156 protein-coding genes, 15 tRNA genes, 2 rRNA genes, 2 pseudogenes, 1 riboswitch and 5 other annotated features (1 of these 181 cut by a window edge) are annotated in these 188,067 nt (G+C 30.0%); of the genes and pseudogenes, 147 read left to right on the top strand and 28 right to left on the bottom strand.

The window, feature by feature from the left end:
• The 10 genes from DR024_RS15610 to DR024_RS15565 form a co-directional block, all read left to right on the top strand.
• A 23S ribosomal RNA gene (locus DR024_RS15610) occupies positions 1 to 262 on the top strand; the annotation flags it as partial.
• A 100-nt stretch (positions 263 to 362) separates the two neighbouring features.
• A 5S ribosomal RNA gene (rrf, locus tag DR024_RS15605) occupies positions 363 to 479 on the top strand.
• Between the two features lie 7 nt (positions 480 to 486).
• Positions 487 to 563, top strand: a tRNA-Ile gene (locus DR024_RS15600).
• Positions 564 to 567: 4 nt separating this feature from the next.
• Positions 568 to 643, top strand: a tRNA-Ala gene (locus tag DR024_RS15595).
• 220 nt (positions 644 to 863) lie between these two features.
• The gene (locus tag DR024_RS15590; protein ID WP_027098646.1) at positions 864 to 1,364 is read left to right on the top strand and encodes an HD domain-containing protein; all 501 of its coding nucleotides are present in this window, start codon (positions 864 to 866) and stop codon (positions 1,362 to 1,364) included.
• Between the two features lie 15 nt (positions 1,365 to 1,379).
• On the top strand, positions 1,380 to 1,892 hold the full coding sequence (locus tag DR024_RS15585; RefSeq protein WP_027098645.1) for a transcription repressor NadR: 513 nt from the start codon (positions 1,380 to 1,382) through the stop codon (positions 1,890 to 1,892).
• A 19-nt stretch (positions 1,893 to 1,911) separates the two neighbouring features.
• Positions 1,912 to 3,306 (top strand): NAD(P)/FAD-dependent oxidoreductase, encoded by a 1,395-nt coding sequence (locus DR024_RS15580; protein ID WP_065254620.1) that lies wholly within the window; start codon positions 1,912 to 1,914, stop codon positions 3,304 to 3,306.
• Between the two features lie 9 nt (positions 3,307 to 3,315).
• Positions 3,316 to 3,546 (top strand): DUF1667 domain-containing protein, encoded by a 231-nt coding sequence (locus tag DR024_RS15575; protein ID WP_027098643.1) that lies wholly within the window; start codon positions 3,316 to 3,318, stop codon positions 3,544 to 3,546.
• Positions 3,547 to 3,604: 58 nt separating this feature from the next.
• Positions 3,605 to 3,797: a binding site (T-box leader), on the top strand.
• A gap of 58 nt (positions 3,798 to 3,855) precedes the next feature.
• Positions 3,856 to 5,133, top strand: coding sequence for a serine--tRNA ligase (serS, locus tag DR024_RS15570; protein WP_027098642.1), 1,278 nt, complete (start codon positions 3,856 to 3,858; stop codon positions 5,131 to 5,133).
• Positions 5,134 to 5,350: 217 nt separating this feature from the next.
• Positions 5,351 to 5,441: transfer RNA gene (locus DR024_RS15565), tRNA-Ser, on the top strand.
• Between the two features lie 37 nt (positions 5,442 to 5,478).
• Here the strand turns inward: DR024_RS15565 and DR024_RS15560 are convergent.
• Positions 5,479 to 6,288 (bottom strand): HAD-IIB family hydrolase, encoded by an 810-nt coding sequence (locus DR024_RS15560; RefSeq protein WP_111919128.1) that lies wholly within the window; start codon positions 6,286 to 6,288, stop codon positions 5,479 to 5,481.
• 139 nt (positions 6,289 to 6,427) lie between these two features.
• Between DR024_RS15560 and DR024_RS15555 the strand changes: the two genes are divergently transcribed.
• From DR024_RS15555 to addA, 5 genes are all read left to right on the top strand, one after another.
• Positions 6,428 to 6,518 (top strand) — tRNA-Ser (locus DR024_RS15555).
• Between the two features lie 25 nt (positions 6,519 to 6,543).
• Positions 6,544 to 6,634 (top strand) — tRNA-Ser (locus tag DR024_RS15550).
• A gap of 130 nt (positions 6,635 to 6,764) precedes the next feature.
• On the top strand, positions 6,765 to 7,751 hold the full coding sequence (locus DR024_RS15545) for a serine hydrolase (RefSeq protein ID WP_051195980.1): 987 nt from the start codon (positions 6,765 to 6,767) through the stop codon (positions 7,749 to 7,751).
• A gap of 105 nt (positions 7,752 to 7,856) precedes the next feature.
• Complete coding sequence (addB, locus tag DR024_RS15540; protein WP_111919126.1) at positions 7,857 to 11,291, top strand: helicase-exonuclease AddAB subunit AddB; 3,435 nt, start codon at positions 7,857 to 7,859, stop codon at positions 11,289 to 11,291.
• On the top strand, positions 11,278 to 14,979 hold the full coding sequence (addA, locus tag DR024_RS15535) for a helicase-exonuclease AddAB subunit AddA (protein WP_111919124.1): 3,702 nt from the start codon (positions 11,278 to 11,280) through the stop codon (positions 14,977 to 14,979). The genes addB and addA overlap by 14 nt, the downstream gene beginning before the upstream one ends.
• 209 nt (positions 14,980 to 15,188) lie before the next feature.
• On the opposite strand, the gene DR024_RS15530 is transcribed toward addA, so the two are convergent.
• A complete protein-coding gene (locus tag DR024_RS15530; RefSeq protein WP_111919122.1) occupies positions 15,189 to 16,391 on the bottom strand; it encodes a CCA tRNA nucleotidyltransferase in 1,203 nt (400 codons plus the stop codon).
• An 81-nt stretch (positions 16,392 to 16,472) separates the two neighbouring features.
• The gene (locus DR024_RS15525; protein WP_111919120.1) at positions 16,473 to 17,642 is read right to left on the bottom strand and encodes a L,D-transpeptidase; all 1,170 of its coding nucleotides are present in this window, start codon (positions 17,640 to 17,642) and stop codon (positions 16,473 to 16,475) included.
• A gap of 147 nt (positions 17,643 to 17,789) precedes the next feature.
• On the opposite strand from DR024_RS15525, the gene DR024_RS15520 reads away from it, so the two are divergent.
• The 6 genes from DR024_RS15520 (at position 17,790) to DR024_RS15495 (ending at position 25,438) form a co-directional block, all read left to right on the top strand.
• Positions 17,790 to 18,593 carry a DUF1189 family protein gene (locus tag DR024_RS15520; RefSeq protein WP_027098636.1) on the top strand — a complete coding sequence of 268 codons (804 nt, stop codon included), beginning with the start codon at positions 17,790 to 17,792 and terminating at the stop codon, positions 18,591 to 18,593.
• Positions 18,594 to 18,659: 66 nt separating this feature from the next.
• On the top strand, positions 18,660 to 19,865 hold the full coding sequence (locus DR024_RS15515; RefSeq protein WP_027098635.1) for an exonuclease SbcCD subunit D: 1,206 nt from the start codon (positions 18,660 to 18,662) through the stop codon (positions 19,863 to 19,865).
• A complete protein-coding gene (locus DR024_RS15510) occupies positions 19,866 to 22,988 on the top strand; it encodes an AAA family ATPase (RefSeq protein WP_027098634.1) in 3,123 nt (1,040 codons plus the stop codon).
• 159 nt (positions 22,989 to 23,147) lie between these two features.
• Positions 23,148 to 23,987 (top strand): sensor histidine kinase, encoded by an 840-nt coding sequence (locus DR024_RS15505; RefSeq protein ID WP_242829721.1) that lies wholly within the window; start codon positions 23,148 to 23,150, stop codon positions 23,985 to 23,987.
• Between the two features lie 71 nt (positions 23,988 to 24,058).
• A tRNA-Arg gene (locus DR024_RS15500) sits at positions 24,059 to 24,133 on the top strand.
• Positions 24,134 to 24,295: 162 nt separating this feature from the next.
• The gene (locus DR024_RS15495) at positions 24,296 to 25,438 is read left to right on the top strand and encodes a Card1-like endonuclease domain-containing protein (protein WP_027098632.1); all 1,143 of its coding nucleotides are present in this window, start codon (positions 24,296 to 24,298) and stop codon (positions 25,436 to 25,438) included.
• On the opposite strand, the gene DR024_RS15490 is transcribed toward DR024_RS15495, so the two are convergent.
• Positions 25,435 to 26,331 (bottom strand): phosphatidylserine decarboxylase, encoded by an 897-nt coding sequence (locus DR024_RS15490; RefSeq protein WP_027098631.1) that lies wholly within the window; start codon positions 26,329 to 26,331, stop codon positions 25,435 to 25,437. The two genes, DR024_RS15495 and DR024_RS15490, sit on opposite strands and share 4 nt — an antisense overlap.
• A gap of 331 nt (positions 26,332 to 26,662) precedes the next feature.
• Between DR024_RS15490 and DR024_RS15485 the strand changes: the two genes are divergently transcribed.
• Together DR024_RS15485 and DR024_RS15480 are read left to right on the top strand one after the other, a co-directional pair.
• Positions 26,663 to 28,411 (top strand): ferredoxin hydrogenase, encoded by a 1,749-nt coding sequence (locus DR024_RS15485; protein ID WP_027098630.1) that lies wholly within the window; start codon positions 26,663 to 26,665, stop codon positions 28,409 to 28,411.
• A 59-nt stretch (positions 28,412 to 28,470) separates the two neighbouring features.
• The gene (locus tag DR024_RS15480) at positions 28,471 to 28,674 is read left to right on the top strand and encodes a heavy-metal-associated domain-containing protein (protein ID WP_027098629.1); all 204 of its coding nucleotides are present in this window, start codon (positions 28,471 to 28,473) and stop codon (positions 28,672 to 28,674) included.
• Between the two features lie 186 nt (positions 28,675 to 28,860).
• Here DR024_RS15480 and DR024_RS15475 read toward each other — a convergent pair whose 3' ends face one another.
• Positions 28,861 to 30,456: an ABC-F family ATP-binding cassette domain-containing protein gene (locus DR024_RS15475; RefSeq protein WP_027098628.1), complete on the bottom strand. Its 1,596-nt coding sequence runs from the start codon at positions 30,454 to 30,456 to the stop codon at positions 28,861 to 28,863.
• Positions 30,457 to 30,648: 192 nt separating this feature from the next.
• Here DR024_RS15475 and ybaK point away from each other — a divergent pair, with 192 nt between their 5' ends.
• Positions 30,649 to 31,119, top strand: a complete 471-nt coding sequence (ybaK, locus tag DR024_RS15470) for a Cys-tRNA(Pro) deacylase (protein ID WP_027098627.1) — start codon at positions 30,649 to 30,651, stop codon at positions 31,117 to 31,119.
• Positions 31,120 to 31,215: 96 nt separating this feature from the next.
• On the opposite strand, the gene trhA is transcribed toward ybaK, so the two are convergent.
• Positions 31,216 to 31,863 carry a PAQR family membrane homeostasis protein TrhA gene (trhA, locus tag DR024_RS15465; RefSeq protein WP_027098626.1) on the bottom strand — a complete coding sequence of 216 codons (648 nt, stop codon included), beginning with the start codon at positions 31,861 to 31,863 and terminating at the stop codon, positions 31,216 to 31,218.
• A 214-nt stretch (positions 31,864 to 32,077) separates the two neighbouring features.
• On the opposite strand from trhA, the gene DR024_RS15460 reads away from it, so the two are divergent.
• The 3 genes from DR024_RS15460 to DR024_RS15450 are packed head-to-tail and all read left to right on the top strand — an operon-like array spanning position 32,078 to position 34,867.
• Positions 32,078 to 32,662, top strand: a complete 585-nt coding sequence (locus tag DR024_RS15460) for a DUF1836 domain-containing protein (RefSeq protein ID WP_027098625.1) — start codon at positions 32,078 to 32,080, stop codon at positions 32,660 to 32,662.
• A complete protein-coding gene (locus DR024_RS15455) occupies positions 32,663 to 34,363 on the top strand; it encodes an ABC-ATPase domain-containing protein (protein WP_027098624.1) in 1,701 nt (566 codons plus the stop codon).
• A gap of 18 nt (positions 34,364 to 34,381) precedes the next feature.
• Positions 34,382 to 34,867 carry an LURP-one-related/scramblase family protein gene (locus DR024_RS15450; protein WP_027098623.1) on the top strand — a complete coding sequence of 162 codons (486 nt, stop codon included), beginning with the start codon at positions 34,382 to 34,384 and terminating at the stop codon, positions 34,865 to 34,867.
• 32 nt (positions 34,868 to 34,899) lie between these two features.
• Here DR024_RS15450 and DR024_RS15445 read toward each other — a convergent pair whose 3' ends face one another.
• Complete coding sequence (locus DR024_RS15445) at positions 34,900 to 36,243, bottom strand: YjiH family protein (RefSeq protein WP_034866476.1); 1,344 nt, start codon at positions 36,241 to 36,243, stop codon at positions 34,900 to 34,902.
• A gap of 222 nt (positions 36,244 to 36,465) precedes the next feature.
• Here DR024_RS15445 and DR024_RS15440 point away from each other — a divergent pair, with 222 nt between their 5' ends.
• From DR024_RS15440 to DR024_RS15430, 3 genes are all read left to right on the top strand, one after another.
• Positions 36,466 to 37,326: a Cof-type HAD-IIB family hydrolase gene (locus DR024_RS15440; RefSeq protein ID WP_027098621.1), complete on the top strand. Its 861-nt coding sequence runs from the start codon at positions 36,466 to 36,468 to the stop codon at positions 37,324 to 37,326.
• Between the two features lie 109 nt (positions 37,327 to 37,435).
• On the top strand, positions 37,436 to 38,278 hold the full coding sequence (locus DR024_RS15435; protein ID WP_027098620.1) for a YitT family protein: 843 nt from the start codon (positions 37,436 to 37,438) through the stop codon (positions 38,276 to 38,278).
• A gap of 136 nt (positions 38,279 to 38,414) precedes the next feature.
• Complete coding sequence (locus DR024_RS15430; RefSeq protein ID WP_027098619.1) at positions 38,415 to 39,827, top strand: glycoside hydrolase family 1 protein; 1,413 nt, start codon at positions 38,415 to 38,417, stop codon at positions 39,825 to 39,827.
• A gap of 244 nt (positions 39,828 to 40,071) precedes the next feature.
• Here the strand turns inward: DR024_RS15430 and DR024_RS15425 are convergent.
• Positions 40,072 to 40,478, bottom strand: a pseudogene (locus tag DR024_RS15425) (secondary thiamine-phosphate synthase enzyme YjbQ).
• Positions 40,479 to 40,548: 70 nt separating this feature from the next.
• On the opposite strand from DR024_RS15425, the gene DR024_RS15420 reads away from it, so the two are divergent.
• The 13 genes from DR024_RS15420 (at position 40,549) to DR024_RS15360 (ending at position 53,475) form a co-directional block, all read left to right on the top strand.
• On the top strand, positions 40,549 to 41,625 hold the full coding sequence (locus tag DR024_RS15420; RefSeq protein ID WP_055254766.1) for an AI-2E family transporter: 1,077 nt from the start codon (positions 40,549 to 40,551) through the stop codon (positions 41,623 to 41,625).
• Between the two features lie 41 nt (positions 41,626 to 41,666).
• The gene (gene proB, locus DR024_RS15415; RefSeq protein ID WP_027098617.1) at positions 41,667 to 42,476 is read left to right on the top strand and encodes a glutamate 5-kinase; all 810 of its coding nucleotides are present in this window, start codon (positions 41,667 to 41,669) and stop codon (positions 42,474 to 42,476) included.
• A gap of 16 nt (positions 42,477 to 42,492) precedes the next feature.
• A complete protein-coding gene (locus DR024_RS15410) occupies positions 42,493 to 43,737 on the top strand; it encodes a glutamate-5-semialdehyde dehydrogenase (RefSeq protein ID WP_027098616.1) in 1,245 nt (414 codons plus the stop codon).
• Positions 43,738 to 43,823: 86 nt separating this feature from the next.
• Entirely contained in the window at positions 43,824 to 44,267 is a 444-nt protein-coding gene (locus DR024_RS15405; RefSeq protein ID WP_111919118.1) for a GNAT family N-acetyltransferase, read from the top strand.
• A gap of 106 nt (positions 44,268 to 44,373) precedes the next feature.
• Positions 44,374 to 45,207, top strand: coding sequence for a helix-turn-helix domain-containing protein (locus DR024_RS15400; RefSeq protein ID WP_027098614.1), 834 nt, complete (start codon positions 44,374 to 44,376; stop codon positions 45,205 to 45,207).
• Positions 45,208 to 45,365: 158 nt separating this feature from the next.
• Positions 45,366 to 46,025: an MtnX-like HAD-IB family phosphatase gene (locus DR024_RS15395; RefSeq protein ID WP_242983112.1), complete on the top strand. Its 660-nt coding sequence runs from the start codon at positions 45,366 to 45,368 to the stop codon at positions 46,023 to 46,025.
• The gene (locus tag DR024_RS15390) at positions 46,025 to 47,086 is read left to right on the top strand and encodes an iron-containing alcohol dehydrogenase family protein (protein ID WP_034866472.1); all 1,062 of its coding nucleotides are present in this window, start codon (positions 46,025 to 46,027) and stop codon (positions 47,084 to 47,086) included. The genes DR024_RS15395 and DR024_RS15390 overlap by 1 nt, the downstream gene beginning before the upstream one ends.
• 167 nt (positions 47,087 to 47,253) lie before the next feature.
• On the top strand, positions 47,254 to 47,481 hold the full coding sequence (locus tag DR024_RS15385; protein WP_027098611.1) for a FeoA family protein: 228 nt from the start codon (positions 47,254 to 47,256) through the stop codon (positions 47,479 to 47,481).
• An 8-nt stretch (positions 47,482 to 47,489) separates the two neighbouring features.
• Positions 47,490 to 49,613: a ferrous iron transport protein B gene (gene feoB, locus DR024_RS15380; protein ID WP_055254764.1), complete on the top strand. Its 2,124-nt coding sequence runs from the start codon at positions 47,490 to 47,492 to the stop codon at positions 49,611 to 49,613.
• Between the two features lie 166 nt (positions 49,614 to 49,779).
• Positions 49,780 to 50,556 (top strand): SDR family NAD(P)-dependent oxidoreductase, encoded by a 777-nt coding sequence (locus DR024_RS15375; RefSeq protein WP_027098604.1) that lies wholly within the window; start codon positions 49,780 to 49,782, stop codon positions 50,554 to 50,556.
• Positions 50,557 to 50,569: 13 nt separating this feature from the next.
• Positions 50,570 to 51,376: a Cof-type HAD-IIB family hydrolase gene (locus tag DR024_RS15370; RefSeq protein ID WP_027098603.1), complete on the top strand. Its 807-nt coding sequence runs from the start codon at positions 50,570 to 50,572 to the stop codon at positions 51,374 to 51,376.
• A 57-nt stretch (positions 51,377 to 51,433) separates the two neighbouring features.
• A complete protein-coding gene (locus DR024_RS15365; RefSeq protein WP_034866468.1) occupies positions 51,434 to 51,955 on the top strand; it encodes a putative ABC transporter permease in 522 nt (173 codons plus the stop codon).
• Positions 51,956 to 52,020: 65 nt separating this feature from the next.
• On the top strand, positions 52,021 to 53,475 hold the full coding sequence (locus tag DR024_RS15360; RefSeq protein WP_027098601.1) for a methyl-accepting chemotaxis protein: 1,455 nt from the start codon (positions 52,021 to 52,023) through the stop codon (positions 53,473 to 53,475).
• Positions 53,476 to 53,528: 53 nt separating this feature from the next.
• Here the strand turns inward: DR024_RS15360 and DR024_RS15355 are convergent, their stop codons facing one another.
• The gene (locus tag DR024_RS15355) at positions 53,529 to 54,257 is read right to left on the bottom strand and encodes a phosphatase (protein WP_027098600.1); all 729 of its coding nucleotides are present in this window, start codon (positions 54,255 to 54,257) and stop codon (positions 53,529 to 53,531) included.
• A gap of 395 nt (positions 54,258 to 54,652) precedes the next feature.
• Between DR024_RS15355 and DR024_RS15350 the strand changes: the two genes are divergently transcribed.
• The 3 genes from DR024_RS15350 to DR024_RS15340 all read left to right on the top strand — a co-directional run bounded on the left by DR024_RS15350 (position 54,653) and on the right by DR024_RS15340 (position 59,322).
• Positions 54,653 to 55,702 carry a carbamoyl phosphate synthase small subunit gene (locus tag DR024_RS15350; protein WP_027098599.1) on the top strand — a complete coding sequence of 350 codons (1,050 nt, stop codon included), beginning with the start codon at positions 54,653 to 54,655 and terminating at the stop codon, positions 55,700 to 55,702.
• A 12-nt stretch (positions 55,703 to 55,714) separates the two neighbouring features.
• Positions 55,715 to 58,918, top strand: coding sequence for a carbamoyl-phosphate synthase large subunit (gene carB / locus DR024_RS15345; RefSeq protein ID WP_027098598.1), 3,204 nt, complete (start codon positions 55,715 to 55,717; stop codon positions 58,916 to 58,918).
• A gap of 137 nt (positions 58,919 to 59,055) precedes the next feature.
• Positions 59,056 to 59,322, top strand: coding sequence for a hypothetical protein (locus DR024_RS15340; protein WP_034866464.1), 267 nt, complete (start codon positions 59,056 to 59,058; stop codon positions 59,320 to 59,322).
• A gap of 51 nt (positions 59,323 to 59,373) precedes the next feature.
• Here DR024_RS15340 and DR024_RS15335 read toward each other — a convergent pair whose 3' ends face one another.
• Positions 59,374 to 60,483, bottom strand: a complete 1,110-nt coding sequence (locus tag DR024_RS15335; RefSeq protein WP_027098596.1) for an HD-GYP domain-containing protein — start codon at positions 60,481 to 60,483, stop codon at positions 59,374 to 59,376.
• Positions 60,484 to 60,602: 119 nt separating this feature from the next.
• Positions 60,603 to 62,504: a type I glutamate--ammonia ligase gene (locus tag DR024_RS15330; RefSeq protein WP_027098595.1), complete on the bottom strand. Its 1,902-nt coding sequence runs from the start codon at positions 62,502 to 62,504 to the stop codon at positions 60,603 to 60,605.
• A gap of 244 nt (positions 62,505 to 62,748) precedes the next feature.
• Between DR024_RS15330 and murI the strand changes: the two genes are divergently transcribed.
• The 6 genes from murI to DR024_RS15300 all read left to right on the top strand — a co-directional run bounded on the left by murI (position 62,749) and on the right by DR024_RS15300 (position 70,541).
• Positions 62,749 to 63,522 carry a glutamate racemase gene (gene murI, locus DR024_RS15325; RefSeq protein ID WP_027098594.1) on the top strand — a complete coding sequence of 258 codons (774 nt, stop codon included), beginning with the start codon at positions 62,749 to 62,751 and terminating at the stop codon, positions 63,520 to 63,522.
• Between the two features lie 166 nt (positions 63,523 to 63,688).
• Complete coding sequence (locus DR024_RS15320; RefSeq protein WP_027098593.1) at positions 63,689 to 63,961, top strand: STAS-like domain-containing protein; 273 nt, start codon at positions 63,689 to 63,691, stop codon at positions 63,959 to 63,961.
• 199 nt (positions 63,962 to 64,160) lie between these two features.
• Complete coding sequence (locus DR024_RS15315; RefSeq protein ID WP_027098592.1) at positions 64,161 to 64,682, top strand: peptidylprolyl isomerase; 522 nt, start codon at positions 64,161 to 64,163, stop codon at positions 64,680 to 64,682.
• A 21-nt stretch (positions 64,683 to 64,703) separates the two neighbouring features.
• Positions 64,704 to 65,393, top strand: a complete 690-nt coding sequence (locus DR024_RS15310; RefSeq protein ID WP_065254634.1) for a helix-turn-helix domain-containing protein — start codon at positions 64,704 to 64,706, stop codon at positions 65,391 to 65,393.
• A gap of 102 nt (positions 65,394 to 65,495) precedes the next feature.
• Positions 65,496 to 69,101 carry a S8 family peptidase gene (locus DR024_RS15305; protein WP_049178093.1) on the top strand — a complete coding sequence of 1,202 codons (3,606 nt, stop codon included), beginning with the start codon at positions 65,496 to 65,498 and terminating at the stop codon, positions 69,099 to 69,101.
• 63 nt (positions 69,102 to 69,164) lie between these two features.
• On the top strand, positions 69,165 to 70,541 hold the full coding sequence (locus DR024_RS15300) for a peptidoglycan-binding domain-containing protein (protein ID WP_027098589.1): 1,377 nt from the start codon (positions 69,165 to 69,167) through the stop codon (positions 70,539 to 70,541).
• 167 nt (positions 70,542 to 70,708) lie between these two features.
• On the opposite strand, the gene DR024_RS15295 is transcribed toward DR024_RS15300, so the two are convergent.
• Together DR024_RS15295 and DR024_RS15290 are read right to left on the bottom strand one after the other, a co-directional pair.
• On the bottom strand, positions 70,709 to 71,626 hold the full coding sequence (locus DR024_RS15295) for a radical SAM protein (protein WP_111919114.1): 918 nt from the start codon (positions 71,624 to 71,626) through the stop codon (positions 70,709 to 70,711).
• A gap of 64 nt (positions 71,627 to 71,690) precedes the next feature.
• Positions 71,691 to 72,752, bottom strand: a complete 1,062-nt coding sequence (locus DR024_RS15290; RefSeq protein ID WP_055184287.1) for a YkvI family membrane protein — start codon at positions 72,750 to 72,752, stop codon at positions 71,691 to 71,693.
• Positions 72,753 to 72,882: 130 nt separating this feature from the next.
• Between DR024_RS15290 and DR024_RS15285 the strand changes: the two genes are divergently transcribed.
• From DR024_RS15285 to DR024_RS15260, 6 genes are all read left to right on the top strand, one after another.
• Positions 72,883 to 73,956 (top strand): hypothetical protein, encoded by a 1,074-nt coding sequence (locus DR024_RS15285; protein ID WP_120362683.1) that lies wholly within the window; start codon positions 72,883 to 72,885, stop codon positions 73,954 to 73,956.
• 237 nt (positions 73,957 to 74,193) lie between these two features.
• Entirely contained in the window at positions 74,194 to 75,327 is a 1,134-nt protein-coding gene (locus tag DR024_RS15280; RefSeq protein ID WP_027098585.1) for an ABC transporter ATP-binding protein, read from the top strand.
• Complete coding sequence (locus DR024_RS15275; RefSeq protein ID WP_027098584.1) at positions 75,320 to 76,873, top strand: ABC transporter permease/substrate-binding protein; 1,554 nt, start codon at positions 75,320 to 75,322, stop codon at positions 76,871 to 76,873. Before DR024_RS15280 ends, DR024_RS15275 begins: the two co-directional genes overlap by 8 nt.
• Before the next feature lie 120 nt (positions 76,874 to 76,993).
• Complete coding sequence (gene mnmL / locus DR024_RS15270) at positions 76,994 to 77,920, top strand: tRNA modification radical SAM protein MnmL/YtqA (protein ID WP_027098583.1); 927 nt, start codon at positions 76,994 to 76,996, stop codon at positions 77,918 to 77,920.
• A gap of 21 nt (positions 77,921 to 77,941) precedes the next feature.
• The gene (locus tag DR024_RS15265; protein ID WP_027098582.1) at positions 77,942 to 78,652 is read left to right on the top strand and encodes a 2-phosphosulfolactate phosphatase family protein; all 711 of its coding nucleotides are present in this window, start codon (positions 77,942 to 77,944) and stop codon (positions 78,650 to 78,652) included.
• A 162-nt stretch (positions 78,653 to 78,814) separates the two neighbouring features.
• Positions 78,815 to 79,411 carry a DUF1643 domain-containing protein gene (locus DR024_RS15260; protein ID WP_027098581.1) on the top strand — a complete coding sequence of 199 codons (597 nt, stop codon included), beginning with the start codon at positions 78,815 to 78,817 and terminating at the stop codon, positions 79,409 to 79,411.
• Between the two features lie 32 nt (positions 79,412 to 79,443).
• Here DR024_RS15260 and DR024_RS15255 read toward each other — a convergent pair.
• Positions 79,444 to 80,619 (bottom strand): annotated as a pseudogene (locus tag DR024_RS15255) (class I SAM-dependent rRNA methyltransferase).
• A 178-nt stretch (positions 80,620 to 80,797) separates the two neighbouring features.
• Here DR024_RS15255 and DR024_RS15250 point away from each other — a divergent pair.
• Complete coding sequence (locus DR024_RS15250) at positions 80,798 to 82,108, top strand: aspartate kinase (protein ID WP_055254756.1); 1,311 nt, start codon at positions 80,798 to 80,800, stop codon at positions 82,106 to 82,108.
• A gap of 140 nt (positions 82,109 to 82,248) precedes the next feature.
• Here DR024_RS15250 and DR024_RS15245 read toward each other — a convergent pair whose 3' ends face one another.
• The gene (locus tag DR024_RS15245) at positions 82,249 to 82,467 is read right to left on the bottom strand and encodes a (2Fe-2S)-binding protein (RefSeq protein WP_099314241.1); all 219 of its coding nucleotides are present in this window, start codon (positions 82,465 to 82,467) and stop codon (positions 82,249 to 82,251) included.
• A 201-nt stretch (positions 82,468 to 82,668) separates the two neighbouring features.
• Positions 82,669 to 82,917 (top strand) — a binding site (T-box leader).
• A 99-nt stretch (positions 82,918 to 83,016) separates the two neighbouring features.
• Between DR024_RS15245 and ileS the strand changes: the two genes are divergently transcribed.
• From ileS to DR024_RS15225, 4 genes are all read left to right on the top strand, one after another.
• Entirely contained in the window at positions 83,017 to 86,130 is a 3,114-nt protein-coding gene (gene ileS / locus DR024_RS15240) for an isoleucine--tRNA ligase (RefSeq protein ID WP_055184276.1), read from the top strand.
• Between the two features lie 193 nt (positions 86,131 to 86,323).
• Positions 86,324 to 87,322 carry a LacI family DNA-binding transcriptional regulator gene (locus tag DR024_RS15235; protein WP_055184273.1) on the top strand — a complete coding sequence of 333 codons (999 nt, stop codon included), beginning with the start codon at positions 86,324 to 86,326 and terminating at the stop codon, positions 87,320 to 87,322.
• Positions 87,323 to 87,418: 96 nt separating this feature from the next.
• Entirely contained in the window at positions 87,419 to 87,877 is a 459-nt protein-coding gene (locus DR024_RS15230; RefSeq protein WP_242829719.1) for a MarR family winged helix-turn-helix transcriptional regulator, read from the top strand.
• Between the two features lie 2 nt (positions 87,878 to 87,879).
• On the top strand, positions 87,880 to 89,253 hold the full coding sequence (locus DR024_RS15225; protein ID WP_027098574.1) for an MATE family efflux transporter: 1,374 nt from the start codon (positions 87,880 to 87,882) through the stop codon (positions 89,251 to 89,253).
• A gap of 87 nt (positions 89,254 to 89,340) precedes the next feature.
• Here the strand turns inward: DR024_RS15225 and DR024_RS15220 are convergent, their stop codons facing one another.
• Complete coding sequence (locus DR024_RS15220; protein WP_027098573.1) at positions 89,341 to 89,526, bottom strand: hypothetical protein; 186 nt, start codon at positions 89,524 to 89,526, stop codon at positions 89,341 to 89,343.
• A gap of 111 nt (positions 89,527 to 89,637) precedes the next feature.
• Here DR024_RS15220 and DR024_RS15215 point away from each other — a divergent pair, with 111 nt between their 5' ends.
• From DR024_RS15215 to DR024_RS15180, 8 genes are all read left to right on the top strand, one after another.
• Positions 89,638 to 90,213: a nucleoside recognition domain-containing protein gene (locus DR024_RS15215; protein ID WP_055184271.1), complete on the top strand. Its 576-nt coding sequence runs from the start codon at positions 89,638 to 89,640 to the stop codon at positions 90,211 to 90,213.
• A gap of 12 nt (positions 90,214 to 90,225) precedes the next feature.
• The gene (locus DR024_RS15210) at positions 90,226 to 90,750 is read left to right on the top strand and encodes a spore maturation protein (RefSeq protein ID WP_027098571.1); all 525 of its coding nucleotides are present in this window, start codon (positions 90,226 to 90,228) and stop codon (positions 90,748 to 90,750) included.
• Between the two features lie 56 nt (positions 90,751 to 90,806).
• Positions 90,807 to 91,532 (top strand): ABC transporter ATP-binding protein, encoded by a 726-nt coding sequence (locus DR024_RS15205; protein WP_111919112.1) that lies wholly within the window; start codon positions 90,807 to 90,809, stop codon positions 91,530 to 91,532.
• On the top strand, positions 91,525 to 93,156 hold the full coding sequence (locus tag DR024_RS15200; protein ID WP_111919110.1) for a putative ABC transporter permease subunit: 1,632 nt from the start codon (positions 91,525 to 91,527) through the stop codon (positions 93,154 to 93,156). Before DR024_RS15205 ends, DR024_RS15200 begins: the two co-directional genes overlap by 8 nt.
• Before the next feature lie 87 nt (positions 93,157 to 93,243).
• The gene (locus tag DR024_RS15195; RefSeq protein WP_111919108.1) at positions 93,244 to 94,500 is read left to right on the top strand and encodes an aminopeptidase P family protein; all 1,257 of its coding nucleotides are present in this window, start codon (positions 93,244 to 93,246) and stop codon (positions 94,498 to 94,500) included.
• Positions 94,501 to 94,560: 60 nt separating this feature from the next.
• On the top strand, positions 94,561 to 94,887 hold the full coding sequence (locus DR024_RS15190) for a phasin family protein (protein WP_099314246.1): 327 nt from the start codon (positions 94,561 to 94,563) through the stop codon (positions 94,885 to 94,887).
• Positions 94,888 to 94,953: 66 nt separating this feature from the next.
• Complete coding sequence (locus DR024_RS15185; RefSeq protein ID WP_099314247.1) at positions 94,954 to 96,576, top strand: ABC1 kinase family protein; 1,623 nt, start codon at positions 94,954 to 94,956, stop codon at positions 96,574 to 96,576.
• Between the two features lie 83 nt (positions 96,577 to 96,659).
• Positions 96,660 to 96,834, top strand: a riboswitch (Lysine riboswitch).
• A gap of 100 nt (positions 96,835 to 96,934) precedes the next feature.
• Positions 96,935 to 98,656: a Na+/H+ antiporter NhaC family protein gene (locus DR024_RS15180; protein ID WP_099314248.1), complete on the top strand. Its 1,722-nt coding sequence runs from the start codon at positions 96,935 to 96,937 to the stop codon at positions 98,654 to 98,656.
• Positions 98,657 to 98,768: 112 nt separating this feature from the next.
• Here DR024_RS15180 and DR024_RS15175 read toward each other — a convergent pair whose 3' ends face one another.
• Complete coding sequence (locus DR024_RS15175; protein WP_027098564.1) at positions 98,769 to 99,224, bottom strand: DUF5680 domain-containing protein; 456 nt, start codon at positions 99,222 to 99,224, stop codon at positions 98,769 to 98,771.
• A 97-nt stretch (positions 99,225 to 99,321) separates the two neighbouring features.
• Positions 99,322 to 99,819 (bottom strand): FUSC family protein, encoded by a 498-nt coding sequence (locus tag DR024_RS15170; RefSeq protein WP_027098563.1) that lies wholly within the window; start codon positions 99,817 to 99,819, stop codon positions 99,322 to 99,324.
• Between the two features lie 141 nt (positions 99,820 to 99,960).
• Positions 99,961 to 100,208, top strand: a binding site (T-box leader).
• A 33-nt stretch (positions 100,209 to 100,241) separates the two neighbouring features.
• Here DR024_RS15170 and metG (DR024_RS15165) point away from each other — a divergent pair.
• The 13 genes from metG (DR024_RS15165) to DR024_RS15105 all read left to right on the top strand — a co-directional run bounded on the left by metG (DR024_RS15165) (position 100,242) and on the right by DR024_RS15105 (position 113,457).
• Complete coding sequence (gene metG, locus DR024_RS15165; RefSeq protein WP_278335687.1) at positions 100,242 to 102,203, top strand: methionine--tRNA ligase; 1,962 nt, start codon at positions 100,242 to 100,244, stop codon at positions 102,201 to 102,203.
• 152 nt (positions 102,204 to 102,355) lie between these two features.
• The gene (metG, locus tag DR024_RS15160) at positions 102,356 to 103,984 is read left to right on the top strand and encodes a methionine--tRNA ligase (RefSeq protein WP_065254637.1); all 1,629 of its coding nucleotides are present in this window, start codon (positions 102,356 to 102,358) and stop codon (positions 103,982 to 103,984) included.
• 486 nt (positions 103,985 to 104,470) lie between these two features.
• Positions 104,471 to 104,914, top strand: coding sequence for a DUF2383 domain-containing protein (locus DR024_RS15155; RefSeq protein WP_027098560.1), 444 nt, complete (start codon positions 104,471 to 104,473; stop codon positions 104,912 to 104,914).
• A 125-nt stretch (positions 104,915 to 105,039) separates the two neighbouring features.
• Positions 105,040 to 105,837: a TatD family hydrolase gene (locus tag DR024_RS15150; RefSeq protein WP_099328417.1), complete on the top strand. Its 798-nt coding sequence runs from the start codon at positions 105,040 to 105,042 to the stop codon at positions 105,835 to 105,837.
• A 243-nt stretch (positions 105,838 to 106,080) separates the two neighbouring features.
• Positions 106,081 to 107,127 carry a 3D domain-containing protein gene (locus DR024_RS15145; protein ID WP_027098558.1) on the top strand — a complete coding sequence of 349 codons (1,047 nt, stop codon included), beginning with the start codon at positions 106,081 to 106,083 and terminating at the stop codon, positions 107,125 to 107,127.
• Positions 107,128 to 107,235: 108 nt separating this feature from the next.
• On the top strand, positions 107,236 to 107,784 hold the full coding sequence (rnmV, locus tag DR024_RS15140) for a ribonuclease M5 (RefSeq protein WP_027098557.1): 549 nt from the start codon (positions 107,236 to 107,238) through the stop codon (positions 107,782 to 107,784).
• 3 nt (positions 107,785 to 107,787) lie between these two features.
• On the top strand, positions 107,788 to 108,636 hold the full coding sequence (rsmA, locus tag DR024_RS15135; RefSeq protein WP_027098556.1) for a 16S rRNA (adenine(1518)-N(6)/adenine(1519)-N(6))-dimethyltransferase RsmA: 849 nt from the start codon (positions 107,788 to 107,790) through the stop codon (positions 108,634 to 108,636).
• Positions 108,637 to 108,754: 118 nt separating this feature from the next.
• On the top strand, positions 108,755 to 110,062 hold the full coding sequence (locus tag DR024_RS15130) for a hypothetical protein (RefSeq protein WP_027098555.1): 1,308 nt from the start codon (positions 108,755 to 108,757) through the stop codon (positions 110,060 to 110,062).
• A 14-nt stretch (positions 110,063 to 110,076) separates the two neighbouring features.
• Positions 110,077 to 110,646 (top strand): hypothetical protein, encoded by a 570-nt coding sequence (locus tag DR024_RS15125; RefSeq protein ID WP_027098554.1) that lies wholly within the window; start codon positions 110,077 to 110,079, stop codon positions 110,644 to 110,646.
• A gap of 97 nt (positions 110,647 to 110,743) precedes the next feature.
• The gene (locus DR024_RS15120) at positions 110,744 to 111,514 is read left to right on the top strand and encodes a prolipoprotein diacylglyceryl transferase (protein WP_099328419.1); all 771 of its coding nucleotides are present in this window, start codon (positions 110,744 to 110,746) and stop codon (positions 111,512 to 111,514) included.
• Complete coding sequence (locus DR024_RS15115; RefSeq protein ID WP_027098552.1) at positions 111,501 to 112,334, top strand: YhfM domain-containing protein; 834 nt, start codon at positions 111,501 to 111,503, stop codon at positions 112,332 to 112,334. The genes DR024_RS15120 and DR024_RS15115 overlap by 14 nt, the downstream gene beginning before the upstream one ends.
• Before the next feature lie 25 nt (positions 112,335 to 112,359).
• Positions 112,360 to 113,196, top strand: a complete 837-nt coding sequence (locus DR024_RS15110) for an Mrp/NBP35 family ATP-binding protein (RefSeq protein WP_055184260.1) — start codon at positions 112,360 to 112,362, stop codon at positions 113,194 to 113,196.
• A gap of 69 nt (positions 113,197 to 113,265) precedes the next feature.
• Complete coding sequence (locus DR024_RS15105; protein WP_027098550.1) at positions 113,266 to 113,457, top strand: ferredoxin; 192 nt, start codon at positions 113,266 to 113,268, stop codon at positions 113,455 to 113,457.
• Positions 113,458 to 113,635: 178 nt separating this feature from the next.
• Here DR024_RS15105 and DR024_RS15100 read toward each other — a convergent pair whose 3' ends face one another.
• From DR024_RS15100 to DR024_RS15090, 3 genes are all read right to left on the bottom strand, one after another.
• Positions 113,636 to 113,833 carry a hypothetical protein gene (locus DR024_RS15100; RefSeq protein WP_027098549.1) on the bottom strand — a complete coding sequence of 66 codons (198 nt, stop codon included), beginning with the start codon at positions 113,831 to 113,833 and terminating at the stop codon, positions 113,636 to 113,638.
• Between the two features lie 63 nt (positions 113,834 to 113,896).
• A complete protein-coding gene (locus tag DR024_RS15095; protein ID WP_027098548.1) occupies positions 113,897 to 114,349 on the bottom strand; it encodes a PadR family transcriptional regulator in 453 nt (150 codons plus the stop codon).
• Positions 114,350 to 114,353: 4 nt separating this feature from the next.
• Positions 114,354 to 115,199: a DegV family protein gene (locus DR024_RS15090; protein ID WP_027098547.1), complete on the bottom strand. Its 846-nt coding sequence runs from the start codon at positions 115,197 to 115,199 to the stop codon at positions 114,354 to 114,356.
• A 185-nt stretch (positions 115,200 to 115,384) separates the two neighbouring features.
• Here DR024_RS15090 and DR024_RS15085 point away from each other — a divergent pair, with 185 nt between their 5' ends.
• Positions 115,385 to 116,425, top strand: a complete 1,041-nt coding sequence (locus DR024_RS15085) for a sensor domain-containing diguanylate cyclase (protein WP_027098546.1) — start codon at positions 115,385 to 115,387, stop codon at positions 116,423 to 116,425.
• Between the two features lie 32 nt (positions 116,426 to 116,457).
• Here the strand turns inward: DR024_RS15085 and DR024_RS15080 are convergent, their stop codons facing one another.
• Positions 116,458 to 117,444 (bottom strand): DUF3048 domain-containing protein, encoded by a 987-nt coding sequence (locus tag DR024_RS15080; RefSeq protein ID WP_027098545.1) that lies wholly within the window; start codon positions 117,442 to 117,444, stop codon positions 116,458 to 116,460.
• Positions 117,445 to 117,667: 223 nt separating this feature from the next.
• Between DR024_RS15080 and nrdD the strand changes: the two genes are divergently transcribed.
• The 14 genes from nrdD to DR024_RS15010 all read left to right on the top strand — a co-directional run bounded on the left by nrdD (position 117,668) and on the right by DR024_RS15010 (position 138,056).
• Complete coding sequence (gene nrdD / locus DR024_RS15075; protein WP_111919106.1) at positions 117,668 to 119,779, top strand: anaerobic ribonucleoside-triphosphate reductase; 2,112 nt, start codon at positions 117,668 to 117,670, stop codon at positions 119,777 to 119,779.
• 340 nt (positions 119,780 to 120,119) lie between these two features.
• Positions 120,120 to 121,283 carry a homocitrate synthase gene (gene nifV, locus DR024_RS15070; RefSeq protein ID WP_055184256.1) on the top strand — a complete coding sequence of 388 codons (1,164 nt, stop codon included), beginning with the start codon at positions 120,120 to 120,122 and terminating at the stop codon, positions 121,281 to 121,283.
• Between the two features lie 29 nt (positions 121,284 to 121,312).
• Positions 121,313 to 123,235 (top strand): aconitate hydratase, encoded by a 1,923-nt coding sequence (locus tag DR024_RS15065; protein ID WP_099328422.1) that lies wholly within the window; start codon positions 121,313 to 121,315, stop codon positions 123,233 to 123,235.
• Positions 123,236 to 123,625: 390 nt separating this feature from the next.
• On the top strand, positions 123,626 to 124,885 hold the full coding sequence (locus DR024_RS15060; protein ID WP_242829718.1) for an NAD(P)-dependent oxidoreductase: 1,260 nt from the start codon (positions 123,626 to 123,628) through the stop codon (positions 124,883 to 124,885).
• A 92-nt stretch (positions 124,886 to 124,977) separates the two neighbouring features.
• Entirely contained in the window at positions 124,978 to 126,279 is a 1,302-nt protein-coding gene (locus DR024_RS15055; RefSeq protein WP_034866450.1) for an ATP-binding protein, read from the top strand.
• Positions 126,280 to 126,344: 65 nt separating this feature from the next.
• The gene (nrdG, locus tag DR024_RS15050) at positions 126,345 to 126,851 is read left to right on the top strand and encodes an anaerobic ribonucleoside-triphosphate reductase activating protein (RefSeq protein WP_034866447.1); all 507 of its coding nucleotides are present in this window, start codon (positions 126,345 to 126,347) and stop codon (positions 126,849 to 126,851) included.
• Positions 126,852 to 126,885: 34 nt separating this feature from the next.
• Positions 126,886 to 127,419 (top strand): carbohydrate-binding protein, encoded by a 534-nt coding sequence (locus DR024_RS15045; RefSeq protein ID WP_055184250.1) that lies wholly within the window; start codon positions 126,886 to 126,888, stop codon positions 127,417 to 127,419.
• Between the two features lie 291 nt (positions 127,420 to 127,710).
• Positions 127,711 to 129,450 carry a potassium-transporting ATPase subunit KdpA gene (kdpA, locus tag DR024_RS15040; protein ID WP_027098538.1) on the top strand — a complete coding sequence of 580 codons (1,740 nt, stop codon included), beginning with the start codon at positions 127,711 to 127,713 and terminating at the stop codon, positions 129,448 to 129,450.
• A gap of 16 nt (positions 129,451 to 129,466) precedes the next feature.
• Entirely contained in the window at positions 129,467 to 131,530 is a 2,064-nt protein-coding gene (kdpB, locus tag DR024_RS15035; RefSeq protein WP_111919104.1) for a potassium-transporting ATPase subunit KdpB, read from the top strand.
• 12 nt (positions 131,531 to 131,542) lie between these two features.
• Positions 131,543 to 132,136, top strand: coding sequence for a potassium-transporting ATPase subunit KdpC (kdpC, locus tag DR024_RS15030; RefSeq protein ID WP_027098536.1), 594 nt, complete (start codon positions 131,543 to 131,545; stop codon positions 132,134 to 132,136).
• A gap of 15 nt (positions 132,137 to 132,151) precedes the next feature.
• Positions 132,152 to 134,869, top strand: a complete 2,718-nt coding sequence (locus DR024_RS15025) for a sensor histidine kinase (protein WP_055184248.1) — start codon at positions 132,152 to 132,154, stop codon at positions 134,867 to 134,869.
• Entirely contained in the window at positions 134,838 to 135,530 is a 693-nt protein-coding gene (locus DR024_RS15020) for a response regulator (protein ID WP_081663676.1), read from the top strand. Before DR024_RS15025 ends, DR024_RS15020 begins: the two co-directional genes overlap by 32 nt.
• A 20-nt stretch (positions 135,531 to 135,550) precedes the next feature.
• Positions 135,551 to 137,416, top strand: a complete 1,866-nt coding sequence (locus tag DR024_RS15015; protein WP_055254746.1) for a HAMP domain-containing sensor histidine kinase — start codon at positions 135,551 to 135,553, stop codon at positions 137,414 to 137,416.
• Complete coding sequence (locus DR024_RS15010) at positions 137,394 to 138,056, top strand: response regulator (protein ID WP_027098533.1); 663 nt, start codon at positions 137,394 to 137,396, stop codon at positions 138,054 to 138,056. Before DR024_RS15015 ends, DR024_RS15010 begins: the two co-directional genes overlap by 23 nt.
• 44 nt (positions 138,057 to 138,100) lie before the next feature.
• Here DR024_RS15010 and asnS read toward each other — a convergent pair whose 3' ends face one another.
• Positions 138,101 to 139,495 carry an asparagine--tRNA ligase gene (gene asnS / locus DR024_RS15005; RefSeq protein WP_027098532.1) on the bottom strand — a complete coding sequence of 465 codons (1,395 nt, stop codon included), beginning with the start codon at positions 139,493 to 139,495 and terminating at the stop codon, positions 138,101 to 138,103.
• A gap of 63 nt (positions 139,496 to 139,558) precedes the next feature.
• Positions 139,559 to 139,797, bottom strand: a binding site (T-box leader).
• Positions 139,798 to 139,885: 88 nt separating this feature from the next.
• Between asnS and DR024_RS15000 the strand changes: the two genes are divergently transcribed.
• The 5 genes from DR024_RS15000 to DR024_RS14980 all read left to right on the top strand — a co-directional run bounded on the left by DR024_RS15000 (position 139,886) and on the right by DR024_RS14980 (position 144,532).
• On the top strand, positions 139,886 to 140,308 hold the full coding sequence (locus DR024_RS15000; protein ID WP_051195977.1) for a cytochrome b5 domain-containing protein: 423 nt from the start codon (positions 139,886 to 139,888) through the stop codon (positions 140,306 to 140,308).
• 99 nt (positions 140,309 to 140,407) lie between these two features.
• Positions 140,408 to 141,400 (top strand): DUF4178 domain-containing protein, encoded by a 993-nt coding sequence (locus DR024_RS14995; protein WP_111919102.1) that lies wholly within the window; start codon positions 140,408 to 140,410, stop codon positions 141,398 to 141,400.
• A gap of 3 nt (positions 141,401 to 141,403) precedes the next feature.
• Positions 141,404 to 142,528, top strand: coding sequence for a DUF4178 domain-containing protein (locus DR024_RS14990; protein WP_034866442.1), 1,125 nt, complete (start codon positions 141,404 to 141,406; stop codon positions 142,526 to 142,528).
• Positions 142,529 to 142,543: 15 nt separating this feature from the next.
• Positions 142,544 to 142,966, top strand: a complete 423-nt coding sequence (locus tag DR024_RS14985; protein ID WP_027098529.1) for a DUF350 domain-containing protein — start codon at positions 142,544 to 142,546, stop codon at positions 142,964 to 142,966.
• A gap of 39 nt (positions 142,967 to 143,005) precedes the next feature.
• On the top strand, positions 143,006 to 144,532 hold the full coding sequence (locus tag DR024_RS14980; protein WP_111919100.1) for a polyamine aminopropyltransferase: 1,527 nt from the start codon (positions 143,006 to 143,008) through the stop codon (positions 144,530 to 144,532).
• 72 nt (positions 144,533 to 144,604) lie between these two features.
• Here DR024_RS14980 and DR024_RS14975 read toward each other — a convergent pair whose 3' ends face one another.
• The gene (locus tag DR024_RS14975) at positions 144,605 to 145,303 is read right to left on the bottom strand and encodes a metallophosphoesterase family protein (protein WP_027098527.1); all 699 of its coding nucleotides are present in this window, start codon (positions 145,301 to 145,303) and stop codon (positions 144,605 to 144,607) included.
• A gap of 115 nt (positions 145,304 to 145,418) precedes the next feature.
• On the opposite strand from DR024_RS14975, the gene DR024_RS14970 reads away from it, so the two are divergent.
• The 4 genes from DR024_RS14970 (at position 145,419) to DR024_RS14955 (ending at position 148,602) form a co-directional block, all read left to right on the top strand.
• On the top strand, positions 145,419 to 146,501 hold the full coding sequence (locus DR024_RS14970) for a M24 family metallopeptidase (RefSeq protein WP_099314258.1): 1,083 nt from the start codon (positions 145,419 to 145,421) through the stop codon (positions 146,499 to 146,501).
• A 123-nt stretch (positions 146,502 to 146,624) separates the two neighbouring features.
• Positions 146,625 to 146,993 (top strand): GntR family transcriptional regulator, encoded by a 369-nt coding sequence (locus DR024_RS14965; protein WP_027098525.1) that lies wholly within the window; start codon positions 146,625 to 146,627, stop codon positions 146,991 to 146,993.
• Complete coding sequence (locus DR024_RS14960; protein WP_027098524.1) at positions 146,986 to 147,858, top strand: ATP-binding cassette domain-containing protein; 873 nt, start codon at positions 146,986 to 146,988, stop codon at positions 147,856 to 147,858. The genes DR024_RS14965 and DR024_RS14960 overlap by 8 nt, the downstream gene beginning before the upstream one ends.
• Positions 147,859 to 148,602 carry a hypothetical protein gene (locus DR024_RS14955; protein WP_027098523.1) on the top strand — a complete coding sequence of 248 codons (744 nt, stop codon included), beginning with the start codon at positions 147,859 to 147,861 and terminating at the stop codon, positions 148,600 to 148,602.
• 153 nt (positions 148,603 to 148,755) lie between these two features.
• Here the strand turns inward: DR024_RS14955 and DR024_RS14950 are convergent, their stop codons facing one another.
• The 3 genes from DR024_RS14950 to murC form a co-directional block, all read right to left on the bottom strand.
• Positions 148,756 to 149,976: a NupC/NupG family nucleoside CNT transporter gene (locus DR024_RS14950; RefSeq protein WP_099314259.1), complete on the bottom strand. Its 1,221-nt coding sequence runs from the start codon at positions 149,974 to 149,976 to the stop codon at positions 148,756 to 148,758.
• A 49-nt stretch (positions 149,977 to 150,025) separates the two neighbouring features.
• On the bottom strand, positions 150,026 to 150,844 hold the full coding sequence (locus tag DR024_RS14945) for a purine-nucleoside phosphorylase (RefSeq protein ID WP_055254901.1): 819 nt from the start codon (positions 150,842 to 150,844) through the stop codon (positions 150,026 to 150,028).
• 206 nt (positions 150,845 to 151,050) lie between these two features.
• A complete protein-coding gene (murC, locus tag DR024_RS14940; RefSeq protein ID WP_027098520.1) occupies positions 151,051 to 152,427 on the bottom strand; it encodes a UDP-N-acetylmuramate--L-alanine ligase in 1,377 nt (458 codons plus the stop codon).
• A 204-nt stretch (positions 152,428 to 152,631) separates the two neighbouring features.
• Between murC and purR the strand changes: the two genes are divergently transcribed.
• The 37 genes from purR (at position 152,632) to DR024_RS14755 (ending at position 185,531) form a co-directional block, all read left to right on the top strand.
• Positions 152,632 to 153,447 (top strand): pur operon repressor, encoded by an 816-nt coding sequence (gene purR, locus DR024_RS14935; RefSeq protein WP_027098519.1) that lies wholly within the window; start codon positions 152,632 to 152,634, stop codon positions 153,445 to 153,447.
• Positions 153,448 to 153,573: 126 nt separating this feature from the next.
• Positions 153,574 to 153,861 carry a septation regulator SpoVG gene (spoVG, locus tag DR024_RS14930; RefSeq protein WP_027098518.1) on the top strand — a complete coding sequence of 96 codons (288 nt, stop codon included), beginning with the start codon at positions 153,574 to 153,576 and terminating at the stop codon, positions 153,859 to 153,861.
• Positions 153,862 to 154,231: 370 nt separating this feature from the next.
• Positions 154,232 to 155,599 (top strand): bifunctional UDP-N-acetylglucosamine diphosphorylase/glucosamine-1-phosphate N-acetyltransferase GlmU, encoded by a 1,368-nt coding sequence (glmU, locus tag DR024_RS14925; protein WP_099328428.1) that lies wholly within the window; start codon positions 154,232 to 154,234, stop codon positions 155,597 to 155,599.
• 54 nt (positions 155,600 to 155,653) lie between these two features.
• Positions 155,654 to 156,613, top strand: coding sequence for a ribose-phosphate diphosphokinase (locus DR024_RS14920; protein WP_027098516.1), 960 nt, complete (start codon positions 155,654 to 155,656; stop codon positions 156,611 to 156,613).
• A 190-nt stretch (positions 156,614 to 156,803) separates the two neighbouring features.
• Entirely contained in the window at positions 156,804 to 157,490 is a 687-nt protein-coding gene (locus DR024_RS14915; protein WP_027098515.1) for a response regulator transcription factor, read from the top strand.
• Complete coding sequence (locus tag DR024_RS14910; RefSeq protein ID WP_027098514.1) at positions 157,491 to 158,906, top strand: HAMP domain-containing sensor histidine kinase; 1,416 nt, start codon at positions 157,491 to 157,493, stop codon at positions 158,904 to 158,906.
• Between the two features lie 16 nt (positions 158,907 to 158,922).
• Positions 158,923 to 160,041 carry a S1C family serine protease gene (locus DR024_RS14905; protein WP_027098513.1) on the top strand — a complete coding sequence of 373 codons (1,119 nt, stop codon included), beginning with the start codon at positions 158,923 to 158,925 and terminating at the stop codon, positions 160,039 to 160,041.
• A 168-nt stretch (positions 160,042 to 160,209) separates the two neighbouring features.
• Positions 160,210 to 160,785 carry an aminoacyl-tRNA hydrolase gene (pth, locus tag DR024_RS14900; RefSeq protein WP_111919098.1) on the top strand — a complete coding sequence of 192 codons (576 nt, stop codon included), beginning with the start codon at positions 160,210 to 160,212 and terminating at the stop codon, positions 160,783 to 160,785.
• Positions 160,786 to 160,799: 14 nt separating this feature from the next.
• Positions 160,800 to 164,306 (top strand): transcription-repair coupling factor, encoded by a 3,507-nt coding sequence (gene mfd, locus DR024_RS14895; protein ID WP_055184217.1) that lies wholly within the window; start codon positions 160,800 to 160,802, stop codon positions 164,304 to 164,306.
• 95 nt (positions 164,307 to 164,401) lie between these two features.
• Entirely contained in the window at positions 164,402 to 165,415 is a 1,014-nt protein-coding gene (locus DR024_RS14890; protein WP_027098510.1) for a peptidylprolyl isomerase, read from the top strand.
• A gap of 139 nt (positions 165,416 to 165,554) precedes the next feature.
• The gene (gene spoVT, locus DR024_RS14885) at positions 165,555 to 166,112 is read left to right on the top strand and encodes a stage V sporulation protein T (protein WP_027098509.1); all 558 of its coding nucleotides are present in this window, start codon (positions 165,555 to 165,557) and stop codon (positions 166,110 to 166,112) included.
• Between the two features lie 101 nt (positions 166,113 to 166,213).
• The gene (locus tag DR024_RS14880) at positions 166,214 to 167,752 is read left to right on the top strand and encodes a putative polysaccharide biosynthesis protein (protein WP_027098508.1); all 1,539 of its coding nucleotides are present in this window, start codon (positions 166,214 to 166,216) and stop codon (positions 167,750 to 167,752) included.
• Between the two features lie 25 nt (positions 167,753 to 167,777).
• A complete protein-coding gene (gene yabN, locus DR024_RS14875) occupies positions 167,778 to 169,229 on the top strand; it encodes a bifunctional methyltransferase/pyrophosphohydrolase YabN (RefSeq protein ID WP_027098507.1) in 1,452 nt (483 codons plus the stop codon).
• 217 nt (positions 169,230 to 169,446) lie between these two features.
• Positions 169,447 to 169,722 (top strand): HU family DNA-binding protein, encoded by a 276-nt coding sequence (locus DR024_RS14870; RefSeq protein ID WP_027098506.1) that lies wholly within the window; start codon positions 169,447 to 169,449, stop codon positions 169,720 to 169,722.
• A gap of 56 nt (positions 169,723 to 169,778) precedes the next feature.
• Entirely contained in the window at positions 169,779 to 170,039 is a 261-nt protein-coding gene (locus DR024_RS14865) for an RNA-binding S4 domain-containing protein (protein WP_027098505.1), read from the top strand.
• Positions 170,040 to 170,103: 64 nt separating this feature from the next.
• Entirely contained in the window at positions 170,104 to 170,376 is a 273-nt protein-coding gene (yabP, locus tag DR024_RS14860; protein WP_027098504.1) for a sporulation protein YabP, read from the top strand.
• Positions 170,377 to 170,381: 5 nt separating this feature from the next.
• Entirely contained in the window at positions 170,382 to 170,774 is a 393-nt protein-coding gene (yabQ, locus tag DR024_RS14855) for a spore cortex biosynthesis protein YabQ (RefSeq protein ID WP_027098503.1), read from the top strand.
• A 75-nt stretch (positions 170,775 to 170,849) separates the two neighbouring features.
• The gene (locus tag DR024_RS14850; RefSeq protein WP_055184213.1) at positions 170,850 to 171,143 is read left to right on the top strand and encodes an FtsB family cell division protein; all 294 of its coding nucleotides are present in this window, start codon (positions 170,850 to 170,852) and stop codon (positions 171,141 to 171,143) included.
• A 64-nt stretch (positions 171,144 to 171,207) separates the two neighbouring features.
• Positions 171,208 to 171,615 carry a S1 domain-containing RNA-binding protein gene (locus DR024_RS14845; RefSeq protein ID WP_027098501.1) on the top strand — a complete coding sequence of 136 codons (408 nt, stop codon included), beginning with the start codon at positions 171,208 to 171,210 and terminating at the stop codon, positions 171,613 to 171,615.
• A 174-nt stretch (positions 171,616 to 171,789) separates the two neighbouring features.
• Positions 171,790 to 171,878 (top strand) — tRNA-Leu (locus tag DR024_RS14840).
• A 19-nt stretch (positions 171,879 to 171,897) separates the two neighbouring features.
• A tRNA-Met gene (locus tag DR024_RS14835) sits at positions 171,898 to 171,973 on the top strand.
• Between the two features lie 6 nt (positions 171,974 to 171,979).
• Positions 171,980 to 172,056: transfer RNA gene (locus DR024_RS14830), tRNA-Met, on the top strand.
• Positions 172,057 to 172,061: 5 nt separating this feature from the next.
• Positions 172,062 to 172,150: transfer RNA gene (locus DR024_RS14825), tRNA-Leu, on the top strand.
• A 19-nt stretch (positions 172,151 to 172,169) separates the two neighbouring features.
• A tRNA-Met gene (locus DR024_RS14820) sits at positions 172,170 to 172,245 on the top strand.
• Positions 172,246 to 172,251: 6 nt separating this feature from the next.
• Positions 172,252 to 172,328: transfer RNA gene (locus tag DR024_RS14815), tRNA-Met, on the top strand.
• 5 nt (positions 172,329 to 172,333) lie between these two features.
• Positions 172,334 to 172,422, top strand: a tRNA-Leu gene (locus DR024_RS14810).
• A 417-nt stretch (positions 172,423 to 172,839) separates the two neighbouring features.
• Positions 172,840 to 175,230, top strand: a complete 2,391-nt coding sequence (gene spoIIE / locus DR024_RS14805; RefSeq protein ID WP_027098500.1) for a stage II sporulation protein E — start codon at positions 172,840 to 172,842, stop codon at positions 175,228 to 175,230.
• Between the two features lie 104 nt (positions 175,231 to 175,334).
• Complete coding sequence (gene tilS / locus DR024_RS14800; protein ID WP_207734678.1) at positions 175,335 to 176,729, top strand: tRNA lysidine(34) synthetase TilS; 1,395 nt, start codon at positions 175,335 to 175,337, stop codon at positions 176,727 to 176,729.
• A gap of 4 nt (positions 176,730 to 176,733) precedes the next feature.
• Positions 176,734 to 177,273 carry a hypoxanthine phosphoribosyltransferase gene (hpt, locus tag DR024_RS14795; RefSeq protein ID WP_111919096.1) on the top strand — a complete coding sequence of 180 codons (540 nt, stop codon included), beginning with the start codon at positions 176,734 to 176,736 and terminating at the stop codon, positions 177,271 to 177,273.
• Between the two features lie 73 nt (positions 177,274 to 177,346).
• Positions 177,347 to 179,176, top strand: coding sequence for an ATP-dependent zinc metalloprotease FtsH (gene ftsH, locus DR024_RS14790; RefSeq protein WP_027098497.1), 1,830 nt, complete (start codon positions 177,347 to 177,349; stop codon positions 179,174 to 179,176).
• A gap of 197 nt (positions 179,177 to 179,373) precedes the next feature.
• A complete protein-coding gene (locus DR024_RS14785; protein WP_111919094.1) occupies positions 179,374 to 181,041 on the top strand; it encodes a formate--tetrahydrofolate ligase in 1,668 nt (555 codons plus the stop codon).
• A 142-nt stretch (positions 181,042 to 181,183) separates the two neighbouring features.
• Positions 181,184 to 181,963, top strand: a complete 780-nt coding sequence (locus DR024_RS14780) for a type III pantothenate kinase (protein WP_027098495.1) — start codon at positions 181,184 to 181,186, stop codon at positions 181,961 to 181,963.
• A 5-nt stretch (positions 181,964 to 181,968) separates the two neighbouring features.
• Positions 181,969 to 182,937 (top strand): tRNA dihydrouridine synthase DusB, encoded by a 969-nt coding sequence (gene dusB, locus DR024_RS14775; protein WP_027098494.1) that lies wholly within the window; start codon positions 181,969 to 181,971, stop codon positions 182,935 to 182,937.
• 262 nt (positions 182,938 to 183,199) lie between these two features.
• Complete coding sequence (gene greA, locus DR024_RS14770) at positions 183,200 to 183,682, top strand: transcription elongation factor GreA (RefSeq protein ID WP_027098493.1); 483 nt, start codon at positions 183,200 to 183,202, stop codon at positions 183,680 to 183,682.
• A gap of 13 nt (positions 183,683 to 183,695) precedes the next feature.
• A complete protein-coding gene (gene lysS, locus DR024_RS14765) occupies positions 183,696 to 185,207 on the top strand; it encodes a lysine--tRNA ligase (RefSeq protein ID WP_027098492.1) in 1,512 nt (503 codons plus the stop codon).
• A 150-nt stretch (positions 185,208 to 185,357) separates the two neighbouring features.
• A tRNA-Asn gene (locus DR024_RS14760) sits at positions 185,358 to 185,432 on the top strand.
• A gap of 24 nt (positions 185,433 to 185,456) precedes the next feature.
• A tRNA-Asn gene (locus tag DR024_RS14755) sits at positions 185,457 to 185,531 on the top strand.
• 30 nt (positions 185,532 to 185,561) lie between these two features.
• On the opposite strand, the gene DR024_RS14750 is transcribed toward DR024_RS14755, so the two are convergent.
• Entirely contained in the window at positions 185,562 to 186,065 is a 504-nt protein-coding gene (locus tag DR024_RS14750) for an LURP-one-related/scramblase family protein (protein ID WP_027098491.1), read from the bottom strand.
• 116 nt (positions 186,066 to 186,181) lie between these two features.
• Positions 186,182 to 186,350 (top strand) — a binding site (T-box leader).
• Positions 186,351 to 186,402: 52 nt separating this feature from the next.
• Here DR024_RS14750 and DR024_RS14740 point away from each other — a divergent pair.
• Both DR024_RS14740 and murD read left to right on the top strand, forming a co-directional pair.
• A complete protein-coding gene (locus tag DR024_RS14740) occupies positions 186,403 to 187,803 on the top strand; it encodes a glycine--tRNA ligase (RefSeq protein WP_027098489.1) in 1,401 nt (466 codons plus the stop codon).
• A gap of 200 nt (positions 187,804 to 188,003) precedes the next feature.
• Positions 188,004 to 188,067, top strand: partial view of a UDP-N-acetylmuramoyl-L-alanine--D-glutamate ligase gene (gene murD, locus DR024_RS14735; protein ID WP_027098488.1) — the beginning only. It continues 1,316 nt past the right edge of the window; only the first 64 of its 1,380 coding nucleotides appear in the window; the start codon lies at positions 188,004 to 188,006; its stop codon lies off the right edge, out of view.

Here is a 188,067-nt window from a genome sequence, read left to right as displayed (position 1 = left end):
GAGAGGAGCTGTCCTTAGTACGAGAGGACCGGGATGGACTGACCTCTGGTGCACCAGTTGTTCCGCCAGGAGCACAGCTGGGTAGCTAAGTCGGGAAGGGATAAACGCTGAAAGCATCTAAGCGTGAAGCCCACCTCAAGATGAGATTTCCCATAGCATAAGCTAGTAAGACCCCTTGAAGAACACGAGGTTGATAGGTCAGAGGTGTAAGTGCAGTAATGTATGTAGCTGATTGATACTAATAGGTCGAGGGCTTGACCAAATTAAAGATATTTCAATGATTATGTGCAATTTTCAGAGAACAACTCTGAAAATATGTTGACAAAATAAAATATAGTTTGTATAATTTATTTTGTAATGAATCTGGTGATGATGGCATAGAGGAAACACTCCTTCCCATACCGAACAGGAAAGTTAAGCTCTATAGCGCCGATGGTACTGCATGGGAGACTGTGTGGGAGAGTAGGACGTTGCCAGGTAACAACTGGATCTTTAGCTCAGTTGGTTAGAGCAACCGGCTCATAACCGGTAGGTCCGGGGTTCGAGTCCCTGAAGGTCCACCATTTTGGGGGTATAGCTCAGTTGGGAGAGCACCTGCCTTGCACGCAGGGGGTCAAGAGTTCGAATCTCTTTATCTCCACCATAAAAGGAATTACTAAAAGTAATTCCTTTTTTTTGTATAAAAAAGTATGATGAAAAAATCACTTCTGAACCTACAATTTTCATAAAAGAGCTATTATTTAAGTTTTAATTAAATAATAGTCTTTTTATTTATATATGAAATATTGTGAGAGAATTGATAGTAGATATTGATAGTGATAATATTAATACGTACACAAGTTTAAATGAGAGGTATAATTATTATGTTATATAGAGTAAAACAATTTATATGGGCTATTACGGCACCATTTATACCTATTAATGAAGAGATATTAAATAAATATTTAAATAAAGAAGAAAAAATTTTATTTGATAAGTTATGTACATCAGATAAACATCACTCTATAAGAGTTTGTAAAGATGCATTAAATATATATTCAAATAAAACTAATATAGATGAAAGGAAACTGGCTAAGATAGCTTTGCTACATGATATAGGAAAGAGTGAGCATAAATTGAATGTAATTGAAAAATCAGCTTTAGTTGTTTTAGATAGGTTTATGAATGGAAAGTTTATTAAATATAGTAATAATAAAAAGGTAGATTTATATTATAATCATCCTAAAAAGTCTATTAATATGTTAAAAAAATCAAATGGAGTATATGATAAAGAATTTTTGGAAGCTATAGAAAAACATCATTATAAAAATATAGGATCTAATATTTATTTAAAAATTATAAAAGAGTGCGATGATAATAATTAAGGTAGGGGGATTTAGATGAATTCTAATGAGAGACGAAAAGACATTATGAAAATGTTACTTAATTTAAGAGAACCAGTTAAAGGAAGTAATTTAGCAAAAAAATATAATGTAACAAGGCAAATAATTGTTAAGGATATAGCTTTATTAAGAGCAAGAGGAGAAAATATTATAGCAACCCCAGATGGATATATGGTAGGTGGAGATAAAGTTAATAAGATTACTGTCATAGTTGCTGTTAATCACAAAGAAGATGACTTAGAGCATGAATTGGGGGCTATAGTAAAGTATGGAGGGGTTGTGGAAGATGTTATTGTAGAACACCCTTTATATGGAGAAATAAAAGGAATGTTAATGATAAAAAATTTAAATGATTTAGAGAGTTTTATAAAAAAATATAATAATAGTAGTGCAAAGATGTTATCTATGTTGACAAATGGAATACATCTACATACTATATCTGCTGATACACAGGATAATATAAATTTAATATTAGATGAACTAAATAAAAGAGGTTTTTTAATTAAGTAGGGTGGAGGAATAATATTTAATGGATTATGATGTATTAATTTTAGGTGGTGGAATATTAGGATGTTCTGTTGCTTATGAAATGTCAAAGTACAATTTGAATATTGCATTAATAGAAAAAGATTATGATATAGTTGATGATATATCCTTTGTGAATACATCAGTAGTTTATGATGGTTCAGAGACATCAAATGAGTTAATGTCATCTCTTGAGAAAAATGGGAGTAAGTTAATCGAAGAGGCATGTTCTAAATTTAATGTTGCCTATAAGAAGGTAGGAGCTTTAAGGATAGTATCTGATGAAAAAGGTATAGATGATTTAATTAATATGTATGATAGGGCTAAAAAAAGAGGTATAGAAAACGTGCATTTAATCGAGAGTTCAGATGTATATGATATAGAACCTAATATAAAGTATGATGTAAAAAAATCATTATACTCAGAAAATGTAGCGATAATAGCCCCTTATGATTTAGCTATAGCATATGGAGAGGTAGCAGCAGATAATGGAGTAAACTTTAGGTTTGAGGAAGAGGTATTAGATATACAGAGCATATCAAAAGGATTTAAGGTAACTACAAATAAAAATAAATTTACATGTAAAGCTGTAATTAATACTATTCCAAATAAGAAATACATGATAGATGGTGAAGAAATTGATAGGCACGAAATAATGAATAACACAACTTATTTAGTAGTAGATGGTGATGATGGAAATTATCTAAATAAAGTCATTATTAATACAATAGATGAAGATAAATTTGTTTTAAATATACCTAATTTATCTAACGGATATATTATTGGAATTAAAAGTTCTCATCAATTAACTGTAGAAGAGGGAATAAAATATGCTAATAAGGTATTTCCAGAGGTTAAAAGAAATAATATAAGTAATATATTTAACGAAGAGTGCAATAAAAACTTAATGTATATTGATGATAGTAAAATTGATATGGGTTATATAAGTATAACAGGAACTCACTATGGGAAAACTACAATTGCACCTGCTATAGCTAAAACAATGAGCTATACTATAGCAAATAATATGAAAGCTACTTATAAAAAGAACTTTGTTGATAAGAGAAGAGAAGTATATAGATTTAGGGAAATGAATAAAAGTCAAAGGAATGAAATAATTTCATTAGATAAGAGATACGGAAATATAGTATGTATTTGTAATCAGGTATCTGAGGGAGAAATAGTTGATTGTATAAGAAGGCCATTGGGGGCAAGAACTATAGAAGGAATAAAGAGAAGAACTGGCGCAGGTCTTGGAAGTTGCTATGGTTCATATTGTGATAGAAAAATATTGAATATTTTAGCAAGGGAAATGAATAAAAGGCCTAGTGATATAGTAGAAGATTCAAAGAATTCTCAATTATGGCCTAGTAGAATTAAAGAATTTAAAGGTGTTTAGGGAGATAATATGAAAGAAACATTTACGAGTATAGTAAGGATAAAGGGCGACGAAAAAAATCGTGTTATATCTGTAAAAAGCAATAAAGAAGTTGATAGAAGTGATTTTGTTGAATTTTCTAAGGTACTAAGTAGAATATATGTTGGAAGTTCAACTAAAGCTGGTGATATTATATGCAAAAATATACTTAATACAGGTATAGATATAATTTGTACAAAGAATATAGATAATAATGTTTAGTAAAATATTGACAAGAAACAACGACTTATAATATAGTAATGATATATTATAATTTAATATTAAACCTGTGAAGAGGCTAGTAATAATAATTACAATTTTAGAGAGTCAGTGGATGGTGTAAACTGATATTTAGTTATTATGAATCCACCTTGGAGGGACTGTGATGAGCAGTACGGGAAACCGTTAAATTATTTAAGTGGATAGATTTTTCTATCAATTAGGGTGGCAACGCGGAGTCTTTCGTCCCTTTTCAAGGGATGAATAGACTCTTTTTTATATGTAAATTAATATGTAGGAGGAATTTGATAAATGTTAGAATTAAAATTTGTAAGAGAGAATCCTGAAGTTGTAAAAAAGAATATTCAAAATAAGTTTCAAGATAGTAAGCTTCCATTAGTAGATGAAGTTATAGCTTTAGATATCGAAAATAGAAAGACAAAAACAGAGGCTGATGAATTAAGAGCATCAAGAAATAAGATATCAAAGCAAATTGGTGCTTTAATGGGGCAAGGTAAGAAAGAAGAAGCTGAAGAAATAAAGAAGCAAGTTACAGCTCAATCTGAGCGTTTAGCACAATTAGAAGAAAAAGAATCAGAATTAGATAAGAAGATTACTGATATTATGATGGTTTTACCTAATATAATTGACCCAACTGTTCCAATAGGAAAAGATGATAGCGAAAATGTTGAGTTAGAGATTTTTGGAGATCCAGTTGTACCTGAATTTGAAATTCCATATCATACAGATATAATTGAAAAGTTAAATGGAATAGATTTAGATAGTGCAAGAAAGGTTGCTGGAAATGGATTCTACTACCTTATGGGAAATATAGCTAGACTTCATTCAGCTATTATTTCATATGCAAGAGACTTCATGATAGATAGAGGATTCACATACTGCATACCTCCATTCATGATAAGAAGTAATGTAGTTACTGGAGTAATGAGCTTTGCTGAAATGGATGCAATGATGTATAAAATTGAAGGTGAAGATTTATATTTAATAGGTACAAGTGAACATTCAATGATTGGTAAATACATAGATACAATATTACCAGAGGAATCATTACCTCAAACTTTAACTAGCTATTCACCTTGCTTTAGAAAAGAAAAGGGAGCTCATGGAATAGAAGAAAGAGGTATATATAGAATTCATCAGTTTGAAAAACAAGAAATGATAGTTGTATGTCATCCAGATGAAAGTAAGATGTGGTTTGATAAGTTATGGAAGAATACTGTTGATTTATTTAGAACTTTAGATATACCAGTAAGAACTTTAGAATGTTGTTCAGGAGATCTAGCAGACCTAAAAGTTAAATCTATAGATGTGGAGGCTTGGTCACCAAGACAAAAGAAGTACTTTGAAGTTGGAAGTTGTTCTAACTTAGGAGATGCACAAGCTCGTAGATTAAAGATACGTGTAAATGGTAAGGATGGTAAGTACTTCGCTCATACATTAAATAATACTGTAGTTGCACCACCTAGAATGTTAATAGCATTCTTAGAAAATAATTTAAATGAAGATGGATCAGTAAATATTCCAAAAGCATTACAGCCATATATGGGTGGGATGAGTGTTATAAAGTAATTATTTAGGCTAGTTATTAATTGATGACTAGCTTTCTTTTATTGAATAATAAAATAGGGTATTGATATAAATAATTGAAGTATATTGTGATATGAAAAACATGAAGAGACGTGAGAAATAGAAGAATTTAATCACATTATTTTATATTTTAAATAAAAAAAGTGAAATTTTTATTGACATACTATATAAAAACTTGGTATAATACAATTCGTGATATGGAGAGATGGTCGAGTTGGTTTAAGGCACCGGTCTTGAAAACCGGCGTACCTTCACGGGTACCCAGGGTTCGAATCCCTGTCTCTCCGCCACAAAAAAACTCAACAAATTGTTGAGTTTTTTTTATTTCTAAATACAGTTGTGAATAAACTTTGCAACAGAGTTATCTGTGTTTTTGCCAATTATTTTAGTTGAAATATCTTTTAGATCTTGTACAGCATTTCCAACAGCATAACATTCGTCAGATATATTAAACATAGGAATATCATTTAAATTATCACCAAAGGTTATTAAATTTTCAAAGTTATATCTATTTTTTATTATGCTAATAGCATTTGCTTTTGAAGACTTTATGTCATATATCTCTAGATTAATTATATCCTTATTATAGGTATCTCTATATTTAACAATATATAAGTCACTAAGTAATTTTAATTTTTCATATAGTGTGATAATTTTATCTTCATAGTCCATGATTGTAAAATATAAAACATCAAAGTTTGGATTTAATTCTCCCTGGATGAAGGTTTTATATTTAGTTGCTTTTCTTGAATTATAAAATTCTAACTGGTAAGGATGTACAAGTTTATCATAATATACGTAAAGGTGATTATTATTAATAGTATAAATAAAAGCATTAATATTAAAAGATTTTATTAGTCGATATACTTCTAATCCTTTTTCCTTTGGTAGAGAAGTGAAGTTTAAATATTTATTATTCTTTATATCATATATTGCTGCACCGTTCATAGTTATTATGGGAAGCTTTATATTAATGTCTTTTAGTATATTAACAATAGTGGCTGGAGTTCTTGCGGTTGCAATAGTAAAATTAATACCACTTTCTATTGATTTATTTAATAAAATAGCACTTTCTTTAGATACCTCAGCAGAATTATTCAATAAAGTACCATCTAAGTCTGAAACAAATAAAGTCATACTTTACCTCCTAATATAAGATACTTTATTATATAATATAAATTAATTATTTTAAAATAATCTATAAAAATATAATTTAATTTTAAATAATCTGTTGACAATATATTGTGTGGTTGATATAATAGCATCTGTAAGTTATGGAGAGATGGTCGAGTTGGTTTAAGGCACCGGTCTTGAAAACCGGCGTACCTTCACGGGTACCCAGGGTTCGAATCCCTGTCTCTCCGCCATTATATTTTTATATAGAAGGCACATGGAGAATTACTCAAGTGGCTGAAGAGGCGCCCCTGCTAAGGGCGTAGGCTGGGCAACTGGCGCCCGGGTTCAAATCCCGGATTCTCCGCCAAAAGGCATCTAATTTTTGTTAGATGCTTTTTTTATATTAAAAATATTACAAAAGGGTAACAAATTTTATTTGTCCGTAAAATTATATGTGTTACAATTTATAGTGTATTCATATACGGTGGGGGGATAAAGTGAAGAATAGTATGAGGAATAACGTTAAGAGAAAGCAAATGCTTATAGTGATTATAATAGTTATATTAATTTCTAGTGTTGGACTTATTGGGGTATCTAATGTGATTACAACAAAGGCAGATGATCGAGAAAAGTTAAAAGTTAAGAATGAAAGAATAATGAAGTTAAATGAACAAATTAAAGAAATATATGATAATGAAAATAAAGCTATAGATGAAGCAATAAATACTATGGTAAACGGATCAAATAATTACGGAGTTTATTATGAAGATTTAATAAGTGGACAAGTTATAGCTTACAATGAAAATAAATATTTTACTGCAGCAAGTACTATTAAAGTGGCACTTGTTATGAATGTTGCAGATACAATACAGCGAGGAGAATTAAAAGAGACTGATACAGTACTTTATACATCTGAAGAATATGAGGGAGGAACGGGGATACTTCAAGATTACGTAGTTGCTGGTAAAACAGAGGTAGAGGTTTCTAAGCTTATGGAACTAGCTATAACTTATTCTGATAATATAGCTACACAGATGTTAAAAAAGACCTGTGAGCCAATAAGCTCCTATGTATTAAGAATGACTGGTGAGTCTAGAAATGATGAAATAAATAATTTAACAGCAAAACAGCAAGGGATAATATTGAGGAGATTATATGATAACCCAGATAATAATCCACTTTATGATATTATAATAGAACACATGAAAAATACTATTTTTCATGATAGATTGGATAAATATCTACCTTATGAGATAGTAGCTCATAAAATAGGAAGTTATAACGAATATACACATGATACAGGAATAGTATATTCAGAAAGACCATATTCATTATCTGTTTATACGAAATCTATTAATCCTGAACCTATAGCCAAGCTTTCAAAGATAATATATGATTTAAAAATAAGTACTGATGAGAAAGTTAAATCATTAAAAGAATCGTATAAAAATGAGTATGGTATAGATTTAGAAGAAGTTAATTAGAGTATCTAACAAAGATACTCTTTTTTTATATTTATAATACTTATAAAATAGAAATATAGGGAAAGTATTAAAAGAAGAGATTAAATTCTTATAGGAGTAAAAAGTATGGGAATAAGATTTATTTATGGCAGGGCAGGAAGCGGAAAAAGTACATATTGTTTAAATTCAATAAAGAATAGGCTAAATGATAATAATGGTAATACATTAATTTACTTAGTACCTGAACAATATACATTTCAAAGAGAAACTATGTTATTAAAAGATGTAGGAGAAGAAGGCTTATTGAGAGCGCAAGTTTTAAGTTTTAAAACTATGGCTCAAAAGGTTTTCGATGAATGTGGTGGAAGAGTTCATGATAGAATGAGAGATGTTGGAAAGAGCATGCTTATTCATAAAATATTGCAAGAAAGTGAAGAAAATCTTCAATATTTTAATAGAATTTCAAAAGAACAGGGATTTACAGATATAATATCAGAAACTATAACTGAATTTAAGAAGTATAACGTTACTCCTAGTGTATTAAGAGAAGGATTAACTAAAATAGATGATGAGGAGTTAAAATCAAAGTTAACAGACTTAGCTAATATATTTGAGAAATTTGATATAAGTATTTCAGAAAACTTAGTTGATACTGATGATGAACTAACATACTTAGCAAATAAGTTAAATAATTGTAGTTTATATGATAATGCAGAGATATGGATAGATGAATTTACAACATTTACTCCTCAGCAGATGGAGGTAATAAAAGGATTAGCTAAGAAGTGTAAGGAAGTAAATATAGCTCTTTGTATGGATGAAGTTAGCAGTGGTGATGATAGTGAAGTAACTGATATATTTAATTCATTAAAAACAACAGAATTAAGAATACTTAACATGATGAGAGATGAGCATATAGGATATGAGAAACCAGTAAATTTAAATGATAATAAAAATAATAGATTTAAATATAACCATGAGTTAAAGCATCTAGAAAAGTATTTCTTTACATATCCATTTAAAAGTTATAAGCAAGATGTAAATACTATACGTTTGTATAAAGCTAATAATTCTTATGATGAAGTTGAGAATGTAGCAAAGGAAATATTAAGATTTGTAAGAGATAAAGGATATAGATTTAGAGATATTTCAGTTGTATGTAGAAATATAGATGATTATGAAAAAATAGCTACAGTTATATTTAATGAATATGATATACCATTTTTCTTAGATAAAAAGATTGATATATTAAGCAACCCATTAATCGTTCTTATATTATCATCAATAGAAGTTATGATTAGAAATTGGTCATATGAAAGTGTATTTAAATATCTGAAGAGCGGTTTAGTTAACATTGATAGTAATGAAATAGATATTTTAGAAAATTATGTGCTTGCTAATGGGATAAAAGGATTTAAGTGGACTAATGAATTAAGCCTATCAGAAGAAGATAATGATGAGATAGATCCTATAAAAGTTATGATTAAGGTTAGAGAACCATTAATTAAGTTACATTCTAGAATAAGAGGTAATAAGAGTGTAAAAGCAATATGTACTGCTATTTACGAGTTCTTAATTGAGCTAGACTGCTTTAATAGGATAGAAGAGTGGATAAGTGAATTTGATGAGTATGGTATGCAAAGTAAGGTTATGGAGTACCAACAAGTGTCAGAGATAGTGATAGATATATTAGATCAGGCAGTTGATGTTATAGGAGAAGATTTAATTACAATAAATGAATTCTATAAGATTTTAAATGCAGGATTTCAAAACAGGGAGATAGGTATAATACCAGTAGCATTAGATCAAGTAAACATAGGAGGTATAGGAAGAATAAAGGGGAGAAATGTAAAAGTACTATTTATAGTTGGAGTTAATGATGGGGTATTACCAGCGGCAAATAAGGATGAAGGTATTTTATCTGATAGGGATAGAGATTTGCTTAAAGAAAATGGGATAGAGTTATCATCAAGTACTAGGGCTAAGGTCTTTGAAGAACAGTATATGGTATACACTGCGTTAACATTAGCTAGTGATTACTTAATGATAAGTTATCCTATGGCTGACTTTGAAGGAAAGTCATTGAGGGCATCTATTGTAATACCAAGATTAAAGAGGATTTTTCCTAATCTAATAGAAGAAAGTGATTTATTTAATTTAAAGGAAAAATCAGATAAGTATAGCAAGGTTACTGCTCCAATACCAACTTTTAATGAATTAATATTAGCCTTAAGAAGAAACTACGAGAATGAAGATGTAGAGGATTATTGGAAGGATGTATATTGTTGGTATAAAGATAAGGAAGAGTTTTATAATAAGTCAGGAAATATACTTGAAGGGTTAAAATATTCTAATGATGGAGAAGTAGTAGCTAGAGAAAAACTTAAGAAGTTATATAGCATAAAAGATGGTAGATTACTATTTAGTGTTTCAAGATTAGAAAATTATGCAGAATGTCCATTTTCATATTTTATAAAATATGGCCTTAAAGCTAGGGATAGAAAAGTATATGAATTTTCAGCTCCAGATTTGGGTTCTTTTATGCATGAAATTTTAGATGAGTTCACTAATAAGGTTAAGAGAGAAAGAATATCTTGGTCAGAATTAAACTCTGAAAGATGTAGGAATATAGTATCTGATTTAATAGAAAAAAAGCTGATTGAAGATAGTAATTCTATACTTAATAGTAGTAAAAAATATAAGTATTTTACTAATAGATTTAAAAGAGTTATAGCAAAGTCTGTATCAGTTTTAGCTGAACAAATGAGAAAAGGACAATTTGAGATATTTAGTAATGAATTTCAATTTGGTAATTTAAGAGATGAAGCTCCAATTAAGCTAGAACTACCTTCGGGAGAAGAGGTATATCTTACTGGAAGAATAGATAGAATAGATAGTTTAGATCTTCATGGAAACACTTATATAAGAGTAATAGATTATAAATCAGGTTCTAAGAAGTTTGATTTAAATGAATTATATTATGGATTACAAATTCAGTTATTAGTTTATTTAGATGCGATTCTTAAGAATTCGGAATATATACTTCATACTCAAGCTATGCCAGGGGCAATATTATATTTTAAAATTGATGACCCTATTATAAAAAGTAAGTCAGAGCTTCAGGATGAGGAGATAAGAAAACAAGTATTAGATAAGCTAAAGATGAATGGATTGCTTTTAAAGGATGCTGAGTTAGTAAAAGCAATGGATAACGATATGGAGACATATTCATTAGTAATACCAGCAACATTTAAAAAGGATGGAGATTTTTCTTCAAATAGTTCAGTAATTACTGAAGAGCAATTTAACATATTAAGAGAATACGTTAATTTTAAGATGATTGAGTTATGTGAGGATATGTTAAGTGGAAAAATAAGAATAGAGCCATGTAAGAATCAAAGAACTTCTTATTGTGATTACTGCGATTATTCAGCTATATGTCAATTTGATACGAGTATAAAAGATAATAAATATAAACTTGTTTTAAAGAAGGATGATAAAGAAATATGGAATGATATGATAGAAAAGGTTAAAGGAGGTTCAGAGGATGGGGGAAACTAAGTGGACAGAAGAACAGCTTAAGGCGATAGAGACAAGAAGGTGTAACTTATTAATAGCAGCAGCAGCCGGTTCAGGAAAAACAGCTGTATTAGTTGAAAGAATAATAAGAATTATAACAAATGAAGAGAATCCAGTAGACATAGATAGATTATTAGTTGTTACGTTTACTAGTGCAGCTGCATCAGAGATGAGGGAAAGAATAGCATCAGCTATAACAAAAGCATTAGAGAAAAGTCCAAATTCAAAGAACCTTCAAAAGCAACTTACATTATTAAGTAGAGCTAATATAACTACAATGCATTCTTTTTGTTTAGACGTTATAAAAAATAACTTTCATATAATTGATTTAGACCCTGCCTTTAGAATATTAGATGAAACAGAAGGAATGTTATTAAGAAGTGAAGTATTAGAGGAATTATTTGAAGATAAATATGAAAATGATGATAAAGAGTTTTTAGATTTAGTAGAAGCGTATAGTGATTCAAAAAGTGATGATAAGTTAAAAGATATAGTATTAGATTTATATAAATTCTCAATGAGCGGCCCATGGCCTCAAAGATGGTTAAGAGATAAGAGTGAAGAATTTAATATAAATACTATTGAAGAATTAGATAAGAGTTCGTGGATGAAAGTATTTATAGAAAATTTAGTTATTGAGTTACAAGGGTTAATTAGTATGGAGGAAAAGGCATTAGAGTTATGTGAAGAAACTAGTGGTCTTGAACCTTACATAGATACCTTTAGAGATGATATAACAATGCTACGAATGATATATGAACATCTAGGTGCTGGAGTAGAGGAAATATATAATAGATTATCTTCAGCTAGTTTTTCAAAATTAAAAACTGTAAGGAAAGCCAATGTATCTGATGAGAATACTCAAAGTAGAGTAAAAGCTATAAGAGATGATGTTAAAAAGAAAATAAATAAGTTAAGAGATGAAATATTTTCTATGACACCAGATGAAATGTTACATTCAGTTAAAGCATCCTATACTTATATGAAGGCACTATCTAGTCTAGTGATAGAATTCCAAGACAGGTTCTCTAATGCTAAAAAGGAAAAGGGAGCTTTAGATTTTAATGATTTAGAACATTTATGTTTGAAGATATTAACTAGTGAGGACTCAGGGGTTGCTGATAATTTTAAGGAATATTTTGATGAAGTATTAGTAGATGAGTATCAGGATTCAAATGCGGTTCAGGAAGCAATTATAGATTTAGTATCTAGAAAATATAGTAATGATCCTAATGTATTTATGGTTGGAGATGTTAAACAAAGTATATATAGATTTAGACAGGCAAAGCCAGAATTATTCCTTGAAAAGTATAATACTTATTCAAAAAAACAAGGAAAAAATATAAAAATTCAACTTTATAAGAACTTTAGAAGTAGAGATGAAGTAATTAAAGGTGTAAATTATATATTTAAGGAGATAATGTCTAGAGTCGTTGGGGAGTTAGAATATACTGATGAAGAGGCTTTGAATTTAGGTGCTAGTTATAGTAAAACAGAAGATGATAACTATGTAGTTGGTGGAAAAATAGAATTAAATATATTAGATAAGTCAACAGAGGTTGAGGAAGAAGTATTAATTGAAGAAGAAGATTTAGGCACTATAAACCTAGAGGCTAGAATTGTTGCTAACAGAATAAAAGAGTTATTAAGTAATAAGGATGGGAAAGTATTTAAGGTATTAGATAAAGGAACAGGAGAATATAGACCTGTAACGTATAAAGATATAGTTATACTATTAAGAGCTACAAAAAATTGGTCAGAAGTATTTTTAGATGAACTTGGTGCTGAAGGAATACCAGTTTATGCTGATACTGGATCAGGATATTTTGAATCAATAGAGATAAGAACTATAATGTCTTTACTTAAAGTGATAGATAATCCTATGCAAGATATACCTTTAATAGCTCTATTAAGGTCACCTATAATGAGTTTTTCAGCTGAAGATCTTACCAATATTAGATTAGTAGATAAAGATAAATATTTTTATGAGAATATAATATCTATATCAAAGGAAGAATTTGATTGTGAGAAAGAGCTTATTGAAAAGTGTAATATTTTCTTAGAGAGATTAAGTGTATGGAGAAAGAAATCTATATACACACCAATAGATGAATTTATATGGTATCTATATACGGATACTGCTTATTATGGATATGTTGGAGCAATGCCAAATGGAGTGTTAAGACAGGCCAATTTAAGAATACTTTTTCAAAGAGCTAAGCAATATGAACAAACAAGTTTTAAAGGATTATTTAATTTTATTAACTTTATCAATAAGCTAAGAAAGTCTTCAGGGGATATGGGAAGTGCTAAAGTTTTAGGTGAGAATGAAGATGTTGTTAGAATAATGAGTATACACAAAAGTAAAGGTCTTGAGTTCCCAGTAGTATTTGTGTGCGGCTCAGGAAAGCAATTTAATTTAATGGATTTAAATAATAATATCTTATATCATGAAGAGCTAGGATTTGGTCCAGAACTTGTTGATTTAGATAAGAGAGTAAGTTATCCAACTTTACCTAAGGAAGCAATAAAGCAGAGAATAAGGCTTGAAACATTATCAGAAGAAGTAAGAATTCTTTATGTTGCATTTACTAGAGCTAAGGAAAAGTTAATAATAACCGGTGCCGTTAATGGATTGGAAAAGTGGATAACTAAGTGTTGTAATGCTGCAGCTTTAGACAAGGATATAATACTTCCATCAGAAGTATTAAAGGGTAAATCTTATTTAGATTGGATTGGGATGGCTATATGTAAACATAAAGATGGAGAAATTTTAAGAGAGTTAGTTGGATCAAATGATATAAGGATAAAAGATGATTTATCCACATGGAGTGTAAAAACATGGACTAAATCTGATTTAGTTGTGGATAAAAAAGATTCTGATGTGGATGAAATTAATGAAGATAATCTGTTAATAAATTCTGATTGTTCATCTGTGGATAAAGAAATAGAAAGAAGATTAGATTTTAGATATAAGTTTAGAGAATCTACATTAATAAAAAGTAACTTTTCAGTTTCTGAACTAAAAAAGAAGAATTTTGAACAGGTTCCTGTAATAGATACAGAAAATTTATTTAAAGAAGATATATGTAATATAAAGCCTAAATTCTTGCAAGAAGAAAGAGAACTTACAGCAGCTGAAAAAGGTACAGCGATACATTTTGTAATGCAGAAGATAGATTTAAGTAGAGTAAATACTATTGAAGAAATAAAAATACAATTAAAAGATTTTGTTGATATGGAACTACTTAGTAAAGAAGAATATAAAGTAATAAATCCATATAAGGTTAAGAAGTTTTTCATTAGTAAACTTGGGGAAAGAATGTTAAGTGCATATAATAGAGGAGATATAGTATATAGAGAGATACCATTCTATACAGAGATAGATGTTCATAGAATAAATCCTGATTTACCGAAAGAGGTTGAAGGGGATAAAGTTAGATTACAAGGAGTTATTGATAGTTTCTTTTATGAGGATAATGAAGTTATACTTTTAGATTATAAAACTGACTATGTTGAACAAAGTAACGAAGAAGAGTTAATAAATAAGTACAGAATACAAATTCAGTATTATAAAGAAGCTTTAGAAAAAATAACCAAGACGAAAATAAAGGAATGTTACTTATATTCATTTTATTTAGAGAAGGAAATATTAGTTGAGGTGAACTAGAAAATATCTAGTTCACCTCCTTTTTTATGTCTAGAAAAGTATAAAATTTCAATTAGCTATAAATCAAAGGTATTATTACATTTTCATATTAAAAAATATAAAATAAAGGATAGTAATTTTATAATTTCCTTACCTTTAGTACGTATGGAGTGGATATTTGTTTCAATGTGACTTGGAGTTTGCGACGGAACAAGCAAAATAAATATCAGCTACACCTTTTTTATATATTTCTTCGCTTCTTCAAGAAGAACCTCAGTATCATTACTTATGGTTTCATTAATAACAAGGTCTAATAAGTGATTTAAAGTTTCACCAATTATTTTTCCAGAGTTGAGTTGAAGTTTACTTTTTAGTATAGAGCCATCTATATTAAGTTCTTTTATATACAAAGTATCTTTATTAGAAATTATGTAATTAGAGTGTTTTTTGAAATTATCTAACTTTTTTTCTTCTAAAACTTCATACATACTAATTAAATTATTAATGTTATTTCGCCCAACATTAGCAATAATATTTTTAACTTCAATTTTAGATGTAGTACTACTTATATACTTATAGTTGCTGATAAATAAATATATTTTATTTATTTCATTATTGCTAAATCTAAGTTCCTTTAATAATAATTTTACTTTATCAGGATTAGTATTTCTAAACAATCCACTAATTCTTATACAAATATCTTTGGGTAAAAATGATAGATTTTTATTTAAGTGAATAAGTTCTCCTATACTTGAGAAAATAAGTGAAGAAATTTGAGTTTCATTTAAATAATTTAATCCTTTAATAGGATTAGAACATAGTAAAATTTTTTCGAGTTCATTCCTAATTCGTTCTTTACTAATATTATTTATAAGTTTATAGTTGTTCTTTATACTAGAATAAGTTTTTTTATCAATATTAAAGTCTAATTGAGCACTAAATCTTATAGCTCTAAGTATTCTTAAAGCATCTTCATTAAAGCGGGTATTTGGATCACCAACACATTTTATTAGTTTGCTATTTAAATCATTTAATCCATTAAAATAGTCCAATAGTCCAACATTATAGTTGTAAGCAAATGCATTTATAGTAAAGTCCCTTCTGGATAAATCATCTTTTATATTAGTAACAAAATTTACTTCATTAGGGTGTCTATTATCTACATACTTTCCTTCTGTTCTATATGTAGTAATTTCATATGGTATTTCATTAATAATTACTGTAATAGTTCCATGTTTAATTCCAGTAGGAATAGTTTTTAAAAATAATTTTTGTGTAATATCTGGTGGAGCAGAAGTAGCAATATCATAGTCTGTTGGAATCTTATTAAGAAGTAGATCCCTAATACATCCACCTACCATGAAAGCTTCATATCCATTTTTATAAAATGTATCTATAATTAATTGTACATTACTAGGAATATTAAAGTTCATATTATTCCTCCTAAAAAAAATTACCTCAATGAATATTATAAGGTATCCATTGAAGTAAGTTAAGTTTAAGATATTTTAAATTTATTTAATTATTACTTTGGTACCCTTTGGAATATTGTCATATATCCATTTAGAATCTTCATCTTTTAATCTAATGCATCCATGAGATGCAGGAGTGCCTAGTGTATAATCTACTATATTTGTTTTTTCTTTATTATAAGGAAGTGAGTGGAATAAGTAGTCTCCTAAAAACTGAACCCAGTACTTACCACCTTGATTATATTGCTCAGAGAAGAACCATTGTCCTTTTTCTTTGACAGTATAAATACCTTGAGGAGTTTCTTCTCCTTTTATACCTGTAGAGCAAGTAAAAGTCTTTTCTAAATTCCAATTTTTTAAATTTCCATTATAAATGTAAGTTTTTTGAGCATTTAAATCTACATGAATTAAATAAGGAGTCAAGCTTTCAATAACTAATTCGTTTATATTTGAAGTTGATATATTGTTAATAATAGATGCAGAGGCAGCTTGTTCAGCTTCATTTTGTTTTGCTAGATAATTAGATCTATTATTTTTTATTTCATTAGTTTTATCAAGTATTTCATTATCATTTCCTAGTATATAATTAACATCTTCAATTAAGCTCAATGCCTTTGTATAATAATGATTACTAGATAACTCATCAACTTGATTTAATAAGTTAGATTTTATGTTTGTTTTACATTTATCCATATAGGATAGAGCATTTTTATATTCAGAGTCACTAGAATTAATTTTATTAAATGAATCATATGCCTTGGCATATTCCTGTGAATTAAATAGAGATACGCCTTTATTAAAATCATTATTATCTGAACTAGTGAAAAGTGAAGTATTATCTGAAGAAGATAAGTTATATCTATATATTTCTTTAGTTATGTCGAGAGCATCATTTAAAGACATATCTTCATCAGAAATAGCTTCAGATAAATAATCTAATTTATCGTTAAAGTATTGAGAAAGGTCTTTTTCTAATAAGATAGCCTTAAATGGGTTAAAGTTTTCTGTAGTTAATACAATGTTATTTGCATTAGAAAACTTCTTTTCATCAAAATAATAGGTAAAGTTACGTACCAATAATTTATAACTAAAAAATTCATATATAATTACAGATACTATAATTAATACAAAAAGTAGAATAGATAAATATAATTTGAAATTTGATTTATTATGTTTATTATTAACAAATAAATGCGAGCTATTATTATACATAAAAGTCCTCCTTGATAATACAATATATAATAATCATTGACTAAAAACACTAATATTAATCATCTGATATATAGATACTAGTTGAATTAAGTGTTAATAAAGATGTAGAATGTATTTATACTTAATATTGAGATTATGGAGGATATAATGAAAAATAAAAGCTTTTTTGAGAAATTTAAAAATTCTATATATAACATAAGAGAGTTTCCCCAATATATAAGAGAAGGTGTTGGAAAAGCAATATTATATGCTTTAATATTGAGCATTATTGTCGGTGGAATAAAAGGTATAACTACAACATTTACTTTAAGTAATGATATAAATTTAGCTATACAAACTTTAGAAGATGATAAATATAAGTTTAAGATAGAAAATGGCACTTTAGACTTAGTTACTTCGCCACTAAAAATAGAAAATGGGAATACATTAATTTATTTAGATGATAACATGGATATTAGTCAATCTGAGGAATTAAAAAATATAACTGTTCATTTAGATTCGTACATACTTATATTAAAGGACGGTATTGTTACAAATTCAGAAGTAATGCTAGGATTTTCTCAAGCAAAATATGGTGACTTTTTAGGCGGTATGATTATTACTAATGATAATATTATAGAAACCCTAAGTTTAAGCAGTAAATTAATTTATGTAATTATACCTATAATTGCAATACTTGAAACATTTATGACATTAATTATGGATGCATTAATAATAGCTACAATGTTATTATTAACTAATTTTATATTTAAATTAGGGCTAAGATTTTCTCAATTATTTTCTTTAACTATATATGCAGCTACTTTGCCAGCAATATTGATACTTATTTTGAATATAATTGTTCCTAATGTATATTTGGATTCTGTAAGGGTACTTGGAACTTTCCTTTATTCTTTTATAGTATTAAGAAATATGAGAAGTGAAATTGATGAAAATATGAATATTCAATAAAGAGGTGGCTATGCCACCTTTTTATATTTTATAATAAAGTTAAGAATAAATTTTGGAGGAGTTAAAATGAAAATAATTCATACTGGTGATTGGCACATAGGAAAAATAGTAAATGAGTTTTCCATGATAGATGATCAAAGATATATTTTAAATGAACTTATTAAATTAATAAATTTTGAAAAACCAGATGTTCTTATTATTGCTGGTGATATCTATGATAGATCAATACCACCAGTAGAAGCAGTAGACTTATTAAATGAGGTTTTTAGTAAGATATTAATAGATAATAAGGTGAAGATTGTAGCTATATCTGGAAACCATGATAGTGGTGAGAGAGTTTCTTTTGTTAGCAAAATATTAGAAAAAGAAGGTCTATATATACAAGGAATAATTGAAGATGAAATAAAAAATATAACAATAAGTGATGATGAAGGTAATGTTAATTTTTATATGATTCCTTATGTTGACCCAGTAATATTAAGGAGAAAGTTTAATAATCCTGAAATAAGAGATCATAATGATGCAATGAAAGCAGTAATTAGTAGGATTAAGCCAAGCTTAAATGAAAGTGAAAGAAATATAGTAGTTACACATGGATATGTAACATATAAGAGAAATGATGTTATAGATAAAGATGGAGAGAACTTATATGAGTTAGCTGAGTTAGAAGTATCAGACTCTGAAAGACCTTTATCAATTGGAGGAACAGATTTAATTGATAGTGATAATTTTAATTGTTTTGATTATGTAGCTTTAGGTCATTTACATGGGAGGCAAAAGGTTGGAAGAGAAGAAATAAGATATTCAGGGTCCTTAATGAAATATTCCTTTTCAGAAATTAATCATAAAAAAGGTGTAATTATTATTGAGATTGATGGAAATAAGAAGATTAACATAAGGCAAGAAGAGTTAAGACCCAAAAGAAATATGAGAATTATAAAGGGGCCATTAGATGAATTAATAAAAGCAGGGTTAGAGGATTGTTCTAATAGAGAGGATTACATTCAAGCAATATTAACAGATGAAGGTGAAATAATAGATCCTATAGGAAAGTTAAGGAATGCGTATCCTAACATAATGATTCTTAAAAGAGAAGAAAATAAGAATATAGGAACAAGCCTTACAGCTGCATCAAAGGGATATAAAAGTAAAACTGAATTAGAATTATTTGAAGAATATTATGATAGATTAGGCTCTGGTGAATTTACAGAAGAGAAGAAAGAAGTAATAAGAAATGTAATAAATGAGGTTTTTAGGGAGGAGGGAAAGTAATTGAGACCGATAAAGTTAATAATGTCTGCATTTGGGCCTTATGCAAAGGAGGAAGTAATAGATTTTGAAATCTTGAACGGAAAGAATATATTTCTAATTACTGGTCCTACTGGGGCAGGAAAGACAACTATCTTTGATGCAATTAGTTATGCATTGTTTGGGGAAGCAAGTGGAAGTAGTAGAGAGAATGATTCTTTAAGAAGTGATTTTGCACAAAAAGATAAATTAACATATGTAGAGCTAGACTTTGAACTTAGAGGTGAAGTATATCATATAAGACGAGTTCCTCAACAGCTAAAGCCTAAAGTAAAGGGTAATGGATTTACTAATCATTCAGCAGAGGCTGAATTAGTATTACCTAATGGTAAAGTAAAGACTGGAGCAATGAATGTAACAAATGAAATAAATGCTTTAATGGGAATAAATAAGGAACAGTTCAAACAAATTGTTATGTTACCTCAAGGAGAGTTTAAAAGGTTGTTACTTGCAGACTCAAAAGAGCGTGAAGGCATATTTAGAAAAATCTTTAGCACATATACTTATGAAAAGATACAATTACTATTAAATGATAAGGCTATCACATTAAGAAAAGAGCTAGAAAAGTCACAAGATAGAGTTAGAACGAATGTTAAAAATATAAAAAGTAAAGAAGTTATAAATATTGATGATTTTATAGAGTTTGAGTCTTTAATAAATAAGATAGATTTAATAATACAACAAGATACTTTATCATATAAAGAGTTAGAAAAAGTATATAATGATATTTCCAAGGAAATATTAGTTTTACAGGAAAGAATGATAAAATCAAAAAATAATAATGATTTATTGAAAGAAAAAGAAAGTATATCTGAAAAACTTAATGATATGCTTCTGAGAAAGAACGAAGTAGATAAAAGAGAAGTTATTTTAAAAAGAGCTATTAATGCTAAGGAAATAATATATATACAAGATAATTTATCTTCTAGGGAAAGAAGCAAAAAGCAAAAAGAGGAAGAAGTAGAATATAGTAAAAGTATTTTGAATAGGGTAAAAGATGAATTAAGTAAGGCAGAGGAAAACTTAAAAGCTCAAGAGGAAAAAGAAGAAGAAAGGACTAAAATTAGAGAAGATATAAGTGTCCTTAAGGAAAAGGAAACAAAGGTTAAAAGTATTGAAAATAAAAAAAGTAAGATAAAGATACTTAATAGAAATATAGACTTAAATAAGTTGAAATCAGAAGAGGAAAATAAATTAATAAAAGATTTAAAAAAGGAAAAGGAAGAACTTACTGAGAGATTAAAAGTTATTAACGAGTTAGAAAAAGATAAGATTAAATTAGAGGGTATTGAGAAGGAAAAGAATGAGTTAATTATTAAGGTTAGAGAAGTTTATAAAAATATAGCTAGATTTTATGAAGAAAAAAAGAAACATAGAGAAATTGCAGTAACATTTGAGGGAATTGAAGTTTCCTATAAGAGCAAAAAAGAAGAGTATGAAAGAAAAGAAGAAATATATATGAAGGAGCAGGCAGGAATATTAGCTCTTAAATTAAAGAAAGATACTCCTTGTCCTGTATGCGGATCTTTAGAACATCCTAGTCCAGCAAAAAGGATGGATAATATACCTACTGAAGAGGAATTAAAGAGTATTAAAAGTATATATGAGAAAAAACAAGATGAATACAATAAGGTTCTAATGGAAATGGCCAAGGTGAAGCAATCAGTTGATGTAGTAATAAGTGATGCTATAACTCCTAGGTTAAAAGAATTATCTAGTGAAATTAATTGTAGTGAGATATTTAGTGAAAATTCATTTGAAGAAATAAAAATAAAAGGAATAGAGTTAAGTAATCAATTAAAGAAGGTAAAAATTAAAAGAGAAGAACTAGAAAAAGAAATAAGTAAAAGAGAAAAATTTGAATTAAGATTATCAGATATAGAAAAGTTACTTAATGATAAAGAAGAAACTCTAAATAAGCTAAGTAATGAATATACAAATTTATTTGGTGAATTAAGGGCTGAAGAAGAGATTTTAAGTAGTATAGAGAATGAAGTGCCAGAAGAACTAAGGGCGTTAAACTTATTAAATAAAAAAATAGTTAGTCTTGAAGCGTATTTAAATACATTAATAAAGAATTTAGATTATGCCAGGGAGTTAAAAAATAATCTTAATAATAAGCTAACTTCAGAGCAATCAAGAGTAAAAGAATTAGAGAAAGCAATAGATGAGTTAAACAATGATATAAAGGATATTAAAACTAGTATAAATATTAAGTTGAAAGAGTTAAACTTTACTGATTATGAGGAATATGAAGATTCTAAAAAGTATATTTCATTAATAGATTCTTATACTTTAGAGATTAATTCTTACAGGGAAGATATAAAATCCTTAAAGGATAGAGAAATAGATTTAATAAAAAAGACAGAGAACCTTAATTTTGTAAATTTAGAAGAGTTAGATTGTGAGATAAACAATAAGCAGATTAAATTGAAAGAGTTAGATCAAAATATAAAAGAGGTTTACTCGCTAATTAATAATAATTCAGCAATATTAAAAGAAATAAAGGATATAGAAAAATTAATTTCATATAAAGAAGAGGAATATAAAGTAATAGGTGAATTATCCAATCTAGCAAATGGTAAAAAGAGTCCATATATTACATTTGAAAGGTTTGTTTTAGCATCATACTTCCAGGAAATAATAGACTCAGCTAATATAAGATTATCAAAAATGACTAACGATAGATTTATATTAAAAAGAAAAGAAGATAAAGGAAAAGGAACATCACAGCAAGGGTTAGAACTAGAGGTATATGATAACTACACAGGCAAAAGTCGACATGTTAAAACTCTATCTGGAGGTGAAAGCTTTAAGGCTTCATTATCATTAGCACTAGGGTTATCTGATGTAGTTCAAGCTAATGCAGGGGGAATATCATTAGATACTATGTTTATAGATGAAGGTTTTGGGACATTAGATCCTGAATCATTAGAAAATGCAATAAATACATTATTAGAGCTACAAAGAAATGGAAGATTAGTTGGAATAATATCGCATGTACCAGAGTTAAAGGAAAGAATAGAAGCTCAATTACAAATAAGTGTATCTGCAGAAGGAAGTAGTACAAAATTCAATATAAATTAGTTCAGAGGGAGAAATCCCTCTATTTTTACAATATTCATTTCCTTTTTTTTACAAAAACAAATTGTCTTAATGATTTAAATGTGATAATATGTATATGTAATTTCAAATATATGGAAAAAATGCGAGATATAATTTAATTGTATAATGAAGGGGATTAATATGACAGAGAATATTTCTATAAATAATATGACTAAAGAAGAGTTGGTAGAAAAAATTAATGAGCTTAATGGGAAAATTAAATTACAAGAAGATTTTTTATTAAATATATCACATGATTTAAGAAGTCCTATAAATGTAATATTAAGTATACTTCAATGTTTTAAATACACTAAATCTGAAGATAAAAAAGAAGAATATAATGAAATAATAAAAAGAAATAGCTTAAAGATAATTAAATTAATTGATAACCTAATAGATACTACAAAATTAGAGAATCAATATTATGAATTAAATAAAAAAAATGTAGATATAGTATGTGTTGTGGAGAATATAGTTGATTCTATAGAGAAGTATTCACAATGTAAGAATATACAAATGGTATTTGATACTAATGTGGAAGAATGTATAGTAGCAGTAGATCCTAATGCAATTGATAGAATAGTTATGAATTTATTATCTAATGCTATAAAATTTGCTCCAAGTGATTCTGATATATTAGTTAATATTATAAAGAGTAATAATACAGTAAATATATCAGTAGAAGATCATGGACCAGGAATACCTAAAGTTGAACAAGAATTTATATTTAATAGATTTAAGCAATCTACATTAAATAAGGAAAATGAATATAAAGGAAGTGGAATTGGATTAGATTTGGTTCACTATCTAACTAAGCTGCATAATGGAGACATAAAGTTAGAAAGTATTGAAGGAAAGGGATCGAAATTTACTGTTTCTTTACCTATAACATTAGTAGATGGGAAAAAGACTTATAATGATTTATTTAAAAGAGATAAAGTAGAAATGTTAGAAGTAGAGTTTTCAGATATATACCTTTAAGTAATTACCATTAATTAGTCTTGATATATTTCAGCCTTTATGATAATATAATTCTGTTATTTATATTATATGGGGTGTTAGTTAAACGGATATAACATACCGCTACGGACGGTAGATTATGGGTTCGATTCCTGTACGCCCTGCCATTAAGAGAGTCTTTTTTAGGACTCTCTTTTTTGATTTTTAGAAATACTTTGTTGAATAATTTGTAGCTAACTTAAAGGTGGAATTAGAAGTATAGTATATGGATTAAAAAGTAGCTAATTGGTTAAATTAAAGTGGAGAATAATGAGAAGGAAGATAGTTTGATGAAATTTAATTTACTTATTAACCAATTAGATGAACATAATGAAGTTGGACTTTTATTAGCTCAAAAATATAAAGTAAAGTCTGTAGTAATGCTTTATAAAAATAAAGAAAAAAAGAAGTTAGATAAATTTAAAGAATTGTATATAGATTTTAATAATATAGAAGTAATTGATGAGTTAATAGATGAAGATAATTATGATAATCTTAAAAATATAATTTCAAAATACAAGGAAAAAGAGATAATAATTAATCTTACTGGTGGTAATAGAATAACATCTTTAATAATGTTAAAAATAGCAATAGAATTAAATATACAGTGTGTTTATGTAGATTTATTGAAAAAGAGAAGATATATTTTTGATAAGGAATATAGAATAATAGAGCAACCTTTAGAAGATATAAGTATATCTGACGTAATACATCTATCTGGATCTAATATAACATTAGATTCTACTAGTTTGGCAGAAAAAAGTGATATCCAAGAGTTTACGAAGGTAATATTAAGTAATTTGGATATTTGGCATAAGTATAAACAGAAGTTGTATGATAATAATATTTTTAAACATGATTACAAAGATACTTCAAGGATAAGCATAAATAAGTGTCTTGTAGAATCTGAAGAGTTAAAATTAATTTATAATATATTGAATTATTTGAGAGAAAAGAATGAGGTTGAGTTTATAGAAGATAAAGATAATATTGAGGTATTATTTAAGAATGATTATTTAAAAGGATTTATATTTAAGAGTGGTACTTGGTTAGAAGTATTAACTACACTAGTAGTTCAAAGTATTGAAGATATCGATGAGGTAAAAAGTGGCTTAACATTTTATTGGGGTGATGACTTAAAAAGAGTACGTAATGAATTAGATGTTGTAGCTATAAGAGATTCAGTTTTGATATGTATATCATGTAAAGATAGTGATAAATATGACGAGGATGCATTAAATGAATTACAGGTTTATAGTGAAAGGTTAGGGGGAAAAAATGCTATAAAAATATTGGTTGCTACAAAGCAACCTGTAAAAAAGACTGTATTAGATAGAGCAAAAGAAATGAATATTAACATAGTTACTTTAGATAAAAATATAGATATATTTAAGAAGGCATTAATAGATTTGATAAAAAAGAAGACAGTTTAACCTGTCTTCTTTTTATGCCCTATTTTTTCTCCTAATTGGACTTTACATTCAAAACCAAAGTCAGTTTGAGCAAGTATATCTTCATCAATCTCAATCATATCCTTTTTGAAGAATAATATTGTTGTTGAACCACCAAATTTAAAATATCCTTTTTCTTGACCTTTAAGGACCTTTTTACCAGGCTCATAAGTTTGAATTATTGTACCAACACAAGTAGCACCAACTTCTATATGAATAATATCACCAAAGTTTTCAGATTCAAAAATTGACCATTCCCTTTTATTTTGGCAATATAACTTTGGAATTCTCTCTAAAGCTGTAGGATTTACAGAATAGTATGAGCCATCAATAAAGTGACTTTCTTTAGGTATACCATTATCAATAAAATGAAATCTATGATAATCTGTAGGACAAAGTCTTAATACCAAGCAAGTACCACCTTCATATTGGTAGGCTATTTTAGTATCTCCTATTAATTCAGATAGACTATAAGTAATTCCTTTTACTTGTACAAGCTTATTCATAGAGATATTTTCATAAGCAAAGAGCCTTCCATCTCCTGGAGATACTAAAATATCTGAATTCATATCTATAGGTCTTGAATTACTATTAAGTTCTCTAATAAAGAAGTCATTGAATGATGAAAAATCATTGGTTTTTTTAATAGCCATATCGATATCTATATCAAAGTCTTTTATAAATTTAGGGATTTTCTTTTTACTAAGTTTTGTGTCACAATACTTTCCATATATTTTTGACACTAGTTTCTTTTTTATAATTAATTCTGTAAGGCTTTTACCAATAGGCGATTCATAACACCACTTTATATATTTTGATCCAGCTACTTTTTCTATCTCATAAGAATCTTTTTTTCTATCATAAATTTTTATCATATATTACCTCGCACAAATATTAAAATATTCTATTCTAAATTAAAGTTTACCACATAGTTTTATTGTAAACAAAATTTATAATCCTATTAAAGAAAGAAAAATGAAGTTATTTATAAAATTCAATTATATTATTATGAAAATTTTACTTAAACAACATTGGGTTTAATTCACATTGAACTAAATCTTTTTTAGCGTTAAAATAAAGGTGATAAGCAGTTTGATAAAAATTTAACGAATTATCTGAAAATTATAGGTTTTTCAAATTTATATGGTAAACTATAGGAAGAAAATAGAATTTTTATTTACAAGAAGAAATTTATGGAGGTACAGGATGAAGAATATCATAATTAATGATAAGGTGTGCAAAGCAGCGGAAGGTAAAACAGTGTTAGAAGTTGCCAGAGAAAATGGAATTGACATACCTACTTTATGCTACTTAAAGGAATGCGGTAATGTTGGTAAATGTGGTGTATGCGCAGTTGAAATAGAAGGGAAAAACAATTTAGCTTTGGCTTGTTTAACAAAAGTTGAAGATGGAATGGTTGTAAGAACTGATACAGAAAAAGTTCAAGAAAGAGTAAAATCAAGAGTTTCAACAATACTTAATAAGCATGAATTTAAGTGCGGTCCTTGCCCTAGAAGAGAAAATTGTGAATTGTTAAAGTTAGTTATAAAAACTAAAGCTAAAGCAACTACTCCTTTTGTTGTAGAAAATAAAGAAGAGTATGTTGATATTAGAAGTAAGTCTATAACAATAGATAGATCAAAATGTATTTTATGTGGAAGATGTGCAGCAGCATGTACTGAAAAAACAGGTACAAGTTCTATTAAATTAGTAAATGTTAATGGTAAAAGAATAGTTACTCCAGAAGAACAAAAATGTTTTGATGAAACAAATTGTTTATTATGTGGACAATGTGTAGCTGCTTGTCCAGTTGGTGCTTTATCAGAAAAAACTCATATTGATAGAGTAAAAGAAGCTTTAGAAGACCCAGAAAAGCATGTAATAGTAGCTATGGCTCCAGCTGTAAGAACAGCAATGGGAGAACTATTTAATATGGGTTATGGAGTAGATGTAACTGGTAAATTATATACTGCATTAAGAGAATTAGGATTTGATAGAATATTTGATATAAATTTTGGTGCCGATATGACTATTATGGAAGAAGCTACTGAACTTTTAGAAAGAATAGAGAAAAAAGGCCCATTCCCTATGTTTACATCATGTTGTCCAGGTTGGGTGAGACAAGTTGAAAATTATTATCCAGAGTTATTAGAAAATTTATCTTCTGCTAAGTCACCTCAACAAATTTTTGGTACAGCAAGTAAGACATACTATCCTCATATAGCTGGAATAGATCCAGAAAAGATATTTACAGTAACAATTATGCCATGTACAGCTAAGAAGTTTGAAGCAGATAGGGAAGACATGGAACTTGATGGATTAAGAAATATAGATGCAGTTTTAACTACAAGAGAGTTAGCTAAATTTATAAAGGAAAAGAAAATTGCTTTTGCTAAGCTAGAAGATAGCGAGGCTGATCCTGCAATGGGAGAATATACTGGGGCAGGAGTTATATTTGGAGCTACTGGTGGAGTAATGGAAGCAGCTATAAGAACTGCAAAAGAATTTGTTGAAAAGAAAGAACTAGAAAACTTAGATTATACAGAAGTAAGAGGGTTAAATGGAATTAAAGAAGCTTCTGTAAATATAGGTGGAGAAGACTATAATGTTGCAGTAATTAATGGATCTGCTAACTTATTTGAATTCATTGAAAGTGGAAGAATGAATAGTAAGGAATATCACTTTATCGAAGTTATGACATGTCCAGGTGGATGTGTAAATGGTGGTGGACAACCTCATGTTAATAATTTAGAAAGAGAAAAGATTGATATTAAATCAGTAAGGGCCTCTGTTCTTTATAATCAAGATAAGAGTGCTAAAAAGAGAAAGTCACATGAAAATGTTGCTTTAATGAAAATGTATGATGAATATATGGGACAACCAGGTCGTGGAAAAGCTCATGAACTATTACATTACAAATATAAGAAAAAAGAAACTTCAGAAGAAGTTATTTAATATAAAAATGTGAACTTGAACATACTATTAATGTTAATTTGTGAAAAGGAGAAATAGTTATGAATAGAGTTCATTATGAAGTAAATAATTTAGTTAATTCAACAAGTAAAACGCAGCTTAAGAATGCTCTAGATAAAGTAGAAGGGGTTCAAAACGTTTGTGTTGATATGGCAAGAGGCACTGTAGAAGTTGTTTATAGTGATGAAGCTAATGAATCAAAAATTAAAAATTGTATAGAAGACTCAGGATTCAATGTAGAATAATAATAATAAGAGCTGTACTAAACTTCGTACAGCTCTTATTATTTAAAACAGAATTTATAAATTAAAGATTAAAAATATATATTTATATATTTTTAAGAACTTAAGAACTTATAGGGAAAATGCGGTTTTGAAGTGGTAATAAGTAAATAAAAATAGGTTTCGTAAAAAATACGAAACCTATTTTAGTTAGTTTATTGCATTAGAAAATTCTAAGTATTCATCAAATGTCATAGTTCTATCAACTATAGAACCATCGTCCTTAATATCAATAATTCTATTTGCTATTGTTTGAACGAATTGGTGGTCGTGTGAAGCAAATAGTATATTACTGTTGAAGTCTTTAAGTCCATTATTCACAGCTGTAATTGATTCAAGGTCTAAGTGGTTTGTAGGCTGATCTAGCATTAATACATTTGCATTTGAAAGCATCATTCTAGATAGCATACATCTAACCTTTTCTCCCCCTGATAAAACAGAAGCTTCTTTTAATGCTTCTTCACCAGAGAATAACATTCTTCCTAAGAATCCTCTTATATAACTTTCTGCCTTTTCATCAGAGTATTGTCTTAACCAATCAACTAAAGATAGGTGGCAATCATTAAAGTATTCAGAATTATCTTTAGGGAAGTATGCGTTAGTTATAGTAATTCCCCATTTAAATTCTCCACTATCTGCTTCCATTTCTCCAGCTAATATTTTAAATAGTGTAGTAACAGCTATTTCATTACCTATTAAAGCAATTTTATCGCCTTTGTTAACCATAAAGTTTACGTTGTCTAAAACCTTAACTCCGTCAATAGTTTTTGATAGGTCTTTTACTGTTAATATATCATTACCAACTTCTCTTTCAGGTTTAAATCCAACGAATGGATATCTTCTGCTAGATGGTTGAATATCATCTAAAGTAATCTTATCTAATAACTTTTTACGAGATGTAGCTTGCTTTGACTTAGATGCATTAGCACTAAATCTTGCAATAAAGTCTTGAAGTTCCTTAATCTTTTCTTCTTTCTTCTTGTTTTGATCCTTAGCCATTTGTAAAGCTAATTGACTTGATTCATACCAGAAGTCGTAGTTACCAACGAATAACTTAATTTTACCAAAATCAACATCAGCCATATGTGTACAAACTGTGTTTAAGAAGTGTCTATCATGGGATACTACTATAACAGTACCCTCAAATTTTGATAAGAAATCTTCTAACCAATTTACAGCTTTAAGGTCTAAGTGGTTTGTAGGTTCGTCTAGAACTAGAACACCAGGGTTGCCAAATAAAGCTTGAGCTAAAAGCACCTTAACCTTTTCAGCACCTGTTAATTCTGAAACCATTTTGTAGTGAGATTCAGTTCCGATTCCTAAACCTTGAAGTAGGGATGAAGCTTCAGATTCTGCTTCCCATCCATTTAGGTCTGCAAATTCACCTTCTAATTCAGAAGCTCTTATACCATCTTCATCGCTGAAATCTGGCTTTGCATATAATTCATCTTTTTCTTCCATAATTTGGTAAAGTCTTTCATTACCCATAATTACAGTTTCTAAAACTTGATAATTATCATATAGGTTATGTTCTTGCTTTAATACAGACATTCTTGTATTTGGAGCCAAAATAACTTCTCCTGTATTTGGTTCAACGTCACCAGATAAAATCTTAAGGAATGTAGATTTACCTGCACCATTTGCACCTATAACACCATAGCAGTTACCTGGAGTAAATTTTAAGTTAACATCTTCAAATAATTTTCTACCGCCATATCTTAAGCTAACATTAGATACTGTTATCAATAATTTCTACCTCATTTCATTTATTATTTCATTCAGTTATTATAACATAGAATAACGCTTTAATCGACAAGCAGAGTTTTTAATATAAGTAAATTTTTACTATAAGATAGAAAAAGATAGAACTTAGAATATTTTAAATGAAAATTATTAGGAGTATAATAATAAACAAGAACAATTATGAGGAGTAGGGCTATGCAAAAAACAAACGCAATGAGAATTTTAGATAAAGCTAAAATAAAATATAATACATATGAATACGAAGCTGGAGATGGTCATATTGACGGTGTATCTGTTGCAAACAAACTTTCACAAGATGTAAGTATGGTATTTAAAACATTAGTTGTACAAGGAAACTCAAGAGAATTATACGTGTTTGTAATTCCTGTTAGTGAAGAATTAAATTTAAAAAAAGCTGCAAAGGTTGCAGGTGAAAAGAATGTTGAAATGATACACGTAAAAGATATAAACAAGTATACAGGATATATAAGAGGTGGATGTTCGCCGATAGGAATGAAAAAATTATATAAAACATTTATACATGAGTCTGCTAAAGGATTAGAAAAAATTATTTTTAGTGGTGGAAAGATAGGAATTCAAATTGAAGCAAATCCAGATGATATACTAAATTTAATTAATGGTAAGTATGAAGATTTAATAATGTAAAAAGAGAAAGCAAGTTGGCAATGGAGGTAGCCAAATGCTTTCTTTTATTAATTCATTAATTTAGAATTTATCCGAATTAATGAAGAGTAGGCTTTATTACAATATATATTTAAAGAAACATATGAAGTGACATAGGGAACCAAGCATTATGAAAATATGGAATATTTCATGTCCCCCAAAAGCGCCAATTCTTATTTTATCGGACTTAATAGCATAGATAACTCCACCTATAGTATATAGAACTCCACCTAAAATTAGTAAAAATATAGCTATAGGATTAAGGGCTTTCGATAAAGGATAAATTGCAAATATAGCAAACCAACCAATTGTTATATACATAACACTACTAATCCATTTAGGACAAGTGATCCAAATCATTTTAAAAATTATACCTAAGATACCTGTAGCAGCTACAATTCCAAAAAGAATATACCCAGTTTTATTGTGTAATGCTAGCAGACAAGGTGGTGCATATGAACCAGCTATAAGTATAAATATCATTGAGTGATCCAATCGTTTCAATGTTTTTATTACTTTGTCGCTAGATATAACAGAGTGATAAGTTGCGGAAGCAGAATATAGAAGGATCATACTTAATCCAAATATAATTGCAACAGCATATTCAAGTAATGTTCCATTATCTAATGATATTTTTATTATCATAAGTATTAGACCTATTAATGAAAGTATAGCTCCTATAAGATGAGTCAATCCGTTAATTGGTTCTCTAAGATATTTATCCATAAAATCCTCCAATCTAATACAAGTAGTTTTGATAACTACTTGAAATCATATTTAAATTATTATATATAGATATATTATAGTCAAATCTAATAAAAAAGTTTCATAGCTATTCTAAATAATAAAGCATACCATTTTCTTGAAATATCTCTTATTTACTATTAAAATTGAAATATAACAATAAGTAGTTTTTAAAACTAGTTTAAGGAGATTTACTATGAATGAAACAAGCATTGATGAAATAATAAAGAAGTTAGCTTTAACTGAAAGAGTAGAAGAGAAAGATATACCAGAAATAGATTTGTATATGGATCAGGTAATTCAAATATTTGAACAAAAGCTATCTAACTCGAAAAGAAAGGATAGCGATAAGGTATTAACTAAAACAATGATTAATAATTATGCTAAAGCAAAGTTATTAATGAGTATAAAAAATAAAAAGTATTCTAAAGAACACTTATTATTGATGAGTATGATATATGATTTAAAAGGGTCTCTATCAATAAGTGATATTAAAGACTTATTTGATAATATAGTAAAAAAGTATGATGAAGATAAAGAATATGATTTAAGAAGTCTGTATAAGTTATATTTAGATATAAATAACTCTAATTACGAAGAGTTTTTGGGAAATATATACAAACAGATAGATTGTGTAAAAGGAATTATAGATGATAGTGAAGAATTTAATGAGTATGAAGAAAAGTTCTTATTTATATGTTCTATGGTTTCAATGAGTAATATGTATAGAAGGGTAGCAGAAGCGATGATAGATGAATATTTTGCAGAAGGTGATAAATAAATGAAGAACTTAAATGAATTAAGAAAAATGCTTTATGATATAGATGGTAGAGGCTATAAGGCATATAAGTCGTTAGAAGGAATGTACGATTTCAATAATTATAAATTAGCTATAGATCATGTTCAAGGAGATCCATTTGCATCCCCATCTAGAGTTAGAGTAATAATGAGTCAAAAATATTCTCAAATACCTAATAACTTATTTGATAACTATAATAAAAGGGTTGCAGTTCAAGACTTTTTAGTTAGAGTTTTTTACAAAAATATAAATAAGTATAGTTCAAAGGTTTTTGGGTCAGGAAAAAGTGGATTAATTTCTATTAGTAAGTGTACTCAGGAAATATTAGATAGAACAGCTATATTGATAGATAATGATAAAATAGAAGTAAGAATAGAAGTTGGATTTCCTGCAAGGGGGAGAAGTGTATTAGCTAGAGAATTAGAAAAGATATTATATGATTATCTTCCGAAGATAATAGATGAGTCAATAACTTATAACAATCTTGATAAAGATGCTTTAAAGAAAAGAGTAGAATTAGTTGAAGATCAACAATATATAAGGCAAAGATTAGAAGGTCGTGAGTTGGTTGCTTTTATAGGAAATGGTTCAATATTACCAAGAGAAAGTGGAGTATCTTCAAAGCCCCTTAAGAATGGGATTAAGTTCATTTCGCCAAAGGAATTAGAGGTAAGTTTTAATACTCCTAATTCAGGGGAAATTAAGGGGATGGGAATACCTAAAGGAATAACGTTAATTGTTGGTGGAGGCTATCATGGTAAATCTACTTTATTAAAGGCATTAGAGTTGGGTGTATATAATCATATTGAAGATGATGGAAGAGAATTTGTAATAACTAATGATTCTGCAATGAAAGTAAGAGCAGAAGATGGAAGGGTTATTCATAAGGATGACATATCATTATTTATAAATAACTTACCTAATAAAAAGGATACAAAGAACTTTGTAAGTGATAATGCAAGTGGAAGTACATCACAAGCAGCCAATATTATTGAGAGTATAGAGTCTGGATCAAAGCTAATTTTAATTGATGAAGATACATCAGCAACTAATTTTATGATTAGAGATGATATAATGCAAAAATTAGTAGCAAAAGAAAGTGAACCAATAACTCCTTTTATTGAAGTAGCTAAAGCATTATATGAACAAATAGAGTTATCAACTATAATTGTAGTAGGTAGCTCTGGAGATTATTTTGATATAGCGGATAATGTTATACAAATGGAAGCTTATGAGCCTAAGGTTGTTACAAATGAAGCTAAGGAACTAAGTAGTGGTAAAATCCTAGAGAGAATAAAAAATAATAGCATTGAGATAAATATTGATTTTAATAGGGTGGTAAAAAAGGGGAGCATTGAAAGAGGAACTAAGGGAGTAAAAGTTAAAGGACTTGGAACTGATGGGCTAAGTATTAATAAGGAGAATATAGACCTTAAGTTGGTAGAACAATTAGTAGATAGTGAACAGGTATATGCAATAGGAGAGATACTTAAGTGGGCTGAAGATAATATTATAGATAATAAGCTAACACTTAGAGAAGTAGTAGATAATATTATGAATTATATAGATAAGAATGGACTAATAAAAGTAAATAAAATTGCTGGTGGAAACGGAAGATTATCAAAACCAAGACGTCAGGAGATTATGTGTGCATACAATAGATTCAGGTTATTAAAGTTATAAAGTGTGGAGAGAAAAGGTATGGGGTGTAATTATTATATTATGGATCCTACTTATAAAAATAAAAGTAGATATAATATAAAAGATGATAGTGGAAAGAGTTTATTTTATTACTGTGTTAGTGATGATGATAATAATAAATTTGAGTTATTCGATTTAGAAAATAATGAATTAATACTTACTACATGTTGTGTTAATGATTTTGAATCCCCTAAATATAGTGTATCTGATGATAAAGAAAGAAAAATTTTTAATATATTTAAAAGTTTTTACTTTACAAGTATGAATATAAGAGGGATATTTGGAGATTTTACAGTAAGTAAAACAGTAACAGATAAGAGAAGTTTTGAATTACTAAAGAATGGATTAGTCATAGCTAATATAGATGAAAAAAATAAGTTTACCGATAATCACCTTAGTATAAGAATTAATAAGGATGAATTTGCATTAGTAGCACTGGTAGTGTATTTACTTGTAGATATTAATGGATTATTTGATAAATATTAAAATAAGCCAAGTTTTACTTGGCTTATTTCTATTTAAAAGATTATGTTTGCTATTAATGTAATAATAGGTAGGGTAACTAAAGTTCTTTGAATAAAGATTATTATTAAGTCTTTTAAGTTAACAGGTATCTTGGAACCTAGTAATAAGCCTCCTACTTCTGACATGTATATCAGTTGAGTTACAGATGTTGCAGCTATTATAAATCTAGTCATTTCACTTTCTATTGAAGAAGCTAAAACTGATGGGATAAACATATCAGCAAATCCAACTACTAATGTTTGAGAAGCTTGTACGGCTTCAGGAATTCTTAGTAATTCTAAAAGAGGAATAAAAGGCATACCAAGAAGTTGGAAGAATGTTGTATACTCAGCAATCATAACTGCAATTCCACCCATAGCCATAACAACAGGTAAAACACCTATCCACATATCTAAAACATTTTTAAATCCATCTAATAAAATTTTAGTTATACTAGCATTTTCTTCAGCCTTGTTTAATGCACTATGTAATCCCCATGAGAATGTAGTGTATCCTTCTGGAATTAAATCGAAATCCTCTTTTTTTGCACTTCCATCAATGTATGTATCTGGTTTTCTTGAAAGAGGAGGTATTCTAGATATAATTATTGCCGCTATAATACCAGCTAAAGTAACTGTTATGTAAAAAGGAACAAACATGTGAGATAGCCCAACTTGAGATATAACCATTAAGCTAAAAGTTATAGATACTGCAGAAAAAGAAGTACCTATTATTGCTGCTTCCTTTTTAGTATAAAATCCTTCTTCATATTGCTTACTTGTTAAAAGAATTCCTATTGTTCCATCTCCTAACCATGAAGTAATACAGTCTATGGATGATCTTCCAGGTAATTTAAATATAGGCCTCATTATTTTTGTAAATAATGCACCAACAAATTCTAATAATCCATGATTAAGTAGAAGTGGAAGAAATAAACCTGCAAATAAGAATATTGATGTTAATACTGGTAGTAAATCAAATAAAATCATAGAACCAGTACTTTCAGACCATATAAATTCAGGTCCGATTTTAGAATAGGACATTATAGCAAGTATCATTCCAGTTATTCTAGCAAAAAGCCAGATTGGTGAAACAGAAAAAAGTTCATTTAAAACTTTATTTTTAGGTTTTATAAATTTTACTAAAATACTTCCTAAAGCTGAGATTGAAATAAGTAATACAGCAATTAAAGGAAGAATATCACCAATTAAATTAACTGTATAGTTAGAAAGAAATGCTACTGGTATAGTAACTTCACCGCCTATATTTATAGGGGTCATAAAAAGTAATATACCTATAATAGAAGGAATAAAAAATTTTAAAAAAGATGAAATTTTTATATTTGAATTTTTATTCATTTTTGTCTCCTTTAAGTTTATAATTATGCAATGATTATATTTTATTATACTTTTTATAAAAAAGATAGTATAAATAATCAAAAAAGTTTAATAATTATGTAGAAATATTAAAGAAATTAAGAATTAATTATCGAAAAGATGTAGTGAAAGTATTAAATAATAGTACTAGACAGCATCTGATATAATATTAAAGGAATGCTAATGAAAATGGAGGATATGAAGTTGATAAAGGTAATAGCGTCAGATATGGATGGAACATTATTAAATTCTCAGCACGATATAACAGAAGAAAATGTAAAGGCTATATTAAAATCTAAAGAATTAGGAATACACTTTATTATAGCAACAGGAAGAATGTATGATAGTGTAAAACCTTTCATGGATAAGTACGGAATAAAGTGTGAGTATATTCTTATGAATGGTGCAGAGTTTAGAGATGAAAATGGTGAAATTGTTGAAAGTATAAGTATGAATAAAGGAAAAATAAAAGATATACTAGATATTCTTCGCAAAGAAAATTTAATAGTTGAATTATATACTGGTGATGGTTCCTATACTATAAATACAAAAGAAGAAGCTTTAAAAGAAATGGTTTATAGAGTTCAGAATTTTGAAAAGGTTCAAGATTATGATAAGGCCTTAGAAATAGCAAAGAATCATGATCATTTTAAGAGCCTTAAATATATAGATGATATTGATAAATTTATAGAAAGTGATATAGAAGTAAGAAAAATAATAACCTTTAGTAATGATATAGAGATTATTAAAAGAACTAAGAGTGAATTAAGTGATATTGGAGGATTAGCCGTATTATCATCTTTTATAACGAACATTGAAATAACAGATGAAAGAGCTCAAAAAGGTTACATATTAAAAAAAGTTACCGAAAAGATGGGAGTAAAAAATGAAGAAGTTATAGCTTTTGGAGATAGTTTCAATGATTATTCATTGTTTACTGAGTTTAAGAAAGCATATGCTATGGAAAATGCTATTCCAGAGATAAAAGAGATTGCAAAAAATATAACAGATACTAATGATAATAGTGGAGTAGCAAAAGCCATATATAAAGAATTAGGAATTTAGAAATATTTAATTCTTATATTAAAAAATTAAATTGTTATATACTAATTTATAAGATGGAGACTATTGTGTTAATATATATTGTAGATAAATACATAATAGGGGGAACAAGATGAAGAAGGTAAAAGAGTACACAATTATAACATTTGGAGTATTATTAGTGGTAGCTTCATTTATATTTTTCTTTTTTCCTAATAATATAGCATGTGGTGGAGTATCAGGGTTAGCTTTAGTGTTACATGATATAACTGGAATAGAGTCAGGAATTATTATGTTTGTTGCAAATGTAATATTATTTGGTGTTGCATTTATATTTATTGGTGGAGAATTTGGTATAAAGAGTATTTATGCTGCCTTTGGTCTTTCAGCAATACTTTCAATAACTGAAAAATCAGGAATATCATTTGCATTAACAAATAACTTAGTGCTTGCAACTATTTTTGGTAGTGCATTATTAGCTATGGGAACAGCTATAATGTTTACTCAGGATGCATCCACAGGTGGAACTAGTATAATTGCTAAGTTACTAAGTAAGTATTTTCATATTGGATATGGTATGGGGCAGCTTATATCTGATTCCATAGTAATATTACTTGCTATGTATACATTTGGGATGGAGTTAGGGCTATTTGGGTTATTAAGTGTTTACCTAATTGGTACATTAATAGATAAATTTATAGATGGTTTTAATTCTTGTAAACAAGTACTTATTTTTACTCAAAAAGAACAAACAGTTGTAGAGTATATCAATAAAGATGTAGATAGAGGTTGTACTGTATTTAAAGGAAAGGGTGGATATACAGGAAGAGAAAATACTATTATATTGACCATTTTAAGTAGAAGACAATTTATACAATTAAAACAATTTATAAAGAAAGAAGATCCAGAAGCATTTATAACAGTTAATGCTACAACTGAAGTTTTAGGAAAGGGATTTATGAATTTAGTAGAATAAATAAAAGCTTGCTTTGTTAGCAAGCTTTTTTTTATAAAAAAACTGTTTGGGTACAGAGTTAGGAAATAGATATGTAAATCAGATTAAACATGAATTAGAATGAAAGCATAAAGGGAAAAACTAGGAGGTATAAAATATGTATCATAAAGTTGAGAATAAGTTTCCAAAGAATTTTTTATGGGGGGCATCTACATCAGCCTATCAAGTAGAAGGTGCTTATAATAAAGACGGAAAAGGAGCATCAGTGCAGGATACTAAGGTGTTACCAGAAGGAACAGCTGATTTTAAGGTATCAAGTGACCATTATCACCACTATAAAGAAGATATAGCACTATTTGCAGAAATGGGCTTTAAAACTTATAGATTTTCAATATCATGGACAAGAATTATTCCAAATGGAACCGGGGAAGTTAATGAAAAGGGTATAGAATTTTATAATAATTTAATTGATGAGCTTAAGAAGTATAATATAGAGCCATTAGTAACAATGTATCATTTTGATTTACCAGATGTACTGCAACAAAGAGGTGGATGGTCTAATAGAGAGACAGTAGATGCTTTTGTGGAATATGCAAGGGTAATATTTGAGAATTTTGGAGATAGGGTTAAGTATTGGCTAACAATAAATGAACAAAATATGATGATTTTACATGGAGCAGCAATAGGTACAGTAAATGAAGGGTGCGAAGATATACAAAAGGAATTATATCAACAAAATCATCATATGATGCTTGCGCAAGCTATGACTATGAAACTATGTCATAAAATGGTTGAAGATGGTAAGATAGGACCTGCACCAAATATAAGTGCTATATATCCGGCATCACCAAAACCAGAAGATGTACTAGCCGCTCAAAACTTTAATGCAATAAGAAACTGGCTATACTTAGATATGGCTGTATATGGAAGATACAATGCAATAGCATGGAGCTATATGAAGGAAAAGGGAATTGAACCTAAAATAGAAGATGGAGATATGGAAATATTGAAGGGGGGAGACCCTGACTTCATAGCATTTAATTACTATAGTACAGCTACAGTTAAAGAAAGCAAAATTGATGATTCAGAAGGTAAGTTTATCGGTGGAGATCAGCAAATTGCTACAGGAGATTTAGGGGTATTTAATGGAGCGCACAATGATTTCTTAGAGAAAACTGAATTTGGATGGGAGATAGATCCAGTAGGATTTAGAACAACATTAAGAGAGATATATGGAAGATACAACTTACCATTAATAGTAACTGAAAATGGTTTAGGAGCTTATGATAACTTAGAAGATGGTGATACTATAAACGATGATTATAGAATTGATTATTTAAGAAAGCATATAGAGCAAGCAAAACTTGCTATAACTGATGGTGTAGAGTTGTTAGGTTATTGTCCATGGTCTGCTATAGATTTAATTAGCACACACCAAGGCTTTAAAAAGAGATATGGTTTTATATATGTAAATAGAGATGAGTTTGATTTAAAGGATTTAAGAAGAATAAGGAAGAAAAGCTTTTTCTGGTATAAAAATGTAATTAAATCAAATGGAGAAGAAATATAGAACTGTATGGGTACAATGTTTAGATTTTGAGGTTTATATTGAAAAATATATATATTAAAATTTAAATAAAGATAGCTAAATTAAGCCATCAAGCTAAAGTTATTTAAAGAAAGAAACTTGCCGATATTAATTAACTTTTTATAACTTTAGACTCATGAAATAATACTATCCCCAGTATTATTCTGTATTAAAATTTCTATTAATATTAAGAGGAGTTTAGGTAATTATCTAAACTCCTTTTAGTTTAGTCTAAAATTATTTTCACATAAAGCTTACGCTTTCTTGAACCATCATATTCACAAAAGTAAACATCTTGACAAGATCCTAAGATTAATTCGCCATTACTTAAGATTAAATATTGAGAAGCACCAATAGCTAATAATTTTAAGTGGGTATGAGAATTTCCTTCAAAGTGTTTATAATTTTTATTAATAGTAGGATAAGCTTTTTCAAATCCATAAATTAAATCTCTAACTACATCAGAATCAGTATTTTCATTTATTGTTATCCCTGCCGTAGTATGAGGACAAAATACTATAACTATACCACGCTTATTTAACTTTCCTTAATATCTTTTCTTATTAACTTTATTATTTTAATCATATCTTGTCTATTAGAAATTGTAAGATCATGAACAAATAAGTTTTTCATATAAATACCTCATAAATAGAATTTTTAATTATTTTGTGGATAAACTAACCATAATAAAGGAGAGTTTATTATGGATAAAAAGAAAGTTATTAACAATTTAATTATAGCTAATTTAACAATATTTTTGTTATATATGTTGGGTAAATTTAGCATAATACATGAATTTTTAGAGGTTATATTATTGGTAATAGTAGCACCTATAATATTTGGGGTATTTCTTTTTTATATTCTAAAACCATTGAATGATATATTTGTAAAAAAGGGAATGAAAACTTCAAAGGCGGCCTTATTAACATTATCAATAACAGCATTTATATTAGCAGCTGTTATTAGATACTTTGGAGAATACCTTGTAGTTCAGTTAGTACAACTTAAATCATTAATACTAACCTATATAGATAGAAATCAAATAGCTGAATTTACTAATGAGGTTATAAATGATGATAGTATACAATCATCAATAAGTTCATTATGCACTGGAATAATAAATTATATTTCATTATTAGTTACAAATGCTAAAGATATATTTGATAAAGGAATGATGTTATTTTCTAATGTGTTATTAATTATATTAATTACATTCTTTTTATTAAGAGACGGTCATAATTTTAAAAATATTGTTTTAAAATATTGCCCAGAAAAATATAAAGATACTGTTGAAAAATTATTACCTAAATGTGATGATGTTCTATCTACATATATAATAGGTCAGGCTATAGTAGCATTATCTTTAGCCACTATGGTTTTCATTGGTTATGTAATAATAGGTATGCCTAGTGCATTATTATTAGCATTTACTACATTCATACTAGCTTTTATTCCATTTGTAGGATTTTTTATTTCTATGATAATCCCATATATAGTTGCAACAATAATAGGGTTTAACATGTTGATAAAATTAACATTGTTATTTATAATAGCTCAAACATTGAAGGGAAGAGTAGTTGTTCCATTTATAATGGGAAAAACAATGAATATACATCCAATTACTGATATATTTTTAGTAGTAGGAGGAGCAGCAATAGGAGGACCATTAGTTGCATTTTGTATAGTACCAATATATTCTTTATTAAAATTAATAATAAAGACTTTTATAGAAAGTAAGGATGTAAAGATCCCTTTTATTGATAAGATAAAAAAGGTATAGTAATATAAATATTATAAATAAGATATTAAGGGGATGTAGAAATGGGCTTTCGTAAACAATTAAAAGAAGTAAAAAGGGTAGTAGTTAAAGTAGGAACTTCAACGCTAACTTATGAAAATGGAAATATTAATCTGACAAGAATTGAAAAATTAACAAGAATACTATCTGATATGATAAATTCAGGTAATGAAGTTGTACTTGTTACATCTGGTGCAATTGGAGTTGGAGTAAGCAAATTAAAGTTAAAAGAAAAGCCCAAAACTATAAGAGAAAAACAAGCAGTAGCAGCTGTAGGACAATGTGAATTAATGCATATATATAGTAAGTTCTTTGGAGAATATAGCCATGTTGTAGGACAGGTTTTACTTACTAGAGATGTTGTTGAGGATGACCATATAAGAGAAAATGTATGCAACACATTTGAAACTTTGCTAGAAAATGGAATAATTCCGATAGTAAATGAAAATGATACTGTTTCTATAGATGAAATTGAAAATATAGTTAGATTTGGTGATAATGATAATTTATCTGCAATAGTTGCAAGTTTAGTAAAAGCAGATCTTTTAGTTATATTATCTGATATAGATGGATTTTATGATTCAGACCCAAGAAGCAATAAAGAGGCAAAAATGCTAGAAGTAGTAGAAGAAGTTACTCCTGAATTAGAAGAATGTGCTGGTGGGGCTGGGTCTAACTTAGGAACTGGAGGAATGATTACTAAGTTAATGGCAGCGAAAGTGTCTGCAGATGCTGGAGTTAATATGGTATTAGCGAATGGAAGTAATCCTAATATATTACTAGATATATTGGCAGGTAAAAATGTTGGTACTTTATTTTTAGGAAAAAAATAATATAAGGGGGCAAAGAATGGGTAAATTAATTTTAAAAGGACAAAGAGCAAAAGAAGCATCATATGAACTTATGAATGCAACTACAACACAAAAGAATGAAGCTTTACTTAAGATGGCTGAAAAGTTGCTAGAAAATAAGGATAATATCTTAAGAGAAAATAAGAAGGATTTAGAAAAAGCTATTGAAAAAGGTACTACTAAAGCTATGTTAGATAGACTAAAGCTAGATGAAAAAAGATTAGCTGATATGGCAGATGGATTAAGACAAGTAGTATCATTAGCAGATCCAGTTGGAGAAGTTACTTCAATGTGGAGGAGGCCAAATGGATTACAAATAGGTAAACAAAGAGTTCCTATGGGGGTAATAGGGATTATATATGAGGCTAGACCTAATGTTACTTGTGATGCAGCAGGTTTATGTTTAAAGACTGGTAATGCAGTTATATTAAGAGGTGGAAGTGAAGCTATAAATTCTAATATGGCAATAGTTAAAGCTTTAGTGGAAGGGATAAAGGAAGCTGGGCTTCCAGAGTATTCATTACAGTTAGTAGAAGATACAAGTAGAGAAGTTGCTACAGAAATGATGAGATTAAATGAATATATAGATGTGCTTATACCAAGAGGAGGTGCAGGTCTTATACAAGCTGTAGTAAAGAGTGCCACAGTACCAGTTATTGAAACTGGAACAGGAAACTGTCATGTTTATGTTGATTGTGATGCAGATTTAGAAATGGCTAAAAATATAGTTATAAATGCAAAGACTAGTAGACCTGCTGTTTGTAATGCAGAAGAAAAGCTTTTAGTAAGTGAAAAGGTTGCTGATAAATTTATACCTATGATTATTAATGTATTAAGAGAAAAGAACGTAAAAGTGATAGGTGATGAAAAGGTTAGAAATATAATAGAAGATGTTGAGGCAGCAACTGAAGAAGATTGGGGAAAAGAATATCTTGATTATATTATTGGAGTTAAGGTAGTTAAAGATGTGGATGAAGCTATTTCACACATAAATAAGTATGGTTCTGGACATTCAGAAGCAATAATTACTAAGAGCTATGATAATTCTCAAAGATTTTTACAAAGAGTAGACGCTGCTGCTGTATATGTTAATGCATCAACAAGATTTACTGATGGAAGTGAGTTTGGGTTTGGAGCTGAAATTGGAATAAGTACTCAAAAGCTACATGCTAGAGGGCCAATGGGATTAACTGAATTAACAACTACAAAGTATATTATTTATGGTAATGGACAAATAAGATAAATTTTAAGAAGCTACTAAGGTGGCTTCTTATATTTATATGTTTTTTTAAATATGAATATAAGGTAGATAGAGGAGAATATATAAGTATGAACTGGAAGATAAAAAGCTTTTATGATTTAACATTAGATGAATTATATGAAATTTGTAAAGTAAGGTATGAAGTGTTTGTGTGTGGACAGAAAATTTATCAAGAGAATGATTTTGATGATGTTGATAAAAAGGTATTTCATATATTTTTAGAAGATGAAGGGAAGATAGTTGCTTATGCTAGATTAATTCCTAGTGGAATAACATATGATACTGCAGCTATAGGAAGAGTTTTAGTATTAAATGAATATAGAAGAAAAGGCATTGCATCCGAATTAATGAAGAGAAGTATTGAATTTATACAGAAGGAATTAAAAGAGAATAAGATCATTTTATCTGCTCAGTTATACGCTAAAGAGCTTTATGAAAAAGTAGGTTTTAAAGTGATTTCTGATGTATATGAAGAAGTTGATATACCTCACGTAAAAATGATTTTAGAATAAATCTGTTGAAAATACACAGGTGCAACTGGTAGTTGACAAAAAGAAAATGCTAGTTGGTAGAGGTTTGTATGAAAAATTTTTATAATTTTTCATGGAGGTGAGGAAAATGCAAATAAGTGAAAAGTTGCAATTATTAAGAAGTAAAACCGGAATGTCTCAAGAAGAATTGGCAGAAAGATTAGGGATATCAAGACAATCAATTTCAAAGTGGGAGTCTGGACAATCAGTACCAGATTTAAAGAAATTAATAATATTATCAGAAATATATAATGTTACTATTGATAGTTTAGTTAAAGATGGTGATGAGTATGATATGTTACAAGAAACAGATGATAAGGATTCAAAGGTTAATATAATAGACAATGATACTAAATCAACTCAAGTTATTATAAATCTTCACGGAGGAAGATTAGAATATGAATATAAGAGTAAAAGGACATTACTTGGCTTACCGCTTATTCATATTAATATAGGCAAAGGATTTAAGAAAGCCAAAGGAATAGTTGCTATAGGAAATATATCATATGGAATTGTATCAGCAGGTATTATTTCTTTAGGAGTATTAAGCTTTGGTTGTATGTCTATAGGTATAATTAGTCTAGCAGCTATATCAATAGCATTACTTTTAGCTATTGGGGCTATATCTATAGGAGTTTTCTCTGTTGGAGCTATATCTATTGGAATATTTTCACTTGGTGCACTATCTATAGGGAAATACTCAATTGGGGCAGCAGCTATAGCAACAGATGTAGCTATAGGAGATTATGCAAAAGGAACCGTAGCTATAGGTAATACTACTGAAGGATTAACAAAAATTCCATTAGATACTTCTATAGAAGATATTAAGAAAGTAATAAAAGAGCAATATCCGAGCTTAAGTAATTGGATTATTAAATATATTGAGTTCTTTGTTAAATATACTAAATTTGGAGTTAAATAAATTACAGTTATAGGTTAGTTATTTTTTAAGTAGCTAACCTTTTTTATAATCTTCAAAACATCTTTTATTAGATATTTAAGTTATAATGAATATACAAACTAGTATAAAGAGAGATAACTAAGGAAAACTAAGATAAACAGCTTAGGAGGTCATAGATTATGGAGCATAAGAAGTTTGCTTTTATATCAGATTTTGATGGGACGTTAACTCATAAAGATTTTTATCAAATGATAATAGATGAATACTTAGGTGAAGAGGGAAAAGAGTTATACAAAGCATGGCGTAAGAGTAAATATAAAGATAAGGATTTTTTACATAAGATTTATAGTTCAATTAATAGAGATGAAGATGAAATATTAGAAGACATATTAAAAATTGAATGGGATAAAAATGCAGATAAAGTAATTCAAAAGATAAGAGAAGCTGGTGGAGATTTTATTATTTTAAGTGCAGGAACTAGTTATTATATATATAGATTACTTAAGAAAAAAGGGCTGTCAAATATTAAAGTTTATTCTAATCCAGGGGAATATAAGGATAGAGGTATTCATTTAAAGATAGATAAAAACAATCCATATTATTCTGAGGTGTATGGAATAGATAAAGGAAAAGTTGTTGCGGATTTAAAACATAAATATTCATATGTTTATTATGCTGGAGATAGTGCACCAGATATTCCACCATGTAAGTTAGCAGATATATGCTTTGCAAAGGGAAATCTTCAAGGAATGTTGCAAGAAGAATGTGTGAATTTCATACCTATGAGTGATTATAGTGATATAGAAAAAAGTTTGATTGAAAAGAGGGTAATAGAATAATGAAGGTAAAGTCACATAGTATTTCTATACCAGCTTTCTTAAAGGTTGGGAGAGGTACTTTAGGATATTTGGGTAAATTTTTAAGTGAAAATAATTTTAATAGAGTGTGTATATTTTTTGGTAATGGTCTTATTGAATTGTTTGGAAATATGGTATTTGAGTCATTAGAAAAAGAAGATATAGAGCTTTTGCATCATGAAGAACTAGATACTACCGATATTGAGGATATTACAAGACTAGCCTTTTCAATATCTAATAATACAGATGCAGTTATAGGTATTGGAGGAGGAAAGGTAATTGATGTGGCAAAGTATGTTGGTTTCCTAAGAAAAATACCATTTATAAGTGTACCAACATCATCATCTAGTGATGGTTTTTCAAGTTCTAGTGCATCATTACTTGTAGATGGTAAGAGGACCTCAGTGCCAGCAAGGTTAGCTTATGGAATAGTAGTTGATTTAGATGTAATAAAAAGTGCACCCGAAAAATTTATTTATTCAGGAATAGGTGATTTGATTTCTAAGATAACAGCTTTATATGATTGGATTTATGAAGCTGATAAAGGTGTAGGTGAATTAGATGATTTTGCATTAATGATAGCTAAAAAGGCAGTAAATAGTTTTATTAGAACTCCATTTGAATCTATAAAAGATGACTTGTTTTTAAAAGAGTTAGTAGATTCCCTTGCTATGAGTGGAATAGCCAATGAGATAGCTGGAAATAGTTCTCCAACTAGTGGTAGTGAGCATTTAATTTCTCATGCTTTAGATAAGATATTAGATGAGCCACAACTTCATGGAGTACAGGTTGGAATTGCTACATATATTATGAGTAAAGTTCAAGAACATAGATATAAAAGGGTTAATGAAGTATTAACTACTACAGGATTTTGGGATTATGTAAAAACATTGAAAATTAAAAGAGAAGATTTTGAAAATGCCATTGATATTGCACCAAGCATAAAACCCAATAGACATACATTTATTCATGAAGAAGAATATAGAAAAGAGGCAAAAGAACTATTATATAAAGATGAAATTTTAAATTCTATTTTTGAATAAGAAAGAGGTTGGTAAATTTAAGTACCAACCTCTTTCTTATAATTAATCGTAATATAAAAATTTATGATGATAAAAGACACAATATATATTAATCTGTCATAGTTTAAGAATAGGGATAAATATATAAATAAGTCTATATCTAAAATTAAACGAAGGGAGAAAATATTATGAATCTAGTAAATGCAGATTTAGCTTCAACTGTTAAGGTTGTAGGTATAGATGCGGAGGGAGAACTTAGGAGAAGATTTTTTGATTTGGGGATAATTGAGGGAACCGAAATAGATGTCATGTATAGAGGACCATTTGGTGACCCAACAGCTTATCTAATAAGAGGAACCTTAATAGCATTAAGGGGAGAAGATAGTGAAAAGATTCAGGTAGTAAGTTATAAGTAGGAGGAGACATGGGCTTAAGTAAAAATTCAACAGGTATTGGAGTTCTATCAGGAGAAAATAGAAAAGCTAGTGGTGATTATAAGTACAGAATAGGGCTGGCTGGTAATCCTAATGTAGGTAAAAGTACAGTTTTTAATGCATTAACAGGTTTAAATCAACACACAGGAAACTGGCCTGGGAAGACTGTAGAGAATGCTGAAGGTATATTCCAAGTTAATGGAGAAAAAATTAAGGTGGTAGATTTACCAGGAACTTATTCGTTGTTATCTAATTCTGAAGAAGAAGAGATTGCAAGGGATTATATATGTTTTGAAAATCCTGATTTAGTTGTAGTGGTAGCAGATGCTACATCTTTAGAAAGAAACTTAAATTTATTTTATCAGATATCTGAAATAACAGAAAAGGTTATACTTTGTGTTAATTTAATAGATGAGGCTAAAAAACAAGGCATATCAATTGATGAAAGAAAATTAGCTAAAGAGCTTAATACTTGTGTTGTCGTTACAGCAGCTAGGCAAAATGAAGGAATAGATGATCTAAAGAAGAAAGTACTAGATGAAATAAATAAGAAAAGAGATACTTATGCTCTTGTAAGATATAAAAAAACAATTGAAGAATCCATAAAAGACATACAAGCTGTTCTATCTAATAATGAGACATTATCTAATGACAAAAAAAAGTTAAGATGGGCATCTATTAGATTATTAGAAAATAATAATGGGATAGTAAGCTCATTAGTTAAAAAGTTTAATATTGATAATTATTCTATGGACAAAGTAAACAAAATAAGAGAAGAAGTAAGCGTTGAAAAATCAATAGAAGATGAGATAGTAGAAACATTAGTTAAGAATGCAGAAATGGTTGCAAAAGATGTAGTAAAAGAAAGAGATAGGTATAACGAATTCCATAAGAAGATAGATAAGTTACTTGTATCAAAGATTACTGGAATTCCTATAATGATAGTTTTACTATTAATAGTACTTTGGATTACAATAACTCTTGCAAACTATCCGTCAGAATTATTATCAAACATGTTTGGTAATATTGAGGTTTGGTTAAGAGGAATACTTGCAAATAGTTTTATACCTTCATGGATTAGTAGTGTTTTAATTGATGGTATATATGTTACTTTAGCTTGGGTAATATCTGTTATGTTGCCTCCAATGGCTATATTCTTCCCTATGTTTACCTTGCTTGAAGACTTAGGATATTTACCAAGAATAGCTTTTAACTTAGATAAGTGTTTTAAAAAGTGCTGTTCTTGTGGTAAGCAAGCCCTAACTATGTGTATGGGGTTAGGATGTAATGCAGCTGGTGTAATAGGATGTAGAATAATTAATTCCCCAAGAGAAAGATTAATAGCTATATTAACTAATGTTTTTATGCCTTGCAATGGAAGGTTTCCTACCTTAATAACAGTAGCATCTTTATTTATAGGGGGGGCTGTAGTTGGTGGATTTACTGGTAGTCTTGTATCTGCGCTAGCTGTTACAGCAGTTATAATAGTGGGGGTATTTATGACACTTATAACGTCTAAGATTTTATCAAAGACTGTTTTAAAAGGAGTACCATCAAACTTTATATTAGAGTTACCCCCATATAGAAAACCTCAAATAGGTAAAGTTCTTGTTAGATCATTATTAGATAGAACATTATATGTGCTTGGACGAGCTGTGGCAGTAGCAGCACCTGCTGGGATAGTTATATGGATTTTTGCTAACGTCCCTGTAGGAGAAGTAAGCTTATTAACTTATTGTGCAGATTTGCTACAACCATTTGCTAATGCAATAGGATTAGATGGTTATATTTTAATGGCATTTATATTAGGTTTACCTGCAAATGAAATAGTTATGCCTATAATTATAATGAGTTATATGAGAGCGACTACAATGTTAGAGTTTGATAGTATGATTGCATTAAAACAACTATTAGTTGCTAATGGATGGACACTACTAACGGCAATTAATATGATGATTATCTGTCTTATGCATTATCCCTGTGGTACAACGTTATGGACAATCAAGAAGGAAACAAAGAGTTGGAAATGGACTATACTATCCTTTTTAATTCCAACTATAGCGGGAATAGTAGTTTGTTTCATAACAACTCAACTTTGGAGATTAATAGTTTAGCAAAATAAAGCTGTTTCTTTATTTAAGAAGCAGCTTTATTTTTAACGGTACAAAGAATTTATATATTTATATAAATATATAAATAGGATTTCGAATATAAATTTTTTTATTAATGTAATTCTTCAATGATATAATTGGATTAACGTTTAAATATGAGGTGGTTGTGATGAAAAATAAATTCACACTAATAACTGGTGGAAGCGAAGGGATTGGTTTTGAGTTAGCAAAGTTATTTGCTAAGGATAATAATAATATTTTTTTAGTTGCTAGGAGCAATGATAAGCTAAATAAAGCAAAAGAATATTTAAAAAAGAATTATAATGTGGAGGTTATTACGATTAGTTTAGATTTATCAGTGGATAACTCGTGTGAAAAACTATTTAAATTTGTGGAAGAAAATAATTTAGTTGTGGATAACTTAATAAATAATGCTGGAATAGGTTCATTTGGTTTTTTTTATGAAGAAGATAATGGATTTGAAGAGAAGATTATAGATTTGAACATAACTTCCTTAACAAAGATAACAAAATATTTCTTAAGACAAATGATTAAAAGAAAAAGTGGTGGCATATTAAATGTAGCATCCACAGCAGCTTTTGTTGGAGGCCCTAAGATGGCTCTTTATTATGCAACAAAATCCTATGTATTAACTTTAACTGAAGCAATTCATGATGAAGTAAAAGAATATGGAATTAAAGTGAGCTGTTTATGTCCAGGTCCAGTTAAAACATCATTTCAAAATAAAGCTGGAATAAAGAAATCAGAAAGTGCCAAAAAGTATTTAATGACAGCAGAGGATGTTGCAAGGATTGGTTATGCTAATTATAAAAAAGGAAAAACAATAATTGTACCAGGGATTAACAATAAAGTTTTGGTTATAGTAAACAAACTTATTCCTAGAGCATTAAGTAGAAAAGTGGTCTTAAAAAGCAATAAGTATTAGGGGGAAGGAATTAGTGAGTAAAATTTTTGATGGATATGTATTAGTTTCAGATATGGATGGAACCTTAATTGGAAGTGATAAGATAATATCTAGTGATAATAGAGAAGCAATTGACTATTTTATTAATGAAGGTGGATTATTTACAATAGCCACAGGAAGAATGTTACCATCAGTATTAGAATATAGGGAAAGTTTAAATTTAAATTTACCAATTTTAATTCATAATGGTGGCAAGATATATGATGTTATAAAAGAAGAAATAATAAGTGAAGTATATATAGAGGAAAATAGAAAAGAAGCAATAAAAAGAGTTACTAATGACTATCCTAATTTAGGAATAGAAATATTTTCTGATGAAGTTGTATATGTATATCAAAGTTGTAGATTTACAGAAAGATATAATAGACACAATTATGAAATTGTTTATGATGTAGATGATAGTTTGTGGGAGAAAAATTGGATAAAGGTTCTGATAATAGGAGAAGAGAAAGAACTAAATATAATAGAAGAGATATACTGCAGTAAATATGATTCTGGATCAGCTTATAGAAGTGGGAAAAATTATTTTGATATAGTTGCAAATGGAGTATCTAAGGGACAAGCGTTAGAGTGTTTAATTGATAAATATAAGTTAGATAAAAATAAAGTTATTGCAGTTGGGGACAATATGAATGATTTAGAAATGCTTAAAGTAGCTAGATATGGATTTGTGGTAGAGAATGGAGAAGAAAGAGTAAAAGAAGAAGTTGATTTAATAGCAACTTCCTGTGATGATAATGCAATTAAGTTTGTAATAAATTATATAAAGAATAAAATATAAGTAATTTTTTAAGCCAATTCTGTTAATACTAATCAATAAAAGATGAGGAGTGTTATTATGAGTTGGCTTAGTTATATTTGTTTTATATTTGTTTTATATTCATTTTTAGGATGGGTATTAGAAGAGATATATTGTTTTATAGTTACAGGGCACTTTAAAGAGGATGGTTTCTTGAATGGGCCATTTAAACCAATGTATGGTTTTGCTATGGCAATAATAATATATATAAGTGAATTCACGATGCTTAGTAATACTTTGTTGTGGATTTTATTTTTTATAGTTCCTACAACAGTAGAGTATATTAGTGGATACCTGATGAAGAAAGTATTTAATAAGATGTATTGGGATTACAGTGATCACAAGTTTAATATAGATGGATTTGTATGTTTAAGATTTTCTTTGTATTGGATCTTTTTAACTGCTTTTGTAGTATATATATTACAGCCATTAGTTAGTATAATGTTTTATAATTACTTTGATTTAATATCAAATATAAGTCCTTTATTTATTGGATACATATTAATAGATTTTGTTATGACCACAAGTAGTCTAAATATTAATTATAAAGCTAAGGATTAGAGATTAAGAAATATTATTTCCACACGATAAGTAATGTAAAAGTTATTTGAGTTGAGGGGATAAATATGATAGTTAATAAAAATAAATTGGTTGAAGAGATTATAAACAATATATCTTTTTTAGAGGAGCCAAGAGAAGGTATAAAAATAAATAATGATAATTTAAAAAGAATAAAAAATATTTATTTAAGAATTAGTACTGGTAAAGAAGTATTTGAACAAATTGCAAAAATTGTTTTAGACTCTGTAATGCAAATGAGTAGCTTTGATTTATTACTTACTGATAAGGTAAATGAGATAGAAAATGTAAGCAACAGTATAGACGATTTAACAGGTAAGTTATCTGAGGCAAGTAGAGTTGTAATTGATTCATCAGAAGAAGTATCTGCATCACATGCATCTATGACAAATTCAATTAATAAAATGTCAGTTAATTCAGATAAGTTGCTAGAGGATATTAATAAAAGTGACAACGAATTATGCGAAATACAAGACTCATCAAAGAGAGCTATGGAAAGTTCAGTTAATATGAAGGAAGATATGAAAAAATTAATGGATGTATTATCAAACATAAAAAATGTAATAACATCTATTTATGATATATCTGAACAGACAAACTTATTAGCACTAAATGCATCAATAGAAGCTGCTAGAGCTGGTGAAGGTGGAAGAGGCTTCTCTGTAGTGGCAGAAGAAATAAGAAAGTTAGCAGATGAAACAAAACTATTAACATCTAATATGGGTGGGTTTGTTAAGGCTATTGGAGATGCGTCTACTAAGAGTGATAAAAGTATCGATAATACAGTGGAAGAACTTAAAAAGATAAATGATAGTATTGATAATATGGTTAATTCAGGAAAAAGGAATAGGAAAACTATACATAGTATGAGTGAAGAAATTAGTGTAATTGCAGCTAATAGCGAAGAAATTAGTTCTGCTTTTGAAGAAGTTAATGAAACAATAAGATTATGTGGAAATCACGTAGAGAAAATAAAAGGGAGTTCAGAAGTTTTAACTACTAGTAGAAGTGATTTAAGAAATATTATAAATCCACTTTCTAATATGGAGGAGAAGCTACATAATGCGGCAACCTTAATAGGAAAAGTTGTACAAGACCCTTATTATAGAGTAAATAATACATTATTTATAGAAACAGTTGAAAATGCTATTGTAGCTCATAAAAGTTGGTTACTTACTTTAAAAAGCATTATAGATAACAAGAAAGTAGTTCCATTACAAGTTAATGATCATAAGTGTGCATTTGGACACTTCTATTATTCTATATCTCCTATAAACAAAGAAGTATTAAATATTTGGGATGGCGTTGAGGATAAACATAAAAAGTTTCATAGTTGTGGTAAAAGTGTTATAAAAGCAATTAATGATGATGATTTTAAATTAGCGAATAGTATATATAGTGATGCACAGAAGTTGTCATTAGAATTAATAAAAGATTTTACTTTAATAATAGATAAAGTTAATAAGCTAGATAAAGAGAATATAAGTGTTTTTTCTAGTTAAATAAGAAAGAAGTAATATTTCACTCAGATTTGTGTGAAATATTACTTTTCTATTTATAAATCAGTTAATTTACCTTTATTTTTAAGATGAGCTATTAATTTGCTAGGATCATTCATTATTAATTCTTCTGGGAAGTTAATAGATTCTAACATTTCTATAGCTTTATCAAATTGACCAATACTAAATGAGATATGAGCATCAGATGTAACAATTATTTTTGCATTATGCTTTTTGCAAAGCTCAGCAATTTGTTTACAGTTTGATTCACTTCCTTTTCTTGAGTTTCCTAATAAAGATGAAGTGTTAATTTCTATCATTATATTTTTTTCTTTAACCTTTTTAACTATAGCTTCATAATCAAGCTTATATGCTGGATTGCCTAAGTGGCCTAAAATTTCTACCTTTTTATTATTAGCAATAGCATTAAATATAGCTTTTGTATTGTTTTCTAATGTATCAGGAGTAAATACAGGCTCATGAAAAGATGCAATCATATAGTCAAGGTATTGAGATTCACGTTCTGAAATATCTAAGTTACCTTCTATATCTAAGATATTAGCTTCACATCCTTTAAATAATATAACCCCATCAATTTCTCTAGGTACAACTCTAAGGTTTCCAAAATACCATTTATGAGGTGCACCAGGCATAGTTGGACCATGTTCAGAAGTACCTAATATTTTAATTCCGTTTTCAGAACAAAACTTTATGTTTTCCATTAAGGTTGTATAAGCATGGCCACTAACAATTGTATGAGTATGCAAATCCGATAGTAGTTTCATTAAAACTCCTCCTTTGTAATAAATAAAATATATAATTAGTATAGTTTAAATAGATTAATTAATCCAATCTATAATACCTAAATTTATTAAAAATGCTATTAAATAAACTTGACAGTAAATAGTGTATAAACTAGAATAATATAAAAGAACAAAAATGAATAAGAAAGATACACTTTAAATTGGTCCAGAGAGGCCAGAAAGGAGTCTGAAACTATGTTTAATGCTTTAGAAAATATTTGCATAGCTTTGTCTTTAAAGACATTTAAAAATTATAAATATAATAGGATAATGAGGAGACCAGAGTTTCTGTAAGTCTCTTTATTATCCTTTTCTTTTTATCTTAAATGTCGATAAAGTGTTATCTTAACTTCAACATAAAAAAGGGAGGGCTAAGCATGAAAGCAAAGCTTATTTTAGAAAATGGTATGGTATTTGAAGGTAAAGCCTTTGGTCACCTAAAAGATAGTGTTGGTGAAGTAGTATTTACAACTGGTATGACTGGATACCAAGAGGTTTTAACTGACCCTTCATATTATGGACAAATCGTAACAATGACATATCCTCTAATAGGAAACTATGGAATAAACCTTGAAGACATGGAATCTGATAGCCCAAAGGTTAGAGGGTTTATAGTAAGAGAAAAATGTAATTTACCAAATAACTTTAGATGTGAATTAGAACTAGAAGACTTTTTAAAACAAAATAAGATAGTTGGTCTTGAAGGGATAGATACAAGAGCTCTTACTAAGGTTCTAAGAAACAATGGTACAATGAGAGGAATAATTGCAATCGATGAATTAGATAAAAGCGATATAGATGAAAAAATTAAGTCTTTCTCAAATAAAGAAGCTGTAAAGACTGTAACAACAAAAAAGCCTTATACAGTTGAAGGTAAAGGAAAGCATGTAGCTGTAATTGATTTTGGTATAAAGCAAAATATATTAAGATGCTTTAAGAAGAGAGGATGCAAGTTGACAGTATTCCCAGCGGACACAAAGGCTGAAGATGTTTTAGCTATGAATCCAGATTTAGTATTCTTATCAAATGGTCCTGGAGATCCAGAAGATTTACCAGAAGTAATTGAGAATATAAAGAAGATAGTTGGAAAGAAGCCAATAGTAGGAATCTGCTTAGGTCATCAATTATTAGGTTTAACATTAGGTGGCCAAACAGCTAAGCTTAAGTTTGGTCATAGAGGATGTAATCACCCAGTTAAAGACTTAGAAACAAATAAGGTTACTATAACCTCGCAAAACCATGGATATGTGGTTAAAACTTTACCAGAAGATGTTGAAGCAACTCATATCAACATAAACGATGGAACTATAGAAGGAATGAAGCATAAGAAATTACCTATATTCTCAGTACAATTCCATCCAGAAGCTTCAGCAGGACCACAAGACAGTGAATATATATTTGATAAATTCATGGAATACGCACTATAGGAGGTTAGGAATATGCCGTTAAATAAAGATATTAAAAAAGTATTAGTTATAGGATCAGGGCCAATAGTTATAGGACAAGCAGCAGAGTTTGATTATTCAGGAACTCAAGCTTGCCAAGCTTTAAAAGAAGAAGGAATTGAGGTTGTATTAGTTAACTCTAATCCAGCTACAATTATGACAGATAGAGAAGTTGCAGATAAGGTTTATTTAGAACCATTAACTGTAGAATTTGTAGAAAAGGTTATTGCAAAGGAAAGACCAGATAGTTTACTTGCTGGTATGGGTGGTCAAACAGGACTTAACCTTGCAGTTGATTTACATGATGCAGGAATATTAGAAAAATATGATGTAAAAGTAATAGGTACTTCTATTGAATCTATCAAAGAAGGAGAAGATAGAGAGTTATTCAGAGATATGATGAATAGGATACAAGAGCCTGTTATTCAATCTGAAATAATTACTGAATTAGAAGCGGGAATTGAATATGCTGGTAAGATTGGATATCCAGTAATAGTTAGACCAGCTTATACACTAGGGGGAACTGGTGGGGGAATAGCTAATAATGAAGAAGAGTTAAGAGTTATTCTTGAATCAGGATTACAATTAAGTACAATAGGACAAGTTTTACTTGAAAAGTCAGTTAAGGGATGGAAAGAAGTAGAGTACGAAGTAATGAGGGACTCTTACGGAAACTGCATAACTGTATGTAACATGGAAAACATTGACCCAGTTGGTATCCATACAGGTGATAGTATAGTTGTAGCTCCTTCTCAAACATTATCAGATAAAGAGTATCAAATGTTAAGAACGGCATCTATAAACATTATAAATGCTGTAGGAATAGAAGGTGGATGTAACGTACAATTCGCTTTAAACCCTAACTCGTTTGAATATGCTGTAATAGAAATTAATCCTAGAGTTTCAAGATCTTCAGCTTTAGCATCAAAGGCTACTGGATATCCAATAGCAAAGCTTGCTGCTAAGATAGCTTTAGGATATGGATTAGATGAAATAAAGAATGCAGTTACTCAAAAAACTTATGCTTGCTTCGAACCAACATTAGACTATGTAGTATGTAAAATTCCAAAGTGGCCTTTTGATAAGTTCTACGGTGCAGATAGAGAACTTGGAACTAAGATGATGGCTACAGGTGAAGTAATGGCTATAGGTGCAAACTTAGAACAAGCATTACTTAAAGGAATAAGAAGCTTAGAAATAGGAAAATACTCATTAGATCACAAGAAGTTTAGAGAGTTCAGTATGCAAGAACTTAAGGAAAGAGTAATGTCTCCAGATGATGAAAGATTATTTGCATTAGCAGAAATGCTTAGAAGAGACTATAGAGTAGATAAAATCTGTAAAATTACAGGAATAGATAGATTCTTTGTAGAAAAGTTTAAGTGGATAGTTGAAGAAGAGCAAAGACTAAAGTTAAGTAAGATAGATGACTTAGACAAAGAATGGTTATTAAACTTAAAGAAAAAAGGATTCTCAGATAAGGCTATAGCAGATATGTTAAAGGTTTCTCCTGAAGATATTAATAGATTAAGAGATATATGGAATATAAAACCTGCATATAAGATGGTTGATACATGTGGTGGAGAATTTGAAGCATTATCACCTTATTACTACTCAACTTATGAACAGTATGATGAAGTAGAAGTATCGGATAAGAAAAAGGTAATGGTTATAGGCTCAGGTCCAATAAGAATAGGACAAGGCATTGAGTTTGACTATGCTTCAGTACACTGTGTATTGGCACTTAAGAAGCTAGGAATAGAGACAATAATAGTTAATAACAATCCAGAAACAGTAAGTACAGACTTCAATATTTCTGATAAGTTATACTTTGAACCATTAACAGAAGAAGATGTATTAAGCATAATAGAAAAAGAAAATCCAGATGGAGTTATACTTCAATTTGGTGGACAAACAGCTATTAAGCTTGCAAACTTCTTAAAGGAAAAGAATATACCAACATTAGGAACTACAGCAGATCAAATAGACATGGCTGAAGATAGAGAAAAGTTTGATGCTTTACTAGAAGATTTAGGAATTTCAAGACCAAAGGGTAAAGGAATCTGGTCAGTTGAAGAGGGGTTAAAAGAGGCTGAAAGATTAGGATTCCCTGTACTTGTTAGACCTTCATATGTAATTGGTGGTCAAGGTATGGAAATAACTCATGATGAAGAAGAATTAACATTCTACTTAATGCATGCTTTTGAAAAAGATTCAAAGAATCCAATACTAATAGATAAGTATCTAATGGGTAGAGAAATTGAAGTAGATGCGATTTCAGATGGAGAAGATGTTCTTATACCAGGTATAATGGAACACTTAGAAAGAGCTGGGGTTCATTCAGGGGATAGTGTAACTATGTATCCAACACAAAATGTTAGTGAAGATATTAAGGGTGCGATACTAGATTATACTAAGAAGTTGGCTTTAGCAATAGGAATAAAAGGCATGATAAACATTCAGTTTATCGAATTTGAAGGACAGTTATATGTAATAGAAGTTAATCCAAGAGCTTCAAGAACTGTACCTTACATAAGTAAGGTAAGTGGGGTTCCAATAGTAGATATAGCAACTAAGGTTATGCTAGGAAGTAAATTAAAGGACTTAGGGTATGGAGTAGATGTATATAAAGAACCAGAATTAATATCAGTTAAGGTTCCAGTATTCTCAACTCAAAAGCTACCAAATGTTGAAGTATCATTAGGACCTGAAATGAAATCTACAGGAGAGGTTTTAGGTGTAGGTAAAACAGTTAATGAAGCATTATATAAAGGATTTGTAGCAGCTGGAATGTTCCCTAAGAAGGGTGAAATATTAGCTACTATAAATAAGCATGATAAGGCTGAATTCTTACCAATGGCACTTAGATTATCTAAACTAGGCTATAAATTTATAGCTACAGAAGGAACTTGTAACTTACTTAAGGATGCAGGTATAGATGCTAAGAAAGTAAGAAGAATCTGCGAGGATTCACCTAATATACTAGATGTTATAAAGAATAAGGAAGTAGAATTAGTTGTAAATACTCCAACTAAGGTTAATGATTCAAAGAGAGATGGATTTGTAATGAGAAGAGCAGCTGTAGAGAGAAACATAGGGGTTATTACAGCCTTAGATACTCTAAGAGCTATAGTAGATGTTAAGGAAGAACATCTTGAAGATGATAAGGAATTAGAGGTTTACAACTTAGGAAGTTAATGTAATGAAAAAGAAGACTATATTACCATATGGTCTTCTTTTCTTATATTGGAATAAAAATATAAATACTTATTGACATACGAACAAAAGTTCTATAAAATTAAGTTAACAAACAAGTGTTCGTATGGAGGGTTATTATGAAGAATAATGATATATTTGTAAAACTAAATGTTAAAAGTATGGGAGAGGTTAGGAGTTTAATAATAGATAAAGATAATTTAAAAGAAAAGGACGGAAACAAATACATAATGTGTGCGGGTAAATATGATAGAAATGGATGGACAATCGTATTTAAGGCTAGAAATTATAAAGAAGCAGAATACATAATTGAGAATACACCTTTAAAGGCAAAGAAAGGTTGCAATGTTGAATTATTCGCAAAACCTCACCCAATATATTGTTAAATATAAACGCAATAAAAGCTATTTACATTAGACATGCTAAGGATAAATAGCTTAAATGTTATATTCTACATTATTAATTACTACTGATAATTCATTTATAAGATTAAGAAGCTTTCCTTCATTTTTTGAGTCTGAGCTTTTTACAATCTTAACAACAGGTCTTAGAGGATAGTTTAGTTGAGTTTCTTGCACAACAGCAATATCCCCAGTGCTTAACTTTACTATAGTTCCAAAAGGGAATGGAACTATTATTTTTGAAAATACCTGAACTATATTAAAATCAAATAACTTATTAACATTTGCCATTATATATTCTAAAGCATCACTTGCGCATAATGCACGTCTATAGCACCTATCAGAGGTAAGTGCATCATATACATCTGCAATTGATACAATTTTAGCTAATTTATTTATCGCATCACCTTTTAAAGCATTTGGATAACCTAATCCATCAATTCTTTCATGGTGTTGAAGAGCAATTACTTTAATACAAGATTTTATTGATGGACTTTTATTAATATAGTTATAACCTAATCTAGGATGCTCTTTAATTTTTAAAAACTCTTCATATGTTAATGGGCCTTCTTTAGTTATTAAATCTTTAGGAATAAACACTTTTCCTATATCATGTAACAATGCTCCTGTGCATAAATCTATAAGTTCAGACTTTGGTAGTTGTAAGCCAATTCCAAGAACTAAAGATATAACTGCAACGTTTACGCAATGTTGATATGTATACATATCCATACTTTTTATATCTACTAAGCTAACTAATAAGTTTTTATTATCCAATATATTGTTTAATAACTCTTCAGCAATATCATTAATAGAATTAAAATAGTCTTCTTGTTCCTTTATAATCTTATTTTTTTCTCTTGAATTAAGTGTTTTTAAATTAGATAGTTTTTCGATATTGTTAAAGGTATCTTTTATTATTGAAGTTGCTTTGTTTCTAAGTTCTGGCTTAATTATATCTTCAATTTCACTTTGACTATAGTTATCTTCTATATAAATTGAAAAGATATTTAGTTGTTTAATCTTTTTAATTAAACCTTCAGTGAGAAGTACTCCGCTTTTTAATAGAATTCTACCAGAGTTATCATATATAGTTTTACCTAAATAAGATCCTGTACGGACAGACTCTATTGGAACCAATCGCATGAAAACACCTCTCTTAACATATAAAATCAATAAAATTATATCATATTTTGTAGTAAAGTGCTATTAATTGGATAATTGAAAAATAAAAACTCAAGTTTTGTAACTTGAGTTTTTATAAACTATATATCTAATAAATTTTTCTTATATGAAGAATATAGGTTTCTAAGCTCTTCCATTTTGCTTTCTAGTTCTAGATAAAGTTTAGAGGCACTTGAGTAATCTTCATCAATAAATGCTGATTTTATTCTTGTAAATAAACTTTTACTTGTATAAGAATCTTTCATTATATAATGTCTTAATTCATTAATTTTCATCCAATTAGATACATCTAAATCCAAAGCTTTATCAAGAGAATGTAGTGGCTTGAAGTTTCTTATTTCATGAGTATATTTATTGATAATTCTATTGCCTATTTCAGTACACCATCTTTGAAGTGTAGCCATTTTAAAACTATTTATTAATTGGTCTGTAAGTACATCGTTTCTTTTTAAGACATTGATTTTTTCAGGATACTTATCTAATGCAGAAAGATTTTCATATATAGTAGCTGGTGCTGTTCCATACATTTTGTTTCTTTCTTCTTCGGTGAAGTCTTCAAATACATCATCCTCACTTCTATAAGATCTATTTTTTTCTAGGTAGTCTGAATCTTCACCATATTGTTTTGATAACTCTTTAAGAAGATCTTCCTCTGTTTTATTATTGTTCACAGCATACAGTATACCATCTAACATTGACATATATGAAACAGCCATTGCAATATATGCATTAGAATGAGGGTTTGGTGAACGCAATTCAAATCTAGTAGCAGCTGGATTGGATAAGTCCCTTATTAAACCTACAAGAACAGTTCTATTTCTTGATGGGTTAGTTGGATGTAATCCAAGGGAAGTTACTATACATATTGGAGCTTCAAATCCAGGCCTTAGTCTCTTTAAAGCGTTATTAGTTGATGATATAAATGGATTCATAACTTCATAGTTCTTTAATATACCCATTAATGCACCATATCCCATTACACTTAAAAAGTCTTCTTTAGTTGCATGGAATAAGTTGATTCTTTTTCCGTTCTTCAATTTTAAACTTACTCCTAGATGTATATGCATACCAGAACCTGCTACGCCATCAAGTGGCTTTGGCATAAATGTTACTTCAAGTCCATTTCTTCTAAATGTTTCTTGAGTTAATATTTTTACAAACAATTCATTGTCAGCAGCTTGAACTGCATCAGCGTATTTCCAGTCTACTTCAAGTTGCTCCATTATGTGATTGAATTGACCTGATGAATCAAGCTTAGCTCGTACTCCACCTACTTCCTTATGTCCCATTTCTGGCTCAAATCCATAAGCCTCCATAAGTAGTAAGGTTTCTTCTAAAGCTGTTCTTACAGAGCCTTTTGTTCTTGTCCAATAATGTTCATGTAATACTTCAGAAGTTGATAGTTCTTCTACTTCCGCATTATCATTAGGTGTTTTAACCCAGAATTCTAATTCTGTAGCAGATGTAATAACTACTTCATCTATATCTTCCTTAGTTATACCATAAGCTTTTATTATCTCGGGTTTTTTATTAAAGATATCAATAAGGTTTTCTTTAAATGTTTTTATAGCTGAACTAAGAATATGTCTTGAATCTACAGCTTTACCATCATGATATAAGAAACAAGGAATTCTTAAGGTACCTATTGGCTTATCAAGAGAAGTATCTATAAAGTCATAGTTATAGTCAACGAACCATTTACAATCTAAATCTGCAACCATATCTACTTTTGCATTATTAAGAGTAGCAATTCCAGGAAGAACAACAGAGGAACCATCAGTTTGCACTGCAACGCCATATAGAAATGAATCTAAGTCATCTAAGAATACTTTAACAGGTATTTTTTCATCAGTATCATTACCAGAAAGGTCAATACCTACAAATGAAACAAATTTTATTTCTGGGTGATTAATTAATATAGATTTTACATCTTCTTTGCTATGTTTATCCTTTGGGATGGTATAAATTAAGTTGTTAATCATAGTATAAATTCTGCCATAATAAATAAAAAATATGAAAATTAGGCGAGAACTTCTTCACATCCTTTCATATATAAGTCGAATAAAATTAATTATATAAATTATAACATTCGTATATGCTTACTTCAAGAAATTATTATGATATAAATAAATTATTCATATTAGTAAATAAATATAATGTATAGATTTATTCCATGTAAAGTAATAAAATAGTTATAGATAAATAAAGTAAATGGAGTGAGAAACTTTGGATAAGAAGAATATGCCTATTGGTTTTTTCGATTCAGGAGTAGGTGGATTAAGTGTCTTAAGAGAGGCTATAAAACTTATGCCAAATGAAGATTATATATATTTTGGAGATTCAAAAAATGCACCATATGGAGTAAGGACGACTGAAGAAGTGAAAGAACTTACATATAGAGCGGTAGATAAGTTATTTTCTAAGGGAGCTAAAGCTATAGTAATAGCATGTAACACAGCTACTAGTGCAGCTGTTGCAGCATTAAGGTTAGACTATCCTGATGTGCCTATAGTAGGTATAGAGCCAGCAGTAAAGCCGGCAGTAAAAATGAAAAGAAGTGGGCCTATAATTATAATGGCTACTCCTATGACTCTAAAAGAAAGAAAGTTTAATAATCTAATGAGTAAATATAAAAATGAAGCAGATATAATACCAATGCCTTGTGCAGGGCTTATGGAATTTATTGAAGCAGGTGATTTAGATAGTAATGAATTAAAGTTTTATCTAAAAGAGAAGTTTAATAAATATGAAAATAAAGATATTGCTGCTATAGTATTAGGGTGCACTCATTATCCATTTATAGCAGATAGAATACATGAAGTTATAGGGGGGGATGTTCCAGTAATTGATGGTGGATTAGGAACTTGTAAAGAATTGAGAAGAAGGTTAGAATTACATGATTTACTGACTGATTCAAGTAAGAAGGGGTCAGTGAGTATATATAATTCATTAGAAGGTAAAAAAATAATTCAATTAAGTAAAAATTTATTAGGAATATAAATCTAAAAGAAGCAGTTGTTAATAGTATTACAACTGTTTCTTTGCGTTATAAAATAAATATAGAAAAAAAGTTTGTTAAATAGTTGACAAATAAAATGGAAATTGCTATATTATATATAGAGAAGAAATTATCAGAAAATTAAAAAAATAAAGAGAGGTGCTATTTATGATAATTAATGTTAAAGAAGTATTAGGAGATAAAATAAATGTCGAAGATGCAATTGTTCTAAGGGATATAATAAAGAATAGTATAAATGAAGGAATTACTTTAGACTTTTCAGGAGTTGAAAATATACCATCAACATTTTTAACATGTTTGTTTGGCGATATAATTAATCAATCAGGAAGAGAGATGATTTTTAATAATATCAATGTTAAAAATTTATCAAATTATAATGATTACTCAAGAGTAGTATTGGGAACAGCTTTTATTAGCTAAAGCTTGAGTAGGAAGGAAAGATAATGAGTAGCTTAAATAAATTAAGGAATCACTATTTAGTATAGTATCTAAATAGTGATTTTTTCTGTTTTAATTTATTTATTATATTCAATGAATAAGATATAATTAAAACATGAATTATCAAGGAAAGGTATGATAATAATACTAAATATAATCAAAGAAAGGTAGGATAATTATTATGAAGAATCCAATTGTAACTATAACTATGGAAAATGGAGGAGTTATGAAGGCAGAACTTTATCCTGAAGTAGCTCCAAATACAGTAAAGAATTTTATAGATTTAATAAATAGAGGATTTTATGATGGCTTAATATTTCACAGAGTAATTCCAGGATTCATGATTCAAGGTGGATGCCCAGAAGGAAATGGTATGGGAGGACCTGGTTATGGAATAAAAGGAGAGTTTAACAGAAATGGATTTAAGAATGATTTAAAACATACTAAAGGTGTTTTATCAATGGCTAGAGCGATGCATCCAGATTCAGCAGGAAGCCAATTCTTTATAATGGTTGAAAATGCACCACACTTAGATGGACAATATGCTGCATTTGGTAAGGTTATAGAAGGTATAGAAGAAGCTGATAAAATTGTAATGACAAAGAGAGACTATAATGATAGACCTTATGAAGATCAAGTTATAAAAAGTATGACAGTTGATACATTTGGTGAAACTTATGGAGAACCTGAAATTATAGAATAAGCATTAGAAGGGAAGATAAAAGTGAGTAGAGTAGGGGAGAAGATCAAGGAAGCAAGAACAAAAGCTGGTCTTACTCAAAAGGCTTTAGGAAAAAAGTTAGGTGTATCTGATAAATTTATTAACGAAGTAGAAATGGGAAGAAGAGTTGCTCAAGAAGGATTCATAGAAAGAGCAGCAAAAATCCTTAATACAGATTTAAATGATATAAGTATGGTTGTAACAGATGAAGCATTAATGGAAGAAAGAAAGATAACAGAAGTTGCTAAAAAGGAGAAGAAGATTAATGCCAAAATACTTGGAGAAACTTCACCTGTGTGGACTGATGCTTTTTCATCTGTAATGAAAAAGGTAATAATATATGACTATAGCTTAAAAAAGGAGTTAGGAAGTAAAGAACTTCCTATATACTCAAATAAGGTAGAAGGATACCCTGCAGATAAAGTTTTATATATAAAAGTAGAAGATAATAGTATGTCTGGATTCAGAATGATGAAGGATGATATAGTATTTGGTCATTTAGTTAAAGAAGTGAGCAACAATGGAATGTTTCTTATAGAGTATGACAATAAAAGAGTTATAAGACAAATAAAGAGTTTAGGTGAGCAAAAGTTATTACTTATAGGTAATGATGGCTCAGCTAAGACAGAAACAATACAAGTGAAAGAAGCTAAAATTATAGCTAAGTTAGAAAGATTAGAAATACAACTTTAGCTTACTTAGATGATATATGTTGGTAACATATATCATCTTTTTTTATATATTGATAGTGGGATTTTATAAATAAAATTATCAGTAATTTTGTGGGGTTGATTTATTATAGAGAATATAAATAATGCAAGTAATTTACTTAAGAATGTGCCTTTAGAATTTTTAGCTAAATTAAATATAACACAAACATTAAATGAGAATCCTCAAGGAGAGGTTGAGGTGACCATTTTATACGGAGAACCATTTGAAGTGGTAAAAACAATAGTAGAGAATATAGGTGGTAGGATTGAAGATTTAGGATATGGGTATGCTATTGTAAATATACCAGCAACTAATGTTGTAAGTTTAGCACAAAATAATGCAATACAATATATAGAATTTCCTAAGAGTATGATTTTAACTGACCAGGGGAGTAATAGAGCAGCTTGCGTGGATAAGACTAGAAATACTTATTCCCTTAGTGGTGAAGGAATAATAATAGGTTTTATTGACTCCGGAATAGACTTTACTCATCCGGGATTTCTAAATGAAGACGGAACTACAAGAATAGAGTATATATATGATTTAACTCAAGACTCAAGTAAGGTTTATGATAAGGCAACTATAAATACTGCATTAAAGTCACAAGATCCATATTCAGTAGTACCTGTAGAAGATTTAACTGGTCACGGTACACATGTAGCTGGTATTGCCTGCGCTGGAGGAAAAATTGATAAAAGATATTATGGTGTTGCGCCCAAAAGTTCAATCATGATGGTGAAAACAGGTAGAGGGTATTTTTCTCTAAGTACAAGTATAATGAGAGGTTTGAAGTTTCTGACTGATAAAAGTAAAGAGTTGAATATGCCTTTGGTTGTTAATATGAGTTTAAGTACAAATGATGGAGCACATGATGGGAGTAGCTTATTAGAATTATATATAGCAACTATAGCTAACCATGAGAAAGTGACTATAATAGTTGCAGCAGGAAATGAAGGGGATGCAGCACATCATGTTGGTGGGATTCTAAAAAGAAGTAATGATATTAATTTTGAAGTTGATGCAGGTGAAATAGCAGTATTTTTAAATTTATATAAGTCTATATTACCAGCGGTGTCAATAGAGATTATAGCACCAACAGGAGTATCATCTGGAGAAATAGTAATAGAAGAAGGATATAAGGAAGGTGTAATTTCCGGAAATAGGTATAGGGTATTCACAACTGGACCTAAACCATTTGATATGACAGGAGAGATATCGGTTTCTTTATATACGGATGCTCAGTATATTATTGAAGGGGTATGGAAAATTGTTTTAAGAGTATTAAATGAATACAATGGAATATTTGATGTATGGCTACCTGTATCAGAGGGATTAAATATAAATACAAAGTTTCTACAACCTAGTATAGATAATACATTAGGTATACCCGCTACAGTAGATAGTGTAATTTCAGTAGGAAGTTATAATTATTTAACAAATAATATTTCTCCGTTTAGTGGCAGAGGAAGAGCTAACATGTATTTTGAAGCAAAACCAGAAATAGTTGCGCCAGGTGAAGGGATTACATCAACAATTCCTAATAGGTCATATGATACAAAGTCAGGAACTTCTATGGCAGCTCCCCACGTTTCAGGAATATGTGCATTAATAATGGAATGGGGAATTGTTAAAGGGAATGATCCTTATTTATTTGGGAACAGAGTAAAATACTTTTTGGTAACTGGAGCAAAGAGAGAAAGAAGAGATGTAGATTATCCAAATACAAGTTGGGGGTATGGGGAGGTTTGTGCATATAATAGTTTGCAACAGATATTGGATGTTTTAAATGTTATTAATGTAAGTAGTTTTAGGGAGAGTAAAATGAATAGGCAACAAGGAAGGTTTGATACTATAGAAGAATATTTGAATTCATATGCGAATTCAGATGAAATAGTTGGTACCTTGGTAGAGTTTGCAAATGAGGAACGTTTTAAAGAGCTTAATAATATGCCAAATACAGAAGTAACAACCATATCGGAAAGTTATGGAATAGTATATACCCCTACAAGTAACATTAAGAATATATATCCGTATATATTTGGAGTTGTAGATGATATAAATCCTCAAATTTTTACGTTAACTGATGAAACTCCAGCTGAGGCAAGTAATGCGTTAAATTATCATACTAATCCATACTTAAGTTTAAATGGAAAAGGCGTATTAATTGGAGTAATAGATACGGGAATAGATTATTTAAACACTGAATTTCAAAAAGAAGATGACACCACTAGAATAGTAAGGATATGGGATCAGACATTAGATAATATAGGGCAAGAGATAAATGGTTTAAAGATGGGTGTAGAGTATACAGAAGAACAAATAAATCAGGCTATAGCTCTTAAAAAGTCTGGAGGTGATCCATATAGTATAGTTGCTACTAAGGATACAAATGGTCATGGAACTATGGTAGCAGGACTTGCAGCAGCAAGAGGTAAAAATCCAGATTTAATAGGTATAGCTCCTAATTCGAGTATAGCAGTTGTTAAGTTAAAGGAAGCAGCTGATATAACACTTGTATCTGCTGGATTAACAACAGAAGGAAGTAATAGATATGGATATGTTAGTATATTGCTTGCATTAAGGTATCTAACTTCTATATCTAGTGAGTTAAATATGCCAACAGTTATGATAATTCCATTAGGAACAAATTATGGTGAACATAGTGGTAGAACTATAGTTAGTGGTGTTATTGATAGGATAGCTGGCACTTTGGGAAATGTCGTTGTTGTAGGAACTGGAAATGAAGGAGATACTGATACCCATACAGAAGGTAATATAAAAAGTTCTGGGAGTACAGAGGTAATTGAATTAAGGGTTGGAAAGAACCAAAATACATTGAATTTTGAAATATGGATAAGGCAACCTAATAGTGCATCAATATCCGTAACATCACCCTCAGGTGAAGTTATAGATAGAATATCTCCAAAGTCTGGAGGTAGAAGAAATATCAAGTTCTTATATGAAGGAACTATAATGTCTATAGATATAGATATGCCTAATGAGGCTACTGGTGATGAAAGAATAGTAATAAGGAGTATATATTTAAAAGAAGGCATATGGAAATTTACCTTATATGGAGAATATGTAGTTGATGGTATGTATTGGGCTTGGTTACCACAAAGAGTTTTATTAGATTCAGACACAAGATTTTTAAAGCCATCTCAGTATACTACTTTAATGTTACCTTCAACAGCTAATTCAGTAATATCTGTAGGTTATTATAACCAAAATAATAATGCTACAGTGGGAGCTTCAGGTAGAGGTTATACTACAGATGGAAGAATAAAGCCAGATGTTGTAGCAGGAGGAATTAATGCACCAATAGTAAGGCCAGGTGGAAGTGTAGGGGTAGCAAGTGGATCTTCAGTTGCTACAGCAATAGTTGGAGGAATATGTGCTTTAATATTGCAGTGGGCTGTAGTCGATAGAAATAAACCTGAAATATATGCTACACAGGTGAAGTCTTATATTATTAGGGGTACACGTATGAGAGGTGGAGATGTTTATCCAAATAGAGAATGGGGATATGGAATTATAGATATGACTGGAATATTGAATGCTATGAGAGGAAATTATGGCGAAAATGTTACTTCAAGGTCATATAGAGAAATATCTTATGGCAATGATATTGTTGATAATAGGTATGAAGAATTTAATATAGGAGGGCTATTTATAAGAAAACCATTATAGCTGTATCACAGATGATTAGTACTAAGCATAATATATGATGAAACAATTTTATAGGAGATATTAATGGCTGATATAGGTCAATTAAAAGTTCAATGCTTTAGAGGAGAAAGCGCAGTACCAATAGATAACTGTAGAGTAACTATAAATCCAACAACTAGTGACCAAGTCCAAAATATAAATGCTCTTGGTAACAAAACTACATCCCCTAACAATCCAAGTGCAAGTAATATCAATACAACATTACTTACAGATTCTTCAGGTTTAACTCAAGTAATAGATTTATCAGCACCACCACTAGATTATTCTCAAGAACCTACTAATAATGTACCTTATAGTCTTTATGATGTTTTGGTAGAAAGGGATGGGTTTAGTCCTGTATCAATAAGAGGGGTACAAGTGTTTCCGCAATCAACAGCCTTACAGAAAGTAAGTCTTCAAGAAAATGCAAATAGATCAAGTAGAGCAGAAATAATTATAATTCAACCCAATACATTAATTGGTAATTTCCCGGCAAAGATACCAGAATCTCCAGATAAACCTCTTCCACCACCTACAGGAGGAGTTGTATTACCAAAACCTGTAGTTCCAGAATTTATAACAGTTCATCAGGGAAGTCCTAATGATGCCTCTGCGCCTAATTATAGAGTTCCGTATAAAGATTATATAAAGAATGTAGCTTCATGTGAAATATACTCTACATGGCCAGAGAGTACAATAAGGGCAAATGTATTTTGTATTATATCATTTACATTAAATAGAATTTATACAGAATGGTATAGAGGAAAAGGGAAGAATTTTGATATAACAAGCTCTACAGCTTATGATCATGCATTTAATTATGGAAGAAATATTTATGATAGTATAAGTGCTATTGTTGATGAAATATTCTCCACTTATATTAGGAGATTTGGAAGAAAACAACCACTATTAACACAGTATTGTGATGGGAAGAATGTAACTTGTCCTCAATGGCTAAGTCAATGGGGTAGTAAGTATCTTGGGGATCAAGGTTATATACCTTATGATATATTAACTTATTATTATGGAAATGATATTGAACTAACAACAGCTGAACAGGTTAGTGGTAGTCCATCTTCATATCCAGGATTTGATTTAACAGTAGGTTCAAATGGGGAGTCTGTTAGACAGATACAAGAATTTTTAAATAGAATTGCACAAAATTATCCTTTAATTCCTAAGGTGGCAGTTGATGGTACTTATGGTGAAGCTACTGCAGAAGCAGTTAGAGTATTTCAAGGAATATTTAATTTACCTAAAACAGGAGTTGTGGATTATGCAACATGGTACAGGATATCTGACATTTATGTAGGCGTAACGAGAATAGCAGAATTAAGAAGTGAAAATATATTTTATCCACCTAACTCCAGAGAAATGATCAGGGGAGGTAATTCTGCACCTTTCTTTAATTATCCAAATTAATAGATATAAAAAAGAAACTCTTACTGTTATGTATGAGTTTCTTTTTCACTGTCTAGAAAATTATAAGATTTTAATTAGCTATAAATCAAGGGAATAGATATTTGTTTTTCTGTGACTTGGAGCTTGCGACGGAACAAGCAAAATAAATATCCATCCAACCTTTCTTATTATTTATCGGATAAGACCCCTTGAAAGTTAAAGTTAGGAACGTATTCAGTTGTATTTGAACCTTCATCTTGAATAAATCCATTAATTACTCCCAATTCACTAGCGTAATTAATTAGTGAATTGTAATGTTTTGGATTTAAAAATTTATTTATTTCTGGATATTTAGATGAGTTATGCATTGGTGTGTATTGATTCATTATGCTTATATAAACATCATCACCAAAAGTAGAATATATTTTATCTATAACTTTCTTAGAATCAAATAGTAAGCCAGGAAGCATTAAATGTCTTATAATAACTCCTTTAAGAATTCTACCTTTATCATCAAAGGATGGCTTACCAGTTTGCCTAACCATTTCTTTTAATATGGGAATTATTTTAGATGAATAATCTTTTGCCTTTGAATATTTTATAGAATATTTATCATCAAAATACTTAAAATCTGGAAGATAAACATCTATATATCCATCTAATAACTTGATAGTTTCTAATGTATCATAACCATTAGTATTATAAAGGATAGGTAGTTTTAATCCTTTATATTTAGCTATTTCTATGGCTTCTATTATTTGTGGTACATAGTGGGTAGGCGTAACAAGATTTATATTATTTGCGCCTTTATTTTGAAGTTCTAAGAAAATATCACTAAGTCTATTTATGGTTATTTCAGCACCCTTATATTCTTGACTTATTTCATGGTTCTGACAAAATACACATTTTAAATTACAATGTGAAAAAAATACTGTACCTGAACCATTTTCACAAGATATAGGTGGTTCTTCCCAAAGGTGTAATTCTGCTCTAGCTACAATTAGATTATCATTAGCAGTGCATATACCTAGTTCACCATTTAGTCTATTAACACCACAATGCCTTCGGCATAAATCACATTTTTTTAATAGGTAATCATACTTCATTTAATATCACCTCATAATTTATACTTATTAAATTATAAGACTGATATTAAATACTATCAACTATCTAGTTAGTCATTTCTTTTCTATGTTTAAAATAAAAAATAATACATTGTGTTATGAATATTAAGCTTAAGCATCCAAACATTGGATAAAGAGTAGATATTAAGGCTCCAAATCCAATTTGAGATATTGGTAATGCTATGGCTAAAACTATAACTATACCTAAGTTGAACTTAATTTTAAATGTTTGTTCTAATGTTTTTCCTATAGAGTATACGTCCGAAACTTCTGTTGAGAACATTTCTAATAAAATAATCATTGATAATATAGCTTGTACGATTGGACCAAAGCGTTGAGCTATGAATAATAGTGGTATTTCATACTCGTATATATATGGTTGATTTATTAAAAGCAATGAGTTTATTGCAAGGGATAAGAAAGTTAGTCCTAATGCACCTAATACTATACCTATAATCATAGTTTTTGACTTTTTCATTTTTGTACTAAGAGGAACAAGAACACCTGAACTACATAATATGTTATAGCCTGAATATAGTAATGTAGATATAAAAACACCACTTTTTTTTGCTGGAGCATGAATAATATTATCAATTGTCATTACATCATTACCAAATGCAATATACAAAGTAGTTATTAGGGAAATTGTTAGTATTAAGCCAGGAACTATAAAACTATTTACTTCAATTAATCCCTCAGTTCCTCTAAGTAAAAAGAATAAGGATATACAAAGCATGATTAAAGTTCCTATAATTTTTGGAATACCAAAAAATTGATGTATTAAGGCTCCGCTTCCAGCTAGTATAATTGATGCGCTTGAAATAAAGTATAGCGTAGTAATAATTCCAGTAAGCTTTCCAAAGATATTAGGGCTAATTACTTGCATTACTTCGCTATATGAATTTAATTTATATAAAAGGCTTATTTTTGATATTATAATTCCCATTACTATATACAAAGCTCCACATATAAAAATTCCAATAAAACTTTTGGGCCCAAAGGAAGTGAAAAAGTTAGAGATTTCCTTTCCAGAGGCAAGTCCAGCACCTACGATTGTTCCAATGAATACAACAGCTACTTGAAATATTTTAAGCAATTCTTTTTTCAATTAAAAACCTCCTTTCAAACTTGTTCCTATACTTAATATATAATGTGGAATATTCAAATATTCTTTAGTAAATGTATAAGGGAATTTTTCTTAGGAAAACTAAGAAGGTATAATGAAGGGAGTAATTATTATGAAAAGAATCGTTTCATGTTTTTTATCTAGTGTTTTAATGTTTTCTTTTATAGGATGCTTTGGGAAAAATTTTGATGTAAATTCAGATGTTTTCAATATTAAGAAGGCTGGGGAAATAGCAAGTAATTATATGGAGAATGTAACTAGGGGAAATTTTGATGAAAGCAATAAGATAAGTACAGAAGTAATAAAAGATAATGAAGAAATAAGAAAAATACAAAATGACAATATAAATGGATATAAATTAGATAAGCTTTCAGAAGGAGCAGATCATGCATACTTCACTTATATTGTGGTTAAAGAAGAAAAAGATGAAAGCAGAATTGATTTAGATACAGTTGTAATAAAGGTTGTAAAGAAAGATAAAGAATATTTAGTAGATGAAATTAAATCAACAAATGAAAAACAGGTATATAAAGTTGGAAGTACTTTAAGACTAAGGGATTATGAAATAGGAAAGAGCCAGTTGTTATTAAGAATGAAGGATTTACCAAGGGAGGTATATCCTAATAGAGATAATGTGGTAGTAGATAAAGAGAGTGTTCCAGAAGAATCATTTAATAAGATGGGAATAGGCTTTTTGGGAAATAAAGTTGCATTTACAACTACAAATGGCTTAAGAACATTTATAGGTCTAGCCATTGTTGAGGATACTAAGCCTACAGCTGGAAATAATCAAGGTGGAGGAGACGCACCATCCCCAAGTGGTGGAAATGTTGATGAAGCAATTCAAGATGCCTTAGAGATGCCAATATTAAATAAGCTAGTACCTTATGATGTAGTAGATGGATCTATAGTGGAAAAGTTACTTTTTTCAAATGATGATGGAGAACTAATAGTTCAAATTAAAGAAGAGGGTAAAGGAAGTGGAATTAGAGTATATAAAAATCCAACAGGAGAATTATTAAAATTGAACTTAAATGAATATTTTCCTGTAGAAAAGTATTCATCAGATGTAGTAAGAATTGATGATAATGGTGTTTTTATTACAGTAAAAGCTATAGGAGATGATAAAGAGAATGAGGGTACATATAAAATAGATGTGGAAGATTTAAAGGTATTTAAAGAATAGAAAATAGAAAGTTAATCAATATATTGGTTAACTTTCTTATTTTTTTAGCAAATAAGAGTTAATTAAAAGATTACTTAGGAATACATAGAAGTTTAAGCTCTAATTACAGCAGATCATGTTAAAGTTAATCAAAATGGAAGATTAATGGATATATAAAGGTTTATAAAAAATAGAAAGTATAATATAATTATACTAACAACTTATAATTAAAAATAAGTTGTTAGAAGGAGGGGGAATATGATAGAGTTTAAAGGTATAACTAAACAGATAGGTGATAAGGTTATATTAAATGATATAAATCTTCATATTAAAGATGGTGACTTAGTGGTGTTAATTGGACCAAGTGGCTGTGGTAAAACAACAACATTAAAGATGATTAATAAGTTAATAAAACCTACAGAAGGATCTATATTCATAAATGGAAATTTAATTGCAAGGGAAGATACTATTCAGTTAAGAAGGCAAATAGGATATGTAATTCAAAATGTAGGATTATTCCCACACATGACAATAAAAGAAAATATAGAATTAATACCTAAGTTAAAAAAGGAACCATTAGAAAAAATAAATAAGAAGACTATTGAATTATTAAATATGGTTGGACTTAATTCAGATGAGTATATGAATAAGTACCCTGCTGAACTGAGTGGTGGTCAGCAACAAAGAGTTGGTGTTGCAAGAGCATTTGCTACTGATGCTAACATAATATTAATGGACGAGCCTTTTAGTGCGTTAGATCCAATTACACGTAGTTCTTTGCAAGATGAACTACTTACTCTTCATCAAGAATTAAAGAAAACAATAATATTCGTAACTCATGATATGGATGAAGCTATAAAGATAGCAGATAAAATATGTATTATGAATGGAGGAAAAATACAACAATATGATACTCCTGAAAATATATTAAGAAGACCAGCAAATGAATTTATTAAAGAATTTATAGGAAGTAAGAAAATTTGGGATACACCTGAATTTATAAAGACAAAGGATATTATGATACAAGATCCTATTAAGGTAAAGCCTTTTAGAACTATAGTTCAATCTATTGAGATGATGAAATCAAATAAGGTTGATAGTTTACTTGTAGTAAATAAAGAAAATCAACTTATAGGTCTTGTTACATTAAAACAAGTAAGAAGAGATATACCATTAGATACAAAGGTTGAAGATGTAATGGAAAAAGAGTTGTTATATGTAAAAGATGATGACAACCTAGTAGATGTATTAACAGTAATGAATGAAAATGCTGTAGGGTATTTACCTGTAGTTAATAAGAATAAGATATTAGTTGGGTTGGTTACTAAAAGTAGTTTGATTTCTGTTTTAAGTCAGCAATACTTAGAAGAGGAGGTGGAAACTAATGAGTAACTTTTTTAGTTTCATTTTAGAAAGGAAAGAGCAAATATTATCACTATTAGTAGAGCATACGTTTTTAACTATGTTAGCAATTGCTTTAGCTATATTAATAGGAATTCCTTTAGGTATACTTATTACAAATATTAAGCCTCTAAGAAAACCTATATTAGGATTAATCAATACATTGCAAGCAGTGCCATCTATGGCTTTATTAGGATTACTTATTCCATTACTTGGAATAGGAACTGTTCCTGCTATAACTACTGTTGTTTTATACTCTCTTTTGCCAATAGTAAAGAATACTTTTACTGCACTGACTAATATAGATGAAAATATGTTAGAAGCAGCAAGAGGAATGGGATTAACAAAAAGACAAACATTAATTAAGATAAAGATACCAGTATCTTTGCCATTAATTATGTCTGGAGTAAGAATATCTGCGGTGACATCAGTGGGATTAATGACCTTAGCTGCTTTTATAGGGGCTGGAGGTCTAGGGTATCTGGTATTTACAGGTGTACAAACAGTAAATAACAATATGATTTTAGCAGGAGCTATACCAGCTTGTATTTTAGCCTTAATTATAGATTTTATATTTGGAAAGATTGAAGTTGCAGTAACTCCTGTTGGACTTTTATCTAATGGGAAGAAAAATAATAATAAGATCCTTAAGGTAATTGGAGTTATACTAGCTATTTTATTAGTGTTTACAGGTATATCTAATATATTTAAGGAAAAAAAAGGTGACACAATTGTAGTAGGATCAAAAAATTATTCAGAACAATTAATTTTAGCAAATATGGTGGCAGATTTAATAGAAGAAAAAACTGACCTTAATGTAGAAAGAAAATTAAATTTAGGAGGAAGCTCTGTTGTGTCATCAGCTATACAAAAAGGAGAGATTGATATGTATGTTGACTATACAGGGTCTTTACTACTAAATATATTAGGAGAACCATTAATAAGAGATAAAGATGAAATTTATAATAGAAGTAAAGAGTTAATGGAGGAGCGATATAGTTTAACATTATTAAATCCACTTGGTTTTAATAATACTTATACAATAGCAACAACTAAAGAAATTGCAGAGAAATATAATGTAAAAAAAGTATCTGATTTAGCTAAGTATAATGAGGAATTTGTAATCAGCCCTACAATGGAGTTTGTTAATAGAGATGATGGATTAAATGAATTAAGTAAATTATATGGATTGAAGTTTAAAAGTATAAAGGCTATGGATGGAAGTCTTAGATATTCAGCTTTAAAAAGTGGTGATTGTCAATTTATTGATGCATTCTCTACAGAGGGATTATTAAAGGCCTTTGATTTACAAGTTTTAGAGGATGATAAAGAATTCTTTCCTCCATATAATGCAGTTCCTGTTATTAGAATGGATACCTTAGAAAAATATCCTGAGCTAAAAGAAGTCTTAGCTGTATTAGATGGAAAAATAGATGAAGAAGCTATGATCGATTTAAATTATAAAGTTGATAAATTAAGCAAATCTCCTGAAGAGGTGGCTAGAGAATTTTTAGTATCAGAAGGTTTAATAGAATAATATATAAATAGCATCAAGTGTATTGATGCTATATTTTTTTGGAAACACTAGGATTTTAAATTTTAAAGTTAATTTGTTATTATAGTAGATGATATATTATCAAAAGAGGAGGAGATTTCCGTGGTGAAAGACTGGGGAGGAAAGAGATATAATAATTTAAATTATTTCCTAAGAAATAAATTTGGGGAGAAAGTATTCAAGATTTCACTTGATGGGGGATTTTCTTGTCCTAATAGAGATGGAACTATTAGCAAAGGTGGATGTTTATTCTGTAGTGAGAGGGGATCAGGAGACTTTGCAGGAGATAGAGATTTTTCTATTGAGAAGCAATTTATAGATATTAAGTACATGATGAATAAGAAGTGGAAGCAAGGAAAGTATATAGCGTATTTCCAAGCATATACTAATACCTATGCACCTGTAGATGTCCTAAAGAAAAAGTATGAAGAAGCTTTAAGCCAAGAAGGTGTAGTAGCTTTAGCTATAGCTACAAGACCTGATTGTTTAGGAGAAGATGTATTAGATCTTTTAGAAGAGATAAATAAAAAGTATTATGTTTGGGTAGAACTTGGTTTGCAGACATCTAATGATGACGCAGCTAGAAAGATAAATAGAGGATATAATCTAGATGTGTTTGAAGAGGCTATCACTAGATTAAAAAAGAGAAATATAGATTTTGTAGTTCATGCTATTTTTGGATTGCCAGGGGAAACAAAAGAAGATATGTTAAAGACAGTGGATTATATTGCTCACAGTGGTGCTCAGGGGGTTAAATTTCATTTATTGCATTTAATGAAAAATACACCTTTAGTTAAAGTTTATGAAGCTGGAGGTCTAGAATTCTTATCTCAGGAGGATTATATTGATTTATTATGTAAATCAGTTTGTATGTTACCACAGGATATGGTTATACATAGACTTACAGGTGATGCACCGAGAGATTTATTAATAGGTCCTATGTGGAGTTTAAAGAAATGGGAGATTTTAAATGCTATAGATAAAGCATTCATAGATAATGATATTTATCAAGGGAAGACATTTAAATAATTAATTTTTGGGGATGAGATTATGAAAATAGATATTATTATTTCAGCTGATTATATTAGAAAAGATATAATTGAAAATAAGGTGGTAGTAGTAATTGATATGCTTAGAGCTACTTCAGTAATTACTACTGCATTAATGAATGGGTGTAAGAAAGTGATTCCAACATTAACAATAGAAGAAGCCCTAAAGTTGAAAGCTTCTATTGGAGAGAAAGAATGTATATTAGGTGGAGAAAGGAAAGCATTAAAGATAGATGGTTTTGATTTATCTAATTCACCATTAGAATATACAAAAGAAGTGGTAGAAGGAAAAACTATAATAATTACAACTACTAATGGAACGAGAACACTAACTAGTTGTTTAGAGGCTAAGAGGATATTTGTTGCTTGTATGTTAAATGTATCAGCTATTGCTGAAAAGTTACTTTCATTAAATGAAGATGTTGTGATAGTTAATGCAGGAACTAATGGTCAGTTCTCAATGGATGATTTTATTTGTTCTGGCGCTATTATAAAAGCTCTTATAGAAAAATGTGATAAGTTAGAGCTAACAGATTTATCAAAGACAGCACTACTTTCTTTTGAAAGTAATCCTAATATTATTGATTTTATCAAAGAAGCAAGACACTATAATGTTATGATGAGTTTAGGATTAATAAATGATGTAGGTTACTGTATGAAAAAAGATATAACAACTATAGTTCCTGAATATAAGGGTGGAGAAATAATTTAACTTAAAAATATAAAAATATAAAAATATAAAAATATAAAAAGTTAAGAAGCTCTGGAGACAGGGCTTTTTATATTCACTGAATTCATAAAAAATCATATTATAGGAATAAGTTAAACATTTACAAAGTAATTATTAGTAATATACTATCAAAGGGGAGTAGTAATGTGTAGATGTAAATATCCTAAAATTATAAGTAAAAAAAATATTAATTTAGTTGAAGATGAATTGGGAGATAGATGTTATAAAACCTCATTTACACTTGGTAATAATGGGAAGAATGTTTTAATAATATCAAGAGCACCAAAAGGGATAGAGAGTAATAGTTGTAATAGCGAGTATAGAAGAATAATTAAATATTTAAACGATAAGAGCTTAGAACTTAAAGGCATTAAGAAAATAACAATAGTAAATTTGTTTGTATTGTATGAAGTTAATAAAGAAGATTTATTTAGAGAATATTTATTAGAAGGAAAAGAGTATGTAGAGGGAAATGATAATAAAGTTACTAATGATAGCATCATAAGAGAGGAAATAAAAGAGGCTGATTATATATTTTGTGCTTGGGGAGAGCCAGCAGAAGGAATGTATGATTTGTATTCAAATAGGGTAGAAACAATTTTGAAAATATTAAGGGAAGAAATAATGTCTAGTAAAGATAAAAAGTATGCATTAAGAGTAGGGGACGTTAGTAAGAAGGGATATCCTAAGCATTGCTTAGCGTGGTCCTATAAAGATGAAATAAATAATTTATTAGAGTGAGAGTTTTAAAAGTAAACTCTCACTCTAGTAAGTTATACAACTTGGAATATAAAGAATTTTAAGTAGTAACTTTCATCTGAATTCCAAAGTATTGGGTGGTCAGCCGATTGGGTTCTAAATTCCACTTGTCTTAATATTCTACGTGCATCATGAGCAGCTTCATTTATGGTAGACTTTAAAAGATCTTCACTCATGTAGTGAGAACATGAACAAGTAATGAAATATCCGCCTGGTTTAACCATTTTTAAGCCTCTAAGATTAATTTCTTTGTATCCTCTTTTTGCGCCATTAATTGTATTTCTTGATTTAGTGAATGCCGGAGGGTCTAGTATAACAACATCAAATTGTTTTCCTTCTTTTGACCAAGACGATAAGACGTCAAAGGCATTGTGACATTCAAATTTAACTATATTTTGTAAGTTATTAAGTTCAGAATTTCTAGTTGCACAATCAACAGCATGTTGAGATACATCAATACCTAAAACTGATTTAGCTCCAGCAATACCAGCATTAAGTGCAAATGAACCTGTATGAGTAAAGCAATCTAAAACATCTTTATCTTTACAAATTCTATGTATTGCAGCTCTATTTTCTTTTTGGTCTAAGAAGAAACCTGTTTTTTGTCCGTTTTCTAAGTCAACTATATATTTAACTCCATTTTCAATAATTTCAACATTAGTATCAAATGGTTCTGTTAAAAATCCTTTAGTTTGTTCTAATCCTTCTATTTCTCTTGTAGCCAAATCACTTCTTTCATAAACTCCTTTAGCTCCAAAGTTATTTACTAAGATATCAACAATTATATCTCTATATTTATCCATACCTAAAGTTGAGATTTGAATTACATAATAATCTTCGAATTTATCAACAGTAAGACCAGGTAATAAATCAGCCTCTCCAAAGATAAATCTACAAGAAGAGGTATCTATTACAGTTTTTCTGTATTCCCAGGCAGAATCAAATCTCTTTTTGAAGAATTCCTTATTTATTACTTCATCTTTATCTCTTGTCATTATTCTTATAGTTATCTTACTTCTGTCATTGATATAACCTTTGCCTATAAAATATCCTTTATGATTATAGACTTCAACGATATCACCATTCTCATAGTCACCATCATATTCGTTAATTTCATCTATATATATCCAAGGACGACCATTTTCAGCTTTTTAATTTTTTCCTTTATGTAAGTAGAATTTACTATTCATATAAAAAACTCCCTTCATTAAACTCTTTTCGATTATACCAGTAATATTACTATTTTTATAGGGAGTTAGAATAGAAAATAAAAATTTGTTTGCATTACTATTGAAAACTATGAAAAATTTGGTAGAATAGATTTAAAAATATTTTAAAGTATATTAATAAAAATTGGGGGCAATAAAAATGAATAAGGTGGTTACAAAGTTTGGTGGAAGTTCTTTAGCAGATGCTTCACAATTCAAGAAAGTAAAGGAAATTATCCTTGCAGATGATGCTAGAAGGTATGTAATACCATCAGCACCAGGAAAGAGACATGGGAAGGATACAAAGATAACAGATCTTCTTTATCTTTGTCACATGCATGTTGAGACAGGTATTTCTTTAGAGGATGTATTTAAGCATATAGAGGAGAGATATACTGGAATAGTTAATGATTTGGGGTTAGATTTAGATATAAGTACTTATCTAGATGTAGTAAAAAAGGATATTGAAAACGGTGCATCTAAGGATTATGCAGCTAGTAGAGGAGAATACTTAAATGGTATTATCTTAGCTAACTATTTAGGGTATGATTTTGTAGATGCAAAAGAAGTTATATTATTTAACGAGGATGGAACATTAAATAGTGAAGAAACTAATAAAAGGTTAAAGGATAAGTTATGCAAAATTGAAAGAGCTGTTATTCCAGGATTTTATGGAGCAGATGAACAAGGTGAAATAGTAACCTTTAGTAGAGGTGGGTCTGATGTAACAGGTTCTTTAGTTGCTGCAAGTATAAATGCGGATTTATATGAAAATTGGACTGATGTTTCTGGATTTTTAATGGCTGATCCAAGAATAGTTGAAAATCCTAAGACTATAGGTAAAATTACATACAAGGAATTAAGAGAATTATCATATATGGGGGCTTCAGTGCTTCATGAAGAAGCAATATTTCCTGTAAAGGAAGCTGGAATACCAATTAATATAAAAAATACTAATTTACCTGAAGATAAGGGTACTATAATAGTTCAAGACACTGAAAATGAAAAGTGTAAAACTATTACAGGTATTGCAGGTAAGAAAAACTTTACTGTTATATCAATAGAAAAAGCAATGATGAATAATGAATTAGGGTTTTGTAGAAAGGTGTTATCAATATTAGAAATGAATAATATATCTTTTGAAAATATGCCTGCAGGGATAGACACAGTGTGTTTAGTAATAGCAGATTCAGAGCTTAAGAAAAAGAAAGATATAGTTATTGAAGAGATAAGAAGAAGCTGCAATCCGGATTCTATAGTAGTACATCCTAATATGGCTATGATAGCCACAGTTGGTAAAGGTATGGCTAAAAACAAGGGGGTAGCAGCGAAGGTGTTTGGAGCATTAGCAAAAGCTAAGATAAATATTAGAATGATTGATCAAGGATCATCAGAGATGAATATATTAGTTGGAATTGAAAATGAAGACTTTGAAAGGGCTATAAAGTCTATATATAATGCATTTAATTAAATAGTAACATAAGAGACTTCTTAACAGTTGTTTAAGAAGTCTCTTTTTAGTTAAAAAATATATAAAAATAAGCCAATCTGTGGGGAACAGATTGGCTTGGGGAGATATAATCAGTCAACCAATAATATTTGGGGAAATACCTATTGATTGATTGAATGTGCTTCGATTAACTCTTGAATTTTAGGGATACATCTACATCCTTTGCAACCACCTTTTGTAGCACCAGTAGTTTTAGCTACATCATCTACAGTTTTTGCTCCAGATTCTATAGATTCTTTAATTTTGGATCTTGGTATCGCCTTGCAAACACATACTTTTGTGATTTTATCAAGGATTTTTTCATTTATATTATTTTCCATTTAGTTACCTCCTAAGTTGATGACTAAGGAAAATAAGGGGATTAGATAACTTTTTGTTATCTTGACTATATTAAAACATATTTTAAAGTAAAAGTCAATACTAATTAATAAAAATTATTAGATAGTAAGAATAAAAACGTATAGAAGTAAGTATATTGTAGTAATTGACATTTATTTTAGGAATGGTATATAATAAATAATATAAAAACTGTGATTAGGAAAAGTAATTAAGATTTCTACTTTAAGAGAGTAACTGGTTGGTGTGAAGTTATATAGTGTCTTAGTGAAAATCACCTAGGAGTTGGAAATTGAACAGCCTTGCTTAGTAGGTATTCCCGTTAGCCAGCGTTAATGGATAGAGCATGATTGTGCTTGAAATAAGTACCCTAAATTTATTATAAGGGTATACTTTGCCATAGGTGGTATAGCGAATTCAACTTCGTCCTTTTGGATGGAGTTTTTTTATTTATTAAAATTAGATATGACTAGATATCTAATAAAAGAGAATACTTAAAATATCTGATTATACATGAGAAAGGAGAAAATAAGATGTACAAAAAAGTTGAGCTTTCAAAAGGTTTTGTTGGTATGGAAGAAGAAGTAGCAAAGCTTTGGAAAGAAAATGATGTTATCAAAAAGAATTTTGATATGAATCAAGATGGTGAATACTTCACTTTCTATGATGGGCCTCCAACAGCTAATGGTAAGCCACACGTAGGTCACGTTTTAACAAGAGTTATGAAGGATATAATTCCAAGATATAAGGTGATGAAGGGGTATAAGGTAATTAGAAAAGCCGGTTGGGATACTCACGGGTTACCTGTAGAACTTGAAATAGAAAAGAAACTTGGAATATCAGGTAAGGAACAAATTGAAGAATACGGTGTTGAAAAATTCGTGACAGAATGTAAGGAGAGCGTATTCAAATATGTTTCTATGTGGGAAGAAATGACTAATAAGATTGGTTATTGGGTAGATATGGATGATCCATATGTAACATATCACAATCCATATATAGAATCAGTATGGTGGGCTTTAAAACAAATGTGGGATAAAGGTCTTTTATATGAAGGTCATAAGGTAATGCCTTATTGTCCAAGATGTGGTACTGCATTGTCTTCACACGAAGTTGCTCAAGGATACAAAGATGTTAAGGATTTAACTTGTATTGCTAAATTTAAGATTGAGGGAGAAGAAAACAAGTACATATTAGCTTGGACAACAACTCCTTGGACATTACCATCAAACTTAGCTCTATGTATAAATAAAGCTTATACTTATATAGAAGCAAAGGTTGGAGATGAAGTATATATCTTAGCTAAGGATCTTGCTAGTAAGGTTCTTGGAGAAGAAGTTGAAATAGTTAGAGAATTTAACGGATCAGAATTACTAGGAATTAAGTATGAACAATTAATGCCGTTTGGAAGAGTTGAAGGTAAAGCTTTTGAAGTTATCCATGGTGATTACGTAACATTAACAGATGGTACTGGTATAGTTCATATTGCTCCAGCTTATGGTGAAGATGATAATCTTGTTGCTAAGGCTAATGGAATCACTTTCATTAACTTAGTTGACAAAGAGGGTAAATTCGTAGAAGAAGTTACTCCATGGGCAGGTAAGTTTGTTAAGAAGTGTGATGAAAGCATTTGTAAGTGGCTTGAAGAAAATAATAAGCTATTTAAGGCAGAAAAGCACCTTCACTCATATCCACACTGCTGGAGATGTGACACTCCACTTCTTTACTATCCAAAAGAGAGCTGGTTTGTTGCAATGAGCACTCTAAGAGATAAGTTATTAGAAAACAATAATAAGATTAACTGGTATCCGGATAACATAAGAACAGGAAGATTCGGTAAATTCTTAGAAAATGTTATTGACTGGGGTATCTCAAGAGATAGATACTGGGGAACTCCACTTCCAATCTGGGAATGTGAATGTGGTCACAAAGAATGTATTGGAAGTATTGAAGAATTAAAGAAGAAGGGTGTAAATGTACCTGATGATATAGAATTACACAAACCATATATAGATAATGTTCATTTAAAATGTGAAAAGTGTGGTAAGGAAATGGAAAGAACTAAGGAAGTTATAGATTGTTGGTTCGATTCAGGATCAATGCCATTTGCTCAATTACACTATCCATTTGAAAACAAAGAGTTATTTGAGCAAAACTTCCCAGCTCAATTTATATCAGAAGCTGTTGACCAAACAAGAGGATGGTTCTATACATTATTAGCTATTTCAACTGCTATATTTGATAGAAATCCATTTGAAAATTGTATTGTTTTAGGTCACGTTCTTGATAAGAAGGGATTAAAGATGTCTAAGTCTAAGGGTAACGTTGTTGCTCCTATGGAGGTTTTAGAAAGTCAAGGTGCAGATGCTACAAGATGGCATTTCTACACTGCAAGTGCTCCATGGCTACCAACTAGATTCTCAACTGATGATGTTGGAGAGGCATCAAGAAAGTTCTTAAGTACATTATGGAATGTATATTCATTCTATGTTTTATATGCAGATATAGATGGATTCAATCCGTTAGAGTACAAAGATTTTGTTTCTGATAATGTTATGGATAAGTGGATAATGTCTAAGTTAAACACTTTAGTTAAGGATGTTGATGCTAAATTAAACTCTTATGACATTACAAATGCTGCTCTTCAAATTGAAGAGTTCACAGATAACTTATCTAACTGGTATGTAAGAAGAAACAGAGCAAGATATTGGTCAGAAGAATTAACTGATGATAAGATTGGTGCATATGTAACTCTATATAGAGTTTTAGTAACTTTATCACAAGTTGCAGCTCCATTTGTACCATTTATCACAGAAGAGATATATCAAAACTTAGTTGTTAATTTAGATTCTTCAGCTGAAGAAAGTATTCACTTATGTAAGTGGCCAACAGTTGATGAAGAAGCTATTAACAGTGAGTTGGAAAAGGAAATGGATTTAGCTTACACAATAGTTAAGTTAGGAAGAAGTGCAAGAAATGGTGCTAATATTAAGAATAGACAGCCACTTTCTCAAATGTTAGTTTCAGTAGCATCACTTCCAGAGTACTATGGAGATATTATTAAGGATGAATTAAATATAAAGTCAATTGAGTTTGGTGCGGATCTTTCTGAACATGTTAACTTTGAAATAAAGCCTAACTTACCTGTTTTAGGAAGAGCTTATGGAAAAATGATTCCTGCAATAAGAAAAGAAATAGCTTCTAGAAATCAAATGGAGTTAGCTCAAAAGATAAATAATGGTGGAGTAGAAGTTATAAATGTAGATGGAACAGAAATAGAGCTTAACAAAGAAAACCTACTTGTAACAATGCAAGGTCTTGATGGATATGCTTTTGCAGGTGAAGGTGAAATTGGTGTAGTTCTTGATACTCATATATCAGAAGAATTAAGAGAAGAGGGACACGTAAGAGAAATCATCTCTAAGATTCAAAATATGAGAAAAGAAAGTGGATTCGAAGTTGCTGATAAGATTACATTATATGTAGCTAATAATGATATGTTATTAGATGTTATTAAGAAGTTCAAAGATACAATTAAAAGAGAAACATTAACAGTAGAAGTTGTATGCAATGAACAAAACATTGAGTATACTGAATCTACTATTAATGGAGAAAAGCTTAATATGGCTGTTAAAGTAGTAAAATAGAGTAATAAATGTTGAAAAGGTTACTATAGAATTTATAGTAACCTTTTCATTTGTTCAAAATTTGTTCTTAAAAAGGGTATTTTAAAAGATTTTTAACAAAAACTATAAATAAAGCAGGGATTTGCTTGTTTTTGGGAGAATATATAGGTTATAATTAAATAATTAAAATATAAGAAATGGGAGTGATGAGTTAATGGCAACTTCTATTAAAGATGTAGCTAAGGAGGCTGGAGTTTCAATTGCAACAGTTTCAAGGGTGCTTAATGATATCGATGTCGTAAACGAAGACACTAAGAAAAAGGTTCTAGATGCCATTAAAAAGTTAGGTTATAGACCGAATATAGTAGCTAGAAGTTTAAAGACTCAAAGAACAAAGACTATAGGAATACTAGTACCAGATATATCAAGTCAGTTTTATCCTGAAATCGTAAGAGGAGCGGAAGACGTTGCTAATATTTATGATTACAATGTTATCTTATGTAATTCAGACTTTGATGTAGAAAAAGAAAAAGAGTATTTAAGAGTACTTAAGGAAAAGATGGTTGATGGAGTAATATATATGAGTAGTTCATTAAGTGAAGAAATGCTTGATTTAATTAATGAACTAGACTTAAAAACTATCTTAGTTGAAACGAAGGATAAAGATGGAGTTTTACCAAGTGTAACTATAGATAATATAAGTGCATCATATGAGGGTACAAAGTATCTATTAGATAAAGGATTATCTAAACCAGCATTTATAGGAGTAAAACAAGATACAATGAATGCTTGGGGAGATAGATTTGTAGGCTTTGAAAAAGCATTAGAAGAAGAAGGTATAAATATTGATGAGGAATTACTTTACTTTGATAACTTAAAGGTTAAAACTGGTTATGAAGCAGTTGAAAAGTTTATTGGAAGTAATAAGAAGTTTGATTCAATAGTATGCGCATCTGATGAGATAGCAATCGGAGCAATAAATAAGTTAAGAGAAAAAGGATATAATGTTCCAGAGGATATAAGTGTTATTGGATTTAATAATAACCATGTTTCCTCATATTTTTATCCAAGAATAACTACTATATCTCAACCTAGTTATGACATGGGATCAGTAGCTATGAGAATGTTAATAAAACTTCTAAATAAGAAGGAGCTAGAACAAGGTCATTATGTTTTAGACTATCAACTAATACAAAGAGAAAGTACTAAGTAGAAAAGGAAGTAGTGGAAAACACTACTTCTTTTATTTTGAAAAATTAGTTGCAAGTACAACTAATTAGTAGTAAAATAGTTGCTGTTGCAACTATTTATGATGAAGTTAGGTGATAATATGGGAAATAAGGAATACGACTCTATAGGGAAATTTGTTTCCCAAATATATAGAAGCGGAAATAGTTTTTTTTCAAAGGCATATGCAAAATATAATATTGGTGCGGGACAATATCAATTTTTAAGAGTTTTATATAAAAAAGAAAGATTAACTCAAGAAGATTTAAGCAATATTTTGAATATAGATAAAGCTACCACAGCTAGAGCTTTGAAGAAACTTGAAGAAGAAGGATACATATATAGAAATAAAAGTTCAGTTGATAAAAGAGCTAATATAATAGTACTTACTGAGAAAGCTTTAAGTATAAAAGAAGATTTTTTTGAAGTACATAGACAGTGGGAAGAAAAGATTACTTCAATTTTAACAGAGGATGAAAGAGAATTAACTCTTACATTACTAAAAAAAATAGCATCTAGTGAGACACTAAGGAGGAATTAAGCATGAGAGGACAAGCTAGACTTGGAGAAGAAAAAATATCAAAGTTACTTATGGAGTTTTCCATTCCAGCTATAATAGGTATGGTAGTAAATACCTTATATAATATTGTAGATAGAATGTATATAGGAAACATAAAAGATATTGGTGGATTAGCTTTAACTGGCGTTGGTATAACAATGCCAATAATGACTATAATAATGGCATTTGGGATGTTAATTGGAATAGGAACAAGTGCCAGAATATCTTTAAAACTTGGAGAACATAAAAGAGAAGAGGCTGAAAAGCACTTAGGAAATGCATTTACTTTAATTATTATAGCTAGTGTTTTAATAACTATAATAGGACTTGTATTTATGCATAAAATACTTGGATTGTTTGGAGCAAGTGCAGATACTGAAATTTATGCAAGAGAATATATGCAAATAATATTCTTTGGAACTATATTTAATATGCTAAGTTTTGGATTAAATCATTCAATTAGAAGTGATGGAAGTCCTAAGGTAGCTATGTTATCAATGTTAATAGGTGCAGGTACTAATATTATATTAGACCCTATATTTATATTTGTATTTGGAATGGGAGTTAGAGGAGCAGCTATTGCAACTGTAATATCTCAAATAGTTTCAACTATATGGATTTTATATTATTTTACAAAAGGTAAGAGTAATTTAAAAATTAAAAGAGAATATTTATCTTTAGATAAAGCTATAGTTTTGAGTATTTTTTCTATTGGAGTAAGTCCATTTAGTATGCAAATAGCTCAAAGTATAGTTCAAGTGTTGGCTAACAATGCATTAAAGACTTATGGTGGAGATTTAGCTATAGGTGCTATGACTATAATAAATAGTGTAGCTATGATATTTATGATGCCTATATTTGGCTTAAACCAAGGTTCACAACCTATAATAGGATATAATTATGGTGCAGAAAAATATAAGAGAGTTAAGCAGGCTGTAAAGTCCGCAACTATAGTTGCTACTATAATAGTTTCAATTGGATGGATAATTACTCAAGCTGCTCCACATTTATTAATATCAATATTTAATAGAGATGAGCAGTTAGTAGGCATAGCAAGCACAGGTATGAGAATATTCTTATTAATGCTACCTGTAGTAGGAGCGCAAGTAATAAGTTCTAATTACTTCCAATCTATAGGAAAAGCTAAGATATCTATGTTCTTAAGTTTATTAAGACAAGTAATATTATTAATACCTTGTTTAATAATACTACCAAAGATTTTTGGGTTAACAGGAGTGTGGCTTGCAGGAGCTGTTTCTGATGGATTATCATCACTAATCACTTTGATAATCTTCTTTATGTCAGTTAGAAAGCTTAAAGATAAAGAAGAAATAGTAGCCAAAGAAGCAATAATTTAGGTAAATAGAAATATAATAAAGGATGAAACTTTAGAGTTTCATCCTTTTACTTTACCATCATTGTTATCTCTATTAATTATTTTAACATTATATGATACCTTCACTCTTTAATATATCTTCTAACTTTTTAACTTTTTCGTTTAAAGATTCGAATTTTTCCTTAATTATATCTTTAGATGATCCATCTTCATTAATTACTTTTTCTATATCCTCAACAGTTTTTAAAGCATCTTCTATATCTTGTTGAGCTATCTTTAAGTTAGTTTCTTTCATAAATTAATCTCCTTTAAGTAAAAAAATAGATTGTATATATTAATCCTATCACTACTAAATATTAAGTGCAAGGCATATATTTAATAGAAAACTTAACGTTAGGAGGATAATATGATTAATTATATTTGGTTTATATTAATATTCTTAGGTATACTCGTAGCTATATTTACTGGTAATGGTGCAGAAATATCAACAACTATTGTTGGGTCTGCAGATAGCACGGTGAAATTTATCATTGGATTAGTTGGAATAATGTGTTTTTGGTGCGGAGTTATGAAAATAGCAGAAAAAAGTGGATTAACTCAGAAGCTAGCAAGATTAATGAAACCATTATTAAAGTTCCTATTTAAGGATGCAGGAAAGGATGAAAAAGCTCTTGGAGCAATAGTGATGAACTTAACAGCGAATATGATGGGATTGTCAAATGCTGCAACTCCGTTTGGAATAAAAGCTATGGAAGAGATGGATAGATTAAATCCTAATAAAGGTAGGGCTAGTAATGATATGGCTCTTTTTTTAGTTATGAATGCTGCATGTATTCAATTAGTACCCTCAACAATAATATCAATTAGGGCAGCTGCTGGATCTTCAAATCCTGGAGCAATTATTTTGCCTGCAATACTATCAACAGCATCAGCAGCTATTGTTGGAGTAATATGTTGTAAGATTTTGCAGAGATACTTTTAAGGAGGATTATAAATGGGCGATTATATAACAAAAAGTATAATAGGAATTATAGTTCTACTTATTATAGGTTATGGAATGATAAAGGGTGGCAAGGTATATGAATGGTTTGTAGAAGGTGCAAAAGAAGGACTTCAAGTATGTATGAGAATATTTCCGTACCTTTTGGCTATGATTGTAGCAGTAAATATATTTAAAGCTGCTAATCTATTAGATGTATTAAATAAAGTATTATCACCCTTAACTAATCTTATAGGATTACCTCAAGAAATAACGCCATTGATACTAATTAAACCATTATCAGGAAGTGGTGCACAGGGTATATTTGCAAATTTACTTCAGACATATGGACCAGATACGCAAATAGGATTAATAGCTTCTGTAATTATGGGAACTACAGAAACCATATTCTATACAGTTACAGTCTATTTTGGTGCAGTAAAGGTTAAAAAAGTAAGACATACTGTATGGGCAGCTGTTTTTGCAGATATGGTTGCTATAATTAGTGCTATATTTTTAGTAAATATATTTTTCTTTTAATATTATGGAAAAAATGTAATTGTATTGGTAAAATTATCTCTAAAGGGGGAGATAGAATGATAAATATCAGTCAGATTACTAAATCTTATAATGGAAAGTACAAAGCTGTAGATAATTTAAACTTAGAAATAAAAGATGGAGAAATCTACGGGCTGCTAGGTCCAAATGGAGCAGGAAAAACTACAACTATTAAGATGATAACAGGCATTATTTCTCCTACATCAGGAAATATAACCATAAATAATATTGATATTGTTGAAAATCCTGTTTTGGCAAAAGAGCAGTTTGGTTATGTACCAGATAGCCCAGATATGTTTTTAAGGTTAACTGGAATGGAATATTTGAATCTTATGGGAGACATATATGGTGTATCAAGTGAAGATAGAAAATTAAGAATAAAAGATATATCTGAAAGATTTGAAATGAATTCTGCATTAGGGGATAAGATTCAATCGTACTCACATGGTATGAGACAAAAGATAATAATAATGGGTGTATTACTTCATAGGCCAAAGGTGTGGATATTAGATGAACCCATGACAGGGTTAGACCCAAAGTCATCTTTTATATTAAAGGAAATGATGAGAGAGCATGCTAATGAAGGAAATACTGTTCTTTTCTCAACTCATGTATTAGAAGTTGCTGAAAAGATATGTGATAAGGTTGCAATAATTAATAAAGGGCAATTAATTTTTAATGGAACCTTAGAAGATATGAGAGAAGAGTTTAAGGCAAGTGAATCACTAGAAGAAATGTTCTTGGAGCTAACAAGCAATGACTAGACTTAAGGTACTTACAAAATATTTTGTGAGAGATGCCCTTCAAGATATGTTCAATGGCTCAAAAATGAAGTCTGGATTTATGGCCTTATTAATGATGTTGTTAATAGCTTTCATGTCATTACCACTGATAATTACTGTAGATGTATTATATGAGCCTTTTGCAATAATTGGACAAGAGGGAACGTTGTTATCACTAATATTGCTTATAGGAGCTGTTATAAATTTTTTTTTAGGAATATTTACTATAATGAATACATACTATTTTTCCAATGACATAGAGCACTTTTTACCTATGCCATTTAAGAGTAGTGAAATAGTGTTAAGCAAGTTTATAGCTGTATTAATAAATATGATTTTATATTCCACAATAATAGTAGTTCCTTTATTAGTTTTTGCTCAAAAGTCATCGGCAAGTCCAATATTTTTTGTTTATATAGCACTTGCAGTTATTATTTGTCCTACTTTACCAATGATAATTGCTGCTTTAGTATGTATGCTTTTAATGAGATTTACTAACTTATCTAAGCATAAAGATGCTTTTAGATCTATATCAGGTAGTCTATCTTTAGTTTTGGTAGTTTTAATAAATATTATTTCACAAAGAAGTTCTACTTTATTTGAAAGTTCCTCGTCACTTATTAATATCATTCAAGAAAAAAATAGTCTTATAGGTGCTTTATCTGGAATGTTTATAACAAATAAGTATGTTGCATACGGGTTGTTATATAATGGTGAGGCTAAGGGGATTTTTTATATGGGTATTTCCATAGCTATTTGTATATTACTATGTATAATATATTACGTAGTAGGAGGAAAACTATATTTAAAAGGTATAATAGGAATATCTGAAACTTATAGTAAGAGAGTAGATATATTAAAAGAAAAAAATATAGATAGTATAGTTTCAAATAAATCTCCTATAAAGTCTCTTGTAATTAGAGATATAAGAATAGTATTTAGAACACCGCAGTTTTTTATAAATTCAATTGTAATGATGTTATATATGCCTATTTTTCTAACTATAATTTATGTGGTTAATGGAAGCTTTACTGATGTTAAAGGTATTATATTGAGTGGTAAATATAATTCTGTCATAATTGCGGGGGCATTTTTATTAGCAGCTTTTTCAATTTGTTCAGCTGGTGGAGGTAGAAAGTGTTTGTCCAGAGAAGGAAGCGATTTTGTATTTTCAAAGATAATTCCTATATCTTATAAGGATCAGGCAAAATCTAAGATAATATCATCTCTGTGTATAAATTCTTTAGTTCCTATACTTATTTGTACACTTTTAGTGTCGTTAAGGGTAGCTTTACCAATAATTTTATTAGGGGTGCTATCATCAGTATTTGGAGTTACAGTAGTAACCTTAATACAGATATTATTTGATTTTATTAATCCTAAGTTGAAGTGGAATGATGAAAAAATTTTATATAAGGATGACGTTGTATCAGTAGTTATGGTATTTGTAATACTGATTTTAGGAATTGGATTAGTAGCAATGTCTATGAAGGTTGAAAGTTATATAGGGATGTTCTCAATGATTGTTATATTTTCATTAATATTAATTTGGGGACTTTATAAAAAAATAATTAATATGTCAGATGAAGTTTATGGAAAAAGTTGAATTTAGAGGCTTTCTTACGAAAGCTTCTTTTTTTGTATAATATTAGTATATACTATTAATAGATTAAAGGAAGGAATGGTGAACCGTATGATAAAAGAGGTATTCAAAAGAAATAGAGAAAGACTTATGGAAAAGGTAAATGATAATTCAATAGTAATTCTTTTTGCAGGTAATGCACCAAGAAAAAGTGCTGATGAACAATATCAATTTACTCCTAATAGAAACTTTTACTATTTTACAGGAATTGATGAAGAGGAGCATATTTTAGTTTTAACAAAAATAAATGGAGTAATAAGTGAAAGATTATTTATTAAAGATATAGATGAGGAAATGGAAAAGTGGGTTGGTAAAAGTATAAGGCCTGAAGAGGGAAAAGAAATATCGGGAGTTGAGGATGTAGCGTTTATAAGTACTTTTAAATTATTTTTAAATAAAACATTCAATAATTTAGTTGAAGTAAACTTATATTTAGATATAGATAGAGAAGAATTTAATAGCCTAAAAAATGTTGTCGGAGAATTTGCAAATGAAGTTAAAGGAAAGTATCCATTTGCAAATATAAGAAATTTAGCACCATTAATTGCACCCTTAAGGTTAATCAAGAGTGAAGAAGAGATTGAAGAGATAAAAAAGGCCATAAATATAACTATTGAAGGTGTAAACAGTTTAATGAAAAACTGTAAAGTGGGAATGAAGGAATATGAATTAGAGGCATATTTTGATTTTGTTTGTAAGAGCAATGGGGTAAAGGATTTTGCGTTTAAAACAATAGCTGCTGCAGGAAAAAATGCAACCATATTACATTATGTTGATAATAATTGCGATATAAAAGATGGAGATTTGATTCTATTTGATTTAGGAGCGCAATATAATTATTATAACGGTGATATTTCAAGGACATTCCCTGTAAATGGAAGGTTTAGTAACAGGCAAAAAGAAGTTTATAATGCAGTGTTAAGAGTTAACGAGAAAGTTATTAATGAAATAAGACCAGGGGTGAGGTTCCTTGATTTAAATAAAAAAGCAAAAGAATGGATTGCAGAAGAATGCATTAATTTGGGTTTAATAAAGGATAGAGAAGATGTTTCTAATTATTATTGGCATAGTATAGGCCATAGTCTAGGATTAGATACCCATGATATTGAAGGAAATAATAGAGATGTTATTTTACAAGAAGGAATGGTTTGGACTGTTGAACCTGGAATTTATATAGAAGAAGAAGGTATTGGAATAAGAATAGAAGATGATGTGGTGGTTACATCACAAGGTGTTGAAGTTTTAACAAAGGATATGATTAAGACTGTAGAAGAAATTGAGGAATTTATGAATAAATATAGTATATAATTTGGTACTTAAGGGTAAATATAATTTATGGTTAATTAAGAATAAGTTGGAGATGGTTTTATGGTAAGTGATGCAAAGAATATCTTTTTGGCTGGAGTTGGTGCTGCTGCATTAACATATGAAAAGGCAACAGAGGTAATTTCTCAGTTAGTTGAAAGAGGAAAATTAACTTTAGAGGAAGGAAGAGAATTGTCAGAAGAGTTAAAAAGAGATGTAAAAAATACAGCTAACGGTGCAAAGGAATCTATGTTAGAAAAGGTGAATAATATAAAGCCATTAACTAAAGAAGAGCTAAATGATATTTTAGAAGAAAAGAATTACGCTACAAAGGCTGATGTATTAGAATTAAAAAGAATTATAGAAAGATTAGAAGAAAAAATTAATTAGAAATTTTAAATCCCTTGCTTAAAGATGGTTAAGTAAGGGATTTTATCTAGGGAGTTGAGTTTTTATATGAAATCTAGAGACAGGTTTCAAGAGATTATAAGAGTTTTTATTTCATATGGTTTTGGGTATTTAATTGATAGTAAATTTAATAATAGCAAAAAGTCTCCTATCAATTTGAGAATGGCATTAGAAGAATTAGGACCTACATTTATAAAGATTGGTCAAATATTAAGTACACGTCCAGATTTATTACCAGAGGAATATATAAATGAATTAATAAAGTTACAAGACTCAGCACCAGAAGAAAGTTTTGAGAATATTAAAAGTGTATTTGAAGAATCTATTAATAAAAAAATATATGATTGTTTTTTATACTTTAGTAAGAAGCCAACTGCATCAGCTTCAATAGCTCAGGTTCACGAAGCTATATTAAATGATGGAAGAGCAGTTATTGTAAAAATTCAAAGACCGAATATATATAATACTATGAAAACTGATATAGATATAATTAAAAAAATAATAAAGTTATCTAAGGGAAGAATTGATATTGATATAGTTGATCCTCTTGCTGTTATAGAAGAATTAGAATCAACTACAGAAAAGGAATTAGACTTTATAGATGAAAGTAAGAGCATAGTTAAGTTTAGAGAAAACAATGAAAATATTTCACCTATATATGCGCCAGATGTTATATCTAGTTTATGTAGTGAAAAGGTATTAACTTTAGAATATATAAATGGATTTAAGATAAATGATATGAAAATGATAGAAAAAAAAGGATATAGCAATAAAGATATTGCAAAAAAGTTAGCATTATCATATTGTAAGCAGATATTTGATGATGGTTTTTTTCATGGAGATCCTCATCCTGGAAACTTATTGATATCAAATGGAAGGATATGTTTTATTGATTTTGGTATAACAGGAGAACTAGATGAGGGACTAAAAAACTGGTTAAACAAAGCCATGATAGCAGTAGCTACAGGAGATAAGAGTAAAATAGTAGATTTTATTTTAGCTATTGGAATAAAGAGAGGAAAAGTAAATAAAGGAAACTTATATGAAGACGTATCTTATTTATTTACAACATATTTAAATACATCTCTTAAAAATATAAAAATAGCTGTATTATTGGAAGAAATGTTTTCTATAGTTAAGAATAATAACATACAATTTCCTAAGGAGCTTGCAATACTTTTTAGAGGCTTAGTGATTTTAGAAGGGGTAATTGCAGAGGTTGATCCGCAATTAGATATAATATCAGTAATAACATCCTTTGTTAAAGGAAAAAATAAGATGCTTTTGATTAAAGATATAAATGAAGAAGAGTTAGTATTATCTGCATATTCTTTTTTTAGAGATGCTTCTAGAATTCCTAGCAAAGCTGTTGAGGCATTAAGCAGTATATCGGATGGTAGAGCTAAGATTAATTTTAATATTACAGATTTAGAAAATTCAGTAGATCATATAAGTAATATGGTGAACAGATTAGTTGGAGCATTACTTATTTCATCATTAATAATAGCATCATCATTGATAATAAGTAATAATGTAGGGCCCATATATAAAGGAATATCTTTAATGGGCATAGCTGGATACATTATATCCGCTATATTTGCTATATTTTTATTAATAGCAGTGGTTAGAGATGGAGGCTTTAGAAGTAAGAAAAAGAAACGGAAAAGTTAATAATTACTAAAGACTATTAAAAAAATCTTGCAAGTGGATAAGAAATTATGTATAATTAACCTAAATTATTACAAGTGAATAAGAGAAGAGGTAGAGGCGCGATACTTAATAGTACTGTTGTGGACGTAAGCAGGATGAAGCAATAGGAAAGGAATTATCGCCGAAGTATAGAATTAAAGCTTTAATATTCTAATGCTGGGCTTATGCAGAATATGTATAAGACTGTCACAAATGTTTTTGTGGTGAGCTATCATTCAGGATTTTTAATGTGTATATTTTAAGCCTTGAGTGTTATCTCAAGGCTTTTCCTATTTTTACCTCTAAATCTTTTCACAATTAAAATTTAGGGGGAATTATTATGAAAAACAGAACTAGAAGTTTAGTATTGTTCATATCTACATTTATGCTAATTTTATTATCATCAACTGTAGTATTTGCAGCAGAGGTTGAACCTGCTGTAGTAAATTCAGAAAGATTTGGAGTATTAACACTTATACCACCATTAGTAGCTATAATATTAGCGTTTATAACTAAAAATGTTGTAATATCATTGTTTATAGGAACACTTTCGGGATGTTTCATGGTGCAGCTTGCAGGATATAATTTATTTGGAGCCTTTGTACAAGCATTCCTAGATTTTGTACAAAGAGCATTAAATTCACTTGCAGATCCATGGAACGCAGGTATTGTATTACAAGTATTAGTTATTGGAGGAGTTATTAATTTAATTTCTAAAATGGGTGGAGCTAGAGCTGTAGCTGAAGCGCTTGCTAAAAGAGCAAAGACACCAAGAAGTACACAAATTGTTACTTGGTTATTAGGGTTATTTGTTTTCTTTGATGATTATGCAAATGCATTAATTGTTGGACCAATAATGAAGCCAGTAGCAGATAAGATGAAAGTATCAAGAGAAAAGTTATCTTTTATAATAGATGCAACAGCTGCACCTATTGCGGGTCTTGCAATAATATCAACATGGATAGGCCTTGAAGTTGGGCTAATAGGAGATGCATTTTCTGGAATAGGGCAAAATGTAGATTCATTTGGAGTATTCTTACAAACTATTCCATATAGGTTTTATAACATTTTAATACTTGCATTTGTAGTTTTCTCGGCTGTACTTTTAAGAGATTTTGGACCAATGAGAAAGGCTGAAATAAAAGCAAGAAGAGGAGAGCAAGAATTAAAGGATATTGCAATAGATGAAGATACTGCTGAAGAATTTGAGGCTAAGAGTGGAATTAAATTAAGCATATGGAATGCTATAATTCCAATAGGAACATTAATAGTAGCAGCTCTAGCAAGTTTCTATTATAGTGGGTATACTGCAATTATGGCAGGAGAAGATATAGCATTAAAGGCTGTATTAACAGAATCTCCATTTTCATTTACAGCAATACAACAAACCTTCAGTAATGCAGATGCTTCTATAGCATTATTCCAAGCAGCATTATTTGCAAGTATCGTAGCACTAATTTTAGGTGTTTGTAAGAAGATATTTACTATATCAGAAGGTATAGAAATCTGGATAGATGGAATGAAGGGATTAATTATAACTGGAGTTATATTAATACTTGCTTGGTCTTTAAGTTCAGTAATTAAAGAATTAGGTACAGCACAATATCTAGTAACATTATTATCAGATTCATTACCACAATTCTTGTTACCAAGTGTAATATTTATATTTGGAGCAGTAATTTCATTTGCAACAGGAACTGCTTATGGAACAATGGGAATATTAATGCCACTTGCTATTCCTCTAGCACATGCAATTTCACCAGATATGACTTATATTATCATGAGTACAAGTGCTGTATTAACAGGAGCAATATTTGGGGATCATTGCTCACCTATATCAGATACAACAATAATGTCATCTATGGGAGCAGGTTGCGATCATATTGCTCACGTTAAGACTCAAATGTGGTATGCACTATTTGTAGCAGTACTTACAATATTATTTGGTTATATTCCAGTTGGATTAGGGTTACCGATATATATTGTATTACCATTATCTATTATAGGGCTTGGTCTATTAGTGTATTTTATAGGAAAACCTATTGATGAGGTTGAAGCATAAGTAAAATATAAAAATAAATAAATATATAAACATAATAATAAATAAATATAACAATAAATAAAAGAGCGATATTAAGATAATGCTTACCTTAGTATCGCTCTAATTTTATTGACTATTTTATTGTTCCACCATGAAAATCTAATTTAAATATCGGAGAACCTTTATAAGATATAAATTCTTCGCCTTTAAAAGAATCAACTTCTCCCTTCCAAAGACATTGATATTCAAAGTCAGATTTTCTAAAACTCTTTGGTCCTCTATAAGGAGCATCTTCAGAAACTCTAGATAAAGCTTCTGATAAAAAGTCTGAAAAACCACTTGGAATATCATTAGTTAATAATTTTCCAGCATAATTCATTCCCCAATAAGACTTTTCATCTTTCCAAATAACTTCTTGACCAATAAACCTCTGTTTGCCTATGTGGCTATCTAGGTAGTAATAATCGTATTTTTTAAAAGTAAAATCATCTGAGTTTGGTTTAGAAGATTGAACCTTTTTATTTCGACCATTATAAGAATTTTTTTTTGCTTCTACCAAGAATGCTTTAAATAATGATAAATCACTCATCCCAATACCCCCTAAAAATAAATCCTCTTTTTTCGACTGTTATTTTTATTATATATAAGAAGATATTTACAATCAAGAATATTCTGAAAACTATTTGTTAATCTTTATTTTTCTCTACAGGAGGATTTATATATTTATTTATAAATATTGCTATTATTATTCCAATAGAAGTATCAATACTTCTACCTATGGCATAAGAATATGAGGCTGGTCCATCGTAATTAATCATAATTCCTATAAAAACAATACAGCAAATGGTAACAGCACCAGGCTTTTTTATTATATTACATACATAAATTGCTCCAATTACACCTACAGCAGTGACAAGAGAATTTATAGATTGTAGAAATAATATGTTATCTACTATAAATATAAAAAGTACTCCTATAAGACCTCCAAGAAGAGTACCTATAAGTCTATTTTTACCCATACTAAAAGTGCTTTCAACAGTATCTTTCATACATATAACTGCTGCGATACAAGCATAAAAAGGATTCTTATCTCCTGCTAGTTCAAATAAAACCATACATATAAATACTGCTAAAGCAGTTTTAAGGTTTCTATAGCCAACCTTAGGAAATTCAAATCTATTCAATTTATATCTCCCCTTTACTGTTTTAGAATATTATACCACAGTGTTAATTTATTTCTTTGATAATTTAGAAACGAATTTATTGATGTTGGTAACTTTAAAATATTTGACAGATATTTTTTTTTGATTTATCATAAAATATAAGTAAATACTATGAAGAGAAGAGTAGTAAAGTAGAAAGTCTAAAGAGAGTTAACGTATGGTGAAAGTTAATGTCAAAGAAGCTTTATGAAGATGGTCTTGGAGTAGAACCTTTGAGCTTAAATAAGTTAGATGGTTACGGTAGCAACCGTTATATTGCAGAGTGATGATAGTCACTTAGTGAGTTTTTTATCGTGAGATAAAAAAGAAATAGAGTGGTAACACGTAAATAAGTTTATTACGTCTCTATATAGGCAAAATACCTATATAGGGACTTTTTTATTATCAGAAAACAAAAGGAGGAATTTAAAAAAATGTGTAAAAAACCATATTATATAACTACACCAATTTATTATCCATCAACTAACTTGCATATAGGAAATACCTATACTACAGTTGCTGCAGATGCAATTGCTAGATTTAAAAGATTAACAGGTTATGATGTAATGTTCTTAACAGGAACTGATGAGCATGGTCAAAAAATTCAAAGAATAGCTGAAGAAAAAGGAATAACACCTATTGAACATGTTAATGAAATAGTTGCAGGTATTAAGGACCTTTGGAAAATGATGAATATTAGCTATGATAAGTTCATTAGAACAACTGATGATTATCACGTTAAGGCTGTCCAAGATATCTTTAAAAAGCTATATGACAAAGGTGATATTTATAAGAGTTCTTATGAAGGATTATATTGTACACCATGTGAATCTTTCTGGACTGAAACTCAATTAGTAAATGGAAATTGTCCTGATTGTGGAAGACCAGTAGAAAAGTCAAAAGAAGAGGCTTATTTCTTCCAAATGAGTAAGTATGCAGAAAGATTAATAAAGTATATAGAAGAACATCCAGATTTTATTCAACCAGAATCAAGAAAGAATGAAATGTTAAACAACTTCTTAAAGCCAGGATTACAAGATCTTTGTGTATCAAGAACAAGCTTTGACTGGGGGGTTCCAGTAACATTTGATGAAGATCACGTTGTTTATGTTTGGATAGATGCATTATCTAACTATATTACTGCATTAGGATATGGAAGTGATAACAATGAATTATATAAAAAGTATTGGCCTGCAGATGTACATTTAATAGGTAAGGATATATTAAGATTCCATACTATTTATTGGCCAATTATGTTAATGGCATTAGATTTACCATTACCAAAACAAGTATTTGGACACGGATGGTTACTTGTTGATGGAGGAAAGATGTCTAAGTCTAAAGGAAACGTTGTAGATCCAGTAGTTTTAGTTGAAAACTTTGGAGTGGATCCAGTAAGATACTACCTTTTAAGAGAAATTCCATTTGGATCAGATGGATTATTTAATAATGAAATATTCATAAAGAAGATAAATTCAGATTTATGTAATGATTTAGGAAATCTTTTATCTAGAACTGTTGCAATGGTAGAAAAGTACTTTGATGGCGTAATACCTGCTCCAACAGCTAAGGAAGATATTGATAATGAATTAATAAAGTTAGCCCTAGAGACTCCTAATTTAGTAGAAAAGGCTATTGATGAATTAAGAATTCCAGAAGCTTTAGAATCTATATTTAATTTAATAGGAAGAGCTAATAAATATATTGATGAAACAACTCCTTGGATATTAGCAAAGGATGAAGACAAGAAAGAAAGACTAGGAACTGTATTATACAATCTAGCTGAAAGTTTAAGATTCTCATCTGTATTATTATCAGCATTTTTACCTGATACAGCTAAGAAGATTAATGAACAATTAAATACTACAGTGGTTGAATGGTCAACACTATCAAGCTTTGATGGAACTGTTGCAGGAACTAAGGTTCATAAAGGTGAAAACTTATTCCCAAGAATAGACATAGATGCAAAACTTGCTGAATTAGAAGCTATTCAAGCAGCTCAAAAGAAAGAAGTTAAAAGAGAAATCCAACCTATTAAAGAAGAGATAACTATAGAGGATTTTGAAAAGTTAGATTTAAGAGTAGTAAAAGTTCTTGCTTGTGAACCAATTAAGGGGGCTAAGAAGTTACTTAAATTAAAGGTTGATTTAGGTGGAGAGGAAAGACAAGTGGTTTCTGGTATAGCAAAATACTATAAGCCAGAAGAATTAGTTGGAAAGTATGTAGTACTTGTAGCTAATTTAAAACCAGTTAAGTTAAGAGGAGAGCTATCACAAGGAATGATTCTTGCGGCATCTACTGATGATGATAGTTTATTAACACTTGTTAACCCAGGAGAATTACCAACAGGAAGTGTAGTTAGATAAGAGGGATAATAAAGTTAAAAAGATAATAGAGTCAAGTATAAAACCCAGCCTTTGCTGGGTTTTTAATTAAGGTAGCTCTCTTTAGGGAGTTTTAATATTAAGACTTCATTTTATTCATATCATCTTTATTATTCTAAGAAGGGGGGATATTATTGAATGTAATTATAGGAAATGCATGGCCATATGCTAATGGTCCATTGCACTTAGGAAGAATAGCAGTATTATTACCAGGGGATATTTTGGCGAGATATCATAGGTTAATGGGAGATGAAGTGGTATTTGTATCAGGATGTGACTCCCATGGAACTCCTGTAACAATGAAAGCAAAAGAGGAAGGAATAACACCATTAGAAGCCTCTAAAAAATATTATAATGAGTTTTTAAATTGTTTTAAAAAGTTAAATTTTTCTTTTGATTTATTCACTCAAACTCATACAGAATATCATAGTAATAGTGTTAAAAACTTCATATTAGAGCTATATAATAAAGGATATATATATGAAAAAGATATTGAACAGGTGTATTGCGAAGAGTGTGGTGAATTTTTATCTGATAGATATATAGAAGGAAAATGTCCAATTTGCGGAGGAGAGGCATTAGGTGATCAATGTCTAGAATGCTCTGAGATATTTGAAGCATCAGAAATTTTAAATAAAAGGTGTAAAATATGTGGTTCTGAACCAGTAATTAAAAATACAAGTCATTTATTTTTTGCTTTGTCTAAGTTTGAAAATGATGTAAGAAGATTATATATAAAGCAACAAGGTTGGAGAAAAAATGCTGAAGTAATTACTAAGAGGTATCTTGATGAAGGTCTAAGAGATAGAGCTGTAACAAGAGATTTTAACTGGGGAATAGATGTACCACTAAGTGGTTATGAAGATAAAAAAATATATGTTTGGATTGAAGCTGTAATGGGATATTTAACAGCAAGTATGCAAGTTCTTGAAGAACGTGGGGAAGATTATAAGGAATATTGGGATGGTGAAGATAGTAGGGTTTACTTTGTTCATGGTAAAGATAATATTCCATTCCATACAGTTATTTTTCCGGCAATACTATCAGGATTAGGAATAAAAAATCCATCAATTAGGGAAGTATCTGGAGAGTATTTAAAGCTTGAAGGAAAGAGGTTTTCAGCAGCAAAAAATTGGGCAATATGGGTAGACCACATAATTGATAGATATAATTCAGATGCAGTAAGGTATTATATAATATTAAATGGGCCAGAAAATAAAGATTCTGATTTTACATGGAGAGATTTTATAAATACTACTAATAATGACTTAGTTGGATTATATGGAAATCTTGTAAATAGAACTTTGACGTTTATTAAAAGGAATTTTGGAGGGGAAATTCCAAGTGGCGAAGTACCTAAATCATTGAAAAATGAAATTCTTCAGCTATATTTTAGTGTTGGAGATAAAATTGAAGATGGAGAATTTAAAGATGGTTTACAGCAAATAGTTAAAATGATAAGAAAAGCAAATAAAATGTTTGATGAATTTGAGCCATGGGTAAAAGTTAAAAAAGATAAGATAGAATGTGGTAAAGATTTATATGTATGCGTGCAGTTAATTGCCAATTTATCTAATTTATTAGAACCTTTTATGCCTGAGTCCTCTTTTAAAATAAGGAGTTTTATAGGTTTAAATGAAGCAACTTGGAGCTATGTAGAAATAAAGTCAGGTGAAATAGATGATATTAGTATACTATTTGAAAAAATAGATAAAAAGAATGCAATTGAAGAATTAAATTTGATGAAAGAAGAGAAAAATTAAACAAAAAAATAGGACATCCGCAATAGGGGTTTGGGATGTCCTACAAACCAATCTATTTAAGATGGTTATAAGGGGTAAATAATAATGCTTTAACTACTTTACAAGTTATATGTTACATTATAAATATGACAAAATAGTGTCAAAAAGAAATATGTTTTGGAAACAAGTTGTTAACAAATATTAACAACTAAAAAGACCTAGAGTATTTAAGTAAAAGGGGGATAAATACTCTAGGTCTTTTTCTTTACATTTAGTAGGAATGGGGGAGATATTTGTTATGTTATTACTTGGATCGTAGTGACGGAACAAGCAAAATAAATATCTCCTCTGCTTTTTTTATACATTTAAAAATAAGAGAATATAAACGTATATGTCTTAGCTACTATGTATTTAAATATAAACTTAGGATATGACAGTTGTGTGACATAAATAAAAAAATAGTATAAAAATTTATATTTATATGAAACTATATTTGAGGTGATATTTATGGATAGCAATAATACTGAAGTAATAAAAGAAATGAATAAGTTTTTGAAGGGAATCCACATGGGAGGGAGTACTTTTAAGGATTATATTGAAAGAGCAGAGTCTAAAGAGCTAAAAGATTCTTTAGTGGAAGTTACAGAAACATTTAAGAGACATGAAGAAGCAATAACACATAGAATTGAACAACTAGGTGGAGATGCTAATGATTCATTAGGAGTAATCGGTATGATGAGTGAGTTTTTTCAAAAAATCAAACTACTTTCTGCCAATAGTGATAAAGAAATATTAGATAATGCAATAGAAGCAATGAAAATGGGAATGAATAATGCTAATAAATTTATTGATGAGCACAGCAATCTAGAAAGTAGTTTGAAAAGTGATGTGGAAGGTGTAGTTAAAGATTATGATAATAGTTTAAGAAAGTTAGAGTCCATATCTCTTTAATAAGTTATAATAAAGGAGAATTGGTCTATACAGTAGAGATTCATGAAAGGGAGTCAGCTGTATAGGCTATTTTTTTCTCAATGGTGTATAATGTATAAATAAATTACTAGATAGGATGTGTTTATATGGAGAATATATATAGAATTTTTGATAGTCATGCTCATTATGATGATGATGCCTTTGATAATGATAGAGAAGAGGTATTTGCAGAGTTAGTAGAAAATGGGGTTATTGGAATACTAAATTGTTCCTCAACATATGATAGTGTTGGTAAAACTTGTAGGCTTATAAAAGAAAATAATTTTATTTATGGGGCTATAGGTATACATCCAGAGAATGCTAATGAGCTTACAGAAGATAGGTTAGAAGAATTTAGAAGAATTATTAATGAGAATGATAAAATAGTTGCAGTGGGCGAAATTGGATTAGATTACTATTGGGAAGAAAATCCACCAAGAGATGTTCAAAAAGATGCATTTAGGGCTCAAATGAAGTTAGCAGAAGATATGAATCTTCCTGTAGTAATACATGATAGGGATGCTCATGCAGATACATTAGAAATTATTAAAGAGTTTCCTAATGTGGTGGGGGTAGTACACTGTTTTTCAGGAAGTGTAGAATTTGCTAAGGAATGTATAAAAAGAGGATATTATATTGGAGTTACAGGGGTGATAACATTTAAGAATGCTAAAAAGTTGGTAGAGGTGGTTAAAGAAATACCATTAGATAGGTTATTTGTAGAGACAGATTGTCCTTACATGTCACCTGAGCCTAATAGAGGAAAAAGAAATAGATCAGATTATATAAAATATGTAATAGAGAAGATTGCATTAATAAAAGAAGTTGATCCTATTACAGTAAATAAGATTGTTAATGAAAACTTTTTTAATTTGATAAGGTTAAGTAATTATTGTAAAATGTAATTATGATTGAATAAAAACACAATATAGGGTAATAATTCAAAAAGAGTCTATGTATAATTTAGTAATATCATTTATTTTAAGGAGCCCAATAAGAACAAAAAAGCTATTATAATTATTTTATTATTCTTTTATGCACAGGGTGCATTTTATGTATGTTCATTAGTAGCAAGAGTATGAAATTTGACAATTAGTGCAGATTTGATATATAATTCAAAAGACGCTCTTGCCAAGGGAGGGAAATAAATGGTAGAAAAATTTAAAGAACACTTAAAGAGAAGTTTTTCTAACGGTCCGAAGGCAAAGATTTTGTTAGGATTAACTGCTTTAGCAGTAATTTTAACTATGACAGTTGTCAGCATGAGAAAGACAGTAAATATAAGTATAGACGGAAGTAATGAAACATTTGTCACATATAAAGGGACTGTTAAAGATGTGTTGGAAAATCAAGGCATCGAATTAGGTGCTAAGGATAAAGTACAACCATCCTTAGAATCCAAGGTATCAGAAAACCAAGAAATTACTATTAAGAAAGCTGTACCAGTAAAAGTTGTTATAGCTGGCCAAGAATTAGAGATAGAAACAGCTGAGGATACAATAGGAGAGATGCTAGTAGCAGAAACAGATATGCTTAAAGAAAAAGGCATAGAATATCAAGAAGGTGATGATATAGTAACACCTTCTGTAGATACTCCAATTAAATCCAACTTGGATGTACAAGTGGTACAGGTAACAGTAGAGGAAGTTGTTGAGACACAAGTAATTCCATATAGCACAAAGACTACAGTAGATTATACTAAAGACGTATCTGATAAGGTAGTTACTCGTAAGGGCGTTAATGGTGAAAAGGAAGTAACATATAAGATTGTAAAGCATGATGGTGAAGTTGTTTCTAAAGAAGCAGTTAGCCAAAAACCAATCAAGGCTGCCGAAGATCAATTAGTAGTTAAAGGTGGAGCGTACATTACAGCTAATAGAGGCGGTAATATAGTAGGAAAGAAAAGATTATTTATGGAATCAACAGCATACTCTGGACATGGAAAAACAGCTACAGGAAGAACACCAGTATATAATCCAGGAGGATTAAGTACAATTGCAGTAGACCCAAGAGTTATTCCACTTGGAAGTAAGGTTTGGGTAAAAGGTTATGGTTATGCTATAGCTGCAGATACTGGTGGTGCAATTAAAGGAAATATTATTGATGTTTACTTTAATTCTTCAAGTCAATGTAAAGCTTGGGGAAGAAAGTATAATGTTGAAGTATTAGTAATTGCTTATCCAGGTGAATGGTAATTAATTTTAAGAGATAACGGAAAGTTATCTCTTATTTTTTTAGAAATTTGACATAATACATATATATATGTAAATTAAATATAGGTTTAAGTGAAAGGAAGAAACAATTTGATTAAAGAAGTTATAGTTGTAGAAGGAAGAGACGATATAACAGCAGTGAAAAAAGCTGTAGATGCAGAAATTATTGCAACTAGTGGGTTTGGTATAAATGCAAAGATTATAGAAAGAATAAAAGAAGCTCAAAAGAGGAAGGGAGTAATAGTACTTACAGACCCTGACTTTGCTGGAGAAAAGATTAGAAGTATAATATCAAAAAGAGTAAAAGGGGTAAAGCATGCATATATTGCCCAAGAAGATGGACTTAAAGATGGAGATATTGGTGTGGAAAATGCTAGTCCAGAAACTATAATCAAAGCACTTGAAAATGCAAAAGTTACACTAGAGGAAAAAAGAGAATTTTTCGATATGAAAGATATGTTTAGATTTAAGTTAACAGGAGTTGGAGACTCTAAAAAGAGAAGAATAATACTTGGTAAAGAGTTGGGCATAGGATATGGAAATGCAAATCAAATGATTTCTAGATTAAATAATTATGGCATAACTCCAGAAGAATTTATGGACGCTATTAAAAAAATAGAAGAACAATTAGGAGAATAGTAAATGGATATAAAAGATTATAAAACACAAGACTTAGTAAAGAAATATAATTTTAAGTTCTCAAAAAGTCTAGGTCAAAACTTCTTAATAGATGATTCGGTATTAACTGATATAGTAGAGGGTGCAGAAGTAAATAAAGATGATTTAATAATAGAAATAGGTCCAGGGGTAGGTTCATTAACTGCACAGTTAATAGGTAGGGCAAAGAAGGTTGTGTCCATTGAGTTAGATAATGACTTAATCCCAATACTTAAAGAAGAACTTGGACAGTATGAAAACTTTACACTTATACATAAGGATGCATTAAAAGTTGATTTTAATGAGATTATTGGTCATGAGAATAGTGTTAAGCTAGTTGCAAACTTACCTTATTATGTTACTACTCCAATAATAGTTAAATTACTTAAGGATAATTATAATTTTAAGTCTTTAACTATAATGATTCAAAAGGAAGTGGCAGAAAGAATAAATGCAGAACCTAATTGTAAAGAATATGGTGCTCTATCATTACTTGTTCAATATTATTGTGATACTAAAATAGTAAGAAAGGTATCTCCAGGAAGTTTTATACCAAGACCAAAGGTAGATTCAATAGTAATAAGATTAGATAAATTATCTGAAAAGAGAGTAGAAGTTAAAGATGAAAAACTTATGTTTGAAATAATTAGAAATGCATTCAATATGAGAAGAAAGACTATGTGGAATGCAGTTAAGTTCTTAGGGATGAAAAAAGAAGAAATAGAGAAGGCTTTTGAATTATCGGAGATAGATCAAAAGAGAAGAGGGGAAACTTTATCACTACATGAATTTGCTTTGTTGTCTGATAATATAATTAATATAAGAAATAGTTAATGCTTTAAAGGTAGATAAATACATCTACCTTTATTTTTTTAGGAATACTTACAAAGGAATAATAAGAACCGCTAAGCATATAATGTATTGAAGTAATATATGTGGAGGGAATAGGCGTTTGGCACATAATAAATTGTATAGAAACTTTATAATTTTACAGGAGGATGAGAAAACTCATGCTGCTTCAGGTGAAAAAGCCTTGTCAGGTTATGCAAAAATAGAAGCTAAAGGGGATAAGTGCAAGATATCTTTCTATGCGCAAAACTTAAAGAAAGAAGAAAAGTATTCTATCTTACTTATATGTTATAAGAAAGATATGAAGCAAATAGTAGATTTAGGAGTATTGGAGATTAGTGATATAGGAAAAGGAGAAGCTTCTAAAGAGTATTATGTAAATAATATTGCAGGCTTAGATTTTTCTTATGATAAGGTTTCTGGTGCTGCAATATGTAAGTATGTAGGTGGAGAACTTACATATTTAATGTATGGATTTATGAATGGTGAGAATGTAGGGGATAGTTGGAAAAAATGCAAGGTGTTAAAGCATATTGACAAGAACAAAGAGGATATAGAAGTAAAAGAAGTTAAGGAAGTTAAAAAAGAGGTAAAAAAGGAAGTAAAAGAAGAAGTAAAAAAGGTTGAAGAAGTTAAGTGTGTAGAGCCTGAACATAAAGAGCATCATGAAGAAAAAGAACATAAAGACCATCATGAAGATAAGTCTAAGGACGAAATGAAGGATAAGTGCAAGGATGAAATGAAGGATAACGATAAAGACCATCATGAAGAAGTTAAAAAGAAAGAAAAACATGATGAATGCAAAGATGATCATCATAAAGAAGAAAAAGAAGATAAGTGTGAAAATATAAACTATTGTGATCAAAAGTATACAGAGAATATGGGCTGCATGGGAGTTTGTAAAAAGAGAGATCAAATAGAATCAGAAGAATATAGGTTTGATGAATATGAAGCACAAATAGTAGAAGAAAAGGAATTAGATCCATATGATTTTGAAATGAGAGGTTCACTAGGTGAATTCTTTGAGAATATTATTAAAGACTTTGAAGAGGTTAAAAATAAGTTTAAGGAAATTAAGTATTGTAAATGGTATAAAGTTAATATTAAGAGCCTAGATGATATGTGCAATATATCTAATTATAATAAGTATACAATAGCATATTATCCAATGTTAAACTACTATCCATATATCAAGAAGTATGGCTATTTCATGCTTGGCTATAAATGTGATGAAAAAGGAAACCTAAAGTATATAGTTTACGGGGTTCCTGGAAAGAAGGATAAAGATGAACAACCTTATGCTGGAAAGACAGGTTTTGTTACTTGGATGAGTGGTGACAAAGATAAAGAAGGTTGTTGGTTAATGTTCTACGATTATAAGAATTCAACAGTTGTAGTTCCAATGAAGTAGGATAACTTGATTAAATGAAAAAAAAGCAATTATTAATGACTGCTATATTAGTAATTCTAGTAATAATATTAATTTTTTCTCAAAGATTCTTCAATGATAATTTTAAACAGGTAGCTTTATTAGATAATGATATAAGCTCTTTAGAGGAATTTTCAATGAAGGATCAGGGATATTCATATTCTATACCAGAAACTTGGGTGGTCAAAGAAAAAGCGAATAACTCATATAAACTTTATCAAGCAGAGTTTAATAGCGAAGAAAAAAATATAATGGGATATGTAGAACTATTGAGTACTGAAGAAGATGTGAAGGTATTAGCACAAAAAGATATAGATAACCTTGCCCTTAAGCATAGTAATGAGAATATTGAAAATTATAGTTGTAATGGTTACAAGGGAATTAAATTAGAATATACAACTAAGGTAGAGAATGGGTATTCTTTTATAAATACAAATTATTACTTAAGGTTAGATGATACAAAGGTTGGTAAGTTTGCTTTCACAGCAAAAAAAGGATCATATAAAGATAATATGAATGCTATATATGATGTAATAGTATCAAGCATTAATGTACAAAAGAAATAAGAATTTGCCATTAATAACTTAAAGTATTATAATTTAAATATTAGGAGAAGCTATTAAGCTTCTCCTAATTTATTAGATTATAAAGTAAGGAGGAGTCATGAGGTTAGTTTTATTTGAAGTTTTTGGACATAATGTCTACAGTTATGGTCTTATGATTGCCATAGGTGTAATTATAGCTGGATATATGTTTACAAAGAGAGCCGAAAAGTTAGGGTATGATGAAGACAAGGTATTTAACCTAATTGTAATAGCGGTTATATGTGGTGTCCTAGGTGGTAAGTTGTTATTTATAATAACTGAATTTAAAAATATAATTAAAGATCCATCTATTTTATTAAATTTTGGTGAAGGCTTTGTTATATATGGAGCTATTATACTAGGGGCATTATCTATATACATTTATTGTAGAAAGAATAAGTGGAATACTGTGAAGATATTTGATTGTATTGTTCCAGGAGTAGCATTAGCACAAGGGTTCGGAAGAATAGGATGTTTTCTAGCAGGATGTTGTTATGGGGCTGAAAACACAGGCAAGTTTGGCGTAATATTCCCAGAAGGAGCTTTAGCGCCGGCAGGGGTATCCTTATATCCAACACAAGTATATTCTGCTATTTTTGATTTTGCCTTAGCAGCTTTTCTTATATGGTACTCGAAAAGGAATAGGGTAGACGGACATATTTTCTCCTTATATGTTATTATATATAGTGTAGGAAGATTCCTAATAGAATTTTTACGAAATGATCCAAGAGGAAATGTTGGAGTTTTATCCACATCACAATTTATAGCTATTTTTACATTCATATTTGGATTAGCTATATATTTTATTCAAAAACAAAAGGAGAGAAAAAAGGAAAGTGAAGAAGTATAGATTTGCCCTAGTGTCTGTATTTATAATTATATGTATCTCTTTAACGGGTTGTGGTCTAATAGATACTGCTTTAGTAAAGGTTGGATTAAAAAATACTGATTTTGATTATTTACTTCAAAATAAGGTAGATAAAATAATTATTCAAAGTTCAAGAGATGCTGGTTTTAGATTTATTGTAAATGATCAGAGCGCAATACAAAATATATATAAGATACTTTCAAAGGGAAATATTAAGGATGAAAAAACATCACTTGACCCAGACTATGTATTTGAAATATATATGGGAGATGAAGTTAAGTCCTACAACTATGTAGTTAGTGTAGATGAAAGAGGCGTAGGAAACTTTTATGATGAAAATAACTCTTATCTTGTTTCAAAAAGTCTAGACGATAGTATAACTCAAAATTTATCCTTTATAAGAAAACCAAGAGACTTTGAGGATATTTACTATAATTCTATATTGCAGGTATTAGAATTAAAAAAGAATGAATTATCAAAAGGTGATAATAAGGTAGGTATAGATATAACTGGAGACGTAGATTGTCTAAAATATATGTTTTCTGTTGATTTAAAAAAGTTTGAAAAAAACTTAGATAAAGTCGTTGCTGGTACAAAGCTGATTAATAATAATTCGGAAGAATTTGATACTGTAATAAGTGTAAAGAATAAGGGTTATAGTTCAAAGAAATTTAGAACTGTAATAACTGTAGATAATAAAAAGGATAAAGTTTATGAAACCTATTATGTAGTAGGAAACTATGAATATAAGAGCTGGGATATATACATAGGAAACCCAGGAGAAAAACCAGATGAATGGTAATTAATATACAATGGAGGAATAGGAAATGAGTAGTTGTGATAATTGTCCAAGTAAAGGAACATGTTCTTCACAAGGTACATCAACATGTTCAATTAAGGTTTTACCTAAGTATGGTAATGTAAAGAATGTTATAGGAGTAATTAGCGGAAAAGGTGGAGTTGGTAAATCTACTGTTACAGGAATAATGGCTTCAATGCTTAGAAAGAAAGGTTATTCTGTTGGTGTATTAGATGCAGATATAACAGGACCTTCTATGCCAAGATTTTTTGGAATAAACCAAAAGAGAGGTCAAATAATTCCTATTGATGAGAATACAGTTAAGTTTATACCTGTAGAAACTAATTCAGGTATTAAAGTTATGTCTATGAATTTAGTTACACAAGTTGAAGACCAACCTGTTATTTGGAGGGGGCCAGTAATAACTGGGGTTTTAAATCAAATGTATGTAGACACTGAGTGGGGTGATTTAGATTACCTATTAATAGATATGCCACCAGGAACAGGTGATATAGCCTTAACAGTAATGCAAGATTTCCCTATAAAAGAATTAGTAATTGTATCTACACCTCAAGATATGGTGTCAATGATAGTTAAAAAAGTTGTAATAATGGCTGAGAAGATAGGTATAAAAATAAAAGGTGTAGTTGAAAACATGTCTTATATCACATGTACAGGGTGTGATAAAAAAATAAGAGTGTTTAGTAAAAAGTCAGCAGAAGAGCATGCTGAATATCTAGGTTTACCATTATTAGGTGAATTGCCAATAGATTTAGAATTTACAGAAGCTTTAGAAGAAGGTAAAGCAGAAGAGTATGTAATAGATAGTTCTCTATATTCTTTAATTTTTGAAGGATTATATTAGATAAAGTAATAATTTTTTCTTCCTTGGGTAAGCTATGTATGTAAATTCCTATAGGAAGGAGAATTAATAATGAAAGCAGTAGTAGATCAAGATACTTGTATAGGATGTGGACTATGCCCATCTATTTGTGAAGAGGTGTTTGAATTACAAGATGATGGAAAGGCTCATGTAATTGTTGATGAGGTTCCTTCAAATTGTGAAGATGCAGCTGCAGATGCTCAAGCAAGTTGCCCTGTAAGTGCAATTACTTGTGGTGATTAATCAATAAAAAGATGCCAAGAGGCATCTTTTTTATGTTTAGGAAAATATAAGATTAAGGATAATAATTCTATATTTTCCTTACCGTTAGTATGGAAGGGATGGATATTTGTTTTGATATTACTTAGAGCATAGCCACAGAACAAACAAAATAAATATCCACTCCACCTTTTTATTTTAACTAAAAGAAATCTAGTAATTTTTCATTAGTTAGATTAGAGTTAGAATTATAATTTGTAGGAATTGATATATTAGATAATGTAATCATATCTCCTACATTAGAATCTGTAACTTCAGATGATGGAATGGAAATAGTTTCACCATCTTCAAGGCATACAAAAGCTTCTGAAAAGTTCTTATCAATTATTATTCCTCTCATTTTACTACCTCCTTATATTTAGGATGGCAGTAAAAAGAAAAGATATACTCATAAAAAGTATATCTAATAAATATCTCTATATATTATTTTAAATACTTTTAATGCTTCTTCAATTTTAGGCCTTAAAAGTTGTTTTTTATTTTCAAATTCTAACATTCCTGCTGGGGTTAAAGTATATATCTTTTGAAATTTCTTGTCTAGATCATCCCATTCTCCAATAATTAAATCCTGCTTCTCTAATTTTTTTAGAAGAGGGTAGATACCTCCTGTACTAGGAATCCATAAACCACCAGTTCTTTCACCTATTTTATGGGCTATATCATTTCCGTTTGAAGGGCCAAGACTTAAGATATAAAGAACATATATAGGGAGAAGTCCTTTTGTAAAGACCTGACCTACAGCTTCTTTTTCTTTTTGAACCTTCTTTAGTTGAGCAACCTTTTGTTTGTATTCTTCGTACAGTTGTTTTTCTGCAGCTTTTATCTCTTGAGGACTCATAGAGGATAAATCATTCATTGATTTATTCTACCTCTTGAACTATGAAACCTACTAGACCAGGACCTGTATGAACTCCAAGAGCAGGACCAATTGAACCAGTTTCTATGTTATTTATATTATCTAAATCCTTAAAGGAATTGTAAAGATCTTTGCAGTCTTCCTCGGAATGACCATGAAGAACCCAAACATTACATTTGCCTTTTTCTAAGTAACTATCTAATATTTTTCGTAGCTTTGTAAGAGATTGTTTTCTTCCTCTTACTTTTGCATAAGTATTGTAAACACCATCATCACCAACTTCTATAATTGGTTTAAGGCTTAAAATTTCTCCTATTGTTCCAGATACCTTACCAATTCTTCCGCCCTTTTTCAAGTATTCTAATGTATTAAGTGTAAAATAACATTGAACTTTAGGTCTTAGGGTTGGTAATATAGATACGATTTCTTCAAAGGTCTTTCCTTCTTCAACTAGTTTTGCAGCTTCAATAACTAAGCAACCTTCTGCCATTGTTAAAGTTTTTGTATCAAATACAAATGAAGTTAATTTAGGATGGTCTTCAAGCACTAACCTAATAGAATTACTAGTACCAGAAAGGGCACTAGAAATATTTATGGATATAACATGAGTGTATCCTTCCTTTTCAAATTCATCTAATATCTCATTTATTCTTTTTACATTTGGTAAAGAAGTTGTAGGAATCTCCTTGTGTAAGGAAGAGTATACTTCTTCAGGAGTTATATCAACTTTATCCTCATATTCTTTACCTGAATATATTATTCTAAAAGGTGCAACTTTTATATTATATTTTTCTATAATGTCATTTGTTATGTCTGAAGCACTATCTGTAATTATACCTATCTTTTGCATATAAAAAACCTCCTAATATTTATATAGATAATATATGTAATTTTCTTAAACCTTATCACTATTGATATAGTTAACTATATCAAAAGTGATAAGGTTATTCAATAATAAAATAAGAATTAAAAAACTGTACCAACATAATAAAAAGTAATATAATTTATATAATATGCTACATAAGTGGGGGAGTTATGAAAAGTAATTTTTTTGTTACTATCTATCTCATTACAGTATTTAGTATTCTAATAGTACAGGCATTAAAGATAAAAGAGTTAAGGAATAGAATAAGTGAATCAGATAGAATAAGAAAAGAAATATGTATATTAGGTGATAAGATTCAATTAATAAAGAGTAAGCAAGAGGTTTATGATTTAATCTTAACAACAGCACTCAATGTTATTCAAAAAGGGAATAAGGGTAGCATATTGATTCAGGAGGAAGATAGATTATTTCATTATAAGACCATAAGAGGATTTAATAGTGATATTAGTTTGAGTCCTTTACCTAAGGAAGAGTTAGCTTTATACAAATATAATGGTTGTAAAGATATTGCTATTTTGAAATCAAGTTTAGGGTATAAGAACGAATATATATTAGTTTCTCCAATAAGTTCTGATGGCAAGCTTATAGGAGTTATAAATATATATTCTGATGAGGGAAGCTATAAGTTTACAGATGAGGATATAAAATTATTAAGGTATATAAAGCATGAATTAGAAGTGGAAATTAAAAACTTTTTGACGCAAGACAAATTAAAGCATATAGCAACTCATGATGAACTAACAGGACTTTATAACAGGAGAAGCTTTAATCAAATATTTGAAGATGAATTAAATGAAGTTAAGAAGAATGGTATAGAAAGTGTTCTTGCAATTATTGACTTAGATGATTTTAAAGTTATAAATGATACATTTGGACACAGGGCTGGTGATGAAGCCTTAGTTAAAATGGCAGCTGCAATGAGAAAATGTCTTGAGAAAAATGATACTTATGCAAGAATGTCAGGAGATGAGTTTGTAATAATATTTAGGCAATCAACGGTTGAAGATGTAAAAGAAAAGCTATCTGGTATAAACGATATTCTAACCATGAGTTCAGAAAATATAAAAATAGGATTTACATATGGATTAGCAACAATAAGTATTGATTCAAATATAGAAAAGGATGAAATATTTTCTTGTGCAGATAGAATGCTATATATGGAGAAGAAAAAGAAAAAGGTAGGAAGATAATAAGAATCTCGCAAAAGCGAGATTCTTTTATTTTAATATTTTATGCTAGTTTTATTATCTACAATATGCCAAATAGTTTTGCCAGTGGCAAGAGGGAGTTCATTTCCGTTCATATCATATATTTTTGTTTCAGATAGTTCACTGTATTTCTTCCATTTGATATCTAAAATTTTTCCGTTACTTAATAGAAGACCATCTCCTTCACCAATCATGTTTATATCAAGATGCAATCCGTCTTCCCCCAATTTTATATCAGTCTTTTGTATTATTACATTGGAAAATTCAAGTGGAGATTCATATGCCATATCCCATGCCTTTTCACCATCCATGTATTTAGTATAAACATTATTATTATAAGTGTAGGAAGTATTATAATGGTTATTAATAGTTATTAAAATGTTATCACATGTTTTGTAATCATTGCTGTTATAATATTCGTTATCAAATGTAGAGAAGTTTTTTGATTTTACATCCCAATTAGTAGTAGATATAAAACTGCGTATCTTCTCAGATGATGTATATAGGTTGTGAGGAGCTTTTCGTGTAGAGTCTCTCCAAAAGTAATGTTCTTTAGATATCTCATTTATACTCATTATAGAATTATCTTGTTTGATTTCATTTAATGCATCCAAAGACCCACCGCAATGAGCAAAAGGCAGTGAATTTTCTCTAGAAAGTGTTATATAGTAAGGCCTAACGCTTCTAACTGGACCAATTATGGAAGGTGATTGGCTATGGAATAAAGCCATGAATCTTGGAATACCACCTTCGGCAGAGGTTTCATAAATAATATCTGCTTGTGACAGGCCGCTTTGTGGACGAGCAGATGGTGAGTTTTCTACCATAACCATAAAAGGAGTATTGTTTATAGAAGTTTGATCACATTCTTCTCCTGTATAAGGGAAAGAATATTTGCTTTCGATTACATTAGTAGAATTAACTGCTTCTTTTTTATTACAACCATAAAGGCAACTTCCTAGTAAAGTTGTTATTATTATTATTGCTAATCTTTTTTTCATCATTACCTCCTTAACAAAAATAAAAATAGGTATAGTACTAGTTTATTCATTTATTAGAAAAATAATACAAACAAATAAAAAGTGAAGATAAGTGGACAAATAGTATACTAAATGAAGGTATTTTGATGAAATTGAAAATTGTGGAATATTGAAGTGTAAGATTTAATAAAGTATAATTATAAAGGTGATAGGCACAATATATTGTATGAAAGGGGAATGAACAATGCTATATGTAGTTAAAAGGGATGGTAGAACAGTTGAGTTTAATATCGATAAGATATCCAATGCTATAAAGAAAGCAGCTACTGAAGAGGGAGTAAGCTTAAAGACTAATCAGGTGTTTGACTGTGTGCAAAAGGTTATAAATTACATAGAAATGACAGAGAAAAAAAGTATATCTGTAGAAGAAATTCAAAATTTAGTTGAAAAAGCATTAAGAGATAGTGGCCATGAAAATATCGCTATATCCTATTCAACTTATAGAAATGAGAGAACAAAGATTAGAGAAATTAAATCTGATTTAATGAAAGCAATTCAACAAATAGGAGTTGAAACAGATAGAGATAATGCAAATGTAGGAAATAATTTTAGTTCTAAGCTTTTAAGAATAGCATCTGAATCAAATAAATGGCATACATTAGCTAGTATGCCTAAGAAATTAGCAAAGGCTCATGAAACAGGAGATTTATATTATCATGATTTAGATAGTTATAATTTAACTACAAATTGTCTTCATATTCCTACTAGAGAAGTGTTAGAAAAAGGCTTCAATACAGGATATGGAACAATAAACTCACCTAAAAGAATAGAAACAGCAGCAGAATTATCATGCATACTTTTACAATCAACACAAAATGATATGTTTGGAGGTCAATCTCATCCAGATTTTGATAATGATTTAGGCATATTTGTTGAACCAACAAGAAAAGAGATAAAAAAGGAATTAGAAGAATTGGGAGTTCCAAGTGAAAGAATAGAAAGCATATTAGAGAAAAAAGTTAGAGAAAGAGTACATCAAGCAATGCAAGGGGTAGTGTTTAATTTGAATACTATGCACTCTAGAGCGGGCTCTCAAGTTCCATTTAGTTCTGTTAATATAGGTATTCCTAACAGTGATGATGCAGCTTTAGTGTGTGAAATATTTTTAGAGGAATATGAAAAAGGATTAGGAAAGGGTGAACAGCCCATATTCCCTAATATTATATTTAGAGTAAAAGATGGAGTTAATAGGGAAGAAGGAGATCCATATTACTATTTATATAAATTAGCTTGCAGAGTGGCAGCTAAAAGAATGAACCCTACTTTTATGAATATTGATGCGGATTTTAATAAGGAGTATTATAATCAGGGATATATGCCAGCTACTATGGGATGTAGAACATATCTAATGAAAAATGTTAATGGAGAACCAGGGTGCAAAGGTAGAGGAAATATAGCTCCAACAACAATAAACTTACCTAGAATAGGGATTCAAGCAAAAGGTAATATTGAAAAGTTCTTTGAATTATTTCAAGAGAGAATTGATTTGGCTGAGGAAGCATTAATGCATAGATATGGAGTATTAAAGAACCTAAGAGTTAAAGATCTACCTTTTGTTGCAGGACAGCATCTGATGAAAGGCGCAGAAGGGCTTAGTGGAGAAGATTCTATAGAGCCAATATTAAAACAAGGAACTTGGGGAATTGGTTTTATAGGTTTAGCAGAGACCTTAGTAGCTTTAACAGGAAAACATCATGGAGAAGACCCAGCTTCAAGGGAACTTGGTGAAAAAATAATTACATTTCTTAGAAGTAATATAGATAGATTAACTGAAAAAACTCGTCTTAACTGGAGCTGTTATGCTACACCAGCAGAAGGTCTTTCAGGAAAGTTTATAAAACAAGACCAAAAGATGTTTGGGCTTTTAAAGGGGATTACAGATAAAGAATATTATACAAATAGTTATCATATACCTGTTGGTTTCCCAATATCAATTAAAGATAAAATTGATATTGAAGCACCTTATCACAAGCTTTGTAATGGAGGGCATATCAGTTATATAGAGGTAGATGATAATCCTACAGGAGATACAATAAAAGATATAATTGATTATGCATATAAAAATACTAATATAAGTTATCTTGGTGTTAATTTTCATATAAGATATTGCAAAGATTGTGGAGAAACTTTGCATAATCATGAGTGTGCATGTCCTAAGTGTGGAAGTAATAACATACAAGGAATTTCAAGAGTAACAGGATATTTAAGCTTAGATGAAAGATTCGGGTCTGGAAAGTCACATGAAAGGGACGACAGAATAACACATACAGAATCACACGAGTCTACATATAAGTAGGAAAAGGATGCAATTAAGTTGCATCCTTTTTGTTTTGGTGTGACTTAGAGCGAAGCGACGGCACAAGCAAAATAAATATCCACCATACCTCTTGCAATGCAATTTTTATAATAAATCTTGCAATAATTAGTAGTGTTTTAGTGATAATTTAAAAATATATAGAAAATATTGAATTGAAACTATACAAAACTTGCAAAAGTCTTTATTTTTCTATTGTTAATAATAATTTAGTGTGATAGAATAAAATGGTAAAATAGTAAATTGCTATATCCACTAATTTTTGGGGCTTCATATAGATAATCGAAAGGATATAACAAAGAAATAAGAAAAGGGGGATATTATGCCAGTAAAAGATTTAAAAAATGGAAGACAAATTTATGTGGTAGATACAACTCTTAGAGATGGAGAGCAAACTGCCGGTGTTGTATTTGCTAATGAAGAAAAGTTAGCAATAGCAACAATGTTAAGTGACTTGGGAGTAGATCAATTAGAAGTAGGTATACCAACTATGGGTGGAGATGAAAAAAATGCAATTAAATCCATAGTAAAGAGAAATTTAAAAAGCAGTATAATGGCTTGGAATAGAGCTGTCATATCTGATATACAAGAGTCTATAGATTGTGGAGTAGATGCTGTAGCCATATCAATATCAGTTTCAGATATTCATATTAAGAATAAGTTAAAGACATCAAGAGAATGGGTACTAGAGAATATGGTTAAATCTGTAGAATATGCTAAGAAGAATGGTTTATATGTATCTGTTAATGGTGAAGATGCATCAAGAGCTGATAGAGAGTTTTTAATTAAGTTCATGAAGGCTGCAAAGGAAGTTGGTGCAGATAGATTTAGGTATTGTGATACAGTGGGCGTAATGGGACCATTCCAAATAGAAGAGGAGATTAAATGTCTACATGACAATGCAAAGCTAGATATTGAGATGCATACTCATAATGATTTTGGTATGGCAACTGCAAATGCCATAGCAGGATTAAGAGGGGGGGCTAATCATGTAGGGGTAACAGTTAATGGACTAGGAGAAAGAGCAGGAAATGCCGCTCTTGAAGAGGTAGTTATGGCCTTGAAGTTTGTCTATGGCTGCGATGTGAACATGGATACTACAATGTTTAGGGAAATTTCCGAATATGTTTCTAAGGCATCAGGTAGAGAGTTACCTATTTGGAAGGCCATAGTAGGTACAAATATGTTTGCTCATGAATCAGGTATTCATGCAGATGGAGCGATAAAGAATCCTAAAAATTATGAAGCTTTTGATCCAAGTGTAGTTGGTCTTGAAAGACAAATAGTAATAGGAAAGCATTCAGGTAAGGCAGCTATAGTAAATAAGTTTAAAGAATATAATATAGAACTTACTAATGAAGAAGCTTCAGTTATATTAGAAATGGTTAGATCAACTTCTGTTAGATTGAAGAGAAGTTTATTTGATAAAGAGATTGTTGGGCTATATAAGGAATATAAAAGACAATTAGCAGAAAAAGATAATTAAATCGCAATAAGTACTAAGGGGGAAAGAAGATGGGCGATAATTTAGTATATAAAATATTAAAAAGCCATATTGTTGAAGGTGAATTAAAGGCAGGGGAACCAATATCAATTAAAATAGATCAAACTTTAACTCAAGATTCAACAGGAACAATGGCATATTTACAACTAGAAGCAATGGGGATTGATAGGGTAAAAACTAAAAGGTCAGTAGCATTTGTAGATCACAATATGTTGCAACAAGGATTTGAAAATGCTGATGATCATAAGTTTATACAAACAGTAGCCTCAAAATATGGTGTGTATTTTTCTAAACCAGGTAATGGAATATGTCACCAAGTATTTTTAGAAAGATTTTCAACACCATCAGAGACCTTAATTGGATCTGATAGTCATACCCCAACAGCTGGTGGAGTTGGTATGCTAGCTATGGGTGCTGGTGGATTAGATGTTGCTTTAGCTATGGGGGGAGGAGCCTATAATATAAATACTCCTAAAGTAGTCAAGGTTAATTTAGAAGGTAAGTTAAATAAGATGGTAGCATCTAAGGATATAATATTAGAAGTATTAAGAAAGTTAACTGTAAAAGGTGGAGTTGGAAAAGTATTTGAATATGCTGGTGAAGGTGTTAAGTCACTATCAGTTCCACAAAGAGCTACTATAACAAATATGGGAGCTGAATTAGGAGCAACAACTTCTATTTTCCCAAGTGATGAAAGAACTTTAGAGTTTTTTAAGGCTCAAGGAAGAGAAGAAGATTGGATAGAGTTCAAACCTGATGCAGATGCATTATATGACGATGAAATAACTATAAACTTAGATGAATTAGTGCCACTAGCTGCAGGGCCTCATAGTCCGGATAATGTTAAGGAAGTAAAAGAGTTTGGAAAGATAAAAGTAGACCAAGTAGCAATTGGTAGTTGCACAAATTCCTCATATGAAGATTTAATGAAGGTTGCTAAAATACTGAAGGGAAGAAAGGTTAACCCTAATGTAAGTTTGGTAATAGCCCCTGGATCAAGACAAGTTATGGAGATGATAGCTAGAAATGGAGCATTAGCTGACATTATTAGTGCAGGTGCAAGAATACTAGAAAACTCTTGTGGCCCTTGCATAGGTATGGGACAAGCACCATCAACAGATGCAGTTTCTTTAAGAACTTTTAATAGAAATTTCTATGGTAGAAGTGGAACACTATCTGCTAAGGTATTTTTAGTAAGTCCTGAAACAGCAGCAGTATCAGCAATAACAGGAGTTTTAACAGATCCAACGGAATTAGATGTGGATTTAACAGTAGATATGCCTAAAAGATTTTTAATAGATGATTCAATGATATTAGCGCCTGCACCAACAAATGCAGAAGTTGATGTTGTAAGAGGACCAAATATAAAACCATTCCCAGTAAATAAACCTTTAGGGAACAGTGTTGAAGGTAAGGTATTAATAAAGGTTGAGGATAATATAACAACAGATCATATAATGCCTTCAAATGCAAAGCTTCTTCCATTTAGATCGAATATTCCATATCTTTCAGAATTCTGTTTTAATACAGTAGATGTAGAATTTCATAAGAGAGCTAAGGAATATAACGGTGGTTTCATAATTGCTGGTGATAATTATGGACAAGGTTCTTCTAGAGAACATGCTGCATTAGCTCCATTATACCTTGGAGTAAAAGCTGTAATTGCTAGATCGTTTGCTAGAATTCATAAAGCTAACTTAATTAATAATGGTATAATTCCTATGGAATTTAAAGAAGAAAGTGATTATAATAGCATAGATTTAGTTGATGAGTTAGTTATTGATAATGTAAAGCGCTCTTTAGAGACTGGAACTGTTAAGATTAAAAATGTTACTAAAGGAATAGAATTTGAGGTTACGGTTAATTTAACAGAAAAAGAAATTGATGTAATTAATTTAGGTGGAAGACTTAATTACGTAAAACATAGTAATTAGTACAATTTTTAATGACTATTGATATTAATACATCCTTTCTCAAATAGATAAGGGATGTATTATATATTCAATGGTCTTTTATTTTAATATAGTTGATAGAGGGAGTCTTTAATAAACAAGTTGGGATAAGGTTAAAATATTAAAATATATTTCCGTGAAGGTGGCATATAAGATAGTTATAAATGGAGCATATAATCATGATGTAGTTGTTGTATATGCTAATAGACCATATATAATATCTATTATGACCAAGGGGGAGTAATGAGTTCATTTCGCAATTATCTAAGAAAATCTATGGTCAGTTAATTAGATTATAAATATAGTGAAATTTTTACTCTTGTCTTTATTTGTAATATTATATATGATGAAATAACAAACTATTAGATAAGAATGAAGAGAGGTACAAGAGAAATGTTATATTTAGATGAGGCAAATAGATGCTTGTCATGCAAGAATCCAAGATGTAAGCAACATTGTCCTATAAGCACACCAATTCCAGAAGTAATAGCGCTTTATAAGGAAGGGAAGTTAAAGGAAGCAGGAGAAGTTCTATTTAAAAATAATCCATTATCTTTAGTATGTTCAATAGTATGTCCTCATGAAGATCAGTGTAGAGGATATTGTATAAAAGGTATTAAAGATGAACCGGTAAGATTTCACGATATAGAAACAGAGATTTCTACTAAATACTTAGAAGAAATGGAGATAGAAAATACTCCTAAGATAAAGGATAGAGTTGCTATAGTTGGTGGAGGTCCTGCGGGAATAACAATAGCATTTATACTTTCACAAAAAGGATATAAAGTAACTTTATTTGATGCTCATGAAAAGATTGGAGGAGTTTTAAGATATGGAATTCCTGAATATAGATTGCCAAATAAAATGATAGATAAAATTGAAGAGAGACTTTTAGATTCAGGTGTTGTAATAAGACCAAATACCTTAATTGGTCCTGTTATAACTATTGATAAACTATTTAGTGATGGATATAAAGCTATATTTATTGGAACAGGAGTATGGAACCCAAAAACTTTAAATATAAAAGGTGAAACATTAGGAAATGTTCATTATGCAATAGATTATTTAAAGTCTCCAAATGTATATAGATTAGGGAAAAGAGTAGCTGTAATAGGGGCAGGAAATGTAGCTATGGATGCTGCTAGAGTTGCCAAAAGAAATGGTGCTGATGAAGTATATATCCTTTATAGAAAAGGTGAAGAGGATATGCCAGCAACAGGTGATGAAATAAGAGAAGCTAAAGAAGATGATATTAAGTTTAAACATTTTGTAGCTCCTTTAGAAATAACTGAAGAAGGAGTTAAATTAGTTAGAACTGAAAATATTAAAGGTGAAGATGGAAGAGTACAAACTAAGATATTGGAAGATGAGGAGGAATTCTTTGAGTGCGACTCTACAATAATAGCTGTAAGTCAAGCGCCTAAGAATAATATAGTTTCTCATACAGAAAGCTTAGAAACAAATAAATGGGGACTATTAGTAACTGATGAACAAGGGCATACAACTAGAGATGGTGTATTTGGGTCAGGAGATGTAGTAACTGGAGCTAAAACCGTTGTTGAAGCTGTAGCAAATGCAAAAATCGTTGCTAATGCTATAGAAGAGTATTGCACAAAAAAACTAGTTTTATAAAAGATTAGAAGGAATTTTACATATGTAAGATTCCTTCTTTTTTGTTGTGATAAAATAGTAGTATATACAAAAAATAGAAAGTGGGGCTAAAAATGAATAAGGAAGAAATTATTAAATTAAATTTAAATTCTCTTTGTGTGTATAAGGGGATATTTGAAGAGAAAGTTGGGGATAAATTTAGAAAGCTTGTTGATAAGTTGTGTGATAACTCTAAGATTGAGGAGTGTGTAAAGGCATATAATGAATTTACATTTGAATTATTTAAGGTTAATAGAATATTATCATTTAAGGAAGTTATAATAGATGACATGCTATTAAGCTCAAATCCATTTAATCAATCTTTAAGTAATTTTGGAGAGGTACCTAGTTTTACTGAAGATGGCATATTTAATGAACTAAACTTGTTATGTGACATAGCAAATGTTACTAGCAATGATATTAAGAGTATCTTATTAAATAAATTTGATTCAGTAAGTACTATAGATTCGCTTATAGGATGGAATTTAAATGAAGATAAGTACATAGCAAAAACAGAAATGGATATAGAAAAACTAAAGCATATTCTGATGTGTGAAAATAATTGGGGTAATAAAATAGATAAGATAAAGAACTTTCATATAAAGAATGGAACAGGAAGAAGCACAGCTTATAAAGCCTTTGTTTGGGAAAGGTTTCATGATGATAATGAAGGTCACTTAAGAGAAATTTTAGAGCCTGACCCAATAAATATATCTGAATTAATAGGTTATGAAACTCAAAAGAAGGAAATAATCGATAATACAAAGAGTTTTTTAAAGGGTCTTCCTGCTAATAATTTATTGTTATATGGAGCTAGAGGAACAGGAAAGTCATCTACAGTAAAAGCTGTACTTAACGAATTTTATATGGATGGATTAAGGTTAATAGAAGTTGATAAAGATCAATTAAGAGATTTTACTAGAATTATTAGATTGTTAAAAGATAAGAAGCAAAAGTTTATTATTTTTGTTGATGATTTGGTTTTTGATGAAAATGAAGATAGCTACTCTGCTTTAAAGACAATATTAGAAGGAAGAGTAGAAAATAAACCTGATAATATAATAATTTATGCTACAACTAATAGGAGACATTTAATTGTTGAAAAGTTTGCTGATAGGGAAGAGATAAACTCAAAGGATACAATGGAAGAAAAGTTATCTCTATCAGATAGGTTTGGTATTACAATTAGTTTCTTTACTCCTGATCAAAAAGAGTTTTTAAAGATTATAGATGGTCTAGTAGATCTTAGGGGATTAGATATAGATAAGGAATATGTTCATAGAGAAGCCCTAAAGTGGGAAAAGTGGCATAATGGTAGGTCACCAAGATCTGCTACACAATTTATAGATTGGTTAGAAGGATATTTATCTAAATAGATATTGTGTGATTATAATTGGTGATATAATAAATGTAGAAATATCTATAGAGAGAAGGGGTTTTGGTGGGTAATACAATAAGATTAGCTGGGATAGCATACGAAAGTTTAGTAAATGGACCTGGGATGAGGAGAGTATTCTTTTCTCAAGGATGTAGGCATAATTGTAAGGGATGCTTTAATCCTGATACTCATAGCTTTGATGGCGGAGAAGAAAAAGACATGGATGAATTAATAAAGGATGTTTTAGGTAATCCAATGATAAAAGGTGTTACATTTAGTGGTGGCGATCCTTTTGAAAGGCCAGAAGAATTTGCATACATGGGGGAAGTTTTTAAGAAGCATGGTCTAAATATATGGAGCTATACAGGATATACTTATGAGTTCATAGTAAGTCATTTTAATGAAAAGCCAGAATGGAGAAGGTTAATTAATACTTTAGATGTACTAGTTGATGGTCAATTTGAAGAAGATAAGAAAGAGGAAGGTTTATTGTTTAGGGGATCTTCAAATCAAAGAATTATAGATGTTAAAGAGAGTTTAAAGAGAAATCAGGTAGTAATTTGGAAATGATAAAGGTATAGTACTAGAGAGGAGATAGTGGTCAATGAAAAAGAAAGTAATAAGTATGATATTAGTGGGATTATCATTAGCATTAGTAGGATGTGGGGATAAAAGTACACTTACAGAGGATAAGGTAAATATATCTGCGGATAAAGAAGTAAGTGAAGATGGGAATTATGTAGTTGTAGTAGAATTATGTGAGGGAGTAAAATCTGTAGACTATACACTAACAGAAAATGGTCAGTTGGTATCTTCTAAAGAGGATGTCGATGAAGGGTTAAAAGAAAATATAATGTCAAACAAGGTAAAGGGTGAATATGAATATGTGTTAACAGTTAAAGACGATGAAGGAAACACTGTTACAAAGGAGTTAGCTGTTAAGGTAGATGATAGTTTAGCTGCATCAGCTACTTTGTCAGATAGTAGTATAGCCGAATGGTCTGGAGATGGTATAGAATATGCTGTGGGTGATAAAGTAAACTATAGTGATAAAAAGTATAAATGTTTACAAGGACATACATCTCAAGATGATTGGAATCCAGTAAGTGCAGCTAGCCTTTGGAAGGAAATAAAATAATAAGTTACACATATTATGAGGATACTAAAAGTATCCTCTTTTTTGATTTAAATTTTAAATACTTAAACTTATACAAAGTAAGGAGAATAATAATTCTTCTTACTTTTTTATCTTTATACAATCTTAATACTAGTGCTAATAACTCTAACACTATCTTTATATCTTTTTATCTATAATTAACCTCGTAAGAGAGGAGGATGAATTCGTGGAAATTATTATCAAATTAATAGGTATAGTAGCCTTAGTGCTATTTATATATCTTTTTTACATTTTATTAAAGGGGGATAATGAATAATGAATGCAGTATTACAATATGGGTTATACTTAGTTATTCTAGTGGCATTAGCAATTCCACTTGGAAAATATATAAGCAAAGTTATGGATGGAGAAAAAGTATTTTTATCTAAAGTATTAGTACCTGTAGAAAATTTTATATATAAAATAATGAGAATAGATAAGAAAGAAGATATGACGTGGAAGAAGTATGCGGTATCAGTAGTTTCATTTAGTATATTTGGATTTATAATTTTATTCTTATTAAATGTTTTACAAGGAGTTTTGCCACTTAATCCAGAAGGCGTTGATGGCACAACAGCTCACTTGGCATTTAATACAACATCAAGCTTTGTAACTAACACAAACTGGCAAGCCTATTCAGGTGAAAGTGGGTTAAGTTATCTAACTCAAATGTTAGGTTTAACTGTTCAAAACTTTGTATCAGCAGCAACTGGTATTGCAGTACTTTTTGCTTTAATTAGAGGTTTTACAAGAGTTAAAGAAAAAGGAATCGGAAGTTTCTGGGTGGATCTAACTAGAAGTATACTGTATGTTTTAATACCGCTTTCTATAGTTGTTACCCTTGGATTAGCATCTCAAGGAGTTGTTCAAAATCTTAATTCTTATGAAGAAGTACAATTAGTACAACCAATAGAGTTAGAAGATGGAACTGTAATTACTAAGCAGGTAATACCACAAGGTCCTGCAGCTAGCCAAATAGCTATAAAACAATTGGGTACAAATGGAGGAGGATTCTTTGGAGTTAACTCAGCACATCCATTAGAAAATCCAACAATATTTTCTAATATGTTAGAGATGATTTCATTACTTTTAATACCAGCAGCTTTATGTTTTTCATTTGGTAGAAGTATAAAAGATAAAAAACAAGGAAGAGCAATATTCTTAGCAATGTTTATTATGTTGGTTGTAGCACTTTCTATTGTTGCGGTAAGTGAAGCCAACGCAACACCTCAGCTTGTTCAAGCGGGAATGGTTGATGTTTCACCAGTAGGACAAGCTGGTGGCAATATGGAAGGAAAAGAAAGTAGGTTTGGTATTGCGACTTCAAGTACTTGGGCTACATTTACTACAGCTGCTTCAAATGGATCGGTTAATTCAATGCATGATAGCTATACTCCATTAGGAGGTATGATAACAATGCTTCAAATGCAACTTGGAGAAGTTATATTTGGGGGAGTTGGATGTGGTTTATATGGCATGCTTGCATTTGCTATAGTAGCAGTATTTATTGCAGGTCTTATGGTAGGTAGGACGCCAGAGTACTTAGGAAAGAAGATAGATCCTTATGAAATGAAAATGGCAATGTTAGTTTGTCTTGCTACACCAATAGCAATACTTGTTAGTAGTGGAATAGCTTCATTAGTTCCTCAAGTAGTAGAAAGCTTAAATAATGAAGGAGCTCATGGATTTTCTGAAATGCTTTATGCTTATTCATCTGCAGGAGGCAATAATGGATCAGCCTTTGCTGGATTTGGAGCTAATACACCGTTTATAAATATAACAATAGGTATTGTAATGTTATTTGCTAGGTTTGTACCATTAATTGGTACACTTGCAATTGCAGGTTCTTTGGTTCAAAAGAAAAAAGTAGCAGTTAGTGTAGGAACATTATCAACTCATAATGCTTTGTTTATAGGATTATTAATATTTGTAGTTCTTTTAGTTGGAGCATTAAGTTTTTTCCCTGCACTTGCGTTAGGTCCAATAGCAGAGTTCTTTCAAATGATTGCGTAGAAGGAGGGAGTAAGAGATGAAGAAAGAAAAATTCCTAGTTAATAAAAGTATGATGAAAAGAGCTATTAAGGATTCATTTATTAAGTTAAATCCTAAAGTTCAAATTCAAAATCCAGTAATGTTTATAGTTTATATAGCTTCAATACTATCATCAATATTATATACTATATCTCTATTTGGAATAAAAGATAATTCGCCTAGTTTTATATTAGGAATTGCAATATTACTTTGGTTTACTGTTATCTTTGCTAACTTTGCAGAAGCTATTGCAGAAGGTAGGGGGAAAGCTCAAGCAGATTCCTTACGTGCTTCAAAAAAGGATGTTTTAGCTAGTAAGATAGATTCTGTTACTGATAAATCTAAAGTTACTAAAGTTAATTCATCAGAATTAAGAAAAGGTGATTTAATTATTGTTCATGCTGGAGAACAAATCCCAGCAGATGGTGATGTTATAGAAGGAGCAGCATCAGTAGATGAAAGTGCAATTACAGGTGAATCTGCACCAGTAATTCGTGAAAGTGGAGGGGATAGAAGTGCAGTAACTGGCGGTACAACTGTTACATCAGATTGGATTGTTATTAAGGTTAGTAATGATCCAGGTGAAGGTTTTATGGATAAAATGATAGCTATGGTAGAAGGCGCGGCTAGAAAGAAAACTCCTAATGAAATAGCTCTTCAAATATTACTTGTTGCATTAACAATTATATTTTTAACTGTAACTGTTTCGTTATATTCTTATTCAAAGTTCTCCTTTCTTCAAGCAGGTGTAGAAAATAATACTTCTGTAACAGTGTTACTAGCATTATTAGTATGTTTAGCGCCAACAACAATAGGGGCATTGCTATCAGCTATAGGTATTGCAGGAATGAGTAGACTAAATCAAGCGAATGTTTTAGCTATGAGTGGTAGAGCAATAGAGGCTGCTGGAGATGTTGATATTTTAATGTTAGATAAGACAGGAACTATTACATTAGGGAATAGGCAAGCTAGTGAGTTTGTACCGGTTGATGGTATTGATAAAAGAGAATTAGCTGATGCAGCTCAATTAGCATCATTAGCAGATGAAACACCAGAAGGAAGAAGTATAGTTATATTAGCCAAAGAAAAGTTTGGAATTAGAGAACGTAATATGACTGAATTAAAAGCTACATTCATACCATTTACAGCTAAAACAAGAATGAGTGGAGTAGATTTCTCTGGAAATGAAGTAAGAAAAGGTGCTGCAGATGCAATTAAGAGATATGTAGAAGAAAAAGGCGGCTCCTTCTCTAAGGAATGTGATGAAGAAGTAAGAAAAATAGCTAATGTTGGAGGTACTCCATTAGTTGTAGCTAAAAATGGTAGGGTATTAGGAATAGTACATTTAAAAGATATAGTTAAGAAGGGGGTTAAAGAAAAGTTTGCAGATTTAAGAAAAATGGGAATTAAAACAATAATGATTACAGGTGATAACCCTCTTACAGCGGCAGCAATAGCAGCTGAGGCAGGAGTTGATGATTTTTTAGCTGAAGCTACTCCAGAAGGAAAACTTAATATGATTAAAGATTTCCAAAAGCAAGGTCATTTAGTTGCCATGACTGGTGATGGAACAAATGATGCACCAGCATTAGCGCAAGCTGATGTGGCAGTTGCTATGAATACTGGTACTCAAGCTGCTAAAGAAGCAGGAAATATGGTGGATTTGGATTCATCTCCAACTAAGTTAATTGATATTGTTCGTATAGGTAAGCAGTTGCTTATGACTAGAGGTGCTCTTACTACTTTTAGTATTGCAAATGATATTGCTAAATACTTTGCAATAATACCACCATTATTTATTGGACTTTATCCTCAATTAGATAAATTAAACATAATGAGATTAGCAAGTCCAGAAAGTGCAATCTTCTCTGCTGTTATATATAATGCTTTAATTATAGTAGCCTTAATACCTCTTGCATTAAAGGGGGTTAAATATAGAGAAGTTCCAGCGAGTAAGCTTTTATCAAGAAATTTATTAGTTTATGGAATTGGAGGAATTATAGCTCCATTTATTGCAATTAAGATTATTGATGTAATTATTACAGCTCTTGGAATAGTATAGGAGGTAGTTATAATGAAGGTAGCAAAAAAGGCTTTTATTTGCATAATAGTTTTTACGGTACTTTGTGGGTTAGTATATCCTTTAGTAATGACAGGAATATCACAAGTATTATTTAAAGAGAAAGCAAATGGTAGTATTATAGAAATTGATGGCAAGAAGTATGGCAGTATTTTGTTAGCACAACAATTTACAGGTGATGAATATTTGTGGGGGCGTATAATGAATATTGATACAGAAACTTTTACTGATGATGAGGGAAACGCTTTAATGTATGCAACTCCATCAAATTTAAGTCCAGCAAGTGAAGAATATGAAGCGCTTGTAAAAGAAAGGGTTGAAAGGATTAGAAAGGCCAATCCAACTGTGAAAGAGGAGGCTATTCCTGTTGATTTAGTAACATGTTCAGGTAGTGGATTAGATCCTCATATATCAGTTGCTGCCGCTCAGTATCAAGTTGAGAGAATAGCTAAAGCACGTAACCTAGATACTCAAGAAGTAAAAAAAATAATTGATAAATATACTAAAGGAAGAATGTTTGGGATATTTGGTGAAGAGGTGGTTAATGTTTTAGAAGTTAATCTTGCTTTAGATGGAATATTAGAATAGAGAGGTATAGATTATATGGGAGAAGTTCGGCCAAATCCTGAAACCTTATTAAGGAAGGTTAATAACTCGGAGCGACAAGATAAAAGAGGAAAGTTAAAAATATTTTTTGGTTATGCAGCAGGTGTTGGAAAGACATATGCGATGCTAGATGCTGCTCATGCAGCTAAAAAATCAGGTATAGATGTAGTTGTTGGGTATGTTGAACCTCATACTAGACCTGAAACATTGGCTTTATTAGAAGGGTTGGAATTACTTCCAACCCTAAAAGTTGATTATAGAAATATAAAGTTGAATGAGTTTGATTTAGATGGAGCATTAAAAAGAAATCCTAAGCTTGTTATTGTTGATGAGTTAGCGCATACAAATGCAGAAGGATTAAGGCATAAAAAAAGATATAGTGATATTGAAGAATTATTGGATGCAGGAATTGATGTTTATACTACAGTTAATGTTCAACATATAGAAAGCCTAAATGATATAGTTGCATCAATTACTCATATAACAGTTAAAGAAAGAGTTCCAGATAGAATATTTAATGAGGCATTTCAGGTAGAACTTATAGATATAGAGCCTTCAGATTTAATAAATAGATTAAATGAAGGAAAAATATATAGTAATATGCAAGCAAAAAGAGCCTTAAATAACTTTTTTACTAGAGAGAATTTAGCTGCCCTTCGTGAGATAGCATTAAGGCAAACAGCAGATAGAGTTAATAAAGAAGTAAGTATAAATAAGGTTTGTGGAGAAAGTGTTTATCATACAAATGAACATATATTAGTATGTTTAAGCTCCTCTCCATCTAATGCAAAAGTTATTAGAACAGCTGCAAGAATGGCAGAAGCTTTTCATGGGAAATTTATAGCTTTGTTTGTAGAAACTACTTATTCAAAAGAGTTAGGTTCAAAGAATATAGAAAGACTTAGAAATAATTTGAAATTAGCAGAAGATTTAGGAGCAGTTATAGAAACTGTTTATGGAGATGATGTTCCTTATCAAGTTGCAGAATTTTCGAAAGTAAGTGGAGTATCAAAAATTATTATTGGGAGAAGTGAAAGAAGAAGAAATATATTTGCAAGTAAAATTGGAGTTGTAGATAGGCTTATAGAATTAGCTCCGGATATAGATATATACGTCATTCCAGATAAAGAATCACGTTTATATAATCCAAAAAGAAAATATATAAAGCAGATAGAATTATCAGCAATAGATACTTTAAAGACTGTAGTAGTATTAACGTTCTGTGCAATGTTAGGACAGTTGTTTTTTAAAGCAGGGTTTGGAGAAGCCAATATTATTACAATATTTATACTTGGTGTTCTTGTTATTTCTAATCAAACAAGAGGAAGATTTTATGGTGCTGTTTCATCATTTATAGGAGTAATGAGTTTTAACTTTTTATTTACAGAACCAAGATTTACCTTTAACGCCGATGATCCAGGTTATATAGTTACATTCTTTATAATGCTTATAGCAGCATTTGTTACGAGTACATTAACGAGCAAAGTAAAATCTCAAGCTAATTTATCTGCAATAATAGCATACAGGACTAATGTATTATTGGATTTAAGTAGAGATTTAGAAAGGTGTAATGATATAGATAGTATTATATTATGTGCTCAAGAGAAAATATATAAGTTACTTAAAGAACCAGTAGTTATTTATACAGTAGAGGATGAAAAGATAAGTAAAGTTTATAATTATAAAGATGAAGATGGAATAGAATTAGAAGAAAAGTTTATAGGGGTAGATGAACAAGCTGTTGTTAGTTGGGTAATAAAAAATAAGAGAAGAGCAGGAGCAAATACAGATACTCTTCCAGGAGCAAAGCTAATGTATACGCCCTTAGTTGGAGAGAAAAAAGTAATGGCAGTTGTAGGAATTGTTATTAATACAGAGGAGAGAATAGACAGTGGTGAAAAGTCATTGTTTGCTGCATTATTAAATCAGATATCATTTGCGATAGAAAAGTTTTTATTAAATGAATTACAAAAAAAAGCATTGATGCAAGCAGAAAATGAGAGATTTAGAGCAAATCTTTTAAGGGCGGTATCTCATGATTTGAGAACACCTCTTACAAGTATATCAGGAAGTGCAAATTCGATATTATCTAATAACTTTGATGAAGATACAAAGAGAAAATTAATTTTAGATATATATGATGACTCTTTATGGTTGATTAATTTAGTAGAAAATTTATTGTCAGTATCAAGAATAGATAATGGAAATGTTAATTTACGAACTGAACCTCAACTTGTGGAGGAAATAATAAATGAGGCATTACAACATGTTAATAGAAAGTCAGTTAAATATAAGATTAATGTAAATTTACAAAATGAACTATTAATGGTTAATGTAGATGTTAGATTAATAGTTCAAGTTGTAATAAATATAGTAGATAATGCTATAAAGTATACAGATGAAGGTTCAGAAATAACTATAAATTCATTTGTAAGAGGTAAAAAGGTAGTAATAGAGGTAGCTGATAATGGAAGTGGAATAAGTGAACAAGATAAGAAATGCATATTTGATATGTTCTTTACTGTGAATGGAAACAGAGGAGACAATAGAAGGGGCTTAGGTTTAGGGTTAGCACTGTGTAAATCTATAATAAATGCACATGGAGGAAAAATATATGTTAGAGATAATAAACCGAAAGGAACGATAATGGGGTTCACATTAGATTTAGTGGAGGTAAGGAATAATGAAGACATCAATTTTAGTAGTAGAGGATGATAAGGCAATAAGAAACTTTATTAGTGCTACACTAGAAGTACATTCTTATGATTGCTATACAGCAGAGAATGGAGAGCAAGCTATTTTATTAGCTACATCTAAAAGGCCAGATATAATAATTTTAGATTTAGGATTACCTGATATTGATGGAGGAGAGATTATAAAAAAAGTTAGAATGTGGTCAAACTGTCCAATAATTGTGGTAAGTGCTAGAAGCGAAGATAAAGATAAGATTGAAGCTTTAGACTCAGGTGCTGATGATTACCTAACTAAGCCTTTTAGTGTTGATGAACTTTTAGCAAGAATTAGAGTTGCTATAAGAAAAATGAATTATGATAATACAAAAAATAGCGAAAGTACAGAATTTATTAATGGAGGATTAAAAGTAGATTATGTATCAGGATGTGTTTTTGTAGATGGAGAAGAGACTCATCTAACGCCTATAGAATTTAAGCTTATTTGTTTATTGGCTAAAAATGTAGGGAAAGTTCTTACTCATAAATACATATTAAAAGAGATATGGCAAAGTTCATTAGATAGTGATATACCGTCATTAAGAGTTTTTATGGCTACATTAAGAAAGAAAATTGAGAAAGGCAAAAAAACAGGAAGCTATATTCAGACTCATATTGGAGTAGGTTACAGATTAGTAAGACTTTAGGATGAGGAATAAGTTAGATTATGAAAAGTATAAAATCAAAAATATATTTAATTTTAGTTGTGTTTATTTTTTTTACTGTTGGAAATAGCCTTGTATCTATAAATTATTTTAATAAGCTTCAAAAGTCGATAGAGTCAATAATGCTTTCTAATTATGACAGTGTTGTTGCTGCTCAGAGCATGAATGATGCTATAGAAAGGCAAGACAGTATTGAGCTGGCTTTTATCTTTGAAGAGAATTTAAGTCTTGGAAGTGAATATGAATCTAACCATATGAAATTTTTAGAATGGTTTTATAAAGCAAAGGATAATATTACGGAGGATGGAGAGGGGGAAATTATTTCTAATATAGAGAAGCATTATGTAGAATATACAAATAAGGTTAATAAACTAGAAAAGCTAAAAAGTAATGAAGGAAATAATATTACAAGTAGATATTATTATACCGATGTATTACCTTGCTTTGAAATATTGAAAAAAGAATGTAGTAATCTTTTAGAAATAAACCAAAATTCAATGTTAACTAAAAAGTTAGAGTCACAAAGGTTAGCTGATAAAGCTAGTTATTCAACATTGGGAATGTCAATGGTCGTATTACTATTAGGGATGTCTATCATGTGGTATCTGCTAAATAAACTTATTCATCCATTAGAGGATTTAGCAGTAGGAATAAATGAGGTATCAAGGGGGAAATATGAGTATTCTATACCACTTAATAGAGAAAAAGAGGTAAATTATATACTAAATGATTTTAATATAATGGTATCTAAATTAAGAGAGTATGAACAATTAAATATTAATGAGATATTAAGAGAGAAACAAAAAGGTGAAGCAATAATAGAAAGTATAGATTCCCCCCTTATTGTTACTGATGGTAGCAATAAGATTAATATGGTAAATAAATCAGCAGAAAGACTTCTTGACGTTAAAGAAAAAAATATATTTGGTAGACATTTCCTTGAGGGGATAAATAATAGAGATATTTTTAATATAATAAAAAAATCAAGGGAGTCTATTAAAGAATATAAGGGAGTTGAATATATAGAACTTGGGGAAGGGGATTTAAAAAAGTATTTTAAAGTTATATCAAATCCGATATGGTTTAGGAATGAAAAAAATATTGGTACTGTAACAATAATGCAAGATATAACTAAGTTTAAAGAGATAGATAACATGAAATCTGAATTCATATCCACCGTTTCTCACGAATTTAGAACCCCATTAACATCTATAATTATGGCTGTAGAGCTACTTAAAGAAGAAGCCTACGAAGGAGAAGAAGGAAAAAAAGAATTGCTAGATATTATAAGTAATGATAGCGATAGGCTTAATAATCTTGTGAATGATCTTTTGGATTTATCAAAAATGGAATCTGGGAAGATAGTAATGGATATAAAAGAATTTGATATATCAAAAACAATAATTGAAGTAAAGAAATCATTTAAGATGCAATTAGAAGAAAAAAAGGTAGGATTAAATATAGATATAAATGGAGTTAATAAGAATGTAAAAGCTGATGAAAGTAAAGTTTCTTTGGTTTTAGCTAATTTATTAGGTAATGCCTTAAGATACGTTGATAGTAACGGTGAAGGGTTAATAGAGATATCTGTTAAAGAAGTTAATAATACAATGCTTATCTCTGTTAAAGATAATGGAGAGGGTATTGAAGAATGTGATCAGAAAAAGATATTTGATAAGTTTGTGCAAATAAAAAGCAATAATAAAAATAATTCTGGAAGTTCAGGATTAGGTTTAGCTATTTGTAAGGAGATTATAAAGGCAAATAGTGGTGATATATGGGTAGATAGTATTATTGGTGTAGGAAGTACTTTTTATTTTACTCTTAAGCTTGGAGGGGTTATTTATGAAAAAGATATTAATAGTTGATGATGAAAGTAATATTAGATTAGGGCTTAATAAATGCCTTGCAAAGGAAGGGTACTATATAGAAGAAGCTAGTAACGGTGAAGAGGCATTGCAATTAATTTATAATAAAAAATATGATCTTATTTTAATGGATGTACAAATGCCAGAATTAAATGGATTTGATGTGTTAAAAAGAATAAGAAAGTTTGGAAATTCAACTAGAGTTATCATGATGACTGCATTTGGAACAGTTGAAATGGCAGTAGATTCTATGAAGATTGGAGCAGTAGATTTTTTGAGTAAGCCATTTACTATTTCTAAAGTTAGAGATGTTGTAAAAGAAGTATTAGATAAAGATATGAATATTTTAAGAGTAGATAAAGATATCTCAAGATATATAGAAGAAGCTAGAGATGCTATCTTTAACAAGGATTATGATAAAGCTAAATTCTGCTTAAAAGAGGCGTTAGTGAATGACAGTAGTAGTGCAGAAATACAAAATCTTCTTGGAGTTATTGAAGAAAAAACAGGAGATAGGCAATTAGCACAAAAATATTATAGAGCAGCGTTATCTCTAGATCCTACATATGAGCCAGCAGATAATAATTTAAAAAGGACAGCAATGTTTAATAGCTTTAGTTCGAAAGTTGATTTAGGATAATAAAGAAAAGCTAGTAAACAAGCTGTTTACTAGCTTTATTTATATTAGAAATCAGATTGTCCTGTAGTTCTTGGGAATGGTATAACGTCTCTTATATTGCTCATACCAGTGATGTACATGATTAGTCTTTCAAATCCAAGACCAAAACCAGCATGTTTAGTTTCTCCATACTTTCTAAGTTCTAAATACCACCAGTAATCTTCTTCCTTAAGACCTAATTCAGCCATTCTGCTCTTTAATACATCAAGTCTTTCTTCTCTTTGACTTCCTCCAATGATTTCACCTATTCCAGGAACTAAACAGTCAGTTGCTGCAACAGTTTTTCCATCATCATTTAATCTCATATAGAATGCTTTAATGTCTTTTGGATAATCAGTAACGAATACTGGCTTCTTAAAGTATTCTTCAGTTAAATATCTTTCATGTTCAGTTTGAAGGTCTATACCCCATTCTACGTCATATTCAAAAGCTTTACCGCAGCTTTTTAATATTTCAACAGCTTCTGTATAAGTAACTTTACCGAAGTCTGAAGAAACTACATGGTTAAGTCTTTCTAGTAATCCTTTATCAACAAATTGATTGAAGAATGCCATTTCTTCTGGACATTCATCCATAACATACTTGATTACATACTTTAACATATCTTCTGCAAGTTCCATATCATCTTGTAAATCTGCAAAAGCTATTTCAGGTTCTACCATCCAGAATTCAGCAGCATGTCTTGCTGTGTTTGAGTTTTCAGCTCTAAATGTAGGACCAAAAGTATAAACATTTCTAAATGCAAGTGCAAAAGTTTCAGCATTTAATTGTCCTGAAACTGTAAGGTTAGTCTCTTTACCAAAGAAATCTTCCTTAAAGTCTATAGCGCCTTCTTCAGTTTTTGGGATGTTGTGTAAGTCAAGAGTAGTTACTCTAAACATTTCACCTGCACCTTCACAGTCACTACCTGTTAATATTGGAGTGTTAGTGTAAACAAAGCCTTGTTCTTGGAAGAACTTATGAATAGCATAAGCTGCAACTGAACGAACTCTGAATACTGCTGAAAAAGCGTTACTTCTTGGTCTTAAGTGAGCTATTGTTCTTAAATACTCAAAAGTATGTCTTTTCTTTTGTAGTGGGTAATCAGAGTCTGATAAACCTTCAACAATAACTTCCTTTGCATGAATTTCAAATGGTTGCTTAGCTTCAGGAGTTTCAACTAGAGTACCTATAACTGTTATTGATGAACTAATAGGTAACTTAGAAACTTCTTTAAAGTTTTCTAGTTTGTTATCAAAAACTACTTGAATGTTTTTGAAGAATGATCCATCGTTAACTTCTATAAAACCAAAAGCATTTGAAGCTCTTAAAGTTCTAATCCATCCTGAAATTGTAATGTCTTTTGATAAATATTCACTTGTGTTTCTGTAAAGTGATTTTACTAATGTTGATTTGTTCATTTCATACCTCCTGTTAATATTAATAGTTATTTTATCCTAAAAATAAAAAAACTTTCATCCTATTATCAGGACGAAAGTAAAATTCGCGGTACCACCTAATTTGCTATAAATAGCCACCTTAATAGACACTATATAATGTCTTCCAACTGTAACGTGTTGGCTACGTCTAAGTCTACTTGTTATAAAACTTTCGGTTAGAAACTCGGAGATGTTCTTCATCATTAGGCTTCGTATAAGGCTTACACCATCCCTTATTCGCTAAGACTACTTCCTAAGATTACTCTTCTCGTCAAAGTTAATAAAATATAATAAGTAAATTTTACAATACTTTTCTAACAAATGCAACTTATCTATCATACATTATTATAGATTATGATTTTGGAGGAATATATGAACCAAGAAAAATTGTTATTAAAGAAGTTTAATAGACTAAATTACTTAAAGGGGGTATTAGTGTCCAGAAGTGAAGAAGACAGAGAAGCTATAATAGAAGAAATAAAAGATATTATAGATGATATTGAGTTAATTATTAATGATTCTAATGAATCTGAAAATAATGAAGAAGTAACTGGATATAGATCAGGTAAAGAATTTACCTTAGAAGAGCTAGAAGGGTTTGATGGAAAGAATGGTAATAGTGCATATGTAGCTGTGGATGGAACTATATATGATGTTACTGAAAGTTCTTTTTGGAGGAGTGGTAATCATTTTGGAGTGCAAGCGGGAAAGGATTTGACAGAGCAATTCTATTCATGTCATTCCAACAATTTAGAATCTATGAGAGGTATAAAGGTAGTTGGCATACTTAAGTAATAACTAGAGTATAAAAAGAGTAGTGAACAAAGATTAGATTCATTACTCTTTTTTGTATGCTTATTACTCTTTGTGGTAAAATATAGGAGGGTGAGTGAGGTGTTCTTTAGGACTAATTCTAAATTGAAAATTGATGATAATAATTATAGAGTTATTGGGGTAACAACATTTTCTAATATGAATACTAAAGAAAAGTGGGCAGAATATATATTGGAAGATTTAGATAGTAATAAAGTATGTTGGTTAGAAGTAAATGAAGCTTATAAAGAATACATATTATTTCAAAATAGAGAGTTTTTTAGGGGAATTGACTCTAATGAATTATTTAGTAATAATTTTATTTTATATAGTTCAGGAACTGCAGAAATAGTGGTTAATACCGGACTTTCCAATAGGAGTAATGGAGATGAAATAAAGTATAGAAGGTTTGAAAATGAATTTATAGGAAAGGTTATAGAATATAAAGGATGGAATGATGAAGAGGAATATTCAATAGGGGAATTTATAAATGAAAATAGAATAAGTGTACCAACTAGTAGTGTAAAAACAGATTTTGATGGGGTAAAAGATGAAGATGGAATGTATGATAATATATATGAATTAAATGTTGTAGAAAACTCTGATGAAGAAAGATTTAGAAAAACTTCATATTCTATCTTTACTATTTGTCTAGTACTTATTTTAATATTTTTAGGGATTAAGTTTATTGGAGTAATAAGGGGAGAAACCCTTGATAATGTAGTTAGGTTTGATGAAAGTTTTACTTACAAGGTATCCTTAAGTGATGGTGATAACTTAGCTAATGTATATATGTCATCACAAACACTAGAAAAAACAAAAAATAGCATATTAAACAAGGCCAGTGTAAATTACAAAAACAAAGACATAGAAACTGGCACTATAGTACTTATGAATGATAAAGAAATTTGTATTATTTATACTAGTTATTTAGGAGATATATTGATACAAGTAAGTAGTAGAAAATATGATGTTAATGCAGGAATATATGATGCTACTGAAGAGGTGAAAAACATATATATAAAAAGTTTTGATTTATATAATTCAAATAAATTGAGTTTTTTTGGGGGGTAAAAAATGAACTTTGATATTAATTCTAAGATAAAGATAGAGGGAATCTTATATTCAGTATTAGGGAAAATATCATTTATAAATTATGCTGATAATTATAAATGGACAGAGTATAAAGTAATGTGTGCTAATACAAAAGAAATAAAGTGGCTAAGTGTTGACGAAACTTATGATGAATATGCACTATATACTCAAAAAAATAGCTCTAGGGGATTTAGTGAGGATGAAATACTGAAAAAAGGATATAAAGAGGCCGACTATGGTACGGCTAAGGTAACTTATGTCGAAGGAGTAAGTGATACACAGGTTGGAGATAATGTAAGTTATAGGGAATTTGAAGATATAACAGAAGAGAAAGTTATTTCTATTGAAGATTGGGAGGGAGATAAGGAGTATTCAACAGGATATTATTTAGATAAAGGTGAGATTACTAGAGAATATACAACAACATATGAAGAAGATAGGTATGCTAATAGTGCAGATTCTTCACATAAATTAAGAAATAATACGTTGTCAATTTTTATAGGTGGAGTTGTAGTTTTATTGATACTTATGTCTTTAGTAGTTTTTTTTACATCAACCAGTGGAAGTGGTTCTAGAAAAATATCAGAATATTTAAAGACAAGTATTAACTATGAATATAGCACTTCTATAACATCAGAAGTTGAAAGTGATGAGAGGGCTGATGTTTATAAGACAAGCTTGACTGTAGACGGTTCATCAAAAGATATAATAGATGGAATAGATGGCGATGTGGAGGATGTTCAGGAGAATCCAGATGACGGTACTGTGGCAATACTAACTAAAGATGAATATTGCTTAGTATATTTTAGTGAATCTAATGAAACATTGGTTCAAGTAAGCTCAAGGTTATATTCTTATACAAGCAGTAATGCTCCATATAGAGCAAGACATAGTTCTGCGTCTTATTATAGAAGATATTATTATTCCAGAGGATACAATACAGATAGGACAAGATATAATAAAAAGACAACAAGTTATGAAAACTATGATGATGGAACAATTAATCCAAATACTAATGATAAATATAAAAATTATTCAGAGAGTGTAAGGCAAAGTAGTACAAGTTCTAGACCTACATCAGGTGGGGGAACAAGTTCAGGAAAGTAAAAAGGGGGATATATAATGCAAGATATTTTAATAACAATTTTTTATTCATGTATAGGTATAGTCTTAATGACATTAGGAACTTTCTTGGTAGATTTAGTAATACCATGTGATTTTCCTGTAGAGATAAAGAAAAGAAATTTAGCAGTAGGATATATTATGGCTGGATCATCTATTGCAGTTGGAATAATATTAAGGGCAGCGGTAATGTCTCCAAGTATATCTAATACGACACAAACATTACTAGAGGGGATAGGAAGTACAGTGTTATATTTCTTTATAGGAATGATATTTTGTATTATTGGGTATTTGTTTATGAAGGTATTCAATAAAAAGTATGATTTAAATAAGGAGATAGGTGAGGGTAATCCTGCTGCAGGAATAATGGTCATGGGAATGTTTATAGGATTAGCATTATTAATTAGTGGAGTAATATATTAAGTGTGATAAAATCACACTTAATATTTGTTGGTGATTTAAATGGAAGAAGATAAGAAATTTAATTATAAGATACTGATGATGACAACATTGATAATATCAGGTTGTTCTATAATATATGAAGTTTTAATTAGTTCAGTAAGTTCATATTTAGTTGGAGATAGCATTAAGCAATTTTCAATAACTATTGGATTATATATGTGTGCAATGGGAGTCGGCTCATATTTATCTAAGTTCATTAGAAAGCACTTGTTTGACTGGTTTGTACTTGTGGAGTTAGGCGTTGGGATATTTGGAGGAATAAGTTCATTGATACTATTTTTATCAAATGTATATATAGAATCTTATGAACTTGTTATGTATATACAAATTATATTAATAGGAACTCTTGTGGGCTTAGAAATACCTTTACTAACTAGAATAATTGAGGATAATGCAAAGAATTTAAGGGTAACATTATCAAGCATATTTAGTTTTGATTATATTGGAGGGTTAATAGGATCTATAGCTTTTCCATTAATTCTTTTACCTAAGTTTGGGTACTTTGCTACAGCATTTTTAACAGGAACATTAAATATAATAATTTCAATTATTATAATTCTTAAGTACAAAAATTATATAAAGAATATTAATTTATTCAAGATAAGTGCTGTATTAGCTTTATTATTAATGCTTTTAGGCACAATCTTTTCTGAGAATATAGCGAATAATATAGAAAGTAAGCTATACAGGGATAAAATAATAATAAAAGAACAAACACCATATCAAAATATAGTAGTTACTAAGCATAAGGACGACTTAAGATTATTTATTAATGGAAATATTCAATTTTCAAGTTCTGATGAATATAGGTATCATGAAAGTTTAGTTCATGTTCCTATGTCAGTGTCAAAAAGTAAGAGTAAAATATTGATTCTTGGCGGTGGGGATGGACTTGCTGCTAGAGAAGTACTTAAATATGAAGATGTTGAAAATATAACACTAGTTGATTTAGATGAAGATATGGTTGAATTATGTAGAAATAATAAGAACATAGTAGATATAAACAAGGGTGCATTAACTAGTAGTAAATTGAATGTTGTATATAATGATGCATTTAAATATCTTCAGGACAGTAATGATTTATTTGATGTAATATTAATAGATCTGCCAGACCCTAATGATGAAAATTTAAATAAGCTTTATACTAATGTTTTTTATAGACTTGTTGGAAGTCATCTAAATGAAGGTGGGATAATATCTGTACAGTCAACTAGTCCATATTATGCTAAAAAAGCTTTTTGGTGTATTAATAAAACATTAGAGGAAGAGGAGTTTTATGTTTTACCATATCATGTTCAAGTACCATCATTTGGTGAGTGGGGATTTCAGCTAGCATCAAGAAATCCTATAGATATAGAGAATATACATGTTGATGTAGAAACTAAATTTTTAAACAATGAAACCGTTGATAAACTTTTTTCTTTTAGTGAAGATGAGAAAGTTGATAAAGACAAACTGTTAAGCAATACACTTTCAAGACCTCAATTGATAGAGTATTACTTAGAAGCAGTTAATAATTGGAGGTAAAAAGTAAGCTATTGCAATTTTGCAATAGCTTACTTTTTAGTGATAGATAGTAAAAAATGTTTAATCCAATTTCTATTCAACGCCTTCTTCAAAACTTCTTACTAAAGCGGAAGGGAAGTTTAACATTTGCATATCTTTTACTATTCTTTTATATTCATAAGAAACGTGTCTTATTTTTCCTTTTATATTACCATCCTTATCGATGTCTAAAATACAATATGTTGAGTCAGGTGATCCTATTTTTGGCTTTCCTACACTACCATCATTAACAAATAATTTATTATTGTATTCTTTTATTGATGGGATATGTGTATGTGCACAAACTAAAACATCTTCTTCTAAAGAATTCATAATATTAATTGTGTTATCTGAATCCTCTAAAAGATATTCATTAATAGAATTGTTACTTCCGTGAACAAACTTTATTCTTTTACCATTAAACTCTAGAGTAATATTTGTAGGAAGATTATCTAGATAATATCTATTTTCTGCTCTTAACTCTTCAACAGTCCAAGGAAGAGAGAAAGAGTTAATTGCTGTATCTCTAATATAAGTGTATGCTCCATCTACTACAGAAGCGTCGTAATTACCTTTTATACATATTATGTTTTTTCTTCTAATCATAGAAACTACTTCATTTGGATGGGGGCCATATCCAACTAAATCTCCAAGACATATAATAGTGTCTACTTTTTGATCATCTAAGTCCTCTAACACTCTCATTAGTGCATAAATGTTTCCGTGTATATCTGATATAATTCCTATCTTCATTTAAATTCCTCCAATACACTTTATATATAAGTAATTATAGCATAAAGAAATAGATATTATAATTAATGTGATGTAATATAAGAATAAAGTAATTAATATTTTAGGAGTGAAACAAATGAAAGAAAATAGAGTAAATAAAGTACTAGAAAAAATGAAAAATGAGGGGTTAAAACAAATTTTAGTTTCAGCACCTCCAGCAATATTTTATTTAACAGGGAAATGGTTTCATCCAGGGGAGAGAATGGTTACGCTTTTATTAAAGACAAATGGAGAACATAAGCTTATAGTTAATAAGTTATTCCCTGTAGAAGAGGAGTTAGGTGTAGATTTAGTTTGGTATGAGGATACAGATAAGCCGGTAGAAATATTAGCGTCATTTTTAGATAAAAGTGAAAAGATTGGGGTAGATAAGAACTGGCCAGCTCATTTCCTAATTTCTTTAATTGATATGAATGCTGCAAGTGGATATGTAAATGCTTCTCCAATTATAGATAGATTAAGAATGGTTAAAGATGAAGAAGAAAAAGAGTTAATGTTCATATCTTCTGAAAAAAATGATAGAGTAATTGAAAGGTTAATAAGTGAATTAGAAGAAGGAAAAACTGAAAAGTATTATGCAGAACGTGTAAAAGAACTTTATGAAGAAGAAGGTGTATTTGAATTTTCTTTTTCACCTATAGTTGCATTTAGTCCAAATGGAGCAGATCCTCATCATGGAACAGATAATACTGTATTGAAAAAAGGTCAAAGTATAGTAATTGATATTGGGGGAGTGTATAAATCTTATTGCTCAGATATGACGAGGACAGTATTCTTTGGATGTGAACCAAGTGAAGAAGACAGAGAAGTTTATGAAGTAGTTAAAAACGCTAATTTAAATGCAATATCTATGGTTAAGGAGGGAGTAAAATTCTCAGATATAGATAAAGCTGCGAGGGATTATATAGAATCAAAAGGGTATGGAAAGTACTTTACTCATAGAACTGGGCATAGTATAGGAATTGAAGATCATGATTTTGGTGATGTTAGCTCGGTGAACCATGAGGAAGTAAAAGAGGGAATGATTTTTTCTATAGAGCCAGGAATATATATCCCAGGAAGAATAGGCGTAAGAATAGAGGACTTAGTTATGGTTACTAAGGATGGATGCAAGGTTTTAAACTCTGTAACAAAAGATTTATTAGTAATAGAAAAATAAGCTTAAAAGAACTGTGTAAATACAGTTCTTTTATTTTATGGAAAAAAATTCTTGACGACAAAATTCAGGAGTGCTATAGTTAATTACATAAGTAACTAACCAATGAGGTGGGGAGGTGAAAATATGTTTGAGTTTAATGATGAGTCACCAATTTATATACAAATAGCTAACACAATAGAAGATGGAATTCTAAATGGGATATATGAAGAAGAGGAACAAGTGCCTTCTACAACAGAAATATCTGTGACATATAAAATAAATCCAGCAACTGTAGGAAAGGGATATAACCTGTTAGTTGGGGATAATATTATTTATAAAAAGAGAGGTGTAGGTATGTTTGTTTGTAGTGGGGCAAAAGAAAAGTTAAAGAAAAAAAGAAGAGCAACGTTTTTTGATAATTATGTATCTAAGTTAATAGAAGAAGGAAAAAGGTTGGGAATAACAAGTGATGAGGTAATAGAAATGATAAAAAGGGGGCTAAGTAATGAGTAATATTAAAATATCTGGGTTAGTAAAGACATATGCATCAAATAAGGTTTTAGATAATATATCTTTAGAATTTGAGTCGGGAAAGATTTATGGGCTTTTAGGGAGAAATGGAGCTGGTAAAACAACTCTTTTAAATTGTATAACAAATAGAGTATTTTTAAATTCCGGGGAAATAATTGTAGACGGAGAAAGCGCTATAGAAAATGATGTGGCACTTTCTAAGATATATTTTATGACAGAAAGAGATTTATTACCTACTGAATATAAGATTAAAGATATATTCAAGTGGACAAAAGATTTTTACAAAAACTTTGATATAGACTATGCAAAAAAACTAAGTGAATTATTTGAACTAAATATAGATAAAAAGCTAAGAAGTTTATCTACAGGATATAATTCAATATGTAAGATTATTATAACTTTAGCATCTAATGCAGAAGTGCTTATATTTGATGAGCCAGTTTTAGGTTTGGATGCAAATCACAGAGAATTATTTTACTCAGAATTGTTAAAGGTTTATGAAAAAAATGAAAGTACTATAATCCTTTCAACCCATATAATTGAAGAAATATCTGATCTTATAGAGTATGTAGTTATTATTAAGGATGGAAAGGTATTAAAGTGTAATTCGGTAGAATCATTAATCTCTGAATGTTATGCGGTATCAGGAAAGAGTGATAAGGTTGATGAATATGTAAAAGATAAAAAGATAGTATCAGAAGAGGTTCTTGGCGGATTTAAAAAAGTTACTATAGAGGGCAAGAGAAGTAATGAAGATAGTATGAAAGTTAAGGAGTTAGATTTAGAAATATCAAAAGTTGAGCTTCAAAAGCTATTTGTAAATTTAACAAGTAAGGGGGAAGTGTAGATGGATAAAGCAAAAAAGGTATGTAAATATCAAATAGAAACATTTATTAAACCAACTATAATATATTATTCAATATTTATAGCAGTAGTAGTTGTATTAACTATAGTAGCTAAATATAATGAAGGAAATTTTGTGTCATCAGGTTTAGAATTAAGTACATGGATTTTTATTTTTGTAACAGCTTTAAATTCATTTAAAAGTCCTTTCTACTTTTCACAAGCTAATAATGTTTCTAGAAAAAGTTTTTATTTAGGAACACTTTTTTACTCTGTTGTAGTCTCATTGGTGATTCCTGTGATAGATATTATAATCAATAGAATCTATAATTTATTTGTAGAGTGTCCAATGAACTATGATATGATTTATGGGAAAGTTAGAGATATAGCTTTTTTTGAAGGTGTATCATTTAAGGTTGATAATAGTATTACATCTCTTTTAGGAAATTACTTATTTTTAGTTGGAGTATTATTAGTTATATTTTCTATAGGGTTATTAATTACTACAGTATTGTTTAGACTAAACAATATTGGAAAGTGTATTGCTGGAGGAATTATAGCAACCCTTACAATAACATCAAGTTTTATTTCAGAAAGTTTTTGGGCTAATATAGGAAGTTTATTTTCAAATATATTTGGATATGGAAGTAGAAATGTTTATATTGGAGTAACAACTCTTGTTGTAATATCTTCCTTATGTTTTGCGATTAATTATATTTTACAAAGAAAAGCTGAAGCAACTAAATAAAAATTCAATAACTTACAAATATATAAATATATAAATATAACAATAAAAAAATATATGAATATATAAATATATAGGTTATATAGGTGAAAGCAGAGTTGATGAGGTTAGAATAAATAGAAAAGCGAGTATTGTAAAATAATACTCGCTTTTCTATTAGAATAATATTCCTGCTATTGTAGCTGTTAAACAAGTTGCTAATGCACCACCAAGTAATGCTTTAAAACCTAATTTAGCAATCGTTCCTTTTTTGTTTGGTGCCATAGCTCCTATACCACCAATTTGAATTGCAACTGAACTAATGTTGGCAAATCCACAAAGTGCATAAGTCATAATTAAAATTGTTTTCTCTTGTAGTACTCCGCTTGCTGATAGAGCTGAAAGATCAGAGTAAGCAACGAATTCATTAATCATAACTTTTTGGCCTAATAAGCTACCAGCTGCTGATAAATCTCCAGTTGGCACTCCCATTACAAATGCTAGTGGGGAGAAAAGTTTACCTAAAATCCAGTTTAAACTTAATTCAGGGAAACCAAATAATCCACCAACTAAACCAATTAAGTAATTAAATAAAGCAATAAGTGCAACAAAAGCTAATAGCATTGCAGCAACATTAAGAGCTAACATTAAACCATCACTAGCACCATTTGCAGCAGCTTCAACCACATTTGAAGCAGTCTTTTCAACTTCAATATTAGTTATATCCTTTGTTTCAGGTTCTTCAGTTTCTGGAACTAGCATTTTTGCTAAAACAAGTCCAGCTGGTGCAGCCATTATACTAGCAGCTAGAAGGTGACCTGCATTAATTCCCATTGCTACATATCCAGCCATAACACCACCGGCAACAGTTGCCATACCACCAACCATGATAGCCGTCATTTCTGATTTAGTCATAGAGCTTATGTAAGGTCTAACTAATAAAGGTGCTTCTGTTTGCCCTAAGAATATATTACCAACAGCACTAAGTGTTTCTGCTCCTGATGTACCAAGTAATTTACATATTCCCTTAGCTATAAACTTAACTATAGATTGCATTATTCCTAAGTAATAAAGAATTCCCATTAAAGCTGAGAAGAATATAATTGTTGGCAATACATTTAAAGCAAATATTGAACCAAAAGTAGCTTGATCCGTAAGGTTACCAAATAAGAAGGTAGTACCTTCAGCAGTAAAATCAAGAATTCTTGTTATAAAACCACTAGCAGCTTCAAATACTTTTCTACCAAATGGAACTTTTAATATAATTAAAGCAAATATTATTTGTAGTCCTAATCCCGTAGCTACAAGTCGCCAATTAATTTTTTTCTTATTTTCTGAAAATAAATAAGCTATTCCTAAAATAACGATAACGCCTAAAATTCCAATAAATCTGTCCAATTTAATTTCTCCTTTGTTATACTAAAATTTTATCATTTGTTTGTATTTTTTATAATCTTTCGATTAAAGATGTCATAAGATTTATAAAATTATTTTTTGCCATATTTGAAGTTTCTATAACTTCTTCATGATTTAAAGGTTGATCTAAAATTCCTGCAGCCATATTTGTTAAACAAGATATTCCTATAACATTCATACCAGAATGTTTAGCAATTATAACTTCTGGAACTGTAGACATACCAACAGCATCAGCCCCCATAACTCTAACCATTCTTATTTCTGCAGGAGTTTCATATGTAGGACCACTCATCATTGCATATACTCCTTCTTTAATATCAAGACCTTGAGATGAGGCAACATCCTTTACTAAAGATACTAAATTTTTATTATAAGCTTCTGACATATCAGGGAACCTAACTCCAAATGAATCAAGATTTCTACCTATTAGTGGATTTGAACCAGAAAGATTTATATGATCAGTTATTATCATAAGATCTCCTGGACTAAATGATGTATTTACGGCACCTGCGGCATTAGTAACAACTAATGTTTTAACGCCAAGAAGCTTCATAACTCTTACTGGAAAAGTGACATCAGTCATGCTATATCCTTCATAAAAGTGGAATCTTCCTTGCATAGCAACAACTATTTTACCTTTAAGTTTACCAATAACTAGACGTCCTGCATGCCCTTCAACAGTTGAAACTGGGAAGTTTGGTAAGCTACTATAATCATAGTATTCAGCGTCTTCAATACTATCAGCCAATGAACCTAATCCAGAGCCTAGTATTAGCCCTATTTCAGGGGTATACTTGCTCTTTTTTTGGATAAATTCTACGGCGGTTTTGATATTGTTTAATAAATCCATAAAAATCACTCCTACTTATATTTTGTTATAAATTATTAATTTTATAAGTCTAATTTTAAATAACTACTATAGCTTATAAAAAAGATGAAGATTTTTCAATGATAAATAAAGGATTTTTATATAAATTATGAGAGGAAAGTTTAGGGTATAACAAAAGACATTATCTAAAATAATAGTATTTTAGATAATGTCTTGATTTTTTTGTTCTATTTTCCTAATATTTTATCTCCAACAATAACTACATCCCCTGCACCTACTGTTAATATAATATCTCCACTTTTTGCTTTTGATTTTAAGATATTAGCTGCTTCTTCATGAGAATGAGCATTGGTACATTTTATTCCTCTAGCTCTTATTGCATCACCTAGTTCATCTGATGAGACTAGACCTGTATCTGCTTCTCTTGCAGCATATATGTCCATTAAAATAAGTTCATCACAATTATCGAAAGCTGTTGTAAATTCATCAAATAAAGTTTTTGTTCTAGTGTATGTGTGTGGTTGGAATACACAATAAACTTTATTATGCTCAACTTTTTGAGCTGTATTTAATGTGGCTTTTATTTCAACTGGATGATGTGCATAGTCATCTATAATTGTTATGCCATTAATTTCACCCTTATATTCGAATCTTTTATGAGCACCCTTGCATTTCTTTAGACCAGATATTATCTTATCAGTTGGAATGTTAAATATTAAACCTGTAGATATAGCTGAAAGGGCATTTAATACATTGTGTTTTCCTGGATTTGATAAGGAAACATTGAATAACTCCTTATCTTTTTCATAAACAGTAAATGTTGCACAACCTTTATTATCATAAGAAATATTTTTAGCAACGATATCTTCATTATCAAAGCCATAGCTTATAGTATTACAGTCTGCTTTATCTAATATAGCCTTTACTCTGTGGTCTCCCCCGTAACCTATTAAGTATCCATCTTTAGGTATTAGATGAGAGAATTTTTCAAATGTTTCTGCGATATGATTTATATCTTTGTAGTAATCTAAGTGGTCTGCATCTATGTTAAGAATTATTCCAACGTATGGGAAGAATTTTAAAAATGAAGCTTTATATTCACATGCTTCAGTAATAAAATAATCACTTTGACCAATTCTATAATTACCGTTAATTACATCTAATTCTCCACCGACTAGTATAGTAGGGTCTAGATTTCCTTCAAGAGTTATATGTGAAATCATAGAGGTACATGTAGTTTTGCCATGAGTACCAGCAACTGCTACATTATATTTATGACCTTTCATTATTAATCCTAAAAATTCTGCCCTATCCATTAATATTAAGTTCTGCTTCTTAGCCTCTATAATTTCAGGATTACTGTCGGGAATTGCTGCTGTATATACTACTAAGTCAACATCAACTAAGTTTTTACTATCATGACCTATGTATATTTGTGCTCCTTTTTTTCTAAGTTTATCAAGAATTGCAGACTCTTTAGAATCAGAACCTGAAACCTTATATCCGTTATTTAATAAAACAGCGGCTAATCCGCTCATACTGATTCCACCAATTCCAATGAAGTGGATTTTCATATGTTTATCTTTTATAAAATCAAATGACAAGTTATCATCCCCTTTTTCTTAGTACATTTATAATTATATACAAATTTTATAAAATGAACACACATTAGGGTAAAAAAATACCATTCTACAAAATTAGTGTTTAAAAGCTATTGATATTGGTAAAGATATGGAATAGAATATGAATATTAGGAGTTGTTTATAATTGGATAATTCGTGTAATTATGAAAAATGTAGGTGATATAAATGGAAAAGTTAAGTAGAAATAGTAGGGTTGTAGCTATTACAAAGTTATTATTAGAAAACCCTAATAAAATCTTAGGATTAAATCAATTTTCGGATTTATTAAATGCAGCAAAATCAACAATAAGTGAAGATATAGTTATAATAAGAGAGTTGTTAGAAAAACTTGAAATGGGAAGAGTTGAAACAATTTCTGGAGCAGCTGGTGGAATAAAATTTATTCCTATTATAGGTTATGAAAAAGGAAACAAATTTGCTTTAGAATTATGTGATTTACTTAAAGATGACGGAAGAGTTATTGCAGGTAACTTTATATATGTTACTGATGTTATGTACAATCCTCAAATTATAGGTAAAGCAGGAGTAATATTATCATCATGTTTCAAAAACATGGACATAGATTACGTAATAACAGTTGAAACAAAGGGGATACCTCTTGCATATGAAGTTGCTAGAAATTTAGGTGTTCAACTTGTTATAGCAAGAAGAGATACTCAAGTTACTGAAGGCCCTACGGTAACTATAAACTATGTATCTGGAACAAGTGGAAGACTACAACAAATGTCCCTATCTAAGAGATCTATGAAGCCATCAAGTAAGTGTATTTTTATTGATGACTTTATGAAGGGTGGAGGAACTGCTCAAGGAATTAAAGACTTGCTAAAGGAATTTGACAGTGAATTAGTTGGAATAGGAGTTCTTATAGATAATAAGCAAGTAGAAAAAAAATTAGTTGATGATTATGTTTCTATTGTAGAACTAAATTCAGTAGATAAATCTTCAATAATAGAAGTACAACCATCAGAAATGTTTTCTTAATAAATCAATGTTTTAGTGGAAATATGATGCAAAACTAAATTTTCTAAATTTATTTTGAATAAAAAGAGGAATTTGGGAGGAAATGGAGAATTATATTACCATTAAGGCAACTGGAGGTGTAGTGCAGTGCAAATCACAGATGTTAGAATCAGAAAGATTACTACTGACGGGAAGATGAAAGCTATAGTTTCCGTTACTTTTGATAATGAATTCGTTGTACACGATATTAAAGTTATTGAAGGTCAAAATGGATTATTTATTGCTATGCCAAGTAGGAAGACACCAGATGGGGAGTTTAAGGATATAGCGCATCCTATAAACACAGACACTAGAGAGAAGATTCAAGGTTCTATATTAGATGCTTATGAAAAAGCGCTTAATGAAGAAACAACTGAAGAATCAGTGAGTGAATAATTTATTTGCTAAAATAAAAGGAAGTAGTACTTCCTTTTATTTTTTTTACTATCTAGGAAGGTAAAAAAATTTAATTTTCTATAAATCAAAGTTATTGTTACATTTTCATATTATAAGATATAAAATAAAGGATAATATTTTTATAATTTCATTACTTTAAGTATGAAGGAGATAGATATTTATTTTTCTGTTACTTGGAGCTTGATATGGAACAGGTAAACCAATAGCCACCCCACCTTTTTTGATTTTATAGAATTATGCAAAAATTTGCGAAAGGTTGAAATGATATAGTTATTCAAATATAATAAAGTAAGTATATATAGTTTACTTAGTTATTTTATATAATAAAAGAAAGTTTTGAGGTGGTATTGTGTATAAATGTGCTCTTATTCTAGCAGCTGGTCAAGGAAAGAGAATTAAATCAGATATTCCAAAGGTATTACACAAAGTTTGTGGAAAAGAAATGGTGAATCATGTTATAGACAACATGAGAAAAGCTTGTATACAAGATGTTAATGTAATTGTAGGAAAAGGTGCAGAGCTAGTAAAAGAAGGCACAAAAAGTAGATGTGTATCTTACTCATTGCAAGAAGAGCAATTAGGAACTGGTCATGCTGTAAAGTGTGCTAAGAGTTTCTTAGAAGGAAAAGATGGTGTGGTTGCGATATTTGCAGGAGATGCACCACTAACTAAGGTAGAAACTATAGAAAAATTAATGAATGAACATATAGAGAAAAACAATTCTGCAACTTTATTATCTGCTTTTGTAGATGATCCTACTGGATACGGTAGAATTATAAGAAATGGAGATGAAGTTGTAAAAATTGTAGAACATAAAGACTGTAACGAAGAAGAGCTAAAGGTTAACGAAATGAATGCAGCAATGTATTGTTTTGATATAAAAGAACTTTTATCCTCATTAGAGAAGCTTTCTAACAATAATTCACAGGGTGAATATTATTTAACTGATGTTATCGGAATACTAAAAGAAGCTGGTAAGAGGGTTGGGGCTGTAGTAGCTGATTATGAAGATACTATAGGTGTAAACTCGAGAGATCAATTAGCAGAAGCTGAAGAAATATTAAGAAGCAGAATAAACAATATGCATTTAGAAAATGGTGTAACATTAATAGATCCAAAGACTACTTATATAGGAACAGACGTTGAAATAGGAAAGGATACTATTATATATCCTAATAATATAATTGAAGGAAAAACAGTTATAAAGGAAAACTGTACTATTCTACAAAATTGTAGAATAAAAGATAGTATTATAGAAAGTGGTGTCGAAGTCCAAGCATCAGTAGTATTAGAAAGTAAAATTGGAGAAAATACTACAGTTGGACCATTTGCATATATTAGACCAGAAACTAGTATTGGTAAAAATGCTAGAATAGGTGATTTTGTAGAAATAAAGAAATCGACTATTGGCAATGAAACTAAAGTATCTCATTTAACATACATAGGTGATGCAGAAGTGGGAAGTGGATGCAACTTTGGTTGTGGAACTGTTGTTGTAAATTATGATGGAAAAGAAAAGCATAAAACTGTTATAGGCGATAATAGTTTTATAGGATGTAATACTAATTTAGTATCGCCAGTAAAGGTTGGAGATAATACTTATATAGCTGCAGGCTCAACTATAACTTCTGAAGTAAAAGAAGGAGATCTTGCTATAGCTAGGACTAAGCAAAGAAATATTGAAGGTTGGGTTAAAAAGAGGGGTTTAATAAAATAATATAGATTATACCAAAAACTAAAGAGTACTAATTTTAAGGAGGTCCCCAAATATATGCTAACTCATGGCAAAAATATAAAAGTTTTTACTGGAAATTCACATCCTGAATTGGCAAATGAAATTGCTAAGATATTAGGTGTACCAATGGGTGCATCAAAAGTATCAACATTCAGTGATGGAGAAATATCTGTTGATATTAATGAAACTGTAAGAGGTGCTGATGTATTTATAGTGCAATCTACTTGTTCACCAGTTAATAATAACTTAATGGAGTTGTTAATAATGATAGATGCATTTAAAAGAGCATCAGCAGGTAGAATAAATGCTGTTATCCCTTATTATGGATATGCAAGACAAGATAGAAAGGCTAAATCAAGAGATCCTATAACTGCGAAATTAGTTGCTGATCTTTTAACCGCTGCAGGAGCAGATAGAGTTTTAACTATGGATCTACATGCTTCACAAATACAAGGATATTTTAATATTCCTGTAGATCATTTAATGGGAGCACCAATATTAGCTAAACACTTTGTTAAAAAAGGATTAGCTGATCAAGATGATGTTGTAGTAGTTTCACCTGATTTAGGAAGTGTTACCAGAGCAAGAAAGTTTGCTGATAGATTGCATGCACCAATAGCTATAATTGATAAGAGAAGACCAAAGGCTAATGTTTCAGAAATAATGAATATCATTGGTGAAGTTGAAGGTAAGAAATGCATTCTTATTGATGATATGATAGATACTGCTGGGACAATAGCAAATGCGGCAAATGCACTTAAGGATTTAGGAGCAACTGCTGTTTATGCATGTTGTACACACGGAGTTCTTTCAGGACCTGCTTTTGAAAGAATCAATAATTCTGCAATAGAGGAATTAGTAATGTTAAATACTATTACTTTACCAGAAAATGTAGAAACAGATAAGATAACTTCTCTTTCAGTAGCACCTATTTTTGCAGAAGCTATTAAGAGAATATATGATGATGAACCAATAAGTAAGTTATTCGAAGAATAAATACATAATTAAAAAGTGTTCTAGTTGATGTTTTGTGTCAATTAGAACACTTTTTTTCTTTAGGAATTTATAGTGTAGGGATGTATGTTTTCTAGTGAATAATTTGTAACATTTGTATCTAAAGTATATATATTTATTGGAAATAGTGATAAATTTATAGTTAGAGTTAATAAGAAGGAGAGGATTATTCATGGATGGTAAGTTAGGCAAGGTATTAGTAGTAGATGATGATAACAATATTTGTGAAGTACTTAATATGTATTTGAAAAGTTCTGGATATGATACAAGAGTAGTTTATGATGGGAAAAGAGCCCAAGAAGAATTTATAAATTACAAGCCAGATTTAGTATTACTAGATGTTATGATACCTAGCGTTGATGGTATTGATGTATTAAAGTGGATAAGAAGAGAAGGAAGTACTCCTGTAATAATGCTAACAGCAAAGGGAGATACATTTGATAAAGTTTTAGCATTGGAACTTGGGGCTGATGATTATGTAGTAAAGCCATTTGAGCCTAAAGAATTAATGGCAAGAGTTAAGGCTGTAATGAGAAGATATTCTATTGATAGTACAAACAAAGAAGTGTTACATTTTAGTGAATTAATAGTAGATGTAAATTCATATAAAGTTGAATACAAGGGTGGAGAGGTTAAGATGCCTCCTAAAGAATTTGAATTATTGTATTATTTAGCATCTAATAAAAATAAAGTGTTCACTAGAGAGCAACTTCTATGTGAAGTATGGGGATATGATTACCCGGGAGATTCTAGAACAGTAGACGTTCACGTTAAGAGACTTAGAGAAAAGCTTAGTGGAGGAGAGGATTGGCAAATAGAAACTGTATGGGGAGTAGGATATAAGTTTGAGGTGAAGTAGATGAAGAGAAAGGGGTTAGTATACAAGCTTATAATAACATTTTCTGGTATTCTAGCTTTAATACTAATAACGCTTGCATTAGTACTTTCCTTATGGTTTAAGAACTACTTTTTTAGACAAAAGATACAGGAGTTGGATAGACAAAGTAAAGTTATATCTGATTCTGTTCTTTCCTATCTTAATGGTAAGGAGAATTCAAAGCAAAATGAACTAAAGGATTGTATAAGTTTTGTTGGCAATTCTATGGATGTTGATATCTTGATAACTGACAATATTGGGTATGTATATGAAGTATCTAGTGATAAGTTCATAGAAAATAAGTATACGAATATAGGCGTATCACAAAAAAATATGGATAAATTAAAAAGTGGTTTAGCTATTGAACACGGTGGAAGAGAGATTATGAAAACATCACCACATACTTATTTAAAACCTATATTTCAGGATAGCTATTTTCGTGGAATTATAGTAATGATAACATCGGAACAGAGTATAAGAAGTGGATTAAAACATGTATATGAAATTGTTTGGTTGTCTGCAATAGTTGCTGTAATAGTAGCTGCAATAATAATATATTATTTTGCAAAAAAAATAATAATAAATCCACTTAATGAAATAAATATAGCAGCTAGAAGATTAGCTAGGGGAGATGTAGGAAAAAGGGTAAATATAACCTCAAATGATGAAATAGGAGAACTTGCACATTCCTTCAATGTTATGGCAGAATCTATTGAAGAATCAGATAAAAATAGAAGAGATTTTATATCTAATGTTTCTCATGAATTAAGGTCGCCAATAACTTCTATAAAGGGATTTGTCGCAGGAATATTAGATGGGGTTATACCTAAAGATAAGGAAAATTACTATCTAAATATTGTTTATGATGAAATAAGGAGATTATCTAGATTAGTTATCGACTTATTAGATATATCTGCTATGGAGGAAGGAAAATTCAAACTTAATATGGTTGAATTTGATATTAACATATTGATAAAGCAGTGTATTGCAAAGTTTGACGGGAAAATAAGAAATAAAGGAGTTAATGTTGAGGTTACTTTTGGGAGAGAACATGAATTTGTATATGCAGATAGAGATAGGCTAATACAGGTATTAACCAATATAATTGATAATGCTATGAAATATAGTAATGATAATGGAAATATAAAAATTACAACTAATGATAAAGGAAGTAAGGTATATGTAAGTGTATTTAATAACGGACCTTTATTAAAAGATGAAGAATTAGCAAGAATATGGGATAGGTTTTATAAATCTGATAAAGCCAGAACTAATAAAGACAGTACAGGGTTAGGACTGCCTATAGTTAGATTAATATTAGCTCAGCATGGAGAAGACATTTGGGTTAACAATGAACAAGATGGAGTAAGATTTACATTTACTATATCTAAGATATAGTTTTTGGAGGGGTTTTATGAGTGACGAAGAAAATGGGAATAGAAGTCAAGAAAATGAGTCGCAAATATATTTTAGAAAAAGAGTAAGATACTTTAGAATTAAAAATATAGTTATAATTATATGTTTTATACTTATTGCAGCCATAAGTGGAGCCATATCTGCAAAAGTTATAATTCAAAAAAGTTTTTCGAAGGAAAATGTTTTAAATAGTACAACGCAAAATTATGGGATTAATAAAGATTCCTTACAAAAGAGCTTTTCTGAAGCAATAGAGAAGGTATCATATTCTATGGTTAGTATTTCTAATGAGGAGAGCAAACTTTCATATAATACATATGAAGAAGAAAATGTAACAGGTATAGCCATAAGAAAAGAAGGATACATAATTACAAGTTATGCAAGAGTTAAAAATTTCAAGGATATTTATGTGAATGTGACAGCACCAGGTATTAAGCCCACAAAAGGTGATTTAGTAGCCTATGATAAAACAGCAGATATAGCATTGATAAAAATAGATTATGATAATTTGGTACCAATAGAAATAGAGGAATGTAACAATTATAAAGAAGGGGAATTTATTGTATCAATAGGAAATGCTATGTCGGATAGTTATGTAGGCATATCTTTGCCTGGAGTAATAACATCAACGAATGATAAAGTAAAGGATGATAAAGGGAATGTATATTCAATAGTTCAAACTAATACAGTTATTAATAAGTTTAATGACGGTGGAGTGATATGTAATATGAATGGTAAGTTAATTGCCATGAATAGTAAGTTTATAGATAATAAGTTTGGTGAAGATGACTTGAGTTTCGCTATAAGTGGAAATGAAGTTAGCCATATAGTAGAAAGATTAATAGAAAATACCGATATATTAGGAATAAATAGGGGAATTGCCTTGAGTGAAAAACAAGAAAATGTTAAAGGTGTATATGTTGCTACTGTAAAAGCTGGAGGAATTGCAGATAAAGCTGGAATAACTCCTACTGATATAATAATTAATATAAATGGGGTTGAAGTTGATAAACCGGAAGATATATATAAATTAGTTAAGGATAAAGACCCTGGTGATATTGTTAAAGGTACTATACTTCACGATGGAATAAAAACTAATATAGAGTTGGTCATGTAATAAAAAGAGATCATATGAAGATCTCTTTTATTTTTAGATATTTTGTACAGTTTAAATATAAAGTAACTTGGTTACTTTTTTATTTTTATTATAATTGGATATTTTAATAGTATAATATTATTTAGTATAATTATTTAAGATAATAATTGAAACAAAAGGAGAATAGGTATGTTTTTAATAGTTGGACTAGGAAATCCAGGGAAAGAATATGAAAATACAAGACATAATATTGGTTTTGATGCTATAGATAAAATTGCTGAAAAGTATAATATAGAATTAAATAGGATAAAATTTAAAAGTGTCTATGGAGAAGGATTCATAGGCGGTGAAAAGGTTATACTTTTAAAGCCTACAACATATATGAATTTAAGTGGAGAAAGTTTAAGGGCAATAATGGATTTTTATAAACTTTCTAATGAGGATGTTTTAGTGCTTTATGATGATATAAGTCTAGAAGTTGGAAGAATAAGAATAAGAGAAAAGGGTAGTGCAGGTGGACATAATGGTATAAAAAGCATAATTGCTCATTTAGGTTCTGATATTTTCTCTAGAATAAAAATAGGGGTAGGACAACCTAAATTTGATCTAGTTAATCATGTATTAGGAAAGTTCTCTAAAGAAGAAAGAGAAGTGTTGGAAGAAACTTTAAAGGCTGTTGTTGATTCGGTAGAAGTTATAATTAAGACTGATACTAAAGAGGCAATGAATAGATTTAATGGGTTTATACCAAATAAGAAGATTTAAGGATGGTGCGTAAAATGAGGTTGAGAGGGTTAATGGAACCCTTAATAAGTAGTGAAGAATTTATTGAGCTGGAATCATATATAAAAGGTGATAAACATCCTATAGAAATTGAAGGATTATCGGAATCAGGTAAATCCTATGTGATAAATGGAATATATGAAGTTAGTAACAAACCTGTTGTTATAATAACTAATAGCGATATGGAAGCTAAGAATTTATATGAAGATTTAAATTTATATTTAAGCAATGTATATTATTTCCCAGCTAAAGAAATAGTGTTTTATAATGTTGATGCAATTTCAGGAGATCTAAGATGGGCAAGGCTAAATGTAATAAAAGAAATATTATCAAATAATAAAAATATAATAGTAACATCAATTGATGCATTTGCAGCTAGATATACTCCAAAAGATCTTTTTAAAACACATACAGTTAGTATTAGTGTAGGTGATGAGGTTGATTTTAAGGAGTTATCTAAGATACTTGTTGAAGCAGGTTATGATAGAGTTGATGTTGTAGAGGGAAAAGGAGAGTTCTCACTTCGTGGAGGGCTCTTAGACTTGTTCCCTACAAATTCTATATATCCATATAGAATTGAATTGTTTGGTGATGAAATAGATTCTATAAGAACCTTTAATACAGAATCTCAAAGAAGTATTGAGAAAGTTAATTGTATCGAAGTTTTCCCTGCAAAAGAAATTATAATAGATGATGAAATTATAGATTATGCATTAAGTAACATTAGAGAAGAATTAGACTTAACATTAAAGAATAATAAGGATAAAGAAAGAGGTATTAAGTTAAATACTATTATTTCTAAGAACTTGGAAGAGCTAAGAGAAACTCATGATTTTGAAACTATAGATAGCTATTTACCATTGTTCTATAAGAAGAGTGAGAGTTTATTTGACTACTTAGAAGATTATATATTTGTTCTTGATGATAAGGTAAGATGTCTGGGTAAGTTAGATAGTACCTACTTAGAGTTTAATGAAAATTACTCTATTTTTCTTCAAAGGGGAGATATACTACCTTCTCAAGGAAAACTATTACTTGAGAAAGAAGAACTTATTGACTTATTAGAAGAAAAGATAAATATTACTATGGATGCAATTAATAAGGGAGGGGGATTCTTATCCCCTATAAGGAAGATAGAGATTAATTCTGCTATTTTGCATCATTATCAAGGTCAATTGGATTTGCTAATTGAAGATATTTTAAAGAAGAAAAAAGACGGGTATAGAACAGTTATATTATCAGGTACACGAGTTAGAGGAGAAAGGCTCGTTTCTACACTTAGAGAAAGAGAAATAGAGAGTAGTTATAGAGATAATATTGAATCTATAGCATTAGGAGAAGTTGTTATAACATTTGGAAATTTATTAAAGGGATTTGAGTGCCCTAAGTATAAAACCTGCGTGATATCAGACAAAGAGGTATTTGGAGAAGCTAAAAGAAAGCTGTCTAAAAGCAAAAGTAAGAGCAAAGGTGTATCTAAAATAAAAAGCTTTGCTGAATTAAAACCTGGAGATTATGTAGTACATGTAAACCATGGAATAGGTGTATATAAGGGGATTAAACAAATAGAGGTTAGTGGACATAAGAGAGATTATCTAGATATTGTATATGATAAAGGTGATAAGTTATATGTGCCTGTTGATCAATTAGATTTAGTCCAAAAGTATATTGGAAGTGAGGGAAAATCCCCTAAAGTAAATAAACTAGGTGGAGCAGAGTGGCAAAAGGCTAAGAGTAAAGTTAAAAAATCTATCAATGAAATTGCAGAGGATTTAGTAAAACTTTATGCTGCAAGAGCTGCGGTTAAGGGATATAAATATTCAAAGGATACAGAATGGCAAATGCAGTTTGAGGATGAATTCCCGTTCCAAGAAACACCTGATCAACTATCATCAATAGAAGAAATTAAGAAGGATATGGAATCAGACAAACCAATGGATAGATTACTTTGTGGTGATGTTGGGTATGGAAAAACAGAGGTTGCTTTAAGAGCAGCATTTAAAGCTGTAATGGAAGGGAAACAAGTAGCATTTCTTGTTCCTACTACAATATTAGCTGAGCAGCATTATAAAAATATGATTAAGAGATTTTCAGATTTTCCAATTAAAATAGATATGGTAAGTAGATTTAGAACTACTAAGGAACAAAAAAGTACTTTGCAATCTGTAAAAGAAGGTAATGTAGATATTTTAGTTGGAACTCATAGATTGGTTTCTAAAGATATAGTATTTAAAGATCTAGGGCTATTAATAGTAGATGAGGAGCAACGATTTGGTGTTGCACAAAAAGAGAAAATTAAGAATCTAAAGAAGAATGTAGATGTTCTTACTTTAAGTGCTACCCCTATTCCGAGAACATTACATATGTCTTTAACTGGTGTTAGGGATATATCTGTAATAGAGACACCACCAGAGGAACGTTATCCTATACAAACTTATGTTGTTGAGCAGAATGATCAATTAATTCGAGATGCAATTATGAGAGAAATAGGTAGAGGTGGTCAAGTATACTTTGTATACAATAGGGTAGAGGATATTGAAAAAATAGCTAACTACATTAAAAATCTTGTTCCTGAAAGTAGAGTTGGAGTAGCTCATGGACAAATGACAGAAAGACAATTAGAAAAAGAAATGCTAGATTTTATGACTAATGAATATAATGTACTTGTATGTACAACTATAATTGAAACTGGAATTGACATTCAGAATGTAAATACAATTATTATATATAATGCAGATAAAATGGGATTATCTCAGTTATATCAGTTAAGAGGAAGAGTTGGTCGTTCTAATAGAATAGCATATGCTTACTTATTATATACAAAGGATAAAGTTTTAACTGAGGTTGCAGAAAAAAGGCTAAAAGCTCTTAAAGACTTTACTGAGTTAGGTTCGGGCTTTAAGATAGCTATGAGGGATCTTGAAATTAGAGGTGCTGGAAACATGATGGGATCTGCACAGCATGGACATATGGCTGCTATAGGATATGACTTGTATTGTAGAATGCTAGAAGATACAGTGAAACTAATTAAGGGTGATATTGATAAAGAACCTATAGAGACAACGGTGGACTTAAAAGTTGATGCATATATTCCATCATCATATATAGAAGATGAGATGCAAAAAATAGAAGTATATAAAAAGATTGCAGCTATAGAAAGCATAGACGAGTATATGGATATAAAAGAGGAGCTAGAGGATAGATATTCAGATATTCCAGATCCTGTTTATAACTTAATGGATATTGCATACATAAAGAGTAGAGCTAAGTTATTATCCATAGAAGAAATAAAAGAAAGCGGAAATGATGTTAGCTTTAGATTCCAAGCAGGAGACAGTGATTACGAGAAGATATTTAAAATAATAATAGAGAAGTATAAAGATAGTATAATGCTGAAGTTTGGGGAAGCACCATCCTTTATATTTAAGCTAAAAGATCAAAAGAAAGAAAACATGTTAGCTTTCTTTAAAGAGATGTTAGAAAATTTAATAAAAAATAAATAAATACAGAAGGTATTTGTATTTGAAATGACACATTAATATTGTATACTTATACTGTATAAATTTTACTTAATAAAGAGAAAAGTGAGGGAATAGCTTTGAATAAGATAAAAAGGTATGTGACTATGGCTGTAGCCGGTATAATGATGTTTTCTTTAGCTGGATGTAATATGATAGAAAGAACACCAGAATCAAAAAGAAAAGTTGTATTAGCTAAGGTTAACAATGAGAAGATTACAAGAGGAGATTTAGATGATTCTATGAAATCAACATTAGAGTATCTAAAGACTCAATATGGAGAAGACTTTGAAACTAATGAAGATATAAAAGAAGATTTAAAATCTGCTAGAGAAGAAGAATTAGATTTTATGGTACTTAGAGCTTTACTTGTACAATATGGTAAAGATAATAACTTGCTTATGACTGATGAAGAAGCTAAAAAGAAACTTGATGAGCAAATACAAGCGTTAATAAAGGTAGCAGGAAGTAAAGAAGCTTATGAAAAAGAAATAAAATCATCTTATGGAATGACAGTAGAAGAATATGAAGCATTTCTTAAGGAGATAGTTATTGCAAGTGATGTTAATGACAAGTTAAGAGAAGAAGTTAGTAAAGATGTAACAGTTTCGGATGAAGAGATAAGTGAATATTATGAAAAGAATAAGGCGTCAAAATATACAACAAAAGCAGGTGCTGATACTTATAATATATTATTAGATTCTGAAGAAAAGGCTAAGGAAGTAAGAGCTCAAATTAAAAATCTAGATGATTTTAAAAAGCAAGCAGATACTTATAACACAGATTCTACAAAAGGCAAAGGTGGATATTTAGGCTGGGTAGAATATGAAAATAGCGGAATGGTGGAAGAGTTTGATGCAGCATTTAAGAAGTTAAAGAATGGAGAAATATCTCAACCAGTAAAATCTAAGTTTGGATGGCATTTAATAACTGTTGCAAATGTTCAAGGGGAAGAAAAAGTAAAAACTCTAGAGGAAGTTAAAAAAGAAGTTAGTGAAGCTATTAAATCAGAGAAAGTAACTGAAGCTTATAATAAAAAGATTGAAGAGTTAAAGAAAGAATATAATGTAAAAACTTATACTGATAGATTTTAATAGATAGGAAAAGTAGGGAAACTAATCCCTACTTTTTTTATTTATATAAATATTGGCTATATGTGAATAAAATTTCTAAGAAGTCAAATAATAATAGTGCTACAAATTAATTAGTTTTTTAAGGAGGTCAATTTTAATAATGAAAGCTACAGGAATTGTAAGACGTATTGATGATTTAGGTAGAGTTGTTATACCAAAAGAAATAAGAAGAACTTTAAGAATTAGAGAAGGGGATCCATTAGAGATATTTACAGATAGAGAAGGTGGAGTAATATTAAAGAAATATTCTCCAATCGGAGAATTAACAGATTTCTCAAAGGAATATGCAGAAAGCTTACAACAAGCTATAGGACATATTGTTTTAATATCTGATAAGGATGCTTTCATATCTGCTAGTGGTGGCCCAAAGAAAGATTACATAGAAAGAAAAATAAGTAATGAGTTAGAAAAGATAATGGATGATAGAAAAACAGTTCTTCTTGGAGAAGGAGGAGATAAAATAATTCCATTACATAATGATGATGATGGAGCAGAAGAAAAATATGTTTCACAAGTTATTTCTCCTATAATAGCAGAAGGAGATGCTATAGGTGCTGTAGTCATATTATCTAAGCAAGCAGGAGAAAAGTTAGGTGAATTAGAAATAAAGTTAGCAGAAACTGCTTCTGCGTTCCTTGGAAAGCAAATGGAACAGTAATCTTTTTATATCCTGAATAAAAATAATGTAAATAAACAGTAATAATACCTCTAAGCTTGAAATAAAAATAATTAGTACCATGTAAAGTTTGGAGGTATTTTATGAAAAAACAATCTTTAATAAAAGGTAGCCTTATATTAGGTATAGCTGGAATATTGACAAGGTTCTTAGGGTTATTTTTTAGGTGGCCATTAGTTATGCTAATTGGAGATGAAGGGATAGGATATTATCAATTATCGTATCCATTATATATGTTTTTTGTTGCAATGGCATCAGGAGTTCCTATAGCTATGTCTAAACTAATATCTGAAAGAAATGCAGTTGGAGATGTTAAGGGTGGTTTTGAAATAGTAAAAGAATCATCTATGCTTATGCTTATTCTTGGGACAGGCACATCTTGTATATTATTTCTTTTTGCACGTCCAATTATGAGTATTTTAGAATGGAGACCAGAAGCATATTATTCGCTTATAGGAATTTCATTTGCACCAGTAATAATTTCTATTATGACTGTATTTAGAGGATACTTTCAGGGGTTGCAAAATATGACTCCATCAGCAATATCTCAAATTTTAGAGCAAATTGGTAGAGTTGTAGTTGGAGTTGGATTAGCGATAGTATTAAGACCAAGAGGTATTGAATACTCGGCAGGTGGAGCAGCATTTGGAGCTGCTGCTGGAGGCCTTATAGGAAGTGTTTATTTAGGTTTTAAATATATGCGAGTTAAAAGGAGTTATGGAATAAAAAAGATAAAAAGTAATCCTGAGGTGTTAAATAGAATATTAAAAATGGCTATACCAATTTCACTAGGGGCTACTGTTGGCTCTATAATGAGTTTGATTGATTCTATACTAGTGCCACAAAGGTTGAATAGTGCAGGTTTTTCCGGTCAGCAGGCAACTATATTATATGGACAATTAACAGGTAAGGCATCTGTTATCGTAAATATTCCACTAACTTTATCTATGGCTCTTTGTACATCTTTAATTCCTATAATTGCAGAGTGCTATTTTTTAAGAAAACAAGGAGAAGTAAGAAATAAGATTAATTTATCATTGAAACTTTCATCAGTTATAGCAGTACCATGTTTTTTTGGACTTTTCTTTATGGCAGAGCCTATAATGAAGTTTATATTTCCTGGAAGGTTTGATGGGGTAGATATTCTAAAATACTTATCTATATCTATACCATTTATCATAGTGACTCAAACAACCACATCCATATTACAAGGAGTTGGATCATATATTCTTCCTGTAATAAATTTATTTATTGGATGTATTGTAAAAGTAATATTAACAGTAGTTTTAGTAGCTATTCCGGAGTTAAATATATATGGAGCTGTAATTGCCTCTATAGGAGCTTATATAGTTTCTACATTACTTAACTTGATTACTATGAAGGTTAAGCTTGGAAGTAATATAGAGCTGTATAACAATTTTATAAAGCCAGGATATGCAGCTAGTTTAATGATTGTAGTAGTAATATTAACATATAACTTTTTATATAGAAATACAATGAGCAATAGTATATCATGCTTACTATCTATATCTTTAGGTGCTATAATATATGGCATAGGTATATTTGCACTAAGAGTATTTAGTGTAGATGATGTGAAAAATAGGATAAGAAAGAAAGCTTAATAATATATAAAAAGGAGAGAATCTAATGATTAAGATAGTTGGATTAGGACCTGGAGCACCAGAAGCATTAACTATAGGGGCTGTAGATGCTATTAGAAAGAGTAATAATGTATATTTTAGAACAGAGAAGCATCCTACAGTAGAATATATAAAAGAACAAGGAATTGATTTTAAAACTTGTGATTATTTTTATGAAAGCTCAGAAAGCTTTGATGAAGTGTATAAGAGAATTTCAGAAAATATAATAGAAGAATACAATAAAACTGGAGAGTTAGTTTATGCTGTTCCAGGGCATCCTTTAGTAGCTGAGAAATCAGTATTTAACTTGATTGAGTTGTGTGAAAAAGCATCAATTGAATATAGTATTTTACCAGCTGTTAGTTTCATAGATGCAATGATGGATAGATTAAAGATAGACCCTATAAATGGATTAAAGGTTATAGATGCATTTGATATAAAGAATCAAGTTCTAGATAAAAGAATAGGAACAATAATAACTCAGGTATACAATCAATTGATAGCTTCAGAAGTTAAACTAGCATTAACAGAATACTATGATGATGAGACTGAAATTATATATTGTAGGGCAGCAGGTATAGAGGGTGAAGAAAGCATAAGAAACATACCTTTATATGAGTTAGATATGCAAGAGGACATAGATTATTTAACATCTATATATATTCCTAAGGATTTAAATAATAAAAAGGATATATATGATTTGATTCAGATAATAGATACATTAAGGGGTGAGGATGGTTGTCCTTGGGATAGGGAGCAAACTCATGAGTCTATAAAAAAAGCTATTATAGAAGAAAGTTATGAAGTAGTTGATGCAATAGATAAGGAAGAGGATAATGCTTTAATAGAGGAACTTGGAGATGTACTATTACAAGTTGTTTTTCACTCAGCAATAGGAAAAGAAGATGGATATTTCAACTTTAATGATATAGTAGAAGGTATTTGTAATAAGATGGTATATAGACATCCTCATGTGTTTGGAGATAGTCATGTGAATACGTCAAGTGAAGTTTTATTAGAATGGGAAGATCTTAAAAAGAAAGAAAAGAATATTGAAAGTGTAACAGAAGATTTAGAAGGTATAGCGAAAGCGCTTCCTGCATTAATAAGAGCTGAAAAGATTCAAAAGAAGGCAAGTAAAGTAGGGTTTGATTGGAATGAAGTAGAAGAAGCTGTGAAAAAAGTAAGAGAAGAGATAAATGAATTAATTGAAGTATATAATAGTGAAAATAAGGCAAAAATAGTAGAAGAAGTTGGAGATTTGATTTTTGCTTGTGTAAATGTAAGTAGGTTTTTAAAAGTGGATAGTGAAGAAGCTTTAAATTTAACAAGTGATAAATTTATTCGAAGATTTAATTATATTGAAACAAAGGCAAAATCCATGAATATTAAATTAGAAGAAATGACATTAGAAGAGATGGATAAGTTATGGGAAGAGGCAAAAAAACTAGAAAAATAACCTATCGGAGAAGGAATTTATATATTTATGGAGAATAATATAGTTTATTAGTGCTATACCACGTATAAGCATATAATTATGTATCATTTGACTAACTATACAAAAAATACAAAAAATGTATAGACGAGTTAAAAAAGAGGTTATATAATAAGGTAATGTAAGTATAGTACATAAGAGCAGTTAGAAATAATAACTGTATTTTAAGGAGGATGTAATCGTGAATAAATCAGAATTAATCGCTAGCATGGCTGAAAAGTCAAAATTAACTAAGAAGGATGCTGAAGTTGCTTTAAAGGCTTTCATAGAAAGTGTTGAAGAAGCTTTAGAAAAGGGAGAAAAGGTTCAATTAGTTGGATTTGGTACTTTCGAAACTAGAGAAAGAGCAGCTAGAGAAGGAAGAAACCCAAGAACTAAAGAAGTTATAAAAATAGCAGCATCAACAGTTCCTGTATTTAAGGCTGGTAAAGAATTCAAAGAAAAAGTTAATAAGTAATTAATAAGAACCCGAGATTTCTCGGGTTCTTTTAGAATAAAAAAGGAGAAGTTAATGTGAGATTAGATAAATATCTTAAAGTATCAAGAATAATAAAAAGAAGAACAGTTGCAAAAGAAGCTTGTGAAAGTGGAAGGGTTACTATTAATGGCAAGGTTGCTAAGCCATCTACAGATGTAAAAGAAGATGACATAATAGAAATAAGTTTTGCAAATAAAGTATTAAAAGCAAAGATAATAAATATAGCCCAACATGTAAAGAAGGAAGTAGCAAAAGACATGTACATAATTATAGAAGGAGAAGAAGATAAAGAGTAGTAAATTAGAATAAAGAACTTTTCTTATTCATATATTTTATTAGAATGTTTAGGAGGAGAAGTGTATGGAAGAAGAAAGAAAAAGTTCTTTATCTTTAGAGGATAGAAAAAAACTTACATTATCAGGAGTGTTAGAAGTAGTTAACTTTGATGATGAAAAAATATCTTTAAATACTATATTGGGGAATCTTGCTATTAAAGGTGAGGGGTTAAAAATGAATAAGCTTGATGTTCAAAATGGAGATGTGATTATTATGGGATACATATCATCTATGATTTATAGCGGTAAAGATGGTAAGAAGAGTAAAGAAAGTATAATTAAAAAGATTTTTAAGTAGAAAATATGCCGTTACAGTTAAATATTCAAGTTAATATAGTAATATATAGTTTGCTAGCCGGTGTTTTGACTGGAATACTTTTTGATGCATATAGGTTAATAAGAGGATATAAGATTCCAAAAGTAATAGTAGTTGTGGAAGACTTATTATTTTGGGCACTATGTGCATTAGTAGTATTTACTTTTTTATTATATACAAATTATGCTTTTCTAGGTCCATATGTATATATCTTTATTGGAATAGCAATTGCGGTTTATATCAAATTTATAAGTCCCCATATATTAAAAACAGAGAGAACCATAGGAAAAAAAATCTCAAAATCATTAAGAGTGAGTGCTAAGAACTTTATTTATCCATTTAAGATATTTATGTCAAAAATGGGAAATAAAAATAAGTAACTATAGAAAAATTACTTGAATAAAGTAACTATAGTGATTACAATATATTTATAGAATTTGAATGAGGTGCTATGGATGAAAAGGAGGTTAACTATAAAAAATTTAATATTAGTAGTGCTTGTAGCAATTTTCATTTTTAGTTTTGTTAGGCAAGAAAAAGCTATGAGAAGAATTGAAAAGGAGAGAGTTGCGAAAGAAGCTCAGTTGGAGTCTTTAAAGAATAAACAAGAGAGGCTGCAAGAAGAGCATGATAAAGCACAGTCTAATGAGTATCTAGAGCAGTTGGCGAGGGAAAGACTTAATATGATAAAGAAAGGTGAAACCTCTGTAGAACAACAAAAGAAAGCTGACTCAAATTCTCAAAATTAGGTTATTATATTAATAACATATATTATTATTTATTTATTTATATTTAAGGAGGAGTCTTATAAACATGACCTTGGCGACAGGAAACATATTAGAAGGAACAGTGGTAAACATCACAAATTTTGGAGCCTTTGTGGAGGTAGAAGGAAAAACTGGATTAGTTCATATATCTGAAGTAGCAGACTCATTTGTAAAGGATATTAGACAACATTTAAATGAACAAGATAAAGTTAAAGTTAAAGTCATTTCCATTGATGATAACGGAAAAATTAGTTTATCGATAAAACAAGCTAATGTTCAAAAGAAGTCAGTTAGACCTGCTGAATTCGATTGGGGAACTGATAAATCAAGTAAGCCTAATTCTGCAAATTTTGAAGATAAGATATCAAAGTTTTTAAAAGATAGCGAAGAAAAAATGCAAGATGTGAAAAAACATCAAGAATTCAAAGGTAAGAATAGTAAGAATAGATCGTAAGATATTGTTTATATAATTAATATAAATTAATAAAGCAAGCTCTCTAATTTAGGTAGAGTGCTTGTTTTTATTATTTGATTAAATAATAAAAAAAAGAATGTAAAAAGATGTTGACAGTATATTAATCATGCTTTATAATAAGTCTTGTCGTTGAGAACGGCATATGAAAGCTAAGCCGAAGTGGCGGAACTGGCAGACGCACAGGACTTAAAATCCTGCGGTGGTTAAACACCGTACCGGTTCGATTCCGGTCTTCGGCACCAATCTTTCATAATATAATATCGCGGGGTGGAGCAGTTGGTAGCTCGTCGGGCTCATAACCCGAAGGTCGTAGGTTCAAGTCCTGCCCCCGCAACCATAACGTGGCGGAATAGCTCAGCTGGCTAGAGCATTCGGTTCATACCCGAAGGGTCGTAGGTTCAAGTCCTATTTCCGCTACCACGTGTGCCGAAGTGGCGGAACTGGCAGACGCACAGGACTTAAAATCCTGCGGTGGTTAAACACCGTACCGGTTCGATTCCGGTCTTCGGCACCAAATTTTTATAATATAATATCGCGGGGTGGAGCAGTTGGTAGCTCGTCGGGCTCATAACCCGAAGGTCGTAGGTTCAAGTCCTGCCCCCGCAACCATAACGTGGCGGAATAGCTCAGCTGGCTAGAGCATTCGGTTCATACCCGAAGGGTCGTAGGTTCAAGTCCTATTTCCGCTACCACGTATGCCGAAGTGGCGGAACTGGCAGACGCACAGGACTTAAAATCCTGCGGTGGTTAAACACCGTACCGGTTCGATTCCGGTCTTCGGCACCAAAAAAGATCTAAGATATTCTTAGGTCTTTTTTTATTATAAATTTTTAGATAGGGTTAAATCCATAATAGTTAAACTATATTGCGGTTTATCATATAAAGAATAATTCTATGATACTGGGAATAAAAATATTCATATCAACTTCTATCAATAAAATACAAAGATGCTTCATTAATGACAAAATTAAAAAAAAGTAAAATTCTTTAAGAAATGAGATATAGGCTTGTTTAATAAGAAAAACTGATTAATAATTCTAGATTAATAAGTTGAGTAAATTGGAGATAAAAAAAAGAAAAGTAAGAATAATAAAAGTAAATGTCCTACGAAAAAATAAAATAAGGTCCAATAAGTGACATATATCGTAAAGTGGGTGGTGATATAATTTATTTACAATTTATGTAAATAAGGAGAGGTGACTTATGCAGTATGGATTAAAGGTGGAGAATTATAAGAGAGTAAATGATAAGAAAAGGGTTCTAGTAAATGAAAAAGAAAACATTTTAAGTTATCTGACTATATTATTAGCATCAATTTTAATTAGTAGAGTTACGTTGCTTTTGAATAGAGGAGATATAAATGGAATGGCTCCATTTGGTATAGCATTTTTAATATCCATAGGAACTTTAAAAGATATAAAGAAGTATTTAATAGCTAGCGTTGGAGTTGCCATTGGGTATATGACTATATTAAATATTGCTGGTGAAAGATATATAAATTTAGTAGTATCAGCTGTAGTTTTATTTGTATATATCACAAGCTATATATTAGAGAAAAGAATAAAAGATACTGAGTTCTTTATAGCTGCATTTATAGGATTTGTTTTTTGTGGCCTCTTTATAAATAAGTATACATTAGGTGTTAACATAACGTTAGCGTTGATAAATACTATAGTTGTAGTTCCTATATCATTTGTTCTTAGATATGGGATTAAGTGTTTAGATGAGTTTAAAGATAATTACTTGTTTACGATAGAAGAAGTGATTAGTGCTGGAATACTTATATGCTTGATAATTTCTGGTATAGGAAATTTGAGTATATTAAATATTGAATTAAGAAATATAATATCATATTTATTAATTTTGATTATAGCCTATGCTGCTGGAGGGACTTATGGTGCAGCTATTGGTGTAACAATGGGTATTATAGTTGGATTAAGTTCCGGAGACATGATGCTAGGTGTAGCAATGTATAGCTCCATAGGATTAATAGCGGGAGTGTTTAAGGATACTGGAAGAGTGTTTTCGTTTTTAGCATATTTTATTATGTATATAGCTCTAGCTCTATACTCTGATAATTTATATATAGCATCAGTAGTTGAAGTGATAATTTCAGGAATGATTTATATTGCTATTCCTAAAAAGGTGTATTATAAAATTGAGTTAGAGTTAAATTGTGATAGAAAAACTGATAGTATAAATAATATATCCTTAGACGAAATTAGAGAAGAAATGTTTAATAAGGTAAAGCAAGTGAAAATAGTACTCAATTCCGTATCCGATGCTCTTAAGGTACCTAGGGGAAATACTAATCTTGTTTTTAATAAGAAGGGAACAGAATTAACAGAAAACTTGGTAGGTAGGGTTTGTGGTGACTGTGTAAGAAGACAAATATGTTGGAATCGTGAATTTACTTCTACATTTAACTCTTTTCAAACCTTATTAGAAAACTGTGAAGGGAAAAAGATGAGTTTTCCATTAGAGTTGGAGAAAAAGTGTAAAAAGAAGTTTGAGTTAATAAAGGGAGCGGAAAAGATTATTGATAATTCTAAGGGCGAAGAGGCTCTAAAGGGAAAATTAGAAGAAGGTAGAATGATGATAGCTTCTCATATTGATAATATGTCTAAGTCTGTTGATAAGGTTTTGTTAGATCTTAATAAAGAAGTGGAAGTTGATTATGAGATAAAAAAGTTAATTAAGAAGGCCTTTAGTAAAGTTTCTATTGAATATAAAAAAGTATATTGTTATAGAGATGTTGATGGAAGAAGTAAAATTAAGATTACAATGAACAATTGTTGTGGCAGTAAGTATTGCTATAAAAAGATTTTGCCTATAATAAATAATGTCATGAGAAAACCTATGACTATATCAGGGGAAGGGTGTTGTATAAATCCTAAAGACAATGAGTGTAATATAATATTTGAAGAAATGCCTAAGTTTTTTGTAAGGTCATATGGTGCTGTAAAGTCCAAAGATGGGGAAGAATACAGTGGAGATTCCTACAGCTTTGGGAAAAGTGTAGGTGGCTCATATGTAACTATACTAAGTGATGGTATGGGGTCAGGACCTGATGCTGGAAGAGAAAGTAATGCAACTGTTTCTTTGGTAGAGCAGTTTTTGGAAGCTGGACTATCTAAAGAAACGGCAGTTGATATGATTAATTCTATAGTTGCTTTAAAGTTTGATGAAGATGAAAAATTTTCTACACTAGATTTGAATGTTGTAGATTTATATTCTGGGAAGGTAGACTTCATAAAGATTGGAGCAGTGGCAAGTTTTATAAAAAGGAGTAATTCTGTTGAGGTTATAGAAAGTAATATGCCGCCTTTTGGGTTGTTGGATAGTATGGATTTAGATGAAGTTAAAACTAATGTAAGTAATGGAGATTTGATTATTACATTAAGTGATGGTGTTTTAGATATAGATAAGAAAAATGTTGGTGTATATAGCTGGATGAAAGAGTTTTTAGAAGGCGCATCAAAAGACCCTAAACAGTTGGCTGAAGATATTATAAATAAGTCTAAAGAATTAAGTGGTGATATATGTAATGATGATATGACTGTGGTTGTGTCTAAGGTATATTCTATGTACTAATTTTTAAGAGTTAAATAGCGGACTGATAAGGTCTGCTATTTTAATTTTTTTAATATAAAGGTAAAATAGTAGGTATAGTATTTTTTAAAAAGAGGTATTAATTGATGAGCGTGGAGAAACGAGTATTAGAATATATATTAGAAAATAAATTGTTACAAGAAAAAGAAAAAGTTGTTGTTGGAGTGTCAGGAGGGCCTGATTCTATATGTTTGTTAGAGGTATTATATAAGTTACAAAATCAGCTAGAAATAGAACTGGTTGTAGCTCATATTAATCATATGCTAAGAGGAGAAGAGGCTAATGAAGATGAAAAGTACGTAAATGATTTTTGTGTGGAAAGAGGTATAGAAGTTTACTCAAAGAGAATAAATATAAATGAATTTGCGAAAAAACAAAGAATGTCAACTGAAACTGCAGGTAGAGAAGCTAGATATCAATTTTTTAGAGAAGTTATGAAAAAAACTAATTCTAATAAAATTGCTACTGCTCATAATGCAAATGATCAAGTTGAAACTATATTCATGAGAATTATGAGAGGAACTGGATTAGAAGGATTAACAGGAATTTCGGTGAAAAGAGACAGCATATATATAAGGCCGATTTTGTTTTTACAAAGAGAAGAAATAGAATGGTATTGTGAAAAAAATAATTTAAATCCAAGAATTGATAAAAGCAATATGGAACGTAATTATAGTAGAAATAAAATAAGGTTAGATATAATTCCATATATGAAAGAAAATTTTAATTCTGATTTAGTAACAGTTATAAATAGGATGGCAGATACTCTGAAAGAAGATAATGAGTTAATAGAGAGTGTTATAGATGAGTATTTGTTTAAGTATTGTAAGGTTGAAAAAGACTATCTTATTATAAGAAGTGATATTATTGCTTGTAAAAGTGTAATAATAAATAGAGTTATTAGGAAGGCTACTTCTATTATAAGTGGAAGTGGATATAATATAGAAGCTAAGCATATTGCTAGTATAAGAAAGCTTTTAAATCTAGGTACCAATAAACGAGTAGATTTACCAAATGGTTTATATGCAGAGAATGTTTATGGAGACATTTATTTAAGAAAGATGGAAAGTAAGGAAGATAAATACTGCCAAGAGGTAGTGATTAATAAAGATGATATAGAAAGTGAATTTAGCTTTGGGGCGTATTCTATTAAGTTTGAAGTTTTAGAAAATGTAAAAAATATAAAGTTTGCTGATAATAGTTTTATAAAGTATTTTAATTATGATAAAATTAATGGTAATATTATCATTAGAACCAGGAAAAATGGAGACAAAATGATTCCTCTAGGAATGAATGGTAGGAAGAAAATAAAAGATATATTCATAGATAGTAAGGTTTCAGTAAGTCAACGAGATATAGTACCTATTATTCAATTTGATGATGAGGTTGCTTGGTTAGTAGGGTTAAAGGTGTCTAATGAATATAAAGTAACAAAAGATACTAAAAAGTTACTAAAAATAACTGTAATGGAAAGGAATTAAGAGGATGAGGGAAGATGTTAAAGAAATACTATTTAGTGAAGAACAAATTAGTGATAAGGTAAAGGAACTTGCAAATAGAATTAGTTACGATTATAAAGATAAGAACTTGTTAGTAGTTGGTGTGTTAAAAGGATCAGTTTTATATGCAGCTGAATTAATAAAGAATATTACAGTTCCATGTGAAATTGATTTTATGGCTGTATCTAGTTATGGGAACTCTACTGAGACATCAGGTGTTGTTAGAATATTAAAGGATTTAGATCACAGTATAGAAGGAAAAGATATTTTAATAGTAGAGGATATAGTTGATAGTGGGGTAACATTAGATTATTTGTTAAAGTATTTAAAAGCTAGAAAGGCAAATAGTATAAACATAACTACATTGTTAAATAAAGAAGCAAGAAGAAAAGTGGATATTGATGTGAAATATGTTGGGTTTGAAGTCCCTGATGAATTCATAGTTGGATATGGAATAGATTATGCAGAAAAGTATAGGAATCTACCTTTTATAGGAATATTAAAACCAGAGGTATATGAAAGATAGAATATAAATATAATTGTATAAAAAAATAGCGTATGTTAAAATTTAAAATAACTAGAAGAGAGGGGGGCTTTGAATGGCGAATAAAAAGAATTCAAGCTCAGCTTTATGGATAATAGTACTATTTGTTCTGGTATTTGCTGCTTTTACTATTTGGCAAACTAAAGGAACAACTGATAGTATTCCATTTAGCTTATTTCAAGAAAAGTGGAAAAGTAACGAAATTGAGAGTATAGTAATAAGACAAGATAAGATGCAAGTTCAAGGTAAAACTCGAGATAATAAGATATTTACTACTAATGCTCCAGATGAGATGATAAACTCATTATTAAAAGATAGTCCAAGAAGTGATGTTAAAATTGAATATGAAGCTCCATCTAATAATGTAGCGTGGTTAAGTATAATACCTGTGGTATTATTGGTGGTTCTGTTTTTAGTGTTTTTATTTGTATTTACACAACAATCTCAAAGTGGAGGTGGCGGAAGAGGGGTAATGAACTTTGGAAAAAGTAGAGCTAAAATAGCCTCTCCTGATGCTAAAAAAGTAACATTTAAGGATGTTGCAGGTGCTGATGAAGAAAAAGCTGAATTAGAGGAAATTGTTGATTTTCTAAAGCTTCCTGCTAAATATATAGAAATGGGAGCAAGAATTCCTAAGGGAGTGTTACTAGTTGGGCCTCCTGGTACAGGTAAGACGTTATTAGCAAAAGCTATAGCTGGAGAAGCTGGAGTTCCGTTCTTTAGTATATCTGGTTCTGACTTTGTTGAAATGTTTGTAGGTGTTGGAGCTTCTAGAGTTAGAGATTTATTCCAAGAAGCTAAAAAGAATGCACCATGTATTGTTTTTATAGATGAAATTGATGCAGTAGGTAGACAAAGAGGTGCTGGCTTAGGTGGCGGTCATGATGAAAGAGAGCAAACTTTAAATCAGTTACTTGTTGAAATGGATGGATTTGGAGTTAATGAAGGAATAATAATGATAGCTGCAACTAACAGACCAGATATTTTAGACCCTGCTCTATTAAGACCAGGCAGATTTGATAGACAAATTGTTGTAGGTGCACCAGATGTAAAGGGAAGAGAAGAAATTTTAAAGGTTCATACAAAGAAAAAGCCTCTTAGCGAAGATGTTAATCTTGAAGTGTTAGCAAAGAGAACACCAGGATTTAGTGGGGCTGACTTAGAAAATCTTTCAAATGAAGCAGCTTTACTATCTGTAAGAAGAAGTAAGAAGCAAATTGGCATGCTTGAGATGGAAGAAGCTATTACAAGAGTAATAGCTGGACCTGAAAAGAAGAGTAGAGTTATAAGTGAACATGATAGAAAATTAACTGCTTATCATGAGGCAGGTCATGCTGTTGTTATGAGATTATTGCCTAATGCAGATCCTGTTCATGAAATATCTATAATACCAAGAGGTAGAGCTGGTGGTTATACAATGCATCTTCCAACAGAAGATAGAGCTTATACATCAAAGTCTAGACTTAAAGATGAGATGGTAGGATTGTTAGGTGGAAGAGTTGCTGAACACCTAATTTTAGGAGATATAAGTACTGGGGCTAAAAATGATATTGATAGAGCTAGTGATATTGCAAGAAGTATGGTAATGGAATATGGTATGAGTGATAAGATTGGTACTATATCCTATGGATCAGATCAAAATGAAGTTTTCTTGGGTAGAGATCTAGGAAGAGGAAGAAATTTTAGCGAAGAAGTCGGAGCTAAAATTGACAAAGAAATTAAAGCTTTAATAGATGAAGCTTATAATAAAGCTGAAACTTTATTAAAAGAGAATATAGAGAAACTTCATGCTGTTGCAGGTGCTTTATTAGAAAAAGAAAAGCTTGAAGGTCAAGAATTCTTAAAAATATTTGATAATGCTGATAAAACAGATAATTTAGCATAATAAAAAAGTGTCGAGTTTATCGGCACTTTTTATATTGTACGAAAGTTAATTTTATAATAATAATATAAATCATGAAATTTAGGTGTAAATACGAATAATAATGTAAGAACAATATTAAATGTACGAAAAATATTTCAAAAAAATATAGTCAATGGTATAATCTTAATATGAACTTTATAATAAGGAGGAAAATAGTAGTGAAAAGTGATATTCAAATAGCTCAAGAAGCTAAAATGGAACCTATTATAAAAATTGCGCAAAAATTAAATTTAACAGAAGATGATATAGAGTTATATGGTAAGTATAAGTGTAAAATAGGATTAGATGTACTGAATAATAATAAATCTAAAGAGGGAAAATTAGTACTTGTTACAGCAATAAATCCAACACCAGCGGGTGAAGGAAAGTCCACAGTTACAGTGGGACTTGGTCAAGCGTTGTGTAAAAAAGGGAGAAATGCAGTTATTGCGTTAAGAGAACCTTCTTTAGGTCCTGTTTTTGGCATAAAAGGGGGAGCAGCTGGAGGGGGATATTCTCAAGTTGTTCCTATGGAGGATATAAATTTACATTTTACTGGAGATATGCATGCAATAACAGCAACAAATAATTTATTATGTGCTGCTATAGATAATCACATACATCAAGGGAATCTTTTAAGAATTGATTCAAGAAGAATTGTATTTAAAAGAGTTATGGATATGAATGATAGAGCGCTTAGAAATGTAATCGTGGGGATGGGCGGTAAAGTAAACGGGTTTGTAAGAGAAGATGGATTTATGATAACTGTTGCATCAGAAATAATGGCGATTCTTTGTTTGGCTTCTGATTTAAATGACTTAAAAGAAAGAATGGGTGAGATTGTTGTAGCTTATGACTTAGATGGAAATCCGGTTTATGCTAAACAATTAGAAGTAGAAGGTGCTATGGCATTATTAATGAAAGATGCAATAAAACCTAACTTAGTTCAAACCTTAGAAAATACTCCTGCTATAATACATGGAGGGCCTTTTGCAAACATTGCTCATGGATGTAATTCAGTCATAGCTACTAAATTGGCGTTAAAGCTTGGTGATATAGTTGTTACAGAAGCTGGATTTGGAGCAGACCTAGGTGCAGAAAAGTTTTTAGATATAAAGTGTAGATATGGTGGATTAAATCCAAATTGTGTAGTGGTTGTTGCTACCATTAGAGCTTTGAAACATCATGGTGGTGTTTCAAAAGAGGAATTAAATACACCTAATGTTGAGGCTCTATCAAAAGGGATAGTTAATTTAGAAAAACAAATTGAAAATATCAAGAAGTATAATGTTCCTGTTGTTGTAGCTATAAATAAGTTTTTAACAGATAGCAATGATGAAGTTAAGTTTGTAAAAGATTATTGTAACAATATTGATGTTAAGGTGGCTCTTTCTGATGTTTGGGCAAAAGGAGGAGAAGGTGGATTAGAATTAGCTGATATAGTAGAAGATGTTCTAGAAAATGAAAAGTCTGATTTTAAACCAATATACGATGTTGAAAAAAGTATAGAAGAGAAAGTGCTAACAATAGCTAAAGAGATATATGGAGCAGATGGAGTTCAATACAGTGCAGCAGCTAAGAGGCAAATAAAAGAACTAGAGAAGTTTGCATTAGATAAGCTTCCTATATGTATGGCAAAAACTCAATACTCTTTATCTGATAATCCGTCATTATTGGGTAGACCAAGTGGATTTGATATAACTGTAAAGGAAGTAAAAGTTTCAAATGGTGCAGGATTTATTGTGGTATTAACAGGAGATGTAATGACAATGCCAGGATTACCAAAAGTTCCTGCCGCAAATAAAATGGATATATTAGAAAATGGAGAGATAGTAGGGTTATTCTAATGGTAAGCAATGTTTATGGTGTTTTAATATACTTGACAAATTATGTTGGCTTGCTAAAATTATATTATTAAATTTAAGTTATTTTACTGAAATAAAGGCAGCTTTTAATAGCTGCTTTTAATTATATTAAAGGGGTGCTTTTATGATTTTACTTGTTGATGTTGGTAACACTAATATAGTACTTGGTGTACATAAAGATAATGAGTATATAGCAAGTTGGCGTATTTCAACTGATCCTAATAAAACATCGGATGAATACGGAATACAAGTTATGCAATTATTTTCCCAAAACAATTTAGATGCAAAAGAAGTTAAGGGGATAATTATATCATCAGTTGTTCCTAATATTATGCATTCTTTAGAGAATATGATAAGAAAGTGTTTTTCTATTGAACCTATAATAGTAGGTCCTGGAATAAAAACTGGAATAAATATTAAATATGATAATCCTAAAGAGGTTGGGGCAGATAGAATAGTAAATGCTGTTGCAGCATGTGAAAGACATAAAAGACCTGTTATAATAATAGATTTTGGTACTGCAACAACTTTTTGTGCATTAACAAGGAGCGGAGACTACTTAGGTGGATGCATTGTACCTGGAATAAAGATATCATCTGATGCTTTATTTGAAAGAGCTGCTAAGTTGCCTAGAGTTGAGTTGGAGTTGCCAGAACAACTAATTTGCAAAAATACTATTTCTAGTATGCAAGCAGGTATATTATATGGTTATATTGGTCAAGTTGAATATATAGTATCTAAAATGAAAAATGAAATGATGAGAAAAAATAGCGAGGAACCATATGTAATTGCAACAGGTGGTTTAGCTAAGTTGATATTTAAAGAAACTGATGCAATAGATGAAGTAGATGATGATTTAACATTAGAAGGTTTAAAAATACTATATTATAAAAACAAGGAGTAATTAAGATGAAGATAAGTAATCTGGTCTTTGATAACAATGTATTTTTAGCACCTATGGCCGGGGTTACTGATATTTCCTTTAGGGGATTATGCAAAGAAATGGGCTGTGGATTAGTAACAACAGAAATGGTTAGTGCGAAAGCATTACACTATGGAAGCGAAAACACACAAAGCCTTTTAAGAATAGCAGAAGAGGAAAAGCCTGTAGCTGCACAAATTTTTGGTAGAGATCCAGAGATAATGGCAGAGGTTGTTGAAAAATATTTTAACAATAGAAACGATATTTGTATTATCGATGTAAATATGGGATGTCCAGCACCAAAAATAACTAAAAATGGTGAAGGGTCGGCTTTGATGAAGGAGCCTGAATTAGCAGCTGAAATAATAAGATCTTTAAAAAAAGTATCCAATAAACCAGTTACGGCTAAGTTTAGAATGGGTTACGATGAAACTTGTATAAATGCAGTGGAGTTTGCTAAAAGATTAGAAGATGCTGGAGTTGATTCAGTAACTGTTCATGGAAGAACTAAGAAGCAAATGTATGAAGGAAATGCTAATTGGGATATCATAAGACAAGTCAAAGATGCTGTTTCTATACCTGTATTAGGAAATGGAGATGTATTTACAGCAGAAGATGCATTAAAGTTAAAAGAGGTTTCCAATTGTGATGGAATCGTTGTTGCAAGAGGTGCAATGGGAAATCCATGGATATTTAAGCAAATAGAAAGAAAGCTTAAAGGTGAAGATGATTTAATAATCACACATAAGGATAGAGTTGAAATGTGTTTAAGACATTATGAGCTTGCAATAAAATATGATGGAGAGTACAAAGCTGTAAGAGAGATGAGAAAACATGCATCTTGGTATATTAAAGGTCTTCCAGGTTGTACGGATATAAAAAATCATATGAATACACTAGATAATAGTGAAGAAGTGATTGAAATATTAAGAAAATATAGAGATCAGTTATCATAAAATTATTTATAAAAATATAAATTTAGAAAATAGGAATTAAATTTATATAAAATGATATAATATTTAAACAGATATTGTTTAAATATAAGGGTATTAATGGTAAGATTTAGGTTGTATAATGTTATTATATAACTTGAGTGGTAAGCGTGGGGTACCCTTAATTATCATTTATTGACATATTATATTGGCTGATTTATAATATGTTAAATACTTTTAGGAATTAATAAAACCAACCTGTCAGGTTGATAAAGGGGAGTATAATATGAGTGAAACTAAAAAATTTCTTATGACGTATGAAGGTGTAAAAAAGCTAGAAGATGAATTAGAATATTTAAAAGCAGTAAAAAGAAAAGAAATAACTGAAAAAATAAAAGTGGCTTTAGGGTATGGAGACTTAAGTGAAAACTCTGAATATGATGAAGCTAAAAATGAGCAAGCTTTTACAGAAGGAAGAATTCTTCAATTAGAAAATATGTTAAAGAATGCTGAAGTTGTTGATGAGTCAGAAATACCAACAGATACTGTTTCTGTGGGTTCAATAGTAAAGGTAAAAGATTATGATTTTGATGAAGAAGTTGAGTACACTATAGTTGGTTCAGCTGAAGCAGATCCAATGAACTTTAGGATATCTAATGAATCACCAGTTGGAAAAGGGTTAATTGGTAAAAAAGTTGGGGACGTTGTAGAGGTTAATGTACCAGATGGAGTTTCAAAATTTGAGGTACTTGATATAAGAAGAGCATAACGGAGGGATGTAAATGTCAACTGAGGAAATGAATATTCAAGAATTAGAATCTCAGTTCAGTGAACAAGAAAGATTAAGAAGAGATAAACTAGCTGAATTAAAGAGTGAAGGAAAGGACCCATTTGATGTATATAAGGTTGATAGAACTCATACATCAGAACAAGTAAAGTCTAACTTCGAAGATTTAGAAGGTAAAGAAGTTACTGTTGCAGGTAGAATAATGTCTAAGAGGGGACAAGGAAAGGTTGTTTTCTCTGATGTGCATGATAGAGACGGGAAAATCCAATTATTCATTAAGATTGATGAAGTTGGAGAAGAACAATTAAAATCATATAAAACATTTGACTTAGGAGATATGGTAGAGGCTACAGGAGAAGTTTTTAAAACTAGAACCGAAGAAATATCTATAAAAGTTAAGAATTTTCAATTAATTTGTAAGTCTTTAAAGCCATTACCAGAAAAGTGGCATGGATTAAAAGACCCAGATTTAAGATATAGACAAAGAGAAGTAGATCTTATAACTAACCCAGAAGTAAAGGATACTTTTATTAAGAGAAGTCAAATTATAAGAGGCATAAGAGAGTTCTTAGATAATAGAGGATTTTTAGAAGTTGAAACACCAATACTATCTCCTATAGCAGGTGGGGCAGCAGCTAGACCATTTATAACACATCATAATACATTAGATATTGATATGTATCTTAGAATAGCTACTGAGCTTTATTTAAAGAGACTTATTGTTGGTGGATTTGAAAAAGTTTATGATATGGGTAAAAACTTTAGAAATGAAGGTATGTCTGTAAGACATAACCCTGAATTCACTATGATAGAGTTATATGAAGCTTATTCTGATTATAATGATATGATGGAAATTATGGAAAACTTAGCGGCGTATGTTTGCGAAAAAGTAAATGGTACAACTAAGGTTATGTACCAAGGAACAGAAATTGACTTTAAGCCACCATGGAGAAGAATAACTATGGTTGATGCTGTTAAGGAATATGCAGGGATAGATTTTAATGCTATTGCATCTGATGAAGAAGCACAAGCTATTGCAAAGGAAAAGCATTTAGAATTCCCGAAACCATTAAATACTGTAACGAAGGGCGAAGTATTAAATGCTCTTTATGAAGAGTTTGCAGAACAGCACATGATACAACCTACATTTGTTATGGATTACCCGGTAGAGATTTCACCTCTTACAAAGAAGAAGAGAGGAAACGAAATGTTTACTGAAAGATTTGAAGGATTTGTATTTGGAAGAGAAATCTGTAATGCGTATTCTGAATTAAATGATCCAATAGTTCAAAGAGAAAGATTTGAACAACAAGCTAAAGAAAGAGAGCTTGGAGATGATGAGGCGTATATGATTGATGAAGAATTCATGAGCGCTCTAGAGACAGGTATGCCTCCAACTGGTGGATTAGGATTTGGTGTTGATAGATTAATAATGTTCTTGACTGATGCACCATCAATAAGAGATGTATTATTGTTCCCAACAATGAAACCACAAACAAATAATTAACATAAAAAAGGAGTTGATTGAATCAACTCCTTTTTCTTTCCTATCTTTAAAATGCTCTGTTTTTTTCGTAAATACTACTATATTTAAATTATTTTAAAAAAAGTGTTGCATTTATAGATAAAGCTGATATAATATCTAATGTAATGACGTTCCGCGATAGCTCAATGGTGGAGCACTCGGCTGTTAACCGATAGGCTGGAGGTTCGAGTCCTCTTCGCGGAGCCAATTTTATCGTCATTATACTGATATTCCGCGATAGCTCAATGGTGGAGCACTCGGCTGTTAACCGATAGGCTGGAGGTTCGAGTCCTCTTCGCGGAGCCAAAGAAAAGCGATGAACAGTCATCGCTTTTTTTATTTTTCTTTTTTGTTGTCTTTATCATCTTTATTATGACATATCATATCTATTATCACAGCGGATGCCAAAATTAAGGCGTGATCATTAAAGTTTTTTATATCAATTATATATTTGTCTCTTATAGAAATAAGTTTTTTAGAAACTTTACCTATTTCATTTCCGTTAATTTTAAATGTATAATCATAGTCAATAAAATTCCCTTTTACTTTTATGGTTCCATATGGTGTTTCAATCTCAAACTTATCTCTAATGATATTTATTAAATCTTTTTTTAGAGTTGCATATATGTCTCCGTCTTTTTCAATAATGTATGTTTCTGTTAAGCGTAATAGTTTTTTCTTAATTTTAAATATTTTGTTATCATTTGAATCCGAAAAGTATAATTTTTCGCCTATAGTTAAAACTTTGCCATCTATCTTGAAAACCTTGTCTTTGTTTTCATCTAATATAGTGAAGTCGTCGCCAATAGATATAAGTCTTTGATTTAAGATGTATTTCATAAAACTCTCTCCCTACATTTTCGTTTATACAATTATTATATAAAAATATAAATATATATGATATACCTTTGGTATTGACATATAAAACTCTTTTGATAAAATGAATATATAATTAAATAGGCATGTTGATAGAGAAGAGTAGTATAATGCTTCATTTTAGAGAGGTGATATTTGGTGAGAATCACTATGAGTGTTTTATGAAAGGAACTCTTGAGTGCGCAGTTATGAAAGTAGGGCTTATTGCCAAGAAGGGTGGAACCGCGGAAAATGTTTTTCGTCCCTTTATGGTTGATATAGCTTTTTTTATTTACAAAAAAATAAATTAGGAGGTATAGATATGACAGTAGAAAAGACTATGGAAAAAATAGTTTCTTTATGTAAAAGTAGAGGGTTCATATTCCCAGGCTCAGAAATATACGGAGGATTAGCAAATGCATGGGATTATGGTCCATTAGGCGTAGAGTTTAAAAATAATGTAAAGAAAGCTTGGTGGAAGAAGTTCATACAAGAAAGTCCATATAATGTTGGAGTTGATTGTGCTATATTAATGAATAAAGAAGTATGGGTAGCATCAGGGCATGTTGGTGGATTTTCGGACCCGTTAATGGATTGTAAAGAGTGTAAAGCTAGATTTAGAGCAGATAAGTTAGTTGAAGATCATATGACAGAACAAGGAGTAGAGGTAGCATCTGCAGATGGTTGGTCAAATGACCAATTAAAAGAGTATATAGAAAAGAACAATATAGTATGTCCTAAGTGCGGCAAGTTAAATTACACTGATATCAGAAAGTTTAATTTAATGTTTAAAACTTTTGCTGGGGTTACTGAGGATGCAAAAAATGAAATATATTTAAGACCTGAAACAGCTCAAGGTATTTTTGTTAACTTTAAGTCTGTTCAAAGAACTTCAAGAAAGAAAGTACCATTTGGTATAGGACAAATAGGTAAGTCCTTCAGAAATGAAATTACCCCAGGTAATTTTACATTCAGAACAAGAGAATTCGAACAAATGGAATTAGAATTCTTCTGTAAGCCAGGAACAGATTTAGAATGGTTTGAATATTGGAGAGATTATTGTTGGAAGTTCTTATTGAACTTAGGTATAAAAGAAGAATATATAAGAATGAGAGATCATGCACAAGAAGAATTATCATTTTATTCTAAAGCTACTTCTGATATAGAATACTTATTCCCATTTGGATGGGGAGAATTATGGGGAATAGCAGACAGAACTGACTATGATTTAAAGAAGCATCAAGAACATTCAGGTCAAGATATGTCTTATTTAGACCCTCAAACAAATGATAAATATGTACCTTATGTTATAGAACCATCATTAGGTGCAGATAGAGTTGCTTTAGCTTTCTTAGTTGATGCTTATGATGAAGAAGATTTATCAACTGAAGATAAGCAGGATTCAAGAGTTGTAATGCACTTCCATCCAGCGTTAGCTCCATTTAAAGCAGCTATATTACCTTTATCAAAAAAGCTTTCTGATAAAGCTCTAGAGGTTTATGGAGAGTTAAGTAAGTACTTTAACGTTGATTTTGATGAAGCGGGAAGTATAGGGAAGAGATATAGAAGACAAGATGAAATAGGTACACCATATTGTATAACTATAGACTTTGATACATTAGAAGATGGTGCTGTAACTGTAAGAGATAGAGATAGCATGGAACAAGAAAGAATTAAGATAAGTGATTTACAAAGTTATATAGCAAAAAGTTTAGAGTTTTAATTTAAGGTGGAGTTATTATATAACTCCACTTTTTATGTTCATTAGAAGATGTGAGTGTAAAAAGTGGAGTGATTAAAGGAGTTTCACGTTTGTAGAACAAAATAATTAGAAGTGTTATAATTAGAAAGAAATGGGACAGACTTAAATAAGAATAATATATTAGATAATATAAAAAGTTGATGTTTTATGGAGGATTTAGGATGAAGAAGAATTTTAGTGAATTTAAGGAATTTATAAAGAATAAAAAGGTTGCTGTAGTAGGAA

The organism is Clostridium paraputrificum (genome assembly GCF_900447045.1).
Lineage (GTDB): Bacteria > Bacillota > Clostridia > Clostridiales > Clostridiaceae > Clostridium > Clostridium paraputrificum.
This window is presented reverse-complemented; position numbering and strand designations above follow the sequence as displayed.

Bases quoted from the DNA above. Each gene is read 5' to 3' on its own strand.
- feoB (WP_055254764.1), top strand. From the start codon at position 47,490: ATGGGCTTAAGTAAAAATTCAACAGGTATTGGAGTTCTATCAGGAGAA.
- DR024_RS14960 (WP_027098524.1), top strand. From the start codon at position 146,986: ATGAGTAATATTAAAATATCTGGGTTAGTAAAGACATATGCATCAAAT.
- DR024_RS14945 (WP_055254901.1), bottom strand. From the start codon at position 150,844: ATGGATTTATTAAACAATATCAAAACCGCCGTAGAATTTATCCAAAAA.
- DR024_RS15055 (WP_034866450.1), top strand. From the start codon at position 124,978: ATGAATAAGGAAGAAATTATTAAATTAAATTTAAATTCTCTTTGTGTG.
- DR024_RS15390 (WP_034866472.1), top strand. From the start codon at position 46,025: ATGAAGGTAAAGTCACATAGTATTTCTATACCAGCTTTCTTAAAGGTT.
- DR024_RS15495 (WP_027098632.1), top strand. From the start codon at position 24,296: ATGAAATTTAATTTACTTATTAACCAATTAGATGAACATAATGAAGTT.
- DR024_RS15015 (WP_055254746.1), top strand. From the start codon at position 135,551: ATGAAAAGTATAAAATCAAAAATATATTTAATTTTAGTTGTGTTTATT.
- DR024_RS14980 (WP_111919100.1), top strand. From the start codon at position 143,006: ATGGAAGAAGATAAGAAATTTAATTATAAGATACTGATGATGACAACA.
- DR024_RS14905 (WP_027098513.1), top strand. From the start codon at position 158,923: ATGAGTGACGAAGAAAATGGGAATAGAAGTCAAGAAAATGAGTCGCAA.
- DR024_RS15010 (WP_027098533.1), top strand. From the start codon at position 137,394: ATGAAAAAGATATTAATAGTTGATGATGAAAGTAATATTAGATTAGGG.
- DR024_RS15445 (WP_034866476.1), bottom strand. From the start codon at position 36,243: ATGAATAAAAATTCAAATATAAAAATTTCATCTTTTTTAAAATTTTTT.
- DR024_RS15260 (WP_027098581.1), top strand. From the start codon at position 78,815: ATGTGTAGATGTAAATATCCTAAAATTATAAGTAAAAAAAATATTAAT.
- DR024_RS14990 (WP_034866442.1), top strand. From the start codon at position 141,404: ATGAACTTTGATATTAATTCTAAGATAAAGATAGAGGGAATCTTATAT.
- kdpC (WP_027098536.1), top strand. From the start codon at position 131,543: ATGAAGGTAGCAAAAAAGGCTTTTATTTGCATAATAGTTTTTACGGTA.
- DR024_RS15560 (WP_111919128.1), bottom strand. From the start codon at position 6,288: ATGACTTTATTTGTTTCAGACTTAGATGGTACTTTATTGAATAATTCT.
- DR024_RS15490 (WP_027098631.1), bottom strand. From the start codon at position 26,331: ATGATAAAAATTTATGATAGAAAAAAAGATTCTTATGAGATAGAAAAA.
- DR024_RS15300 (WP_027098589.1), top strand. From the start codon at position 69,165: ATGGCTGATATAGGTCAATTAAAAGTTCAATGCTTTAGAGGAGAAAGC.
- yabP (WP_027098504.1), top strand. From the start codon at position 170,104: ATGGAAGAAGAAAGAAAAAGTTCTTTATCTTTAGAGGATAGAAAAAAA.
- DR024_RS15320 (WP_027098593.1), top strand. From the start codon at position 63,689: ATGATAATTAATGTTAAAGAAGTATTAGGAGATAAAATAAATGTCGAA.
- DR024_RS14750 (WP_027098491.1), bottom strand. From the start codon at position 186,065: ATGAAATACATCTTAAATCAAAGACTTATATCTATTGGCGACGACTTC.
- addB (WP_111919126.1), top strand. From the start codon at position 7,857: ATGGGAATAAGATTTATTTATGGCAGGGCAGGAAGCGGAAAAAGTACA.
- rsmA (WP_027098556.1), top strand. From the start codon at position 107,788: ATGGATATAAAAGATTATAAAACACAAGACTTAGTAAAGAAATATAAT.
- DR024_RS14955 (WP_027098523.1), top strand. From the start codon at position 147,859: ATGGATAAAGCAAAAAAGGTATGTAAATATCAAATAGAAACATTTATT.
- DR024_RS15090 (WP_027098547.1), bottom strand. From the start codon at position 115,199: ATGCAAAAGATAGGTATAATTACAGATAGTGCTTCAGACATAACAAAT.
- DR024_RS15190 (WP_099314246.1), top strand. From the start codon at position 94,561: ATGGTAAGTGATGCAAAGAATATCTTTTTGGCTGGAGTTGGTGCTGCT.
- DR024_RS15230 (WP_242829719.1), top strand. From the start codon at position 87,419: ATGATGAAGTTAGGTGATAATATGGGAAATAAGGAATACGACTCTATA.
- spoIIE (WP_027098500.1), top strand. From the start codon at position 172,840: ATGCAGTATGGATTAAAGGTGGAGAATTATAAGAGAGTAAATGATAAG.
- DR024_RS15340 (WP_034866464.1), top strand. From the start codon at position 59,056: ATGAAGAATAATGATATATTTGTAAAACTAAATGTTAAAAGTATGGGA.
- DR024_RS15400 (WP_027098614.1), top strand. From the start codon at position 44,374: ATGCAAATAAGTGAAAAGTTGCAATTATTAAGAAGTAAAACCGGAATG.
- DR024_RS15200 (WP_111919110.1), top strand. From the start codon at position 91,525: ATGACTAGACTTAAGGTACTTACAAAATATTTTGTGAGAGATGCCCTT.
- DR024_RS15000 (WP_051195977.1), top strand. From the start codon at position 139,886: ATGAACCAAGAAAAATTGTTATTAAAGAAGTTTAATAGACTAAATTAC.
- DR024_RS15405 (WP_111919118.1), top strand. From the start codon at position 43,824: ATGAACTGGAAGATAAAAAGCTTTTATGATTTAACATTAGATGAATTA.
- spoVT (WP_027098509.1), top strand. From the start codon at position 165,555: ATGAAAGCTACAGGAATTGTAAGACGTATTGATGATTTAGGTAGAGTT.
- nrdD (WP_111919106.1), top strand. From the start codon at position 117,668: ATGCTATATGTAGTTAAAAGGGATGGTAGAACAGTTGAGTTTAATATC.
- DR024_RS15085 (WP_027098546.1), top strand. From the start codon at position 115,385: ATGAAAAGTAATTTTTTTGTTACTATCTATCTCATTACAGTATTTAGT.
- DR024_RS15045 (WP_055184250.1), top strand. From the start codon at position 126,886: ATGAAAAAGAAAGTAATAAGTATGATATTAGTGGGATTATCATTAGCA.
- yabQ (WP_027098503.1), top strand. From the start codon at position 170,382: ATGCCGTTACAGTTAAATATTCAAGTTAATATAGTAATATATAGTTTG.
- DR024_RS14740 (WP_027098489.1), top strand. From the start codon at position 186,403: ATGACAGTAGAAAAGACTATGGAAAAAATAGTTTCTTTATGTAAAAGT.
- DR024_RS15525 (WP_111919120.1), bottom strand. From the start codon at position 17,642: ATGTATAATAATAGCTCGCATTTATTTGTTAATAATAAACATAATAAA.
- DR024_RS15205 (WP_111919112.1), top strand. From the start codon at position 90,807: ATGATAAATATCAGTCAGATTACTAAATCTTATAATGGAAAGTACAAA.
- DR024_RS15095 (WP_027098548.1), bottom strand. From the start codon at position 114,349: ATGAATGATTTATCCTCTATGAGTCCTCAAGAGATAAAAGCTGCAGAA.
- DR024_RS14985 (WP_027098529.1), top strand. From the start codon at position 142,544: ATGCAAGATATTTTAATAACAATTTTTTATTCATGTATAGGTATAGTC.
- proB (WP_027098617.1), top strand. From the start codon at position 41,667: ATGGGCTTTCGTAAACAATTAAAAGAAGTAAAAAGGGTAGTAGTTAAA.
- DR024_RS15025 (WP_055184248.1), top strand. From the start codon at position 132,152: ATGGGAGAAGTTCGGCCAAATCCTGAAACCTTATTAAGGAAGGTTAAT.
- ileS (WP_055184276.1), top strand. From the start codon at position 83,017: ATGTACAAAAAAGTTGAGCTTTCAAAAGGTTTTGTTGGTATGGAAGAA.
- DR024_RS15105 (WP_027098550.1), top strand. From the start codon at position 113,266: ATGAAAGCAGTAGTAGATCAAGATACTTGTATAGGATGTGGACTATGC.
- DR024_RS15220 (WP_027098573.1), bottom strand. From the start codon at position 89,526: ATGAAAGAAACTAACTTAAAGATAGCTCAACAAGATATAGAAGATGCT.
- DR024_RS14880 (WP_027098508.1), top strand. From the start codon at position 166,214: ATGAAAAAACAATCTTTAATAAAAGGTAGCCTTATATTAGGTATAGCT.
- DR024_RS15145 (WP_027098558.1), top strand. From the start codon at position 106,081: ATGGTAGAAAAATTTAAAGAACACTTAAAGAGAAGTTTTTCTAACGGT.
- DR024_RS15180 (WP_099314248.1), top strand. From the start codon at position 96,935: ATGAAAAACAGAACTAGAAGTTTAGTATTGTTCATATCTACATTTATG.
- DR024_RS15285 (WP_120362683.1), top strand. From the start codon at position 72,883: ATGAAAAGAATCGTTTCATGTTTTTTATCTAGTGTTTTAATGTTTTCT.
- DR024_RS15435 (WP_027098620.1), top strand. From the start codon at position 37,436: ATGAAGAAGGTAAAAGAGTACACAATTATAACATTTGGAGTATTATTA.
- DR024_RS15280 (WP_027098585.1), top strand. From the start codon at position 74,194: ATGATAGAGTTTAAAGGTATAACTAAACAGATAGGTGATAAGGTTATA.
- hpt (WP_111919096.1), top strand. From the start codon at position 176,734: ATGAGGGAAGATGTTAAAGAAATACTATTTAGTGAAGAACAAATTAGT.
- DR024_RS14920 (WP_027098516.1), top strand. From the start codon at position 155,654: ATGCTAACTCATGGCAAAAATATAAAAGTTTTTACTGGAAATTCACAT.
- DR024_RS15590 (WP_027098646.1), top strand. From the start codon at position 864: ATGTTATATAGAGTAAAACAATTTATATGGGCTATTACGGCACCATTT.
- DR024_RS15210 (WP_027098571.1), top strand. From the start codon at position 90,226: ATGGGCGATTATATAACAAAAAGTATAATAGGAATTATAGTTCTACTT.
- purR (WP_027098519.1), top strand. From the start codon at position 152,632: ATGGAAAAGTTAAGTAGAAATAGTAGGGTTGTAGCTATTACAAAGTTA.
- carB (WP_027098598.1), top strand. From the start codon at position 55,715: ATGCCGTTAAATAAAGATATTAAAAAAGTATTAGTTATAGGATCAGGG.
- DR024_RS15335 (WP_027098596.1), bottom strand. From the start codon at position 60,483: ATGCGATTGGTTCCAATAGAGTCTGTCCGTACAGGATCTTATTTAGGT.
- DR024_RS14965 (WP_027098525.1), top strand. From the start codon at position 146,625: ATGTTTGAGTTTAATGATGAGTCACCAATTTATATACAAATAGCTAAC.
- kdpB (WP_111919104.1), top strand. From the start codon at position 129,467: ATGAAGAAAGAAAAATTCCTAGTTAATAAAAGTATGATGAAAAGAGCT.
- DR024_RS14850 (WP_055184213.1), top strand. From the start codon at position 170,850: ATGAAAAGGAGGTTAACTATAAAAAATTTAATATTAGTAGTGCTTGTA.
- DR024_RS14975 (WP_027098527.1), bottom strand. From the start codon at position 145,303: ATGAAGATAGGAATTATATCAGATATACACGGAAACATTTATGCACTA.
- greA (WP_027098493.1), top strand. From the start codon at position 183,200: ATGAGTGAAACTAAAAAATTTCTTATGACGTATGAAGGTGTAAAAAAG.
- DR024_RS15250 (WP_055254756.1), top strand. From the start codon at position 80,798: ATGAATAAGGTGGTTACAAAGTTTGGTGGAAGTTCTTTAGCAGATGCT.
- DR024_RS15580 (WP_065254620.1), top strand. From the start codon at position 1,912: ATGGATTATGATGTATTAATTTTAGGTGGTGGAATATTAGGATGTTCT.
- mfd (WP_055184217.1), top strand. From the start codon at position 160,800: ATGAGGTTGAGAGGGTTAATGGAACCCTTAATAAGTAGTGAAGAATTT.
- ybaK (WP_027098627.1), top strand. From the start codon at position 30,649: ATGCAAAAAACAAACGCAATGAGAATTTTAGATAAAGCTAAAATAAAA.
- DR024_RS15295 (WP_111919114.1), bottom strand. From the start codon at position 71,626: ATGAAGTATGATTACCTATTAAAAAAATGTGATTTATGCCGAAGGCAT.
- DR024_RS15060 (WP_242829718.1), top strand. From the start codon at position 123,626: ATGAAGAGAGGTACAAGAGAAATGTTATATTTAGATGAGGCAAATAGA.
- DR024_RS15350 (WP_027098599.1), top strand. From the start codon at position 54,653: ATGAAAGCAAAGCTTATTTTAGAAAATGGTATGGTATTTGAAGGTAAA.
- DR024_RS15520 (WP_027098636.1), top strand. From the start codon at position 17,790: ATGAAAAATAAAAGCTTTTTTGAGAAATTTAAAAATTCTATATATAAC.
- DR024_RS15455 (WP_027098624.1), top strand. From the start codon at position 32,663: ATGAAGAACTTAAATGAATTAAGAAAAATGCTTTATGATATAGATGGT.
- tilS (WP_207734678.1), top strand. From the start codon at position 175,335: ATGAGCGTGGAGAAACGAGTATTAGAATATATATTAGAAAATAAATTG.
- trhA (WP_027098626.1), bottom strand. From the start codon at position 31,863: ATGGATAAATATCTTAGAGAACCAATTAACGGATTGACTCATCTTATA.
- dusB (WP_027098494.1), top strand. From the start codon at position 181,969: ATGAAGATAAGTAATCTGGTCTTTGATAACAATGTATTTTTAGCACCT.
- DR024_RS15375 (WP_027098604.1), top strand. From the start codon at position 49,780: ATGAAAAATAAATTCACACTAATAACTGGTGGAAGCGAAGGGATTGGT.
- DR024_RS15120 (WP_099328419.1), top strand. From the start codon at position 110,744: ATGAGGTTAGTTTTATTTGAAGTTTTTGGACATAATGTCTACAGTTAT.
- DR024_RS15450 (WP_027098623.1), top strand. From the start codon at position 34,382: ATGGGGTGTAATTATTATATTATGGATCCTACTTATAAAAATAAAAGT.
- DR024_RS15315 (WP_027098592.1), top strand. From the start codon at position 64,161: ATGAAGAATCCAATTGTAACTATAACTATGGAAAATGGAGGAGTTATG.
- DR024_RS15100 (WP_027098549.1), bottom strand. From the start codon at position 113,833: ATGAGAGGAATAATAATTGATAAGAACTTTTCAGAAGCTTTTGTATGC.
- DR024_RS15245 (WP_099314241.1), bottom strand. From the start codon at position 82,467: ATGGAAAATAATATAAATGAAAAAATCCTTGATAAAATCACAAAAGTA.
- DR024_RS15430 (WP_027098619.1), top strand. From the start codon at position 38,415: ATGTATCATAAAGTTGAGAATAAGTTTCCAAAGAATTTTTTATGGGGG.
- DR024_RS15020 (WP_081663676.1), top strand. From the start codon at position 134,838: ATGAAGACATCAATTTTAGTAGTAGAGGATGATAAGGCAATAAGAAAC.
- DR024_RS15225 (WP_027098574.1), top strand. From the start codon at position 87,880: ATGAGAGGACAAGCTAGACTTGGAGAAGAAAAAATATCAAAGTTACTT.
- DR024_RS15215 (WP_055184271.1), top strand. From the start codon at position 89,638: ATGATTAATTATATTTGGTTTATATTAATATTCTTAGGTATACTCGTA.
- pth (WP_111919098.1), top strand. From the start codon at position 160,210: ATGTTTTTAATAGTTGGACTAGGAAATCCAGGGAAAGAATATGAAAAT.
- DR024_RS15265 (WP_027098582.1), top strand. From the start codon at position 77,942: ATGAAAATAGATATTATTATTTCAGCTGATTATATTAGAAAAGATATA.
- DR024_RS15185 (WP_099314247.1), top strand. From the start codon at position 94,954: ATGAAATCTAGAGACAGGTTTCAAGAGATTATAAGAGTTTTTATTTCA.
- nifV (WP_055184256.1), top strand. From the start codon at position 120,120: ATGCCAGTAAAAGATTTAAAAAATGGAAGACAAATTTATGTGGTAGAT.
- DR024_RS15110 (WP_055184260.1), top strand. From the start codon at position 112,360: ATGAGTAGTTGTGATAATTGTCCAAGTAAAGGAACATGTTCTTCACAA.
- DR024_RS15460 (WP_027098625.1), top strand. From the start codon at position 32,078: ATGAATGAAACAAGCATTGATGAAATAATAAAGAAGTTAGCTTTAACT.
- DR024_RS15360 (WP_027098601.1), top strand. From the start codon at position 52,021: ATGATAGTTAATAAAAATAAATTGGTTGAAGAGATTATAAACAATATA.
- addA (WP_111919124.1), top strand. From the start codon at position 11,278: ATGGGGGAAACTAAGTGGACAGAAGAACAGCTTAAGGCGATAGAGACA.
- DR024_RS14845 (WP_027098501.1), top strand. From the start codon at position 171,208: ATGACCTTGGCGACAGGAAACATATTAGAAGGAACAGTGGTAAACATC.
- DR024_RS15395 (WP_242983112.1), top strand. From the start codon at position 45,366: ATGGAGCATAAGAAGTTTGCTTTTATATCAGATTTTGATGGGACGTTA.
- asnS (WP_027098532.1), bottom strand. From the start codon at position 139,495: ATGAACAAATCAACATTAGTAAAATCACTTTACAGAAACACAAGTGAA.
- DR024_RS15585 (WP_027098645.1), top strand. From the start codon at position 1,380: ATGAATTCTAATGAGAGACGAAAAGACATTATGAAAATGTTACTTAAT.
- DR024_RS15485 (WP_027098630.1), top strand. From the start codon at position 26,663: ATGAAGAATATCATAATTAATGATAAGGTGTGCAAAGCAGCGGAAGGT.
- DR024_RS15505 (WP_242829721.1), top strand. From the start codon at position 23,148: ATGACAGAGAATATTTCTATAAATAATATGACTAAAGAAGAGTTGGTA.
- DR024_RS15275 (WP_027098584.1), top strand. From the start codon at position 75,320: ATGAGTAACTTTTTTAGTTTCATTTTAGAAAGGAAAGAGCAAATATTA.
- DR024_RS15420 (WP_055254766.1), top strand. From the start codon at position 40,549: ATGGATAAAAAGAAAGTTATTAACAATTTAATTATAGCTAATTTAACA.
- DR024_RS15175 (WP_027098564.1), bottom strand. From the start codon at position 99,224: ATGAGTGATTTATCATTATTTAAAGCATTCTTGGTAGAAGCAAAAAAA.
- DR024_RS15530 (WP_111919122.1), bottom strand. From the start codon at position 16,391: ATGAACTTTAATATTCCTAGTAATGTACAATTAATTATAGATACATTT.
- DR024_RS15065 (WP_099328422.1), top strand. From the start codon at position 121,313: ATGGGCGATAATTTAGTATATAAAATATTAAAAAGCCATATTGTTGAA.
- lysS (WP_027098492.1), top strand. From the start codon at position 183,696: ATGTCAACTGAGGAAATGAATATTCAAGAATTAGAATCTCAGTTCAGT.
- DR024_RS15155 (WP_027098560.1), top strand. From the start codon at position 104,471: ATGGATAGCAATAATACTGAAGTAATAAAAGAAATGAATAAGTTTTTG.
- ftsH (WP_027098497.1), top strand. From the start codon at position 177,347: ATGGCGAATAAAAAGAATTCAAGCTCAGCTTTATGGATAATAGTACTA.
- DR024_RS15385 (WP_027098611.1), top strand. From the start codon at position 47,254: ATGAATCTAGTAAATGCAGATTTAGCTTCAACTGTTAAGGTTGTAGGT.
- DR024_RS15355 (WP_027098600.1), bottom strand. From the start codon at position 54,257: ATGAAACTACTATCGGATTTGCATACTCATACAATTGTTAGTGGCCAT.
- DR024_RS15150 (WP_099328417.1), top strand. From the start codon at position 105,040: ATGGAGAATATATATAGAATTTTTGATAGTCATGCTCATTATGATGAT.
- DR024_RS15080 (WP_027098545.1), bottom strand. From the start codon at position 117,444: ATGAAAAAAAGATTAGCAATAATAATAATAACAACTTTACTAGGAAGT.
- DR024_RS15480 (WP_027098629.1), top strand. From the start codon at position 28,471: ATGAATAGAGTTCATTATGAAGTAAATAATTTAGTTAATTCAACAAGT.
- DR024_RS15125 (WP_027098554.1), top strand. From the start codon at position 110,077: ATGAAAAAAAAGCAATTATTAATGACTGCTATATTAGTAATTCTAGTA.
- yabN (WP_027098507.1), top strand. From the start codon at position 167,778: ATGATTAAGATAGTTGGATTAGGACCTGGAGCACCAGAAGCATTAACT.
- DR024_RS15330 (WP_027098595.1), bottom strand. From the start codon at position 62,504: ATGATTAACAACTTAATTTATACCATCCCAAAGGATAAACATAGCAAA.
- DR024_RS14780 (WP_027098495.1), top strand. From the start codon at position 181,184: ATGATTTTACTTGTTGATGTTGGTAACACTAATATAGTACTTGGTGTA.
- serS (WP_027098642.1), top strand. From the start codon at position 3,856: ATGTTAGAATTAAAATTTGTAAGAGAGAATCCTGAAGTTGTAAAAAAG.
- DR024_RS15410 (WP_027098616.1), top strand. From the start codon at position 42,493: ATGGGTAAATTAATTTTAAAAGGACAAAGAGCAAAAGAAGCATCATAT.
- DR024_RS14915 (WP_027098515.1), top strand. From the start codon at position 156,804: ATGGATGGTAAGTTAGGCAAGGTATTAGTAGTAGATGATGATAACAAT.
- DR024_RS14910 (WP_027098514.1), top strand. From the start codon at position 157,491: ATGAAGAGAAAGGGGTTAGTATACAAGCTTATAATAACATTTTCTGGT.
- DR024_RS15575 (WP_027098643.1), top strand. From the start codon at position 3,316: ATGAAAGAAACATTTACGAGTATAGTAAGGATAAAGGGCGACGAAAAA.
- DR024_RS14970 (WP_099314258.1), top strand. From the start codon at position 145,419: ATGAAAGAAAATAGAGTAAATAAAGTACTAGAAAAAATGAAAAATGAG.
- DR024_RS15235 (WP_055184273.1), top strand. From the start codon at position 86,324: ATGGCAACTTCTATTAAAGATGTAGCTAAGGAGGCTGGAGTTTCAATT.
- DR024_RS15365 (WP_034866468.1), top strand. From the start codon at position 51,434: ATGAGTTGGCTTAGTTATATTTGTTTTATATTTGTTTTATATTCATTT.
- DR024_RS15515 (WP_027098635.1), top strand. From the start codon at position 18,660: ATGAAAATAATTCATACTGGTGATTGGCACATAGGAAAAATAGTAAAT.
- DR024_RS15195 (WP_111919108.1), top strand. From the start codon at position 93,244: ATGATAAAAGAGGTATTCAAAAGAAATAGAGAAAGACTTATGGAAAAG.